Origin of the sequence: Neoroseomonas oryzicola (genome assembly GCF_012163135.1) — a bacterium.
GTDB lineage: Bacteria > Pseudomonadota > Alphaproteobacteria > Acetobacterales > Acetobacteraceae > Neoroseomonas > Neoroseomonas oryzicola.
The window spans coordinates 1-222,218 of the sequence record NZ_JAAVUP010000001.1 but is presented as its reverse complement, the minus strand read 5'-3'; the positions used below and the strand labels follow the sequence as shown (position 1 = coordinate 222,218).

Below are 222,218 nucleotides of genomic sequence, written 5' to 3'. Positions count from 1 at the left end.
GCTGGCGCTCACGCCCGTCGGGCATGACGGCCTGCGGTTCCGGGCGGGGCAGTTCGCGTGGCTGCGGCTCGACCGGCCACCTTTCACGCTGCGGGAACATCCCTTCTCCATCGCCTCGGCGCCATCGGCCGACGGGCATCTCGATTTCCTTATCAAGGAGGCCGGCGACTTCACTCGCCGGATCGGCCGCCTGCCGGTCGGCGGCCGGGCCTTCGTGGACGGCCCGCATGGCAACCTGGTCGTCGATGGGCGGGCCGAAGCCGGCATTTGCCTGATCGGCGGCGGCGTCGGGATGGCGCCGCTGCTGTCGATCCTGCGCGGCACGAAGCGCGGCCGCGTGCGCCTGGTCATCCAGGGCAATCGACACGACGGGCAGATCCTGGCCGGCAAGGAGCTCGACGCCAGCGGCGCCGAGGTCGTGCACGTCCTGCAGGAACCTCCTCCCGGCTGGACGGGCGAGACGGGCATGGTCACCCGCGACCTGATCCGGCGCCGCTGCGCGACGGCGGGCGAGGCCGGCTGGCTCTTCGTCCTGTGCGGTCCGCCGCCGATGATGCGCGAGGTGCGCGCAGGCCTTGCCGCGCTCGGCGTCCCGGCCCGCCGCATCCTGGAGGAACGCTTCGTCTACGATTGACCTCCTTCCCTCCCGGCCTAGGGTGACGGCCAACAGGAAGGGAACGAGGCCATGGCCGATCTGGTGATCCGCGGCGGAACCGTCATCGACGGGACGGGTGCGCCCCCGCGCGAGGCGGATGTCGCCATCGAGGGCGGCCGGATCACCGAGGTCGGCCGCGTCGCCGCCCGCGGGCGTGAGGAGATCGACGCCCGCGGCCGCTGCGTCACCCCCGGCTTCGTCGACATCCACACCCATTACGACGGGCAGGCGGTGTGGGATTCGCATCTCGCGCCGTCGGCCTGGCATGGCGTGACCACGGCCGTGATGGGCAATTGCGGCGTCGGCTTCGCCCCCTGCCGCGCTGGGGACCGCGACCGGCTGATCGAGTTGATGGAAGGTGTAGAGGACATCCCCGGCCCCATCCTGCACGAGGGCCTGGACTGGCGCTGGGAGACCTTCCCCGAATACCTCGACGCGCTCGACGCGAAACCCCGCGACATCGACATCTGCGCCCTGCTGCCGCACGGCGCGGTGCGCGTGCATGTGATGGGCGAGCGCGGCCTGAACCTCGAGAATGCGAACCAGGCCGACATCGCACGGATGCGCGAGATCACCACCGAGGCGGTGCGCGCCGGCGCCTTCGGCGTCTCGACCTCCCGCACCATCAGCCACAAGACCCTGAAGGGCGACCCGACCCCGACGCTGCGCGCGCAGGAGGAGGAGCTGAAGGGCCTCGCCGAGGGGCTGCGCGATGCCGGCGGCGGACTGCTGGAACTGGTCTCGGACTGGAACACCCCCGACCCGGCGACGGAATTCGGCATCGTCCGCCGTGTGGTCGAGGCGACCGGCCAGCGCGTTCTGTTCTCCCTCACCGCCCGGCACGACCGGACCGAGGCGTGGAAGGACCTCCTGGCAATGTCCGATGCGGCGGCCGCGCAGGGGCTGCCGATCCGCCCGGTCTTCCCGCCGCGGCCGATCGGCATCCTGCTCGGGCTGCAGGGGAGCCAGAACCCCTTCTCGGGCTGCACCTCCTACAAGGAGATCGCGCATCTGCCGGCGCCGCAGCGCGCGGCGGCGATGCGCGACCCGGCCGTGCGGGCGCGGATCCTGTCCGAGGATCGGATCACGGGATCGAACTTCCCGCTCATCACCCGCCTGTCCTTCGAACGGATGTTCCCCTTCGGCGCGCCGCCCGACTACGCGCCGCCGAAGGAGGCCTCGATCGCTGCCATCGCCGCCCGGGAAGGCCGCAGCGCCGAGGAGGTCGCCTACGACATCCTCACGGCCAATGACGGCGCCGACTTCATCTTCGCGCCGCTGACCAACTTCCACGACTACACCCTGTCAGCCAGCGCGGAATGCCTGCGGCACCCCAACGCCATCGCCGGGCTGTCGGACGGCGGGGCGCATGTCGGCTTCATCTCGGACGGGTCCTTCCCGACCTTCCTACTGACCTACTGGGCACGGGACGCGAAGGAACAGGTGTTCCCGGTGGAGGAGATCGTGCGGCGCCTGACCTCGGACACCGCAAGCGCGGCGGGGCTGGCCGATCGCGGCGTGCTGCGGCCGGGGATGAAGGCGGACATCAACGTGTTCGACCTCGCTTCCCTCGGGCTCGAGGCACCGCGCATGGTCAGCGACCTGCCGGCCGGCGGGCGGCGCTTGCTGCAGCGCGCACGGGGCTTCGACGCGACGATCGTCGCCGGCGCCATCACCTATCGCGGCGGCGAGGCGACCGGCGCGCTGCCGGGGCGGCTGGTGCGCGCGGGGCGCTGACTGCCGCGCCGCTGCTGCGGCGCGTCATCGGATTCACCGCGCGACTCTGCAGGTTCGGCTTCCCGCACCCGGCGCTTCTGTGCTGGCATCACGGCAGTGGACGGCTTCGCGACCGGCGCCGGGGGGCGGGCGCGATGCGGCCGCCACGCCTGCAGGAGCCATTCCATGGCGATGACCGCCGCGACCGCATCCTCCACCCCGGCGCACCATCCCTGGTGGCGGCACCTCTATGCCCAGGTGCTCGCCGCCATCACCATCGGCGTGCTGCTCGGCCATTTCTGGCCCGAGATCGCGGTGCAGATGAAGCCCTTCGGGGACGGCTTCATCAAGCTGATCAAGATGCTGATCGCGCCGATCATCTTCTGCACCGTCGTGCACGGCATCGCCAGCATGGACGACATGAAGAAGGTCGGGCGGGTCGGCGTGAAGGCCCTGGTCTATTTCGAGGTGCTGACGACGCTCGCGCTGATCATCGGCCTGGTGGTGGTCAACCTCTGGAAGCCCGGCGCGGGGATGAACGTCGATCCCGCCGCGCTCGATACCCGGGCCATCGCGACCTACACCGCCCGGGCGGGGCAGCAATCGACCGTCGACTTCCTGATGCACATCATCCCGAACACGGTGGTGGGCGCCTTCGCCGAAGGGGAGATCCTGCAGGTCCTGCTGATCGCCGTGCTGTTCGCCTTCGCGCTGCAGGCGCTGGGCGACTACGGCAAGCCGCTGCTGCACATGATCGACAGCACGGCGCATGTCTTCTTCCGCATCGTCGGCTACATCATGAAGGTGGCGTGGCTCGGCGCCTTCGGCGCCATGGCCTTCACCATCGGGCGCTACGGCGTCGGCACGCTGGTCCAGCTCGGCTCGCTGATGGCGGCCTTCTACGTCACCTGCCTGCTCTTCGTGCTCGGCGTGCTGGGCGGCATCGCCTGGCTCTGCGGCTTCTCGATCTTCCGCTTCATCGCCTACATCAAGGAGGAGCTGCTGATCGTCCTCGGCACCAGCTCCTCCGAGACCGTGCTGCCGCGCATGCTGGCCAAGATGGAGAACCTCGGCTGCGAGAAGTCGGTGGTCGGGCTGGTGATCCCGACCGGCTACTCCTTCAACCTCGACGGCACCTGCATCTACCTGACCATGGCGGCGATCTTCCTTGCCCAGGCGACCAACACGCCGCTGACGCTGGGCCAGGAGATCGGGCTGATCGGCATCCTGCTGCTGACGTCCAAGGGGGCGGCCGGCGTCACCGGGTCGGGCTTCATCGTGCTGGCGGCGACGCTCTCCTCCCTCGGCACCGTGCCGGTGGCGAGCATCGCGCTCATCCTCGGCGTCGACCGCTTCATGTCCGAGGCCCGCGCCCTGACCAACCTGGTCGGCAACGGTATCGCGACGGTGGTGGTGGCGAAGTGGGAAGGTGCGCTCGACGTCGCGCGGATGAACCGCGTGCTGTCCGGCGAGACCGAGGCGGAGGCCGATACCCCCGAGGCCGTGCTCGTCGCCGACGAGATCCGCGCCGAGGCCGCCAGCCACCGGGCGGCGAAGCCCTAGGGGCCCGCGCGGTGATCCGGCGCCGTCACTTCGGGCTGATCGGCCTCGCGGCACTGGCCCGGCCGGCCGCCGCCGCCGATCCGCGCTGGCCGAACGCGATCGTCATCGCCACGGCCTCACCGGGAGGCACCTACCACGCCTATGGCGTCGGGCTGGCGCGCATCCTGACGCGCGAGCTCGGCATCGCCGTGTCGATCCGCGAGACGAGCGGCCCTGCCGAGAACCTGCGCCTGGTCGAGGAGGGCCAGGCCCAGATCGGCTTCGTGACCACCGGCGCGGTGATGGAGGCGCGGGCCGAGCGCGGTGCGGCGCGCGCGCTGTTCGCGATGTACGACACGCCGTTCCACTTCGTCGTGCGACGGGATTCCCCGATCCGCAGCGTCGGGGACCTCGCTGGCAAGACGGTCGCGGTCGGCCCGGCGGGCGGCACCGGCGCGGACTATGTGCCGCGCATGCTCTCCGCCCTCGGCGCGGAGATCCGGCCGGCCAACGGGTCCTGGGCAGACCTCGCGGCCCGCTTCCGGGTCGGCGAGATCGACGCCATCGCGGTCGCCGCCGGCGTGCCCTTCCCGGCCATCGCCGACCTCGAGGCGCGGCGCGCCATCCGCTACATCCCGATCACGCGCGACCAGGTGGCGCGCATCCGGCTGGTGGCGCCGGAGCTCTCGGCATCGAGCATCCCCGCCGGGACCTATCCCTCCCTGATGATGCCTTATGAGACCGTGGGCCTGTTCAACATCGCCATCGCGCGCCAGGACATGGTGCCGAGCCTGGCCTTCGAGATCGTCCGCGACGTCTTCGAATTCCACGCCGAGATGATGGAGGCGCACCCCGCCGCCGCGGCGGCGGTGCCCGGCAACTTCGTGCGCAACACCGTCCTGCCCTGGCATCCCGGCGCCATGCGCTACTACGGCAGCCGGGCGGTGACGGGCGTGCTGACCGGCGACTAGGCGCGCCGCCGTCAGACGAGGCGCGGATAGCCCATCGCCGCGGCCTCGGCCTCGTAGCGGGCGAGGATGGCGTAGTCGGACCCTTCGGGCGGGACGATCGCGCGCAGGCGCAGCGTGCGGCGGAGCTCGGCATGGCGCTGGGCGACGGACACCTCGTGCAACGCTTCCCGCAGCGCAGACTGCGTCGCCGCATCGGTCGCCGCCGAGGTCACGAAGGGAATGGCGGGACTTGGCACCGTCTCGGCCAGGACGCGCAACCCGGAGACTGCCTCCGGCCGGACATCGGCGTGGAAGGCGTAGGTCATGTTGTCGATCGAGGCCGCGTCCGCGCCGCCGGACTGCACCAGGGCCATGCTGGCCGGATGCGTGCCGGTCTCGACCACCCGCGCGAAGAAAGGCCGGCCGCCGGCGATCGGCGCCAGTGTCCGGCGCGGCAGGTTCATCCCCGAATTGGAATGCTGGCTGTTGCAGGCGAAGACGCGGCCGCGCAGCTCCTCGAGGCTCCGCGCCGGATCGTCCTCGCGCACGAGGATGAAGGCGCAATGCACCGGTCCGGCGATGCCCAACGCTGCGGCCTGCGCCCGCGCATTCCCGGGCTGCTCATAGTCCGGCACGCCGAGCAGCGCATGCTGGCCGCGATAGATGGTGCCGAGCGGAAAGCCGCAGGTCTGGGTGAAGACCACCTCCGGCCCGATCCGGTCGGGCACCGCGGGGCGTTCGAAGTCCGGCGCTTCGGGCAACGCCCCGATGCCGCGCGCCCGCAATGCCTCCGCGATCGCCGCCCAGAACGACGCATTCGCCGGGCGCAGCCCGGCGAGGTTGTACATCGGCAGGGAGGCGCTGCGCTTCATGCCTCCTCGCCGCGCCGCGCGCTGAGCAGGCGGACCAGCGCGGCGTCGCGACGGCGCGCAAGGTCCGTGGTCGTCGCGCCGCCGGTCGCTTCCGCGACACCTTCGACCAGCATGCGCTGCACGACGGCGTCGATGTCCGGCTCGCCGAGGTCCTTCCACCAGGAGGTGACGGCCGGCATCAGGTGATGGAGGAAATGCTCGATGCCCCCTTCCCCGCCGGCCAGGTGGAAGGTGGTGTGCGGGCCCATCAGCGCCCAGCGCAGGCCGGGGCCCTCGCTGATCGCGGCATCGACATCGGCCACGGTGGCGACACCCTCGGCGACGAGGTGCACCGCCTCGCGCCAGATCGCCGCCTGCAGGCGATTGGCGAGGTGGCCGGGCACTTCCTTGCGGATCTCGATCGGGTGCTTGCCGATGGCGCGGTAGAACTGCATCGCGGCCTGCACGGCCTCCGGGCTGCCCTTGGCGCCGCCGACGACCTCGACCAGCGGGATCAGGTGCGGCGGGTTGAAGGGATGGCCGATGACGACGCGTTCCGGATGGGCGCAGCGTTCCGACAGCCGGCTCGCCAGCAGGCCGGAGGTCGAGGAGGCGATCACCACATCCGCCGGCAGCGCGCCATCGATGCGGGCGAGCAGGTCCTGCTTGATCTCGAGCCGCTCCGGCGCGCTTTCCTGCACGAAGTCGCAGCCCGCGGCGGCCTTGGCCGGATCGGCGTCGAAGGTCCAGGCGGTGGGGTCCGCATCCGGCTTGCCGCCGAGTTGCATCAGGATCGGCCAGGCATCGGCGATCATCCGGCGCAGCAGGTCGGGCGCGCCGGGGGACGGGTCGCTGGCGCTGACCGCCAGGCCGCGGCTCAGGAAATAGGCGGCCCAGGAGGCGCCGATGGTGCCCGCGCCGATCACCGCGACGCGCTTGATGTCCGTTCGCATGAGGGGTTCCTCCGGTAAGTCGCACCGAGTCTATCGCGCCGTCCCTGCCCTGGCCACGCGGCGGGACCGGGTCTAGCCTCCGCGCCGGCAGGAGGAACGGTGATGCAGGATCTCGTCGCGCGGATGAACGCGGTCTGCGACGCGCAGCCCTTCGACACGACCTGGTACGTGAAGGACCTGGCGACGGGGTGGGAGGCCGATCGCGGCGGCGACGTGGTGGTGCCCTCGGCCTCCACGCGCAAGACCTCGATCCTGATGCACGCGCTGTCCAAGGTTCAAGAGGGCAAGCTGCGGCTCGACGAGCCCTGCACCATCGAGAAGCGCCTGCAGGAGGGCGTGGACAGCGGCACCTACCAGTACATGACGCCCGGCTGCGTCATCCCGCTGCGCGACGCCTTCGTGAACATGATCATCACCTCCGACAACGTCTGCACGCAGATCGTGCTCGAACGCCTCGACCGCGACGAACTCAATGCCTGGTGCAAGCGCATCGGCATGACCGGCACGACGCATCGCGTGAACTTCCCCCCGCCAGGCCTGCCCTGGGACCACCCGGTCGAGGCCGTGGCGAGCACCACGGCGCGCGACCAGGGCGTGCTGCTGGATCGCATGGTGGCGGGTGCCACGGATGCCCAGGCGGCGGCCTTCCTCGGCGCGACGCCGGAATTGTGCGGGCTGGCGCTCGACATCCTGTCCTGGCAGCGGCTGCGTAACCTGATCCCGTCCCTGCTGCCGCAGAAGGCTAAGGTCGCGAACAAGACGGGGCGCGGGCCGCGCGGGCGCATGGATGCGGGCGTCGTCTACAAGAACGAAGCGCCGCGCTTCATCATCTCCGTCTACACGGACCGGGTGCCGGACACCCTGCCGGACGGGCTGCCCGGCTACACCGCAGCCTATGCCACCGCCGGGCGGCTGACGCGCTTTTGCTGGGATGTGATGAACTGACATGACGACCGACGCCGAATTCGAGGCCGCGATCGCGGGCCTGCAGGACTGGGTGGGCCGCGAGCGCATCGTGGAGGACGAGATCGGCCTCTCCTCCGCCCGCCGCATCGCGGGGATGCTCGACATCGACCCGGCCAGCCTGAAGCAGGGCGACGAACTGCCGCCGCACTGGTTCACGATGTTCTTTCCCGACATCGCGAAGCAGTCAGACATCGGCCCCGACGGGCACCCCAACAAGGGCGTTTTCCTGCCACCGATCCCGCTGCCGCGGCGCATGGGCGCGGGCCGGCGCGTGACGATCGACGGTGCGCTGCGGATCGGCCAGCCGGCGATCAAGCGCGCCATCGTGGCGCAGGTGCTGCCCAAGATCGGCCGCACGGGGCGCATGGCGATCCTGACGATGCGCCACGTCATCGAGACCGCCGGCCAAGTCATCGCCGTCGACGAGTTCGACGCCATGTACCGCGAGGCGCCCCCGCCCGGCCAGGCGAGTCCGCAGACACCGCCCGTCGCAGCGCCGACGAACGGCATCTACGCGGACAAGGTGCTGCTCTCCTCTCCGCTGGTGTTCCGGTATTCGTCCGTCACCTGGAACGCGCACCGCATCCACTACGACGCGGATTATGCGCGGGACGAGGAAGGCTATCCCGCGACCGTGCAGAATGGCGGGCTGACGATGCAGTTGCTCCTCGACGCCGCGCTGAAGCGCGCGCCGGGGCGGCTCAAGGGCTTCACCGCGCGGCTCGCGCGGCCGCTCTGGGTGGGCGACACCGTCACGCTGTGCGGCGCGGCGCCGGCGGATGGGAAGATGGAGTGCTGGGCGGCCGACAAGGATGGCCATCTCTGCGCCACCATGGCGCTGGAATTCGCGGCATGACCCGCCCTGCCCCCGCCACCTGGCGGTCGCTGATGTTCGTCCCCGCGACGGGCGAGAAGTTCGTCGCCAAGGCGCATACGCGCGGCGCGGATGTGGTGATCCTCGACCTTGAGGATTCCATCCCACCCGGTGAGAAGCAGGCGGCGCGCGACGCCCTGCCCGCCGCCGCGGCGATCGTCGGCCAGGCGGGCGCGGAGGTCGCGGTCCGCATCAACCGCCAGCTCGAACTGGCCGTGCCGGACATTGCCGCGGCGGTGATGCCCGCGGTCGGCACGCTGATGCTGCCCAAGGTGATGGGGCCGGAGCATATCCGCCTGCTGTCGGAGGTCGTCGGCGCGCGCGAGGTCGCGCTCGGCATGGCGCACGGCCACACCCGCTTCGTCGCGGTGGTGGAGACGCCGGACGCGCTGCCGCTGCTCGGTGGGATCGCGTCGGCCGATCCGCGTGTCGTCGCCCTCGGCGTCGGCGCGGAGGACCTGTCCACGGAACTCGGCGCCGTGCCGAGTGCCGACATGCTCTACCATTTCGGCATGATGGTCGTGGCGGCGGCGCGCGCGGCCGGGATCCAGCCGATGGGCTCGGTCGGACCCTTCGCCGATTTCTCGGACCTCGAGGGCTATCGGTTGTCGCTGCGAAGGTCCCGCGCACTCGGCTTCGCCTGCCAGGCCTGCATCCATCCCTCGCAGGTCGCGATCATCAATGAGGAATACGGCCCCTCCCCGGCCGAGGTGGAGCGCGCCCGTCGCCTGATCGCGGCCTTCGATGCGGCGCTTGCCGAAGGCAAGGGCGCGGTCGCCTTCGAAGGGCAGATGATCGACCTGCCAGTGGTCGAGCGCGCGCGGCGGCTGCTCGCCCGCGCGCGCTGAACGACGCCCGTTGGCCGCGGATTGGCAGGCCGAGTTCGACCGCTTTCCACCGGGGCTCCGCGCCCTGGTGGAGGCCGAACTCGACGCCGGGAACGCGGTGATGGAGGTGACGCACGACTTCCCCGCGCCGCCCATCGGCGCCTGCCTCATGCTCGCGCGGCAGGTCTCGACGCGGCCGCGGGCGTCAGGCGACGGCCTCGACTTCCGCGCGCGACAGAGTTCGCTGACCTCCGGCGAATGGACCGATGCGGATCGGCGCTTCTTCGTCCGCGAACCGCCAGACCCGCCGCCGGCTGAACCCGACATGGACGCGATCCGTGCCGCGATGGTGCCCGCACCGCTGCAGGAACCGATGCCGCCGGCCTTCCTGCTCGAGATCGACCGTCGCGGCGAGATGATCACCTATCGCGAGGACGGGCGCCTCGCGACGGTGATCTGCACCTTCGGCGACCCGCCGTGCTTGGTCGTGCGCACGCTCACGGAGTGGTGGCACCCTGAGGAGCGGCGTTCCGCCCCCATGACGCCCCAGGAACGCGAGGAGGTCATCGGACGCATCCGCGATCGCTGCCGCTGGCGGCACGGGCTGCCGACCATCGCGCGCGAGGACTGACCCCGCGCGGCGACGGCCTGCGCGGCTGGCCTACAGCGCGCACATGGTCAGGATGCGTTCGTCGATCAGCGGCGTATAGGCCTCGCGCACCTTGGGCATGCGCGGGTTCGCCACATGCGCCTTCACCGCGGCCTGGTCGGTGTAGACCTCGACCAGCATGATGCGGCCTTCGTCCGGCGTACCGTCCTGCTTGAGCGGCTGCAGCACCTCGAAGCGCTCGCAGCCGGGTTCCTCGGCGACGGTCAGCTTCGCGTGCTCGCGGATCAGCGCGTCGAAGGCGGCGTGGCAGCCGGGCTTCGGGCGGAATTCGACGTGGATGGCGATCTTCGGCATGGCGGTTCCTTCCCTTGCGGATGGCCGCAAAGGTGGCGCGGAACCGCCGCGCCGTGAAGGTCATGCTGCCGGGCCCTGTGGGATCCGGAAGCATGCGCGCAGGGTTGATGTGGCGGCTGCGCGCCGAACAATGTTCCTCGTGCCGGGCTTGCCGCTCGGCTGGCCGGCATCAGGCCGCGGCGTAGCGGGCGATCGACAGGTCCGACGTCTCGATCTCGGGCTTCCTGCCGGTCACGAGATCCGCCAGCACCCGGCCCGAGCCGCAGGCCATGGTCCAGCCCAGCGTGCCGTGGCCGGTGTTCAGGTGCAGGTTGCGGAAGCGCGTCGCGCCGACCACCGGCGTGCCGTCCGGCGTCATCGGGCGCAGGCCGGTCCAGAAGGCGGCCTCCGCCACGTTGCCGCCCTTGGGGAACAGGTCGGTGACGGAGTGCTCCAGCGTCTCGCGCCGCGGCTTGCGCAGTTGCAGCGAGAAGCCGGCGAGTTCCGCCGTGCCGCCGACGCGGATGCGGTCGCCCAGGCGGGTGATCGCGACCTTGTAGGTCTCGTCCATGACGGTGGAGACCGGCGCGCCGGTCTCCTCACGCACCGGCAGGGTCAGGGAGTAGCCCTTCACCGGATATACCGGCAGGCGCACGCCGAGCGGCGCGAGCAGTTCCGGCGTGAAGGAGCCGAGTGCCGCGACATAGGCGTCCGCCGTCTCGACACCCTGGTCGGTGACGACGCCGGTGATGCGGTCGCCCTCGGTCCGCAGGCCCTGGATGGTGGCGCCGTAGCGGAAGGTCACGCCGATCTGCGCGGCCATCGCCGCCAGGCGCTGGGTGAAGATGTGGGCGTCGCCGGTCTCGTCGCCCGGCAGGCGCAGGCCGCCGACGAACTTGCCGGTCACGTTCTTCAGCGCCGGCTCGGCGGCGATGCAGCCGGCCGGGTCCAGCACCTCGTAGGGCACCTTGAAGGTGTCGAGCACCGCGGTATCGTCGCCGACATGGTCGAGCTGCTTCTGCGTGCGGAACAGCTGCAGCGTGCCCATCGAGCGCCCGTCATAGGCGATGCCCGTCTCGCGCCGCAGGTCGCCCAGGCAGTCGCGCGAGTATTCGGCGAGCCGCACCATGCGCGTCTTGTTCAGGCGATAGGCGGCCTCGGTGCAGTTCGCGAGCATCATCGCCAGCCAGGAGTACAGGCGGCGGTCCGCGCGCGGCCACAGCACCAGCGGACGGTGCCGCATCATCAGCCACTTCAGCGCCTTCACCGGGATGCCCGGGCCGGCCCAGGGGGCGGAATAGCCGTAGGAGAGCTGCCCCGCATTGGCGAAGGAGGTCTCCATGCCGGCCGCCTCCTGCCGGTCCATCACGGTCACCTCATGCCCCGCCTTGGCCAGGTACCAGGCCGAGGTGACACCGACGACGCCGCTGCCGAGGACGATGACGCGCATGGGGGATCCGCTCCGCAAGACTGCTGCGATGCGGCAATGATGGGGCGTTTGCGCTTCGCAAGTGCTGCCAAAGCTTCGCAGCTTTCGCCATACGGCTGGCTCGGAGGCGCAGGAACTGCCAAACTGTCGCAGATCATGCCAAGCCTCGACGACGCCGACCTGCGGATCCTCCGCGCCCTCCGCCAGGATGGGCGCATCACCAATGCCGCGCTGGCCGAAGCGGTCGGCCTGTCGCAATCGGCCTGCCTGCGGCGGCTCCGGCTGCTCGAGCGCAGCGGGGTGATCCGCGGCTACACCGCCATCATCGAGGAACCGGAGGCGCGCGACACGGTCACGGTGATCGTGCAGATCACGCTCGACCGGCAGACGGAGGAACACCTCTCGCGCTTCGAAGCCTCGGTGCGCCGGCTGCCGGAGGTGCGCGAGTGCTACCTGATGACCGGCATGTCGGACTACCTGCTGCGCGTCGAGGCGCGCGACGCCGCCGACTACGAACGCATCCACAAGGAACAGCTGTCGCGGCTGCCCGGCGTGGCGCGGATCCAGTCGTCGTTTGCCATCCGGCGGGTCATCGGCAGCCGGAACTAGAAGGCGCGGACGAGGTCCGCCCATTCCTCCGCCAGCGTCACGCCAGGCCGGCGCCGCCCTGCGCGGCGATACCAGTAGTCCGCATTGCCGAGATCGCCTTCCTTGCGGTGCAGATAGGCGTGCACCCAGGACCCCTCCGCGGTCTCGACGGATTGCGCGATCTCATGCGCGCGGGCCCAGTCCCCGCGCGCATCCCACCACAGCGCGGCGAGCAGCGGTGGAAGCCCCTCGGCCTCCGCGCGCTGCGTCAGCGCCGCCGGATCCATCAGGCCGCGGCCGCGAGCGGCTGCGTGCGCGACAGGCGAGCGAGCAGGTAGTCGACTTCCGCCACCGTCTCCGGCGTCAGCTTCGGCCCCGGCGCGCGCAGCGTGTCGTGCGCGATGATGCCGCGACGCTTCAGGACATACTTGCGGATCGCCAGGCCGAGGCCCGGCTGCACTTCCGTCCGGATCAGCGGCAGGTGCAGGTCGAACAGGTCCTGCGCCGCGTCGCGCTGGCCGGCCCACATCAGCTTGCAGACATTCACCAGCATCTCGGGGAAGGCGTAGCCGGTCATGATGCCGTCGGCGCCGCGCGCGAGTTCCTCGGGCAGGAACTGGCCGCCGACGCCGCCCAGGATCGACACGCGCGGCATCTTGCCCTCGGCCTCGAGCCGGCGGATCGCGGTCAGCTTGTCGAGGCCGGGCCAATCCTCGGCCTTCAGCATCACCATGCGCTGGTCCTGCGCCATGCGCGCGATCATCGGCGCGGTCATGGTGACATTGGTGAGCTGCGGATAGTCCTGCAGCACGAAGGGCGCATCGACCACGTCCATCGCCTGGGCGATGTAGGAGATGACGGCCTCGTCCCCCTTCAGGCCCGGCGTCGGCGAGACCATGATCCCGGCCGCGCCGAGATCCATCGACCCGCGCGCGATCGCCTTCATCTGCGCGAAGCCCGGCGCGGAAGCACCGACCACCACGGGGATGCGCCCGGCGGTGCGCTTGATGACGCGATCGACGAAGGCGAGGCTCTCGGCCTCGGTCAGCTTCGGCGCCTCCCCCATCACGCCGAGGATGGTCATGCCCGCGGCCCCGGCGGCGATGAAGGCATCCGTCATGCGGTCGGTGCTGCCGAGGTCGAGCGACCCGTCGGGCATGAACGGCGTGGGCGCGATCACGAAGACGCCCTTGGCGGAACGGTCGAGCATGGCCATTACCTTCCGGCTGGAGAACCCGCACACCATAGCCGCGCCGCCGCGACCCGTCACAGGGGGCCGCCTTTGAAGCCGTCCGGCGGCGTGGCATATCTCGGCCCGTCCAGGAACGACCGGAGGAAACATCCGATGACCAGCCGCCGCGCGCTGCTGGCCGGGGGCGCCGCCCTCGCCGCCACCGGCGCGGCCCGGGCCCAGGCGCCCTGGCCCGACCGCCCCGTCCGCGTGATCGTGCCCTTCGCGCCCGGCGGCAATGCCGATGTCGTCGGGCGCATCCTGCAGCAGCGCCTGCAGGACAAGCTCGGCCAGCCGGTCGTGGTCGAGAACCGCCCCGGCGCCGGAGGGGGCGTGGGGGCCGAAGCCGTCGCCCGCTCCCGGCCGGACGGGTACACGCTGCTGATCGGATCGAACGGGCCGCTGAGCGTGAACCCGGTGGTGCAGGCGCGGCTGCCCTACGACCCGGTGCGCGACTTCGCGCCCATCGGGATGGCGATGCAGGTGCCGCATTGCCTGGTGGTGCAGCCGAACGCGCCCTATCGCAGCGTGGCGGACGTCGTCGCGGCGTCGCGCGCGGCCTCCGAGGCGATCGGCATCGGCACGGCGGGCGTGGCGAGCGCCACGCACCTCGCCCTCGAATCCTTCAAGGCGGCGAGCGGCGCGCGCCTGCTGCACGTGCCCTATCGCGGCGGCGGGGCGGCGGTGCCGGATTTCCTCGCGGGCAACCTGCCGATGCTGTTCACCGAGTTCTCGACCGCCCTGCCGCTGCAGCGTGACGGCAAGGCACGCATCATCGCCGTCGCCTCCGCTGCGCGCCTGCCTGCGCTGCCCGAGGCCCCGACGATGATCGAGCAGGGCATCGCCGGCTTCACCGCGGCCTCCTATGTCGGGCTGCTCGCGCCGACGGGGACGCCGGCCGAGGCCATGCGCGCCCTCGGCGCCGCCATGGCGGCGATCGTCGCCGAGAGCGAGTTCCGCAACCGCATGACGGCCATGGGCGGCGAAGCGGCCAGCGACGCCCTCGCGACCCCCGCCGGCTTCGCCGCCTTCATCGCGGCGGACCTGGCGAAGTCGCGCGCCGCCGCCCAGGCCGCGGAGATCCGCCCCGAATGAGCACGCGCGAGACCCCGCCGGGTGCCACCGACTGCCACTGCCACATCTTCGGCCCGGCGGCGAAGTTCCCCTATGCCGAACCGCGGTCCTACACGCCGGAGGACGAGACGCTCGAGGACTACCTCGCGCTGCTCGACCGGCTGGAACTGGATCGCGGCGTGATCGTGCAGCCCTCGGCCTATGACCGCGACAATGCCTGCACGCTGGATGCGCTGCGCCGCGCGCCGGAGCGTCTGAGAGGCGTGGCCGTGGTCGGCCAGGAAGCAACGGCCGAGACGCTGCGCGCGATGCACCGCGACGGCATCCGCGGACTGCGCGCGAACGAATACCGCCGCGACGGCGTCGCCGCCTATCACGGCGGCGTCCGCCTGGCCGAGATCGAGCCCTTCTTCCCGCTGATGAAGGAACTGGGCTGGCATCTGCAGCTCTGGATCGACGCGCGACACCTGCCGGAACTCGAGCCGCGCCTGGCCAAGGTGCCGGTGCCGATCGTGGTGGACCATATGGGCCGCCTGCACCACAGCCACGGCACCAACGACTCCGGCTTCCAGGCGCTGGTCCGCGGCGTGGGCGAAGGCCGCTACATGGCCAAGTTGTCGGGGACCTACCGGCTCGGCGCGACCAAGCCGGACTACCTGGAAGCCAAGCCGTTCCACGACGCGCTGGTCGCGGCCAATCCCGATGCGCTGGTCTGGGGCACCGACTGGCCGCATCCGCGCCCCGATGGCGGGCGGCCCGACGCGAAGCGGCTGCTCGAGGTCTTCCTCGACTGGACGCGCGATCCGGTGCTGCGGCGGAAGATCCTGACCGACACGCCCGCGCGGCTCTACGACTTCCCGGCGATCTGACCATGGCCTCCGAACGTCGACCGACCTTCGTCCTGCCGCGCGGCACCTGCGACACGCATGTGCACATCTGGGGGCCCTTCGACCGCTACCCCGTCGCCAAGGGCGCCCCATACACGCCGCCCGAGCGCAACCGCGACGACCTGGTCGCGCTGCATGCGCGGCTCGGCATCGACCGCGCGGTGATCGTGCAGACCACCGTCTACAAATCGGACAACCGGGCGATGCTGGACGCCATCGCGGCCAGCAACGGCGCCTGGCGCGGCGTCGCGCTGGTGGACGAGACCTTCGGCGATGCCGAGTACAAGGCCCTGCACGACGGCGGCGTGCGCGGCGTGCGCTTCGGCTTCCTGCAGCACCTCGGCGGCGTGCCGGACCTCGCCCTGCTGAAGCGCACGGCGGATCGCATCGCCGGGATGGGATGGCACCTGGTGCTGCACCTCGACGCCGGCAGCATCCTCGCCTTCGAGGCATTGCTGCGCAGCCTGCGCCTGACCGTCGTCGTCGACCATATGGGCCGCGTGCCGGTGCCGGAGGGGATGGACCACCCCGCCTTCCGCATCCTGCTCGACCTGCTGAAGCAGCCGAACTGGTGGGTGAAGGTCTCGGGCGCCGAGCGCATCTCGGCGGCCGGCCCGCCCTTCCGCGATGCCATCCCCTTCGCGCGGCGGCTGATCGAGGCGGCGCCGGACCGCGCCCTCTGGGGCACCGACTGGCCGCATCCGAATGTCCGGTGGGAACCGGACGAGGCCGACCTCGTGGACCTGCTGCCCAAGTTCGGGGACGCCGCCGCGCTGCGGCGCGTGCTGGTCGACAATCCCGCGCGGCTCTACGGCTTCGCATGACCGGGGACCTGCAATCCTGGGTCGGCCGCACCCGCCGCGTGGCGGATGAGATGGCCACGCCGCTCGTCCGCCGCATGGCCGCGCTGACCGACCGCACCGATGTCGCGCTCGACCGCGGCGCGCCGGTGCCGAACCATTGGCTGTCGATCCTGTTCGACGACGCCGCGCCGCAATCTGCGCTCGGCCCGGACGGGCATCCGGCCAAGGGCGATTTCCTGCCCCCCGTGCCCCTGCCCCGCCGCATGCTGGGCGGGCGGCGCCTGACCTACCACGCGGCCCCGCGCGTGGGCGACGCGCTGGAACGCGAGACCGCGATCGCCGCCATCACGCCCAAGGTCGGGCGCAGCGGCGCGATGATCTTCGTCATGCTCCGCCACACTATCACCGGCCCTCAGGGCCTAGCCGCGGTCGAGGAGCAGGACATCGCCTATCTCGAGGCCAAGCGGAACGCGCCGGCGCCGCCCGAGAAGCCCGTCGCCGTGCCCACCGCTGAATGGCGGGATTCCTGGGCGCCGGATCCGGTGATGCTGTTCCGCTTCTCGGCACTCGCCTTCAACGGCCACCGCATCCACTACGACGCGGACTACGCCCGCGACGTCGAGGGCTATCCGGGGCTCGTCGTCAACGGCAGCGTCAGCACCCTGTTCCTGTTCGAGGCGCTGCTGCGCCGCCACCCCGGCGCGCAGATCCGATCCTACGAGGCCCGCACCATGCAGCCCGTCTTCTGCGACCGCCCCGCCTTCCTGTGTGGCGAGGCCCCCGACGCCGAGGGCCAGCGCGCCCTCTGGGTGGAAAAGGAGGATGGCGCCATGGCCATCCGCATCCGGACGAGGATCGGCTGAGATGGCCGGTCCCCTCGACGGCATCCGCGTCCTCGATCTCTCCGCCGTGGTGGTGGGGCCGATCTGCACGCATGTGCTTTGCGAACACGGCGCGGAGGTCATCAAGATCGAAGCGCCCTCGGGCGACCTGCTGCGCTCCCTGGCCGGCAAGGGGCGCAGCCCGGGGATGAACGGCAAGTTCCTCAACTTCAACCGAGGCAAGAAGTCGATCGCGATCGACCTCAAGAAGCCGGCGGGCATCGCTGCGCTGAAGCGGCTCGCGGCGACCGTCGACGTCTTCGTCACCAACATCCGACCCGACGCGCAGCAGCGCCTCGGCGTCGATGCCGAAAGCCTGCGCGCCGCCGCGCCGCGGCTGATCCATTGTTCCATCACCGGCTTCGGGACCGGCGGCCCCTATGCCGGGCGGCCGGCCTACGACACGGTCATCCAGGGCGTCTCCGGCGTCGCCGGCTGCTTCGAAGCTTCGACCGGCGAGCCGCGCTACGTGCCCTTCCTCGTCGCCGATCACACCGTCGGTCTGATCGCCGCGCAGATGATCGGTTTCGCGCTCTACCGCCGCGAGAAGACCGGCCTCGGCGAGGCGATCGAGGTGCCGATGTTCGAGAACATGGCCGCCTACATCATGCAGGAGCATCTCGGCGCGCATTCGTTCCGCCCGCCGCTCGGCCCGCCCGGCGACCATCGCGTACTGAGCCCGGACGGCAAGCCGCTGCCGACGAAGGACGGCTATATCTGCATCTCCGCGAACACCGACGCGCAGGCGCACGCCTTCTTCGACGCGATCGGCAGGCCGGAGCTCAAGACCGACCCGCGCTTCGCGACGATCGCCCAGCGCGTGCAGCACACCAAGGAGTACTTCCACATCCGCGCGAGCTCCCTCGGCGGGAAGACGACGGCGGAGTGGCTCGAGATCTTCGACCGCGTGGACGTGCCGGCCTCGCCCTACAACACCATTGCCTCGCTGATCGACGACCCGCATCTGCGCGCGGTGGGCATGGTGCGCGAGGAGGAGCACCCGACCGAAGGCGCGACCTGGGCGATCGGCGCGCCGAACTATTTTTCGGGTGGCACCGCACCGGCGCGCGCGCCCGCACCGCGGCTCGGCGCGGATGGCGCCGCGGTGCTGGCCGCGGCGGGGTTGAGCGCGGAGGAGATCGAGGCCCTGCGCGCGGACGGCGTGCTGATCGAGGCGAAGCCATGACGAGCATCACCCGCCGCACCGCCATCGCGGCCGCCACACTGGCGCCGCTGACAGTGGCCCGGGCGCAGACTTGGCCGGACCGGCCGGTGCGCCTGGTCGTGCCCTTCACGCCCGGCGGCTCGACCGACATCCTCGCCCGCGCCATGGCGCAGCGGCTGTCGGAGATCTTCGGCCAGCCCTTCATCGTGGACAACCGGCCCGGCGCCGGCGGCACGTTGGGGTCGGAACAGGTCTTCCGCGCGGCGCCCGACGGCCACACGCTGATGATGGGCCACATCGGGACGCTGGCGGCGAACCCGGCGCTGTATCGCAACCTGACCTTCGACATCGCAGGCTTCGTGCCCGTCGCGCTGGTCGCGAATGTCGCGAACTTCCTGGTGGTGACGAACCGGCTGGAAGCGACCGACGTGCCCTCTCTCGTCGCGCTGGCGAAGCGCCAGCCGGGGGTGCTGACCTATGGCAGCGGCGGCAATGGCAGTGCCGCGCATATCTCCATGGTCGCCTTCATGGAGGCGACGGGCACCGACATGACCCATGTGCCCTATCGCGGCACCGGGCCGATGATGACGGACCTCATCTCCGGCACCATCCAGCTCACCATGACCGGCGGGCCGCCGGCGCTGCCGCCGGTGCGGGCGGGGCAGTTGCGGGCGCTGGGCATTTCCTCGCTGCAGCGCTTGCCCTCGGCGAACGACATCCCGACCATCGCCGAGCAGGGCGTGCCCGGCTTCGACGTGCTGCAGTGGTACGGCATCGTCGCCCCGCCCGGCACGCCGGCGCCGCTGGTTGCACGGCTGAACGAGGCCTGCACCCGCATCCTCGGCGAGGCGCCCTTCCGCGCGCGCCTCGAAACCGAGGGCGCCGTCGCCCATCCGATGGCGCCCGCGGAGTTCGGCGCCTACATCGCCGCCGAGCGCGAACGCTGGGGCGCGCTGATCCGCCGCGCCAACGTCACCCTGGGCTAGAGGAGCGCGCCATGACCCGCCCCTTCGAAGGCATCCGCATCATCGATGCGACGCATGTGCTGGCCGGCCCCTTCGCCGCCTATCAGCTCGGCCTGCTGGGTGCGGAGGTCATCAAGGTCGAGCATCCCGACGACCCGGACCAAAGCCGCGGCAGCGGGCCGGACTGGGACCTGAACCGGGCGGGCATGGGGACGTATTTCCTCACCCAGGGATCGAACAAGCGATCGCTGACGCTCGACCTGAAGCAGGAGGCGGCGCGGGAGGTGTTCCGCCGCCTCGTCGCGCGGGCCGACGTGCTGGTCGAGAACTACCGCCCAGGCGCCTTCGAGGCGCTGGGCGTCGGCTACGAGGCGCTCTCGGCGCTGAACCCACGCCTGATCTACTGCTCGATCTCCGCCTTCGGGCAGGGCGGGCCGCGCGGCACGCAGACTGCCTATGACCACGTGATCCAGGCGACCTCCGGCATCATGGCCTGCACCGGCACGCCGGAGGTAAACCCGCTCAAGCTCGGCGCCCCGGCGATCGACTACGCGACGGGCACGATGGGCGCCTTCGCGCTCTCGGCTGCGTTGTTCCAGCGCGAACGGACGTGCAAGGGGCAGCGCATCGACCTCGCGATGCTCGACGTCGCGATGATGATGATGGCCTCCCACGTCACGGCGCATTCGCGCACCGGACGGCCGGCGCGGCCGCGTGGCAACGACCATGAGTACGCGACGAACTCCGCCTATCCGACGAAGGACGGGATGGTGATGCTCGGCGCGTCGAACCTGCGCCAGCAGAAGCGGCTCTGGACGGCGCTCGGCCGACCGGAGATGGCCAAGACTCGAAACGAGGACCGCATCGCGCAGCGCGACGCCGAGGCCGCAGCGCTGCGCGAGATCATGCTGACCCGCACCGCGGATGAATGGGAGGCCTTCCTGCAATCCCGCCACGTCCCCGCCGCCCGCGTGCGCCGCATGGACGAGGCGCTGGCCGATCCGCACCTGAGCGCGCGCGGCCTGACCCATCGCTTCGCGGCCGCGCCCGGCGTGGACGGCCCCTTCGCCGTGCCCGTCGCCGCCTTCGGCTTCGCCCATGGCGGGCCGCGCGTGGATGCGCCCCCGCGGCCGCTCGGCGCCGATACGGATGCCATCCTCGAAGAACTCGGCTACGACGACGCGGCTCGGGCCGCGCTGCACGACAGCCGCGCCGTCTGACCCAACCGGGAGCCCCGCCATGGCCGCCTTCACCTTCGACCACATCCACCTGCGCAGCCCGGACCCCGAGGCGACCGCGGCCTTCTACGAGCGCGTCTTCGGCGCGACGCTGAAGCACGGGCCGCAGCGCATCGACATCAACCTCGGCGGGCAATTGCTGTTCGTCTCGCCGATTACCGAGGACAAGACCGGCGACGCGCCGTCGGCGCCCTATCGCGGCCTCGAGCATATCGGCCTCGCCGTGAAGGACATCGACGCCGTGGTCGCCGAGATGAAGGCCAAGGGCGTGACCTTCACCATGGAGCCGACGACGATCCGCCCCGGCGTGCGCATCGCCTTCCTGCGCGGGCCCGAGAACATCTCGATCGAGTTGCTCGAGCGGAGCGCGGCCTGAACGTCGCCATCGTCGGGGCCGGCCCGGCCGGCCTGATGGCGGCGGAGGCGGCCGCGGAAGCCGGCGCCGCGGTCACGGTCTTCGACCACATGCCCTCGCCCGCGCGGAAGCTGCTGATCGCCGGACGGGGCGGGCTCAACCTGACGCATTCCGAGCCGCTGGAGCGTTTCCTCGGCCGCTACGGCACAGCGCGGGAGCGTCTCGAGCCCTTCATCCGCGCCTTCCCGCCGGAGGCGCTCATCGCCTGGTGCGAGGGTCTCGGCCAGGCGACCTTCACCGGCAGTTCGGGGCGCGTGTTTCCGAAGGCGATGAAGGCTTCGCCGCTGCTGCGCGCCTGGCTGGCGCGGCTGGCGGCGCTGGGCGTGACGCTGCGCGCGCGGCAGCGCTGGCTCGGCTTCGACGGCGATGGCGGGCTGTGCTTCGCCGGCCCGGAAGGCGAGCACATCGAAAGACCGCGCGCGACGGTGCTCGCGCTGGGCGGGGCCTCCTGGCCGCGGCTCGGCTCCGACGCCGCCTGGACGTCGCTGCTGCCCGGCTGCGCCATCGCGCCGCTGCGGCCGTCCAACATGGGCTTCGCAGTCGCGTGGTCCGATCATCTGCGCACGCGCTTCGCCGGCACGCCGCTCAAGCGCATCGCGCTGACCTTCGGTGACGCCACCATCCGTGGCGAGGCGCTGATCACCGAACGCGGCATCGAGGGCGGCGCGGTCTATGCGCTCTCGGCCGCGATCCGCGAGGCCATCGCGGCGCAAGGTTCAGCGACCCTGCTGGTCGACCTGCGGCCCGACCTGTCGCGGGAGGCGTTGGCTGCGCGGATCGCCGGCCGACCCACCGCGATATCGCTGTCCAATCACCTGCGCCGCGCGGGCGGCCTTGCGCCGGTCGCCGTCGCCCTGGTGCAGGAAGCGCTGCATGGCGGCGCCCCGCGCGACGACCTTGCCGGGCTGGTCAAGGCGCTGCCGCTGCGCCTGATCGCGCCGTTTCCCATCGAGCGCGCCATCTCCTCGGCCGGCGGCCTCGCCTGGAGCGAGGTCGACGACCGGCTGATGCTGAAGCGCCACCCCGGCATCTTCGCCTGCGGCGAGATGCTGGACTGGGAGGCACCAACGGGCGGCTACCTCCTGCAGGCCTGCTTCGCGACCGGCCGCGCGGCGGGACGCGCCGCGGCAGACTGGGCGCTCAGCCCACCGCGGTGATGGCGCGCCAGAGCTTCTCCGGCGTCGCCGGCATGTCCGGCGCGGTGGCGCCAACCTGCGCCAACGCATCGGCGACGGCGTTCATCACCACCTGAGGTGCGGCGATCGCCCCCGCCTGCCCCACGCCCTTCACGCCGAGCGGGTTCGACGCCGTCGGCGTGCCTTCGAGGATCACCTCAAGATCCGGCAGGTCGTCCGCGCGCGGCAGCGCGTAGTCCATCAGCGATCCGGTCAGCAACTGGCCGGATTCCGCGTCGTAGGCGACGTCTTCCAGCAGCGCCTGGCCGATGCCCTGGGCGAGGCCGCCCTGCACCTGCCCCGCCGTCAGCAACGGGTTCACCAGGCGCCCGTAGTCATCCACGGCGACGTAGCGCGTCAGGCGCGCGATGCCGGTCTCGCGGTCGATCTCGACCTCGGCAGCCTGGCAGCCATTGGGGAAGGTGACGAGGTCGTTGGTGTTGTGCGAATCCGCCGACAGCCCCGGCGCCATGCCTTCGGGGAGACTCGCGGGATCCTCGGCGGCTCGCGCGATGCCCGGCAGGTCGACGAAGCGGTCGGTGCCGCGCACGGTGAAGCGGCCCTCGGCGAAGTCGAGCGCATCCGCATCCGCCTGCAGCAGATGCGCGGCGATGGCGCGTGCCTTGCCGAGGAGTGCCTCGACGGCCAGCACCAGCGCATGCCCGCCCATGTGCAGCGACCGCGCGCCACCATGGCCGTTGCCGTTCACCAGCAGGTCGGTGTCCGCCTGGCGATAGGTCACGCGCTCGACGGGAATGCCGAGCCGATCGGCGGCCACCTGCGGGTAGGAAGTCTCGTGCCCCTGCCCGTTGGAATGGGTGCCGACGGCGATCGTCGCGCCGCCATCCGGCGCGACGGAGACGCTCGCCCATTCGCCGGGCGCACCGCGCGCGGTCTCGAGGAAGCAGGCGACGCCACGCCCGAGCAGCGCGCCACGTTGCGCCGCCTCGGCGCGCCGCGCAGTGAAGCCCGCGGCGCCCGAAGCGCGGGCCAGCACATCGAGATTGGCCGCGAAGCGCCCACCATCGACCTTCATGCCCATCGCGGTCACGCGCGGCGTATCTTGCATCATGTTCAGCGCGCGCAGCGCCGCCGGATCGCGCCCGGTCTCCCGCGCCGCGGCATCGACCAGTCGCTCGACGATGTAGTTCGCCTCGGGCTTGCCGGCGCCGCGATAGGCGTCGATCGGCACCGTGTTGGTGAAGGCCCCGCGTACGGTCAGATGCATGGCGGGGATGGCGTAGACCCCGCCCATTGCCGTGGAGAAGGCGTTGGTCGGGCAATGCGGCCCGACCGCCGAGAGATAGGCGCCCATATCAGCCACCGTCTCGACATCGAGACCGAGGAAGTGGCCCTCTCCGTCCAGCGCGAGCCGCGCATGCCCGCGCAGGTCGCGGCCGTGGACCGATCCGGCGAACTCCTCGCTCGCACCCGCCACCCAGCGCACCGGCCGGCCGGTGGCGCGCGCCGCGACCAGCGCCAGCACATAGTCCGGGAAGAGCAGGTTCTTCGCCCCGAAGCCGCCACCGACATCGGGACAGGACAGGTGGAAGGCGCTCTCCGGCAGGCCCAGCACGGTCGCGAGCTGCCGCCGCACGCCATGCACGCCCATGCCGGTGAAGACCAGGTCGAAGCGACCCTCGGCGAAGCGCGCCAGGCAGGCCCGCGGTTCCAGCGGCAGCGCATGGACGCGGTTGTTGAAGAGGTCGAGCGTCGTGACATGCGCCGCCGCGGCGAAGGCGGCATCGGTCGCGGCGCGGTCCCCCTTCTCGAAGCGGAAGACCTCGTTGCCCGGCGCCTCGGGCCAGATCTGCGGCGCGCCGGGGGCGAGCGCCGCTGCGCCGTCCACCACCGTGGGCAGCGGGTCGTAGTCAACTTCGATGAGCTCCGCGGCATCGCGCGCCGCGGCCTCGGTCTCGGCGACGACGAAAGCGACGGGCTGGCCGACATGACGCACGCGGCCGCGCGCCAGCACCGGGCGGTCCGGCACGATCATCGGCTTCACCGAGGCGAGCACGCTGGTGCAGGGCAGCGGCTTCACGCCCGCCGCGTCCAGGTCCGCGCCGGTCAGCACGGCGACCACGCCCGGCACGGCGCGTGCCGCCGCCACGTCGATCGACCGGATATCCGCATGCGCATGCGGCGACCGCAGCGTCACGCCATGCAGCGCGCCCGGCGCGTCGAGGTCGGCGACATAGCGGCCCTTCCCCGTCAGGAAGCGCGCATCCTCGAAGCGCCGCAGCGAGAGGCCGCTGTAGGTCACAGTTGCTCCCCGGCGCCGAGCCCGTCGATCGGCGTCGGCACGCACCATTCGTCGCCGCGCGCCGTCGTCACGTATTCCGGCCACTGCATGTCGACCGGCGCGACGAAATCCTTCGGCAGCAGCGGCGGCACCCATTTCGACCCGCCCATGCCGCCGCCGGTGCGCTCGCGCCATTCGGCCTGCGCGGCATCGAGCAGGCCGGGCTTGGACGCGAGGTCGACCAGCGTGAGCGCCATGGTCTTCGCCGCGACGAACATGCCCGGATCGATCGCCGCCGGCAGGCCGCCGAGCGCGTTGTAGGACCAGGTCGGGTAGTCGAAATCGCCCTCGGGCGCGCGCAGCCGCGGGCGCGCGGTCAGCAGGCGCACGGTCGGGCAGTGCCAGCAGAACTCGACATAGTCGTCGGCCGAGAGATGCCACTGCCAGGGCGGCAGGAAGTGACGCATTCCCGCCTCGAACTCGGCCGGCGTCGTCAGCTTCTGGTTCGCCGCCGCGAAGGGATCTTCCATCGGCGTGAGGCCGAGGCCCGCCTGGATCTCGCGCGCGAAGGCCTTGGCGTCGTCGTTGTAGGTCGGCGGGCCGACCTCCTGCAGGTTCGCCCAGGTCGCATCCGTCAGAACGGTGTTGGCGAGGCCGACGCGCGTCTTGGTCACCCAGCGCCAATGCGCGGTGCAGGCCGTCGCGGCCGCCGCGCTGCGCGCATTGTTCATCAGGACCCTGGCGATCTGCTCCGCCATGGGCAGCGACGGCGTGCGCCAGGAATACTGGATCTGCGTGAAGCGCGGCGCGAGATTGTCCGAGGTCGCGTCGCCCCCATGCATGATGAATTCGTTGAGCGTCCAGGACCCGGCGTGGGGGAACATCGCCTCCTTGGTGTACTTGGTCGTCGTGTACATCAGGCAGAGCGCGTCCGTCGCACCAGGGGCACGCGCGGCGGCGTGGCCGACGTCGCGGATCGGCAGCAGCGACTTGTCGATCCAGGTCTCGGGGCTGTCGCAGGTGAAGGTGACGACGCAGGACCAATAGGCGCCGAACTGCGTCTCCGCCGTCACCGTGTTCTGCATGTGCGGGTGGTAGACGACCGCAGCGTCGAGCCCGTCATAGTAGCCTTTCGCGGCATGGACGGGCTTCGATCCGCAGACCTTCTCCGCGGGCTCGCCGAACAGCACCAGCCGGCCCGGCGTCCCGCTCGCCTCCAGCGCCGCCTTCGTCGCGAGGATCGAGGTCAGCGCCGCCGTTCCGAGCGATGAATGCGGATCGGTATGCCCCGCGGCGTAGGGATGCATCCCGGCGCGCGGCTCGCGCCGCGGCGCCACGGCCTGGCAGTTCCCCGGCACCGCATCGTATTCCGAGAAGGAGGCGAGCAGCGGCCCGCCCTTCCCCCAGCGCGCGCAGAAGGCCGTCGGCATGCCGCCCGACCCGGCCTCGACCTCGAAGCCCTCGGCGCGCAGCAGGTCCACATAGGCCGCGGCGGATTTGTATTCGCGCCAGGCGGGTTCCGCGAAGTGCCAGATGCGCTCGTTGAAGGCGGACATCCGCGCCTCGTTGGCGGATATCCAGTCGAGCGCCGTCCGGCGCAGGGCGGAAAGGTCGGTCATGCGGAACCCCCGGTGGTCAGCCGGGGGCATGATGCGCCGGGTGCTACCCGCGCGCCAGACGCCGCGCCACGAAGTCGAGGCGATCCTGACCCCAGAACATGTCGTCCCCGATGATGTAGAAGGGCGCGCCGAAGGCCCCGCGCGCCAGCGCCGCCTCGGTGTCCGCCTTGCGGCGTTCCAGCCATTGCGGATCGGCGCCGAGGGCCATGACCTTCTGCACGTCCAGCCCGACGTCGCCGATCAACGCCGCAAGCGTCGCGGGATCGGCCGGGTCCTTGTCCTCCTCCCACAAGGCTTTCAGCACCCGATGCGCGAGGCGGATCGCCGGCGCGTCGCCGAACGTCTCCCGCACCGCGATCACGCAGGCCGCGGCCGGCAATTCGTTGTGCGGGAAGTGCTTGGGGTGGATCTGGATCGGGATGCCCAACGCGTCCCGCCAGCGCGCCAGTTCCTGCAACCGGTAGGCCTGGCGCTGCGGGGATCGCTTGGGCAGCGGCAGCCCGCCGGATCCCGCGAAGATCGTGCCGAAGTCGACGGGATAGATGCGCAGCGTGGCGCCGTGCTGTGCGGCCAGCGCCTCGATCCGCGCCGCCCCCAGATGCGTCCAGGGCGAGTTCAGGGAGGCGTAGTAGTCGATATGCATGGGCTCACTCCGTGACGGGGCAGGCGGTGGCGGCGCGGACCTCGTCCAGCGTCACGCCGGGGGCGAGGTCGCGGACGGCGAAGGCCTCGCCGGTCGGGGCGAACAGTCCGAGTTCCGTCACCACCAGCGTCACCACCCCGCGCGCGGTGATGGGCAGAGAGCAGCGCGCCATCAGCCGCGGCGTGCCGTCGCGCGTACGGTGCTCGAGCATCAGGTAGACGCGCTTCGCGGAAGCCGCGAGGTCCATCGCGCCGCCGATGCCCCCGCCCTTCGCGCCCTTCACCTTCCAATTGGCGAAGTCGCCATTGGCCGCGGCCTCGTAGGCGCCCATCACCGTCACATCCATCCGCCCGCCCCGGATCAGCGCGAAGCTGTCGGCGTGGTGGACGATGGCCGCGCCCGGCAGCAACGTGACGTTCTGGCCGCTGGCGTTGACCAGTTGCAGGTCCTCCTGCCCCGGTGCGGCGACCGGGCCGTAGCCGATCACGCCGTTCTCGGAGTGGTAGGTGATCTCTCGGTCGCCGAAGGGGACGTCGGCGATCAGCGTCGGCATACCGACGCCGAGATTGACGATCCAGCCGTCCTGGAACTCGCGCGCCAGCCGTTCGGCCATCTGGGGGCGGGACCAGGGCATCAGCGCGCCTCCCTCTTCACCGGCCAGAGCCCTTCGGGCGGCGGCGGTATCTTCACCAGCCGCTGCACCAGGATGCCGGGCGTGTGCACGTCATCCGGGTCGATCGCGCCGGCGGGCAGGATGGGTTCCTCGACCTCGGCGATCACCAGCTTCGCGGCCATCGCCATCAGCGGGTTGAAGTTGCGCTGGCTGCGGCGGAAGCGGAGGTTGCCGGCCTCATCGGCCTGGTAGGCGCGGATGAAGGCGACATCGACCGGCAGCGCGTACTCCAGCAGGACTTCGCGGCCGTTGATCATCCGCGTCTCGCGGCCCTCGGCGAGCTCGGTGCCGACCGCTGTCGGCGTGTAGAAGGCGGGGATGCCGGCGCCGGCGGCGCGCAGGCGCTCGGCGAGCGTGCCCTGCGGGACGATCTCGGCCTCCACCTCGCCGCGCTCGTAATAGGGCGTGAAGGGCAGCACGTCGGAGGCGCGCGTGCCCGCGGTGAAGGAGCAAATGACCTTCGCGACCTGCCCGTTCTCCACCAGCATGCCGATGTCGGGCATGCGCGGCTTGTGCGCGCCGCCGGTGGTGTTGGCGATGCAGGTCAGCCGCTTCGCCCCCTGCCGCAGCAGCGCGGCGACCAGGTTGAACGGCACGCCCGGCATGGCGAAGCCGCCGATGGCGATGGTCGATCCGTCCGGTATGCCCGCCACGGCGGCATCGAAATCCGCCACGACCTTACTGCGTCGCGCCATTCTTCGGTTCCCTTCCCTGCCGCCATGCTCCGGCGCATGGGCGTGGCTGTCCAGGGGGTCAGCGCGCGACCGGCTTGCGCAGCGCCCAGAAGAAGATCGCCCCCAGCGCATAGGCGAGGATGGACAGGATGAAGGCGGGCCGGTAGGTCCCCGTCAGGTCGAACAGCAGCCCCGCGCCCCAGGAGCCGATCCCGGCGCCCACGCCCGACCCGATCGTGATGACGCCGAGGATCGTGCCGAGCCGCGGCCCGCCGAACAGGTCCGCCGTCTTCGCGGTGATGGCGGGCCCCCGCGCGCCCCAGGTGATGCCGAAGAAGCAGGCATGCAGCCAGAGCAGCAGGTGCTGCGATCCGTCCCCGATGGTCAGCGCCGCCGCGACCCCGACGATCGAGATGCCATAGGCGAGGATCGCCGCCCATTCCCGCCCGATGTAATCCGACAGCGTCCCCGTCAGGATCACCCCCGGCAGCGCCAGTAGGCTGCCCATGCCGAGCACCGTCGCGGCGTAGAGCGGCTCGAACCCCTGCCCCACGGCGAAGGCCAGCTGGTGCAGGGAGACGAGGAAGCTGCCGATGCTGGTCAGCATGTAGACGAGGAAGAGCAGCCAGAAATGCCGCGTGCGGATGGCCTCGGCGAGGGTCCAGGCCCGTCCGTTGTCGGTCGCCGCACCGGAGGTCGTAGCCGCTGGCGCCAGCGTATCCGCCCGGCGGAACATCGCCGCCAACGGGATGATGAGAACCCCCATCAGCCCCGCCTGCATCAGGTAGGCGTTGCGCCAGCCCTGGGCATCCACCAGCCATTGCGCGATCGGCGCCGAGATCGCCCGCCCGAAGCCGTTGGCCGATTGCAGCAGGGAGATCGCCATCCCCCGCTGCGCGACGAACAGGCGCGAGACCAGCGGCACGAAGACGACCAGCCCGATGCAGTTCGCCCCCAGCGTCATCACCACGCCATAGAGCAGCACCACCTGCCACAGCGCATCGGCCTGCGCGCTGCCGAACAGGCCGATGGTCAGCAGGCAGCCGCCCAGCAGCACCATCCGCCGCGCGCCGATCCGATCCACCAGCCCGCCGACCAGCGGGGAACTGACGCCGCCCACGATCTGGCCCACCGAATAGGCAAGGCTCGCCTCGGCGCGCGACCATGCGAAGGTCTCGATGAAGGCAAGCAGGAAGACCGTATAGGCGTGCATCAGGCTCGCGCTGACGGTGAACGCCAGGAAGCCGCCAGCCACCATGAGCCAGGCCTGGCGCGACGGGCGCTGGCTCATCTGCGCTGCATGCCCCTGCTTCCTTCCCCCGGATGTCGCAGCCTAGCGCGCGATCCCGCGCGGTGCGCCATCCCCCCTGCGAAGATCTGGGGCGCGCAGCGCGGGGACCTGGCACGCCGGATGCTGCGCCAGTGATCGTGATTGCGGCTGGCCGAGGCACGCGCCAGCATCGGAAACCAGCAACCGGGACATTGCCATGACCTTCTCGACGACGATGGGCGCGCCGACCGATGGCCGCTGAGGCGCACGGCCCCGACCTCGTCAGCGTGGTTGCGCTGCTCGGCGCCGCGGTGGTCGCGGTGCCGCTCTTCAAGCGGCTCGGCCTCGGCTCGGTGCTCGGCTACCTGGTCGCGGGGCTGGTGATCGGCCCCTACGGCATCGGGCTGTTCAGCGACGCGCAATCGATCCTGCACGTCGCCGAGCTCGGCGTGGTGATGTTCCTCTTCATCATCGGGCTCGAGATGGAGCCCTCCCGGCTCTGGGCGATGCGCAGGCAGATCTTCGGCCTCGGCGTCGTGCAGGTGGGCGTCTGCATCCTGCTGCTGACCGGGATTGGCGTGCTGACCGGCCTGCCCGCGACCGTCGCCTTTGTCGCGGGCACGGGCTTCGTGCTGACCTCGACGGCGATCGTGATGCAGATGCTGGAGGAACGGCGGATGATCGGCACGACGGCCGGGCAGCGCATCATCGCGGTCCTGCTTCTCGAGGACCTGGCGATCGTGCCCCTGCTGGCGCTGGTGGCCTTCCTCGCCCCCGGCGCGGCAAGCGCGACGGCCGGCGACCGGGTGGTGGCGGTGGGCATCGGCCTTGCGTCCATCGCCGCGCTGGTCGCCGCCGGGCTGTGGCTGCTCAACCCGATGTTCCGCCTGCTGGCCCAGTCCCGCGCGCGGGAGGTGATGACGGCCGCCGCGCTGCTGGTCGTCCTCGGGTCGGCGCTGGCGATGCAGATGGGCGGGCTGTCGATGGCGATGGGGGCCTTCCTGGCCGGGGTGCTGCTGTCCGAAAGCGCGTTCAAGCATCAGTTGGAAGCCGATGTGGAACCCTTCCGCGGCATCCTGCTCGGGCTGTTCTTCCTCGCCGTCGGGATGGCGCTCGATCTGGCGGTGATCGCGGCGAACTGGCGCAGCGTGGCGATCGGCGTCGTCGCCTACATGACGGTGAAGGCGATCGCGATCTACGCCGTCGCGCGCCTGGCCCACGCCGGCCACCGGGAGGCGCTGGAACGCGCCGTGCTGATGGCCCAGGGCGGCGAATTCGCCTTCGTGCTGTTCGGCGCGGCGCTCGCCGTCGGCATCATCGATGGCCAGGCCAATGCGGTGATGACGGCGACGGTGATCGTCTCGATGGTGCTGACGCCGCTGATGGTCATCCTGCACGATCGCCTGGTGCCCCAGGCGGAGCCCTCCCTCGACGGGGTCGAGGCACCGGAGCACAACACCGCGAGCGTGCTCATCATCGGCTTCGGCCGCTTCGGGCAGATGGTCGGCAGTTCGATGCTGACGCGACACTGCTCCATCTCGGTCATCGACACCGACCCCGAGATGGTGCGCGAGGCCAATGCCTACGGCTTCAAGGTGCATTACGGCGACGGGACGCGGCTCGACATCCTGCACGCCGCCGGCGCCGGCCGGGCGCGGCTGATCATGTGCTGCGTCGACGACCGGGAGGCGGCGCTGCGCATCATCCACCTGGTGAAGGCGGAATTCCGCGGCATCCCGGTCCTCGCCCGCGCCTTCGACCGGGAGCACGCGATGCGCCTGCTCGAGGCCGGGGCGGACTACCAGATCCGCGAGACCTTCGAATCCGCCCTCGTCATGGGCCATGAGGGGCTGCTTCGGCTCGGCGTGGCCGATGTGGACGCCGAGGAGGCGATCGAGACGCTGCGCCGCCGCGACGCCGAACGCTTCGCGCTCGAGGCCTCCCAGGGCATGGAGGCTGGCCGGCGACTGCTGCTCTCGCACCGGGAGGACTGGCTTGCCGCGCATCCCGTCGAGCGCGAGGGCTGACGGCGGACGAAGCCCTTCATGGCGCCCCGCACACCCTGCGGCGATATCGGGTGCGGATGCATGAGGTGACGATGAGCAAGGCGGGATGGATGCTGGCAATCGCGCTGATGACCGCGGCTGGGGCGGTCCAGGCGCAGGATTTGCGCTGGCAGGTGCGTCAGTCCGCCGAGGGCGCTGTCCTCGCCTATGAACAGCCGGACACCGACTTCCAGCCGATCTTCCTCGGCTGCCTGCTGCCGCAGCGGCGCTTCACCGTCTCGCTCGAAGGCCGCCGCGGGGTGGCGCCCGGGCGCACGGTGCCGGTGGAATTCGCCTCGGAGGCAGGGCGCGTCACGCTGCGCCTGCGTGCGGAGATCACCGAGATCGGCGACATCCTCACGGCCCACCTGCCCTACGACCCCGCGCTCGGCCAGGTGATTGGCGAGGGCCGCACGCTGCGCGTCACAGTCGCAGGGCGGGCGGAGACCTTCCCGCTCGCCGGCACCAAGGCCGGCGTCGCGGCGCTGGCCGCGGCCTGCGGGCCGCGCTGAGATTCAGCCCAGCAAGGCCCTGACGCGCGGGATCACCTCGGTCGCGTAGAGCTCGATGCAGCGCATCAACTTCGCGTGGCTGAGTGGCCCGGCGCTGTATTTCAGCTGGAAGCGCTGCACGCCAAGCGCCTGCACCGTCGCCGCGATCTTGCGCGCGACGGTCTCCGGCGAGCCGATGTACAGCGAGCCGCGGTCGGCCTCCTGCGCGAACTCGGTTTCGCTCATCGGCGACCAGCCGCGCTCGGCGCCGATGCGGTCGCGCATGCGCTTGTAGTCGGGGAAGAACTCCGCGCGCGCCTCGGCGTCGGTCCCGGCGACATAGCCCGGCGAATGCACGCCGATCGGCAGCCGTGGCTGGCCGAGCCTGTCGCAGGCCTGGCGGAAGAAGTCGGCATAGGGGACGAAGCGCCGCGGATCGCCGCCGATGATCGCGAGCATCATCGGCAGCCCGTGCCGCGCCGCCCGCACCACCGATTCCGGGCTGCCGCCGACGCCGATCCACGTCCGCAGCGGTGGCTTCTCGACGGTGGGGAAGACACGCTGGTCTCGAAGCCCCGCGCGCACCGTGCCGGACCAGGTCACCTTCTCCTGCGGCAGCAGCTTCGTGAAAAGGTCAAGCTTCTCCTCGAACAGCACCTCGTACTGGTCGAGCGGATAGCCGAAGAGCGGGAAGGATTCCGTGAATGACCCGCGGCCGAGGATGACCTCCGCCCGCCCCTGCGACGCGGCATCGAGCGTCGCGAAACGCTGGTAGACGCGCACCGGGTCGTCGGAACTCAGCACGGTGACGGCGGAGCCCAGCCGGATGCGCTGGGTCTGCCCCGCAATCGCCGCCAGCACGACCTCGGGCGCCGAGACGGCGAAGTCCTCGCGGTGATGCTCGCCGACGCCGAAGAAGTCCACGCCGAGGCGATCCGCCAGCACGCCTTCCGCGATGACGTCACGGATGACCTGCGCGTGGGAGAGCGACTGCCCGTCGGGGCCGGCGGTGATGTCGCCGAAGGTGTCGAGGCCGAATTCGATCGCGGCGGTCATCGGATCTCCGGGATCGCCAGGGAGAACATGGTGTGCCCGCCGGGACTCGAACCCGGGACCCCATGATTAAAAGGCGCGAGCGGCATCATCTAGTGCATTGATCTCGCAGGTTTCGTTTTGGAGGGCAAGGCAGTGAGCGTTCCAGCGTTGACCGCATTGCTGCGCCGGATGTTCCGATATCTCTCGCGACTGCTATGGTCGACGCACAGAGGGTCAATGCGGGAGGCGGCTCGGATGCGTATTGAGGCTCGAGGCCGAAGCAGCCAATATTTCTATTGTCGCCGTCATTTGTTTTCGTTTAATTTTTTTAAATTTGGACAGACTATTTCATTTACAATCGCTGCGATTTTCTGCATAAGAGACGATCGCAACGGCCCATGACAATATATAGTTTAACTCGCATAATAGCATTGTTTTTTCTATCGATGACAGCGATTTTACCCCCTGCGTCCTCCAATCAAGAGTACCGCAGATTTCAGTTGGGAAATTATCAATTTCAGTTTCCCATATCTTTCTCTATTGTTTTTCCCTCCGCCCGACCGGGCGATCTGATGCTCACAATCCATGGCGAAATTAATCCCGATCTCCTATCTGTGATCCCCAGATCAGCAGCATCTGATCCGAGATATTCGATAATAATTAGCCTTCAAGATCGCCAGATAGATCTGTTTTCTAATGTTTCGCGACGATTTCATTCATACAATGGTGAATTCAATCCAGAAACACATCTAGCCGAGGCCCTACACCTGGGTAATTTCGTCTATTTTGTCGGAAATCCCATGATTCGGAAAAGCGCATTCGAATCTCCAATCGTCTTTACTTGCTCGAATTTCCGTGAAACGAATTCTCGAGTACGAGATGATTACTGCCGAACATGGTATTCGCTGGATCATGAATTATCGATACAGTATACATTTCCGCGGTCTCACCTGAGAAATTGGAGTCGAGTTGATCGTGCAATAAGGGATTTCATATCTTCGGCACGACTGACGCCGCGGAGGCAGGATTGATGACGATGCTTTGCTCGCCGACTTCGCTACAGACGCGATGCGGCCGGATTGGTGAGCCGGGAGGGATTCGAACCCTCGGCCATTCGATTAAAAGTCGAATGCTCTACCACTGAGCTACCGGCTCGCGGACGCGGCGTCGAAACCGCGCCGAAACTCCGAAACTCGCCACCTCAGCTATGGCGGATTTCTGCGCCTTCCAGACCCAGAGTCACCCGGCCGGCGTGCTTAAAGGTCACGTGCTCTACCGGCTGAGCTACGGGCACGCCGGACCCGGCGCCGGGTCGGATGGCGCCGGGTGATAGCCTCAGGCGGCGTCCGCCGCCACCCTCATGCTGCGGATCTTGTCCGGGCCCTGCACCATGCCCGACATGCCGGCGCCGCGCTTGATCTTGTCCACGGCATCCATGCCCGAGGTGACCTCGCCCCAGATGGTGTACTGGCCATCGAGGCTCGGCGCCGGGCCGAACATGATGAAGAACTGGCTGTTCGCGCTGTTCGGGTCCTGGGTGCGGGCCATGCCGCAGGTGCCGCGGACGAAACGCGCCGTGCCGGGGTTCGAGAACTCGGCCTCGATGTCCGGCAGGTCGGACCCGCCACGGCCGGTGCCGGTCGGGTCGCCGCCCTGGGCCATGAAGCCCTCGATCACGCGGTGGAAGGGCACGTCGTTGTAGAAGCCGCGCCGGGCGAGCGTCTTGATCTGCTCGACATGCTTCGGCGCCAGGTCGGGGCGCAGCGCGATGGTGACGGTGCCGTGCTCGAGCTCGAGGATCAGCGTGTTCTCGGGGTCGGCGGCCGGGGTCTCGGTCATTGGTCTGGCTTTCGCGAAGGGGTCAGCGCACGTCGGCGGCGATGCGCGCGGTGCGGATGCGGTCAGGGTTGGTCACGGTGCCGCTGCCGGGCGCGCCGCGCTTGATCTTGTCCACGGCATCCATGCCGGACACGACGCGGCCCCAGATGGTGTATTGGCCATCGAGGCTCGGCGCCGGGGCGAACATGATGAAGAACTGGCTGTTCGCGCTGTTCGGATTCTGCGTGCGCGCGGCGCCGACCGTGCCGCGGATGAAGCGCGCGCGGGACGGTGGGCTGAACTCGGCCTGCAGGTCCGGCAGGCGCGACCCGCCCGTGCCGGTGCCGGTCGGATCGCCGCCCTGGGCCATGAAGCCCTCGATCACGCGGTGGAAGGGCGTGCCGTCGTAGAAGCCCTGGCGGACCAGGGTCTTGATCCGCTCGACATGCCGCGGCGCGAGGTCCGGCAGCAGCTGGATCGTCACCCGTCCGCCGGGCAGTTCCAGGATCAGCGTGTTCTCGGGGTCGAGCGCCGGCTGCTGGGCGATGGCCGGCGTGGCCGCGGCCGCCGCGGCGGCACCGAGGAGGGTCCTGCGAAGCATCATCTTGGCTCCTTCAGCCTTGGGTCGCGCGGATCTTGGCGAGCGTCGCATCGAGCGTCGCCTTCGGCACGAAGCCCGAGATGTCCCCGCCCAGCCGCGCGATTTCCTTCACGAGGCGGGAGGCGATGAACTGGTTGGTTTCCGAGGCCATCAGGAAGACGGTCTCGATCTCCTGGTCCAGGCGGCGGTTCATGCCCACCATCTGGAACTCGTAGTCGAAGTCCGCAACCGCGCGCAGGCCGCGGATGATCATCCGCGCGCCGATCTCGCGCGCATACTGCACGAGCAGCCCCTGGAAGGGCCGCACCTCGATCGCGGTGCCGTTGCGCGCGGCGATCGGGGCGACCTCGGCCTGCACCAGCCGGACCCGCTCCTCGAGCTCGAAGAGCGGCCCCTTGCCGATGTTGATCGCCACGCCGACGACGAGGCGGTCCACCAGCCGCGCGGCGCGGCCGATGATGTCGAGATGCCCGTTCGTCACCGGGTCGAAGGTGCCCGGATACAGGGCGATGCGCTCAGTCATTGGTGTTCTCGGCCGCTTCCTCGTCTTCGCCCTCGTCGGAGACCGGGAAGCAGGAGATCACCCGCTCCCCTTCCGACAGGCGCATCAGCGTGACGCCCATGCCCTGGCGGCCCGTCATGCGCACCGCATCGGCCTCGATGCGGATGAGCTGGCCGCCATCGGTGACGAGCATCAGATGGTCGCCCTCGCGCACCGGGAAGGTCGCGACGACCTCGCGGCCCGTGCGCTTCGACAGGGTGATGCCGTTGATCCCCTGCCCGCCGCGGCCGGTCACGCGGTATTCATGCGCGGAGGTCCGCTTCCCAAAGCCGCCATCGGTGACGGCGAGGATCAGTTCCTCCGCCGCGGCCAGCTCGTCGAAGCGCTCCTGGCTCAGGGCGATGTCGGCGACCGCCTCCTCGCCGTCCTCGGCAGGAGCGGGCGTGGCTTCGGCCTCCTCGTCGCCGGCACGGCGACGGGCGGCGGCGGCCTTGAGGTAGGCCGCGCGCTCATCCGGCGTGGCGTCGACATGGCGCAGGACGGACAGCGCGATGACGCTGTCGCCCTCCTGCAGGCGGATGCCGCGCACGCCGGTCGAATCGCGCCCGGCGAACAGGCGCAGCGTGTCCGGCTCGGCCTGGAAGCGGATCGCCTTGCCGCCGCGCGTGGCGAGCAGCACGTCGTCGCCTTCCCGGCAGGTCGCGACGCCGACCAGGCTGTCGCCCTCGTCGAGCTTCATGGCAATGAGGCCGGAGGAGCGGACGTTCTTGAAGTCCGACAGCCGGTTGCGGCGGACATTGCCCTGCACCGTCGCGAAGACCAGGTGCAGCCCGTCCCACAGATCCTCGTCGAGCGGCAGCGGCAGCACGGCGGTGACGCTTTCGCCTTCCTGCAGCGCCAGCACCTGGCGCAGCGAACGCCCGCGCCCTGTCGCGCCGCCTTCCGGCAGCTGCCAGACCTTCTCGCGGAAGGCCATGCCGCGGCTGGTGAAGAACAGCACGAATTGATGGGTATGCGCGACGAAGGAGCGGATGACGACGTCGTCCTCCCGCGTCCCGGCGCCGGTGCGCCCCTTCCCGCCGCGCCCCTGGGCGCGGAAGGTGTCGAGCGGCGTGCGCTTGACGTAGCCGTCGCGCGTCAGCGTCACCACCATGGTGCCGGGCTCGATCAGGCTCTCGTCGTCCACGTCGGCGAGGCCGTCGACGATCTGCGTCATGCGCGGCGAGGCGATCTTGGCGCGAACCGCGAGCAGTTCGGCCGACATCACCTCCATGCGGCGGATGCGCGAGCCCAGGATGTCGAGCAGGTCGCGGATCTTCTCGCCGACCTCGCCGAGTTCCGCGGTGATCTTCTCGCGCTCGAGGCCCGTCAGGCGCTGCAGGCGCAGGTCGAGGATGCCGCGCGCCTGTTCCTCGGTCAGCCGCACCGTACCGGCGGGCGTGATGACGTTGCGGTAGTCGTCGACCAGTTCCAGCAGCGCGCCCACGTCGCCCGCCGGCCAGTCGCGTTCCATCAGCGCGACGCGCGCAGTGGCGGCGTCGGCGCTGGCGCGGATGACGCGGATGACCTCGTCGATGTTGGCGACCGCGATGGCGAGACCGATCAGCAGGTGGCCCCGCTCGCGCGCCTTCATCAGGCGGTGGCGGGACCGCCGCAGGATGACCTCCTCGCGGAAGCCGATGAACGCCATCAGCGCGTCCTTCAGCCCCATCTGCTGCGGACGGCCATTGTGCAGGGCGAGGAAGTTCACCGCGAAGGAGGTCTGCAGCTGCGTCATGCGATACAGCTGGTTCAGCACCACCTCGGCCGTCGCGTCGCGCTTCAGCTCGATCACGATGCGCATGCCCGAGCGGTCGGATTCGTCGCGCAGGTCCGATATGCCCTCGATCGCCTTGGCGCGCACCAGTTCGGCGATCTTCTCGAGCAGGCTCGACTTGTTCACCTGGTAGGGGATCTCGGTGACGGCGATGGCCTGTCGGCCGCCGCGCATCTCCTCGATGTCGGCGCGCGCGCGCAGCGGGATCGACCCGCGCCCGGTCTCGAAGGCGGCGCGGATGCCCGACCGCCCAAGGATCAGCCCGCCGGTCGGGAAATCCGGCCCCGGGATGATCTTCATCAGGTCTTCGAGCGTCAGCGCATTGTTCTCGATCAGCGCGAGCGTCGCGTCGATCACCTCGGTCGGGTTGTGCGTCGGGATGTTGGTCGCCATGCCGACGGCGATGCCGCCCGCGCCGTTGACCAGCAGGTTCGGGAAGGCGGCCGGCAGGACGCGCGGTTCCTCCGCGCTCTCGTCGTAGTTCGGCTGGAAGTCGACCGTGTCCTCGTCGATGCCTTCCAGCAGCGCCATGGCGGAGGCCGCGAGCCGCGCCTCGGTGTAGCGCATCGCCGCCGGCGGATCGCCGTCGACCGAACCGAAGTTCCCCTGCCCGTCGATCAGCGGCACGCGCATCGAGAAGGGCTGCGCCATGCGCACCATGGCGTCGTAGATCGCGGCGTCGCCATGCGGGTGGTACTTACCCATCACGTCGCCGGTCACGCGGGCCGACTTGCGGTACGGCTTGTCCGGCGTGAACCCGCTCTCGTACATCGAGAAGAGGATGCGGCGATGCACGGGCTTCAGGCCGTCGCGCGCGTCGGGCAGCGCGCGCGCGACGATCACGCTCATCGCGTAGTCGAGGTAGGAGCGGCGCATCTCCTCCTCGAGCGCGACGGGCGTCGTGTCCGAGGGGGTCTCGCCGGGGGTGTTCGGGTCGCTCACGCGGTCAGGCTCGGTCCGGTCAGAGTGGCGGCGCGGCGCGGTCGCGCGCGGGGTTCGGGCGCCATAGGCACCGCGCGGCGGCCTGCGTCAACCGCCGCGCGGCATCGGGGTCAGAAGGGGATCTCGTCGTCGAGGTCGGTCTTCTTCGAGTCCCACCCGCCGCTGCGGCCGCCGCCGCCGGAACGGCCGCCGCCGCCCCCTTCGCTGCCGCCGCGTCCGCCGCCCGCGGGCCGGTCCGAATAGCCGCCGCCGGAGGAGGAGCGCTCGGAATACCCGCCCTCATCCGCGCCGGATCCGCCACCGCGGCCGCCGACGAGCTGCAGCTCGCCGCGGTACTGGCGCAGCACGATCTCGGTCGTGTACCGGTCCTGGCCGTCCTTGTCCTGCCACTTGCGGGTCTCGAGCTGGCCCTCGATGTAGACCTCGCTGCCCTTGCGCAGGTACTTCTCGGCCACCTCGCCCAGGCGATCGTTGAAGATGGCGACGGAGTGCCACTCCGTCCTCTCCTGCTGGTTTCCTTCGCGATCCTTGTATCGCTCGCTGGTTGCGATGCGCAGGTTCACGACCTTGCCGCCGTTCTGGAAGTTGCGCACTTCCGGATCGCGGCCTAACCGCCCGAGGATGATGACCTTGTTGATGCCAGCCATGCCGCTGTTTCCCAGGATTTGAGCCGGACTTACTACCCTTTCCGGCGCCCGGAAGCCATCCCCCGGGCATCGGCCCCGCCGCGCAGCAAACCCTTTCCAGGCGGCGCGACAGGGGTCATATATGAAGAGAACATCACCGGAACATCACCGGCCGGCCCCGCCGCGCCGCGCGGAGCCCCTGAATGACCGGCCAGATCCGTATCCGCGGTGCGCGGCAGCACAACCTCAAGGACGTGGACCTCGACATTCCTCGCGACACGCTGACGGTCGTCACCGGCCTGTCGGGATCGGGGAAGTCCTCCCTCGCCTTCGACACCATCTATGCCGAGGGACAACGGCGCTACGTCGAGTCGCTCAGCGCCTATGCGCGGCAGTTCCTGCAGCTGATGCAGAAGCCCGACGTCGATTCGATCGAGGGGCTCTCCCCGGCGATCTCCATCGAGCAGAAGACGACCAGCCACAATCCGCGCTCGACCGTCGGCACGGTCACCGAGATCAACGACTACATGCGCCTGCTCTGGGCCCGCGTCGGCGTGCCCTACAGCCCCGCGACCGGCCTGCCGATCGAAGCGCAGACCGTCTCCCAGATGGTCGACCGCGTCCTGGCGATGCCCGAAGGCACGCGCCTGCTGCTGCTCGCCCCCGTCGTGCGCGGCAAGAAGGGCGAATACCGCAAGGAACTCGCCGAATGGCAGCGCCGCGGCTTCGAGCGCGTGAAGGTCAACGGCACGCTCTACCAGATCAGCGAGGCGCCGAAGCTCGACAAGAAGCTGAAGCACGACATCGAGATCGTGGTGGACCGCGTCGTGGTGCGCGAGGGCGTCGCGCAGCGCCTGGCGGATTCCTTCGAAACGGCGCTCGGCCTCGCCGACGGCATCGCCTATGCCGACAACGCCGACACGAACGAACGCACGGTGTTCAGCGCGAAGTTCGCCTGCCCGGTCAGCGGCTTCACCATCGAGGAGATCGAGCCGCGGCTCTTCTCTTTCAACTCGCCGCACGGCGCCTGCCCGTCCTGCGACGGCCTCGGCACGGAATCCTTCTTCGACCCGCAGCTGGTCGTGCCGCAGGACGACGTCTCGCTGAAGGACGGGGCGATCATGCCCTGGACCGGCGCGCAGTCGCCCTACTACACGCAGACACTCGAAAGCCTGGCGAAGCACTTCAAGTTCGCCATGACGACGCCCTGGCAGGACATCCCAGAAGCGACGCGGCGGCAGATCCTGCACGGCACCGGCAGCGACGTCGTCACCCTGCGCTACAAGGACGGGCTGCGCGCCTATGAGGTGCAGAAGCCCTTCGAAGGCGTGATCCCGAACCTCGATCGCCGCTTCAAGGAGACGGACAATCCCTGGGTGCGCGAGGACCTGGCGCGCTACCAGGCCGAAAAGCCCTGCGCGGCCTGCGGCGGCTATCGGCTGAAGCCCCAGGCGCTGTCGGTGAAGGTCGGGGGAAAGCATATCGGCGAGGTCAGCGACCTCTCGATCAAGCGGTCGCGCGACTGGTTCGCCACGGTCATGGAGACCCTGACGCCCCAGCGGGCGGAGATCGCACGGCGCATCCTGCGCGAGATCGAGGAACGGCTGCAGTTCCTCGTCGATGTGGGCCTCGACTACCTCTCGCTCGGCCGGTCCTCGGCGACGCTTTCGGGGGGCGAATCCCAGCGCATCCGGCTCGCCTCGCAGATCGGCTCGGGGCTCACCGGCGTGCTCTACGTGCTGGACGAACCCTCCATCGGCCTGCACCAGCGCGACAACGAACGCCTGCTGACCACGCTGCGCCGCCTGCGCGACCTCGGCAACACCGTCCTGGTCGTCGAGCATGACGAGGATGCGATCCGCCAGGCCGACTACCTGGTCGACATCGGCCCCGCGGCGGGCAAGGGCGGCGGCCGCGTCATCGCCCAGGGCACGCCGGCCGAGGTGGCGGCCAATCCCGCCAGCCTGACAGGACAGTACCTCTCGGGCATCCGCCGCATCGAGGTACCGGCCACGCGCCGCAAGCCCGACCGCAAGAAGCAGCTGCGCGTCGTCGGCGCGACGGGCAACAATCTCAAGGACCTCAGCGCGTCGATCCCCCTCGGCACCTTCACCTGCGTCACCGGCGTCTCGGGCGGCGGCAAGTCCACCCTGGTGGTCGAGACGCTCTACAAGGCCGCCGCGCGCCGCCTGATGGGCGCGGCCGAGGTCCCTGCCCCGCATGACCGCATTGAGGGGCTCGACCTGCTCGACAAGATCATCGACATCGACCAGTCGCCGATCGGCCGCACGCCGCGGTCGAACCCGGCGACCTACACCGGCCTGTTCGCGCCGATCCGCGACTGGTTCGCCGAGATGCCGGAATCCCGCGCCCGCGGCTACAAGCCCGGCCGCTTCTCCTTCAACGTGAAGGGCGGTCGCTGCGAGGCCTGCCAGGGCGATGGCCTCATCAAGATCGAGATGCACTTCCTGCCCGACGTCTACGTCACCTGCGACACCTGCAAGGGCAAGCGCTACAACCGCGAGACGCTGGAGGTGAAGTTCCGCGGCAAGTCCATCGCCGACGTGCTCGACATGACGGTGGACGAGGGCGTGGAGTTCTTCTCCGCCGTGCCGTCCATCCGCGACAAGCTGACCGTGCTGCGCGACGTCGGCCTCGGCTACATCCATCTCGGCCAGCAGGCGACGACGCTGTCGGGCGGCGAGGCGCAGCGCATCAAGCTGTCGAAGGAACTTTCCCGCCGCGCGACGGGGCGCACGCTCTACATCCTCGACGAACCCACCACGGGCCTGCACTTCGAGGATGTCCGCAAGCTGCTCGAGGTGCTGCACGCCCTGGTCGACCAGGGCAATACCGTGCTGGTCATCGAGCACAACCTCGAGGTCATCAAGACCGCCGACTGGGTGCTCGACCTCGGCCCGGAGGGCGGCGACGGCGGCGGGCGCCTGGTGGCGGAAGGCACGCCCGAGGACATCGCCGCCGTGGCCGAAAGCCACACCGGGCGCTTCCTCGCCCCGCTGCTGGAACGCGCAGCACCGCCGGTGAAGAAGCGCAAGCGCGCCTAGGGCAGATCCCGATCAGGTGGAATCACCTGATCGGGTGAAGATGCTCGCGAAAACAAAAGTCTGGAGGCGTTGCCGTTAGCCACGGCGAACGGCAACGGCTCTAAGGCGCGGTCATCCGCCGGAACAACGGCATCCGCACGATGACGCGGCGCAGGTCGCGGATCGTCGTGCGGCCCGCATGGCGTTCCAGCACCTCCTGCGGCACCACGCGCCGGTCGAGCAGCATCAGCCACATCGCGGCGACATCCTCCGCCGTCGCGATGCGGTCGGGATCGACCAGCTCGGCCTCGGCCCGCGCGATCAGGTTCTCGAGGTGGTCGCGCCGGTAGGCGACGCGGCCCTCCCGCGCTGTCGCGGCAATGCGCACCACCTCATCGGCGGTAGGCGCCTGCAGCGCGAAGCGATCGCCCTCCGCCCACTGCATCCCCTCGAAGCCGAGCGCGCGGAAGACGCCCGGATTGAAGTGCTCGCCATGCTCGCCGATGTAGCGCGCGAAGGAGACATCGGTGTTCAGCCGCGCGAGGCCCAGCGAGGCGCAGGCGAGTTCGGTCGCCGCATCCTCGGCGATGCCGTCGACCGCCACGTCCCAGTCGCGCTGGATCCTCAACAGGCGCAGCCGGTTGCGGCCCTGGAAATCGACGCGCCGCGCCTCCTCCCACCAGGCCGGCAGGAAGGCCTGGATGCGTCGCCAAGCCGCGCGCCGCAGCCCGAAGCCCCAATGGTGGCCGAGCTGCACCGCGCGCACCTCCGGCCCCGGCTTCGGTGACTTGTGGTCGCCATAGGCGGCAAAATAGGCGACGCGGTCGGCGAAGGGCTCGGTCGCGGCGCGCATCGCCTCGAGCGCGGCGAGGTAGAGCGGGCCTGGCTCGAGGTCGTCCTCGAAGAAGTAGCCCGCCTCCTCGTCCAGGGTCTCGAAGACATGCCGCTGCCCGCGCAGGATGTTGTCGGCGATGCCGAGGTTGTGCTCCGCCGCCAGCACCTGGCCTTCGGGGAACAACGCCCGGAAGACCTCGATGCAGCGCTGCATCCGCAGCGGGCGGCCGTAGCGATGGCCGGTTCGCGGCGACACCGCGCCATCCTGCAGCAGGAAGACGCGCGACGGATCGGGGCGGAGCTGCGCCTGCGCCAGCAGCCCGCGGCACAGCCGTTCGAGATACTCCGGCCGGTCGAAGGAGAAGATGACGATCGGCACCCGGCACGTCCCGGGCGCGACCCCCTCGAACATCATCTGCGCGGCTTTCCTGGCACGGGTCGCGAGCCTTCCGGCCTTGCACCCCTCGCGTCAAGGCGCGGCCTCATCCCGCGGCGGCGCCGCGCGCGGCCAGGATGCGCGCGCGCTCCTCGGGCGAGAGGGTGACCAAGCGCAGCTTTTCGTCGAGCGGGAAGGCCGGGCCGCCGGCCGGGTCGCGCAGCGCGAGGACCAGCCCGCGCGCCTCGTCCAGCACGAAGGGCTTGTCGGACTTGCGGACCGGCCATTCGGCGGTCGCGCCGCGATCGTCCTGCACGATCCAGCTCGGGCCTTCCCCCCAGCCCCGGAAGCGCACGGGCACCGGTTCCAGCACCCGCCCGGACAGCGCCTTCAGTTGCCCGCGCGCGGATTGCGTTCGCCGTGCGCCGATCATCACCCCGACGATCAGCGCGACCGCGAAGACAGCGCCGCCGATCGCCGTGCCGACGCGGTTCCACAGCCGGTCGAGACCGAGATCCGTCGTCACCAGTTCCGGCCGCTGCGGGTCCGCCATGGGCTGCGCGTTCCACGACCCCATATGCGGCTCGACGAACAGGTAGCTGAGCTTGCGCGTGCCGCCGCCATCCTTGCCGCGCCAGGCGATGGTGACGTCGCAGGACTGCATCAGGAACAGGCGGGACCGGCAGCGGCCTTCGACGATGCGTGCGCCGGGGGCGGGCCGCGCCGTCTCCCGCACGGCGAAATCGTCGCGGATCTCGGGCACCACCTCGACGGCCAGCAGGGCCAGGAAACCGCCGAACAGCACCAAGGCTCCCAGGCCCAGCAGCCACCCGCCCAGGGCCCCGCGGCCCGGCTTCAGCACGAGGGAACGGCGCGGGAAGGCGGCGAGCACGGCATTCACGACGATGTCTCCGGGCGGGTCACGGGAAGACTGCGCCGCGATGCGCCCGCAGGCCAGAGAAGCAGATCACAGCGCCAGGGCCGCACGGATGCCCGCCTGCTCCTCCGCCGTCAGGCCGATGCCCCGCAGCCCCGGGTCGACCGCCAGGACGACGTCACCGCCCTCGGCCGCGACGCCGAGGAGAAGGCGCGGCGGATCCCGGCCGGGATCGAGCGACAGGCCCGGCAGCGCCCCGACCACCCGCCGGCCCTCCGGCACCGCGACGAGGCGCGGTCCATCCGCCCGCCACAGCAGCACCGGCACCAGCAGGCGGCCGTCCAGCTCCTGGCGCAGCCAGCGCGCCTCGCCGCCCGGGCGCAGCCAGCCGATCGCGGCCAGCCCCAGCCCGCCGAGCCCCATGAGCAACCCGATCCGCGGGCCCGCCAGCGCCATGCCGCCGACCCCCAGTCCGCCGCCAAGCGCCAAGGCCAGCAGCGCCACGCCCGCCAGCCGTCGCCCCTGCCGCCGGCCCGGCGGACGGACCCGCAGCGGTCGGCGCGGGAAGGCCGCGCGCAGCGCCCCCAGCCGCGCGCCGAGCACCTCGCGCTCCGCCGTCGACAACCCAGCCAGCCGCGCCGCCATATCGAGCATCGCGGCATCCTCGCCACGCGCCATCACCGCACCTCATCCCACTCGGGCGGCAGCCTCGGGACGATGCGGCGCGGCAGCAATGCGCTGCTTCAGACCCGCCCGCGCAGCCCCGCGAGCATGACGACGAGGCGGTCCCCGACTCCGCGCCCCTGCGGCAGCGCGCCGCCGCGCGCGAGGCGGGCGAGGTCACGCCGCGCCAGCACCGCTGGCAGCGCCGCGGCGACGAGCCCCCGCGGCACGTCGCGCCGCGCCCTGGCAAGCGCCGTCAGGCCCTCGGCCGCCATCTCACGCCGCAGGTCCAGCACCGCGGGGGCGTCGGGGGCCCCGATCACCGCCTCGGCGTTCAGGCCGGCGCGCGCGAGCCGGTCCGCCGGCAGCAGGCAACGTCCCTGCCCAGCATGGGCCGCGATGCTCCGCAGCACGCCTGCCAGGCCATAGGCGGCGCCGAGGCCACGCAGGACCTCGGCCTCCTCCGCGCTCGCCCCCAGCGCGCGGCCGGCGACCGCGGACCAGCCGCCGGCAGTGCCGCGCAGCCAGGCGACGAAGGCCTCCTCGGTGGCGAGCCCCTCCTCCTCCGCCTCGGCCTCGCGCGCATCGGCGAGCGCGATCAGGTCGTCAGGTTCGAGGCCCCCCTGCGCGATCACCGCCGCGAGCGGCCCCGCGACCTCGTGCCGCCGGGCCGGGCGCCCCGCGCGCACCTCCTCCACCGCGTCGCGCCACCATTGCAGGCGGATCATCGCGGCGAGCGGATTCGTCGCCGCCTCCCGCGCGCGGGCAAGTTCGTGATTCAGCGCGATCAGGGCGAAGATCGCCTCGCGCGCTTCCGCCGGCGCGAAAAGCGCGCAGAGGAAGCGGTCGGGGTCGTGTGCGCGCGCGAAGGCGCCGATCGGGGAAAGGCTCACGTCGCCTCTATGCGGGCCCGCGCGTCCGGACGGAAGCCCGCTGCGGTTGACGCGCGATAAGGCCCCGCCTACCTCGACCGGGAGGCGCGGCCCGCGCTTCGTCCGACGATCGGGAGAGACCCCATGGCCTTCAGCCTGCCCCCGCTGCCCTACGCCACCGGCGCCCTCGCCGCCAACGGCATGTGCCAGGAGACGCTCGAGCTCCATCACGGCAAGCACCACAACGCCTACGTCACCGCGCTGAACGGCCTGATCGAGAGCAAGGGCCTCGCCGGCAAGACGCTCGAGGCGATCTGCGTCGAGGCCGGCAAGGCCGGCGCCGACGGCGTGCCCGTGCTGAACCAGGCCGGCCAGCACTACAACCACTGCCTGTTCTGGAACGTGATGGCGCCGGGCGGCGCGCATGGCGAAAGCCTGCCGGCCGCGCTCGCCGCGAAGATCGATAGCGACCTCGGCGGCCTCGCGGCCTTCAAGGAGGCCTTCAAGACCGCCGGCGCGACGCAGTTCGGCTCGGGCTGGGCCTGGCTGATCATCGGCGCCGACGGCAAGCTGAAGGTCACCAAGACCCCGAACGGCGCCAACCCGGTCTCGACCGGCGAGGGCAAGCCGATCCTCGGCGTCGACGTGTGGGAGCACGCCTACTACCTCGACTTCCGCAACGTCCGCCCGAACTACCTCGCGAACTTCCTCGAGAAGCTCGTGAACTGGGAAGTCGTGGCCGACCTGCTCGCCAAGGGCGGCTTCACCTCGGGCCAGGCGGCCTGAGCGGACGCCACCGCGCAAACGCGAAGGGCGCCGGGGGAAATCCCCGGCGCCCTTTTCATTTGCGGCCGTGCCGGCCGGTCAGCGCAGGGTCTCGGCCCGCACCACCATCGCGAAGCGGTCCGCGAGTTCGGCCAGAGCGATGCGGCTGATCTCAGCACCCGGAATGTCGGCGCCGCCCATGGGATCCGGCAGGGCACGGCTCGCCACCGCATCGCCCGCGACCGTCACGCGATGCCCGAGGTCGAGCGCCGCGCGCGCCGTGGCACTCACGCACATATGCGTCATGAAGCCGGCCAGCACGAGGTCCGGCTTGCCCGCCTGCGTCAGCAACGCCTGCAGGTCGGTCCCGGCGAAGGCGTTGGGCAGTCCCTTCTCCACCACCGCTTCATTCGCCAGCGGCGCGGCATCCGGCAGGAAGGCACCGCCGGCGGCATCACGGTCGAACAGCCCGCCCGCCTTGCCGCGATGGGCGATGTGGATCACCACCGCCCCGGCCGCACGCGCACGGGCCAGCAGCCCCGCGAGGGCCGCGCGCGCCTCCGCCATGCCTTCGAGCGGCAGCCGGCCCTCGGGACCGTATTCCCCCTGCGCGTCGATCACGACGAGCGCAGCATCGGCGAGGCGCGGCGGATCGCGCAGCGCACCCGCCAGGTCGAGCAGCGTGCGGGGCCGGGCCATGGCGCGATCAGGCCGGCTTGGCGTCGTTCGCCGCTTCGGGGCGGATGACGGAGCTGATCGTGCCACGCACCAGCATCACCCGCACGTTCGGGGCGATCTCGGCCTCGATCTCGTCGGAGCCTTCCTTGACCTTGGTGACGGTGGCGATGATGCCCCCCGCGGTCACGACGCGGTCGTTGCGCTTCAGCTGGGTGAGCATCTCGCGATGCTCCTTCATCTTCTTCTGCTGCGGGCGGATCAGCAGGAAGTAGAAGACGACGAAGATCAGGACCAGCGGCATCAGCTGCATGACGACGCCCATGCCGCCGGCGGCGGCATCCTGGGCATGGGCGGTCGAGATCCCGAAGGGGGTCCACATGGGCTTTGTTTCCGTTTCCCGGCACGTGAAGAAGAGCGCGGCAACCTAGCCGCAAGCCCCCGCGCGTCAAGCGGCGGAGGGCGGCCCCCTTCCCGGCGGCCCGCGCAGGCCCTATTCCGCGCGGGCCATGACCGACCACGCCCTTCTGCCCACCCTGACCCGCATCGCCGAGGCGCTCGAGCGCCTCGCCCCGCCGCCCGTGGCCGCCCCGGCGCTTGCCGGTGCCGATGCCTTCGTCTGGCATCCCGGCCCCGAGGCGCGGCTCTCGCCCGTGCCCAAGGTCTCGGCGGTGCCCATCGGCCTGCTGCGCGGCGTCGAGCGCCAGAAGGACATCCTGCTCGAGAACACGATGCGCTTCGCGCGCGGCTTCACCGCCAATAACGCGATGCTGTGGGGGGCACGGGGCACCGGCAAGTCGTCCCTGGTGAAGGCCGCCCATGCCGCCGCGAATGCCGAGATCCCCGGCAGCCTCGCGCTGATCGAGATCCACCGCGAGGACATCCGCACCCTGCCGGATCTTCTCAACTTCCTCCGCGCCCAGCCGCGCCGCTGCCTGGTGTTCTGCGACGACCTCTCCTTCGAGAAGGAGGATGCGGACTACAAGGCGCTGAAGTCGGTGCTCGACGGCGGCATCGAGGGCCGGCCGGAGAACGTGCTGTTCTACGCCACCTCGAACCGCCGCCACCTGATGTCGCGCGACATGATCGAGAACGAGCGCTCGACGGCGATCCACGGCTCGGAGGCGATCGAGGAGAAGGTCTCGCTCTCCGATCGCTTCGGCCTCTGGATCGGTTTCCACAATGCCGACCAGGACACCTTCTTCGCCATGATCGAGGGCTATGCCGCCTATTTCGGCCTGCCCGTGACGCCGGAGCACCTGCGCGCCGAGGCGGTCGAATGGTCCGTCACCCGCGGCGGGCGGTCGGGCCGCGTCGCCTGGCAGTTCATCCTGGACCTCGCCGGTCGCCTCGGGGTGAGGATCCCGGCCTGAGCCGCCTTTCCGCGCTACCGCGCCTGGCGGGCTTCCTCGCGCGGCATCCGCTGGTGCGGCGCGACCCGATCGGCGCCGCGGCGCGGCTGCTGCGCTGGCAGGCCGTCGCGCGGCGCGGCGGCACGCTGGAACCGGCCTGGGTGGAAGGCCCCGCGGGCGCGGTGCGCCTGCGGCTGCGGCGCGGCCTCTCCTCCGCCACCGCCTGCTGGTATGCGGGCCTGACCGACCCGGCCGAGATGGGCTTCGTGCTCCAGGCGCTGCGGCCGGGCGACCGAATGGCGGATGCGGGGGCGAATGTCGGCGTCTATGCCGCGTTGGCCGCGGGGGCGGCCGGGGCGCGGGTGCTCGCCCTGGAACCGGCCGCCGAGACGCTGCCCGACCTGCGCGCCATGCTGGCGCTGAACGGCATCGAGGATCGTGTCGAGGTCCGCGCCGTCGCCGCCGGCGCCGCGCCGGGCACCCTGCGCTTCACGACCGGTCGCGGCACCACCAACCGGGCCGCGGCCGATGGCGGGACGGAGGTGCCGGTCGAGACGCTCGACGCGCTCACCGCCGGTGCGCCGCCCCTGCTGCTCAAGGTCGATGTCGAGGGCGGCGAGCCCGAGGTCCTCGCCGGCGCGGCGGGCCTGCTGGCCGGCGATGCGCTGAAGGCCGCGATCCTCGAGACCGCCGGGCCGACCGACGCCGCCATCGAGGCCGCGATGCGCGCCGCCGGCTTCGCGCCCTTCGCCTATGATCCGTTCCGGCGTGCGCTGGCGCCGCGCGACGCACCCGCGCGGCCGAACACGCTCTACGTGCGCGACATCGCCTTCTGGACCGAGCGGATCGCCACGGCCGCGGCGATCCGGGTCTTCGGCCGCGCGCTGTAGGTCAGCGCGCGATCTTCTCGATCCCGCCCATCCAGGGGCGCAGCACCTCCGGCACCAGGATGCTGCCATCCTCCTGCTGGTAGGTCTCCATCACCGCGATCAGCGCACGGCCCACCGCGACGCCCGAGCCGTTCAGCGTATGGAGGAAGAGGTTCCCCTTCCCCTCCTTCGGCTTGTAGCGCCCGTTCATCCGCCGCGCCTGGAAGTCGCGGCAGTTGGAGCAGGAGGAGATCTCGCGCCAGGCCTGCTGGCCCGGTAGCCAGACCTCCAGGTCATAGGTCCGCGCCGCGCCGAAGCCGGTATCCCCGGCGCAGAGGAAGACGCGCCGCCAGGTCAGGCCGAGCTCGGTCAGCACCCGCTCGGCGCAGCGCGTCATGCGCTCATGCTCCTCGGCGGACTGCTCCTGGGTGGTGATGGAGACCATCTCCACCTTCCAGAACTGGTGCTGCCGCAGCATGCCGCGGGTGTCGCGCCCGGCGCTGCCGGCCTCGGAGCGGAAGCAGGGCGTCAGCGCGGTCAGCCGGATCGGGAGGTCCGCCTCGGCCAGGATCTCCTCCCGCGCGAAGTTGGTCAGCGGGACCTCGGCGGTCGGGATCAGCCAGCGATCGTCGGTGGTGCGGAACAGGTCCTCGCCGAACTTCGGCAACTGGCCGGTGCCGTACATCGTGGCGTCGTTGACCAGCAGCGGGACCGAGGTCTCGGAATAGGCGTGCTGCTCGGTGTGCAGCGTGATCATCCATTGGCCGAGCGCGCGCTCGAGCCGCGCCAGCGCCCCCCTCAGCACGGTGAAGCGCGCGCCGGCGAGCTTCGTCGCGGTGCCGAAATCCATCAGCCCCAGCGCCTCGCCGAGCTCGAAATGCTGTTTCGGCGCGAAGGCGAGGTTCGGGACATCGCCATGCTGGTGCAGGACGACGTTGGAGGTTTCGTCGGCGCCGTCCGGCACTTCGGCGTCCAGCAGGTTGGGCAGGGCTTCGAGCAGCACGGTCTGCTCGCGCTCCGCCTCGGTCGCGGCGGCGTCGAGCGCGGCCATCTCGTCGCGCAGCGCCACCGCCTCGGCTTCCAGGGCGCTGGTGTCGCCGCCCTGCCGCTTCGCCATGCCGATCTCCTTGGCGATGGCGTTGCGGCGGGCCTGCTTGTCCTGCAGCGCGGATTGCGCGGCGCGGCGCGCCTCGTCGCGGGCGAGGATCGCCGCCGAGGAGGGCGCGAGCCCACGCCGCGCCAGCGCCGCGTCGAATGCCGCGGGGTCCGCCCGCACCGCCCGGATATCATGCATGGCGATCTGCCTCTCGAAGTCCTGAACCCTGGAAGCCGGAACCTGCCCCGCGCAGGCGGGGCGCCGTCGTCACAGGGTCAACTTTCGTCCGTCGGCTTCGGCGCCATCCATCGCGCCGCGAGGATCGAGACCTCGTAGAGCGCGATCAGCGGCACGGCGAGGCCGATCTGGCTGATGATGTCGGGCGGCGTCAGCACGGCGGCGACCACGAACATGATCACCACCGCATAGCGGCGGCCCTTGCGCAGCGAATCCACGTTCAGGATGCCGACCTTGCACAGCAGGGTCAGCAGCACCGGCAGCTGGAAGGCCAGGCCGAAGGCCAGGATCATGTGCATGACGAGCGAGAGGTACTCGCTCACCTTCGGCAGCAGGTCGACCGAGGCGCCGTCCCAGCCGCCCGGCGGCGTCGCGAAACCAGCGAGGAAGCGCCAGGCCAGCGGGAAGATGAAGTAGTAGGCGAGCGCCGCGCCCAGCAGGAACAGGAAGGGCGAGGCGACGAGGAAGGGCAGGATCGCCCGCTTCTCGGACCGGTAGAGCCCCGGCGCGACGAACAGCCACAGCTGCGTCGCCCACATCGGGAAGGACAGGAAGATCGCGCCGAAGAACGCCACCTTCAGGTAGGTGACGAAGGCCTCGAGCAGATGGGTGAAGATCAGCCGCGGGTTCGAATGCCCAAGCTCCCGCATCACCTTGATCAGCGGTTCGGCCAGGAAGAAGTAGATCGGCTCGGCGAAGTAGTAGCAGCCGGCGAAGGCGATGAAGAAGGCGGCGACGGACCACAGCAGCCGCTGACGCAGCTCCTTCAGGTGATCCATCAACGGCATCGGCTTGTCGTCGATGACGTCTTCGTCGGTGTTGGAGGCCACGGAGCCGTCCCTTCAGACGCTCGGGGTGGTGGTCGCCGGCGTCGCGGCCGGGGCGGGGGCGGTCCCGCCCTCGGACGGCGGCACGAAGGCGGGCGCCGGCGGCGCCTCGACGACCGGGGGCGGCGGCGGGGGTGGGGCGTGCCAGCGGGCGACGTCGGGCGGCACGAAGGCAGGCGCGTTCTCCGGCACCGGGGGGGGTTCCCAGGCCGGCGCGGTCGTCCCGCCGGTCATCGGGTCCTCGAAGGCCTTGCGGACGGTGCCGTCGGAATCGACCGCCTTCTCGATCTCGCCCTTGATGTCGAACTTGCGGATGTCGCTGATGGTGTTGCGCACCTCGGCGATCTGGTTGCGCACGTCATCGAGCTTCGCCTCGCGGACCAGCTCGTCCGCCTGCTGCTGGAACTCGGCGACCTTGCGGCGCAGGGACTGGATGCCCTTGGCCACGCCCTTGATCGCATCGGGCAGGTCCTTGGGCCCGATGACGACGAGCGCCACCACGGCAATCAGCGCGATCTCGGACCAGGCCAGGTCGAACATGTGTTCCCTTCGTCCCCGGCGCACTCCCGCACGGGGGACGCCCCGTTAGCAGGAAGCCGCCACGCCGCCAATGCGGCTACCGCCTATCTAGGAAGCCTCGGGCGGAAAGACGAAGGCCCGTTCCGGATCCAGCGCGACGTTCACGTGCTCCCCGCGCGCGAGGCGCCGCCCGGGGGGCAGGCGCGCATGCAGGTGCAGCAGCCCGCCCGTCCCGTCCGGGATGGCGAGGTGCACCAGCGTCGTCGCACCCAGCAGGCGGCAGGCCTCGACTTCCGCCGGGTGCCCGCCCTCGGCGCCGAGCCGCAGGCCCTCGGGGCGCACCAGCACCTCGGCCGGCATGCCGTCGGCCATCTGCGCCGGCAGGCTGCCGATCGCGGTTTCCGCCCTGCCCTCCCGCACCCGTCCGGGAAGCCGGTTCACCTCGCCGAGGAAGGTCGCGACATAGCGGTCGACCGGGCCGAAATAGAGCGCCTCGGGCGGGCCGATCTGAAGGATCCGGCCTTCCCGCATCAGGGCGATGCGGTCGCCCATGAACATCGCCTCCTCCGAATCGTGGGTCACCAGCAGGGTGGCGATGCCGGAGGTCTGCAGGACGTGCAGCGTGTCGTCGCGGACCTGTTCGCGCAGCCGGGCGTCGAGGCTGGCGAAGGCCTCGTCCAGCAGCAGCACCGCCGGGCGCGGCGCCAGCGCGCGGGCCAGTGCCACGCGCTGCTGCTGCCCGCCCGAGAGCATGTGCGGATAGGCGCCGTGATAGGCCTCGAGCCCCACCCGCGCGAGGGCATCCATCACCCGCCAGCCGCGTTCCCCGCGGGGGGCGAAGCGCAGGCCGAAGGCGACGTTCTCCGCGACCGTCAGGTGGGGGAACAGCGCGTAGTCCTGGAAGACGAAGCCGACGCCGCGCCGTTCCGGGGGCACGTCCCTGCCCGGCTCGGCGATGACCTGGCCGCCGAGCTCGATCTGCCCGGCCTGCAGCGGCTCGAGCCCCGCGGCGAGGCGCAGCAGCGTCGTCTTGCCGCAGCCCGAGGCGCCGAGCAGGCAGACGATCTCCCCCGGCGCCACGGTGAGGTCGACGCCGCGGAGCACGGCGAGCGACCCATAGGCGTGGCGGATGTCCCGGAACACGAGGGTCACGGTTGTTGGCCCTCAGACGCCGGGCGCCGGCCGTCCGGCCGGCTTGGCTTCGCGCGGGAATGCTGCGCCCGGCGCGGCTCGCGGTCGGGCGCGGTCGCGCCTTGCGCTCCCGGCCGGCCGATAGCGGCAGGCCGCGGGGTGCGCTGGTCTTGGCAAGACTGGGTCATGGCGTCGGCGGCGCGGGGGGCTCGTCTTCCGAGGAAGCGGGCGGTTCTTCCGGTTCGGGTGCCGCTTCAGCCGGCGATTCCGCTGGCGCGGGGCCGAGCGGCAGGGCCGGCGCGGTCTCGGCAGTGACCAGTTCCTCCTTGCGGGGCAGGTCCGACAGCGCCTTCAGCCCGAACTGCTCGAGGAATTTCGGGGTGGTCCCCCACAGCGTCGGGCGGCCGGGCACCTCGCGCCGCCCGCGCGGAGCGATCAGGCCGAGTTCCAGCAGCGCTTCCAGCGTCGTCTGGGACAGCGTCGCACCGCGGATCTCCTCGATCTCGCCGCGGGTGCAGGGCTGGTGGTAGGCGATGACGGACAGCGCTTCCATCGCCGCACGCGGCAGGCGGCGCGGGGCCTGGACCACCTTGGTCAGCCGTTGCGCGAGGTCCGGCGCGGTGCGGAAGGCCCAGCCACCGGCGACCTCGGTCAGCACCACGCCCCTGCCCTCGCAGGCCTCGGCCAGGGCGGCGGCGGCGGCGGTGGCGGTCAGCCCCTCCGGCAGCACGGCGGCGAGCATGGCCGGCGTCACCGGCCGGTCCGAGGCATAGATCAGCGCCTCGGCGACGCGCACGCCCTCGGCGAGCAGCGCCGGGTCGGCCTCCGGCGGTGCGGGCTCCGGTTCCGGCGCGGGCGGCACGGGCACGGCTTCGCCCGCCGCCGCGGGCGGCGCCTCGGGCGCCTCCTCCGGCGTCTCAGGCGTTCCGTTCATCCGTCGTACCTTCTTCCGTCCGGCGGCGGACCATGATGGGGCCGAAGGCCTCTTCCTGGCGGATCTCGATGCCGCCGCCGCGGGCCATCTCCAAGCCTGCCACGAGCGTGCTGGCAAGGGCCGCGCGCCGTTCCACCGGGTCGACGATCGTATCGGGCAGGAAACCCTGCAGCACCGACCAGGACGGCAGGGCGCCGACCAGGCGGGTCAGGCGCTCCAGCGCCTCCTGCACGGTGAACAGTTTCCGCGGCTTGGGCCGGTAGGGACGTTTCGCCAGCGCCCGCCGCCGCGCGGCGACATAGGCCTGCAGCAGAGACGGCAGGTCGGCATGCAGGCCCGAACGGTCCTCGACGCGCAGGCTTTCCGGCAGGCCGCGGGCGAAGACGTCATGGCCCAGCCAGGGCCGGCGGTTCAGCCACAGCGCGGCCGCGCGCATGCGTTCCAGTTCCGCGAGACGTTCCGTCAGCGTCTCGGCCAGCGCCTCGGCGTCCTCGCCCTCGGCCTCCTCGGGCGGGATCAGCAGTCGGGACTTCAGCCAGGCGAGCCAGGCGGCCATCACCAGCCAGTCGGCGGCCAGTTCCAGCCGGACCCGACGCGCGCCCTCGATCACCGCGAGATACTGGTCCACCAGCGCGACGATCGAGATCTTCGCGATGTCGACCTTCTGCGCCCGCGCCAGTTCCAGCAGCAGGTCGAGCGGCCCTTCGAAGCCGTCCAGGTGCAGTTGCAGCGTCTCGCTCATCCGCCCGCTCCGTGGCCCGTGAGCACGAGCACGAGGTCGAAGGCCGGCCCGACGAGGTTCCGCACGAACCAGTTCATCGGGTCCCAGGCCGGAACGACCATGGGCAGGATGAACAAGCCCAGGATGACGATCAGGAGTCCATAGGGTTCGACCCGCGCCAGCGCGATGGCCGGCCCGCGGGGCAGGATGCCGACCATGATCCGCCCGCCGTCGAGCGGGGGCAGCGGCAGCAGGTTGAACAGCCCGAGCACCAGGTTCGCCACCATCACCAGGGCGAGGAAGCGCACCAGGTAGCGCGCCAGATCGGGGCCGAGCATCCCCTCCCCAGCCACCACGGCATGGACCAGGAGTGCCGCGACAATGGCCTGGAAGGCGTTCACAGCCGGCCCGGCGGCGGCGACCAGCACCATGCCCCAGCGCGGGTTGCGCAGGCGCCAGATGTCCACCGGCACCGGCTTGGCCCAGCCGAACACCGCCTGGACCTGGCCGATGGTCAGCAGCTGCCCGGCGATCATCAGCCCCGGCAGGATGAGGGTGCCGAAGGTGTCGACATGGCGCAGCGGATTCAGGCTGATCCGCCCCGCCTTCTTCGCGGTGTCGTCGCCGAGGGCCAGCGCGGCGTAGCCATGCGCCGCCTCATGCATCGTGATGGCGAGCACCGCGGCGAGCACCGCCGCGGCGGCTTCCGGAAGCCAGTCGAGCATCAGGCGGCGGGGCGTGCTGTCGGGTCGTCGCCGGCCGCGGCGCCGGACGCGGCGCCGAGGGTCGCGTCGCGCAGGCTTCGCAGCGCCGCTGGTTCGCGGTCGCGGAAGGCGTCCCGGGCGGCGCGGGCGGCGGCGAGACGCTCCTCCGCGCGCACGCTCAGCCGCGGGCAGGCGGAGAGCAGCGCGGCCGTCTCGGCCAATCGCCCGGTGCAATGCAGGACGACGTCGCAGCCCGCCTCGAGCGCCGCGCCGGCGAGGTCGTTCGAGGTGCCCTGCAAGGCCCCCATGGCAAGGTCGTCGGTCACGATCACGCCGTCGAAGCCGATCTCGCCGCGGATGATGTCGTTGATCACGCGGGCAGAGATGGTGGCAGGGCGGCTGGCATCCCAGGCCTCGTAGAGCACATGGGCGGTCATCGCCCAGGCGCCCGAGGCGGCCAGCGCCCGGAAGGGCGCGATGTCCTGCGCCAGTTCGGCCAGGCCTGCGCCGACGCGTGGCAGTTCGTGATGGCTGTCGGCCATCGACCGGCCATGGCCGGGGATGTGCTTGATGACGGGGATCGCGCCGGCCGCCTGGAGGCCGGCGATCACGGCTGCGCCGCAACGGGCGATCTCGGCCGGGTCCGCGGCATAGGCGCGGTCGCCGATCACGCCATGGGCGCCGGGGATCCGCAGGTCCAGCACCGGGGCGCAGACGACGTCGAGGCCCTCGGCCACGCACGTCGCGCCCAGCAGCAGCGCATTGGCCCGGATGGCCGGTTCCGGCATGCCTTCGAACGCTGCGGCAGCCGGGAAGCGTTCCCAGTGCGGCGGCTTGAGCCGCGCGACGCGCCCCCCTTCCTGGTCGACCAGGATCGGCGCCTCGGCGCCAAGGATCTCGCGGATCGCGGCCGTCAGCGCCCGCAATTGCGTCGGGGCCGCGACGTTCCGGGCGAACAGGATGACGCCGAGCGGGCGTTCGGCGCGCAGCAGCGCCGCTTCCTCGGGGGTCAGGACGGGGCCGGACAGGCCGACGATCGCCGCGCGGGGAGTCACGGGAATGGCGGCCGGGTCAGCGGATGATGGTGCAGGGCATCTGCTTGGCGCGCGCCTGCTCGCAGAAGGACTGGGCGGCCGCGACATCGGCGAAGCCGCCGGTGCGGAGCCGGTACAGCGTGGGCTGCCCTTCCCGCTCGAAGCGGACGACCTGCGGGCGGAAGGCGCCGAGCAGGTCGGCGTGGCGGCGCGCGAGGCGATCCCATTCCGCGCGCGCCGCTTCCTCCGAGGTCAGGGCGCCGAGTTGCACGCGGATCGTCCCGTTGGGTGCCGGGGCCGGGCGCGCGGGCGCGGCGGCCGGGGTCGCCGCCGGGGCCTGGGCCGCCGGCGCCGACGCGGGCGGGGCAGCCGTAGTTGCCGGGGCCTGCCTCTGCCCGGCCGGGGCCGCCGGTGCGCCGTTCGCCGCCTGGCGCGGTGCTGCCGGGGTCGCCGGCGCCGCCGCGGGTGCCGCGGGCGCCGAAGGGGCCGCCGCCTGCTGAGTCGGCTGCGCGACCTGCGCGCGGAGGGCATCGAGCCGCGGCCCTTCCGGCTCCGGCGCAAGCCGCGCGCCGGCGGACGGGGCGCCACCGCGGTTCCGCTCGAAGATCAGTTCATCCTGGTTGGGCACGCGCAGCCCGCCGGGATCGTCCGGGCGGACCTTGAAGGGACGCGGATCGGCCTCGATCAGCGGCACGCTGCGCGACCCTCCGCTGCGGCTGATGCCCCAGGCGATCGCAGCGCCGACCGCGAGCACGGCGGCAAGCCCCCCGCCGATCGCCAGCATCCGCCAGGGAGGCCCGCCATCGGCGGGCCGCACCCGATAGGACGGCATCTGAACGTCTGTCATGCCCAACCCCCCTGGGCCGTGGGCAAGCCCGTCAGCGCATCTCCTCCACCGGCGTCACCCCCATGACGCCGAGGCCCGATCGGATCACCGTCGCAGTCGCCGCGACGAGGGCCAGCCGGGCCCGGGTCGCCTCCGGCTCCTCCGCCCGGATGAACCGGAGCGTCGAATCGTCGCGACCCCGATTCCACAGTACATGAAAATCCCCGGCCAAGTCCTGCAGATAGAACGCGATTCGGTGCGGCTCACGCGCTGTTGCGGCTGCTTCCACGGTGCGCGGCCAGGCCGCGATGCGCCGGATCAGGGCCATCTCGGCGGGGTCGGTCAGGGCCGCGAGCGGCGCCGTCGCGAGTTCGCCCACCTTGGGATCCCCCGCCTGGCGCAGAACCGACCGGCAGCGCGCATGGGCGTACTGCACGTAGAACACCGGGTTGTCCCGCGTCTGCTCGACCACCTTGTCGAGGTCGAATTCCATCTGCGCGTCCGACTTGCGCGTCAGCATGGTGAAGCGCACCGCGTCGCGGCCGACTTCCTCGATCAGGTCGCGCAGCGTGACGTAGGTGCCGGCGCGCTTCGACATGCGCACGGGCTCGCCGGCCTTCATGACGTGCACGATCTGGCACAGCACGATCTCGAGCGGCACCTTCCCGCCGGAGACCGCGCGCACCGCCGCCTGCATGCGGTTGACGTAGCCGCCATGGTCCGCGCCCCAGACGTCGATCAGCAGTTCGTGGCCGCGGCCGATCTTGTCGGCGTGGCAGGCGATGTCGTTGGCGAAGTAGGTGTTCGACCCGTCCGACTTGCGCAGCGGGCGGTCCACGTCGTCGCCGAAATCGGTCGCGCGGAACAGCGTCTGCGGGCGCGGCTCCCAATCCTCGGGCGTCTTGCCCTTGGGGGGCTCGAGCACGCCCTCGTAGATGAGGCCCTTGTCCTCGAGCAGCTTCACCGCGCCTTCGACGGCGCCGGCCTCGACTAGCGCGCGCTCGGAGAGGAAGACATCCTGCGTCACGCCGAGCAGCGCGAGGTCCTCGCGGATCTCGGCCATCATCATCGCGACCGCGGTTTCGCGGCAGGTATCGAGCCAAGCGGACTTCACCAGCCAGCCGCGTTCCAGGGCCGGGCCGAAGGCGGACAGCGTCTCCTCCTCCGGCAGGGTGTCGGCCTCGATGCGGCGGGCGACCAGGCTGTCGCCGTAGCGTTCGGCGAGCGCCTCGCCCACCGCGACCAGGTAGTCGCCGCGATACTGCAGCGTGACGCCGAAGCGGCGCTCCGTCTGTTCCGCGTTCCATTCCTCGGCGTCGAGGGTGACCGCGCGCAGGTAGCGCCAATAGGCCGCCCAGCCGAGGGCTGCGACCTGGTTGCCGGCGTCGTTGACGTAATACTCCTTCGTCACCGCCCAGCCGGCCTTGGCCATCAGGTTGGCGAGCGCATCGCCCACCACCGCGCCGCGGCAATGCCCGACATGCATCGGCCCGGTCGGGTTGGCGGAGACGTATTCGACATTCGCGCGCACGCCGGCGCCGAGGCGGGATTCGCCGTAGGCCTCCCCGGCCAGCAACACGGCACCGACCTGGGCGCGGAGGAAATCCTCCTTCAGCCGGAGGTTCACGAAGCCGGGGCCGGCGGGGGTCGCCTCGGACACCATCGGCAAAGCGACCAGGCGTTCGGCCAGCGCGGCGGCGAGCTTGGGCGGCGGCATGCGCGCGGGCTTGGCGGCCACCAGCGCGGCATTGGTCGCCATGTCGCCATGCGCCGCCTCGCGCGGGGGCTCGACCTGGACGCGCGAGAGGGCCTCGGCCGGCAGGTCGGGCACCAGGGCGGCGAGCGCGCCGCGCACCTCCTGCGTCAGGAGGGTGAAGATGTTGTCGGTCATGGGCTCTCAGCCAGGAATGTCGGGGTCGGTCATGCGCCGGTGTTCCTCCAGCGCGTAGCGGTCAGTCATGCCGGCGATGTAGTCGCACACGACGCGGGCGCAGTGCGGCGACCCGGCATCGCCCGCACGGGCGCGCCACATCGGCGGCAGCATCTGCGGCCCGCCATGCAGCAGGCTGAACAGCATCTGTACCACGCGCTTCGACTTCGCCATGGTGCGGTTCACCCGCCAGTGGCGGTACATGCGGGTGAACAGGAAGTCGCGCAGGACGTTGTTCGCCTCGATCATGCCGTCGGAGAAGGCAACGACCGGGCGTGGCGCGCGGCGGATGTCGTCAACGCTCGCCGGCGCCATCGCTGCGATGCGCCGGCGGGATTCGGCAACGACGTCGCCCACCATCATGTTGATGACGCGGCGGATCATCTCCGACGGCACGCGGTCCTCGGCGCCCGCGGGCGCGGCGCGGCGCGCCTCGGCCAGCGCATCGCCGATCAGCGGCAGCGCGCCCACTTCCTCGAGGGTGAAGAGCCGCGCGCGCAGCCCGTCGTCGAGGTCGTGGTTGTTGTAGGCGATGTCGTCCGCCAGGGCGGCGATCTGCGCCTCGGCACTCGCATGGGTGCCGAGGTCGAGCGGATGCTGCGCGTCGTATTCGGCGATGTAGGGCGCGGGGCGGCGCAGCGGGCCGTTGTGCTTGGCAAGGCCCTCCAGCGTCTCCCAGGTCAGGTTCAGCCCGTCGAAGCCGGCGTAGCGCGTCTCGAGCAGCGTCACCGCCTTGAGCGACTGCGCGTTGTGGTCGAAGCCGCCATAGGGCTTCATCGCGCTGTTCAGCGCGTCCTCCCCCGCATGGCCGAAGGGCGGGTGGCCGAGATCGTGGGCGAGGGCGAGGGCTTCCGAGAGGTCCTCGTCGAGCGACAACTGACGCGCGATGGAGCGCGCGATCTGCGCGACCTCGATCGAATGGGTCAGGCGCGTCCGGAAATGGTCGCCTTCGTGGTAGACGAAGACCTGGGTCTTGTACTGCAGCCGGCGGAAGGCGGTGGCGTGGATGATGCGGTCCCGGTCCCGCTGGAAGGGCGAGCGCGCATCGCCCCCCGCTTCCGGATGCAACCGGCCGCGCGAGGTCTCCGGCCGGACGGCATAGGGCGCGAGACTCATGGCCGGGGGCCGTAGCACCCGGGCGCGCCCCCCGGCAACCGGCCGCCCGTTTGATCGTCGCGGCCGGCGTCCTATGTTGGGGGTGCCAGGAGTCCGAACGCCATGCCCGACGGCAGCAGCACCGCCCCCGCCTTCCGCGTCACCGACCGTGCCCGCGCCCAGATCAGCGAGATCGCGGCGCGCGAGGGCCGGCCCGCCGCCGGCCTGCGCCTGGCGGTCGAAGCGGGGGGATGTTCCGGCTTCCAGTACAAATTCGGGCTCGAGGACGCGCCGGCCGAGGAGGACCTGGTGGTGGGCGACGGCGCGGGGCGGGTCTTCGTCGATCCTGTCTCGCTCGACCTGCTGGCCGGGGCGGAACTCGACTGGGCCGAGGAACTGATCGGGGCGCATTTCGCGATCCGCAACCCGCAGGCGGTGTCGGCCTGCGGCTGCGGGACTTCCTTCTCGGTGGGCTGACGCGTCGGATTGCTGCGGCGCAGCAATTAGCTTGCAGGTCAGCAATCCTGACACATAACGTTGCCGTAACAGGGACCCAGCGCGCGGCCAGCCGAACCGGAGGGTTCCTCATGGCCGAACCGAAGCTCGACTATGCCGTTGCGCCCGCGATCATCCTGCGGATCGGCCTCTTCCTCGCCTGCATGGCGGCAGCTCTGGCCGCCTGAAGGCCGGTCGCGCGGCTGTCGCCGGAAGGGTATAGGAACACCCTTCCCTTCCGAACGAAGCCGGCATGAAGCTCGCGACCTTCAACGTCAATTCGATCCGCCAGCGTGCAGGCCATGTCGCGCGGTTCCTGCAGCGGGCCCAGCCCGACCTGCTCTTCCTGCAGGAGACGCGCTGCACGGCCGAACAGGTGCCGGCAATGGAGTTCGAGGCGTTGGGCTACCGAACGCACGCGGTCGGCCAGGCCGGCGGACGCAACGGCGTCGCGGTGATCGGGCGCATTCCCTACGAGGTCGTTGCTGAGCACCTGCCAGGCGACGAGGAGGACACCCAGGCCCGCTACATCGAGGTGCGCGCCGAAGGCCTGAATGCCGCCGGCATCTACCTGCCCAACGGCAATTCGGGCGGCGATGCGGGTTTCGCCTTCAAGCTGCGCTGGATGGACCGGCTGCGGACGGTGGCGGCGGACCGGCTCGATTCCTTCACGCCCTTCGCGATCCTGGGCGACTTCAACGTCTGCCCGACGCCGGCGGATCTCGCGCCGGGCGCCCTGCCCGACACCGATGCGCTGGTCCGCTCCGAAAGCCGCGCGCGCTTCCGCGCGCTGCTTCATCTCGGCCTGACGGACGCGCTGCGCGCGCTGCATCCCGACGAGACGCTGTTCACCTACTGGGACTACGGCGCGGCCTTCGAGATCAACCGCGGCCTGCGCATCGACCATGTACTGCTGAGCGCCGACCTCGCCGAACGGCTCGAAGCCTGCGAGGTCGACACCATGCCGCGCAGCGAGGCGCAGCCGTCGGACCACACGCCGGTGATCGCGACGCTGCGCTGACCCGCTACCAGCGGCGCCCGTAGTAGGGCCGCCCGTAATAGGGCCGGCCGTAATAGCCAGGCCCCCAATAGCCGCGCGGCCCCCAGTAGAAGCCAAGCCCGATCGAGGGCGAGACGACCACCGGCGGCGCCGCTGGCGGGACGTAGTAGACCGATGCGCCCTCGCCACCCGGATAGCCATAGGCGGGCGGCGCATAGGGCACGGCCGGCGCGGGCGGCGGGATATAGACGCCCGCCGGGGCGGCCGGCGGCAGCGGGCCGAGCGAGCCGTCCGGATAGACGGCGCAGCCGCCGAGCAGCGCGGCCAGGCCAAGGCAGGGCAGGAAGCGGGACATGGCGGGCCTCATCGTCATTGGACGCGCCAGTAGCCGCCCCAGCACCGGCCCCAGGCGTCGCAGCGCCGCGGCACCCAGACGCGCCGCGGCCGCGGCGCAACATAGACCGCCGCGGGCGGCGGCGGGGGCGGCGCAACATAGACGGGCGCGGGTGGCGGGGGTGCGGCCGGCGCATAGGCCACCGGCTGCGGATAGGCGACGCATCCCGCGAGGCCGGCACCGGCGAGCAACGGCAGCGAAAGGCGGCGGAGCATCATACGCATCCTCCAATGCGCCGGTTCAACGCACCGCCGCATCGGAGGTTTCTGCGCCCCGCCGATGGCAGGGCGATGGCATACGAAGGGTAACGCTACTGGTCGGCGTAGCAGTGCGTCTCGGCTGCGCCGCCGGGGTTCGTGACGGCGCCGAGATAGGCCGGGCCGACAAGCTGCGCATACTTCCACAGCGCGCCGGCGTTGTAGTCGTGGCCGCGCGGCTTCCAGGCGGCATGGCGTCGCGCGATCTCCTCCTCCGGCACGATCATGTCGATGGTGCCGCGCTCGGCGTCGATGACGATCTTGTCGCCGTTCTGCAGCAGCGCGATGGGGCCGCCCACCGCGGCCTCCGGCCCGACATGGCCGATGCAGAAGCCGCGCGTCGCGCCGGAGAAACGGCCATCGGTGATGAGCGCGACCTTGTCGCCCATCCCCTGCCCGTAGATGGCGGAGGTGGTGGACAGCATCTCCCGCATGCCGGGGCCGCCCTTGGGACCCTCGTAGCGCACGATGATGACATCGCCGGGCTTGTAGGCGCGCGCCTCGACGGCGGCGAACGCGTCCTCCTCGCAGTCGAAGCACAGCGCGGTGCCCTCGAAGCGCAGGTTGTGCATCCCCGCGATCTTCACGATCGCGCCGTCCGGGGCGAGGTTGCCGTGCAGCGCGACCACCCCGCCGATCGGGGAGATCGGGTTAGTGGTCGGGTGAACGACGTCCTGGTCCTTCGGGATGATCACCTCGCGATGGTTCTCGGCGAGCGTCTTCCCGGTGACCGTCATGCAGTCGCCCTTCACATAGCCGCCGTCGAGCAGCGCCTTGATGATCACGGGCACGCCGCCGATGCGGTGCACGTCGGCGGCGACGTATTTCCCGCCGGGCTTGAGGTCCGCGATGTGCGGCGTCTTGCGCATGATCTCCGCGACGTCCTGCAGGGTGAAGCGGATGCCGGCCTCGTGCGCCATGGCCGGGAGGTGCAGCGCGGCGTTGGTCGACCCGCCCGTCGCGCCGACGATCGCCGCCGCGTTGTGCAGGGCGTCGAGGGTGACGATGTCGCGCGGGCGGAGGTTGCGGCGGATCAGTTCCACCACCGCCTTGCCGGAGGCCACGGCATAGGCGTCGCGCTCCTCGAAAGGCGCCGGCGCGCCGGCGGAAAACGGCAGCGCGAGGCCGATCATCTCGGACACGCAGGCCATGGTATTGGCGGTGAACTGGCCGCCGCAGGCGCCGGCGCCGGGGCAGGCATGGCGCTCGAGCTCGTCCAGTTCCTCGTTGGACATGTTGCCCGCGGCGTGCTGGCCGACCGCCTCGAAGATGTCGAGCACGGTCACGTCCCGCCCGTGGTGCTTCCCGGGCATGATCGAGCCGCCATACATGAAGACCGACGGCACGTTCAGCCGCAGCATGGCCATCATGACGCCCGGCAGCGATTTGTCGCAGCCCGCGATGCCGACCAGTGCATCGTAGCAATGCCCGCGCATGGTCAGTTCGATCGAATCGGCGATGGCCTCGCGGGAGGCCAGCGAGGACTTCATCGACTGGTGGCCCATGGCGATGCCGTCGGTCACCGTGATGGTGGTGAATTCGCGCGGCGTCGCGCCGCCTTCCTTCACGCCCTTCTTGGCCGCCTGCGCCTGGCGGGACAGCGCGATGTTGCAGGGCGCGGCCTCGTTCCAGCAGGAGGCGACGCCGACCAGCGGCTGGTCGATCTCCTCCCGCGTCAGGCCCATCGCATAGAGGTAGGAGCGGTGCGGCGCGCGCTCCGGCCCCTGGGTGGTGTGGCGGCTGGGCAGGCGGGACTTGTCCCAACGGGTGGTGGCCATGGACGGGTTCCTCAGGCGTGTCTGGAGCCTATCCGGGCGCGGATGCCCGTCCTCCGTCAAGCCTCCACGGGCAGCGCCGCATGGGCTTCGGCGAGCAGCGCGAAGGACCGCAGCCGCGCCGCCGGATCGTGGATCTGCGCCGTGACCATCAGTTCGTCCGCGCCGGTGCGGGCGACGAGGTCCGCGATGCCGCGCCGGACCGTCTCGGGCGCGCCCACCACCGAGCAGGACAGCGCATTGTCCAGGATCATCCGCGCGCGGGGATCGAGCCGCGCCTCGTAGCCTTCCATGGGTGCGGGCAGCTTGCCGGGGCGTCCGGTGCGGAGATTGACGAAGGCCTGCTGGAGCGAGGTGAAGAGGAAACGCGCCTCCGCCTTGGTCGGTGCCGCGAAGACGTTCACGCCGATCATGACATGCGGCTTCGCCAGGCGCTCGGACGGGCGGAAGGTCTCGCGATAGACCCGGATCGCCTCCATCATCATCTGCGGCGCGAAATGCGAGGCGAAGGCGTAGGGCAGGCCGAGATAGGCGGCGAGTTGCGCCCCGAAAGTGCTGGACCCGAGGATCCAGACCTCGACCGCCTGCCCCTCCCCCGGCACGGCGCGCAGCGCCTGGTCCGGATGGGCGGGGCGGAAGTATTCCATCAGCTCCAGCACGTCCTGCGGGAAGGAATCGGCATCCCCCGCCAGGTTCCGCCGCAGGGCGCGGGCCGCGACCTGGTCGGTGCCCGGCGCCCGGCCGAGGCCGAGGTCGATCCGCCCCGGATACAGCGCGGCGAGCGTGCCGAACTGCTCGGCGATGATCAGCGGCGCGTGGTTGGGCAGCATGATGCCCCCGGCGCCGATGCGGATCCGCCGCGTGCCTTCCGCGACATGGGCCAGCGCGACGGCCGTCGCGGCGCTGGCGATGCCGGGCATGTTGTGGTGTTCCGCCATCCAGAAGCGCCGGTAGCCGAGCGCATCCGCATGGCGGGCGAGGTCGCGGGAATTGCGCAGCGCATGGCCGGCGTCGCTGCCGTCCGGGATCGGCGAAAGGTCGAGGACCGAGAGCGGGATCATGGTCGGCATATGGGCGGCGCGAGGGCCGCCCGCTACCCGATGGCGAGCAGGAACCCCACCGCCACGCCGATCGCGACCATCCCCGAGATGCCCTGCGCCACCGCCTTGGACATGCCGAACCGAGCCAGCAGGTCCCGCCCCGCCACCGTCACCACGACGAAGATCGTGATGGCGATGAAAAGGTTGATCGTGGCGCTGTCGAACATCAGCCGGCGATCCGCGCCATGGCGGCATCGAGGCGCGCCATCTCGACCTTCGCGGCGGCGAGGCGCTCGCGGTTCTCCTCAACCACTTCCTCGGGCGCGCGGGAGACGAAGGTCTCGTTGCCGAGCTTCGCTTCGATCTTCTGCGCCTCGCCCTCGATGCGGGCGCGTTCCTTGGCGAGGCGCGCACGCTCGGCGCCAAGGTCGATGACGTCGGCCAGCGGCAGCATGATGGTGGCTTCGCCGACGACGGCCTGCACGGCACCCTTGGGGGCCTCGCCTTCGAGCGCGCGGATCTCGGTCGCGCGGCCAAGGCGGCGGATCGCGTCCTCCCACCGCTTGGCGCGGGCCAGCGATTCACCCGAGGCACCGGCGAGCAGCAGCGGCACGGTGATGGACGGCGCGACGTTCATCTCCGAGCGCACCGTGCGGACCTCGGAGACCACGCGCACCACCCAGTCGAGCTCGGCGCGCGCATCGGCCGCACCGTCGACGGACACGGCTTCCGGCCAGGCCGCGCGGATCAGGCTTCCTTCCGCGCCATAGCCCATGCGGTGCCACAGCTCCTCGGTCAGGAACGGCATCACCGGATGCAGCATCCGAAGGATGGTGCCGAGCACGTGCTGGGCCGCACCCTTCACCTCGTCCTTGTCCGCCCCATCCGGGCCATTCAGCACGGGCTTGGCGAATTCCAGGAACCAGTCGCAGAAGGTGTTCCAGGTGAAGCGGTAGCAGGCGCCGGCATAGTCGTCGAAGCGGAAGGCCTCGAGCGCGGCGTTCGCCTCGGCCACGGCGTTGTTCGCCGCGTCCAGGATCCAGCGCGACAGGGGCAGCTTCGCCGACGCCGGATCGAAGTCCGTGCGCGGCGCGATGCCGTTCATCTCGCAGAAGCGCGACGCGTTCCAGATCTTCGTGGCGAAGGCACGGTAGCCCTCGATGCGCTGCTTCGCGAGCTTGATGTCGCGCCCCGGCCCGGCCAGTGCGCAGAGCGTGAAGCGCACCGGATCGGCGCCATAGGCGTCGATCAGTTCCAGCGGGTCCATGACGTTGCCGCGCGACTTGGACATCTTCTGCCCCTTCTCGTCGCGCACCAGGCCGTGGATGCAGACCGTCTTGAAGGGCGTCTCGCCCATGAAGTGGATGCCCATCATCATCATCCGGGCGACCCAGAAGAAGATGATGTCGAAGCCCGTCACCAGCACGTCGCCGGGGTAGTACTTCGCCAGTTCCGGCGTCTTCTGCGGCCAGCCGATGGTACTGAACGGCCACAGCGCGGAGCTGAACCAGGTGTCGAGCACGTCCTCGTCGCGCGTCAGCTCGACGTCGCGGCCGAACTTCGCCCGCGCCAGGCCGCGGGCCTCGTCCTCGGTATGGGCGACGAAGACCTCGCCGTCCGGCGCATACCAGGCCGGGATCTGGTGGCCCCACCAGAGCTGGCGGGACACGCACCAGGGCTGGATGTCGCGCATCCAGGCGAAGAAGGTGTTCTCCCACTGCTTGGGCGTGAACACGGTCTGGCCGGTCTCGACCGCCTTGATCGCGGGCTGGGCCAGCGTCTTGGCGTCGACGTACCACTGCATGGTCAGGCGCGGTTCGATCGGCACGCCCGACCGGTCGCCATGCGGCACGGCATGGGTGTGCGGCTCGATCTTCTCGACGAGCTCCATCTCCTCGAGCCGCGCGACGATCGCCTTGCGCGCCGCGAAGCGGTCCTGGCCGCCGAGGCCGCGGACGAAGTCGAGGTCCGACACGCCATCGACCGCGGCGAGCGAGGCCGCGATCTCGTCCAGCATCACCTTGCCTTCCGCATCGAGCACGGAGGGCGAGGCGAGCGCATGGCGCTTGCCGACTTCGAAGTCATTGAAGTCGTGCGCCGGGGTGATCTTCACCGCGCCCGAGCCCTTCTCCGGGTCGGAATACTCGTCCGCCACCACCGGGATGGCGCGGCCGGTCAGCGGCAGGATCACGCGCTTGCCGACCAGGTCGCGGAAGCGGTCATCCTCGGGGTGCACGGCCACCGCCGTATCGCCCAGCATCGTCTCGGGTCGCGTCGTCGCGACCACGAGGAAGCGGCCCGGTTCGCCCTCCACCGGGTAGCGGAGGTGCCACAGATGCCCCTTCACCTCCTTGCTCTCGACCTCGAGGTCCGAGATCGCCGTGAGGAACTTCGGGTCCCAGTTCACCAGGCGCTTGTCGCGGTAGAGCAGGCCTTCGCGGTAAAGGCGCACGAAGACCTCGCGCACCGCCTCGGACAGGCCTTCGTCCATGGTGAAGCGTTCGCGCGGCCAGTCGAGCGACGCGCCGAGGCGCCGCAGCTGCCGGGTGATCGTCCCGCCGCTTTCGGCCTTCCATTCCCAGACGCGCTTCACGAAGGCCTCGCGGCCCATCGAGCGCCGGTCGGCATTGCCCTGCTGGGCCAGCAGCCGCTCGACCACCATCTGCGTCGCGATGCCGGCATGGTCCGTGCCCGGCTGCCACAGCGCATCGCGCCCCTGCATGCGCCGCCAGCGGATCAGGACGTCCTGCAGTGTGTTGTCGAGCGCGTGCCCGATATGCAGCGACCCCGTCACGTTCGGCGGCGGGATCATGATGGTGAAGGGCTTCGCCGGAGAGGCCGGGTTGGCCGAGAAGGCGCCCGCGCTCTCCCAGCCCTCATAGAGGCGCTGTTCGATCGCGGCGGGGTCGAAGGACTTGTCGAGCATGGGCGCATCCCTTCCCCGCCGCCGCCCCCGCGTCAAGGGCGACGCGCAGGGATTGGACGGGCCGCGCGCGCCTGGGCTAAGCGGGCTCGTCCATCCCGGGGAACGACCATGATCGCCAGCCGACGCTGCCTGTTCGGCCTCGCCGCCGCCACCCTCGCCCGCCCGGCCCTGGCCCAGGCCCCCTGGCCGAACGGGCCGATCAAGCTGATCGCCCCCTTCCCGCCCGGCGGGTCGGTGGACACGATTTCCCGCCTGCTCCAGCCGACGCTCTCGGCCGAGCTGGGCGTCCCGGTGGTGATCGAGAACCGGCCGGGTGCGTCGGGCGCCATCGGTACGGCGGCACTGGCGCGCTCCCCGGCCGACGGCCAGACCTGGGCGATGGTCTTCGACACCCATGCGGTGAACCCGGCGCTGATCCCGAATCTCGGCTTCGACACGAAGCGGGACCTCTCGACGGTGATGCTGCTCGGCACCTCGCCCATGCTCATCACCACCCACAATTCGCGCCCCTGGCGGTCGCTGCCGGAGGTGATCGCGGCCGCCAAGGCGCGGCCGGACACCCTGACCTACGGGTCGATCGGCAACGGGTCGCTGGCGCACCTGACCATGTCGCTGATGCAGGCGGCGGGCGGCTTCAAGGTCGTGCACGTGCCCTATCGCGGCGGCGGGCCGATGAGCGCGGCCGCTGCCGCCGGCGAGCTCGACATGCCGATGGCGACCAATGCCGGGCTTGGCGGCCAGGTGGGTGCGACCCTGCGGCCGCTCGCCCAGACCGGCGGGCAGCGTTCCCCGCACTTCCCCGACCTGCCGACGGTCTCGGAATCCGGGGTGCCGGGGATCGATGCGCTGGCCTGGTGGGGTTTCATCGGCCGCGCCGGCGTGCCCGAGCCGATCGTCCGCCGCGTCCATGCCGCGCTCGCCAAGGCGCTGGCGGTGCCGGAGGTCAGCGCCCGGCTCAACGGCCCGCTCGGCGTGGACGTCGTCGGATCGAGCCCGGAGGCCTTCGCCACCTTCCTCGATACGCAGATGACGGTCTGGGGCCGGGTGGTGCGCGACAACAACATCCGCCCGGACTGAGCCCGGGCGGGGCGCGTCAGCTCAGGGCGCGCCCGACCACGCGTTCGATCTCGGCGCGGACCAGCCGCTCGACCATCCCGGGCAGGTGCTGGTCCAGCCAGTCCTTCAGCAGCGGGCGGAGTTCCTCCCGCACCACATCCTCGATGGACGGTCCGCCGCGGGTCACCGTGGCGGTGCGGTCGGCCGAGACCGCCTGAAGCAGCCGCCCCACCGAGGCTGCCGCGGCGGCGGCCACCGCCGGCGCCAGCAGCGCGTCCGCCGACGGCACGGGGGCCGGGACGGGCATGGGTTCCGGCGACGGGGGCACTGGGGTCAGCGCCTCGGGCGCCGGGACAGGCGGGGAGACCATCATCTCCTCCGTGAGGATGAGGGGGGCGGCCTCGGCCTGCGGGGCCGGCGCGGCAGGGGCCGATGGCGCCGCGGGCTGGGCGGCCGCGGCGCCAGGGGCGGCCTCGTCCTCGTTCAGGATGCGCCGGATGGAGGCGAGGATGTCCTCCATCGACTGGTCGGCGGTCACGCCCCCGGGGGGCGGGGTGGTCGGCGGCTGGCTCATGGGCTGCGAGGTCCGGCGGCGGGCTGGACGACCGGCGTGAGGGACTGCACCTGCACCGCCCCCTGCGGCTGGTTCGGGACGTCCGAGAAATCCCCGGTGCCGAACCAGCGGTCGCGCACGGCATTGTAGTAGGTGCGCGGGTCATAGACATCGACCGGCAGGCTGAGGTCGCGCGCGGTGAGCCGACCCACCGTCGCGGTCAGCGCGTAGGAGGCGTTGATCAGCGTCGCGAGCGCCTGCACCAGGCTGACGCGGGCGTTGAGCAGCTCCTGCTCGGCGTTCAGCACGTCGAGGGTGGTGCGGCTGCCGACGATCGCCTCGCGCTGCACGCCGTCGAGGGCGATTTCCTGGGCGCGGATCTGGGCGCGCACGCTTTCGACCTGGGCGCGCGCCGTGCGGAGCGATTCCCAGGCCTGCGTCGCCTGCTGCGCCGCGAGGCGCTTGGCATCCGCCACCGCCTGCCGGGCCTGCTGCGCCGTCTGGCGCGCCTGGCGGACCGCGGAATGCTCGGCGCCGCCCTGGTAGAGCGGCACCGAGAGGTTCGCCGTTACCTGCGTGCCGGTCTGGCGCGACCCGCGCGTGTTGGTGTTGTCGATGCGGAAGGCCGAGGCGTTGACGCTGACCTGCGGCATCAGGGCGGAGAACTGCACGTCGATGAAGTCGCGCGCCGCGGCCTCGTCAAAGGTGGCGGCGACGACGGTCGGGTTGTTGTCGGTGGCGAGCCGCACCGCTTCCTCGACCGAGCGGACCGGCGGGATGACGGGCGGGGGCGCCTGCACGCGCGTGGGCTCGACGCCGATCAGGCGCTGGAACACCGCGCGGGAGGACTGCAGGTTGCCCTCGGACTGCTGGAGGTTGGCGCGCGCGCCGGCGAGGCGGGATTCCGCCTGGGCGACGTCGGTGCGGGTGATCTCGCCGACGCGGAAGCGCTCATTCGTCGCCTGCAACTGTCGCATCAGCACTTCGACGTTGTTGGCGTTGAGGCGCACCACCTCCCCGTCACGGATCACCGCGACATAGGCGGCGACGGAATCGAGCAGCACGCCCTGCTCGGTCGCGAGCAGGCGCGCGCGCTGGGCGTAGACCTGGTTCTCCGCCCGGCGGGTCGAGGAGGTCGTGCGTCCGCCGCGATAGATCGGCTGCGTGACCGTCGCCTGCATCGTCGCGGTGTTGCGCGGGATGTCGGTGTAGAGCGAGAAGGGTTCGCCGACCGTCGTCGGGTTCAGCAGGTTGCCCGCGGAATCCCGCGCCGCCGGCACGGTGGTCTGCAGCCGGTTGGTCGAGTTGGTGTAGCCGCCCGCGCCCGAGAGCACGACCGTCGGCCGCCAGCCGGACAGCGCCTGCGGCACGTTCTCGTCCACCGCCCGCTGCTGCGCGCGCGCAGCGAGCAGCGTCGGGTTGTTCGCATAGGCGGCGGCCAGCGCCTCCTGCAACGACTGCGTCCTGCCGCTGGCGGGCGCAAGCGCCGCCAGGGCAACAGAAAGCAGCATCGTCCCGCGCAGACTCATCATGTCAGTCGCCGATCCCCAGATCTTCCGGCCGGCCGTCCGCCGAAACAGGCACGGACTGCCCCAGTGTCAGGGGAAAACCTTAACGCAGCGCAACACGTTGGCGCCAGCCCGCACCCGACAACGAAGTGTGTCGATGTGCGGGACCGGGTTCAGAAGGCGAAGGCCGGCGCCGCGGCGAAGCCCGGCAGCGCCGGGGCATGGGCGTCGAAGGCGGCCGTCGTCGTCGTGGTGCCGCCCGCGCGGCGCGCCAGCAGCGCACGGCCCGGCGGGCCACCGGCCAGCCCGACAGCAACCAGGCGCCCGCCCTCGGCGAGCTGCTCCTCGATCGCCGCGGGCACCTCGCCGACGCCGCCCTCGATGAGGATGACGTCCCAGGGCGCGCCGGCCGCGTGGCCCTGCGCGGGATCGGCCTGCACGATCGTGACGCTGCCCGCCGGCGTGGCCGCCGGCAGCGCGGCGCGCGCGATGGCCAGCAGCGCCGGGTCGGATTCGACCGCGGTGACCGTCCCGCCGATCGCGGCCATCAGCGCGGCGCCGAAGCCCGTGCCGGCGGCGAGCACCAGCGCGCGTTCCCCGCGCTTCAGCGCGGCGAGCTGCACGAGGCGCGCAAGCACCAGCGGCTTCAGCATCGCGCGCCCGCCCGGCAGCGGCACGTCCGCATCGGCGTAGGCACGCGCGGCGAGCGCCGGCGGCACGAAGCGCTCGCGCGGCAGGTCGCGCAGCGCCGCGACGATGCGCGGATCCTCCACGCGGTTGGGGCGGAGCTGCCCATCCACCATGAAGCGGCGCGCCTCGGCGAAATCCATCGTGATCGGCCTCGTGACAGGGTCGGGGCGGGTTATAGGTCGCCCGGCGCCGGGGCGCCAAGCGGGCGCTTGACCGCGACGGTCGCGCAGTCGATATGGGGCGCCCGCGCGGTCCGGTGGCCGAGTGGTCAGGCAAGGGTCTGCAAAACCCTCTACAGCGGTTCGATTCCGCTCCGGACCTGATCGCGCGGGTGGGTTTACATGGGTGTCGCCCCCGACTATATGCGGCGCCCGGCTCCGTTCCCCGATAGCTCAGTTGGTAGAGCGCGGGACTGTTAATCCCTAGGTCGTAGGTTCGAGTCCTACTCGGGGAGCCATCCTTTCCTCCAGGAATGTGAACCCTGCCGCCGCCGCGTCGGTCTTGACGCGGGCGGGGGTGCTCGGCCCCCATGCGTCCCGCTTCTTGCCGGACGACCAGATGGATACGCCGCCCGCCGGACTCGCGCCGCACGCGACATTGCCGCGCCACTACGCCGACCCGGCGCAGCGCGACCGCTTCGTCCGTGGCCTGTTCGACGGCGGCGCCGCCTCCTACGACCGCATCAACGCCGTCTTCTCCTTCGGCTCCGGCGCCCGCTACCGGCGTGAGGCCCTGCTGCGCAGCGGGCTCGCGCCCGGCCAGAGGCTGCTCGACGTCGCGACCGGCACCGGGCTGGTGGCGCGGGAGGCGCTGGCGGTGCTCGGCCGCCCGCAGGACGTGATCGGCCTCGACCTCAGCGGCGGCATGCTGCGCGAGGCCCGCGCCGCCTTGCCGATTCCGCTGGTGCAGGCGCGCGCCGAGGCGCTGCCGCTGGCCTCCGAGAGCGTCGACCTGGTGAGCATGGGCTACGCGCTGCGCCACGTGGCCGACCTGGTGCGGACCTTCGCGGAATACCGCCGCGTGCTGCGCCCAGGCGGGCGCGTCCTGCTGCTCGAGATCGACCAGCCCTCGAGCCCGGTCGCGCTTGCGGCGCTGCGATTCTACCTCGGCCGCGTGGTGCCGGTCCTGTCGCGCTGGATCGCCGGGCGCGGCAGGTCCCAGCAGATGATGGAGTATTTCTGGGACACCATCGACGCCTGCGTGCCGCCCGAGGCGATCCAGGGCGCGCTCGCCGAAGCGGGCTTCACCGACATCGGCTGCGAGGTGCAGCTCGGCATCTTCCGCGCCTACCGGGCGCGGCGGCCCGACGCCACGCCGTAGAGCCGCTTTCGTGAGCATCTTCACCCGATCAGGTGGTTCCGCCTGATCGGGATCGGCTCTAGCCGCGCGGCGGGCGCAGGGCGCGCAGGATGGCCGGCTCGGCGGATCGCAGCAGCCAGGCGCGGACCTCGCGCAGGCTGCGCCCGACCTGGGCGCGGCCCTCGGGCGGCACCTCCTTCCGGTCGGCCAGCAGCAGGTACAGCGCGGCGAGGTCGGCCTCCGTCGCCGGCCGGTCGGGGTCCGCATGGCGCGCCTGCCAGGCGGCGACGCGCCCCGGCAGGTCGGCGCGGCGAAGATGGCGGTAGCGTTCGCCCTCGGCCGCCGCGAAGCCCGCCGGATCGAGCGGCGAGAGCGGCAGCGGCCCGTCGCGGTGGACCTGGGCCTCCGCAAAGCCGTGGCGGCGGTAGATCTCGGGCGTGAAATGCTCCCCCGTCTCGCCGAAATAGAGGCCGAAGCAGGCCCGCGTGTTCACCCGCGCGAGCCCGAGCCGCGCCGCGGCCAGCGCCTTCGCCGCATCCTGCGAACTCGCGACATGGCCGAACTCGCCTGCGAGCCAGAGGGCGAGGATCCGCCCCTCGTTGCGCTCCTGGTAGTCGTCGGGCGCCAGGATGGCGTCATAGGGGGCAAGTTCCGCCCGAATTTGCCGCCAGGCCTCGCGGTGCAGGCCGAAGGCCCAGTGGTGTTCCAGTTGCGTCCAGCCGGCGGGGCCGTGCACTGCGGGCGCGCGGTGATCGCCATAGACGGCGAAATGCGCGACCCCGTCCGCCTTCGCCGTCGCCTCCCGCGCCAGGTCGAGCATGTGCAGGTACCAGGGGCCGGGCTCGAGGTCGTCCTCGAAGAAATAGGCGCATTCGGCGCCGAGGGTGATGAAGGCGTGGTCCTCGCCACGCGCGATGTTGCGCGCGATGCCGAGGTTGTCCGGCGCCGGGAGGATCTCGGCCCGCGGGAAGATTTTGCGCACCGCGGCGATGCCGGCGGCGATCTCGGCCCCGCTCGCATAGCGGCGACCGGTGCGCGGGGACACCGCGCCATCCATCATCAGGTGGATGCGCCGTTCGTCGAGCACCACGCCGCGCTGCGACCGCAACGCCCGGCAGACGCGCGCCAGGCGATCCGGCTGGCGGAAGCCGAAGAGGATGATCGGCGCCGTGATCTCGCGCGGCGCCGGGGCGGCGGAGGAGGTCATGCCGCCCTGCCCCGCCCTCAGCGCGCGATGCGCGTCTCGGCGCCCGGCGCGAGCCAGCCCAGACGGCCGGCCGCGAAGACGGCGACGGGCGACGGTGTCGCCGGATCGACCAGCACCACGTCGCCACGCAGGCCCGGCGCGATCCGGCCGCGATCCGTCAGGCCGCAGGCCTCGGCCGGATTGGCGGAGACCAGCGCCCAGGCCCGTGGCAGGTCCATCGCGCCGCGACGGACCATGGCGAAGGCGGCCTCGAGCATCGCCGGCCAGACGTAGTCCGAGGCGAGGACGGTGACGAGGCCCCGCTCGGCGAGCGGTGCGGCGGAGGCCCAGCCGATATGGCTGCCGCCGCGCACCACGTTGGGCGCGCCCATCACGACATGCTCGCCGGCGGCGCGCGCATCCGCCGCCACGGCCTCGGCCATCGGGAATTCGCAGATGGTCGCGCCATGGGTGCGGTAATGGACGCGATCCTCGATCGTCGCGTCGTCGTGGCTGAGCATCGGTATGCCGGCGGTGCGGGCGGCCTCCGCAAGGCGGGCGCGGGCGGCGGGGATCTCGTCGCGCCGGGCGGCGACGGATTCGGCCAGGCTGCGGAAGGCGTCCGCCTTCATCCCCGCACGGCCGGCGAACTTCGCCACCTGCTCGGGCTTGTCGATCTTCTTCATGATGCCTGGCGTGTGGTCGTTGAAGCCGAGCAGGTGCACCGAGCCATCCGCGATGCCCGCCACTGCGTCGTCCAGCGCGTCGAGGTTGTCGGCCTCGAAGCGCAGATGCACGCGCAGGTCGGTCGCCGCGGCGGCGCGGGCCGCCGGCAGCGCGGCCTTGAGCGCGCGCCAGGCGGCCAGCGAGCGCAGCCCCGGTTCCCAGGACAGGGTCACGCCGAGATAGGCGGTGGTGATGCCGCTCGCGATCAGCTGCGCCGCGCTGTCGCGCAGCGCGAGCGGCACCGGCAGGTCGACGCCCGGCCGCGGCTGCAACTGGCGTTCATGCGCGTCGCCATGGATGTCCACGATCCCCGGCAGGACGCAAAGGCCCTCCGCGTCGAAGCGCTTCGCCTCCGGCGCAGGCGCCGCGGCGACAGCTCCATCGGCAAGGGCGAGATCCTCCGCGCGCATCGCGCCGTCGCGCAGCACGCTGCCGCCAGTGATCGTCCAGGCCATCGGATCAGGGTTCCACCACCAATTGCACGCGGCCGGCGGCGTAGATCGCCTGGGTCCAGTCCACGGGTTGTCCGTCGGGATCGACGTTGAGGGATTCGGAAACCAGCACGGGCCGCGAGCGTGACTGCTGCAGCAGGTCGGCTTCCTCCGGCGTCGGCAGGCGCGCGGTGATGCGGGACGATTTCCGCCGGTAGTCGGTCAGGCCGCAGGCGGCGAGTGCCGCGGTGATGGAGGTTTCCGCGCCTAGCACGTCGGCGGCCACGGCGAAGCGCGGCAGCGGCAGGTGGTGCACGCCGATCACCACCGGACGCCCGTTCGAGAGGCCAAGCCGGTCGATCTTCAGCACCATCCGCCCGCGCCGGATGCCGAGGGCCTCGGCGAGTTGCGTTTCGGCCGGGACCTCGGAGATGCGCAGGATGCGTCCAGCCGGCTCGCGGTTCTGCCGGCGGATCAGTTCCGAGAACCGCGTGCGCGGGCCGAGGCGGTAGTCGACCACGTCCTCCGCGACGAAGGCGCCGCGGCCCTGCTCGACGCGGATGAGGCCGCGGGCCTCGAGATCCTCGAGCGCGCGGCGCACCGTGTGGCGGTTCACGCCGAAGCGCTCCGTCAGCACCGCCTCGGTCGGCAGGCGTTCGCCGGCGGCACGGCCGCCATGGGCGATCTCGCCTTCCAGCGAGGCCGCGATCTGGCGCCACAACGCCACGCCCTGGCCCCGCGCCAGAGGCGCCCCTGTCATCGAAACTTCAACCATCGCCGCCCAAGTCCATGGGATATCCGTGTGGACTTTGTGGCGGGCGGATGTCTACTTGTCCAGATGAATTCCATGACAAGTGCACCACCCGATCCGAACGCCGAGCGCCGCCACTGGATGGCCGTGCTGGCCCGCGCGAGCGGCGAGGAGATCGCCGCCCTGATGCCCGAACTTCCGGCCCATGAGCGCCTGCGCGCGCCCGAGACCGGCCTCGTCATGGTGCGTGGCCGGGCCGGTGGGGACGGCAATGCCTTCAACCTCGGCGAGATGACGGTGACGCGCTGCGCGGTGCGGCTCGGCGAGACGGTGGGCCACGCCTATGTGGCCGGACGCGACAAGCGCCAGGCGGAACTCGCGGCCGTGCTCGACGCGGCGCTGCAGGATCCGGCGCGGCGCGATGCGCTGATGGCCGCGGTGATCGCACCGCTCGCCACGCGCCAGACGGCGTCGCGTGACGCGGACGCCCGGCGCGCCGCGGCGACCAAGGTGGAATTCCTCGCCATGCAGACGACGCGATGAGCACGCTCACCCCCGGCTTCGCCGATCCCGTTCTCGACGCCCAGGCGACCTTCCGCGCGGTGCTCGAGGCGATGAGCCGCCCGGGCCGCATCCAGCGCGCCGGCACGGGACTGCGCCCGCCCGCGCCGATGATGCCGGCCGCGGCGGCGGTGCTGCTCGCCCTTGCCGATTCCGGCACCACGCTCTGGCAGGATGCCGGCACGGATGCGGAGGCCTGGCTGCGCTTCCATTGCGGTGCGCCCTTCGCCGCAATGCCCGCCGAGGCGGCCTTCGTTCTCGCGACCGGCGCGCCGCCCGTAATTGCCGACCTGAACGCGGGCAGCGAAGAAGAGCCGGAACGCGGCGCGACGCTGATCGTCCAGGTCGCCGCCCTCGAGGAAGGCGCCGGCTGGCGTCTGAGCGGCCCGGGCATCGAGCGCGAGCACCGCCTCGCGGTCACCGGGCTGCCGTCGGATTTCGTCGCGGCCTGGGCGCGCAACCGTGGGCGCTTCCCGCGGGGGGTCGATGTCATCCTCTGCGCGGGAGAGCGCATAGCCGCCCTGCCGCGCACCGTCGCGATCGCGGAGGGCTGAGCCGATGTATGTGGCCGTGAAGGGCGGCGAGCGGGCGATCTCCGCCGCCCATGCCTGGCTCGACGAGACGCGGCGCGGCGATCCCGCGCTGCCGGAACTGACCGTCGCGCAGATCGAGCAGCAGATGCCGCTCGCGGTGGACCGGGTGATGGCGGAAGGGTCCTGCCATGACCGCTTCCTTGCCGCGCTCGCGATCAAGCAGGCCAAGGGCGACCTGATCGAGGCCGCCTTCCTGCTGCGCGCCTACCGCACCACCCTGCCCCGCTTCGGCGTCAGCGAGCCGCTCGAGACCAACGCGATGCGGATCCGCCGCCGCATCAGCGCGACCTACAAGGACCTGCCGGGCGGCCAGGTGCTCGGGCCGACCTACGACTACACGCACCGGCTGCTCGACTTCGCGCTGGCGGCCGAGGGTTCCGATCGGGCCGAGGCGCCGCAGGCAGAGGTGCCGGCTGGCGCCGTGCCGCGCGTGACCGAGTTGCTGGCGCGCGAGGGGTTGATGCAGCGGGAGGAAGCGACCGACGCCGAACCCGGCGACCTGACGCGCGAACCGCTGGCCTTCCCCGCCGCGCGGCCCGTTCGCCTGCAGAACCTGGCGCGCGGCGACGAGGGCTTCCTGCTCGCCCTCGGCTATTCGACGCAGCGCGGCTATGGCGGCAACCACCCCTTCGTCGGCGAGATCCGCGTCGGTCACGTCACCGTCGAATTCACGCCGCCGGAACTGGGCTTCCCGATCGAGCTCGGCGAGATCGGCATCACCGAATGCCAGATGGTGAACCAGTTCAAGGGCAGCCGCACCGAGCCGCCGCAGTTCACGCGAGGCTACGGGCTGACCTTCGGCCATGGCGAACGGCGCGCGATGTCCATGGCGCTGGTCGATCGTGCGCTGCGCGCGACGGAACTCGGGGAGGACGTCACCGCCCCGGCGCAGGATCATGAATTCGTGCTGTATCACTCGGACAACATCGAGGCGACGGGCTTCGTCGAACACCTGAAGCTGCCGCACTACGTCGACTTCCAGTCGGAGTTGGAGAACCTGCGGACCATCCGCGCCGCTCTGGCGCGCGAAGCGATGCAGGAGGCCGCGGAATGAGCCCGCCCGATGATCGGAGCGCCGAAGGCGGCGGAGATCTGAATCGGCCGGGCCAGACGAAGGGTCCCGTGATGGAAGGCTACAACTTCGCCTACCTCGATGAGGCGACGAAGCGGATGCTCCGCCGCACCATCCTCAAGGCCGTCGCGATCCCCGGGCACCAGATCCCCTTCGGTGCGCGCGAGATGCCGCTGCCCTATGGCTGGGGCACCGGCGGCATCCAGGTGACGGCGGCGATCCTCGGCCCCAGCGACACGCTGAAAGTCATCGACCAGGGTGCGGACGACACAACCAACGCCGTGTCGATCCGTCGCTTCTTCACCCGCGTCGCCGGCGTCGCGACGACCGAGCGCACCGCCGAGGCGACGATCATCCAGACCCGCCACCGCATCCCCGAACAAGCGCTGCGGGAGGACCAGGTCATCGTCTACCAGGTGCCGCAGCCCGAGCCGCTGTCGCGCCTCGAACCGCGCCGCGCGGAGACGAAGCGCCTGCACTCGTTGGCCGATTACGGGCTGATGCACGTGCGGCTGTACGAGGACATCGCGCGCTACGGCCACATCGCGAAGGCCTACGACTATCCGGTGATGGTGAACGGGCGCTACCTGATGGCGCCCTCCCCCATCCCGGCCTTCGACAATCCGAAGATGGACCGCATGCCGGCGCTGCAGCTGTTCGGCGCCGGGCGCGAAAAGCGCATCTACGCCGTGCCGCCCTATACCGAGGTGCGGAGCCTCGACTTCGAGGACCATCCCTTCCGCCCGATCCGCGCACCGCATGCCTGCGCGCTGTGCGGGTCGCGCGAGAGCTACCTCGACGAGGTGATCACCGACGATCGCGGCGGTCGGCTCTTCGTCTGCTCCGACACCGATTATTGCAGCGGCCGCGTCGCCCTGCGGGAGGCCGCGGAATGACCAGGCCGATGCTCGAGGCCCGGGGCCTCACCCTGCATTTCGGCGCCATCCCCGCCCTGGTCGACGTCACGATCGACGTCGCCGAGGGCGAGGTCGTCGCCATCGTGGGCGAATCCGGCTCCGGCAAGACGACGCTGCTGCGCGTCCTGTCCGGCCTGATGCCGCCCGATGCCGGCACGGTGCGATGGCTGGGCGAGGACGTCCACGCCATGGGCGAGGCCGCCCGGCGGCGCCTGCTGCGCACCGATTGGGGCTTCGTGCACCAGAACCCGCGCGACGGGCTGCGGCTGAACGTCTCGGCCGGCGGCAATGTCGGCGAACGGCTGATGGCCATTGGCGCGCGCCATTACGGCAACATCCGCGGCGAGGCGCTGTCCTGGCTCGCCAAGGTCGAGATCGACGCGACACGCATCGACGACCTGCCGCGCACCTTCTCGGGCGGGATGCAGCAGCGGTTGCAGATCGCGCGCACGCTGGTGACGCATCCGAAGCTGGTGTTCATGGATGAGCCGACCGGCGGGCTGGACGTGTCCGTGCAGGCGCGGCTGCTGGACCTGATCCGATCCCTCTCGCGCGAATTGGGGCTTTCCGTGCTGATCGTGACGCACGACATCGCGGCGGCGCGGCTGCTCGCCGACCGCATCCTGGTCATGCGGCGCGGCCGCGTGGTGGAACAGGGGCTGACCGACCGGGTGCTGGACGACCCTCAGCATCCCTACACGCAGCTTCTCGTTTCCTCGGTGCTCGCGGCATGAGCGCGCTGCTGCGGACCGAAGGCGTCGCCAAGGCCTTCACGCTGCACCTGCAGGGCGGCACGCGCATCCCGGTGCTGGGCGGCGTCGACCTGGTCGTGAGCCCAGGCGAATGCGTGGCGCTCTGGGGCCCCTCCGGGGCCGGCAAGTCGACGCTGATGCGTTGCCTCTATGGCAATTACGGCGCCGGCGCGGGGCGCATCCTGCTGCGCCATCGCGGCGAGGAGATCGACCTCGTCACCGCCGATCCGCGCACGGTGATCGAGGCGCGGCGCGAGACGATCGGCTACGTCTCCCAGTTCCTCCGTGTTATCCCGCGCGTCGCGACGCGCGACATCGTGGCCGAGCCGATGATCGCTCGCGGCATGGTGAAGGCGGAGGCGCTGGCCCGCGCGACCGCGCTGCTCTCGCGGCTGAACCTGCCCGATCGCCTGCACGGCCTGCCGCCCGCGACCTTCTCGGGCGGCGAGCAGCAGCGGGTCAATCTGGCGCGCGGCTTCGCGCCGGGCTATCCCGTCCTCCTGCTCGACGAGCCGACCGCCAGCCTCGATGCTGGGAACCGCGCCGTGGTCGTCGAGATGATCCGGGAGGCCAAAGCCGCCGGCACCGCCGTCGTCGGCATCTTCCACGATGCCGAGGTGCGCGAGGCCGTCGCCGACCGCCTCTTCGACGTGATCCCCCACCAGGACGCCGCATGACCGCCGAGACCATCCTCACCAACGCCATCCTCGTCCTGCCGGAAGAAACCCTGCCGGGCACGCTGGTGATCCGCGGCGGCCGCATCGCCGAGATCCAGCCGGGCCGCAGCCATTCGGCCGCCGCGCGCGACCTTGAGGGTGATCACCTCATCCCCGGCGTGGTCGACGTGCATACCGACAACCTCGAACGCCAGGTGCAGCCGCGGCAGAACGCGCGCTGGCCGTCGCGGTCCGCGATGATCGCGCATGACGCGCAATGCGCGGCGGCGGGCGTGACGACGGTGTTCGACGCGCTCTGCCTTGGCGATCTCGGCTTCGACCAGGGTCGCGGGCAGACCTTCCTCGACGGCGTCGCCGACCTCGACGCGCTGGCCGAGACCGGCGTGCTGCGCTCCGAGCACTTCCTGCATCTCCGCTGCGAATTGCCGGCGGCCGACATGGTGCCGGCGATGGACCCGGTCGCCGATCATCCGCGCGTGCTGATGGTCAGCCTGATGGATCACTCCCCGGGCGTTGGCCAGTACCGCGACATCCCGCGCTACGTGACGATGCGCCGCAAGCAGACCCAGATGACGGTCGAGCAGGTGCAGGATCGCATCGCCTTCCTGCTCGACCAGCGGGAGCGCCTGCGCGAACCGCAGCGGCGCTGGCTGCTCGACCGGATCCGGCACCGCGACCTCGCCATCGCCTCGCATGACGACCAGAGTGCCGAGGAAGTTCGCCGTAACCTCGCCGACGGCATCGCCATCAGCGAGTTCCCGGTGACGATGGAAGCCGCCGAGGCGGCGCGCGACGCGGGTGTCGGCGTCATAGCCGGGGCGCCGAACATCGTCCGCGGCGGCAGCCATTCGGGCAACGTTGCCGCGGCAGATCTGGTGCGCGCGCGCGCGGCGGATGCCTTCGCCTCCGACTACGTGCCGGCCTCGATGGTCGAGGCTGCCTGGCGGACGGCGGAGGAGACCGGCATCTCCCTCCCCGAAGCCGTCGCCATGATCACCGACCGGCCAGCGCGGATGGCGCGGCTCGCCGATCGCGGGCGTCTCGCGCCGGGGCTGCGGGCCGACCTCGCCCAGGTGCGGGCGGTCCATGGCATCCCGGTGGTGCGCCGGGTGTGGCGCGAGGGCAGCCGCGTCGCATGACGCCGTGGCGGCTCGCGCTCTACTGGGCGCCGGAAGACGACGACGCGCTGCATACGCTGGGCAGCACCTGGCTCGGGCGCGACGCCGCGTCGGGGCAGGCGCAGGCACAGCCGGCGGTGGACGGCATGGACCTGGCCGAACTCACGGCCGATCCGCGCGGCTATGGTCTGCATGCGACGCTGAAACCGCCCTTCCGGCTGGCGCGGGGATACGCCGCGGCGCGCGACGCCGCGGCGGCGCTGGCGGGCCGGACGGCGCCCTTCGACCTGCCGCCGCTCGCGGTGCATGACCTCGACGGCTTCCTGGCGCTGCGGGAATCCGTCCCCTGCCCTGCGCTGACCGCCTTCGCGAATGCCTGCGTCGAAGCGCTCGACGACCATCGCGTGCCGCCAAGCGAGGCCGAGATCGCGCGCCGCCGCCCGGAACGGCTCTCTGGCCGGCAGCGCGACTACCTCGACCGCTGGGGCTATCCCTATGTCTTCGAGGAATGGCGCTTCCACGTCACGCTGACGCGGCGCCTTGCCCCCGAGGAGAAGGCGGTGGTCATGCCGGCGGTGACGGCCTTCCTCGGCGAGGCCGCCGGCCGGCCGCGGCGGGTCACCTCGCTCTCGCTCTTCGTGCAGCCGGAACCGGGCGCGCCCTTCACGATCGCCGAGCGTCTGCCGCTGCGCGCCTGAGTTCGGCGACGACCCGCGCGGCGCCGTCCTCCGGCGTCGCGTCGTTCGATACCGTCGCGACGTCGAGACCCGCGGGCAGCGCAGCCTCCCGCGCCAAGCGCGCGGCGATATCGTCTGCGCTCTCGCGCCCCCGCGCCGCGAGGCGCGCGGCCAGCACGGCAAAGGTCGCGGTGATGTTCAGCACGCGCAGCGGGTAGCGGCCCGCCGCCTCGGCCAGCGCGCCGCGCGACAGGTTCGCGACCACCACCCGGCGCGCGGCGAGGTCGGCCTCGATGTCCCGCGGGATGCCGTAGAACAGGCCATGCGCGCCCCACCACAGGGCGAAGGCGCCGGCGGTGCGCTCGGCCTCGAAGGCGGCGACGGACAGGGCGCGGTGCGCCTCCCCGCCCGCCTCGGCCGGGCGCGTGATGCTGCGCTGCACGAAGCGGAAACGGGCGTCGCCCTCCAGCCGCGCGCGGGCGAGGCCCATCAGCGTGTCCTTGCCCGCCCCCGAGGGCCCGACCACCGCCACCAGCATCCGTCCAAGGCCCTCGCGAGGATTGACGCGCTCCCTCTGCTGCGCGACGACGTTCGGCGCAAGACCGAGGACCACGGCCGATGTCCGTCGCCACGCCGGAGATGATCGGCTTCCCCGCGAAGGAACCGCCCCGGATGTTCACCACTCGTCCCGAAATCATCGGCACCTTCGGCGCCGTCGCCTCCACCCACTGGCTCGCGAGCCAGGTCGGGATGGCGGTGCTGGAACGCGGGGGCAACGCCTTCGACGCCGCCGTCGCGGCCGGCTTCACGCTGCAGATCGTGGAACCCCACCTGAACGGGCCGGGCGGCGACTGCCCCATCATCCTGCACAGCGCGCGCACCGGCCGGCAGGAGGTGATCTGCGGCCAGGGCCCCGCCCCTTCCGGGCTGACGGTGGGCTATCTGCGCGACCACCTCGGCCTCGACCTCGTGCCGGGCACGGGTCTGCTCGCGACGCCGGTGCCGGGCGCCTTCGATGCCTGGATGGTCATGCTGCGCGACCACGGCAGCTGGACGGTGCGCGACGTGCTCGCCTACGCCATCGGCTATGCGCGGCATGGCGCGCCGATGGTCCCGCGCATCCGCGCGACGATCGAAAGCGTGCGCCCGCTGTTCGAGGCCGAATGGAAGACCTCCGCCGCGCTGTGGCTGCGCGATGGCGGGCCGGAGCCGAACGGCGTCTACGCCAATCCGACGCTCGCCGACACCTATGAGCGCGTGGTGCGCGAGGCCGAGGCCGCCGGCGGTGACCGCGTGCGCCAGATCGAGGCCGCCCGCACGGCCTGGTATCGCGGCTTCGTCGCCGAGGCGATCGCCCGCTTCGCCGCGACGACGGAGGCGATGGACACCTCCGGCCGTCGCCATCGCGGCGTGCTGAACGGCGGCGACCTGGCCCGCTGGTCGGCGACCGTCGAGGCGCCACTGACCCTCGACTACCGCGGCCACACCGTCCTGAAGTGCGGCCCCTGGAGCCAGGGTCCCGCGATGCTGCAGACGCTGGCGCTGATGGCCGGCTTCGACGTGGATGCCATGGACCCGGTCGGCGCGGAGTTCATCCATCACGTCGTGGAAGCGCAGAAGCTCGCCTTCGCCGACCGCGAGGCCTTCTACGGCGACCCCGACTTCGTCGACGTGCCGATGCGGACGCTGCTGTCCAAGGCCTACAATGACGCACGGCGCGCGCTGATCGGGCCCGAGGCGTCGATGGACTTCCGCCCCGGCAGCCCGGATGGCCGCGCGCCGCGCACGGACTATGCCGCGGCGATCCGCCGGGCGCAGGAGCTGGCGGCGGCGGCGGGGTCCGGCGAGCCGACCGTCTCGCGCCTCGGCGCCGCGGGCGGCGACACCTGCCATGTCGACGTGATCGACGCCGCGGGGAACATGGTCAGCGCGACGCCCTCCGCCGGCTGGCTGCAATCCTCCCCGGCCATCCCGGAGCTCGGCTTCTGCCTCGGCAGCCGTTGCCAGATGTTCTGGCTGGACGAGACGCTGCCGAATGGCCTGCAGCCCGGCAAGCGGCCGCGCACGACGCTCTCGCCCTCGATGGTGCTGCGCGACGGCAAGCCCTGGATGTCCTTCGGCACGCCGGGCGGCGAGCAGCAGGACCAGTGGCAGCCCATCATGCTGCTGCGGATGATCCATCACGGGATGAACATCCAGCAGGCGATCGACCTGCCCTCCTTCCATTCCGAGCACTGGATCAGTTCCTTCTGGCCGCGCGGCGCCAAGCCGGGAAAGGTGGTGATCGAAGGCCGCTACGCGCCGGAGGTGCTGCAGGAGCTGAACGCGCGCGGGCACCTCGCGGAGATGGGCGGCGAGTGGTCGGAAGGCCGCCTGACCGGCGTGCGGCGGGAGGCGGACGGCACCATCCGCGCCGGCGCCAATCCGCGCGGCATGCAGGGCTACGCGGTCGGGCGCTGATGCGCGTCCTCCTCGCACTGACGCACTACTTCAGGGCGGAGGAGGGCTCGCGCCATTCCTCCACCGATGCGCACCGGCGCGACCAGCGGGCGGAGGCGCTGAGGCGCACGATCGATTCCTGGCGCGGCACCTTCGGCCCGACCACGGCGATCAACATCGCCGCGAAGCGCTACGAGCGGATGCGCGGCGTGCTCGATGCGCTCGACATCGTGGTGCTGACCAACGGCGCCGACCACCTGGTCGACGCGGCCCACGCCAAGGCGCGCGGCGTGCGGCAGGTGACGGTTCAGGTCGACAATCCGCGCATGATCGGCTTCGCGGCGCGACAGCTGTTCGCGGACAACCGCAACGCCTACGACCTGTTCTGCTATTCCGAGGACGACCTGCGGGTCGGCGATCCCGGCTTCGTCGCCAAGATCATGGCGTTCCAGGACGCCTTCGGGCCGAAGCGGCTGCTGATGCCGAACCGCTTCGAATGGAACCCGGCGGGGCCGAGCCTCAAGACCTGGATCGACGGCGACCTGCGGCCGGGCCTGCTCGCGCCCTGGCAGGACCCGCTGCCGGACGAGGAATTCCTCCGCCTCGGCCCCACCACCTTCCGCCGCGCGACCAACCCGCACAGCGGCTTCTTCGCGGTGACGGCGGCGCAGCTGGCGCACTGGATGCGACAGCCGCATTACGGCGACAACGACTGCGCCTTCATCTCGCCGCTCGAAAGTGCGGCGACGCTCGGGGTGCTGAAGACCTTCCCGATCTACAAGGCCTTCGGCACCGATGCCGGGTTCCTCGAGATCGAGCACCTCGACACCCGCTTCTCCTCCCTTCCAGTATTGGCGCCGGGAGGACGGGCATGAAGATCATCGACGCGCAGGTGCATATCTGGGGCAGCGGCACGCCGAGCGGCGACCACCGCCAGGTCCCGGTCTTCACCGCCGAGGAATTGCTGCGGGAAATGGCAGAGGCCGGCGTCGACGCCGCCGTGCTGCATCCGCCGGTCTCCTGGGACCCGGACGCCAATGCCATCTCGGAGGCCGCGGCGGCGCGGTATCCGGACCGCTTCTGCGTGCTGGGGCAGGTGCCGCTGGATACGCCGGAGGCGAGCCGGCCGTTGCTCGCGACCTGGCGGCAGCGTCCCGGCCAGTGCGGGCTGCGCTACCCCTTCGTCCGCGAGGACCAGCAGAGCTGGCCCTTCGACGGCACGATCGACTGGCTCTGGCCCGCCGCCGAGGACGCCGGGCTGCCTGTCGCCACCATGGCCTGGCGCTTCCTGCCGGAATTCGCGCGCATCGCCGAACGGCATCCGCGGCTGCGGCTGATCATCGACCATTGCGGCCTGATACGGCACGGCAAGGGCGCGGCCGCCTTCGAGAACCTCGATGCCGTCGTCGCGCTGGCGCGCTTCCCCAATGTCGCGCTGAAGGCCACCGGCGCGCCGGGCTATTCGGCGGAGGCCTATCCCTTCCGCGACATCCATGACGGGCTGCACCGGCTCTACGATGCCTTCGGGCCGGACCGCTTCTTCTGGGGCACCGACATCACGCGCATGCCGTGTTCCTGGAAGCAGTGCATCACGCTCTTCACCGAGGAACTCCCCTGGCTGCAAGGACCGCAGATGGAACGCGTGATGGGCGGGGCGATCTGCGACTGGATCGGCTGGAGCCGGGCCTAGAACATCCCGATCGCCATCCCGGCCGCCAACGTCGCGCCGAGGTCTTCGCACCGCGCGAGGTCCTCGGCGCCGATGGTCTTGGGCGCGAGGATCGCCTCCGAAGTCTGGGCATGCGTGCAGACGATCAGCGGTTCGGCGACGGCGCGCAGCCGCCAGCCGGTCGCGATGCGCGCGACCTGGCGCGCGGCGTTCGATCCATCGCTGCCGGCACAGACCATCAGCGCGTAGGGCCGGCCCTCGATGCGCCCGAGCGCCGCATAGTAGGTCCGGTCGAAGAAGTCCTTCATCATCCCGGCGATGGCGGCGAGGTTCTCGGGCGTCGCGAAAAGGTAGCCGTCGGCAGCCAGCACATCCTCGGCCGTCGCGTCGCGGGCCTCGGTCACGCGCACGCGCACGCCCTCGCCTTCCGCCGCGCGGCCCGCGGCTTCGACCATCTGGCGCGTGCCGCCGGTCATGCTGTGGAAGACGAGGAGCAGCGTCTTCGTCATCGCGGCCGCCTCCCGCTAGGATCGCCCCATCCCACGCAGGAGGAACCGGCATGAGCGACGAGACCGCGCACGACGCGCTGAGGACCACGGGACGGCAGGCGATGCGCGAGGTGCTGGGCGAGGCCTACATGGCGCGCCGCGACGCCAGCACGACGCCGCTGAACCAGGCGCTGCGGCACCTGTCGGAGGAGTTCCCCTATGCCTCGCTGTGGACGCGCGGGACGCTGACGCGGCGGGAGCGCAGCATGGTGACGATCGGCATGCTGGTGGCGATGAGCCAGCATCATGAGCTCCGCGGCCACCTGGTGGGGGCCCTGAACAACGGATGCACGCCGGAAGAGATCGCGGAAGTGATCACCCATTCCTGCGCCTATGCCGGCTTTCCCGCCGCCATCGCCGCGATGCGCACGGCGGAAGAGGTCCTGCGCGACGTCACCGCCACGAAGTGACGGTTCCCCAAGGCCTTTCGCCCTTGGGCGGGGTGAGGTCCGGAGAGGGGCGGCGCCCCTCTCCGGGATAGGTCAGCGCGTCCGCGGCCCGGTCCGCCGCGGCGCCGGCGTGCGCACGGCCTGGGCGGGGGCGGCCTGCGCCGCGCCTGCCGCGGCCTTCGCCGCCTGCGCCCGCAGGTCGGCGATGGTGGCGCGGTTGGTCACCTGCTCGGGGTTGGTCCGCACCTCGACGATCGCGGGCTTGCCCGAGGCGAGCGCGCGCTTCACCGCGGGGACCAGTTCCTCGGTGCGCTCGACGATCTCGCCATGGCCGCCGAAGGCGTCAATGAACTTAGCGAAGTCGGGGTTGGTGAGCGCGGTGCCGGAGACGCGATGCGGGTAGGTGCGTTCCTGGTACATCCGGATGGTGCCGTACATCTGGTTGTTGAAGACCAGGATGATGGGATTCACGGAGTGGTGGAAGGCGGTGGCGATCTCCTGCCCCGTCATCAGGAATCCGCCGTCGCCGACGAAGGCGATGACCGCGCGGTCGGGATGCGTGATCTTGGCGCCGATCGCCGCCGGGACCGAGTAGCCCATCGCGCCGTTGGTCGGGCCGAGGAAGTCCTGCTTCTCGCTGAAATGCATGAAGCGGTTCGGCCAGGTGGCGAAGTTGCCGGCGTCGGTGGTGAAGATCGTGTCCTTGGGTAGCTCCTTCTCCAGCGCCTGCAGCGCGGTGGCGAGGTTGAGCGGCCCTTCGTAGTCCTGCGGCTTGGCCTGGGCGACGCGCAGGTCCCGCAGTTCCTTGGTCCAGGCGCTCCAGGCCGGCTTCTTCACCGCGCCCGCGGCCTTGGCGGCGGCGGCGAAGGCGTTGAGCTCGGAGACGATGCCGAGCGCCGGACGATAGACGCGGCCGATCTCGGCCTGGTCCGGGTAGACATGGACGATCGGCGTCGCGCCGGCCATGTCGAGCAGCGTGTAGCCCTGGCTCACCGGCTCCCCGATGCGGGTGCCGATGGCGAGGATGAGGTCGCTCTCCTTCGCCTTGGCGACGAGGCCGGCATCGGCACCGACGCCGAGGTCGCCGACGTAGTTGGCCGAGGTGCCGTCGAACAGGCCCATGCGGCGGAAGGCGACCGAAACCGGCAGGTCGTTGGCGACCAGCCAGTCGCGGATGTCGGCCTTGCCCCGGTTCGTCCAGCGCGACCCGCCGAGGATGGCGAGCGGCTTCTTCGCCGCGCCGAGCATCTTCATCACCCGCGCCATGGCGTCGGGTGCGGGGTGCGGCGGCAGGACCTCGGCCGGGCCGATGTCGGGCACGTTGGCGAGGCGCTTCTGCATCTCCTCGCTGATAGCGACCACCACCGGGCCGGGGCGGCCCGAGGTGGCGACGTCGAAGGCATGCGCCATCAGCTCGGGGATACGCTTCTCGTCGTCGATCTGCGTCACCCACTTGGCGAGCGGGCCGAACATCTGGCGGTAGTCGACTTCCTGGAAGGTCTCGCGGTCGGTCTCGTCGACCGGGATCTGGCCGACCAGCAGCACCAGCGGCGTCGAATCCTGGAAGGCGACATGCACGCCGATGGCCGCATGGCAGGCGCCGGGGCCGCGGGTGACGATGGCGACACCCGGCTTGCCGGTGAGCTTGCCGTAGGCCTCGGCCATGTGCACGGCGCCGGCCTCGAAGCGGCAGGTGACGAGCTGGATGCGGTTGCGCACCGAATACAGGCCGTCCAGCAGGTCGAGATAGGATTCACCCGGAACGCAGAAGGCATGGGTCACGCCCTGCGCGACCAGCGCATCCGCCAGCAGCTTTCCCCCCGTGCGCCCAGCAGCGGCGCGACGTGCCTCGGTCATCCGGACATCCTTCCCGTGAATCGGAACAAAGCGGCCGGAACCTAGCCGTTCCGGCCGCGCCCGTCACTCCGCCGGCTGGGGCCCGTGGCCATGGCCTTTCCCGTGGCTGGCCTCGAGTTCGGTCAGTCGGGCCGCGATCGCCCCGATCGGCTTGGTGTAGGGGGCAAGCAGCAGATAGAGCGCCGGCACGGCATAGAGTGTCACGAAGGTCGACAGGGTGATGCCGCCGACGATGACGACGCCCAGCGCCTGGCGGCTCTCCGCGCCCGCCCCGGTCGCCATGGCGAGCGGCACGGCGCCGAGCACCGTCGCGATCGAGGTCATCAGGATCGGCCGCAGCCGGACGACGGACGCTTCAAGCACCGCCTCGCGGATCGACAGGCCGCGGTCGCGCAGCTGGTTCGCGAACTCCACCACCAGGATGCCGTTCTTCGCCATCAACCCGATCAGCAGGATCATCCCGATCTGGCTGAAGATGTTGAGCGACTGCCCCGTCCACCACAGCGCCAGCAGCCCGCCCGTCACGGCGAGCGGCGTCGAGAGCAGGATGACGAAGGGGTGGATGAAGCTCTCGAACTGCGCGGCGAGCACCAGGAATACCACCAGCAGCGCCATGGCGAAGGTGACGTAGAGCGCGCCGGAGGATTCACGGAACTCGAGCGACTGGCCACGATAGGCGATGCGCGCCTCGCCCGGCAGCACCTGCCGCGCCACGCCATCGAGGTAGTCCAGCGCATCGCCGAGCGAGTAGCCGGGCGCGAGGGAGGCCGTGATGGTGATGGCACGCACCCGGTCCTCGCGCGCCAGTGTCTGGGCGCGGGCGCGCTCGGACATGGTAACGACGTTCGCCAGTGGCACCAACCCGCCGGAGGATGTGCGGACGAAGACGTTCTGCAGGTCGTAGGGCGACAGGCGGAGTTCCTCAGGCGCCTGCAGAAGGACCTTGTACTCCTGCCCGCCGACGACGTAGGTCGTGACCTCGCGCGAGCCCATCATCGTCTCGATCGTGCGGCCCACCGCGGCAATGGAAATGCCGAGGTCGGCGGCCTTGCGCCGGTCGATCTCGACGCGGACCTCGGGCTTCGTCTCCTTGAAATTGTGGTCGAGGTTCAGCAGACGCGGGTTCTCGCGCGCGCGCTCCATGAAGCGGTCGCGCCACTGGATCAGCGTGTCGTAGTCCGGCCCGCCGATGACGAACTGCACCGGCGGCTGGAAGCCGCGCTGGCCGAGCGATGGCGGGTTCAGCGCGAAGCCGCGCACGCCGGGGATCTGCGCGATGCGCGGGAAGACCTCCGCGGCGATCTCCTGCTGCTTGCGGCTGCGGTCGGCCCAGGGCGCAAGCCGGATGAAGATGTTGGCAATGTTGCCCACGGCCGGCCGCTGGAAGCCACCCACGGTGGCGAAGACCGCCGCCGCCTCGCCATCGTCGACGTAACGCTGAAGCAGGCGCTCGATCTGCGTCACATGCTCCATCGTGTAGCCGAAGGACGCGCCCTCGGGCCCCGTGGTCGGGATGATGACGACGCCACGGTCCTCGGTCGGCGCGAATTCTTTTGGCAGCGCGGTATAGAGCAGAACGCCGACGCCGCAGAGCGCGGCCGAGGCGCCGAGCACCAGCAGCGGCGCCCGCAGCGCGCGGTCGAGCGTCCAGCGCAACGCGCCGTTCATGCCGAGGAAGACCGGCTCGGTGACCCGCACCAGCCATGTCTCGCCCTCATGCGCCTTGAGCAGCTTCGAGCACATCATCGGCGTGAGCGTCAGCGCGATGAGGCCCGAGAAGAGCACGGAAGCGGCCAGCGCCAGCCCGAACTCGGTGAACAGCCGCCCCGTGTTGCCGCCCATGAAAGACAGCGGCACGAAGACGGCGACCAGCACGAGGGTCGTCGCGATAACCGCGAAGGCGATCTCCCGCGCACCATAGAGGGAGGCGAGCAGCGGCTCCTCCCCTTCCTCGATCCGGCGGTGGATGTTCTCGAGCACCACGATGGCGTCGTCGACCACGAGGCCGATGGCAAGCACCAGGCCCAGCAGCGTCAGCACGTTCACCGAGAAGCCGAGCGCTGCCATGGCGATGAAGGAGGCGATGATCGAGACCGGGATCGCCACCGTCGGGATGATCGTCGCCCGCACCGATCGCAGGAACAGGAAGATGACGCCGATGACGAGCGCGAGGGCGATCATCAGCGCGTGCTCGACCTCGTAGATCGACTGGCTGATGAACAGGCTTTCGTCATAGCCGACGATCACGTCCACACCCTCCGGAAGGGAGGGGCGGATGAGCTCCATCTCGGCCTTCACGCCGTTCGCGACCGAGAGCGTGTTGGCGGTGGACTGGCGCAGGATGCCGAGCCCGATGGCAGGTCGGCCGTTGATGCGGTAGGCCCCGCGCGTGTCCTCGGCGCCGACCTCGATGCGCGCCACCTCGCCGAGCAGCACCTGTGCGCCGCCGGCGCCGCGCGAGACGACGATCTCGCGGAACTGCTCCGGCCGGCTCATGCGGCTGTCGGTGCGCACGGTCAACTCGCGCTGCTGGCTCTCGATGCGCCCGCCGGGGAGCTCCACGTTCTCCCGCCGGATCGCCTCCTCGATGTCCTGCACCGTGAGGTTGCGCGCGGCGAGCGCCTGGCGGTCGAGCCAGATGCGCATGGCGAAGCGCCGTTCGCCCTGGATCAGCACCTGGGCGACGCCTTCGACGATCGCGAGGCGGTCGACGATGCGCCGGCGCGCGATGTCGGTCAGGTCGAGCGGCGAGAGCCGGTCGGAGGCGAGCGCGATCCACAGGATCGGGCGGCTGTCGCCGTCCACCTTAGCGACGACGGGCGTATCGGCCTGTTCCGGCAGCCGGGCCAGCGCGCGGGCCACGCGGTCGCGCACGTCGTTCGCCGCCGCATCCACGTTCCGCGTCAGGCGGAACTCCATGATGATCTGGCTGCGCTCGTCCCGCGACTGGGAGGAGATCGTCTTGATCCCCTCGATCCCCGCGACGGCTGCCTCGAGCAGCTCGGTGATCTGGCTGTCGACCACTGGGGCGGAGGCGCCCGTATAGGTCGTCGTGATCTGGATGATCGGCGGGTCGATCGCCGGATATTCGCGGATCGGCATGCGCATCAGCGCGAACAGGCCGAGCACCGTCAGCATCAGGCTGATGACGGTGGCGAAGACGGGTCGCTTGATCGAGACGTCGGACAGGACCACCGGCGCGCCCTCCCCCTCAGCTCGTCGGTCGGGCCAGCGTCTCGACGACGCGCACGGGCAGGTCGTTCCGCAGGCGCTGGACGCCGCGGACCACCACCGGTTCGCCGGCGTTCAGCCCGTCGCGCACCTCGACCTCGCCGGGCAGGCGCAGGCCGAGCTTCACCTCCTGGCGCCGGGCGCGGCCGTCGCGCACCACGAAGACGAAGGCGCGGTCGCCGACCGGGTCGATCGCCTCCTCGGCGACCAGCAGCGCCCGCTCGCGTTCCTCGAGCACCAGCTCGACCGTCAGGAACAGGCCGGGGCGCAGCGCCTCATCGGCATTGTCGAATTCGGAGATGACGCGGACCGAGCGCGTCGCCGGATCCAGGCGCGTGTCGATGACCGCGACGGTGCCCTGGAAGCGGCGGTTGCCGTAGGCGCTGCTCCGCGCCGTGACCGCGCTGCCGACCCGCACGCGGGCGAGGTGCACCTCGGGGACCGAGAACTCCACGCGCACCCGCGCGGTGTCATCGAGGGTGGTGATCGCCGTGCCGGGCTGGATCAGCGCGCCGGGGCTCACCTGGCGCAGGCCGACGCGGCCGCCGAAGGGGGCGGTGACGCGCAGTTCCTCGAGCCGCGCCTCGGCCTGGCGGACCCGGCCTTCGGCCTGCCGCGACAGGGCCTCCAGCGTCTCGAGCCGCTGGGCCGCGATGGTCTGGCCGGGCTGGAGCTGGCGGGCGCGGGTGAGCTGGTTGCGCGCATCGTCGAGCAGCGCCCGCGCCTGATCCAGTTCCGCCCGCAGCGCGGCCGCATCGAGCTGGACCAGCGTATCGCCCGCATTCACGCGCTGGCCCTCGGTGAAGCGGATCTGCTCCACGATGCCGGCGACCTTGCTGGTGATGGTGACGGCCTCGCGGGCGCGGACGGTGCCGACGCTCTCGACCCGTTCCACGACCGGGGCGACGCGAACCGGCTGCACCACCACGCCCACGGGTCCGCCGGGGCCGCCACCGCGGGCGCCGCCCTGCTGGGCCGGCTGCAGGCCGATCAACTGCAGCGGCGGCGGCAGGCCGACCCGATCACCATAGTAGTGCCAGCCCGCTCCAGCCCCGGCGACCAGGGCCAGAACCGCCAGCTGCGTTACCGTCCGCATTGCCGCCCTGCCATGAAACTCGCCTGAATGTGACCACGGCCATGCATTTGCGCAAGATTCCGCCCCGACGATCCCGTCAGACAGCCGGAACGCGGATGCAGCGCGCCATGCGGTCGGGGCCGACCATGCGCGCAGGCGGCACGCCGGCAAGGCAGGCGGGCTCGGCCAGCGAACACCGGGGCGCGAAGGCGCAGGTGGTCGGCTCCTTCTCGAGGCTCGGCGGCGCGCCGGGGATGGTGGTCAGCCGCTTGCCGCGCATGCTCGGGTGCACCGTCGCGCCCAGCAGCCCCTGCGCGTAGGGATGCATCGGGCCGCCCATGAAGGGCCCGATCGCGGCTTCCTCCACCACCCGGCCGGCATACATGACGGCGACGCGGTCGGCGATCTCGCCCGCCACGCCGAGGTCATGGGTGACGAAGATGACACCCATGCCGAGCTTTTCCTGAAGTTCCCGCAACAACAGCAGGACCTGGATCTGCACCGTGGCGTCGAGCGCCGTGGTCGGTTCGTCCGCCAGCAGCAGCCTGGGCTTGCAGGCGAGTGCCACGGCGATCATCGCGCGCTGGCGCAGCCCGCCCGACAATTCGTGCGGATAGGCCGCGAGGCGCCGCTTGGCCGAGGGGATCTGCACCAGTTCCAGCAGTTCCAGCGCCCGCGCATCGGCGGCGGAGCGCGAGACGCCCTCATGCCGCTGCACCGCCTCGGCGATCTGGCGGCCGATGGTGAAGACCGGGTCGAGCGCGGTCATCGGTTCCTGGAAGATCATCGCGACGTCGCCGCCGCGGAAATCGGCCAGTTGCCGCTCGGACATCGCCTGCACGTCGCGGCCGGCGACCTCGATGCTGCCGCCGACCTTCGCCTGGCGCGGCAGCAGCTTCATCAGGGCCCGCAGCGTCACCGACTTGCCCGAGCCGGACTCCCCCAGCAGGCACAACACCTCCCCCTGCGCGAGGTCGAGGTCGACGCCGTTCACCGCATGGACGGTGGCGTCGCGGTTGACGAAGCGGACCGTCAGGTCCCGCGCGCGGACGAGCGGCGCCGGGGCCTCGGGCTTCAGGGCGGCGCTCATGCCGCGATCCTCGGGGCGGCGGAATGGCCGCTGCCGGGCAGGACGGCGTGGCAGGCGGCCTCGTGGCCGGCCGAAAGCGGCGCCGCCACGGGCGCCCGCTGGGCACAGACATCCTCGGCCATGGTGCAGCGGGTGCGGAAGCGGCAGCCGGAAGGCGGGTTGACCGGGTTGGGCGGATCACCCGTCAGCGGCGGCGCGGTGCGGCGCTTTACCGGGTCCATCGAGGGCCGGGAGGCGAGCAGCGCGCGGGTATAGGGGTGCGCGGGGCGCTCGTAGATCTCCTCGACCGGCCCCTGCTCGGCCACCTGTCCGAGATACATCACCAGCACGCGGTCGGAGATGTACTGGACCACGTTCAGGTCGTGGCTGATGAAGGCGTAGGTGAGGCCGAACTTCTCCTTCAGGTCGACGAGGAGGTTCAGCACCTGCGCCTCGACCGACTTGTCGAGCGCGGAGACCGGCTCGTCGAGGATGACGAGGCGCGGCTGCAGCGCGAGCGCCCGGGCGATGTTGATGCGCTGGCGCTGGCCGCCCGAGACCTCGTGCGGGTAGCGCCGGGCAAACTGCGCCGGGGCGAGGCCGACGGCGGCGAGCAGCTCATGCGCCCGCTCCCGCGCCTCGCGCGCGGACACCCCGTGGACCTGGGGGGAGAAGGCGATCGTCTCCTCGATGGTCAGGCGCGGGTTCAGCGAGGCGTAGGAATCCTGGAAGACCATCTGCACCTGGCGGCGATAGTCACGCAGCGTCACGCCGCCGGTCTGGTCCGTCCCGCCGACCTGTTCCCCGTCGAAGACCATCTCCCCGGCATCGGGGTCGAGCAGGCGCATCAGCAGCCGGGCGGTGGTGGATTTGCCGCATCCGGATTCGCCCACGATGCCGAGCGTCTCGCCCTTCCGGATCGTCAGGCTCACCCCGTCCACCGCGCGCACCGTCGCGACCTGGCGGCCGAGCAGCCCGCCATGGATGGGGAAATGCTTCACGAGGCCGGTCACCTCGAGCAGCGGCTGGGCGGGTCCCCCCCGGTCGGGGGCCTGGGTGAGTGCGGTCATGCCCGGTCGTGAAGCAACCGGCGTGCCGCTTGCGGCCGCGTGCCGAATCGGCCGGGGAACCAGGGACTGCACAAGCCTTAGGCGCCGGCGCCCGCCGGCGCGCCAGGGTGACTAGATGTCGGTGATCCTCGCGATGTAGCGCGCGACGGAGGCGGCGACGACCTCCTTGCCCTTCGCATCGATCTGCCCCCGCCCCGAGAAGGACCCGTAGACGGCGTCGAAGGCGAAGGGCTCCAGGATCTCCGCCATGTGGCGGACCTTGGCGGCCGACAGCGGGATCAGGTTCGGGTAGGACCACATGAAGCTGACATGGCCACTCGGCACCACCTGAAGGATGTCGCCAGACAGCAGCACGCCGCGCCCGCCTTCCCAGCCTGCCCAATGCAGGACCGTCCCGCCGGCGAAGTGCCCGCCGAGCCGGATCAGCGTCAGGTCCGGCCCGAGCGACTTCGCGTCGCCATCCCAGAACTGCACGGCGGCGTCGGGCCGCATCACCCATTCGCGGTCCGCGGCGTGCAGATGGATCGGCACGCCGCCGAGCGCGCGGCTCCATTCCACCATGGTCGTGTAGTAGTGCGGGTGGGAGATCGCGATCGCGGTCACGCCACCCAGGCCCTTGATCACCTCGACCGTGGCATCGTCGACCAGGGCGATGCATTCCCAAAGCACGTTGCCTGCCGGCGTGCGCGCCAGGAAGGCCCGTTGCCCGATGCCGAAGCGCGGGGTGGTCTCGATCGTCATGATCCCAGGGGCGAGCCGGCGGAACATGTTGGTGTGCCCGGCCCGCAGCCGCTCCAGCGTCGTCCAGGCCTGGCCGGAGGCCGGGACGAACTGCCGTTCGTCGGTGCAGAGCGGACAGGATGCGGGGGGCGCGTCCGACGGCGTGAACTGGGCGCCACAGGCCGAGCACAGGAAGGCAGACATGGTGACATCCCTTGCCTTGGAGGCGCGCCCTACCGGCCGCGCGGGAGGACGATACCGAGGCCTCCCTTCGGAAAAAAATACATAACGCACGCACTCATATAATCTACAGTTATGAAACTCGAGGCTCGCCTGCGCGCCTTCGCGGCCTATGCCCGGCAGCGGTCCTTCTCCGCCGCCGCGGCGGAACTGCGCATCAGCCAACCCGCGGTGTCGAAGCACATCGCGGACCTCGAACGCGCCCTGGGCATCGCGTTGGTGGAGCGCGCCCGGCGCGACGGCACGCTGACCCCCGCCGGCGATTTCGTCGCGAACCACGTCCTGCGCGCCGAGGCGCTGCTGGCCCAGGCCACGCTCGGCGCCGCCCAGTTCCGCGAAAGCGGCCCGGGCTCGGTGACCGTCGTCGCGTCGTCGCTGACCGGGACCTATCTGCTGCCGGAGATCATCGCCGAGTTCCAGCACGCCCATCCCGGGCTGCGCGTCGGCCTGCAACTCGGCACGGCCGCTCAGGCGATCGACCTGCTTCGATCGCACCGCGCCGAGCTCGGCTTCGTGGCGGGGCCGGCCGTCGCCCCCGAGATCGAGACCGAGCCACTGATCGCATATGACGTCGTGATCGTCGGGAATCCGGCCATATACCGGCCTCGCTCGTCGCGTGACGACTTCGAGCGCCTGACATGGATTTCCCGCGAAGAAGGCTCGGCGACGCGCATCTCCTCGGACGCCGGGCTTGCCCGGCTCGGCATCGCGCCCAGGCGCCGCCTGGAACTCTCGTCCAACGAGGCGATCGTCCATGCGGTCAGGCGAGGCTTCGGCATCGCCGCCATCAGCCGCTACGTCGTCGCGGCCGAACTGCGCGCCGGTTCGATGGTGGCGATCGACCTGCCGGGATGGAATGTCCGCAATGTCGTCTCGGTGCTCCGTGTCCGCGACGCCAGGCTGACGCCCTCGGCAGAGCGGTTCCACGGCTTCGTGCGCGACTGGCTGACGCAGGGCGATCGCGCGGACATCAGCCCGTCAGGCTGAACCGGCCTGTCCGGCGCGAGCAACCGGCGCGGACGCAGGGGAGGCTGGCATCGCGGCCGCGGGCGCGGCAGTTTGGCGCCATGGACCGTTGCGCTCCGCCCCCGCAGGCCCCGACAGACCATCGGCGGCGCACCGGCGGAGCGCCGGCGGGCCCCACGACCTGCACGCCGCGAGCGGCGAGAACCTGGGAAGAATGAGATGCGCGCGATCTTCGTGATGATCAAATGCGACATGGGCCAAGCCTACCGCGTGGCCCGCGAGATGGCCGACACCGTCGAGGAACTGTCCGAGATGCATTCCGTCTCGGGCCAGTACGACCTGCTCGGGAAGTTCTACCTCGAGCCCGGGCGGGACATCGGCCTGTTCGTCGTCGAAAAGATCCAGACCGTGCCGGGCGTGAAGGACACCTACACGCTGCAGACCTTCAACGCCTTTTCCGGCGCGCGCGCCTGATCCGATCATGGCACGGCGCCGCAATGGCGCCGCGCTGCCGACACCGGCGCTGACGATGCTGCAGGGGTCCGGAGGATCCCTGCCATGCGCGCCCTTCCCGCCCTCGCCCTTTCCGCCAGCCTGCTGGTCGCCGGCTGCCAGCACCCGGACGGCACGACCGACTGGGGCAGCACCGCTGCCCTCGGCATCGGGGCCGCGGCGCTGGTGGGCCTCGCCGTCGCGGCGTCGAACAGCCAGGACGACGGCTATCGCTACCAGCAGCGGCGCGGCTACGACCGCCGCGGCGACTGGCGGCGCTATGGCAGCTACCAGGACCGGCGCTACAACCGCGCCTATTGGTGATCAGGCCGGCGAGGCGACCGACAGCCCCTTCACGCCGTGCTTCGCGATCAGGCGGGCGACCAGGCCGCTCGCCTTCGCTTCCTCGACGAAGCCGCGCAGGAAGGCGGCGCCTGCCGTGTTCTTCCGCGCCGTGCCGATCGCCTGCTGCACCGCGCTGAACTGGCCATCCAAGATGCGCGCACCGGGCATCGACGCCGCATCGGCGATCAGCTTCGGCCGCAAACCGGCCAGCGCCTCGAGCCCCTTCTCCCGGAACAGCGCGAACGCGCCGTCCAGGCTCTCCGCCCGCAGCAGCGTCGCCTCGCGGATGTTGCGCTCGAGCCAGAGGTCGTAGGCCGCCCGCGCGGTGCTCGCGATGCGCACGCCGGGGCGGTCGACCTCGGCGATGGTGCCGATCGGCGATCCCGGGGGCACCAGGAAGGTCGCCTCGATCTCCGCATAGGCAGCCGAGAAGGCGATGGTCTCGGCCCGCTGCGGCTCGGCGCCGATCAGGCCGATGTCCCACGCATCGGTGCCGCAGGCATCCGCCAGCAACCCTGGGCTGGCGAAAGGCACCAGGCGCAACGGCACGCCGAGCCGCTCGGCCACCGCGCGCGCCATGTCCGGGGCGACGCCCTCCGGGCTGCCATGCTCGTCACGGCCGGTGACAAGCAGGAAGTTCGAGAGATTGATGCCAGCCCGCAGCACCCCGCGTGGCGCGAGCTCGGCAATGACCGTGGCGTCCATGGGCATCAATCCCACCCCACCGCGCCAGGCATCTCCTTGACCGGTGGCGCGGCGCGCAGCGCGGCAAGGTCGGGTGCGGGGCGGCGCAGCACCGGGTCGTGGACGAAGGCGTCCTCGATCGCCGCGGCAACGCGCAGCACCAGCGCATCCCCGCCGCGCGGCCCCACGATCTGCAGGCCGAAGGGCATGCCCAGCTTGTCGACGCCCATCGGCAGCGAGATCGCCGGATGCCCGCACAGCGTCACGTAGTAGGCGCAGGAGAGCCAGTGGAAGTAGGTCCGCGTCGGCTTGCCGTCGATCTCGGCCGGGTAGAGTTCCTTCCACGGACGCGGCGACAGCGTGATCGCCGGCGTGATGAGGATGTCGTGCCGGGCGAAGAAATGCTGCCAGGCGCGGTACATGCGCGTCTGCGCCGCCGCGGCATTGGCCGCGTCCTCGAGCGTGTAGCGCAGGCCTTCCTCGACATTGGCGCGCACGTTGGGACCGACATCCTGCGGCCGCTCCCGCACCTTCTGCAGGTGGGAAGAGAGGAACCCCGTGGCGCGCAGCACCTCGAAGGCCTCGTCGCCGCCGCGGCAATCGGGGTCGGCCTCCTCGGCCACGCCGAACAGCTTCGCCACTGCCTGGGCACGGCCGGCGAAGACCTCGCGGATGTGCTTCTCGACCGGCGCCTGACCGAAATCGACGCTGACGGCGAGGCGCAGCGTGGACAGGTCGATCGGCTTCAGCGGATGGTAGTCCTCCGGCACGCCGCGCACGGCGCGCTGCGGCAGGGTGTAGGCGAGCGGGTCCATCGCGTCGTCCGACGCCATCGCCGAAAGCAGCAGCGCCGCGTCCGGCACGGTGCGCGCCATCGGCCCCAGCACCGGCAGGCCCGACCAGCCATGGCCGCGTTTCTCGGACGGCACCAGGCCCGGGGAGGGCCGGTAGCCGACGATGCCGTTGAAGGCCGCCGGGTTGCGCAGCGACCCGCCGGTGTCCGAGCCCGAGCAAATCGGCGCCATGCCGGTCGCGAGCGCCACGCCCGACCCGCCCGAGGACCCCGCCGCGGACTTGGTCGGATCGAAGGGATTGCCCGTCACGCCATAGACGGCGTTGCGCGTGTTCGCCCCGGCGCCGAATTCCGGCGTGTTGGTCTTGCCGATGACGACCGCGCCCGCCTTGCGCAGGTTCGCGACCATGCCGCAATCGGCCTCGGGCACGAAGTCCTTGAAGATCGGGCTGCCATAGGTGGTGCGCAGGCCCTTGGTTTCCTCGAGGTCCTTGATGCCGACCGGCAGGCCGTGCAGCGCGCCGAGGCGCTCGCCCTTCATCACCGCCGTTTCGGCCGCCTTGGCGCCGGCGCGGGCGGCCGCCTCGTCCACCGCGACCATCGCGTTCACGGCGTGGTTCACCTCGCCGATGCGCTTGAGGCAGGACTCCATCAGTTCGACGGGGGAGAGCGCCTTGCGCCCGATCAGGCGCCGCGCCTCGAGCGCGGAGAGGTCGCAGGGTTCCGTCATGCACTCAGTTCCTTCGTGTAGGTGTCGAGCGTGTGCTGGTCGAAGCAGGCGAAGGTGACGTCGAGATCGCCGTGGGCGGCAATCTCCTCCCGCACGGTCGCGACGGCAATCCGGGTCGCGGCGGCGAGCGGGTAACCGAAGATGCCGGTGGAGATCGCCGGGAAGGCGATCGAGCGCCCGCCCGCCTCCCGCAGCAGGCGCAGGCTTTCGCGGTAGCAGGATGCGAGCAGCGCCGGCTCGTCCCGGTCCCCGCCGTACCAGACGGGGCCGACCGCGTGGATGACGTGGCGCGCCTTCACGGCGAAGCCCGGGGTGATGCGCGCCGCGCCGGTCGGACAGGGCGCAAGGGGCGCGCAGGCGCGCGCGAGGAGCGCTTCCCCGGCTGCGCGGAAGATCGCGCCGCAGACGCCGCCGCCCTGGGCGAGCCGCTCATTGGCCGCATTGACGATGGCGTCGACGTCGAGCGCCGTGATGTCGGCGCGGATGGCGCTGAGCGTCATGGCTGTCCTCCCCGCGCCCGCTGCCGGACGCGGGGGGCAGTCTCGACCCGCGGGCCGGGGGCGGCAAGCGCCCCTGCCCGGCGGATCAGTAGCCCATCGCGCAGCCGTCCTTGCGCGGGTCGGACCCGCCGACCAGGCAGCCTTTCTCCCGGTCGATCAGGATCGCCTGGCCGCCGCCATGCGGCTTGTCGATCAGCTCGCAGACATGACCCATGCGGTTGAGCTGGTCGACGACCGACCCCGGGATGCCGCGTTCGATCTGCACCTTGCCGTCCTGCGGCATCAGGCGCGGGAAGTCGATCGCCGCCTGGACGTCCATGCCGAACTCGAAGTGGTTCGCCAGGAACAGCGTCTGGCCGGTCGGCTGGAAGCGGCCGCCCATCACGCCGTAGGGCATGATCGCCTGGCCGTCCTTCATCACCATGCCGGGGATGATGGTGTGCAGCGGGCGCTTGTTCGGCGCGATGCAGTTCGGGTGGCCGTCCTGGATGCGGAAGCCGAAGCCGCGGTTCTGCAGCATGACGCCCGCCTTCTCGGCGAGGATGCCCGAGCCGAAGCCCTCGAACAGCGAGTTGATGAACGAACAGGCGTTGCCGTCCTTGTCGACGACGCAGAGGTAGACGGTGTCCTTGTGCTTCGCGAGGTCGCTCTCGCCCGCCGGCGGCAGTTCCGGCAGCGCGGCGTCGTCGCGGATCAGCGCGGCAAGACGCTTCAGGTAGTCGGCCGAGGTCAGCTTCGCGACCGGGACGTCGACCATCGACGGGTCGGCAAGGAAGGCGTCGCGGTCGCGGTACACCATGCGCGCCGCCTCGATGTGCCGGTGGTAGCGCAGGGCGGAACCGGCGCCCTCCTCGGGCGTCTGCAGGTTGCCCAGGATGCCGAGGATCTGCAGCACATGCATCCCCGAGCCGTTCGGCGGGCACTGGAAGACCTCGAGGCCGCGCCACTTGATCGAGATCGGCTCGACGAACACCGCGACGTCGGCGCCGCGGGCGAAGTCCTCCTCGGTGTGCAGGCCGCCGGCGGCGCGCAGGGTCGCGACCATGTCGGCCGCGATCTCGCCCTCATAGAAGGCCTTCTTGCCGCGGGTGGCGATGGCGCGCAGCGTGCGCGCCAGTTCCGGCTGCACGAAGCGGGTGCCGAGGGCGGGCGCCTCCCCGTCCTTCAGGAAGCGCCGCGCGGAGGCCTCGTTCTTCGACAGCTTGCCGACCGAGCCTTCCCAGTCCGCGGCGACGCGCGGGGAGAGCGCGAAGCCTTCCTCGGCATAGCGGATCGCCGGCTGCAGGATGGCGTCGAGGCCGAGCCGCCCATGCGTGCGGTTCAGCAGCTCCCAGGCGCTGATCGCACCGGGGATGGTCACCGAATGGGCCGAGGTGTTGACCATGGCGGTCAACCCGGCGGCGCGCAGCGCCTCCGGCGTCGCGGCACCCGGCGCGCGGCCCGACCCGTTGATGGCGATGACCTTGGAGGAGCCCGCCGGGACATAGAGGCAGAAGCAGTCGCCGCCGATGCCGGTCGACTGGGGTTCGATCACGCACTGCACCGCGCAGGCGGCGATGGCGGCGTCGAGCGCATTGCCGCCGGCGCGCAGGATGTCGAGCGCGGCGAGCGTCGCCTGGGGCATGGAGGTCGCCGCCATGCCGTTGGTGCCATAGGCGGCGCTGCGGCCGGGAAGGTGGAAGTCGCGCATCTCGGTTCCGTTTCCGTGAAGACGTTGCGCCTTCCATGCAACGGCGGGGCCGCCAAGGAAAGGGCACCCCGGCGCCGCCCTGCCCCGCGCCGGGGCGATGGCGGACCGGGCAAGCGCCGGAACCCCTCGCGCGCCGGGCGCTTCTGCTCTATGGGCCGGGGATGGACAGCACGGCCACCATCGAGGATTTCGACCGCCTCGACATCCGCGTCGGCACCATCGTCGACGCCCAGCCCTTCCCCGAGGCGCGCAAGCCCTCGATCCGCCTGTGGGTGGATTTCGGCGGCAGCCTGGGCGTGAAGCGATCCTCGGCGCAGATCACGGTGCATTACGCGCCGGACCGGCTGATCGGGCGCCAGGTCATGGCGGTGGTGAACTTCCCGCCGCGGAAGATCGCGGGCTTCGCCAGCGAGGTCCTGGTCCTCGGCGTGCCGGACGAGAACGGTGCGGTCGTGCTGCTGAAGCCGGACCTGCGGGTGCCGGACGGGGGGAGGATGTTCTGATGGCGCCGCGCTACTACACCGTCACCTGGGACCAGCTGCACCGCGACAGCAAGGCGCTGGCCTGGCGGCTGCTCGAAAGGGGTCCCTACAAGGGGATCGTCGCGATCACCCGCGGCGGGCTGATCCCGGCCGCCATCATCGCCCGGGAGCTGGATTGCCGGCTGATCGAAAGCGTCTCGATCGTCACCTATGACGAGGAGAAGCGCGGCGAGCCCCGCGTCGCCAAGCCCCCGGTCGCCGCCGGCGATGGCGAAGGCTGGCTGATCCTGGACGACCTGGTCGACACCGGCACCACCGCCCGTGTCATCCGCGCCCTGCTGCCGAAGGCGCATTTCGCGACCGTCTACGCGAAGCCCGCCGGCAAGCCGGTGGTCGACACCTTCATCACCGAGGTGTCCCAGGACACCTGGATCCTGTTCCCCTGGGACACCGAGCCGCAGTTCATCGCGCCGATCGCCAAGACCGCGGCGAAGTAGTCAGGCCACGACCTCCTCCCGCATCGCCAGCACCTTGTCGACGCGGCGGCCGTCCATGTCGACGATCTCGAAGCGCCAGCCGGCCCAGACGATGCGGTCGCCTTCCTTCGGCACGCGCTTGAGCAGCGCGAGCATCAGCCCCGCCACCGTGTGGTAGGTCCCGGCACCGGGCAGTTCCGGCAGGTCGAGCCGCGCGCGCAGCTCGTCCGACGGCATCGAGCCGTCGAGCAGCAGCGATCCGTCGGCGCGCTCGATCGCGACGCCGTCGGCGACCTCCTCGACCGGGCCGAGGTCGCCCACGATCGCCTCCAGCAGGTCCGAGGCGGTGACCACGCCCTCGAAGGACCCGTACTCGTCCATCACAAGCGCCATGCCGAGCGGATCCCCGCGCAGCCGTTCCAGCGCATCGAGGGCGGTCAGCGTGTCGGGCAGCACCAGGGGCTGGCGGAGCGCGCCGGCGATCGACATCGGCGCGCCTTCCAGCATCTGGTCGAGCAGGTCCTTCGCCGCCACGACGCCGACCACGTTGTCCACCCGGCCGTCGGCGACGACGAAGCGGGTGACATGGCTCGCCCGCAGCCGCGCGGCGATGTCCTGCGGCGGATCCGACCGGTCGAGCCAGGCGAGGTCGTTGCGTGGCGTCATCAGCGCGCGGACCGGCTTATCGGCAAGGCGCAGCACGCGCTCGATCATGTGCCGCTCCTCGGTCTCGAGGGCGCCGGCCTCGGCGCCCTCGGCGACCACGGCCTTCACTTCCTCTTCCGTCACGGACTGTTCGCCCGTGGGGGCCGGCCCGAACAGGCGCAGCACCACCGCCGAGGACTTCCCCAGCACCCAGACGATCGGGGAGGAGAAGCGCGACAGCGTCGAGAGCGGCCGGGCGACGACCACGGCGACGCGTTCCGGGTTCCTCAGCGCGACCTGCTTCGGCACCAGTTCGCCCAGGATCAGGCTGAGATAGGTGATGGCGATGACCACCAGGCCGAAGGCGATCTCGTCGCCATAGGGCGCGATGAGGGGGACGGCGTTCAGCACCTCCCCCAACGTGGTCGCGAGGCGCGCGCCGCCGAAGGCGCCGGCGACGATGCCGACCAGGGTGATGCCGACCTGCACCGTGGGCAGGAAGCGCTGCGGATCGTCGGCGAGTGCGAGTGCCGCCTCCGCCCCCGCGCTGCCCTTGCGCTGCAGGGCCACCAGGCGCGATCGGCGGGATGAGACGATGGCCAGTTCGCTCATTGCAAAGGCGCCGTTCAGCAACACGAGCAGCACGATGACGGCGATTTCGAGAGCTATGCCCATCTGATCCTCTGTTTCCACGCCGGTCTTAGAGCATCGCGGCACGCGCTGGAATTGGCGGCACGCCGGACGGTCGCCGGCGCGGCTGGGACATGCCCCCGGTTCAGAAAAGATATCAGGGTTTCACCCGAGACACCTGGAAAGGCGCGACAATGCCCGGCATGCGCGCGACGCCGTGCAATGAAATGAATGATTTTGGCGACGATACCGAAAAATAGAGACGTTTTCTGCTCGCCTCACGCTGCGAGATTCGCTAATGGTTCGTTAACGATCCGCCCCGCCGAGGTCCCATGTCCGCCGCCGACACGCCCGAGCCCGAAGCCGCCGCGCCCCGGATTGCCGCCTTTCCGCAGCGGCCGGAAGACCGGCTCCGCCTCGCGCTGCGGCGGCTCGAGGATGCGCTGGGCGAGCAGTCCCAGGCTGCCCAGGGCCTGCGCGCGGCGATCGGCGACCTGACCGGGACCATGGCGCGGCTGGGCGCCGGGGTGGCCGGCTATCGCTGCGCCCTCGACGTCGCGGCGAGCGAGATCGAGCGTGCGCTGGCCGCGGCCCGCACCCTGCAGGGCACCGCGGACCGCATGATGGTCTGACCGCCGCACCCTTGCCCGGGGCGCGCGGACGGCCAAGCATGGCGGCCGGAGGATCCTCGCCATGCACCCCCTCATTCCCCGCCTCAGGGCGGCGCGCATCATTCCCGTGGTGCGGGCGTTATCCGCCGCGCGCGCCGCGACCGCCGTCGCCTGGCTGCAGGAGGCCGGGATCACGGTCTTCGAGATCACCATGACGGTGCCCGAGGCGCCGGCCCTGATCCGCGCCCTCGCGCAGGATCCCGCCCTGTTGGTCGGCGCCGGGACGGTGCCCGACGCCCGCACCGCCGAGGCCTGCATCGAGGCCGGGGCGAAATTCATCGTCGCCCCCTGGGTCGATGCGACCCTCGCCAGCCCCTGCCAGGATGCCGGCGCCTGCCTCATGCTGGGGGCAATGACGCCGACCGAGGTGCGCGCCGCACTCGACGCCGGCGCCGACGTGGTGAAGATCTTCCCCGCGAGTTCCGCCGGCGGGCCGGCGCATATCCGCTCGATCCGCGCGGTCTTCCCCGATGTCGCCTTCTGCCCGACCGGCGGCGTCGATGCCCGCAACGCGCCGGACTACCTGGCGGCGGGGGCGGCCTTCGTGGGCATCGGCGGCAGGCTGGTGGACGAGAAGCTCGTCGCCGCCGGCGACCGCGCCGCGGTGCAGCGCGCGGCCGAAGAGGCCCTCGGCATCATGAGGGCCTGAGCCATGCCCGACCTGCTCTGCATGGGCGAGCCCATGCTGGAGTTCAACCAGCAGGCGCCCGGCGCGGATGGGCGGGTGCTCTACCTGGAGGGCCATGGCGGGGACACGTCGAATGCCGCGATCGCGGCGGCGCGCTCGGGGGCATCCGCCGGCTATGTCAGCGCCATCGGGCAGGACGGGCCGGGGGAAGCCTTCCTCGCGCTTTGGACGCGGGAGGGGGTGGACGCCTCCACCGTCATCCGCCGTCCCGACGCGCCGACCGGGATCTACTTCGTCACCCACGATGCGCCGGGACACCACTTCACCTTCTATCGGACCGGCAGCGCCGCAGCCTTGTTCACGCCGCAGGAGGTGCCGCAGAAGGCGATCCGCGCCGCGCGCATCCTGCACTTGTCGGGCATCAGCCAGGCGATTTCTCCCTCGGCCTGCGACGCCGGCTTCCGCGCCATCGAGGTCGCGCGCGCGGCCGGGGTGAAGGTCTCCTACGACACCAACCTGCGACTCCGGCTGTGGCCGGCGGCCCGCGCGGCGGCGGTGATCCACGCGGCGATCGGCATGGCCGACATCGCCCTGCCCTCGCTGGACGACGCGACGGCGCTGACGGGGCTGACGGATCCGGATGCGGTGGCGGATTTCTACCTGCGGCTCTGCCCTCTGGTGCTGCTGAAATGCGGTGCGGCGGGCTGCCTGGTGGCGACGCGCGACGGCCGCACGCGCATCCCCGGGCGGAAGGTGCAGGCAGTGGACGCGACCGGCGCGGGGGACACCTTCGCCGGGGCCTTCCTGGCGCGGACGCTGGCCGGGGACGATGCGGTCGCGGCAGCCCGCTACGCCAATGCGGCGGCGGCGCTTTCCACGACGGGATACGGCGCGGTCGCGCCCATTCCCCGCGCGGCGGCGGTACGCGCGCTGCTGGACGCGGCGTGAGGCGCGCCGGCGCGGCGGCGATGCTGGCCCTGCTGCTCGGCGCGGCGGGCCCGGCGCCGGACGATGCGATCACCTCCTATTGCGGCGGTGGCGTCACCGGCGGGGGCGGCGGGCTGCGCATCACGCCGGACGGCGCGGTGGTCCGGCTGCGGCGCCCCCTGGCCGGCGCGCCTGTCGAGGAAATGCGGATCGAGGACCGCGCCTCGCCCTATGCCCGCATCGCCGCCCTGCTCGACGCCGCGGGCTTCGACCGCATGCCGCGCGGGGAGCCGTCCAACATGACCTGCTCCCTCACCCGCCGCCACGGCGGCCAGTCGCATCAGGTGATGTGGGGCATCGGGCGGGCGCCGGCCGCGCTGCAACCGGCCCTGCGGGAGATCGAGGCGGCGGGTCGCTGACGCCCCACGCCGTCAGGTGCCGAACAACGGCTCAGTGACCGCGACGCGCAGCACCAGGTCGTTGAAGTCCGCATCGCCGTTCGCGAGGCGAAGATCCTCGATGCCGATCACCAGGCTGCCATCGGCATCGAGGCGCGAGAGCATCTGCACCCGCCCGCCCGTGTTGAGCGGGTTGAACACGTCCAGCGGATCGACGTCGAGGCTGTGGAAGATGTCGCCGAGGATCGCCCCGCCGCCCGGCATGTCGCGCACCAGCAGCGGATCGGCGGAACCGATCCGGGCATCCCCCCCGGTCAGGCGGTCGACGAAGCGGAAGGCGCCGTCGAGGTCGCCGTTCAGGTCCACCCCGTTCGCGACGAGGAAGAGGCCGATGCGGCTGCCCTCGGCCGGCGTGCCGAGGTTGACGCCGCCCGCCGCGGCATCGAGGTCGATGAACCGCGCGGCGCCGAAGGTGCCGTCGGCGCGCATCTCGAACCAGCCGAGCGCATTGTCGTAGGCCGAGCGGCCGCCGATGACCGTCACGGTATAGGTCGCATCGCCGGAGCCGGTCATGAAGCCGGCGCCGACGCCGTTGATGGCGCCGCCCGCGACCGAGATGCCCTCGGTCAGCCGCACCTGGCCTGCATTGGAGGTCGTCGCGGTGGTGTTCTCGTAGACGTAGAGATAGTCCTTGTAGGGGCCGTAGAAGTCCGGCTTGCCGTCGCCGTTGAAGTCGAGCCCGGCGCCGCCGTCGATGTCGACGCCCATGGTGAGGTTGCCTGCGCCGTAGGAGAAGGAACTGCCGGTCGCGGTCCAGTCAAAGCCGAAGAAGATCGCGGAACTGTTGCCGTCCACGACCATGATGTCAGGGCTGCCGTCGAGGTCGTAATCGAGCGCCGTGCCGAGGTCCCCGCGCGGTATGCCGTTGATGTAGGTATCCTGGTTCAGCGTGCGGTCCGCGTTGAAGCTCGCAATGTGCAGCGAGGAATTGAACGCGATGACCAGCTGGTCTGCCGGGGCAGAGGCCGAGGGCCGCACGGCGAGCACATCCTGCGGATTGTCCCAGCTGTTCGTGTAGGTGTTGCTGGACGCCACGTTGAGCACCGGCGTGCTCGACGATGAGCCGGCATCGCCCCAGACGATGAAGGCCGTAGGATAGGGGGTCGAGAAGGGCAGGCCGTTGTCGGGGTGATAGGCGAAGGCGACGTCGACCAGGCCGTCGCCGTCGAAATCCCCCGCCGTCACGCGCGCCAGGATCCCCGACTGCAGCCCGGCGGTCCCGTTCTGCCCGCCGGCTTCGGTGCTGGTGTACTGGAAGCCCTGGAAGGCGAAGGTGCCGTCGCCGTTGCCCAGACCGATCGCGTAGCAGCCATAGACGTCGGTGTCGTTGCCCCCGCTCGTCCCGCTGACGTCGTATTCGTTCACGCCGGCGACGATGATGTCCATCTTGCCGTCGCCGTTGAAGTCGGCGAAGGCCGAATCGTGGACCTGCACGATGTCGTTGCTGCTGAGCATGATCATCGCGCCGATCGGGATCGTGTTGTACGAGCCCACGGTGAAGGGCGCGGCGCCGGGCGCGGCGTTCGGCTCCGCGACGTAGTTGTAGACGCGGACGCTGTTCGGATCGCCGGAGGTCGGGCTGTCGCGGTTGGTGCCGACCAGGTCCAGGAACCCGTCGTTGTTCAGGTCGACGGAGTGGACGTAGTCGGTGTCGCCCGCGCCTCCGAAGACGACGGAACCGTCGAACTCGTTCGTCGACGGGTCGTAGGCCCGCCAATGGAGGCCGTCCGCCTGGGCGAAGACGAGGTCGCTGTAGGGCCCCTCGCGGTACAGGCCGCCGGTGACGCTGTAGATCTCGTTCGATTCCTTCAGCGACTGGAACAGGCTGTAGCTGAAGGTGGTGGACGAACTCGACTGAGCGCCGATGACGACGTCATCGGGCAGACTATCCAGGCCAACCGGCAAGACCGCGTTCCCATTCCCAGCGCCGCAGAAACGCGACCAAAACGAAACTGCGGGACGGGTATGATTCGTTCAAGTCACGATCGGTCGATGACAGGGAATGCGATTCAGCCCGTCCGGCGGTTGTCGCCCGGTCGCAGGCGCAGGCCGGCTCGCAGGTTCGTGAAGGGCAGGACGGCCGGGTCCGCGACCACGGGGCCGGGCGCGGTCACCACGATCACCTCGGACGCGATGGGCTGGAAGTCGGCGCGGAAATGCACGCTGGACTTCACGGCCACGATCTTCTGCTCCGCGGGCTCGATGCCGAGGAAGCGGAACAGCGCCTGGTCATGCGCCTGCATCTTGCGGCTGACGACCACGACGCGCACGCCGGGCGCGACGCGGATCAGCGCGGAGGGCCCGAGATTGGCCGGGTTCCCCTTCCCCATCGGGCCGGTGAGCGTGAACTGGCCGTCCGACAGCTTCTCGACCAGCGCGGTCACGCGCAGCGGCGCGCCGTCGCTCTTGCCGCCGAGGTCGAGCTCGATCGTGGCACCCTCCCCCGCCGCATGGCACGCGGCCGCGGCCTCGGCGTCGTTCATCGGCGCCAGCACCGCACCCTGGGCGTCCTGGCGTATCAGTTCCGCCAGCAGCCCCGTCGTGTCGCCATGCCCGCCGCCGCCGGGATTGTCCTGGGTGTCGGCGAGGATCACCGGACCTTCCCCGCGCACGGCCATGGCGCGCTTCACGCCCTCGGCCGCGGTGACGACGCCAAGGGCGAATTCCGGTTCCTTCGCCGCGATGAAGCGGGCGAGCCCGTCGGCCACCGCATCGGCCTGGTCGAGCGTGTCGGCATAGGTCGCGATCGCCATGCCGCAGCCCGGGAAATCCGCATAGGGAAAGCCGAAGCAGAAGCCGACTTCCCAGACGCCCTCGCCCTCGCCGAGGCGCGCGCGTTCCGCCATCACCTCGGACATCGGCGCGACCATCGTGCATTGGCCGGGCAGCGGGGTCCAGAAATCGAGCTCGCGGAACGCCTTGGCGGGCTTGCGGCCTTCCCGGATCATCCGCAGCAGCAGGCGCATCGCCTGGGCGCCCGCGGGCTTCATGTCGATGTGCGGATAGGTGCGGTAGGGCACCAGCACGTCGGAATGCGCGACCATCGCCGCCGTCTTGTTGGCATGCGGGTCGAGGCTGACGGCGACCGGCAGGTCCGGGCCGACCACCGCGCGCACGCGGCGCAGAACCTCGGCCTCGGCGTCGGGGAAATCATCCGAGACCATCGCGCCATGCAGTTCGAGATAGACGCCGTCGAGCGGGCCGGCATCCATCGCATCCGACAGGGCGGCGACGATCAGCGCGGTGATGCGCTCGAAGGCCTCGCGCGTCACGGGGCCGGCGGGGTTCGCGAAGGCCCAGGCGAGCGGCGCGATCTCGACGCCTTCAGCCTCGGCCACCGCGATGGCGCCGGCGCTGGGGACCGAGGTCGGGCGCAACGTGTCGAGCAGCGTCGCCGCGTGCTGCACGGGCGGGAAGCCGCCCGGCTTCACGAAATCCATCCAGGCGGTGGGGCGCGGGGCGAAGGAATGGCTCTCGTGCTGGAAGCCGCCGATGGCAATGCGGGTCATGAAACCTCCTTTGCGCGGCCGATTCAGACCTCCGCGCCGTCCGGCGCTTCGGTCATCGGACGCGTCAGTCCTTCACAATGCCAGCGGTGGCGAGCACGGCGTCCGCGAGCACGCGCATCCCGGCCTCGGCCCAGGCCGGGGTGATGCTCTCGGCCTCGTTGTGGCTCAGGCCGCCATGGCAGGGGCAGAAGATCATCGTCGTCGGCACGCGGCGCGCGACATAGACCGCGTCGTGGCCGATGCCCGTCGGCATGTCCATGTGCGGATAGCCGAGCCGCTCGGCCGCATCCCGCACGCGCCCGACCAGCACCGGGTCGAAGGGCGTCAGCGGCGAATACCAGAAGTCGGCGACGGTGATCCTCACGCCGCGGGCGGCGGCGATCGCGGTGGCCTCGGCGCGGATCTCCTCGGCCATCTTCGCGAGCAGGTCCGGGTCGCCGTGGCGCGTGTCGACCGAGAACCAGATGCGGGAGGGGGCGATGTTGCGGCTGTCAGGATAGACGGTCAGGCGCCCGACCGTCGCACGGCCCGGTTCGCCGGATGCGCTGACGGCGCCGAGCGCGATGCGCTCGATCGCCGCGATCAGCGGGGCGGCGGCCATCAGCGCGTCGCGCCGACCGGCCATGGGGGAGCCGCCATGCGCCTCCTCGCCCTCGACCGTCACCTCGAGCCAGTTCTGTGCCAGCGCCTTGGTGACGACGCCGATGTCCTTGCCGGCATCCTCGAGCAGCTTGCCCTGCTCGATGTGCAGTTCAAGATAGGCGCCGATGTCGCGCAGCGCGGCGGGGTCGGCCGCGCCCTTCCAGCCGATGCGGGCGAGTTCCTCGCCGAAGACCTTGCCCTCGGGGTCCTGCTTCGCGAGAACCTCTTCCTCGGTGAAGATGCCCATGGCCGCACCGCTGCCCATCATGGGCGGCGAGAAGCGCGCGCCTTCCTCGTTGGTCCAGTTGATGAGCATGAGCGGCGCCTCGGTCTCGACGCCGGCCTCATGCACCGCGCGCAGGATCTCGAGGCCCGCCAGCACGCCGAGGATGCCGTCGAACTTCCCACCCGTCGGCTGGGTGTCGAGATGGCTGCCGAAGGCGACCGCCTTGCGCGCGGGATCGCGGCCGGGGCGCGTGAGGACCATGTTGCCGACGCGGTCGACGGACATGGTGCAGCCGGCCGCCTCGGCCCAGCGCTGCAGCAGGTGGCGGCCTTCTGAATCGAGGTCGGTCAGCGTCTGGCGGTTGCAGCCGCCCTTCGCCGTGCCGCCGATCTTCGCCATCTCCATCAGGCTGTCCCAGAGCCGCGCTCCGGACAGGGGGACGTTCGTCGTCATCATGCCGTCTCCAGCCCGCACCACTCGGCCATGGTCAGCGCGATGGTGCGCGTGATGTCGTGCATCGACTCCAGCCCGACGCTCTCGTCGATTCCATGGATCTCCTGCGCATCCGGGCCGAAGCAGGCGACCGGCGTGTCCTGGTACAGGGTGAAGAAGCGCCCGTCGGTCAATCCGGTCGCCGGGTAGTCGCGCAGGAAGCCGCCGGACACGTCGGCGAAGTTGCGCTTAGCCATGGTCACGATCGGCGCGTGCATGTCGAAGACGCATGGGTCGGCCATGAAGCCCTTGAATTCCAGTTTCACGGTCGCGCCCTTCAGCGCGGGATCCTGCGCGGCCTCGGCGACCAGGCGCTCGATGTCGGCCTTTGTCTGCGCGGCCGTGTAGCCCATCATCACGCCGACGCGCATGCCGATGCGCGCGCGGGTGGGCACGGAGGAATTCCACTCCCCGCCCTCGATGGTGCCGAAATTCACGTTCACCGGATGGTTCACGCCGCGGAAAGACGGGTGGATGCGCTCGGCCTTGTTCATCTCGGCCTGGTAGTCCTCGAAGCGCGCCGCGATGGCGTTGGCGGCCTTGATGGCGTTGAGTCCCGCCTGCATGTCGCGCACATGCGCCGGGCGGCCCGAGACCGTCACCCAGGCCCAGACCACGCCGACCTCGGCCGAATACATCGCCGGCAAGCCAGGGCCCGGTTCAGGGATGATGACGGCATCGGTGCGCGGCAGGGCGAGCATCGCAGCGAGCGCGCCGTTGCCGGTGCATTCCTCCTCGATCACCGACTGCATCTGGACCTCGGCCGCCGGCTGCAGGCCGGCGAGGCGCAGCGCCTTGAAGGCCGTGACGTAGGAGACGATGCCCGCCTTCATGTCCCCCGCACCGCGACCATACATGCGCCCGCCGCGGATGGCGGGCTCGTAGGGCGGTGTCTCCCACATGTCCGCCGCACCTTCCGGCACGACGTCCACATGACCCTGCAGGGCGAGGCTGCGGCCCTTCCGCTCGCGCGGCGTGAACACGGCGACCACGTTGTCGCGGCCGTCATAGGAGACTAGCGGCGGCGAGAAGCCGGGGTGCGACGCAAGCTGCTCCGGCACCGTCGGCACGCGGCGCGGCGCGAGGCCCAGCCCTTCGTAGATCCGCGCCATCTCGTTCAACGCCGATTGCTCGTTGCCGAGCGTCGAGGGGCAGCGCACCAGGCGCTCCAGCGTGTGGACGGCGTCGTCCCGCAGCGCGTCCACGGCCTCCAGGATCGCGCGCCGCGCGCCGGGATCCAACATTTCGGTCATCGTCTACTCCTCAGGCGGCGATCACCGGCGGGGTCCAGGACCGCCCCGGGATGCTGTCCAGCAATTGCCGGGTATAGGCGTGCTGCGGGTTGCCGAACACCTCGGCCGTCGGACCCTGCTCGACGATCGCGCCGCGCTGCATCACCGCGATGCGGTCGCAGACCTGCGCCGCGACGCGCAAATCATGCGTGATGAACAGCATGGTCAGTCCCAGCCGCGCGCGGATATCCGCAAGCAGCGCCAGCACCTGCGCCTGCACCGAGACATCGAGCGCGGAGACCGGCTCATCCGCGATCAGCAGTTCCGGTTCCATCGCGAGCGCGCGGGCGATGCCGATGCGCTGCCGCTGGCCGCCGGAGAATTCATGCGGATAGCGATCCATCGCGCCAGGATCGAGTTGCACCAGCCGCAGCAGGTCCCGCGCCCGGGCCAGTGCCTCGCCCCGTTCGACCCCATGCGTGACGGGCCCCTCGGCGATGATGTCGCCGACACGCCGCCGCGGGTTCAGCGAGGCGAAGGGGTCCTGGAAGACCATCTGGATCTTCTTGCGATAGGGCTTCCAGGCCCCGCGCGAGAGCGGGCGCAGGTCGGCGCCTTCGAAGATGATCTCGCCCTTCTCGGGTTCGACCAGGCGCACGACGCAGCGCGCGAGCGTCGACTTTCCGGAACCGGACTCGCCCACCAGGCCGAGCGTCTCACCCTTGCGCAGGATGAAGTCGGCGTCGTGGACCGCCTTCACGACGGGCTTGGGACCGAACCAGCCGCCGGGGCGGCGATAGGTCTTCTCGACGCCCTTGGCCTCGAGGACCAGGGGCGCCGTCGAGGCCGCCGCACTGCTCGGCGCCCCGTGCGGGACCGCGGCGATCAGCGCGCGCGTGTAGGGGTGTTGCGGGTTGTTCAGCACCTCCGCGGCCGTGCCCTGCTCGACGATGCGGCCCTTCTGCATCACGGCGACGCGGTCGGCGATCTCGGCCACCACGCCGAAATCATGGGTGATGAACATGACGCCGGTGCCGCGGCGCGATTGGATCTCGCGGATCAGGCGCAGGATCTGCATCTGCGTGGTCACATCGAGAGCGGTGGTCGGCTCGTCGGCGATCAGCAGCGAGGGTTCGAGCGCCAGCGCCATCGCGATCATCACGCGCTGCCGCTGCCCGCCCGACAGGCGGAACGGATAGGACCGCGCCGTCGCCGCCGGATCGGGCAGGTTCACCGCGGCGAGGAGTTCCGGCACGCGCTTCGCGGCATCGCCGCCGACGCCATGGACTCGCATCGCTTCCGCGATCTGCTCGCCCACCCGCATGACGGGGTTCAGCGCCGTCATGGGTTCTTGGAAGATCATCGAGACACGCGCACCCCGCAGGCGGCGCATCGCCTCGGTGCCCAGGGGCAGCAAGTCCTGGCCCTCGAAGAGGATCCGGCCGGACTTCACCGGCAGGCCCTTGGGCAGCAGGCCCATGACCGCATTGGCGGTGATCGACTTGCCGGATCCGGATTCGCCCACCACGCAGACGATCTCGCCCGGGTTCACCGACAGGGTGATGTCCTCGACCGCGTTGGGCCGGTCGCCGCCGGGCGGCAGGGCAACGGTCAGGCCTTCGACCGACAGGAGGCTCATGCCGCGCCTCCCCGCTGGCGGGCGAGGCGCGGGTTCAGCGCGTCGGACAGCCCCTCCCCCACCAGGTTCAGCGCCAGCACGGTGAGGAAGATGGCAAGGCCCGGAAAGACGCTCATCCACCAGGCGAGGCGGATCACCGAGCGTCCGGACCCGATCAGGAAGCCCCAGGTCATCAGGTTCGGATCGCCCAGGCCGAGGAAGGACAGCGCGCTTTCCAGCAGGATCGCGGATGCGACCATCAGCGAGGACAGCACGACGATCGGCGAGAGCGCATTCGGCAGGATGTCGGTCACGACGATCGCGATGCGCGACTTGCCGAGCACCTCCGCCGCCTGGACGAACTCGCGGGACCGCAGAGAGAGGAACTCCGCCCGCACCACCCGCGCGACGGGCGGCCAGGAGACGACGGCGATGGCGAAGACGACCGACCCGATCGTGGGCGTGAAGATCGCCACCAGCAGGATCGCAAAGACGAAGGAGGGGATGGTCTGGAAGAACTCGGTGAAGCGCATCACCGCATCGTCCGCGACGCCACCGAGATAGCCCGCGATGGCCCCGAGCGTGACCCCGATGCACAGCGCCGCGGCGGTCGAGACCGCGCCCACCATGAGCGAAATCCGCGCCCCATGCGCGATCCCCGCCGCCACGTCGCGCCCGAGGCTGTCGGAGCCGAGCAGCATGCCCTCCTCGCCCGGCGGGACGAAGGGGGCCGTCGCCATGTCCCAGGGGCTGCCGGGGAAGAGCAGCGAGGCGAAGGCCGCGACCGCGATCACCAGCGCCAGGATCACCAGGCCCACCACAGCCCCGCGATTGCGGCGGAAGCGTCGCCAGAAGTCGCTCATCCTTCGACCTCAACGCGCGGATCGACGACGGCGTAGAGGAGATCCGTCACGAGATTGAACCCCACCACCATGACCGAGGTGCAGAAGAAGACGCCGAGCAGCACGGCGTAGTCGCGCGCCAGCAGCGCATCGAAGGCGAGGCGCCCGATGCCCGGCCAGGCAAAGACCGTCTCGACCAGGATCGACCCGCCGATCAGCTGCCCGGCCTGGATGCCGGCGAAGGTGATGACGGGCAGCAGCGCGTTGCGCAGGATGTGCCGCCGGACCACCTGACCCTCAGGCACGCCCTTGGCGCGCGCGGTCTTCACGAAGTCCTGGTCCGCGACCTCGAGCATCGTCGCGCGCGTCAGCCGCGCATAGACCGCGAGGTAGAAGAGCCCGAGCGTCAGCGCCGGCAGCAGCAGGTGCTTCGCGACGTCCAGCACCGCGTCGATGCCGTGCAACTCGACGCCGACCGTCGCCATGCCGAAGCTCGGCAACCATTCCAGCCAGACCGAGAAGAACAGCACCAGCATCAGCCCGACCCAGAAGAGCGGCGTCGCGTAGAAGGTCAGCGCGATGACGGTGATGATGGAATCCGCCCAGGTACCGACCCGCCGCGCGGCGAGAGTCCCGAGCGTCACGCCCGCCGCCACGGCGAAGGCGAAGGCCGCGCCCGTCAGCAGCAACGTCGCCGGCAGTCGTTCGCGGATCAGCGTCCAGACCGGCAATTGCTGGCGATGGCTGAAGCCAAGGTCGAGCGTCAGCACGCCCTTGAGGTAGATCCACAACTGCACGTGCAGCGGCTGGTCCAGGCCGAACTGCCGGCGCAGCTGCGCGAGGAAGCGTTCATCCGCGGCACCGGACTGCCCGGCGATGACGCTCGCCGGATCGCCGGGCGCCGCATGGATCAGGAGGAAATTGCAGACGACGATCGCCAGGATGACGATCGCCGCCTTGACACCACGCCGCAGCAGGAAGCCGGGCAGCCGCGACGGGTCCATCCGTCAGCCGGCGATGAAGACGTCGTCGAAGGACTTGCTGACGCCGAGGCCGGTGGTGATGACGTTGCGGACCTTCTTGTCGTAGACGGTCGGGAAGGACAGCTCCATCAGCCAGATCTGCGGCACATCCTCCACCAGGATCTTCTGCACCTCGCTGAAGGCACGGGCGCGGTCGGCCGCCGCGGCCGCGGCGCGCGCCTGCTGGAACAGCGCATCCACCTGCGGATTGGCATAGCCGCCGGTGTTGGTGAAGGTGACCTTCTGGATGTTGGTCGAGACATAGGTGCGCTCGACGCCCAGCGTCGGGTCGCCGAACTGGTAGACGAAGTTGATCGTCGTCTCGTATTCCCAGTTGCCGACGCGCCGCGCCCAGGATCCGGCATCGGTGCTCTCGAGCTCCAGGGCGATGCCGACGTTGCGCATCGCCTGCCGCAGGTATTCGGACAGGCGCGTCCAGATCTCGCCATAGGGCAGCGGGATATGCTTCAGCGTGAAGCGCACGCCCTGGGCGTTGCGCGGATAACCCGCCTGGTCGAGCAGCGCATTGGCCTGCTGCACGTTGAAGGCGGCGATCTTCGCATTGGCGTCGAAGAAGCGCGTGGTCGACGCCACCGGCCCGGTCGCGGGCTTGCCGACGCCGAACCACAGGCGGTTGACGATGAAGTTGCGGTCGATCGCCATGGACATCGCACGCCGCACCCGCGCGTCGTCCAGCGGCTTCACGCGATGGTTCAGCTCGATCCAGGACAGCGGGGAGAAGTATTCCCAGCCCTTGGTGTCCACCTCGAGGTTCGGGCGCTGGCGGAGCTGCGGGATGTCGAAGGGCTCGATGTCCGAGGCCTGGCTCAGCAGCACCTGGCCCGATTCTAACGCGAGGCGCCGGCTCTGGCTGTCGGGGATGATGCGGTAGATGATGGTGTCGAGGTAGGGCTGGCCCGGCTTCCAGTAGTTCTCGTTGCGGTCCATGCGCACGAAGTTGCCGCGCTGCCATTCGGTGAACTTGAACGGGCCGGTGCCGACCAGCCGCTGCACCGCCGGCGCCGTCCGGTAATCCTGCCCGTCGAACAGGTGCTTGGCCACGATCGCCGCCGCGGTCGCGTCGAACATCAGCAGGAAGGGCTGGAAGGCCTGCTTCAGCACGATGCGGACCGTCAGCGGGTCCTTCGCCTCGCAGGTCTCGATCAGGCTGAAGATCGCCCGCGCGCGCGGCGAGAGCTCCATGTGGAACTTCATGATGGAGAAGACGACGTCGTCCGCGGTGAAGGGCTGGCCGTCATGCCACTTCACGTTCTCCTGCAGGTTGAAGACGTATTCCTTGCCGTCCGGGCTGACCGTCCAGGACTTGGCGAGCACCGGCTGCGGTTCGAGCGTGGGCGAGAAGGTCAGCAGCCCCTGGAAGATCTTGGGCGCGGCCGCGAGGGTCGGACCCTGCTGGTTCACGCCGATCTGCAGCACCGGGGGTTCCGGCGTCAGCATCATCTGCAGCGTGCCGCCGCGACGCGGGGCGACGCCCTGGGCCATCGCCTCCTGCACGGTCATCAGGACGGGGGCGGAGGCGGCAGCGGCCATGAAGCCACGACGCGAGACAGCCATCTTCGAAGTCTCCCTGGATTGTGCCGGGAGGCTATCCCCCCGGCCGCAAGGGGGACAAGGGGACCCGCGGCACCGTGCGTGGACAAGCGCGACCCGCCTGCCTAGCCTCGCGCCACCATGAAGACCTTCGCGCATCCCGATCAGGCAGGGCACACGCCCACCTTCTTCCTCCAGCGCGGCCAGGTCCGCCGCAACTTCGAGATCCCGGCCCGCGCCGCGGCGCTCGAGGCGGCGTTGCACCGCATGGGGCTCGCACCCGCCGCACCGCCGCCGCTCGCGCCCGGCGCGCTCGAGGCGGTGCACCGCGCGGACTACCTCGACTTCCTCGCCACGGCCGCGACCGATTGGGCCAAGCTGCCCGAGCCAGGCCCCGAGGTCGTCGCCAATATCCATCCCGTTCCCGAGATGGTCGCGCAGGGTGGGCGCACGGGTGCCAACATCATCGCGCGGACCGGCTGGTACACCGCCGACACGGCCTGCCCGATCGGGCCCGGATCCTGGGCCGCGATCCAGGGGGCGGCGGCCTGCGCCCTCGCCGCGGCGGCCGAGGCCGCCAAGGGCGGCACGGCCTACGCGCTCTGCCGCCCGCCGGGCCATCACGCCTATGCGGGCCGCGCGGGCGGTCATTGCTACGTGAACAACGCGGCGCTCGCGGCCCAGGCGCTGCGCGATGCCGGGGCGGCGCGCGTCGCGGTGCTCGACATCGACAGCCACCACGGCAACGGGACGCAGGGAATCTTCTGGGAGCGCGGCGACGTGCTCACCATCTCGATGCATGGCGATCCGGACAACTACTATCCGTGGTTCGTCGGCCGCACCGCGGAACGCGGCGCGGGCGCCGGCGACGGACGCAACATGAACCTGCCCTTGCCCTTCGGCACGCCGGACGAAGGATGGCTCGATGCGCTGCGCTACGCGCTCGCGCCGATCCGCGACTTCAAGGCGGATGCGCTGGTCGTGGCGCTCGGCTTCGATGCATCGAAGGACGAACCGCTCGGCGCGCTGGCCGTGACCGAGGACGGCTTTGCCCGCGCCGCGCAGATGATCGGCGCGCTGAAGCTGCCGACCGCGATCACGCAGGAAGGCGGCTACAACGTCGATGTCATCGGCACGCTGCTCGAGCGCTTCCTCGGCGCCTGGGGTGGCGCATGAGCGACGCCGCGACGATCCACGCCGCCACTCTGACGCTCGACACGCATATCGACATCCGCTGGCCCGAGCCGCCGGATGCGACGCGCGAGACCGACCGGCGCGTGGACTTTCCGAAGATGCTGCGCGGCGGGCTGAAGGCCGCGATCTTCATCGCCTATACGCCGCAGGGCAAGCGCGATGCGGAAGGCCTCGCTGCCGCTGCCACGCGGGCGGATGCGATGCTGCGCCACATCCGGTCCCGCGCGGACGGGAAGGCGCGGCGCTTCTGCGCCACGGCCGCCGAGCTGGAAGCCGCGCATGCGGCCGGTGCGCTCTGCGTCCTGTCCGCCGTCGAGAACGGCAACGCGCTCGCGCGCGACCTCTCGCGCCTGGCCTTGTGGCGGGATCTCGGCGCGATCTACCTCACGCTGACCCATGACGGGCACAACGACCTCGCCGACGCGGCGCGGCCGCGGCCGGAGCTCGGCGACGGACCGTCCGAACATGGTGGGCTGTCGGAGCTCGGGCGCGCCGCGATCGCGGAGATGAATCGCGTCGGGCTGCTGGTCGACGTCTCCCATGCCGCCAAATCCAGCATGATGCAGGCGGCCGAGCTCTCCCGCGTGCCGGTCGTCGCGACCCATTCCTGCTGCAAGGCGCTGTGCGACCATCCGCGCAACCTCGACGACGAACAGCTCGACATGCTGCGTGCGACGGCGGGCCTCGTGCAGATCACCGCGCTCGACAGTTTCCTCCGCGCGGCGCCCTCGGGCGGGAAGTCTCCGGCGACGGTGAAGGACATGGCCGACCACGTGGACTACGCGGTCGCGCGCATCGGCATCGACCATGTCGGGCTGTCCTCGGACTTCGATGGCGGCGGCGGCATCCCGGGCTGGAAGGACGCGTCCGAGACGATGAACCTCACGGCCGAACTGCACCGCCGCGGCTACGGGGCACGGGAACTCGACCTGCTGTGGTCGGGCAATTTCCGGCGGCTGATGCGGCTCGCGCAGCGCGCGGCGGGCTGAAGAAGCCTAATTCCCCGCCGGCGCGCATCGGCCCGTATAGGCGAGCCCGCCGCTGCCGCCGAGGCGGAACCAGACCTCCCGCGTCTCCCCGGTGGAAGGATCCCGGGCGCGCTGGACGTCGTAGTAGCAGCCGGCACGATCGATCAGCCCCTGGACGCCACGCTGCAGGCCCATCAGGCGCAGGATCGCGTATTCCGCGGGGATAGCCCCGCCAACCACGAAAGCCGTCTCCGGCGTCAGCCCGTCGCCCGATGTCAGGATCCGGCGGATGTTCCGCTCCGCCTCGCGCTGCTCGGGCGGAAGAGTGTCGGGCGCGGGCACGCGGAAGTGGATCTCGTGCTCGGCGCCATCCGTGCCGCGCACTGTCCAGATGTCGAGCACGGTCGCGTTCTCCTCGACGGATCGCTGCCGGAGGAAGGGCGTCCGCAGGTGCAGGATCACCGAATGCGCCTCGATCACGCGGGGCACGACATACGCAGTGGCGGGCCCACGGCCATCGCCACTCGCCAGCACACGGGCGATCGCCGCATCGCGCGCCGCTTGGGCGGCGTCCGGCGCCTGCGCCCGGGCAGGCAGCGCGAAGGCGAGTGCGACCAGGATGAGACATGCAGCGCGCATGACGATGACCATTGGCTCAGACCGTAGCTGGTGGGGCAGTGGGTTTGAGAAGGAAACTAATAGGTTGATTATTGCATCAACCAACGCTCGTATGCAGCAATCATGTCCATCGCGCGCATTGCCACCTTCGCCTTTTCCGGCGTCGATCCCGTGCCGGTCGAGGTGCAGGTCCAGATCGCGCCTGGCTTGCCGGCCTTCCTTCTCGTCGGCCTGCCCGACAAGGCGGTCGCCGAAAGCCGCGAACGTGTCCGCGCGGCGCTGACCGGCCTTGGCCTCTCCCTGCCGCCGAAGCGCGTGCTGGTGAACCTCGCACCTGCGGACATCCTGAAGGAAGGGTCGCATTTCGACTTGCCCATCGCGCTGGCGTTGCTCGCCGCGATGGAGATCGTCCCGAAGGAGGAAGCAGCGGGCTATGCCGCGCTTGGCGAACTGGCGCTGGACGGATCGATCAATCCGGTCGCCGGGGTGCTGCCCGCGGCCTTGGGCGCGAGCGAGCGCGACCTCGGGCTGATCTGCCCCGCCGCGCAGGGCGGCGAGGCCGCCTGGGCCGGGCGGATCGAGGTGCTCGCCGCCCCCGATATCCACGCCCTGCTGAATCACTTCCGCGGCACGCAGTTGCTCTCGCCGCCGGCCCCGCCGGCCGCCGAGCCCGCCCCGCGCGCCCTGCCCTGCCTGTCCGAGGTGAAGGGCCAGGAAAGCGCGAAGCGCGCGCTCGAGATCGCCGCCGCAGGCGGGCACAACCTTCTGATGATCGGTCCGCCAGGTGCGGGAAAGTCGATGCTGGCGGCCCGCCTGCCGAGCCTGTTGCCGGATCTTTCGCCGGCCGAGGCGCTGGAGGTTTCCCTCGTCCACTCCGTCGCCGGGATGCTGGAAGGCGGGCGGCTCGTGATGCGCCCGCCCTTCCGGGACCCGCACCATTCGGCCTCGATGCCCGCGCTGATCGGCGGCGGCCATCGCGCGCGCCCGGGCGAGATCAGCCTCGCGCATCGCGGCGTGCTGTTCCTCGACGAGTGGCCTGAATTCCCCCGCCCGGCGCTGGAGGCGCTGCGTCAGCCGATGGAAACCGGCCGCACGGTGATCAGCCGCGCCAACGCGCATGTCACCTATCCCGCGCGCTTCCAATGCATCGCGGCGATGAACCCCTGCCGCTGCGGCTATCTCGGCGAGGCCGGGCGGGAATGCGGCCGCGCGCCGCGTTGCGGGGAGGACTACCAGGGCCGCCTATCCGGCCCCCTGCTCGACCGCATGGACCTCACGATCGAAGTCATGCCCATCCCCGCTTCAGAACTGACACGCGCCCCGGCAGGGGAGACCAGCGCCATGGTCGCCGCCCGCGTCCAGGCCGCACGCGACGCCCAGCGCGCCCGCTGGGGCGAGGCCGGCCCGCGCAACAACGCCGAGGCCGAGATCGGCCACCTCCATCCCCTCCTCGACCCCGATGCCGAGGCGCTGCTGGAAACCGCGGCGACGCGTCTGCGCCTGTCCTCCCGCGCCCATGTGCGGATGATGCGAGTGGGGCGCAGCATCGCGGACCTGGCGGGCAGCCCGACCATCCGCCGCGCCCATGTCGCGGAGGCGCTCGCCTTCCGCCACCGCATGCCGGGTCGCCCCGCCGCCTAGTCGCCGATCCGGAAGGCGTCCGCGATCCGCCGTGCGGTGCCGTCCGCCGCGATGATCACGACGTCGAAGCGCATCCCCGCTTCGCCATGGCCCGGATTCGCCGCGACCCACCATTCGGCCGCCGCGACCAGGCGCATCCGCTGCCGGGCACCAAGGGCGAAGGCGGCCTCGGTCAGGGACGGCCTCGCCTTCACCTCGACGAAGGCGAGCAACCCGTCGCGTTCCGCCACCAGGTCGAGTTCCCCCGCCGGGGTCCGCGCCCGCCGGGCCAGGACTTTCCAGCCGTCGCGGACCAACGCGGCCGCGGCGACATCCTCGGCGCCGCGCCCGGCGGCCTCGGCACGCCGCCCGCGTAGCAGGCGTCGCGTCGTGTCGCCGAAACCGCTCATGCCGCTATCATGCCGGCATGATCCTGCGCCGCGCCATACTGCTCCTGTTGCTCTTCACCGGCGTCGCCGCCGCGCAGGCGCCGGCGCGGCGGCAGATGGTCGCGGCGGGCCATCCGCTGGCCGCCGAGGCCGGGCTCGAGATGCTGCGCGCCGGGGGCAGCGCGCTCGATGCGGCCGTCGCGACGCAGATGGTCCTGACGCTGGTGGAGCCGCAATCCTCCGGCATCGGCGGCGGCGCGCTGCTGCTGCACTTCCAGGGCGGATCCGGCCGCATCGTCGCCTGGGAGGGCCGCGAGGCCGCGCCGGCCGCCGCGGGCCCGGACCTCTTCCTTCGCGACGGCCGGCCCATGCCTTTCCTGCAGGCGATGGCGAGCGGCCGGTCGGTCGGCGTGCCAGGTACCGTCGCGATGCTCGAGGCGGCGCATCGCGAGCATGGCCGCCTCCCCTGGGCGCGCCTGTTCGACCCGGCGATCCGCCTGGCGGAGGACGGCTTCCCGGTGAGCGAGCGCCTGGCGCGCGAGATCGCCTTCGACACGCTGCTGCTGCGCCGCGACGCCAATGCCGCGCGCTACTTCTTCACCGAGCAGGGCCTGCCGCTGCCGGCCGGGCATCGGCTGCGCAACCCGGCGTTGGCCGAGACCCTGCGCGCCATCGCGGCGGAGGGCGCCGCCGCCCTGGCGCGCGGGCCGATCGCCGAGGACATCCTCGCCGCCGTTACGCGCCACCCGGTGCTGCCGGGCGCGATGGCGGCGACGGACCTCTCGACCTACGCGCCGCACCGGATGGAGGCGGTCTGCTCGCCCTATCGCCGCTGGCGCGTCTGCGGCTTCCCGCCGCCCTCCTCGGGCGGGATCGCGGTGGCGCAGATCCTCGGCCTGCTCGGACATTTCGACATGCCGCGCATCGATCCGCGCGGCGTCGACGCGGCGCATCTTGTCGGCGAGGCCGGGCGCCTCGCCTTCGCGGACCGCAACGCCTATGTCGCCGATCCCGCGTTCGTGTCGGTGCCCACGCGGGGCCTGGTCGATCCCAACTACCTGACGGCGCGCGCGCAGCTGATCGACCGTGACCGCGCCATCGCCGCCCCGCGCGCCGGCAACCCGCCCTGGCGCGAGGCGACCTTTGCCCCCCAGACCCAGGACCACGAGGCCGGCACCAGCCATGTCTCGATCGTCGATGCCGAAGGCAATGCAGTGTCCATGACCACGACGATCGAGGCGCTCTTTGGCGCCCGCATCATGGTCCGCGGCTTCATGCTCAACAACCAGCTGACGGATTTCTCCTTCCTCCCCGAACAGGATGGCCGCCCGGTCGCGAACAGGGTCCAGGGCGGCAAGCGTCCGCGGTCGTCCATGTCCCCCAGCCTGGTCCTCGATGGTGAGGGGCGGCTGTCCATCGTCGCGGGATCGCCGGGTGGAGCCCGCATCATCGGTTATGTCGCGCAGGCGCTGGTGGCGATGCTGGACTGGGGCATGACGCCGCAGGAAGCGGCCGCGCTGCCGCATGTCGGTTCCGTCGGGAACGGGATCGAAGTGGAAGCCGACACCCCGGCTGCGGCGCTGGCGCCCGCCCTGCGCGCGCGCGGACACGAGGTGCATGTGCGCGAGATGAATTCCGGCCTGCAGATCATCCGCGTGACGCCCGAAGGCCTGGTCGGCGGCGCCGATCCCCGCCGCGAAGGCGTCGCGATCGGTGACTGACGCCCTGCCCTACATAACGGAACCAGCCGCTGCGACGACGGCCGAGGTCGGTAGCATGCGCAAGCGGGCCGATGCCATGGATGGCGGCGGACGCACGCATTTCGGCATCGCGCCGGTCGTGCTGATCATCTTCGCGGCGCTTGGGCTGCTCGACTACGCCTTCGGCATCATCGACACCGCGTCCTGGATCGTGCTGATCGTCGGATCGATGATCCTGCTGATCCCTGCGGCGATCATCCATCGCCGTGGCGCCGCGGAATCGGCGCGCGTGCGGCAGGTCGCCCTCGCGCTGCGGCGCGACGCCGAGGCCGGGCGTCTCCAGCGCCACACGCTGCATCGCGACGCCCGCCACTGGTTCGTGGAGCACGAGCACGGCGTGATGCATCTCTGCCCCGCCGGGCCAGGCCGGACGCTGTTCCTCGACCTTTCCAGCGTCAGCGAAGATTTGCGCCACGACGCCTGGTTCGCGAAGCGGCGGATCGACCGCGACACCTGGCGATGGACCACCGCGGCCGATGGCACCGTGCTGCTGTCCTTCGCCGCTGAGGGCGCGCCAGTGGCGCCGAACAGCCTCTCCGACGCGCTCGGCCACGAGGACCCCGACCTCGCCGGGACGATCTTCGAGGCCCTCGGCTCCCCCGGCGACGGCGACGTCATCCCGCGCGACTTCGCGGAGATCGACGCCGATCTCCGCGCGCGGATCGCCGCCGCGAAGGCGGCCTAGGCTGCGTCCCGCGCGATCGCCGGCATCGGCATCGCGTCGTCGCGGCCTTCCTCGACGGCGTGGCACGCCACCATCGCGTCGCCCGCCGCCTTCATCTCCGGCCGCTCGCGCTTGCAGCGCTCATTCGCCAGCGGACAGCGCGGATGGAAGGCGCAGCCCGAGGGCGGCGTGATCGGGGACGGCACCTCGCCGCCCACCGGGATGCGCTCCCGCCCCGTCATGTCGAGGTCCGGGATCGCTTCCATCAGCGCGCGCGTATAGGGATGCCGCGGACGGCGGAAGAGGCTCTCGGCCGGCGCGAGTTCCGCCAGCCGTCCGAGATACATCACCCCGATGCGGTCCGAGATCTGCCGCACCACCGCGAGGTTGTGGCTGATGAAGAGGTAGGTCAGCCCCAGCCGCTGCTGCAGTTCCTTCATCAGGTTCAGGATCTGCGCCTGAACGGACACGTCGAGGGCCGAGGTCGGCTCGTCGCAGACGAGGAACTCCGGGTTCGACGACAGCGCGCGCGCGATCGAGATGCGTTGCCGCTGCCCGCCCGAGAATTCGTGCGGGAACTTCTCGCCGTCGAGCGGCGACAGGCCCACCTGCGTCAGCAGCTCAGCGACGCGGTTCTCCTCCTCGCCCTTCGTCGTCACCAGGCCAAAGGCGCGGATCGGCTCGGCGATGATGTTCTTCACCCGCCAGCGCGGGTTCAGCGAGGCATAGGGATCCTGGAAGATCATCTGCATGCGCCGGCGCTGGTCGGCCAGCGACCGCGCCTCCGCCAGGTCCCGCCCGTCGAAGTGCACGGACCCGGCCGTCGGGCCATAGAGGCCGACCGACAGCCGCGCGACCGTCGACTTGCCGCAGCCGGATTCCCCCACCAGCGACAGCGTCGTCCCTTTCGGAATCGAGAAGGAGATCCCGTCCACCGCGCGCAGCGTGCGCCGTTCCTCCCGCGCCAGCAGACGCTGCAGGAAGGGTCGCGAGACGTCGAAATGGCGCGCCAGGTCGCGCGCCTCGAGCATCGGCACCGGGTCAGCCACGGGGCGCCTCCGTGTCGTAGAGCCAGCACGCGGCCTGCGTGGTGCCGGCGTTGATCAGGTCCGGACGGTAGGTCCGGCACTTGTCGAAGACCTGCGGGCAGCGCGGGTTGTAGGCGCAGCCTTTGGGGATCGCGGACAGGCGCGGCATCGCGCCATCGATCTGCGCAAGGCGTTCCACCCGCCGGTCGAGCGGCGGGATCGAGGCCATCAGCCCCGCGGAATAGGGGTGGTTCGCGTGCTTCACCACCTCGCGCACCGGGCCGATCTCGGCGACGCGGCCGGCATACATGACGGCGACGCGGTCGGCGGTCTCGGCGATGACGCCCATGTCGTGCGTCACCAGCATCATCGCCGTGCCCTTCTCGCGCGCGAGGCGCTTGAGCAACGCGATGACCTGCGCCTGGATCGACACGTCGAGCGCCGTGGTGGGTTCATCCGCCACGATCAGCTTCGGTTCGGCACAGAGCGCGAGCGCGATGACGACACGCTGGCGCATCCCGCCCGAGAATTCGTGCGGGTAGCTGTCGATGCGCTGCGCCGCGGCCGGGATGCCCACCATCTCGAGCCATTCGATGGCGCGCTTGCGCGCCTCGCCGGGCCCGATCGGCAGGTGGGTGGTCATGGTCTCGGCGAGTTGGCGGCCGACCGTGTAGAGCGGGTTCAGCGTCGTCAGCGGGTCCTGGAAGATCGCGCCGATCTCCTTGCCGCGGATCCGGCGCATCTCCTCGTAGCGGAGATTGTCGATGCGCCGGCCGCCGAGGAGGATCTCGCCCTTCGCGATGCGCCCGGGCGGTTCCAGCAGGCCGATGATGGCGGCACCCGTCATGGACTTGCCGGCGCCGGATTCACCGACCACGCCGAGCACCTCGCCCGGCGAGATGTCGAAGGAGACGTCGTCGAGCGCGACCAGCGTGCCTCGCCGGGTCGGGAATTCGACGCGCAGGTTCTTCACCTGCAGCAGGGGAGCGACGTTCGACATCAGCGCAGCTTCGGATTGAGCGCGTCGCGCAGCCAGTCACCCAGCAGGTTGACCGACAGCACCATCGCGATGAGGGCGACGCCCGGGAAGATCGTGATCCACCACTCGCCCGAGAACAGGAAGTCGTTGCCGATCCTGATCAGCGTGCCGAGGGAGGGCTGGGTCGGCGGCACGCCGACGCCAAGGAAGGACAGCGTCGCCTCCGACAGGATGGCGAGACCCAGGTTGAGCGTCGCCACCACCAGCACCGGCCCGACCACGTTCGGCAGCACATGGCTGAACATGATGCGCACCGAGGGCACGCCGATGACGCGCGCGGCCTGGACGTATTCCTTGTTGCGCTCGACCAGCGTGGACCCGCGCACCGTGCGGGCGAATTTCGGCCATTCGCTGATGCCGATGGCGAAGATCACGACGAACAGCGCGATCTGGTCGTGCACCTCGCGCGGCAGCACGGCCCGCACCACGCCGTCCACCAGCAGGGCGACCAGGATGGAGGGGAAGGTCAGCTGGATGTCGCAGATGCGCATCAGCACGCTGTCGACATGCCCGCCGGCATAGCCGGCCGTCAGTCCCAGCGAGACGCCGAGCACGGTTGCGAAGATGGTCGCCGACAGGCCCACCAGCAGCGACACGCGTGCGCCGTACATGATGGCCGAGAGCACGTCGCGCCCCTGGTCATCGGTGCCGAGGAAATACTCGGCCGCGCCCTCCTCGTCCCAGGCGGGCGGCTTGAAGGCGTCGCTCAGGTTCAGCGAGGCGAGATCGAAAGGGTTGTGCGGCGCGATCCAGGGCGCGAGCACCGCACCCAGGATGCAGACCAGCGCGACCACGGCGGAGGCGACCGTCACCGGCGAACGGGTGAAGGACCACCACAGGTCCGATCCGAAGAAACGATTTACGGCGGCGGCCATGGCTCAGTGCCCCCCCTTCCCGCGTCCGATGCGCAGCCTCGGGTCCACGGCGTAGTAGAGGAGGTCGACGATCAGGTTGATGGTGACGAAGACGAGCGCGATCAGCATCAGGTAGGCGCTCATCACCGGGATGTCGGCCGCGCCGACGGACTGGATGAACAGCAGCCCCATGCCCGGCCACTGGAACACCGTCTCGGTCACGATGGCGAAGGCGATGATGGCGCCGAGCTGCAGGCCGACGATGGTGATCACGGGCACGAGCGTGTTCTTGAGCGCATGGCCGAAATGCACCGCCCGGTTCGGCAGGCCGCGGGCGCGGGCGAACTTGATGTAGTCGGTGCGCAGCACCTCCATCATCTCGGCCCGCACCAGGCGCATGATCAGCGTCAGCTGGAACAGCCCCAGCGTGATCGCCGGCAGCACCAGCGCCTTGAGGCCGGACACCGTGAGGAAGCCGGTCGTCCACCACCCCAGCTTCACCGTGTCTCCGCGCCCGAAGGACGGAAGCCAGCCGAGCCAGACGGCGAAGACCAGGATCAGCAGGATGCCGATCAGGAAGGTCGGCAGCGAGACGCCGACCAGGCTGAAGGTCAGGAAGAAGCGCGACAGCCAGGAATTCCGGTAGAGCCCGGTATAGACCCCCATCGGCACGCCGATCAGCAGCGCGAGCGCGGCCGCGGTGAAGGCCAGTTCCAGCGTCGCCGGCGCGCGCTCGGCGATCAGCTCCGCGACCGGGCGGGACAGGCGGTAGGACAGGCCGAACTCGCCCTGCGCCGCATGGCCGATGAAGGTCGCGAACTGCACCCAGAAGGGCTGGTCGAGGCCGAGGTCGCGGACCAGCTGGTCGCGCTGCGCCTCGGTGAAGTCCTGCCCCAGCATGATCGCCACCGGGTCGCCGACATAGGCGAACATCGCGAAGGAGATCAGCGCGACGGTCAGCATGACCGGCACCGCCTGCAGGATACGACTGATGATGAAGGCGAACATGCTCTCACTCCGGTGCGGGCGCGGCGAAGACCGCCGCCGCGCCCGCGTCACTCCTCAGTTCATGCGCGCCCAGCGGAAGTAGGGCTGGTTGTTCGCCATGTGCGGGATGGTGAAGTTGGACCGCATCGCCCAGGGGATCATCTGGTGGTGCAGCGGGATGTGGGGGATGTCCTCGCGGTAGATGCGCAGGGCTTCCCGGATCGCGGCGTCGCGCGGGGCGCCGGACTGGTTGGTCATGATGTCGATCAGCTGGTCCATCCGGGCGTTGGAATACCGCCCGTAGTTCCAGATGCCGTTGCCCTGCCCGCCGTCACGCGTGCGCAGCAGCGACTGGAAGGAATAGAGCGCGTCGAGCGTCGGCACGCCCCAGCCCAGCAGGTAGATCGAGGTGTCGTCGCGCTGGATCTTCGCGAAGAAGGGCGCGAGCGGCATGGCGTTGAGCCGCGCCCGGACGCCCACGCGCGCCCACATCGCGACGATCGCCTGGCAGATCTGCTCGTCGTTGATGTAGCGGTTGTTCGGGCAGTCGAGCGTGATCTCGAAGCCGTTCGGATAGCCGGCCTCGGCCAGCAGCGCGCGGGCACGGGCCTGGTCGTAGGGCAGGCGGACATCCTCCTCGCGCGAATAGCCGTTCACCTGCGGGGGGAAGAAGGTGCCGGTCACGACCGACTGGCCGCGCATGGTGGTGCGGTGGATCGCCTGGATGTCGATCGCCTGGTACAGCGCCTGGCGAACGCGCAGGTCCTTCAGCGGATTGCGCCCGCGCACATCGGAATACAGCAACTCGTCCCGGTGCACGTCCATCGCGAGGAAGATCGTGCGGACCTCGGGGCCCTCGGTGACCTTGATGTTCGGCGCCGAGCGCAGGCGGTTGAGGTCCTGCAGCGGCGGGTCGAGCACGAAATCCACCTCCCCAGACAGCAGCGCGGCGATGCGCGTCGCGTCCGAGGAGATCGGGCGGTAGATGATCTCGGTGATGTTGGATTCGCGGCTCGCCGGCTCGCTCCAGCCCCACCAGTCGGTGTTGCGGACCATGACGGTGCGCACGTCGGGCTCGCGGGTCTGCAGGCGGAAGGCGCCGGTCCCGTTGGTGTTGCGGGTGGTGTACATCTCCTCCCGCGCGCGGGTGTTCTGCGGGCGCGTCGCGTTGTGCGCCTCGGACCAGGACCGCGACATGATCATCAGGGACGCGATCTTGTTGGGCAGGATCGGGTCCGGCACGCGGGTAATGACGTCGACCACCAGCGGCTCGACCTGCACCGAGCGCTCGATGGTGTCGACGTAGATCGCGTAGTTCGAGGTCGGCTGCTGCGCGCGGGTGATGCTGAACACCACGTCGTCGCCGGTGAAGGCCTGGCCTTCGTGGAACTTCACGCCGTCGCGCAGCCAGAAGCGCCAGCGGTTCGGCTCGACCTGCTCCCAGCGCGTCGCCAGGCCCGGCGCCAGGCCTAGGTCCTGGTTGCGGGAGATCAGCGTGTCGTAGATCTGCTGCAGCACCATGGTGACGGTGCCGACATTCTGGCTGTGCGGATCCATGGTGTTCGGATCGCCCGAGGCGGACCAGCGCACGGTGCGCGCCTCCGCCCATCCCGCGCCGAGCCCGATGGCCAGCGCGGCCGCCAACAGCAGCTTCCGCATTCTTCGTTCTCCCGTCGTTGCCAGTCCCGGCCGTCCGGCCCGGCGCCCCCAGAGGCCGGGGCCTATACGGCCCCGGACGCGGGCGGGGAAGGGGCTTGGGGCTCCTCCTCCGGCGCGCCGGCGAATTCCAGCATGAGCGTGTATCCGACCGCCAGCACCACGGGGCCGAGGAACAGCCCCAGGAAGCCGAAGGCGAAGACCCCGCCCAGGGCGCCGAGGATGGTCAGCAGCAAGGGCAGGTTCGCCCCGCGGGAAATCGCCCAGGGCCGGATGAAGTTGTCGACCGAGGAGATCACCAGCGCCCCGTACAGCCCCATGAAGATGCCCGACCCGGTATGCCCCTGGGTCAGCAGCCACAGGCTCGCCGGGATCCAGACCAGCGGCGCCCCGACCGGCAGGATCGAGATCACCCCGGTGACGACGGCAAGCAGCACCGGCTGCGGCACCCCCGCGATCCACAGCCCGATCGCGGTCAGCACCCCCTGCGCGACCGCGGTCCCGACCAGCCCCCAGACCACGCCGCGCGTGACATCGGCCGCGAGGCCCAGCATCCGGATGCCGGTCGGGCCGCCGAGCCGTTCCATCAGGGCCTCCGCCCGCCCGGCCATGGCCGGCCCGTCCCGGTAGAAGAAGAAGGCGAGGAAGATCGCGAGCAGGAGTTCGGCAAGGCCCGACAGCACCGCGAGCAGGATCGAGACCGCCTGCTGGGTGATCGTCCCGGCATAGGGCCGCAGCAGCCCCGCCACGCCCGACAGGTCGAAGGCCATCTCCCCGATCCAGCCATGGATCCAGCCGCCCACCACCGGCAGGGAGGAGAGCCAGGCGCCGAGACCTGGCAGCCCCTCGACCAGGAGGTGCTCGATCTGCCCGCTCAGCGCCTCGACATCCTCGCGCCGGGTCGGCGCGGCCAGCGCGATCGGCAGGCCAACCAGCAGGAACATCGCCAGCACCATCAGCGCCGCCGACCAGGACGGGCGGATACGCGCCTGGTCGCGCAGGAAGGCGAAGACCGGCCAGGTCGAGAAGGCGAGGATCGCCGCCCAGATCAGCGCCGAGATGAAGGGCTTGAGGACCAGCAGGCAGGCGACCGCCAGGGCCGCGATCGCAGCGATTCCGACAAGGCGCGCCGCGCGCGGCGTTTGCATGGGCATGGCCCCATCCTGCCCGAACGCCGCGCGTCGTGCGAGGCGGGGACTGGCCGGTGCGGGCCGGCGCCGCTAGCCTCCGCGCCCTGTCACCCAGGGGGGACCGCCACCATGCCGCGCTTCGCCGCGAACCTGTCGATGATGTTCAACGAGGCGCCGTTCCTCGACCGCTTCGCGCTCGCCGCGCAGGCGGGGTTCAAGGCGGTCGAGTTCCTCTTTCCCTACGACTTCCCCGCAGCGGAGATCGCCGCGCGACTGAAGGACAACGGGCTGCAGCAGGTGCTGTTCAACGCGCCCCCCGGCGACTGGGCCAAGGGCGAGCGCGGCATGGCCGCCCTGCCCGGCCGCCAGCGGGAATTCCGCGACGCGATCCTCAAGGCGCTGGACTACACGGCCGCCCTCGCCTGCCCGCGCCTGCACGTCATGGCGGGCCTGAAGCCCGAAGGCGTGCCCCACGACACGCTGACCGCGGTCTATGGCGCGAACCTCGCCTGGGCGGCGGAGGAATGCGCCAAGGCGGGCGTGAAGCCGGTGATCGAGCCGATCAACCACCGCGACATCCCGAACTTCTTCCTGAACACCACCGACCAAGCGGCGGCGATCATCAACGCCGTCGGGCCGGACAAGGTCGGGATGCAGTTCGACCTCTATCACTGCCAGATCACCGAGGGCGACATCGTCAAGCGGGTCGAGAAGCACCTGCCGCTGATCGCGCATATGCAGGTCGCGGACAATCCCGGCCGCAACGAACCCGGCACGGGCGAGGTGAACTGGCCCTTCGTGTTCCGGAAGGTGGACGAACTCGGCTTCCGCGGCTGGATCGGCTGCGAATACCGCCCGGCGGGCGAGACGACGGCCGGTCTCGGCTGGTTCCAGCCCTACCGGGCGTAGTCGATCCGGCGCACCGGCGTGCTGCGCCGCGCGGTCGCAGGCGCGGCCGCCGGCGGGTCGCATTCCCGCGCGAACTCGGTCATCTCGCGTACCAGCGCGTCGCGGTTCACGGCAAGGCCCACGGCATCGCCGATGACGATGCGCACCTCAGCGTCGCGCGCCTCGGGGTAGTCGGCGCGGGCCTGGACCAGCGCGCTGCGGAAGGCGCTGCGGTCGAGGCTGAGGCTGAGGCTGCGGTCCTCGTAGCGTGTCGGCGCGCTACGGATCGGCGTCCAGCCGCCGCCGGGATCGCCGAAGCCGACCATCACGGTCGTGCCGGCCGGCGCGCGGACGCCGTTGACGGCAATGGTCCAGGCCTGGGAGGCCGGGCAGCGCATCTCGAGCGACAGGCTGGCGAAGGGCATGCCGATGCCGGTGCCCAGGATGGACAGCACCGGGCGGCCCGTCTCCGGGTCGGCCACGCGGACGAAGCTGTCCTGCGCATGGGCGCCGGAAGCGAGGAGAAGAGCGACCAGCATTGCCGGAGCGACATGCCAGCGGCTGCTCAGAAATCGGGGGGACATGGCAGCGCAGCTCATTTTTTGGACCACGTTGAAGGTTATTCTACCCGAAAAATGATTGACATCCAGCTAATTCTTTTCCGTCACAGCAGCGAATCGGAAGCCCCGCCTCCCGCCATGTTCGCCGCCCGAACCCTCGGCTATGTGTCGGACACCTGACGCCGCGCCCGCCCTGCCGGGACGGCGGGCAGTCCTTCCCTCGACGGAGCGAAACGCATGAAGATCGCCTTCATCGGCCTCGGCATCATGGGCCGCCCCATGGCCGGCCACCTCAAGGCCGCCGGCCACGACATCACCGTCGTGGAGCGGCGCAGCCTGACCGCCGAGGACCGGGCGAACTTCGCCGTCGCCGCCGACGCCAAGGCCGCCGCCGCGGCCGCCGAGGCCGTGATCCTGATGGTCCCCGATACCCCCGACGTCGAGGCGGTGCTGTTCGCCGCCGGCGGCGTGGCCGAGGGCCTGAAGGCCGGCACGCTCGTGATCGACATGTCCTCGATCAGCCCCACCGCGACCAAGGCCTTCGCCGAGAAGATCGCCGCGAAGGGCTGCGACTACCTCGACGCGCCGGTCTCGGGCGGCGAGGTCGGCGCCAAGCAGGCGACGCTGACCATCATGGTCGGCGGCAGCGAGGCCGCCTTCGCCAAGGCCAAGCCGCTGTTCGAGGCGATGGGCAAGAACATCACCCTGGTCGGCCCAGTTGGCGCCGGGCAGACCTGCAAGGTCGCCAACCAGATCATCGTCGCCCTGACGATCGAGGCGGTGGCCGAGGCGCTGACCTTCGCCTCCAAGGCCGGCGCCGACCCGGCCAAGGTGCGCCAGGCGCTGATGGGCGGGCTTGCGACCTCCCGCATCCTGGAACTGCATGGCGAGCGGATGATCAAGCGGACCTTCAACCCGGGCTTCCGCATCCGCCTCCACCAGAAGGACCTCAACCTGGCGCTGCAGGCCGGCCGCGACCTTGGCGTGGCGCTGCCCAACACGGCCTCGACCCAGCAGCTTTTCGCCGCCGTTGCGGCGGCCGGCGGGGCGGAACTGGATCATTCAGGGCTGGTGAAGGCGCTCGAGACCCTGGCCGCCCACAAGGTTGCCGAGGACGCGTAAGCACTCACGAAACTGTGTCATGGGCTGGAACCGGTGCGGAAATCCGCACCGGATCAACTCTTAGTATAAAGTTGTCTCGAAAATCTTAACGTCTGCCTCTATCCTGATACCGTCCTCGCCTTCGGGAGCCCCCCATGCGTTTCGCGGAAATCGGCCAGCAGCTGCGCGCCTATCGCCTTGAATCCGGCCTGCGCGCGGAAGAAATCGCTGCGCGTCTCGGCGTTTCGCGTGCGGCCCTCTACCGGTACGAGAAGGGCGAGGTCATCAAGCTCGACACCATCCGCCGGCTGGCGGAGCTGTTGAAGATCTCCCCCCTCTCCCTGCTCGGCATCGGAGTCGAGTATTTCGCCCGCCCCGCCGCCTTCCAGGAACGGCTCCGCCAGGTCGAGGAACAGTCCGACCAGGTCCTGCAGGTGGGCGGCGCGCTCTGCTACCCGGTCAGCACCGACGCCTTCGACGGCGCCATCGGCGAGGCCTGGACCGAGGCCGCCGACGCCTCCCCGGACCGTCTCCTGGCCCGCACCCAGGTCGAGCAGATGCTGGGGCTGCTGACCGCCAGGAAGCGGCTGCACCAGTCCCGCAAGCCGAACATCATTGCCATCCTGTCGGAATCGGGCCTGCGCCGGATGCTGGCCGAGGGCGTCGCACCCGGCGTCGCGGTGTCGGACCGGGCGCGGACACGCTGCCGCCTCGCCGCCCGCACCGAGGTCGAGAGCATCGCCGAGCAGATGGAAAGCGTGCCGATCGGCCTGCAGATCGGCCTGATCTCCGGCCCCGACCCCTCGGGGCCCTTCATGGTCATGCGCGGGCGGGAACGCGCCCATGTCGTCGGCAGCGCCTTCCCCCCCGACACCCACCCCGCCGCGACCACCGGCGTCGCGTTCATCACCTCGGCCGACGAGGCGATCGGCACGCACCAGCGCGTCGCGGAGAACACCTGGCGGGACGCGCTGAAGGGGCCCGAGGCCGCCGCCCGGCTGCGCGCCCTGATGTCCGAGGCACCGGCCGCCGCCGCCTGAAACCTCGCGCGGCGCCTACAGCGGCAGCCGAGCTTCCATCACCTCGGGGTCCTCGGCACTCGCGCGCACCCGGAAGCCAAGGGCGCGCACGAAGGCCAGCATCGGCTTGTTGTCGGCGAGGACCGAGCCGACCACGTCGCTCACCCCGACGGCGCGGCCCCATTCGAACAGCCGCTCCATCAGGTGGCGCGCCAAGCCCTGCCCCTTCCAGGACGGGTCGACGATGACGGCGAATTCCGCTTCCGCCCCGCCGCCCTCGCGGATCAGGCGGGACACGCCGACGGTGCGGTCCGGGCCGCCGTCCACCCGCTCGACCGCGACGAAGGCGATCTCGCGGTCGTAGTCGATCTGCGTCATGCGCGCGATCTGGGTCGGGCTGAGCTCGGCCAGGGCCGAGAAGAAGCGGTAGCGGATGTCCTCAGGCGTCAGCCGGGCGAAGAATTCGGCATGGGCCGCGGCATCCTCGGGGCGGATCGGGCGAACCAGGACCTCGCGGCCGTTGCGGTTGCGCCAGGTGCGTGCGAACTCGGCCGGATAGGGCGGGATGGCGAGCATCGCCTGCTCGCCGGGCGGGCGCAGCGAGATGATGGCATCGAGCGCAAGTACGCCCTCAGCATCGGCCCGCAAGGGATTGATGTTACAGAATTCAATCTCGGGGAAATCGACGGCGATCTGCGACAGGCGGACCAGTGCGTCGGCGATGGCCGCGACATTGGCCGGCGGATGGTCGCGCCAGCCATCGAGCAGCCGCGCCGTCCGCGTCCGCCGGATCAGGGAATGGGCCAGCGCCAGGTTCAGCGGCGGCAGGTCGAAGCCCTCGTCCGGGTCGATGTCGGCCGCCGTGCCGCCGCGCCCGAAGGCGATCCAGGGCCCGAACATCGCATCGTCGCCGAGGCGCAGGCGCAACTCCTGCCCGCTGCCGGCCTTGCGCTGGACCAGGAAGCCGGTGATCCGCGCCTCCGGCCGGGCGGCAGCAACCCGTTCGCGCATCGCCGTCGCGGCGGCCAGCACGGCGGCATGGGACGCAAGGCCGATCGCGACGCCGCCGACCTCGGTCTTGCGCGGCAGGTCGGGGCTCAGGATCTTCAGCACGACCGGGAAACCGAGCATGACGGCCGCATCCGCGGCTTCCTCGGCGCCCGTCACGGCGCGGCCCGGCACGGTCGGGATGCCATAGGCGGCGAGGACCGACAGCGCCTCCTCCTCGGTCAGGTCGCGCCGTCCGGCGGCACGGACCCGTTCGAACAGGCGGGTGACCAAGGCGCGGTCGGGGGCGAGGTCCAGCACGTCGCGCGAGGGCAGTTCGGCCGCCATCGCGCGGTTGCGCCGGTCATGGGCGAGGTGGAGGGCGCCGCGGACCGCGGCCTCGGGCGTCGGGAAGGCGGCGACGCCGGCGGCCGCCAGCCGCGCCCGCTGCGCCCCGGCGCTGGCCTGCCCGGCCCAGCCAACCAGGATCGGCGCGCCGCGGCTCGCCTTCACCGCGGCGGTGAGGGATTCGCGGACAACCTCCGGGTCTTCCTCGCCCGCCGGGGCATGGAGGGCGACGACGGCGTCGACCTCGGGCAGCGCGGCGAGCATCGCCGCGGCCTCGCCCAGCCGCGCCCCGGCGGTGGGGCCGAGCGCGAGCGGATTGCGGCCGCTCCAGCCCTCCGGCAGGCCGAGGGAGATGGCGGCAAGACCGGTCTCGCCGATGTCGGCGAGCCGCGCCCCGCCCGCCAGCACCGCATCGGCGCCGAGCGCCCCGAAGCCGATGCCGTTGGTTACGATCGCTATGCGGTCGCCGGGACCCGAGGCGCGGGCCGACAGGCGTACGCGCGCGAGGGTTTCGGCGGCGGACAGGAGGTCCTCGAAGCCCGCGACCCGCAGCACGCCGGCGCGCCGCAGCGCGGCTTCCATGACCTCGTCGGCGAGGCCCGAGGCATCCTGCAGTCGTCCGCCGGCGCGGATGGCGACGACCGGGCGCATCCTTGCTGCGGCTCGCGCGGCGGAGACGAACATCCGCCGGTTCTTGATGCGCCGCAGGTCGAGCAGGATCGCGCCCGTCCCGGGATCGCGCGCCAGCCAGTCGAGCACGCGCGCGAAGCCCAGGTCCTGGTTGCCGCCGATGCCGACGATGTGGCTGAAGCCGACGGATTCCGCCGCCGCCCAGTCGAGCACGGCGCGCGCGATGGCCGAGGACTGCGTGACCAGCCCGAGCCGCCCCTTGGCCGGAACGACATGGCTCAGGGTCGCGTTCAGGCCGATGGCGGGCACCGCCACGCCGAAGGACCCCTGCCCGATCGCCCGCATGCCCGTCCGGGCGGCCGCGCCGGCGAGATCGGGCGCCGGCCCCGGCACGACGGCGGCGAAGCAGCCCCGCGCCGCGAGGCGCCCCATCGCGTCCTCGAGCGCATCCGGCGGCAGGCACAGCACGGCGAGGTCGGGCGCGACCGGCAGGTCCTCGATGGTCGGGACAACCTCGAAGCCGTCGCGCGGCGCGCCCACGGCGAGCAGCCGGCCGCGGAAGCCGCCGGCGGCGAGGTTACGCGCCATGAGCGGCGCCTCGGCGCTCGTCTCGGCGGCGAGGAGAACCACGCTTTCAGGGTGAAGCAGCGACCGGTCGCGGTAGCCACCGCTCCGGTACATACCGGCAATGTAATCAGGCATTGTGCGATGCAACATGGCGCCTGCGCCTCCCCATCGCAACCGCGGAAAGCGTTGCAGGACCGGGCCGTCCGCGCCAGCCCCCTTGCCGGCCGGGCCCGGGGCGCCTGAACTGCATCCACACCGCAGGAGTGGATGAATGAGCCAGGACCGCTGGGACCCCGAGATGCGCGCCTTCACCGCCATGATGGACGAGCGCGGCCGCGCCTTCCCGCCGGTGGTGCTGGACCTGCCCCTGGACGGGGCGCGGGTGTCGAACGACGGGCCGGGGCTGACGCTCGCGGCGGCCGGCGGGCCGAAGATGGCCGAGAGCGGCGACCGCTGGCTGCCGATCCGCGGGCGGCGGCTGGTTTCGCGGGTCCATCGGCCGACGACGGACACGGCGCTGCCCGTCATGGTCTACATCCATGGCGGCGGCTGGGTCTGGGGCAGCATCGACACCCATGACCACATCATGCGCGGCTATGCCGGCGCGTCGGGCTGCGCCGTCGTCGGGCCGGATTACGCGCTGAGCCCCGAAGCCCCCTTCCCCCAGGCGCTCGAGGAATGCGCCGCGGTGGTGCGCTGGGTGGCGAAGAAGGGGGCGGAATGGGGCCTCGACCCCTCGCGCATCGTCATCGGCGGGGATTCGGCCGGCGGCAACCTCGCGCTCGCCACCGCGCTGCTGCTGCGGGAGACGGACCCGGACCTGAAGCTGCGTGGCCTGCTGCTGAACTACGGCGTCTTCGATTCCCGCCTCGACACCGCCTCCTACGGCGAATTTGCGACCGGCCACACGCTGACGCGGGAGAAGATGGACTTCTACTGGCGCTGCTACGCCCCGCGCGAGGCCGACCGGCTGAACCCCCTCGCCGCCCCGCTGCGCGCCGACCTGCGCGGCCTGCCGCCCTGCCTGTTGCACGTCGCCGAGCTCGACGTGCTGGCGAGCGAGAATCACGCCATGGAGAAGCGCCTGCGCGAGGCCGGGGTGGCGGTGGAAGCCACCACCTTTCCCGGCGTGCTGCACGGCTTCCTGCGCGCCATGGTCCATGTGAAGGCCTCCGACCGCGCCATCGCGGAGGCCGGGGCCTGGCTGAAGCGCGTGCTGGCCTGACGCCTACGCGACCAGCCGCTTTTCCTCGAGCCGCAGCGTGCGGTCGTGGAAGGCGGCAACGGCCGGGCGGTGGGCGATCGAGAGGATCGTGCTGCCCGGCAGCCTCTCCTTGAGCCGCGTGTAGAGGCGTTCCTCGGCGCCCGGGTCGAGGCTCGCCGTCGCCTCGTCGAGGAACAGCCAGTCGGGCTTCAGCAGCAGCGCGCGGGCGAGCGCGATGCGCTGCTGCTCGCCGCCCGACAGGCGCTTGTCCCAGGAATCCGCCTCGTGCAGGCGCTGGACGAGATGGGCGAGTTCGGCGGCTTCCAGCGCCTCTGTCACCGCCTCATCGGTGAAGGCCGCCTCGTCGTCCGGATAGCAGACGGCGCGCTTCAGGCTGCCGAGCGGGATGTAGGGCCGCTGCGGCAGGAACAGGGCGCGGCCCGTCGCGGGCAGGTCCACCCGTCCGCCGCCGAAGGGCCAGATGCCGGCGATGGCGCGGAACAGCGTCGACTTGCCGGACCCCGAGGGGCCGGTGAGCAGCACCGCCTCGCCCGGTTCGATCCGCGCCGAAGCCTGGTCCAGCAGCACCCGCCCGTCTGGCAACGCCAGCGTGACATTGGCGATGCCAAGTCCCGTATCGGTGCCCTTCGCCGCGACTGGGCCGGTATGCGCCGCCGCGGCGGCCGTCACGCCGCGGGTGAAGCCGGTGAGGCGCTCGACCGTCGCGCGCCATTCCGTCAGCCGCGCATAGTTGTCGACGAACCAGGACAGCGCGCCCTGCACCTGGCCGAAGGCAGAGGAAGTCTGGATCAGCCCGCCGAGCTGGATGCGCCCGGCGAAATAGGCCGGTGCCGCGACGACGATCGGGAAGATGACGGCGACCTGCGTGTAGCCGGCGGTGAAGAAGGTCAGCCGCTTGGTGGCGGTCATGATCGACCACCAGTTTTCCATCAGCGCGCGGAAGCGCTGGGTCAGGCCGCGCTTCTCATCCGCCTCGCCGCCATAGAGCGCGATGCCCTCGGCGTTCTCGCGGAAGCGCACCAGGGCATAGCGGAAATCGGCCTCGACCTTCTGCTGGGTGAAGTTCAGCGCGACCAGCGGCCGGCCGATCAGATGCGCGAGCCAGGTGCCGATCACCGCATAGATCAGCGCCACCCAGACCATGTAGCCCGGGATCTCGACGCCCAGCACGTTCAGCGGCCCCGACAGCGACCACAGCACCAGGATGAAGGAGAACAGCGTCACGACCGAGTTCATCAGCCCAAGGCCGAGCGAGAGCGTGTCGTCGACGAACATGCGCGCATCCTCGGCGATGCGCTGGTCGGGGTTGTCGGTGACCGGGTCGGTCAGCGCCATGCGATAATAGGCGCGGCCGTCGAGCCACTGGGTCAGGTAGATCTCGGTCAGCCAGCGGCGCCAGCGGATCTGCAGCGCCTGGCGCAGATAGAGCTGATAGACCGCGATGAGGATGTAGAGCGCCGCGACGATGGCGAAGGAGGGCAGGAAGCCCTCGGCCTCCGTGGTGTGCCAGGTGAACAGCAGCGCGATGAAGGCATCCCAGTCCTTGGCCTCGAGCGCGTTGTAGAAGGCCCGCTGCCAGTAGGTGAGCAGCACCGTCATGCCCACCAGCGAGAGGTTGAGCGCGACGACGACAGCCAGCAGCCCGCGCGCCTTCCAGCGATCCTCGCTCGACCAGTAGGGGCGCGCGAGATGCCAGGCATCGCGCAGGAAGGGTCCGATGCGGCGCATGCGCTCTCCTTCAGCGGCGGCGGAGCCGCGCCTCGATCTCCGTGAGCCAGGCCATCACCCGGGCGCGGTTCACCCCGAGATCCGACCAGCCGATCAGGCTGCGGGAATAGAGCCAGAGGCCGGTCCCCTGCCCGGCCGGCGCGGCCTCGGCGACGATGATGTCGGGGTAGTTCATCAGCCGCGTGCGCGCGACCCATTGCGCCTGGTGGCGCGCGGGAAAGTCGGCGAGCGGATAGGTGCGCGGCTGCGCGGCAGCCGTGGCGCGAACGGCGGCGAGCAACTCGTCCACCGTCACCGGGAAGGGATCGCGGTGCAGGTGGCCCGCGCCGGGCGCGGTGGTCGGCGTCAGCAGGCAGGTGTTGGGCGAGGGCGGCAGCGCCAGCGTTGCGAAATCGACCGGGCCCTGCGGCGGAATGCCGTTGGCGCCGCGGGAGAACAGCAGGCCGATCATGGACGGATCCTCAGGCGGATGACGCCGCGGATCTCGGCCTCGGGGTCGACGGGCTTGCCCTTGCGGAGGATCTCGATCCGTCCCTCCCGCGCCAGCACGATCGCCTCCCGCCGCACGCGGGTCATCAGGGAACGCCATTCCTCGGGCTTCAGCGCGCGGGCGACCTCGGAGGGGCAGAGGCTCTTCTCCGCGCCGCGGGATTCCGCCTGGGCGAGGATCTCGGCGCGGATGACGGGTTCGCTCATGGCGCGATCCAGCGGACGGTAGGACGGCCGGCCGCGTCCCATTCGGCATGGACGCGGCGATGGCCGCCATGGTCGAGCAGCAGCCAGTCGAGGCTCTGGATGGTCAGCACGATGGCCACGAAGTTCCCTCGCCCCGCATCGGGATCGCGCGGCGCCGGGGGCGGCGCCGCCACCGTCTCGCCCGGGGCCTCGAGGGCGGCGTAGCACATGCGGGAGGAGTCGCGGCTGCCGGCCCAGGCGACATCCGCCACAGCGTCGTCGCCATGCAGCCGGGCGAGGCCGCGCAGCCGCACCTGCACCTGCGCCGCGGCGTCGTAGGCGTGCAGCATGGCGCGCAGATCGGCGGCGAGTTCCGCCGCCTTGGCGCTGCGCCGGTCGGTGTGGATGCGCAGCGTCCGTGCCTTCGGGTCGAAGGCCCGCAGGATGACGGTGCGCAGGTTCGGCCCGCCATCGACATCGCGCGTCGCCAGCGTCGGGGTGTGGAAGGGGCTGCGCCGATCCGTCACGCCGGAAGCGAGGCGGGCCAGCGCGTCGGCGAGCGCGTCCGCGGGCGTGGCAGGCGGCGTCACGCCACCGCCTGCGCGAGGGCGGTGCCACTGTCCCAGGCCGCTTCGGCGCGGCCGGCCAGGCACCAATCGCCGGCGAGGCCGATCCGCTGCGCGGCGTCCCACAGGAAAGGCGCGCCAAGCGGGGCCTCGAGCAGCGAGTAGCGCCAGCGATGCGCCGCCGCCCAGGCCGGCGGCGGCAGCGGCGCCGTTGCGAGCGAGGCGAGCTCGGCGAGCAGCGGGGCGACGATGTCCTCCGCGCGCCGCTCGAGATTGGCGCGGGTCCAGGCCGGCGCGGCCTGGATCACCCAACATTCGGCAGCGCCATCGCGGCCGGGCTTGGAGGAATCGCGCGCGGCCCAGCCGATCGCGTGTCCCTCGGGGCGCAGCGTGTCGGGCAGCGGCAGGGGCGCGTCGAAGGCGGCCATCACCGTCCAGCAGGGCGCGTAGCGCACGCCGCCGAGCGCCGCCGCGAAGCCGGGCAGCAGCTCCGCCGCCTGGGGCGCGGGGATGGTGACGAGGACGGCGTCGAAGGGGCCGTCCTCACCGGGCGGCGTGGCCGGCAGGGGGGCGCCGGGCTTCGCCTCCTTCGCGTCCCAGTGCCGTAGGCGCCAGGCACCAGGTTCCCCCAGGACGGCGCCGACGTGCCGCGAGGCGCGCAGGTCGAGGCCACCGAGCAGCGCGCGCGGCAGCGCCGACATGCCCGGCACGCCGACGCGCCGGTCCGCATCCGGCCAGGGCGCGGCGCCGGCGTCGGCCAGGGCGGCGGCGAAGCCGGGACCCGCGGCGCGCAGATACTGCGCCCCATGGTCGAACTGCAGGCGGCGCCCGGCATGGTCGGCGCGGCGGGTGGCAAGGCGCCCGCCGGGCGCCCTCCCCTTGTCGAACAGCCGCACGGCGATGCCGCGCGCGGCGAGGTTCCGTGCGGCGGCGAGGCCCGCGAGCCCCGCACCGATGATGGCGACGGATCTGGTCATGCCAGCCGGTATGGCGCCGCCGCGCCGGGGCGCAAGACCCGGGCGGCGTCAGGCGGTCTCGCGCTCGACCAGCGGGCCAGGGGTCGGCAATGCCGCGATCTCGCGGATGATCTTGCGGCGGACGGCGCCGGCGAAGGTCTCGTAGCCCTCGGCGACCATGAGGAAGGCCCCGGGGCCGCCGATCACCTCGTCGCGGTAGTATTCGTCCACCGGCGGGATGCCGGCGAGCAGCGCCGAAGGCTGCGGCGTGCGGTCGAGCACGGCGAGGCCGTTCAGCACGATCCCCTGGTCCAGCGCATCGGCGCGCGCCTGGGCCAGCGGCCGGCCGGAGTTGTTCACCCCGTCGCCGGAGATGTCGACGACGCGGCGCAGCCCGCTGTAGCGCTGGCCGAACTGGCGGGAGGCGAAGTCGATGGCTCCGGAGATCGAGGTGTAGAGGTAGGTCTCGCGCGATGCGCCGTCGACCGCGGCGGCGAAGCGCTCGCAGGCAGCAGGGCCGTCGAGCTTCGTCCAGGGCACCAGCACATTCTGGATGTTCCAGTCCGACCAGACGAAGAGCGTGACGGCAATGGCCCCGAGCGGTCCGCCGGCGATGCCTTCGGCCAGGCGCGGGTCGCGGAAGGCGGCGGCATAGCCCTGCATCTGCATCTCCATCTCCTCGGTGTCGACCGAGCGGGAGACATCCACGGCTAGGACCAGTTCGACATCCACCTCCTCGACCGCGGCGCGCGCGGGACGGGCGGCGATGAGGGCCGGAACGGCAAGGCCGGTGGCGAGGAGGAGGCGGCGACGGGACAGCAGACGCGACATTGGTACCCTCCGTAAGGGCCATGCGTCCGGGGTCTGTCCTTCCCGATGCCTCCGTCACCGGAGGTCTTGCAGATACAAATAGGGAACCTTTTTGTGCGTCGCAACAAAGAAGCGCGACGCGGAGGCCATCGAGCCGCCTGAGCCGCCCGATGTGGCCCCCGCGCCACAGCGATTATGTCCGCATCGGATCCATTTTCCGGCGGGCGCGGCGGTCAGGCGGCGAAGGGATCGGCCTGCCCGATGGTGCTGAAGCTACCCGAGGGCACCAGCTCCGCCAGGGTCGAGTCGATCGAATGCGCGTCCATGCCGGTGCGCGGGCTTTCGAGGCGCACGACGCGGCCGAGCCAGTTGCCGACATTGCCGGTGTGGTTGATCGGGTCGTTGCGCACGCGCAGGCAGGTGATGCGCGACCGCGTGCGCTGCCATTCGCCTTCGACGCCGGACACCGCCGTGACCGCCGGGGCCGAGATCGCCACCGCCGGCACGCCGGTCCGCGCGGAGACGATCTGCGCGATGCCGCCGCCCAGCGAATGGCCGGTGACGTAGAGCCGGTGGCCGCGGCCCATCACCTGGTTGGCGTTGCGCACCATGTCCTCGGCGCAGGCGCATTGGTGCCAGAGCAGCCCGCCGCCCAGCACCCCGAGCGCGCTGCTGACCATCCCGGTCAGCGCACCGCCGAAGCCGGCGTCGGCGACGATGTCGGCCACGTCGCCATCGGTCGCCTGGGTGCCCGCGATCGCCACCACCCAGTCGAGGCCACTGCCATTGGCGCGCCGGAACACGGCGGCCTGGAAGCCGGACAGGCGGAGGTCGACGTCGCCGAACCGCGCGAAGCCGGCCGCGGTGGTGCAGCCGCGGCTGTAGATGCCGGCGCAGAGGGCGGCGAAGTCGCGGAAGGGGATCGGAGCGGGCATCGGCAATTCCTCGGGCCTGGCGGGCGAAGGGTGCGGCGATGCGCCGCCCTTCGCTCTCGATGCCCGGGGTTGTCCGTCATGCGCGGCGCCGCCGCACTGCAGCGCTTCAGGGCGCGAACGTCAGAAGCCGCCCCCGGCGGCAAGCCAGGCGGCTTCCTCCGGCGTGCTCGCGCGGCCCAGCGCGGCGTTGCGGTGGGGAAAGCGGCCGAAGCGCGCGATCACGGCGCGGTGCCGCCAGGCGTAGTCGATCGTCCCGCCCGGTGCGGCGTGGCGCGGGTCGTCGCGCAGGCCCTCGAACAACGCGACCGAGAGATCCTGGTCGGCCATCGCCTCGGAATGCTCGAAGGGCAGATAAAGGAAGACGCGTTGCGTCGGCGTGAGCGCGACATCGAAGCGGCGCGCCAGCACGGCGTCCCGCGCAATGTCGCGCATCATGGGGTCGGCGGCGAAGGCCTCGGCACTGCCGCGGAACAGGTTGCGCGGGAACTGATCGAGCAGGATGGCGAGGCCGAGCGCGCCCTCGGGCGTCGCGCGCCAGGCGTTCAGGCCATTGCTGCGTGCGGCGTCGACGAGCGCGGCGAAGCGGTCGCGGATCGCGGCGTCGAAGGCGTCGTCGCGCGTGAACCAGGCCGGACGGAAGGTGTCGGGCCCCTCGGCGAACCAGAAGGCCAGGACCTTGTCGGGGCCGATCATGCGAGCGCCTTCTCGAGCACGCGAACGGAATGCAGCGCCTCGCGCCCCGACAAGTCGGCGATCTGGTGGCGGCAGGAGGTGCCGTCGGCGACGATGATCGCGTCCTTTGCCGCCGCCCGGACCGCGGGCAGCAGGGAGAGCTCGGCCATGGCCTTCGAGGTTTCCAGCGTCTCGGCCTGGTAGCCGAAGGCACCCGCCATGCCGCAGCAGGACGACGTGATCGGCGTGACCTTCAGGCCCGGGATGCGCTTGAGCAGCGCGACCGCGGGCGGGAAAGCGCCGAAGGCCTTCTGGTGACAATGGCCGTGGATATGCGCCTCCGCCGCGATCGGCTTCAGCGGCAGGTCGGCCTTCTCGCGGTCGAGGAATTCCGACAGCAGGAAGGCGCGGGCGGCGAGCGCGCGGGCGGGTTCGCCCGGCAGCAGGGCGAGGAATTCGTCGCGCAGTGTGGTCAGCGAGGAGGGCTCGATCCCGATGACCGGCGAGGCGAAGGGCGACAGCGCTTCGAGCGTGCGGCGGGCCTCGGCGCGGGCCTGTTCCACCAGGCCGGCGGCGAGCAGCGTGCGCCCCTCATCCAGCGGGCGCGTGCCGCGCGCGGGCCGCGCGACGGCGGGGTCGTAGCCGGCGGCGCGCAGCACGGCGACGGCGGCGCGGAGGTTCTCCGGCTCGAAGTAGCGGTTGAAGACGTCGGGTAAGAGGATGACCTCCCCTGCCCTGCCGTCCGGCGCACGCAACTCCGCATCGTGGAAGTCGTTCCAGCGGAAGTGCGGCAGCCTGCGTTCGGCGGCAAGGCCGAACAGGCTCTCGGACAGCGCCGCGAGGCCGGGGATGGTGTCGCGCGCATTGGCGACCGGCGGGAAGAGCGAGGCCCAGCGCGCCCAGCGCGGCATGGTCGCGATGATGCGTTCGCGCCAGCCGATGCCATGTGCCTTCGCACGCGCGGCCAGCACCTCGATCTTCATCCGCGCCATGTCGACGCCGGTCGGGCATTCGCGCTTGCAGCCCTTGCAGGAGACGCACAGCGAGACGGCCTGCGCCACCTCGTCGGAGGCCAGTGCCTCCGGCCCCAACTGCCGCGTGAGCGCAAGGCGCAGCGTGTTCGTCCGCCCGCGGGTCAGATGCTGCTCGTCCCGCGTGACGCGGTAGGAAGGGCACATGACGTTGGCGTCGAACTTCCGGCAGGTGCCGTTGTTGTTGCACATCTCGACCGCGCCCAGCAGGCCGCCGAGCGGGCCGGGATACTCCGACCAGTCGAGCACCGGCGTGACCGCCGGATCGGCCGCATAGCCCGGCGCGTAGCGTAACAGCGTGCGGTCATCCATCTTCGGCGGACGAACGACGCGCCCCGGATTCAGCAGCGCATTGGGGTCGAAGGCGTCCTTCACTTCCTCGAAGGCGCGGGCGATGCGGCTGCCGAACATCGGCTCGTTGAACTCGGAGCGCACGATGCCGTCGCCATGCTCACCGGAATGGCTGCCCTTGTACTCGCGCACCAGGGCGAAGCATTCCTCGGCGATGGTCCGCATCTTCTTCACGTCCTCGCCGTCCTTCATGTTCAGGACGGGGCGGACATGCAGGCAGCCGACGGAAGCATGGGCGTACCAGGTGCCCTTGGTGCCGTGCTTCGCGAAGACGTCGTTCAGCCGCTCGGTGTAGTCGGCGAGGTCTTCGAGCCCGACGGCGCAATCCTCGATGAAGGAGACCGGCTTCCCGTCCCCCTTCATGGACATCATGATGTTGAGCCCGGCCTCGCGCACCTCGGCGATGGCCGCCTGGAAGCCGGGGTCCGTCGCGCGCACCACGGCATCCGGATAGCCGAGGTCGGCCATCATCTCCTCGAGCCGGTCCAGCGCCTGCAGCAGCGGCGCGTCGTCATGGCCGTGGAATTCCACGATCAGCAGGCTGTCAGGTTCGCCCTTCACCATCCTGTCGATGGTGGCGCAGTAGATCGGGATCGAACGGCCGAGGTCGATCATCGTGCGGTCCACCAGTTCCACCGCCTCCGGATCCAGCGTGACCAGGTGCTGGGAGGCCGCCATGGCCGCGCGGAAGGTCGGGAACTGGCAGATGCCCAGCATCTTGCGCGGCTTAATCGGCCACAGTTTCAGGTCGAGCGCCGCCGAGAAGGCCAGCGTCCCCTCCGAGCCCACCAGCAGCCGCGCGAGGTTGCCGCGCCCTTCGGCGCGCGCCGCCGGTGTCAGGCTCTCGATGTTGTAGCCGCCCACGCGGCGCAGCTGGTGCGGGAAGCGGGCGGCGATCTCCTCCGCCTCCCGCGCGCCGAGCGCACGCAGGCGCTGGATCAGCTCGGCGATCGGCGCCGGGACGTCGCCGCCGAGGTTGTCCGGCAGTTCGCCGAAGGCGAAGCGCGACCCGTCCGCGAGCAGCGCGTCGATCCCCGACACGTTGTCCGCCATCAGCCCGTAACGGATCGATTTCGACCCGCAGGAATTGTTCCCCGCCATGCCGCCGATGGTGCAGCGCTGCCAGGTGGAGGGATCCACGGGGAAGAACAGGTTGTGCTTCTTCAGCGCATCGTTCAGCGCGCCGAGCGTGATGCCCGGCTGCACGCGCGCCGTGCGTGCCTCCGCATCCACGCTGATGACGTTGCGCAGGTACTTGGTGCAGTCCAGCACCAGCGCGCGGTTGACCGTCTGCCCGCATTGGGAGGTGCCGCCGCCGCGCGGCAGGACGGGGATGCCTTCCTCGCGGCAGATCGCCATCGCGGCCTGCACGTCCTCGATCGTCCGCGGCACCAGAACGCCGTAGGGCTCGATCTGGTAGATGGACGCATCGGTGGCGTAGCGGCCGCGGTCGGAGGCGCTGAACAGGACTTCGCCGCGCGTCTCGCGGCGCAGGCGGTCGGCAAGGCGGCTGTCGCCGATGGTCGGGCGGGTGGTGACGTTCATCCGGACTTATTCCTGCGGCAGCAGGACGAGGGGCGCCTCGGCCTGCCGGGATTCGAGGAGGTGGTGGGCGCGCGCCGCCTCGGCCAGGGGCAGCGTCGCGCCGGGGTCGGCGCGGACGGCGCCGCTGCCGAGCACCGCGAACAGCGCGGCCGCCATGCGTTCGAGCGCGGCGCGCTCGGCGATGTAGTGGAACAGGATCGGCCGCGTCAGGCTGTTCGACTTCCCCGCCAGCCGCTGCACCTGGAAGGGTGCCACGGGGCCGGAGGCCTGGCCGAAATTCACCAGGTGCCCGCGCATCGCGAGACATTCCAGCGACCCGTCGAAGGTGTCGTGCCCGACCGAATCATAGGCCGCGTCGACGCCCCGCCCGCCCGTGATGCGCTTCACCTCGGCGACGAAATCCTGTTCGCGGTAGAGGATCACGTGCGCGCAGCCGGACGCCCGCGCGACCTCGGCCCTCGCCGCCGAGCCCGCCGTGCCGATCACAGTCGCGCCGAGATGCGCCGCCCATTGGCACAGGATGCGCCCGACCCCGCCCGCCGCCGCGTGGACCAGGATGGTCTGCCCGGCCTCGACGCGATGCACCTGGCGCAGCAGCATCTCCGCCGTCAGGCCCTTGAGCAGCACGCTCGCCGCGAGCCGGTCGTCCATCCCGTCCGGCAGGCGCAGCGCGATCGCCGCCGGCAGCACGCGGTGGGAGGCATAGGCGCCGTAGGCGCCGGTCACGTAGCCGATGCGGTCACCCACGCTGAACCCCGCCACGCCGGGACCGACGGCCTCGACGACGCCCGCCGCCTCGATGCCCGGCACGCCGGGCAAGGGCAGCGTTCGATAGAGGCCGGAGCGCACGTAGCAATCGTGGAAGTTCACGCCCACCGCCGTCTGGCGGATGCGCAGTTCGCCCGGCCCGGGGGCCGCGACGTCGACGGGTTCCGCGCGCAGCACCTCGGGCCCGCCGAATGCGCGCAGCATGATCGCCTGGGGCAAGCCTACGTCCTCCCGTAAACCCGGCCGGACCCTAGCCGCGAAGCCCGCGCTTGTCCGATCCATAATGTTCATCGCAGCGACAAGCCGAACTCATTGGCGCCGCCGCCCGGTTCCCGGCATGAAGCGCCCTGAAGAGAGGAGCCGTCCCATGGCCTATTTCCAGTCCAAGCCCGTCGCCGGCCGCCATTTCCTGCAGATCCCGGGCCCCACCAACGTGCCCGACCGCGTGCTGCGCGCCATGGACAACCCGACCATGGACCATCGCGGCCCCGACTTCGGCAAGATGGGCAAGGCCCTGCTGGAAAAGGTCCGCCACGTCTTCAAGACCGAGGGCCCGGTGGTGATCTACCCGGCCTCCGGCACCGGCGCCTGGGAAGCGGCGCTGACCAACACGCTGTCGCCCGGCGACCGCGTGCTGATGTGCGAGACGGGCTGGTTCGCGCATCTGTGGCACGAGATGGCCGGCCGGCTCGGCATCGTGACGGATTTCGTGAAGACCGACTGGCGGCGCGGCGCCGACGTCGCGCAGATCGAGCAGCGCCTGCGCGAGGACAAGGCCCACGCCATCAAGGCCGTCTGCGTCGTGCACAACGAGACCTCGACCGGCTGCACCTCCCGCATCGATGAGGTCCGCAAGGCGATCGACGCCGCCGGCCACCCGGCGCTGCTGCTGGTCGACACCATCTCCTCGCTCGGCAGCATCGACTACCGGCATGACGAATGGGGCGTGGACGTGACGGTGGCGGGCTCGCAGAAGGGGCTGATGCTGCCGCCCGGCCTGTCCTTCAACGCGATCAGCGCCAAGGCGCTGAAGGCGTCGGAGACGGCAAAGCTGCCGCGGTCCTTCTGGGACTGGAAGCCGATGCTGGCGGCCAACGCCACCGGCTACTTCCCCTACACGCCGGCGACGAACCTGCTCTACGGCCTCGACGCCGCTGTCGACATGCTGATGGAGGAAGGTCTCGACAATGTCTTCGCCCGCCATGACCGCCATGCGGAGGCCACCCGCCGCGCCGTGCGCCACTGGGGCTTCGAGATCCAGTGCGAGGAGCCACGGCACTACTCCTCCTCGCTGACCGCGGTGCGGCTGCCAGATGGCCAGTCTGCCAATGCCCTGCGCGCGACGATCCTCGAGAAGTTCAACATGTCCCTCGGCAACGGCCTCGGGCAGCTGAACGATCGGGTGTTCCGCATCGGGCATCTCGGCGATTTCGGCGACCTGCAGCTGATCGGCACGCTGGGCGGCGTCGAGATGGGGCTGCGTGCAGCCGGCGTGCCGCACAAGGCAGGCGGCGTGCAGGCGGCGATGGACTACCTCGCCGGCAACGCCTGACGCGGGACGCTCAGCCGAACAGGATCGGCGCCGCGGCCTCCGCCATCCCGGCATTGGAATGGCCGACGCCCGGCACCGTCACCACGCGCCAGGCGAAGGGCGCGCCGGCCTCGAGGGCCGCGCGCCGCGCCTGGTCGAAGAAGTGCCAGCCGCGCGCGAAGCGATGGCTGCCCTGTGCGATGGCCCAGGGCTGACGCGGCAGGCTGGGGTGATTGGGGTCGGTGTCGGCCTCGCCCAGTTGCAGCAGGACCGGGCGCGCGAATACGGCGCGCAGGACGGCCGGGTCGGCCGCGGTCCCGCCGAGCCCTTCCGGGAAGGGCCGGTCGAAGCGCGGCAGCGTGTAGGATCCGGCATTGGCGATCATCACCGCCTCGGCCCGCGGCGCGCCGGTCAGGAGCGTGTAGCGGTGCGTGAACTGCGCGCCGGCCGAATGGCCGTAGAGGATGAAGGCGTCGCGCTGCGCGCCCGCCATCGCCATCGCCGCCAGCACCACGCGATCGAAGGCATGGAAGGACCAGGCCGCGGACGGGGTCGCGCGCCCGGCGTCATCCTGCAGGTTGCCGAAATTGTACCAGCGCGTGCCGGGGAACTTGTCCTGCCCGAACTCGGGCACCAGCAGCAGGACGCCGTGTCGGTCGGCCAGATCACGCCATTCGTCCCGATACCGGTCAGCGTCGCGCCGCAGCCCGTGCAGCACGACGGCGACCTTGCCGCTCGGCGTCCAGGACGCCGGGCGGTGGTACCAGACCGGCATGGGCGCGGGTGTCGCTCCGGTGGCTTCCGCCACCTCCACCCGCCCGCTGCCGGCCCCGATCCCCGCCGCGCGCGCAAGCCCCGGCGCGGCGAGCGCGCCAAGGATGACCGCGCGGCGACGCATCTCAGTCCACCTGCGCGCCGGACCGGCGCACCACCTCGGCCCACCGGGCGACGTCCGCGCGCAGCGTCTGGGCGAACTGCTCGGGCGTGTTCGGCGCCACGGGCGGCGTGATCGCCTGGTTGTTGATCAGCCAGTCGCGGAACTCCGGCGTGGAGATGATGCGGTTCACCTCCTGGTTCATCCGCCGCACGATCGGCTCGGGCACGCCCGCCGGACCGAGGATCCCGTACCAGGTGGAGGTGTCCATCGGCGGCAGGCCGCAGGCCTCGGAGACCGTCGGCACGTCAGGCAGGGCGGCGAGGCGTTCACGCGTCAGCACGAAGATCGGCCGCACCTGCCCCTGGCGGATCGGCCCCATGGCCGCACCGGACTGGTTGAAGAACAGGTCGGTGTCCCCGGCCAGCAGCGAGGCCATCGCCCCCGGCTGCCCGCGATAGGGCACGTGCAGCATGTCGAGGTTCGCCGCCGTGGCGAACTGCGCCCCGGCGAGATGCGTCGAGGCGCCATTTCCCGTCGATCCGAAGGACACCGCCTGTGGCCGCGCGCGCGCCGCCGTCAGGACGTCCTGGCAGGTCCGGAGGTTCGGCCGCTTCTCGGGACTGACGATCAGCACGTTCGGCACGTCGCCCAGCAGAACGACGGGCGTGAAATCACGGATCACGTCGAATGGCAGCGAGCGATACAGCGCCGCGTTGATCGCATGCGTCCCCGCCGTGCCGAAGTAGAAGGTGTAGCCGTCTGGCCGTGACTTCGCGACGAAGTCCGACCCGATGTTGCCGCCCGCGCCGGTGCGGTTGTCGACGACGACCGGCTGGCCGAGCGCGCGCGAGAGCGGTTCCGCCAGGCGCCGGGCATAGATGTCGGTGCCCGCGCCGTTGGGAAAGCCGCCCATCAGCGTGATCGGCCGCGACGGCCAGGCATCCTGCGCGACAGCAGGCAGGGCGGTGGTGACGGCGATGGCGGCGGCCATCAGCGAACGACGCAACATGGTTCCCGGTCTCCTTGCTTACAGAACGGCACAGGCTGGGCCAGGCCACGAGGGATGCTAGCCTGCCCGGCCATGAACGCATCCTCCCCTGCCCCGAGCCTCGCGCGGATCGCGCGTGGCGGGAAGTCCGTCTACGGCGCGCCGCTCGGCATCATCATGCTCGAGACGCGCTTTCCCCGAATTCCCGGCGACATCGGCCATGCAGGAACCTGGCCATTCCCGGTGCTGTATCGCGTGGTCGCCGGTGCGACGCCGGAACGGGTGGTGCTGCAGGGGGCGAAGGGCCTGCTGCCGGACTTCATCGCGGCGGCCAAGGACCTCGTCGCCATGGGCGCTGAGGCGATCACCACCTCCTGCGGCTTCCTCTGCATCTTCCAGAAGGAGATCGCAGCGGCCGTCGGCGTGCCGGTCGCGACGTCCTCCCTGCTGCAGGTGCCCTGGGTGGAGGCGCTGCTGCCGCCCGGCAAGCGCGTGGGCGTCGTCACGGCGAGCAAGGCGTCGCTGACGCCGGCGCATTTCACCGCCGCCGGCATGGCGCCGGACACGCCGGTGATGGGCATCGAGAACGGGCGCGAGTTGTTCCGCGTGCTGGTCCGCCAGGACAAGCCGGAACTCGATATCGACGCGGCCGAACAGGACATCCTCGAGGCCGGCCGCGCGCTGATCGCGGCGCATCCGGAAGTCGGCGCGATCGTGCTGGAATGCACCAACATGCCGCCCTATGCGGCGGCGCTGCAGGCCGAACTCGGCCTGCCGGTGCATGACATCCTCTCGCTCGGGGCCTGGCTTCAGGCCGGGATCCGGCCGCGCCGCTTCGCCTGATCAGCCCTTGAAGAGGCTGAGCAGCGACTGCGGCGCCTGGTTCGCGATGGACAGCGACTGGGTGCCGAGCTGCTGGCGGATCTGCAAGGCCTGCAGCCGCGCCGATTCCTTCGCGAGGTCCGCGTCGATCAGCGCGCCGAGTCCGGAATCGAGCGCATCGAGCTTGTCGCGGTTGTAGGCGATCTGGCTGTCGACGTAGCGGCTGTCCGAGCCGAACTGGTTCAGCGCATTGGCGATGACGGTGTTGACCGTCGGCCAGTCCCCGCCCGCCGCGATGGCGGCCTGCGCGGCAGCCGCATCGGCCGGGGCGGCGGCGACCACCATCGTGCCGACGCCGTCCACGGCGGTGAGCGTATAGGTCGTGCCGGCCTCGTTGCGGGTGGTGGTGATGTCCCCGCCTTCGGGCGGCGTGGTCGAGATCAGCGTGCGCCCGTTATAGGTCGCGTCCGCCAGGAAGTTCTGGATCTGCGTGCGCAGCGCCTCGTACTGCGAATTGTATTGCGTGCGCTGGTCGGCGTTCAGCGTGTCGTCGGCGAGGCGCACCAGGGTCTCGCGCACCTTGATCATGGTGTCGGAGACTTTGTTCAGCCCGGCCAGCGCGGTGTCGAGGACGCCCTTCACGCCGCCGAGCTGTTCGTTCGCCGCGGTCAGGCCCGCGACATCGGCGCGCACCGACTGCGCCACCGCGAAGGCCGCGCCGTCATCCTTGGCGTCGGACACGCGATAGCCCGTCGAGACGCGCTTCTGGGTCGCGTTCAACGCCTCATTCGTGCGGTTGAGCGACTGCAGCGCCACCATGGCGCCGACATTCGTGTTCACGGAGTTGAGGCTCATCGGGATCTTCCCTTCGGCTCGGCCGGATCTTCCCGCCGTCGCCTCACTCTGGCGCGCAAGCATGAAAGGATCGCTAACGGCGCCCGGGATCCCGAAACGAAAAAGCCCCGCAACCTTGCGGCTGCGGGGCTTTCGCGGACCAATCCGAAGATCAGTCCTTCATGTTCACCGCCTGGCGGCCGCGCTGGCCGTCGCGCACCTCGAGCGAGACCTTCTCGCCCTGCTGCACGTCCTGCTTGCCGGCGCGCTGCAGGACGGAGGAGTGCAGGAACACGTCCTGGCCACCATCGTCCGGCGTCACGAAACCGAAGCCACGGACCTGGTCGAACCACTTGACCGTGCCGTTGATGTCGTAGGTCGGCCCACCCTCGTCGCGGCCGAAGTCGCGGCGCGGCGGACGGTCGCCGAAGGAACGCGGGCCACGGTCGCCGAAGCCACCGCCGCCGCCACCGAAGCCGCCGCCGCCGAAGTCGCGACGCGGGGGACGGTCGCCGAAGCCGCCGCCGCCGCCGCCGAAATCACGGCGCGGGGGACGGTCGCCGAAGCCGCCGCCACCGCCGCCGAAGTCACGGCGCGGGGGACGGTCGCCGAAGTCGCGACGCGGGGGACGGTCACCGAAGCCACCGCCGGCGCCGAAATCGCGGCGCGGCGGGCGGGCCCCGCCGCCTTCGCCGCGCTTCAGCTCGACGATGCGGGTGACGAGGCGCCGGCCCTGGCGGTCGGTGCCGATCTCACAGACGAGCTTGTCGCCGGTGTCGGGCGTATCGATGCCCGCCTCGGTCAGCGCCGAGGCATGAAAGAAGACATCGTTCCCATCGGGGCCGAGAACAAAGCCAAAGCCTTTGCGGCCATTATACCACTTAACTTCGGCCTCGATCGGGCCGGAGCCACCCTGGTTGTCGTATTCAGACACGTTCCTGCAGGTCCACACAAAACACGCGAGCCTGCGGGATGCAGGGCCGCTAAATGTCAGGATGGCACCACCGCCCCACGATTGCGAGAGAAATCCGCTGACAGCGCCTCAGGCGAATCGGCGGGGGTCGAAGGGCGCGATGGGGATTTCGGGCGCCTGGCCGGCCAGCAGGGCGGCGACCACCCGGCCCGTCCGCGCGCCCGCGACCAGCCCGGTATGCCCGTGCCCGAAGGCGTGGACGATGTCCGGGGAGGCGCTGGACAGCCCCAGGCAGGGCTTCCCGTCCGGCATGGACGGCCGGTGCCCGAGCCAGACCTTGACCCGTTCGGTCGGCAGGTCCCTCGGCAGGCCGGGGAAGCAGCGCAACAGGTGGTCGCGCAGGATCTCGGCCCGCTTCCAGTTCGGCGCGGCTTCGAGGCCCGCGATCTCGACCTGGCCGGCGCAGCGCAGCCCGTTCCGGGTCCGCATGACCGACATCTTCCCATCCGAGGGCATCAGCCCGTGGCGGGGGGAGACCTCGGGATCCGCGACCTCGGCGTGGTAGCCGCGCTCGGTCTCGAGCGGCACGCGGTCCCCCGCGGCGGCGGCGAGCGGCTTGGCATGGGCGCCGGCGGCGAGCACCGCGGCGTCCGCGGCGATCTCCCCCTGGTCGGTGCGCACGGCACGCAACTGCCCGCCCTCGATGGCGAAACCCGTCGCCCGCGCGCGCGCCAGCGTCGCGCCCTGCGCCACGGCATGGGCGACGAGCGCCGCCGTGTAGGCGCCGGGGTCGGTGCAGTGACCGCCCTCCTCCACCATGATCCCGAAGGTGTAGCGGCGGTCGAGGTCCGGCTCGCGCTGGCGGAGTTCGTCGGCATCAAGTTCCAGCCACCGCACGCCGACATCGTGGCGGATCTGCCAGGTCCTCGCCTCGGCCTCGAAATCCGCGCGCGAGGGGTAGATGTAGATCAGGCCGCGGCGCTCGATCAGGTGGCCGACGCCGGCTTCCTCGGCGAGCGCCTTGTGCAGCGCCGGGGCATCCACCACCAGCGGGCGCAGCGCGCTGGCGGCCTCGGCCACGCTCTCCCAGGTCCAGCCGGCGCGCAGGTACTGGATCAGCCAGGGCGCGACGCGCGGGAAGTAGGACCAGCGGATCGCCAGCGGCCCCAGCGGATCCATCAGGAACTTCGGGACCTTCTTCCACAGCCCCGGCACCGCCGGCGGGATGACCGACATCGGGCTCAGCCAGCAGCCATTGCCGTAGGAGGCCGATTGCTCGCCGCCCGGTTCCGCCGGATCCACGATGGTCACGCGATAGCCCTGGCGCAGCGCCTCCACGGCCGAGCAGGCGCCGACGATGCCGGCGCCGATGATGGCGACGTGCCTGGTCATGCCGCGCGGGTCTTGCCGACCACCTTGGACGGGCCGGACTGCACCTCCACGCCCGCGAGGTACTGGTCGAGGAAGAACAGCCGGTCCTGTCCCCACAGCCAGAGGTCGCCGCAGAAGAAGGTCGGCGCGCCGAAGACGCCGCGCTGGACCGCCTCCTGGTCGTTGCGCTCCCATTCCGCGAGGATGGACGGGCTCTCCGCCTCCCGGTGCAGGGCGTCGCCGGGCAGGCCTTCCTCGTCGGCGATCGCGATGCGGACCTTGGGGTCGGCGATGTCGCGATCCTCGACCCACAGGGCGCGCAGCATGGCGTGGGACAGCGCCATCGCATCCATGCCCCGCGCCTGCGCGGCCATGACCATGCGGCCCGCCGGGCGCTGGTCGGTCGGCGGGTAATGCTTCGGCTTCAACTTGATCGGCATCTTCAGGAAGCGCGACCAACGGTCGAGTTCCAGCGCGTGGTAGTCCTGCCGCGGCTCGGGGCGCGTGCGCAGCGGAATGCCGCCGTTGTGCTTGATCACCAGCCGGAAGTCATAGGGCTTGAGCACGAGCGTGGCGCCGTGACGCTTCACGATCTCGGTCAGCTGCGGCCCGCCGAGGTACATCCACGGCGAGGACAGCGTGTAGAAGCATTCGACCGTCTGGCCCATGGCGCTCACCCCTTCTGCGTGCGGCCGGGATCATGCCCCGCGAGCAGCGAGACATGGGCGGAGACGACGCGCCAGCCGTGTTCGGGCAGGCGGGCCATGATCTTGGTCTCCCGCCCGATCAGGCCCGTGCCGACGCGTTCGTATTCAAGGTGGGTGCAGGCGAAGTCGCGCCCGAAGGCGGTGATGTGCACCTTGCGCGTGATGCGCGGCGCATAGGACTTCACCGTCGACCGGAAAGCGCGGATGGCGTCGATGCCGTAAAGGATCTCGGTGACGCCGAAGCGGACCGTGCGCGCGTCCGGCCAGAAGGAGGCGTCGAGAACGTCGGTGTCGTTCGAGGCGATCGCAGCTTCGTAGCGGTCGAAGACCGCACGGGCCTCGGCGATCACATCAGGGTTGTCGATCTCCACGGCGGGGCTCCCGGATTCGGGGGAAACCATGCCGTCACGGTGCGGGCTTGGCGAGAGGGGAAGACGGAGAGGGGCGCCGCCCCTCTCCGAACCTCACCCCGCAAAGGGCCGGAAGGCCCTTTGAACCCGGGACGTCAGCCGGCGGCAGCGATGGCGCGCTTCGCCATCACGCCGACCAGATGCGCGCGGTATTCGGCGCTGCCGTGGATGTCGCCGTTCAGGCCGTCCGCCGACTGCTTCACGCCGGCGACGGCGTCGGCGGACCAGTTGGCCGCAAGGGCCTTTTCCATGTCCGCCTGGCGGAACACGCAGGGGCCGGCGCCGTTGACGGCGACGCGGACGGCGCCGCCGGTCTTGGCGACGAAGACGCCGGCCATGACGTAGCGGCTCGCCGGGTTCTTCATCTTGGCGTAGCCGGCCTTCTCCGGGATCGGGAACTCGATCGCGGTCAGGATCTCGTCCTGCTCGAGCGCGGTCGTGAACATGCCCTGGAAGAAGTCGTCCGCGGCGATCTTGCGCTTGGAGGTGTGGATCGTCGCACCCAGGCCGAGCACCGCGGCCGGATAATCCGCCGCCGGGTCGTTGTTGGACACCGAACCGCCCAGCGTGCCGCGGTTGCGCACCTGCACGTCGCCGATATGGGAGGCGAGATAGGCGAGCGCCGGGATCGCGGCCTTCACCTCGGCGCTGGTCGCCACTTCGACATGGCGCGTCAGCGCGCCGATGACGATGGCGTTGCCGACGCGCTTGATGCCCTTCATCTCGGCGATGCCGGACAGGTCGACGACCGCCGAGGGCTTGTTGAGCCGGTGCTTCAGCGCCGGGATCAGCGTGTGGCCGCCCGAGATCGCCTTGGCGTCCGGATCGGCCAGCAGCTTGACGGCGTCGGCGACCGTGGCGGGCTTGTGGTAGGCGAAATCGTACATGGTCTGACCCCCTTACTCCGCCGCCATCCTGCGGCCGCCATTGATGATGCCCCAGATCTTGGACGGCGTGGCGGGCATGTCCAGTGTCCGCACGCCGTAGTCGCGCAGCGCATCCACCACCGCGTTGATCACGGCGGGCGGCGAGCCGATCGCCCCCACCTCCCCGCAGCCCTTCACCCCGAGCGGGTTGTGGGTGCAGAGCGTGGTGTGCGTCGCGACCGAAACCGGCGCCAGGTCGTCCGCGCGCGGCATGGTGTAGTCCATCATCGAGCCCGAGAGCAGCTGCCCGTCCGCGTCATAGACGCAGGTCTCGAGCAGCGCCTGGCCGATGCCCTGGGCGATGCCGCCCTGGACCTGCCCCTCGACGATCATCGGGTTGATGACGCGGCCGACGTCGTCCACGGCCGTGAAGTTCACCATCGAGACCTTGCCCGTCTCGGGACAGATCTCGACCTCGGCGATGTGGCAGCCGCCGGGATAGGTGAAGTTCTTCGGGTCGTAGAAGGCCGTCTCCTCGAGGCCGGGCTCGAGCTCCTCGATCGGGTAGTTGTGCGGGACGTAGGCCGCGACGGAGATGTCGACCAGCGCCTTGGTCTTGTCGGTGCCGGCCACGCGGAAGATGCCGCGCTCGAACTCGATGTCGTCGACATCGGCTTCCATCAGGTGGGCTGCGATGCGCTTGCCCTTGGCGATGATCTTGTCCATCGCCTTCATCATCGCCGACCCGCCGACCGCGAGCGACCGCGACCCGTAGGTGCCCATGCCGAAGGGCACCTTCGCCGTGTCGCCATGGACGATGTCCACCTGCGCGACCGGCACGCCGAGCTTGTCGGCCACCAGCTGGCAGAAGGTCGTCTCATGCCCCTGCCCGTGGCTGTGCGCCCCAGTCAGCACCGTCACGCTGCCCGTCGGGTGCACGCGGATGGTGCCGACCTCATAGAGGCCAGCGCGGGCGCCGAGCGAACCCACCACGGCCGAGGGCGCGATGCCGCAGGCCTCGAGGTAAGTCGAGATGCCGATACCGCGCAGCTTGCCGCGCTTCGCGGCTTCCGCCCGGCGCGCCTCGAAGCCCGCCCAGTCGGAGGCCTTCAGCGCCTGGTCCAGCGTCGCATGGTAGTTGCCGCTGTCGTACTGGAGCGCAACTGGCGTCTGGTAGGGGAAGGCGTCGGTCGGGATGAAGTTGCGCCGGCGCAGCTCGACCCGGTCGATGCCGGTCTCCAGCGCCGCCACGTCCATCAGGCGCTCGAGCAGGAAGGTCGCCTCCGGCCGCCCTGCCCCGCGATAGGCGTCGACCGGCACGGTGTTGGTGAAGACGGCCTTCACCTCGCAGTAGATCACCGGGGTCGTGTACACGCCGGCGAGCAGCGTGGCGTAGAGGTAGGTCGGCACGCAGGGCGCGAAGGTCGACAGGTAGGCGCCCATGTTCGCGAGCGTCGAGACCCGCAGGCCGAGGAACTTCCCGTCCGCATCCAGCGCGAGTTCGGTGTGCGAGACATGGTCGCGCCCATGCGCGTCCGACATGAAGGATTCGGTGCGGTCCGCCGTCCACTTCACCGGCCGGGCGAGCTTGCCGGCCGACCAGGTGACGATCGCCTCCTCGGCATAGTGGTAGATCTTGGACCCGAAGCCGCCGCCGACATCCGGTGCGACGACCCGCAGCTTGGATTCCGGGATGTGCAGCACGTTGGCACCCATCAGCAGCCGGATGACGTGCGGGTTCTGGCTGGTGGTGTGCAGCGTGTAGTCGCCGGTCGTCGGGTCGAATTCACCCAGCGCCGCGCGCGGCTCCATCGCGTTGGGAATGAGGCGGTTGTTCACCAGGTCGAGCTTGACGACCTTGGCCGCCGAGGCGAAGGCTGCGTCGACCACCGCCTTGTCGCCGATGTGCCAGTCGTAGCAGAGGTTCCCCGGCGCGCCGTCATGCACCTGGGGCGCGCCGGCCTTCAGCGCCGCGTCCATCGACACCGCCGCCGGCAGCACCTCGTAGTCCACGCCCACCGCCTCGGCCGCGTCGCGCGCCTGCTGGCGGGTCGCGGCGATGGCGACCGCCACCGGGTCGCCGACATGACGCACCTTGTCGACCGCGAGGACCGGGTGCGGCGGCTCGGCCATCGGCGAGCCGTCCTTGTTGTGGATCTGCCAGCCGCACGGCAGGCCGCCGACATTGTCCTTCGCCATGTCGGCGCCGGTGAAGACCGCGACCACGCCCGGCATCCGGGACGCGGCCGAGGTGTCGACGCCCTTGATCCGCGCATGGGCGTGCGGGCTGCGCACGATCCAGGCGTAGAGCTGGCCCTGGCGGTTGAAATCGTCGGTATAGGCGCCGCGGCCCTGGAGGAAGCGGAAATCCTCCTTGCGCCGGACGCTCGCGCCGATGCCTTCGAACGGTGCTGCCACGTTCATGACCTGTCCCCTCCCTTGAAGGGCTTTTCCGTTGCTTCGGCCCGGGATTTGCCGGTGCCGGTCTTCATTGGGGCGCCCGACGGCGCCCGGAGCGCGGCCTTATTCGGCCGCGCGCGCGATCTCGCTCCGCTTGCCGTGCATGACCTCGGCCGCGGCGGCGATCGCCTTGACGATGTTGTGGTAGCCCGTGCAGCGGCAGAGGTTACCCTCGAGACCCTCGCGGATCTGCTGCTCGGTCAGGCCCTCCGGGTGCTTCTGCACCAGGTCGATGGCCGACATCACCATGCCCGGCGTACAGAAGCCGCACTGCAGGGCGTGATATTCGCGGAAGGCTTCCTGCATCGCGTGCAGGGTGCCGTCGGCCTTGGCCAGGCCCTCGATGGTCGTGACGTTCGCCCCGTTCGCCATCACGGCGAGGGTGGTGCAGGACTTCACGCTCTCCCCGTTGATGTGCACGACGCAGGCGCCGCACTGGCTGGTGTCGCAGCCGACATGCGTGCCGGTCAGGCGCAGCGTCTCCCGCAGGAGCTCCACGAGGAGGGTGCGGCCCTCCACTTCCGCCGTGTGGGTCTGGCCGTTCACGGTCAGTGTGACCTGCGGCATCGCGCGTCTCCCCAGAAAGTCCGGTTTGGATGTCGGGCATGTGGCGCCCGGCCGTCGGGGCGCAAGCCTCGCCTCCGCGCCCATGCCTCGTCAAGCGTCGCTGGCGGGCCCCCGCTGATTCCGCGTGAGCACCATGAGGACCAGCAGCACGGGCGTCGCCACGGCCCAGATCGGCCCAAGGACGGGCAGCAGCCCGAGCGGCAGGATCAGCACCCGAAGGATCGGTGACGCCGGCGACATCTCCTCGATCACGAGGCCCGCCACCAGCATCGCCGCGCCAAACGCGACCACCGCCTGCAGGCCCCAAAAGGCCCGGCGCACCAGGCGCGCGACGCCGCCCGGGGGCGGCGCCGGCTGGCCCGGCAGCTCAGTGATGGGCGATCACCGCCGCACCCCGCGCGCCCGCCAGCGGGTTGTCCGCCGCCGGCAGGTCGTGCAGGTGGCAGGCCGCGAAATGCCCGTCCTCGGTCTGGCGCAGTTGCGGTTCGTCCTGCCGGCACCGGTCGAAGGCGTAGGGGCAGCGCGTGTGGAAGCGGCAGCCCTTGGGCGGCTTGATCGGGGACGGCACGTCGCCCTTGAGGATGATGCGCTCGCGCGCCGCACCCGGCTCAGGCACCGGCACGGCGGAGAGCAGCGCCTCGGTGTAGGGATGCTTCGGCGCGGCGAAGAGCTGCCGCTTCGGCGCCACCTCCACGATCTTGCCGAGATACATGACCGCGACGCGGTGCGTCATGTGCTCGACGATCGCGAGGTCGTGGCTGATGAACAGCATCGCGAGGCCGAGTTCCTTCTGCAGATCCTGCAGAAGGTTCACGATCTGCGCTTTCACCGAGACGTCGAGGGCCGAGACCGCCTCGTCGCAGATGATCAGGTCGGGCTCGGCCGCCAACGCGCGGGCGATGCAGATGCGCTGCCGCTGCCCGCCCGAGAATTCGTGCGGCCAGCGGTTCACCGCGTCCCGCGGCAGGCGCACGCGGTCCATGAGGTCGCCGACGCGTCGCTCGAGGTCGGCGGAATCCTTGGCCAGGCCGAAGTTGCGGATCGGCTCGGCGAGCAGGTCCCGCACCCGCATGCGCGGGTTGAGCGAGGAGAAGGGGTCCTGGAAGACCACCTGCATCCGCCGGCGCATCGGCCGCAGCGTGCCGTAGGGCATGTCGTCGATGCGCTGGCCGTCGAGCACCACCTGCCCGGCCGTGATGTCGAACAGGCGCAGGATGGCCTTGCCGACGGTCGACTTGCCGCAACCCGATTCACCGACGAGGGAGAGCGTCTCCCCCTTCGCGATCGAGAAGGACACGCCGTCCACCGCATAGACGTAGCCCGTGGTGCCGCCGAAGAAGCCGGCGCGGATCGGGAAATGCTTCTTGAGGTCGTTGACCTCGAGGATCGGCGTGCTCATGCGGCGACCGCTTCCTTGATGGCGTAGTGGCAGGCCGCGATATGGCCGGGGGCCTTCTCCTCGAGGGCCGGGGCGACCTTCCGGCAGAGATCGGTCGTATGCGGGCAGCGGCTGGCGAAGACGCAGCCTTCGAGCTTCTTCTTGAGGCTCGGCACCAGGCCCGGGATCTCCTGCAGGCGGGTCTCGTCGCCGGTCAGGGAGGATCCGAGCTTCGGCATCGAGCCGAGCAGGCCCTGGGTGTAGGGATGGCGCGGCGAGCCGAACAACTTCCCGACCGCCGCCTCCTCCACCTTGCGACCGGCGTACATCACGATCACCCGCTCCGCGACCTCGGCCACCACGCCGAGGTCATGGGTGATGATGACGATCGCCGCGCCGACCGTGCGCTTGAGGTCGCGCATCAGGTCGAGGATCTGCGCCTGGATCGTCACGTCGAGCGCGGTCGTCGGTTCGTCCGCGATGAGCAGCTTCGGATTGCAGGCGAGCGCGATGGCGATCATCACGCGTTGGCGCATGCCGCCCGAGAGTTGGTGCGGATACTCCTTCACCCGCCGCTGCGGTTCGGGGATGCCGACGAGCTTCAGCATCTCGACCGCCCGATCCTCGGCCTGGGCGGCGGACATGCCCTGGTGCAGACGCAGCGTCTCGCCGATCTGGCGGCCGACGGTCAGCACCGGGTTCAGCGAGGTCATCGGCTCCTGGAAGATCATGGAGATCTCGTTGCCGCGGACGGCGCGCATCTCCTTGTCCGACATCTTCAGCAGGTCGCGCCCGTTGAAGCGGATGGAGCCGGCGATCTTGCCCGGCGGCTCGGGGATGAGCCGCAGGATCGACATCGACGTCACCGACTTGCCGCAGCCGGACTCGCCCACGATCGCGACCGTCTCGCCGGCCTCGACGCTGAAGGACAGGCCGTCGACGGCACGGTTGATGCCGTCGGGCGTGCGGAAATGGGTCTGCAGGTTCTCGACTTCGAGCAGCGCCATCTGGATCAGAGCCTCTTGGCCATGCGCGGATCGAGCGCGTCGCGCAGACCGTCGCCGAGCAGGTTCACCGCGAGCACGGTGATGGACAGGAACACCGCCGGGAAGAAGACGATGTAGGGCTTCACCTGCCACAGGGCGCGGCCCTCGGCCATGATGTTGCCCCAGGACGGGATGATCGGCGGCGTGCCCGCGCCGATGAAGGACAGGATCGATTCCACGATCATCGCCGAGGCGCAGACATAGGTCGCCTGCACCGTCATCGGCGCGATCGTGTTGGGCAGGATGTGGCGCCAGATGATGACCGGCGTGCGCGTGCCGCAGGACACCGCCGCATCGACATAGGGCTGTTCGCGGAGGCTGAGCACCACGCCGCGCACCAGGCGGGAGACGCGCGGAATCTCGGCGACCGTGATCGCGAGGATCACGTTGCCGACCGACCCGCGCGTCAGCGCCATCAGCGCGATGGCGAGCAGGATGGACGGGATCGACATCAGCCCGTCCATGACGCGCATGATGATGCCGTCCGCCCAGCGCACGAATCCCGAGATCAGCCCGATGGTCAGCCCCGCGACCGAGGCGCAGAACGCCACCGCGAAGCCGACGATCAGCGAGACCCGCGCGCCGTAGACGACGCGCGAATAGACGTCGCGGCCCAGCATGTCGGTGCCGAACCAGTACTGCGCCGACGGCTCCCGCGTGCGCCGCGCCGGCGCCAGCGCCGTCGGGTCCACCGTCCAAAGCAGCGGCGCGAAGATCGCCATCAGGATCATCAGCAGCACGATGGTACCGCCGATGGCGATGGACGGGTTGCGGTACATGAAGCCCCAGAGGCCCTTGCGGACCTTCACCGGGGGCATGATGTCGGGCAGCGGCGCAGCGGCCTTGACGGTCGCCGCCGAGACGTCGCCCGGGCTGAGAACGGAAGCGGACATCAGTACCGGATCCTCGGGTCGAACAGGGTGTAGAGCAGGTCGATGACGAGATTGACCAGCACGTAGACGAAGGAGAACAACAGCACGACGCCCTGGATGACCGGGTAGTCGCGCCGCAGGATCGCATCCACCGTCAGGCGGCCCAGGCCGGGGATGGCGAAGACGCTCTCCGTGACGACCGCGCCGCCGATCAGCAGCGCGATGCCGATGCCGATGACGGTCACGATCGGCACCGCGGCGTTCTTGAGCGCATGGAGGAACAGGATCGACACCTGGTTCGCGCCCTTGGCGCGCGCCGTGCGGATGTAGTCCTGCTGCAGCACCTCGAGCATCGTCGCGCGGGTGATGCGCGCGATCAGCGCGATGTAGACCGATCCGAGCGCGACGGCGGGCAGGATCAGGTTCTCGATCCAGGGCACGAAGCCCTGGCTGAAGGCCGTGTATCCCTGCACCGGCAGCCAGTCGAGCTCGAGCGCGAAGACGTAGGCGAGCAGGTAGCCCACCACGAAGACGGGCACCGAGAAGCCGAGCACCGCGAAGCCCATCACCATGCGGTCGATCCAGGTGCCGACCTTCCAGGCGGCGACCACGCCCATCGGCACCGCGATCGAGACCGCGAGGCACAGCGTCACGATCATCAGCGACAGGGTCGGCTCGATGCGTTGCTTGATCATCGTGGCGACGGGCAAGTTGGTGAAGATCGACACCCCGAGGTCACCCCTCAGGATGTCCCACACCCAGGACCCGAAGCGCACCAGATAGGGCCGGTCGAGGCCGAGGCTCTGGCGGATGCGTTCGACATCATCCGGCGTGGCCTGGTCACCCGCGATCACCGCCGCCGGGTCGCCCGGCGCGATGTAGAGGAGACTGAAGACAAAGAGCGCAACGATGGCCATCACCGGGATGGTGGCCAGCACGCGCCTGACGACATAGGCGAACATGATCGCGGGTTACCCGTTCAGTGGATCAGGACTTGGACACGCCCCAGGCGAAGGGGATCGGTCCCTTCACGATGCCGGAGACGTTCCGGCGCCAGGCCTGGTAGCCGACGAAGAAGCCGGTGGGGCAGTACACGACGTTCTCGACCGCGGCGCGGTTGAGCCGCCCGATCGCCGCGCGCTCCTGCTCGAGGCTGGTCGCGGCGAGCCAGTTCGGGACCTCGGCCTCGACGGCCGGGATGTTGGGCCAGCCGAACCAGGCGCCGTCGCCGTTCGCGCGCACGGCGTTGTAGACCACGGGGTTGATGGCGTCCGCGCCGGCGTGCCAGGTGTGGAACATGCTCCAGCCGCCCTGGTTCGGCGGGTTCTTCATCGCGCGACGCTGGCCGACCGTGCCCCAGTCGGTGGCGACGAAGTCGACATTCATGCCGAGCCGCTTCAGCAGGTCGGCCGTCACGTCGCCGAACGCCTTCGTGATCGGCTGGTCCTGCGCGACGATGCAGATCACCGGTTCGTTGTTGTAGCCGGATTCACGCAGCAGCTGCCTGCCGCGCTCGAGGTTGCCGGCCTTCATCATGTCGCCGCCTTCCTCGGTGTAGAGCGGCGTGCCGGGCGTGAAGAAGCCGCCGAGCGTCTTCCACAGGCTGGCGTCGTCGCCCACCAGGGCGCGCATGTAGTCTTCCTGCTTCAGCGCCGTCATCACGGCCTGGCGCACCTTCACGTTGTTGAAGGGCGGGTGCAGGTGGTTCATGCGGAAGGAGCCGATGTTGCCCAGCGGGTCCGCGATGTCGACCATGATGTTCCGGTTGCGGCGCAGCACCGGCACAAGGTCGGTGATCGGGTTCTCCCACCAGTCGATCTCGCCGTTCTGCAGCGCGGCCGAGGCGGTCGCCGGATCAGGCATCACCACCCACTCGACGCGGTCGACCAGCATGCGCTTGCCGCCGGCGAGCCAGGAGGCCGGCTCGTTGCGCGGCACGTACTGGTCGAACTTCTGGAACACCGCGCGCGCGCCGGGCACCCATTCGTTGCGCACGAAGCGCATGGGCCCGGAGCCGACATACTCGTTGATCTGGGTGAAGCTGTCCGTGCGCGCGATGCGCTCGGGCATGATGAAGCACATGGGCGTGGCGTTCTTGCCCAGCGCCATCATCATCTTGGGGAAGGGCGCGCTCAGCACCCAGCGGAAGGTACGGTCGTCCACCGCGCTCAGCTCGACATTGATGGCTCGCAGCAACTGGCCCATCGGGTCGCGCGGCATCCAGCGGTTGATGCTGGCCACCACGTCGCGCGCGCGCACCGGCTCGCCGTCATGGAAGCGCAGGCCCTCGCGCAGCTTGAAGGTCCAGGTCTTGCCGTCCTGCGAGACCTCCTCGCCCTCGACCATCTGGCGCTTCGGCTCAAGCCTTTCGTCGAAGCCGTAGAGCGTGTCCCACACCAGCACGGCGGCGTTGCGTACAACGTACTGCGTGCCCCAGATCGGGTCGAAGTTGGCGAGGTTCGCCTGCGGCACGAAGCGCAGCGTGCGCGCATTCGCACCCTGCGACAGCGCCGGCGATGAAAGCCCACCCGTGGCACCGATCGCGGCCACGCCCGCGCCCGCCTTGAGGAACGTCCTGCGGTCCATTCACCGTCTCCCTTGTGTCATCCGGGCTGAGCCTCGCTGCCCGTATTGCAGTCAGATTGCATCAAGAACGGGCGCGCGACCAGCGCCCCCCGACGGCCAAGGGCCGCCGGGACGCCGGCCGCGACCCGGCCACGCCGCCAACGCAGCACAGGGCGTGCCAGACCGCCCCCTCAGGACTTGCCGATGTTCCAGAAAACGGTCGCCGGCGCGCGGAAGACGCCGGTGACGTTCCGCCGCCAGGCCGAGGGCTGCCAGTAGTAGCCGAGCGGGATGTAGTACATGGACTGCATCGCCTCCCGGTTGAGCGCCTCGGCGATGCGCCGGCCCTCGGCCGGATCGCCCCCCTTCTCGACCCATTCGGCGCGCAGGCGCTCGACCTCGGGCACGTCCGGCCAGCCGAACCAGGCGTCGTTGCCGTTGGCGCGCAGGAACAGGTGGAAGACCGGCAGCGCCAGCGACTGGCCGGAGGAGGTGGTGTGTATGATGCTCCACCCGCCGCGCTCGACCGGCTCCTTGCTGGCGCGGCGCTGGATCAGCGTGCCCCAATCGGCCGAGATCAGCTCGAGGTTCATGCCCAGCCGGCGGATGATGTCCGCCGTCATCAGCGACAGCGCGTTGATCTGCGGGTAATCGCCCGGGGCGATCAGCACCACCTTCTCGCCGTTGTAGCCGGCGGCCTGCAGCGCGGCCTTGGCGCGCTCGATGCTGTGCGTCTTCAGGGCATCGCTGCCCGCCTCGTTGGCAAGCGGCGTGTCGCAGGTGAAGACGCCCTCACAGACGCCCCAGCCGGCCGGATCGTCGCCGGCCACCGCGCGCAGGTAGTCGCGCTGGTCCACCGCCATCGCCACCGCACGGCGAATCGCCGGATTGTTGAAGGGCGGCTGCAGCGTGTTGAAGCGGCAGATGCCGTAGGTGCCGTCGGTCAGGCGCTGCTCGACCACCACGCCACGATTGCGGCGCAGCATCGGCAGCAGGTCGTGCAGCGGGTATTCCCAGTAGTCCTGCTCGCCCTGCGCCATCGCGCTGCCGCTGGTCGCCGGGTCGGTGATGATCGTCCACTCGACGCGATCGAGCCGCGGCACGCGCCCGCCGGCCAGCCCGTCCACCGCCTCCTGCCGCGGCACGTAGCGCTCGTTCTTTGCCCAGACGGCGCGCTGGCCGGGATTCCACTCGTCGCGCAGGAAGCGGAAGGGGCCGGAACCGACCGTCTCGCGCACCTGCTGGAAGGCGTCGGTGCGGGCGATGCGCTCGGGCATGATGAAGCAGGGGAACTGCGTCTGGCCGAGCGCCATCAACAGCAGCGGCGTCCGCTTGTGCAGCCGGAAGCGGAAGCGCCGGTCGTCGAGCGTCGCCAACTCGGCGACATTGGGCCACAGCACCTGGGTGAAGGGATCGCGCCGCCGCCAGCGATCGATGGAGGCGACGCAGTCCTTCGCCAGCACCTTCTCGCCGTCATGGAAGGCGAGGCCCTCGCGCAGCGTGAAGGTCCAGGTCAGGCCGTCCTGGGAGATGTCCCAGCCCTCGGCCATCTGGGGCTTCACCTCGCCCTTGCCGTCCGTCGCGCAGAGCTGGTCATAGACCAGGAAGGCGTGGTTGCGGGTGACGACCGCGGTCGTCCACACCGGGTCGAGGCTGGTAAGGTTCGCCTGCGGGATGACCCGCAGCGTGCGCGCCGCCGCCCCCTGCGAGAGGGCGGGCGCCGAGACGCCCGCCGCGGCGATGCCCGCGGAAGCGCCGAGAAAGGTCCTGCGTTCCATGATCCCTGCCCCTCAGGTCCGACGAAGGTTCCAGAACAGCGCGAGCCCCGGCACGCGGCCGGTCAGGTTGCGGCGGATCGCCGTCATCGACATGTACGAACCGACCGGGACGTAGGGCAGTTCGTCCATCGCGACGGTCTGCATCTCGCGCGCGAGCCGCTGTTCGGTTGCGAGGTCCGGCGCCTCGAACCAGGCGTCGCGCAGTTCCTCGAGCCGCGGGACGGTCGGCCAGCCGAACCAGGCATTGGTGCCGTTGCCGCGCATCGGGAAATGCGCCGCCGGATCGACGAAATCCACCGAGGAGAAGGAGGTGAACAGCATCGACCAGCCGTTGCGTTCCACCGGCTCGCGCGAGGCGCGCCGGGTGACGGTGGTGCCCCAGTCGGACAGCGCGATGTCGGCATTGAAGCCGAGCCGCCGCACCAGGTCCGCGCCCACCTGCGTCATCGCGGACGGGGCGAGGATGTCGGTCGGCCCGATCAGCCGCATCAGCTGGTTGGTGTAGCCGGCCTCGCGCATCAGGGCCTTGGCGCGGTCGACACTGCGCGGGCCCATCAGCGGCGCAAGACCGGCATCGTTCGCGAGCGGCGTACCCGGCGTGAACAGCCCGACGCCGGTGCGGTAGATCGAAGCGTCGGTGCCCACCACCGCCTGCATGAAGTCCTCCTGGCTGATCGCCGGAAGGATCGCCTGGCGCATCTTCTTGTCGTTGAAGGGCGCGTGCAGGTGGTTGAAGCGCAGGATGCCGGTCAGCGGCAGCGGGTCGATCGCCTCGATCGAGATGCCGCGGTTCCGGCGCAGCAGCTGCTGGATCTCGGGCGGCGGCTGCTCGTACCAGTCGATCTCGCCGGTCTGCAGCGCCGCCGCGGCGGTCGAGGCATCGGTGATGATGTTCCACTCGACGCGGTCGAAATAGGCAACCTTCGGGCCGGCCGTCAGGCTCGGCGTGCCGTTCGGCGTCGGCACATAGTCACCGAAGCGCTCATAGACGACGAGGCTGCCGGAATTGAACTCGTCCGCCTTGAACTTGAACGGGCCGGAGCCAATCGCCTCGCGCACCTGCTGGAACGCATCCGTCTCCGCAAGGCGCTGCGGCATGATGAAGGCCGGGCTGTTCGAAACCTGGCCGAGCGCCTTGAACAGCAACGGGAAGGGCTTCTTCAGCTTGAAGCGCAGCCGCCGGTCGTCCACGACCTCGAGCGCATCCACCACCGTGGCGAGCTTCTGCCCGAACGGATTGCGCTTCATCCAGCGCGCGATCGAGGGCACCGCATCCTGCGCGCGCACCGGTTCGCCGTCGTGGAACTTCAGCCCCGGCCGCAGCGTGATCGTGACGATCTTGCCACCGTCCTCGAGGACATGACCCTCGGCCATCTGCGGCTGCGGCGCGAAGTTCGCGTCGAGGCCATAGAGGCTGTCGTAGATCATGTGCCCGTGGTTGCGGGTGATGTTCGCCGTCGTCCAGATCGGGTCGAGGCTCGTGAGGTTCGCCTGCGGCACCATCTTGAGGACGCGGTTCTGCGCGGGCTGCGCGGTCGCGAAGCGCGGCAGCGCGCCGGCGGCCCCGGCCGCGGCGGAGGCCTTCAGCAGGTCACGGCGGTTCATGTAACTCTCCCAGCCAAGAAGCGGGCGGCATCAGACCAGCCGCGGCCGGGATGGGCAACCCTTGGATCAGCCCTTCTGAACGTTCCAGAACAGCGGCAGCCCCTTCAGCAGGCCGGAGATGCCACGCCGGTAGGCGGTTGCCTGGAAATACTGCCCGAGCGGCAGGTAGGGCCCCTCGCGCAGCGCCTCCGCCTGCATCTGCCGCGCGAGCCGCTGCTGCGCCCCTAGGTCCGGCGCGTCGAACCATTGCGACCGCAGTTCCTCCATGCGCGGCATGGTCGGCCAGCCGAACCAGGCGCGTTCGCCGTTGCCGCGCAGCGCCTGGTGCACGCCCGGATTGGCCGTGTCGATGCCGGACCAGAAGGTGAAGAACATGCTCCATCCGCCTTCCGAGGGAGGGGCGCGGTTGGCGCGCCGGCGCACCAGCGTCGCCCACTCGTCGGCGATGAGTTCGACATCCATGCCGACGCGCCGCAGCAGGTTGGCGCCGACATTCGCGATGGCCGACAGAGTCGGGAAATCCGTCGCCGCGAGCAGCACGACCTTCTCGCCGCCGTAGCCGGCCTCGGAGATCTCGCGCTTCACCTTCTCGATGTCGCGGTTGCCGGTCAGGACCGACATGCCCTCATCGTTCGCGAGCGGCGTGCCGGGACCGAAGATGCCGACATCCTCGCGCCACAGGCTGCGGTCGGCGCCGACGACCGCGGTCATGAACTCCTCCTGGTCCACGGCCCCCAGCAGGGCGCGGCGGATCGCCATGCTGTTGAACGGCGGATGGAGGTGGTTGAAGCGCGCCATGCCGACGAAGCCGGTGGGGTCCGGGATCTCCATCACCACGGTGCGGTTGCCGCGCAGCGCGGCCTGGCGCTCGACGGGCGGGTTCTCCCACCACTGCGCCTCGCCGGCGATCAGCGCATTGGCCGCCGTGCCGGCATCGGGCATCGCATGCCATTCGACCCGATCGAGGTGCACCCGCTTCGGCCCCGCGGTCCAGGTGGTCACCCCTTCCGCGCGCGGGACGTAGTCGGCGAAGCGTTCGTAGACGACGCGGCTGCCGGGCTCGCGCTCGTCGGCGAGAAAGCGGAACGGTCCGCTGCCGACGATCTCGGCGATCGGCTGGTTGGGCGGGGTCGCGGCGATGCGCTCGGGCATGATGAAGCAGACCGGCGGGGTCACCTTCGCCAGCGCGTCGAACAGCAGCGGAAAAGGCCGCTGCAGGCGGAAGACGATGCTGCGCTCATCGGGCGCGAGGATCTCCTCCGTGCGCGCCATCAGCACCTGGCCCATCGGGTCGCGCGCCGCCCAGCGGCGGATCGAGGCGACGCAATCGGCCGCGCGCACCGGCTCGCCGTCGTGGAACTTCAGGCCTTCGCGCAGGCGGATGGTGACGCGGCGGCCGTCATTCTCGATGGCGTGGCTCTGCGCCATCTGCGGTTCGGCCGCATAGTCCTGGTTCAGGCCATACAGCGTGTCCCACACCGCGAAGCCGTGGTTGCGGGTGGCCGCGGCGGTGGTGACGATCGGGTCGAGCACCGCCGGGTCGGCCTGCGGAATGAACTTCAGGACGCGCGAGGCACCGGAGGTCCCCTGCCCCAGCGCGGCACGCGCAGGCATGGCGGCGGTCGCCGCCGCGGCAAGGAAATGGCGTCGCTTCATTCTCGGGCCTCGACTCATGCGGCGTGCACGAAGGCTTCGCCTTCGCGCCCCTCAGGCGCCGGGCGCCGCGCATCCGCGCGGCTTGGCTTCGCGCGACGACGCGCGGGCCGCCTTCGCGGCCTCGGCCCCAGGGGCCGCAGGTCGAAGCTCCGGGCAGAGGGAATCACCGGGCCCTTCTGACCGGATCGCCCGGCGCCTTGCAAGGGGCGCCGGGCGTCACGGAGACGTGTCAGCCCCGCCGGACGTTCCAGAACAGCGGCGGCTGGCCCTTCAGGATGCCGGTCAGGTTCCGCCGATACGCCGTCGGCTGGTAGTACATGCCGGTCGGCACATAGGGCACTTCCTGGAAGGCGATGCGCTGCATCTCGGTCGTCGCGGCAAGGGCCGCGGCCGCGTCCGGCGCATCGAACCAGGCATTGCGCTGGGCCTCGATGGCCGGGATGGTCGGCCAGCCCGGCCAGGCCGCGTCGCCATGGCCGCGGATCGAGGCATGGCTCGCCGGGTTCCAGTGGTCGACGCCCGACCAGAAGGTGAAGAAGCCCGACCAGCCGCCCTGCTCGAGCGGATTCTTGCTCGCGCGGCGCTGCACCACCGTGCCCCAGTCGGCCGAGACCAGGTCGACGTCGAAGCCCATGCGGCGGAACAGGTCCGCGCCCACCAGCGTCGCCGCGTTGATCGAGGCGAGGTCGGTCGCGTTCATCAGGACCAGCTTCGCACCCATCGCGCCCGCGGCCTGCAGTTCCGCCCGCGCGGCGTCGACGGACTTCTTGAGCCGGTCGAGCCCGACGGTCGAGGCCGAGGGCGATTCGGGGGCGAAGTAGCCGATGTTCTCGCGCTTCAGCGTCTGGTAGCCCGGCACGGTCGCATCGCCGATCACCGCCGTCATGAAGTCCATCTGGCTGATGGCGGTGATCACGGCGCGGCGCACCGCGGGGTTGTTGAACGGCGCGGTCAGGTGGTTCGGGCGGAAGATGCCGATCAGGCCGGTGGCATTGATCACGTCCACCGCGACGTTGCGGTTGCGCGCCACCAGCGGGAAGAGGTCCGCCGTCGGCTGCTCCCACCAGTCGATCTCGCCCGACTGCAGCGCGGCCGCGGCGGTCGAGGCATCGGGGATGATGCGCCATTCGACGCGGTCGAAGTGCACCACCTTCGGCCCGGCGGTCATCGACGGCGTGCCGTTCGGCACCGGCACGTAGTCCGGGTTGCGCGCGTAGACGACGCTCGACCCCGGGACCCATTCGTTCTGCACGAAGCGATAGGGGCCGGAGCCCACCGCCTCGGTGATGTTGGTGAAGGGATCAACGTTGGCGAGCCGCTCGGGCATGATGAAGAGGCAGCTCGTCGTGACCTTGGAGAAGGCCTCGAGCATCTTCGGGAAGGGCCGCGACAGCTTGATGGTGAAGACGCGGTCGCTGTCCTCGGTCATGTCCGCGACGCGGGCGATCAGCTCCTGCCCGAAGGCGTCGCGCCGGCCCCACCGCTTGATGGAGGCGATGCAGTCCCGCCCGCGCACCGGCGTGCCGTCGTGGAACTTCAGCCCCTCGCGCAGGGTGAAGCGCCACAGCAGGCCGCCGTTCTCGACCACATGGCCCTGCACCATCTGCGGCACGGGCTCGAACTTGTCGTTCATGCCGTAGAGCTGGTCGAAGACCAGGAAGGCATGGTCGCGCGCCACGAAGGCGGTGTTGGTGAAGGGGTCGATGTTGGGCAGGTTGGCGTGCGGGACGTATTTCAGCGTGCGCGCGGCAGTCGGCTGCGCGATGGCGAAACGCGGCAGGGCGGCGGCGACGGCCGCGGCGGCCAGCAGGTCGCGTCGGAACATCAGGACGTTCTCCGTTCGGTGAAGCCAAGGGTGAGCCTAGCGGCGCGCGCTTATCCGATCCAGCGGGGGCCGCGCCACATCCGCGCGGCCCGCCAAGACCGGTATGCACGCCATGGATGGCGGGGGCCGCCCGGCGCTAGTACCCCGCTGGCCGGTGCCCGAAGCCGAGCGCCGGGGTTTCCGCCGTGTCGATCCAGACCGCCTTGGACTGGGTGAGCTCCGCGAGCACCTCCGCCCCCGAGGACCGTCCGTAGCCCGAGGCCCCGAAGCCGCCGAAGGGCACCGAGACATGGATGGTTCGGTAGCCGTTCACCCAGAAGGTGCCCGCGCGCACCGCCGCGGCGACCCGGTGCGCGCGGCCGACATCGCGCGTCCACACCGCCCCGGCCAGGCCGAAGCGCGTGTCGTTGGCGAGTGCCACCGCCTCCGCCTCGTCGTCGAAGGGAATGGCGGCGACGACGGGGCCGAAGATCTCCTCCTGCGCCGGGCGGGCGCCATTGGTAAGGCCCGCGAGCACCGTCGGCGGCACCCAGAAGCCCGCGGCGGGCAGGCCCTCGGGCGGTGCCGCGGCAATCACCTCGGCGCCCTCGTCCGCGCCGGCGCCGACCAGGGCGCGCACATGGGCGAATTGCCGTGCGTTCGCGACCGGGCCCATCTCGGTCGCGGCATCGAGCGGGTCGCCCATGCGGATGCGCCGCGCCGCCTCGGCCATGGCGGCGACAAAGCGGTCATGGACGGAGCGCTGCACCAGCAGGCGCGATCCGGCGACGCAGGATTGCCCGCTGCCGGCGAAGATCGCCTGCTGCGCGCCCTGCACGGCGGCGGCGAAGTCGGCGTCGTCGAAGACGATGTTGGCGCTCTTGCCGCCGAGCTCGAGAACGCAGGGGATGGTCCGCGCCGCGCAGGCCGCGGCGACCGCCGCACCCGAGGCCGGGCCGCCGACGAAGGTGACGCGCGCCACCTCGGGCGCGCCGAGCAGCGCCGCCCCGGTCCCCTGCCCCGGCCCGCAGACCACCTGCACCAGGCCGCGCGGCAGCCCCGCCTCGAGGCACAGCCGTCCCAGCGCGAGGGAGGTCAGCGGCGTGAATTCCGACGGCTTCAGCACCACCGCATTGCCCGCCGCCAGCGCCGGGAACACGTTCCAGCCCGCGGTGAACAGCGGCGCGTTCCACGGCGTGACGGCCAGCACCACCCCGTAGGGCTCGCGGCGGACGATGACCGTGTGGCCCGAGGGCACGGGCACCGTGCGGCCCTCGATCTTGTCGCACCAGCCGGCCCAGTACTCGGCCATCTCGGCGACGCGCGCGGCCTCGGCGCGGGCATCGCGCAGCGGCTTGCCGGACTGGGCGGATTCGATGCGCGCCAGCGCCTCGGCATCGCGCCGGACCAGGGCGCCGACGGCCCAGAGGCGCCGCCCCCGCTCGGCGGCCGACAGCGTCATCCATTCGCGCTGCGCCCGCGCCGCGCCGGCGCAGGCCGCTGCGACCGTCGCGGCATCCGCCGCGGCGTAGTCCAGCAGCACGGACCCCGTCGCCGGATCGGTCAGCGCGACCCGGTCGCCGCGTCCTTCCACGACCTCGCCATCCACGAGGCTGCCGGCCCGCCCGCCGAGCAGCGCGTCGAGACCGGACAGCAGCGTGTCCCTGGCGGCGAAGGCGGTCATGCGGTCGCTCCATCGAAGATCGCGGCGGACAGGCGGTTGAAGTCCTCGGCATCGGGCACGGCGCCGGACAGCGCCTCCCAGGCGGACGCCGCGCGGGCGGTGGCGTCGAGGGGCGCGCCGACCGCCTCGGCCAGCGCCACCGCCAGGCGCACATCCTTGCGCATCAGCCCGGCGGTGAAGCCGGAATCGAAGGTGCCGCTCGCGATCCAGCGCGGCCAGTTGATCTCGGTCGCGGCGGAACGCCCGGTCGCGCCGTTCAGCACCGGCAACAGCGCCTCGGGCGCGACACCGGCGCGGGCGCCGAGGCGCAGCGCCTCCCCCGCCACGACCAGGTTGGTCGCGACCATCAGGTTGTTCACCAGCTTCGCCACCTGCCCCGCGCCCGAGGCCCCGATATGCAGGATCTTGGTCGCGACGCGATCGAGGTCCGGCCGCGCGCGGTCGAGGGCCGCCGCATCCCCGCCGATCATCATCGCCAGCGTCCCGGCGGCAGCCCCCGCCGGCCCGCCCGAAACCGGCGCGTCGAGATAGGCGCAGCCCGCCACCGCGGCCCGCGCCGCGAAGTCGCGCACCGCGCCCGGCGACAGCGTCGAGGTGTCCGCGATCACCGCGCCCGCCGGCAAACCGGGCAGCAGCGCGTCGAGCACGGCCGCGACCGCGGCCTCGTTGGGCAAGGAGAGCAGCACCACGGCTTCGGTGATCCCGCTCAGCACATCCGGGACCACCGCCCCGGCCGCTTCCGCCGCGGCGCGCTTCGCGGGATCGAGGTCCCAGGCCCGCGGCGCGACGCCGAGCCCACGCAGGCGGCTGACCATCGCCATGCCCATGTTGCCGAGACCCACCACCGCGACCATGAACCACCCCGTTCGGAAGAGGCCCGGAAGGTGGCAGCGGCGCCGAGGCTGGGCAAGCCGCGCCCGCCGCCCTACACCCCGCCCCCATGACGGATATCGCGATCCTCGGCCCGATGCTGACGCGCCTGCTCGGCCCTGCGCGCGCCGCGTTGCTGCAGCAGTTCCTGCGCTTCGGCGTCGTCGGGGTGATCGGCTTCGTGGTCGATACGGCGGTGCTCTATGCGGGGCTCGCGGTCGGGGCCGGCCTCTATCTCGGCCGCGCGGTCTCCTACGTGGCGGCGGCGACGACGACCTGGGCGCTGAACCGCGCCTGGACCTTCCGGGGGCGCGGCGCCGGCGCGCCCGTCCACCGGCAATGGCTGCTCTTCGTGGTGGTGAACCTCGGCGGCTTCGTCCTCAACTACGGGACCTACGCGCTGCTGGTGACCTTCGTCCCGACGGTCGCGGCCCATCCGGTGCTGGGCGTGGCGGCCGGCGCCATCGCCGGGATGTTCGCCAATTTCGCGCTGTCGCGGCAGATCGTCTTCCGCGACGGCTGAGCGCGTCAGCCGCTCGGCCCCTTCGCCCGCATCATGCCGAGCAGAGCGATGAAGAAGGCCCCGAAGGCGAGTTGCAGGCCGAGCAGCATCGAGGTCACCGATGCGATGGTGACGCGCATCGCCGCCATGCCGGTGAGCGGCCCGAAGCGTTCCGCCCCCCAGATCGCCACCGCCGCCACGCCCAGCCCGAGCCCGAGCACGACCAGCAGCGCCGCGACGATCAGCGCCGGTTCCAGCCCGAAGCGCGCCAGCGCCGCGGTCAGGCGCGGCTCCTCGGGCACCACGCCTTCCTGCGCGCCGTAGATGCGCGCGAAGATCCAAAACTGCACCGCCTGGAACCCCATGACCATGGCGCCAGAGGCATAGAGCAAGGTGTGGACGTCGAGCGTCACCCCGCCCAGGTGCACCGGTCCCGGCAGCAGCAGCGCCATCCCCGCCGCGCCCAGGAGGAACAGCGCCGCGCCGGGATAAAGGAACAGCCAGCGCGGGCAGAAGGCGAGCAGGAAGCGCAGGTGCCGCCACCCGTCCCGCCAGGACCGCAGGTGCGGCGGCCGCGATCGCCCATCCGGGGAAAGCGTGGTCGGCACCTCGGTGATGCGAAGGCCCTTCACCGTCGCCTTCACCACCATCTCGGAGGCGAACTCCATCCCCGGCAGCCGCAGGTCGAGCGCCAGCATCGCGTCGCGGTTGAAGCCGCGCAGCCCGCAATGGAAGTCCCGCACCGGGCTGTGGAAGAAGACCCGCCCCACGGTCGAGAGCACCGGATTGCCGAGGTAGCGATGCAGGGGCGGCATGGCGCCCGGCTTGATCCCGCCGCGGAAGCGGTTGCCCATGACCAACTCGTAGCCCTCGCGCAGCTTCGCGACGAAGGGGTCGAGGGCGGTGAAGTCATAGGAATCGTCGCTGTCGCCCATGATGACGTAGCGCCCGCGCGCGGCGCGGATCCCCGCGATCAGCGCGGCGCCGTAGCCCCTCTCGGGCACCGGGACGACGCGCGCGCCCAGCCCCTCGGCGATCGCCTGGCTGCCGTCGGTGCTGCCGTTGTCGGCGACCAGGACCTCGCCCCGCACGCCGCTCCGCGCCAGGTAGTCCATCGCCTTGCGCACGCAGGTGCCCAGCGTCTCCGCCTCGTTCAGGCAGGGCATGAGGATGGTCAGCTCGATGGCTCCACCGTCCTGCAGCGTGTCGGGCCTTGCCGCCGTGTCCATGGATCTCGTGTCACTCCCGTCGCGGCGCGCTACAGCAGGGCGGGGCCCTCGTCCAGCCGCGGTCCGGCCTGTTACTTTCATCTAGATTTCGGGTTTTCCAGGGCAATAGTCTGCCGGGACCGTCAGACGCCGCGGCAGGTCCGCGGGCCTGTCAGGCCCCGGAGCCCCGCGCCGGGCAAGGGAGAGATGCAGTGACCGCGGCCATTTCCGCCAATAGCGACCACGACCCCAGTGGCCACTGACGCGCGCGCGCTGCCCGGGGAGACGGCGCCGGCGGCCACGCCGCTGGCCCGTGCGATGGCCGCCTGCCGGCGGCAATTCGTCGCCGTCGGCGTGTTCAGCGGCGTGGTCAACATGCTGCAGCTCACCGTCTCGCTCTACATGATGCAGGTGTTCGACCGGGTGCTCGCCACCCGCAACGTGAACACGCTGATCTACCTGACCATCATAGCCATCGCCGCGCTCGGCCTGCTCGCGGTGCTCGAGGCGGTGCGCACCCGCGTCATGCAGCGCATCGGCGGCTGGATCGAGGCCAAGGTGGCGCCCGAAGGCTTCGCCCGCGCGGTCGAGAGCCAGCTGCGCGGCCGCCCCTACCGCATGGAGGCGCTGCGCGACCTTGGCACCTGCCGGGCCTATCTCGGCTCCCCGGCCTCCCTGTCGCTGTTCGACGTGCCCTGGGTGCCGGTCTTCCTACTCGTGATCTTCATCCTGCATCCGGTGCTCGGCGTGGTGGCCCTGGGCGGCGCCTTCATCCTGCTGGCGCTGACCCTGCTGAACGAACTCGCGACCTCGAAACTGCTGCGCGAGGCGAACAGCGCCGGGCTCGCCAGCCAACGCCGCGCGGAATCGATCGTCCGCAATGCCGAGGTGATCGACAGCATGGGCATGCTGCCGGCCGTCCTGGCGCGCTGGCAGGCAAGCGTCGTCCGAACCTCCGAACCCATGAACCGCGCGCTCGACCGCGGGGCCCCGCTGCTGGCGCTGACCAAGTTCGCGCGGCTTGCGGTGCAGGTCGCGATCCTCGGCGTCGGTGCCTGGCTGGTGCTGGAACAGCAGCTGACCTCGGGCGCCTCGATCGCCGCCTCGATCATCATGGGCCGCGCGCTGGCGCCGGTGGAGCAGATGATCGGCGGCTGGCGGCAACTGGTGCAGGCGCGCCAGTCCTGGAAGCGGCTGCAGGCCTTCCTCGTCATGCCGCGCCTGCGCCCGCCGGGCATCGCGCTGCCGGCGCCGCGCGGGCAGCTCGCGGTGGAACGCGTGGCCTTCGGCTTTCCCGGATCGCACGTGCCGGTGGTCAAGGGCGTGAGCTTCGCCCTCGAACCGGGCGAAAGCCTCGCGGTCATCGGCCCCTCGGCCGCCGGCAAGACCACGCTGATCCGGCTGCTGACCGGCACGCTGCAGCCGGCCTCGGGCGCGGTGCGGCTCGACGGCGCGGATGTCTATGCCTGGCAGCGGGAGGATTTCGGCCAGTATGTCGGCTACCTGCCGCAGGACGTGGAACTGTTCGATGGCACGGTGATGGACAACATCGCCCGCATGGCCCAGGCGCCGGCCGAGGCGGTGTTCGACGCCGCGCGCCTCGCCGGCTGCCACGACATGATCCTGCGCCTGCCCAAGGGCTACGAGACCGAGATCGGCGAGGGCGGCCAGCATCTCTCGGGCGGGCAGCGCCAGCAGATCGGCCTCGCCCGCGCCATGTTCGGAAGCCCGCGCCTGGTGGTGCTCGACGAGCCCAACAGCAACCTCGACGGCGATGCCGAGAGCGCCCTGCTGCGCGCCCTGCACGAGTTGCGTCGGCGCGGCACGACGGTCGTGCTCGTCTCCCATCGCCCGGTGCTGGTGCAAGGCGTCGAGAAGGTCCTGCTGCTGCGCGACGGCGCGGTCGAAACCTTCGGCCCACGCGCCGAGGTGATGAAGCGCCTGATGAAGCCGGCGCAGCCGACGCCGATCGCAGCCCCGGTGAACCGGGAGGCGCAGGCATGAGCGACGTCTCCACCCTGCCGCCGCCGGCGCAGGAGGTCGCGGAGCAGCGCACGCCGCTGCCGCCCGTGCGCCTCACCCTGCCCACCTTCCCCGAACCGCCCGCCCGGCCCCGCACCGGCGGCGCCATCCTGTTCGGCTTCGCGGCCATGCTGGTCTTCTTCGGCACCTTCGCCGCCTGGTCGGTGCTCGCCCCGCTGTCCGAGGCCGCGATCGCGCCCGGCATGATCAAGGTCGAGGGCACGCGGCGGACCATCCAGCACCTCGAAGGCGGCATCGTGCGGGAGATCCTGGTGCGCGACGGCGACCGCGTGCAGGCGGGCCAGCTGCTGATGCGCCTGGACGACGTGCGCGCCGCGGCCGACCTCGAGGCACTGCGCAGCCAGCGCTGGTCCTACATCGCCCAGGACGCCCGCCTGACCGCGGAACTCGAGGACCGGCTCGAGATCCCCTTCCCCGAGGAACTGCTCACCGCGAACGAGCCGCGCGCGGCGGACGCCGTCGCCGGCCAGCGCGCCGTCTACGAATCCCGCCGCGCGGCGCTGCTGAGCCAGATCGCCGTGCAGGACGCGCGGATCGGCCAGCAGGAGGCGATCATCAACGGCGTCGGCGGCCAGCTGCGCGCCCAGCGCAACCAGCTGGAACTGATCCGGCGCGAGGAGGAGCTGACCCGCACCCTGGTCCAGCAGGGGCTGCAGCGCCTGCCCACCCTGCTTGCCCTGCAGCGCACGGCCGCCGGGCTGGAAGGCCAGATCGAGGACCTCCAGGGCCAGGTGGAACGCGCCCGCCAGACCATCGCCGAGGCGCGCAGCACCATCGCCACCATCATCGGCCAGCGCCGCCAGGACGTCGCGGCCGAGCAGCGCGACGTCCGCACGCGCCTCGCCGAGGTCGAGGAACGCCTGCGCGCCGCGCGCGACGTCGCGGTCCGCCGCGACATCCTCGCCCCGGAGGACGGCACCGTCCTCAACCTGCGCCTGTTCAACATGGGTGCGGTGGTGCGGCCGGGCGACCCGGTGATGGACCTGGTGCCGACGCGCGACCGCCTGATCGCCGAGGTGAACCTGCAGCCCTTCGACATCGACGTGGTCCATCCCGGCCTGCTTGCCGAGGTGCGCCTGCCGGCCTTCAAGCAGCGCCTGGTGCCCTACCTGCACGGCCACGTCACCTTCGTCGCGCAGGACGTCACGATGGACGAGCGCACGCGCCAGACCTACTACCGCGTGCACATCCTGATCGACGCCGACCAGCTCGAACGCCTGCAGGGCGTGCAGCTGGTGCCAGGCATGCCGGTCGAGGCCATGATCCAGATCGGGGAGCGCAGCTTCCTGCGCTACATCACCCAGCCGCTGCGCGACAGCTTCGCGCGCGCCTTCCGCGAACAATAGGACAAGGAAACCGCCAGCATGGCCGATATCCGCCCCACCGTCTTCTGCGACGGCGTCATCGAGGCCCAGGTCGCCCATGGCGTCGCGCGCATCTCGCTCGCGGTGACCGGCAGCGACGGCAAGGCGCTGCCCTGCGCGACGCTCTGCGTGCCGGTCACGCAACTGCCCGGGCTGGTGAACGGCATGGGCAACCTGCTGCGCCAGATCGAGGAGCGCGTGCGCGCCCAGGTGGCCCAGCAGCAGGCGCAACTCCAGGCGCAGCAGGGCGCCGCCCCGCCGGCGGAACAGCCCGCCGCCGAGGCGCCGCAGCCGACCGGCGCCTTCCGCTTCGACAGCTGACGCTCATACCAACCGCACGAAGTTCCGACCTACGCCCGCCAAAGGCGGGCGAGGCCGCTCATGCGGCGAGCCAAGCGAAGCGCCGGCGCTTGAGGGCACGAAGGCGCAACCTTCGCGCAGTTGGTATCAGAGCGCCACGCCCGGCCACTCGTCGCCGGTGATCTCCGGCTCGTCGAAGGCGGCGAGCCGAGCGGCGTGCACCGCGACATCCGCGGCGAACAGCCGCGCGCAGATGCCCTGCGCCAGCCGCTCCGCGCCCGCGCCGATGGCCGGGATGTCGCCGGTGAGTTTCCCGTGGCTCAGCGTCGCTGCGAAGTTCAGGCAGTGCAGACGTGCGAGATGCGGTGCCGTGCCGGGCACCCGCTCGGTGAAGGCGAAGGTCTCGTCGAGCCAGGGGTTGAGGCCGAGGGCCGCGTCGCGTTCCTCGGGCGGCGGCACGTAGACGTCGCGCCAGAGGCGGATCTGCTCGGCCACTTCGGCGAGTTCCGGCCGCATCCCCGCATCCTGCAGGAAGCCAGTGCCGAGGATGACGAAATCGGCGCGGACCTCCCCGCGTGGTGTCGCCAGGCAGAGCCCCTCACCGTCCTGCCGCACGCCCTCGACGCCTGCGCCGGTCAGCAGCGTGGCATTGGCGTGGGCCGAGACGCGGCGCACGCTTTCATGCGGCGGCGGCGTCTGGCGACGCTCGACCGTCAGCGCGAGGCGCCATCGCCATTCCGCCGGCAGGGCGTGCCAGCCATGCCAGGTGCCGCGCCCTTCCAGCGCCTTGCCCGAATTGACCCGCGGCAGGGAGGACCGGCGCAGCAGCATGGTCATCCGTCCGCAGCCGGCCTCGAGCGCGGCGGCGGCATTGTCGAAGGCGGAGGCGCCGGCGCCGATCACCACGACTTGGCGGCCGGCCAATGCGCCAAAGTCGATCTCGTCGGCAGAATGCGCCCAGAAGCGGCCCCGCCATTCGGGCAGGAACCCATCCAGGATGCGCGGCCCGCCCAGCCCGTCCCGCCCGGTCGCGAGGACCACGTGCCGGGCATGGGTCGTGGCGCCATCCGACAGGTCCAGGCGGAACAGCCCGCCCTCCGGGACGATGCGCGCGACACCGACGCCATTGCGGACGTCGAGCCCCGAGACGCGCCGGTACCAGCGCAGGTAGTCCATCCACATGTCGGTCGGGATCTTGCCGAGCGCGTCCCACGCCTCGGCGCCGTGCCGCGCCTCGAACCAGGCGCGGAAGGTCAGGCCCGGCAGGCCGAGCGCGGGCCCGGCCAGTTGCTTCGGGCTGCGCAGCGTCCGCATTCGCGCATAGGTCGCCCAGGGGCCTTCAAGCCCCTCGGGCGCGGGATCGAACAGCGCGACCCGCGCCACCCCTTCCCGCCGCAGCGCGAAGCCGACGGCGAGCCCCGCCATCCCCGCGCCGAGCACCGCGACATCCAGCGCGACGCTGCCATCCGGGGCCGCCGTCGGCGGCACCCAGCCGGTCGAGGGTTCCTGGAGGCGTTCGAGGTCGGCGGCGAGGCTCGCCTCGAGCGCGGCGAGGCCGGGGGCGCGGAGATGCTGCATCGCACCACCCTAGCCCAGCCCGCCGCGCCGGGCACCTCAGGCGGGCGAGGCGAGCGGCTTGCCCTTCTCGACGGTGAAGCTCACGGCTACCTTGCATCCCGCGCCGCCGGCCTGTTCGACATGCGGCCGCGCATTGGGGATCAGCAGGCTGTCGCCCGGCTTCAGGTTCGCCGCGGGCATCCCGTCGATCGTCAGCTGCAATTCGCCCTCCAGCACCAGGCCCGTTGTGATGCCGGGATGGGTGTGGCGCGGATTGCCGCCATTGGCCGGGAACTCGACCATGACGAGGTGCGTGACCATGTCGGTCCCCGGCACCTCGGTCGATTGCAGGATGGTGCGTCGCGCCGCGGCGGGCTGCGCGCCCGCCTCGCGGGTCGCGACACCGATCGCCGCGCAGATCGCGCAACCGGCGAAAACCCTGCGTCCCAGTGCCATGCGTTTCCTCCCTTGCTGGCCGGACGAAGGCTAGCGCCATTTCGTGCCGGCAACAGCCTTTCCCGCAGCCATCAAATGCCCGCGACATTGATCTGGGCCATTGCGATCGCTGCCGCGAAGGGCGCATCGGGACGCCGGGATCTCAGGACGAAGACCCCAAGAACGGCACAGGAGGAGAAGACATGGAACGGAGCACGCCCCACCAGGCCGCCCCCCGGACCGGCAACCTCGATTTCGGCCTGGCCGGCCTGCCGAACGGCGAGGCCATGACCCGCGCCGCGACCAACCTGATGAAGGAGAGCATGGACTTCGTCAGCGATCGGCTGCGCGCCGATTCGCGGATGCTCGAGCAGGCCTGCAACTGCGGCAACATCGCCGACCTCGCCGCCCTGCAGCAGCAATGGATGGCCGAGGCCTTCCGCGCCTATTCCGAGGTGACGAGCCGTATGCTCACCCAGGCCTTCGCCGCCGCGACGCCGGCCGAAGCGCCCGAGGCTACGACCCGGCCATCGCGCGCGGTGCGCGCCGCCGAACCGGCCGCGGCCGCCTGACGCCGGGCGGGGATCAGTTCCCCGCCAGCGCCCGCTTCGCCGTCTCGGCGAGGAACTTCGCCGCGACGGGCAGGATGTCGTCGTTGAAGTCGTAGCGCGGGTGATGGAGCTCGCGCCCATTCTCGGCCGGCCCGTTGCCGATCCAGACGAAGGCGCCCGGCACCTCGCGCAGGAACCACGCGAAATCCTCGCCGGTCATGGCGGGGAGCACGTCGCGGCGCACATCGGTGACCGCCGCGGCGGCTTCGGCCGCCAGGTCGCGTTCGGCCGCGTGGTTGGCGGTGACGCCGACGCCGGCGCGGAAGGAGAAGGTCGCGCGCACGCCGAAGGTCTGCGCGATGCCGTCGGCGATGCGGCCGAGGCCCTGCTCGATCGTCACCTGGTCCTCGTCGCGCAGCCAGCGCGCGGTGCCCTTCAGCGTGACGCGCGCGGTGATCTGGTTCTGCGCCTCGCCGCCCTCGACCACCGTGACGGACACCACGCCGCCGGTCAGCGGGTCGAGGTTGCGCGCGACGATGGACTGGATCGCGACGATGGCGTGCCCGGCGGCGACCATCGGGTCGCGCGTCAGGTGCGGCAGCGCGGCGTGGCCGGCATGGCCGTCGAAGACGATCTCGAAGCGCGCGCCCGCGGCCATCACCGCGCGGTCGTGCACGCCGATGGTGCCCGCAGGCAGGCCCGGCCAATTGTGCCAGCCGAAGATGCGTTCCATCGGGAAGCGCTGGAACAGCCCGTCGGCGATCATCTTGCGCGCGCCGCCGCCGCCTTCCTCGGCCGGCTGGAAGACCAGCCGGACGGTGCCCGTCCAGTTGGGGTCGTCCAGCAGCACCTTCGCCGCGCCGAGCAGCGCGGTGGTGTGCCCGTCATGCCCGCAGGCGTGCATCACGCCGGGCACGGTCGATTTCCAGGGCAGTTCCTCGCTCTGCTCCTGGATGGGCAGCGCGTCCATGTCGCCGCGCAGGCCGACCGAGCGGTTGCCGCCGCCGCGCCGCAGCGTCGCGACCACGCCGTGGCCGCCGATTCCCTCGGCGATGTCGGTGACGCCCATCTCGCGGAGGCGGGCGACGACGAAGGCGGCGGTCTCGCCCTCGTGAAGCGTGAGGCCCGGGTTCGCGTGCAGATGGCGTCGCCAGGCTGTAAGGGTCGCGGGAAGATCGGTGCTCATGATTCCACCACCCTATCCCGGTGCCCTGCGCAGCACCACCGCCCGCGGGGCCATGATCGCCGCCCTGGCCCTGGCTTTGCCGGTGGCGGGCCTGGCGCAGGAATCGGCCCCGGAACCGCCCGCCGTCCCGTACACGGCCGAGGTGACGGCGGCCGATTCGGATGCCCTCGCCGCCCTGGGCAACGCGGTGGCGCAGACCGTGACGCTGCGCGAACGCGCGCCGACCGACGCCTTCGGCCTGATCGGACGGGTCCGCGCCGACCTGCCCCGCCTGCAGGACGCCCTGCGGGCCGAGGGCTATTGGGGCGGATCGGTCGCCGCGACCATCGCCGGGCGGTCGCCGGACGATCCCGCCCTGCCCGCCCTGCTGCAGTCGGCCACCGACCCCGTGCCGGTGGTGCTGACGCTGACGCCAGGGCCGCTCTATCGCATCGGCCGCGTCACCGTGACGGCCGACCCGCCCGCCGATGCCCCCGCCGTGCAGGCGGCCGCCGCCGAGTCGGGCCTCGCCGAGGGCGACCCGGCTCGGACTGCCGCGGTCTCCGGCGCCGAGGGCGCGATGACCGAGGCGCTGCGCCGCAGCGGCCACCCCACGCCCAGCATCGACGGGCGCGAGATCTGGGTCGACCACGACCGCCGCACCATGGACATCGCCTGGCGGATCGCGCCCGGGCCCGTCGCGACCTTCGCCCGCCCCAGCGTGACCGGGGAGGTCCGCACCAATGCCGGCCTGCTGGAACGCACCGCCGCCAGGCAGATCGAAGGCCGCGAATATTCCCCCGCGACGCTCGAACGCGGCCGCCGCGCCCTCGTCGCTCTTGGCGTCTTCGACAGCGTGCGGGCGGAACCGGCGACGGAACTCGCACCCGGCAATCGCCTGCCGGTCACCTTCCACGTCAGCGAGCGGCCGCTGCGCGCGATCGGCGGCACCATCTCCTGGGAGACCAATTACGGCCTCGGGATCAGCGCCTTCTGGGAACACCGCAACCTGTTCGGCGGCGCCGAGCGCCTGCGCCTGGAGGCCGAGGCGACGCGCCTCACCGAGACCGACGCGCCCGACGCCACCTACCGCGCCTTCGCCACGCTGACGGTGCCCGAGATCCTGGGCTACGACGCGCGCCTGATCGCCCGCGTCGGCGCCGTGCGCGAATTCCTCGACGCCTATGACCGCGAGGCCGTGGTCGCCTCGGCGCTCGCCGAGCATTCGCTCTCCCCTCGCCTCGCCGTGCAGGCCGGCCCGACCTTCGAGACCGGGCGGATCGGGCGCGATGGCGTGCTCGATCCCTATTCGTTGCTCGGCGTCGTCGGCGGCGTGCGCTGGGACGGCACGACGAGCCTGCTCAACCCGACCTCCGGCCAGCGCGCGAGCATCACCGCCACGCCCTACTGGTCGATGCAGGACGGCGCCACCTTCACGCGATTGCTGGCGACCGGCAGCACCTATTTCGACGTCTCGGGCGATGGCGGCAGCGTGCTGGCGCTGCGCGCGGCGGTGGGATCGGTGGTCGGCGCCTCCTTCGACCAGATCATCCTCGACAAGCGCTTCTATGCCGGCGGCGGCGGCTCGGTGCGCGGCTACACCTACCAGTCGATCGGGCCGCGCGACGCGCAGAACCGGCCGCTCGGCGGCGCGAGCCTGCTCGAGTTCAGCGCCGAATGGCGCCAGCGCATCTCGGGCCCCTGGGGTGCCGTCGCCTTCGTCGATGGCGGCTCGGTCAGCGAGGACATGATGCCGGGCAGCGGCACCATGCGCATCGGCGTCGGCGGGGGCATTCGCTACAACACGGCGATCGGCCCCATCCGCGTCGATATCGGTATGCCGCTCAATCCCCAGACGGGCGATGCGGCCTATGCGCTTTATGTCGGCATCGGGCAGGCCTTCTGAGATGCGCCGGATCCTCCGCATCATCGGCTTCCTGCTGCTGGCGCTGCCGGTTCTGCTGCTGGCGGTCCTCGGCGGCGGGCTGTTCTGGGCGAACAGCGAAGGCGGGCGGGCGACCATCGCGCGCCTCGCGTCCGAGAATGTGCCCGGCCTGCATGTCGAGGGCCTTTCCGGCCCCCTGCCCGGCCGCATCGGTGTCGCGCGCCTGACCATGTCCGACGCCGAGGGCCCCTGGCTGGAACTCGAGGATGCGCGCATCGCGCTCGACCTGATGGCGCTGGTGCGGCGGGAGGCGCGCATCGAGGTGGTGACCGCCCGGCGCGTCGCCCTGCTGCGCCTGCCGCCCGGCGACGGCACGCCGCCCCCGCCGCCCGATCCCGACGCGCCGCTGATCCCGGCCCTGCCCGACCTGCCGGTGGCGCTGCGGCTCGACCGGCTGGCGGTGGAGCGGATCGAGCTCGGCGCCCCCATCCTCGGCACGGCCGCCGTGCTGTCGCTCGAGGGCGAGGCGGCGCTGACGGCGGGACGGCTTTCCGCGCGCGTCGAGGCGCGGCGGATCGACACGCCCGCCGAGGTCCGGCTGTCGCTCGATCTCGCCCCCGGTTCGGACCGGCTGATGGCGCGCCTGGATGCCTCGGAGCCGGCAGGCGGGCTGCTCGCGACGATGATGGGCCTGCCGGACCGCGCGGCGACGGCGCGGCTGGTGCTCGACGGGCCGGCCAGCGGCGCGCGGCTCGACCTGCAGGCGTCGCTCGGGGCGGATATCACCCTGGCCGCCGAGGGCCAGGTCAGCGCCGCGGCGGATGGCGCGGCGGCGGCGGCCCTCACGCTGCGCGTCGCCGCCGCGCCGCTGCTGCCCCAAGACGTGCGCGCGCCCGCGATGCCGGCGGAGATCGCCCTCGACGCCGGCATCGACGCCGCGCGGCGGGTGGCGCTGCGGCGCCTGGCCGTGCAGGTGCCGGCGGGGCGCGTCGAGGCCTCGGGCCGCGCCGACCTCGCTGCGGAAACTCTCGACATCATCCTGCGCGCGGCGATCGGGGAGAGCACGCGCCTCGGCCCGCTTCTGCCGCCGGTCGCACGGTGGGACGCGGTCACCGCCGAGATCCATGCGGACGGCGCGATGCGCACGCCACGCGTCACTGCCGATATCGCGCTCACGGGTTTCGGCAGCGAGACGCCGCAACTCCTCGCCGCCCTCGGGCCGACGCCGCGCCTGACGCTGCGCGCGGTCGCGCCCGACCGCATCGAAGCGCTGACACTGACCGGCGCCGCGTTGCGCGTCGAGGCCGAAGGACAGGTCGGCGAGGCGCTCGACGCCACGCTGCGCGCACAGGTCGCGGACCTCGCGCCCCTCGTGCCGGGCCTCGCGGGCGCGTTGCAGGCCGAACTGCGCGCCACCGGTCCGCGCGGCGATCCCTCGCTCGCGCTGACCGCGCGCGGGGAACGCGTCGAGCGCCAGGGCCAGGTGCTGGAAGCGCCGGAGGTGACGCTCTCGGTCGCGACGCCGCTGTCGGCCCCGCGCGCGGAAGGGCGCGCCAGCGCGGTCTATGCCGGGCTGCCGGTCACGCTCGACCTGCATGGCGTGCCGGAGGGCGAGCGGCTGCGCCTCGAACGCCTTGTCGCCGGCTTCGGCCCGGCGCGGCTGCAGGCCCAGGGGCTGCTTGACCCGAATGCGGCGACCTTCGTGGGCGAGGCATCACTCGATGTGGAGAACCTCGCGCCCTTCTCGGCCCTCGCGGGCACGCCGATGGAAGGGCGCGTCGCGCTGCGCAGCACGCTCGACCTGCGGGAGGGGGTGCAAGGCTTCGATGCGACGCTCGAGATCCCGGGCGCGACCATCGCCGGCACGCCGCTCGGCGGCACGCTGACGGCGCGCGGAACGCTCGCCGCGCTGGACGCGACGCTCGAGGCGCGCGCGATGGATGCACGCCTGTCCACCCGCGCCCGCGTCGCGCAGGAGGGCGACACGCGGCGCATCGAGATCCCGGACCTGTTGCTGCGACGCGGCGCCGACAGCCTGCGCCTGGCCGCCCCCGCGCGCATCGGCATCGGCGCCGACGGGGCCGTCGCGATCGACGCGATGGCGCTCACCACCAGCCGTGGCGGCACGCTGCGCGCCGAAGGCCGCTGGGGGCCCGAGACCGCCGATATCCGCGCCAACCTCGCCGCGCTGCCGGTCGCGGCCATCGCGGCGCTGGCCGCACCCGACCTCGCCGTGCAGGGCAATATCAGTGCCGATGCCCGCGTCACCGGCCCCGTCGCCGATCCCTCGGCGCGCTTCCGGCTGGAGGGGACCGGCCTTGCCTCGACCGATCCGTCGCTGCGTGGCCTGCCGTCCGCGCGCCTCGTCGTCGAAGGCACCGCCGGCGCCCGCACCGCCGAGGCGCGACTGGAATTCTCCGCCGGGCAGGCGCTGCGCGCGACCGGCACCGCCCGCCTGCCCGGTGGGTTCGAGCCGCGTTCGCCCATCGCCGCGCGGCTCGACGCGACCGCCGATCTTGGGGCCATCGCCGGGCCGCTGCTCGCCGCCGGGGCGCAGCGCGTGACCGGCCGCGCGACGCTCCAGGCAGAAGCGGCGGGCACCGTCGGCGCGCCGCGCGCAACCGGCCGGCTGACGCTCGCCGACGGGTCCTTCCGCGACCTCGCCCAGGGCGTGACGCTGAACGCCATAGCCGCGACGATCCGCGCCGAGGGCGACCAGGTCACCATCGAACGTTTCGATGCGCGCACCCCGGGCAACGGGACGATCAGCGCGACTGGCACCGTTTCCCCCGCCGCGCCGGGCCTGCCGGCCGAGATCACCGTGACCGCGCGCAACGCGCGGCCGCTGCGCTCGGACATCGTGACCTCGGTGTTCGACGCCGACCTCCGGCTGGCCGGGCGGCTGCTGCAGGATTCGCGCCTGTCCGGGCGGATCGGCGTGCAGCGCGTGGACATCACGGTGCCCGAACGCCTGCCGCCCAGCGTGCAGCGCCTGGATGGCGTGCGCGAGCGCGGGCGGCGGCCGCCTAACACGCCGCCCCTCGCCCCGCCCGCGCCAGCGGCCGCCCCCTCCGCCGCGCCCGACATCGCGCTCGAGATCACGATGGAGGCGCCGCGCGCCGTCTTCGTCCGCGGGCGCGGCATCGATGCCGAACTCGGCGGCACGCTCGGGATCGGCGGCAGCACCGCGGCGCCGGCCGTGACCGGCGGGCTCAACCTGCGCCGCGGCAGCATCTCGGTCTTCGACCGGCGCATCGACTTCCGCCGCGGCAGCATCGCCTTCAACAGCGGGACGCTGATCCCGACGCTCGACTTCCTCGCCGCCTCCCGCGCGCGGGAAGTGACAGCGAACGTCACCGTCACCGGCCCCGCCAACGACCCGAAGATCGAGTTCTCCTCGACGCCCGAACTGCCGCAGGACGAGATCCTCGCGCGCCTGCTGTTCGACCGGCGGGCGAGCGAGCTCAGCCCCTTCCAGCTCGCGCAGCTCGCCCAGGTGCTGGCCGGCGCGGCGGGGATCGACACGCCCGCCGCGGGCGGCATCCTCGACCGCATCCGCCGGGCGCTGGCCCTCGATCGCCTGTCGGTCGGGGAGGAGCGCAACCGCGACAACACGCGCACCGAGGGCGCCTCGCTCGAGACCGGACGCTATGTCGCGGACGGCATCTATCTCGGCATCCGGCAGGGCACCGAGGGCGGGCCGCCGCGCGTCGGCGTCCAGGTCGACCTGCTGCCGCGCGTGCGCGTCGAGGCCGAGACCGGCGGCAACAGCGCCGGCGGGGATCGCGTGGGGCTGTCCTTCGAGTACGAATATTAGTCGTTCGATCCCGACAGCCCGCGCGCCCGCAGCCAGGCCGCGACATGGTCCACGAAGGCGCGCACCGTCGGCGTCATCAGCCGGTTGGCGGCATAGACGGCGAAGATGCCGCTCTGAGGCGTCGCCATGACGGGAAACAGGCGCTGCAACTGCCCCGCGGCGAGCGCGTCGCCCACCGCCCAGTCCGGTAGCGCCACCAGCCCGATCCCGGCCAGCGCCGCGGCGCGGAGGGACTCCCCGTTGTCGGTCAGCAGCACCGGCCGGATGGCCACCGCTTCCTCCCCGATGCGCCAGGTGTCGCGGATCGGCAGCGGGGAGAAGCCGACGCAACGGTGCCGCGCGACGTCGCCGGGCTGCTCCGGCACGCCGTTCTGCGCCAGGTAGGCGGGCGCGGCGACGATGACGATGCGCGAGGTGGCGAGCCGCCGCACCACCAGCCCCGGCGCCGGCGCGGCGGTGACCCGGATGGCGAGGTCGAAGCCATCCTCCACCAGCCGCACCGCGCCATGCGCCTCGGCGAATTCGATCTCGACTGCGGGATGGGCGGCGAGGAAGCCGGCTAGCGCCGGCACCAGGTGGCGCGCGGCGAAGGCCTCCGGCACCGCGACGCGCAGCCGGCCGGCCGGCGCCTTCTGCAGCGCCTGCACCTCGAGCCGTGCGGCGGCCTCCTCCTCCAGGAGGCGGCGGCACCGAGCGTAGAAGGCGCGGCCGGCCTCGGTCGGCTGGACCTTCCGCGTGCTGCGGTCGAGCAGCCGCACGCCGAGGCGTTCCTCGAGCGCGCGCACCGCCTCGCTGACCGAGGATTTCGCCGTCTGCAGCCGCTCGGCCGCGGCGGTGACGCTGCCCGTCTCCACCACGCGCACGAAGGCCTCGATGCCGGCGAAGGCTGCCATGGCGCGATTGTTCGCCCTGGCGAACACGGCGTCCAGAAGCATCGTCTGCCGTGGACCGGGCCGGCCACGACAAGGTGTTCCCGCGGCACGGAGGCCGCCAGGCAAGGGAGCAGACGAGATGCTGGACGTGGTGAACGCTTCGATCAGGACCGTGGCCGCGGAGGGCGGCGAGGTCCTCAACGTCTTCGGGGGCAGAATGGTGGTGAAGACCGACCCTGCCATCCTTGGCGTCTTCCTCGCGGAGCATGTCGTGCCGCCGGGCTACTGCGTGCCCCCGCACATCCATGCCGAGGACGACGAGGCCTTCTACATCCTCGAGGGCGAGCTGACGCTGATCGGCGATGCGGGCGAGCAGCGCATCGGGCCCGGTGCGACGGCCGAACTGCCGGCGCGGTCCCGCCATGGCTTCCGCAACGATACGGGCGCGCCCGTCCGCTTCCTGGTGGCGCTGCGTCCGGGGCTGCAGGGGATCGAGATGTTCCGGCATTTCGACCGCGCCGGGCGCCTGACGCGGGGCGTGCTCGCCCCGGCCGAGATCGCGGCGATCTGCGCGGAATACGGCGTCGCCCTGGGCTGATGCGGGACGGGCCGGCGCCGCCGGCCCCTACCCCCTCACATAGCCCAGCCAGTCCCACCAGGTCGCCGTCAGCAGCAGGATCAGCGCGTAGCCGATCGCGGTGAGGACGATGCCCGACCGCATGAAGTCGCGCCCCTGGAAGGTGCCGGTGCCGAAGGCGACCATGTTCTGCGGCGCGTTCACCACCAGCATGAAGCCGAAGGAGACGACGAACTGGAGGACCATCGTCAGGCCGACCACGTTCACCGGCACGCCGGCGCGCGAGACCTCCTGCAGCACGGAAATCACGATCGGGATGAAGGCGGCCGACAGCGCGGTGGCCGAGGCGAAGCCCAGATGCACCACGATCAGGAAGGCCGCCATCACCGCCACGACCACGAAGGGCGTCGCGTGGCGCAGCGCGAAGATGTCGACGATCTGGTTCGCCATCCAGCCCGCCCCGCGCGTCTGCACCAGCACGGTGCCGAGCGCGATGCCGACGGAGAACAGGATCAACGTGCCCCAGGGCACGGCGGTCTGGGCCTGCTTCCAGCTCATCACCCCGATGCGCGGCAGCAGCAGCACCGTGACCACCATGATGGTCGAGGAGGCGGTGTCCAGGGCGTGCAACTTCGTCTCGGTCGCCCAGAAGCCGAGCAGCACGATGGCGGCGAGCAAGGTGCGCTTCTCCGCCCCGCTCATCGGCCCCAGCGCCTGCAGGTCGCGCGCGATGGAGTCCGCTCCGCCGGAGGCGACCTCGGCCTCGGGCGTGTGGAAGCGCCAGAGCACGACGAAGACCACCGGCGTCATGATCAGCCAGAAGGGCGCGGCGGCGATGAGCCAGTCGAGCCAGGTGACATGCGCGCCCGGAATCGCCCGCCCGATCAGGCCGAGGAAGGTCGCGTTCTGCGCCGCGGCCGTCAGCACGCCGATGTTCATCACCGAGCAGATCTGCGCCGAGCCGATCATCAGCAGTGCCGCGAGGCGCGAATCCCGCTTCATCCCGAAGGCGGCGATGATGCCGAGCACGATGGGCACCACGGCAGACACGCGCGCCGTCGCAGACGGCACCAGGAAGGCCAGAAGGATGCCGACCGCGAGCGTGCCGGCGAAGGTCCCCTGCGGCTTGGTGCCGACGCGCGAGAGCGTCGCGAGCGCGATGCGCCGGTCGAGCCCCGTCGCCGTCACCGCCGCGGCGAAGACCAGCGCCGCGGCGACGAGGGCTACCGCGTTGTTGGCGAAGCCCGCGATCGCCATGTCGCGTGCGCGGGCGATGCCGATGACCTTCGTCGGGTCCTGCATGTCGGGCGCGGTGCCGACCAACAGGATGATGCAGGTGCCGATCAGGAAGGCCGAGACCGTCAGGTCCACCGCCTCCGTCACCCACAGCACCACGGCGAAGAGCAGGATGCCGATGGCCCGCTGCCCGGCGACCGGCAGACCGGCCAGGGGAGGCGCAAGCACCGCGACGGCCAGCACCGCGAGCGCGAGTCCGAGGCCGATCCAGCGCCGTGCCCCGTCCCCAGCCTCCGCCGCTGCCGTCGCCATGTGCTCGCCCCTTCCCCGACCTTGACGCGAAGGATCGCTTCAGGCGCGGGGGCGTGCCTTGACGCGCATCAAGCGGGCGGCGCGCCCAGCGCTTCGAGCACCGCGGCGCGCTTCTCCATCCACCAGCCATGCTGCGGCGGCCAGCAGGCGAAGACATCCTCCGTCGTGCCGGGTTCGAGCACGCCGCGCGCCATCAGCGCCCAATTGGGGTTGTTCATCGCCTCGCGACCAACGGCGATCAGGTCGGCCTCGCCGTTCGCCAGCACCGCCTCGGCCTGGTGCGGACCGATGATGAGGCCGACGGCCATGGTCGCGAGGCCGACATCGCGGCGGATCTCGGCCGCGTAGGGCACCTGGAAGCCGAAGCCGCGCGGGACGCGTTTGCTGCCCGTGGCGGACCCGCCGATGCCGCCGGAGGAGCAATCCACCACATCGACCCCGAGCGACCGCATCGCGCGCGCGAAGGCGACGCTGTCCGCCATCTCCCAACCGCCCTCCATGCCGTCCACGGCCGAGATGCGCACGAAGACGGGGCGGTCTTCCGGCCAGGCCTCACGCACGGCGCGGATCACCTCGAGCGGGAAGCGCATCCGGCCGGCCAGGTCGCCGCCGAAGCCGTCGTTGCGCGTGTTCGACAGCGGCGAGAGGAACTGGTGCAGCAGGTAGCCATGGGCGCAATGGACCTCGACGGCCTCGAAGCCGGCGGCATGGGCCCGTTTCGCCGCGGTGGCGAAGGCATCGCGGATGCGGGCCATGCCCCCGGCATCGAGGGCGGCGGGCGTCAGGTGGCCCTCGGCGATCGGCTTCGCGACGGCGGAGACGATGTCCCAGGTGGTCTCGCCCTTGGCGAATTCCCGGGCGCCGAGCGGACCGTTGCCTTCCCAGGGCCGCTGCATCGATCCCTTGCGGCCGGCATGGCCCAGCTGGATCGCCGGCACCGCGCCCTGGGCCTTGATGAAGTCGACGATGCGCTTCAGCGGCGCGACGTGGTCATCCGACCAGAGGCCAAGGTCGCCATGGGTGATGCGCCCGTCCCGCAGCACCGAGACGACCTCGGAGAACACCAGGCCGAAGCCGCCGACCGCGAAGCGGCCGAGCTGGACCATGTGCCAGTCGTTCGCCATGCCCTCGACCGCCGAATACTGGCAGAGCGGCGGCACCACGGCGCGGTTGGGGATGGTCAGGCCGCGCAGCGTCAGCGGCGAGAACAGCAGCGATCCCATGCGGGACGTCCTCCTGGGGCGATTGGTTGCGCCCAGGATGGAACGGGTCTCGCTACCCCGCCAGATGCCGCCGCCGCAGCAGGCGCGGCAGCAGACCGTCGACCGGGCCGATCAGCACCGACACGGCCCAGGCGCCGCCGGCGACGAGCACGATGGCGGGTCCGCTCGGCACATCCGCGTGGAAGGACAGCACGAGGCCGGCATAGGAGGAGACCAGCGCGAGGCCGACCGCGGCATAGGCCATGCCCGAGACCTCCCGCGCCCAGTGCCGCGATGCGATGGCGGGCAGCATCATCAGCCCCACGGCCATCAGCGTGCCGAGCGCCTGGAAGGCGGACAGCACGTTCACGACGACCAGCGCCTGGAAGACCATGTGCCACAGCCCGCCTCGCGCGCCGGCGGCTGCGGCGAAGGCCGGGTCGAAGCATTCCAGGACCAGCGGCCGCCAGGCGAAGGCCAGCACCGCGAGCGTCACCGTCGCCACCCCCGCCATCAACAGCAGCGCCGGGTCGTCCACGCCGAGGACGGATCCAAACAGGATGTGCGTGATGTCCGCCCCGCCGCCCCCGCCCATCGAGATCAGCGCCACGCCGAGCCCGAGCGCCAGCAGGTAGAGCGCGGCGAGCGTCGCGTCCTCCCGCCCGCCCGTGGCGCGCGACAGCGCCCCGGCACCGACCGCGACGAGCAGCCCCGCGACCAGCCCGCCGAACCACAGCAGCGGCGCCGAGAACCCCGCCAGCAGGAAGGCCAGCGCCACCCCCGGCAGCGCGCCGTGGGCCAGCACATCGGCCGTGAGGCTCATCCGCCGCAGCACCAGGAAGACGCCCAGCACCGGCGCCGAGACGGACAGCGCAAGGCATCCCACCAGCGCCCGCCGCAGGAAGCCGAAATCGGCGAAAGGGGCGATCAGCAGATCGTACATGTCAGGCGATCAGCCCCACCCGAACGCGGCCCGATGCGCTGCATCGGGCCGGGAGCGCAAAGCGCGACCGCGCCCAGACCGCCCGCTGCGCCCAGCGCAGCAGTCCATGGCGCGCAAGCCAAGCCCGCGGACGCGGGCGCCGGCGTTTGAGGCAAGCATTACGCCGCCCGATGGCAGTGCTCGGCCTCTTCCGACCAGGCCTCGGCCATCATGCGCGCCTTCAGGCGATTGGCGGCGGACAGCGCCTCCGCCGTCGGCCCCCAGGCGATGGCGTCGCGCGCCAGCAGCAGCGTCTCGGGGAATTCTCGCGCCACCAGGTCGAGGTCGTGCAGCACCGCGATCACCGTCCGCCCCTGCCCGTGCCATTCGCGCACCAGGCGCAGCAGGTCTGCCGAGGTCTTGGCGTCCACGGCGTTGAAGGGTTCGTCCAGCAGCAGGATGTCGGCGTCCTGCACCAGCAGGCGGGCGAACAGCAGGCGCTGGGTCTGCCCGGCGGAGAGCGTCCCGACCGGCCGCTTCTCGAATCCGCCGAGGCCGACCGCAGCCAGGGCGTGCTCGGCGCGGTGGCGGTCCTCGGCAGAGACACCACGGAAGGCGCCGATGCGCGGCCAGAGGCCCTGCATCACCACGTCGCAACAGGCGATCGGAAATGCGCGGTCGAGCGCGGCCAACTGGGGCAGCAGCGCGATTCGGGCGGTGCCCTCGGCGGTGATGCGCCCGCTCTCCGGCTTGTGAAGCCCGGCGAGGGCCCGCAGCAGCGTCGTCTTGCCGGCCCCGTTGGGACCGACCACGGCGGTCAGGCTCCCCGGCGCGAAACGGCCCGAGACGTGGTGCACGGCCGGCCGCTGCCCGTGAGTCAGCGTCAGGTTCTCGAGCGTCAGGCCCGCCGGGAAGCGATGCGTGCTCATGCCGCCAGCGCCCAGGCGACACCCGCCCACAGCACCGCTGCCACGCCACCCGCCAGCATCAGGCGGGACGCGGCTCCGGAGGACAGCGCCAGGGGGTCGGGGAAGCCGAACATGATACGATATGATGTAACACTACGATCCTGCTGGGCAAGGCGCCCGTCGCACCCTATCTCCGCGACCCATGCAGGGCAGCCCCGCGACCGACCCCGACGCCGACCTCCGCCGCGGATTGCGGCGCCACCGCATGCTGGCGACCGGCCTGCTCGCCGGCATGGGCGGGCTGCTGGTCGGCACCTACTACATGCCGCCCGGCTACTGGACCGAGCTGCTGCAGGCCTCGGCCAAGGCCGGCGTGGTGGGCGGCCTGGCCGACTGGTTCGCGGTGACGGCGCTGTTCCGCCACCCGATGGGCATCCCCATCCCGCACACGGCAATCGTGCCGAACCAGAAGGAACGGCTCGGCCGGGCGCTCGGGCGCTTTGTCTCGTCGCACGTGTTCACGGAAGCCGAGGTCCGCCGTGTCATCGGGCGGCTCGACCTCGCGCGCATCGTGCAGAAGTTCCTGGCCGACCCGGCGGCGTCGAAGCCGGCCGCGGCGGCGCTGGCGCGTAGCCTGCCGAAGATGGTCGAAAGCCTCGAGGACGGGCGGGCGCGCCGGCTGCTGGTCCGGTTGCTGCCCCGCATCGTCTCCGGCCCCGCGGGCGCGCGACTGGTGGCGCGCGTGCTGCGGGCCTTCGTCGCCTCGGGCCGGCACCAGGAGGTGTTCAGCCTCGCCATCGGCCAGCTGAAGGTGCTGATGGCGGCGCGGGAGGACGCGCTGCGCAGCGCCATCGAGACGCGCGTGCGCGCCGAGGGCGGCGCGGTGATCGGCTGGCTGGCCGGCGCGACGGTGGCCAAGCGCGTGCTGCACGCCATCAACACCGAGCTCGACAAGGTCGAGCCCGAGGATTCCGACCTCCGCGCCGCCTTCGCCGAATGGCTGGGGCATGAGATCGAACGGCTCGAGACCGACCCCGAGCGCGCCGCGGCGATCGGCCGCGTGCTGCGGGAGGCGCTGGCCCATCCCTCGGTCGCGGCCTGGCTGCTCGATGTCTGGGCGCGGCTGCGGGCGGCATTGGTGGCCGACGCGCATCGCCCGGACGGGCGAACGGTGGCGCTGCTGACCGGCGTCTTCGCCAATGCGGGCACGCTGCTCGCCGAGGATGCCGGGGCGCGGGAGAGGCTGAACCGCGCGACCGAGGGCGTGCTGATCACGCTGCTGCCCTCGGCCCAGGCGCAACTGTCCGACTTCATCGCCAGCGTCGTCGGCAACTGGGATGCGAAGGCGGCGGCCGAGAAGATCGAGCTGCGCGTCGGGCGCGACCTGCAATACGTCCGCATCAACGGCACGCTGGTCGGCTTCCTCGCCGGCGGGGCGCTGTTCGCGCTGCTGACAAAGGTCTTCGGCGGCGTCGCTCACTGACCCCGCGGGGTCAGCGTCCGAGCCGCACCAGGCCGTGGATGAGGCCGACCACCGCGCCCGCGGGGAAGCCGATCGCGCCGAACAACAACCCGAAGATGCCGACCCCGATGGCGCAGTTCCCGCTGCTGCCCGGCCGCGTGCAATCCGGGTTGAGGAGCGAGTTCGCCAGGCCGAGCAGCACGCCGCCGACGAGACCGATCGCGCAGAAGATCACGGCGTAGAGCAGCATCCGGCCGAACATCCCCGCGACGGTCCCCTTGGCTCGCGGATGCCCGGCCAGGATCTGCGCTTGGTAGCCCATGGCCTGCACCGCATCGCGCAGCGCCCTCGCTGGCGCGGCCGAGGCGATGGCGATCCGCCCCCCGGCCCAATCCGTCCAGACCTGCGCCGCCGGGTCGAGCCGCCGGATCGCGTCCTGCACCGCCGCCTGGTCCGCCGGCACGTTGAGGCCCGAGAGTCCCAGGATCACCGCCCCCGGCGGTGGCTGCATCGTCATCCGTCCCGGTCCCTGCCGTCCGCCCCGGCCCGCATCATCGCCGCCGCCGGCGGAGGAAGGCCAGCACGAAGCCGACCGGCGCGCCGAGCATCGATGCGCCGATGGCGATCATCGGAATGCCCATGGCGCAGCCGCCGGAATCCCCCGGCGCGTTGCAGGACGGATCGAGCATCAGCATCGCGATGCCGAAGGCCGCGCCGGCCAGCCCGCCGAGCACGAAGCCCGCGAAGGTGAAGCCGATGACGCGCAGGATCATCTCGCCGATGCCGCGCTCGGGCGCGGCCGGGATGCCGAGGCGCAGCGCGGCTATGAAGCCGGCATCCTGCACGGCCTCGCGCAGCGCCTCGGCCGGCTGGACGGAGCGCGCCGCGACCAGCCCCTCCGGCCAGTTGGTCCAGAGTTGCGCGCCGGGGTCGATGCCGCGCAGCGCCTGCTCGACGCGCATCCCGTCGAGCGCGCCGCGCACGCCCTGCACGGACAGCACCACGGCGTCGGGCGGCGGGGCGCCGGTCAATAGGGCACCTTGTCGGGCTTGGCGTCCCACAGGCGGAAGGCCTCGATCGCCTCCTCAGCGAGGAAGCGGCGCAGCGGCAGGCGCCGGGCCGCGATGGGCAGGCAGACCTCCTCGTAGATCGCCGCGTCGTCGAAGCCGATGGCCGCGGCGTCCGCCCGGTCGTTCGCGTAGACGATCTCCCCGATGCGCGCCCACCAGACGGCGCCGAGGCACATCGGGCAGGGCTCGCAGCTGGTGTAGATGACGGCGCCGGTCAGGTCGTGGGTGCCGAGCGCGGCACAGGCGCCGCGGATCGCGACGACCTCGGCATGGGCGGTCGGGTCGCGCGTCGGCACGACGGCGTTGCGGCCCTCGCCCACGATGACGCCGTCCTTCACCACGACTGCGCCAAAGGGCCCGCCGCCCTCCGCGACGCCCTGGCAGGACAGCGCGATCGCCCGCCGCATGAAGCTCGCCTCGTCCATCCGCCCCGCCCCGATCCGACGCGGCCAGCATAGCCGGGCACCGTGGCGCCGGCGCAACAGCGTGGCGGCAATGAGATGCTCTACACCCATCGCGCGAATGCGAATCCGGACAGGACAACCAATACGGGAACAAGATGCTGCGGTCGCACCCGACGCGACCCACCAGATCTAGCGTTCGACCTGCTTCCGCACCGCATCCCACAAGCAATTGATTATGTTGATTCTTTATTCATAGAATCGGACGCCGCTCCAGTTTGGGGGAACAATGAGCAGCTACCTGATCGCCTCTCTCCATCGCGAGGAGGTCGCGCTTCTCGAGGAACTCCGCGCATCGACGATGTTCCGTCGCTACGAGGAGATCCGCCGCCTTCTCGCCCTGTATGACGTGCCGCGACCGGTGGGGGCCGATCTCGACGCCATGCTGGCCGAGGCCGAGGCCAAGGCGTCGCCGCCGGGGCCGCGCCGCGCCGCGACGCTCGCCGTCCTCGCGAGCGTCGGTTCGGAGATGCGGCGCGCCGACGTCGCCTGACGGGACCGCCGCGGGGGGCGGTGCCGTCGCGGCGCATTCCGGTCTAGCCTGCCGCCATGAGCGGCTTCACCCTTTCCGTCCTCGACCAGTCCTCCGTCGCCTCGGGCCGCACGCCGGGCGAGGCGATCCGGGAGACCCTGGCCCTCGCGCGGCATTGCGACGCGCTGGGCTTCCGGCGCTACTGGTGCGCGGAACACCACAACAGCGCGTCCCACGCCGGCGCGGCGCCCGAGATCCTGATCGCGGCCATCGCGGCGACGACGCAGCGCATCCGCGTCGGTTCGGCGGGCGTGATGCTGCCGCACTACTCCTCCTTGAAGGTCGCGGAGCAGTTCCGGGTGCTCGAGGCCATCGCGCCGGGGCGGATCGACCTGGGCGTCGGTCGCGCGCCGGGGTCCGACGGGCGCACCGCCTTCGCGCTGAACCCGAACGCCAACCAGGCCGCCGACCGTTTCCCGGCGCAGGTGATGGAGGTGATGGGCTGGCACGGGGACGGGCTGCCCGAGAACCATCCCTTCCGGAACATCGTCGCCCAGCCCAACGTCGCGACGCGTCCGGAGATGTGGATCCTGGGGTCGTCCGACTACGGCGCGCAGGTCGCGGGCTATTTCGGCCTTCCCTACTGCTTCGCGCATTTCTTCTCGGATGGCGGAGGCTCGGAGCAGGCCATCGCGGTCTATCGCGAGGCCTTCGAGCCGAAGCCCGACATGCCGGGGCGGCTCGTCGCGCCGCATCCGGCACTCGGCGTCTATTGCCTGGTCGCGGACACGGAAGCCGAGGCGAAGCGGCTGTTCCGCTCGCGCGAACTCTGGCGGCTGAAGCGCGACCGGGGGCTCTACCTCCCGCTGCCGAGCGTCGAGGAGGCGGAGGAGTACCAGTATTCCGACCTCGAACTCGCCCGCGTCGAGAAGATGCGCGAGGCGGCGATGGTCGGCACGCCGGAACAGGTGAAGGCGAAGCTGGAGGCACTGTCGGCCGCCCATGGTGGCATCGCCGAATTCGCCGTCATCACGCATTGCCACGACCCGGTGGCCCGGCGGCGCTCCTACACGCTGCTCGCCGAGGTGTTCGGGATCAGGTCGGACGGGGTGCCGCTGGCGGCGGAGTGACGCCGCTCAGCGGCGGAGTGACGCCGCTCAGCGGCGGATGAAGACGAAGCGCACGGCCTGGGGCGGCACGCCGTCGCGCCGGGCCCGGCGCGACCGCCACCACAGCGAGCCGGCGCCCAGCGCGCCCGCCACGATCGCCACCGGCACCAGGATGCCGATCGCCAGGATCGCGAGGCCCGCGAGCATCAGCCCGCCGGTCGCGGCCGCGACCAGCACACCCCAGGCACCGAGGCGCTCGAGCAGCCGGTCGAAGGTCCCGGTCCGGCGCGAGGGCTCCGGGTCGCGGAACTCCCCTTCCGGCGTCATGTCGAGGACGGGCGGGCGGCGATGTGGGTCCATGATGCCCAAGACGTGGCCCATGGACCCGGGCGGATCAAGGGCCGTTACGATCCGTGACGCAGGGCGTCGAGCCGCGCGAAGACCTCCGCGACCGGCAGGCCGGTGAGGTCGTGGTGCTCCTCGGCGGCCAGCGCCCGGCGCTGCTCGGCCGGGACGTGTTCCAGCACCGCATGGGCCACAGGCGCCGGCGCGATGACCGCGAAGCTGTCGGCCCTGCCGCCGCGCAGCGCGGCGACCAGGTCCTCGGCCATGCGGCGCGCCAGGTCGCGCTTGGCGTGTTCCTTCGGGCTGTCGTCCTTGTTGTCGTATTCCATGGCGCTGCGCGCGGTCGCGCCGGCGCTGGCGAAGGCGCGGCCGGGCTTGTCCTCGCCCTGGGCGGAATCCTTCAGGCGCGCGCCGGGCTCCTCCCAGGACATCAGGGCGTCGTAGCCGCTCTCGCCGAGCCGCTTCAGATACGCCTTGCCGTGGCTGCCATTGGCGACGAGGAAGATCCGGCGGGCATGGCCGCCCTCGATGGTGGTTTCGCGCTCGGTCATGGCGTCCTCCGTTCCGGACGCCTTCCTGCGCCCGTCAGGCGGGACGAGTCTTGATCCGGCGCAAGAAGCGCCCTCAGTCCGGCCGGACGATCAGGGTCGTTCCGTCCACGCCTTCGACCCGCACGCGCGTCCCGGCCGGGCTGTCGGAGACATCCCGCGGCAGACGGGCGGCCCAGTCGGAATCGCCCACGCGCACCCGCGGCCCGGACATCCCCGGTTCGACCAGCACGCCGAAGCGCCCGACCAGCCCGGCATCGGGCGTGTTCACACGCGGGCGGGGATGGTCGGACCGGCGCAGGCGCAGAGCGACGGCAATGCCGGCCGCGAGCAGGACGATGAACACCGTCACCGTCACCCAGAAGGGCGGCGTGACCAGCAGCAGCATGATGCCCGTGCCGACCGAGGCGAGGCCGATCCACAGCAGGAAGACGCCGGGCAGCAGGGTCTCCGCGCCGAGCAGCACCAGCCCGACGAGGATCCAGATCAGCGCGGGGTCCACGGCGAGGGCACCTCCGGCATCGGCGGGGCGGGGGGACGCGGCGGCGGGGGCGCGCCGGCGCCGCCCGAGGGCCCCTGACCGCCCGGCCCGCGCAGCAATTCCATCGCCTGGGTGATGCCGCCGGCCATGGCACTCGCTTCCATCGGCACGATCACCAGCTTCTGGGCGGTGTTCCCGGCCAGCACCTCGAACGCCTTCACGTACTTGTCGGCGATGAAGTAGCGCAGCGCGTCGGTGCCGGCGCCGGCGGCGACCTCGGCGACCATGCGGGTCGCGGCGGCCTCGGCCTCGGCCAGGCGCTCGCGCGCCTCGGCGTCGCGGAAGGCGGCCTCGCGCCGGCCTTCGGCGGACAGGATCAGGGCCTGCTTCTCGCCCTCGGCGCGCTTGATCTCGGCCTCGCGCTCGCCCTCGGCCTTGGCGACTGTGGCGCGGCGCTCGCGCTCGGCGGTCATCTGGAGGTTCATGGCGCGGATCAGGTTGTCGGGCGGCTCGATCTTGCGGATTTCGACGCGCGCGATCTTGACGCCCCAGGGGTCCGTCGCGCCGTCGAGGATGCCGAGCAGGGCGGAATTGATCCGGTCGCGCCCCGACAGCGTGGCGTCGAGTTCCATCTCGCCGATCACGGCGCGGATGTTCGTCATGGCCAGCGCGGTCAGCGCGATGCCGAGGTCCTGCACCGCATAGGCCGCCTTCGCGGGATCCATCACCCGGTAGTAGACGATGCCGTCCACCGCGACCGTCGCGTTGTCGCGCGTGATGACCGCCTGCTCGGGGATGTCGAGCACCTGTTCCTGCACGTTCACGCGCCGGCCGATGCCGTCCACGTAGGGGATGATGAAGTTCAGCCCCGGCGAGAGCATGCGGGTGAAGGCGCCGAAGCGCTCGACGGTCCAGACCTCCCCCTGCGGCACGGTGCGGATGCCGCGCGTCGCGGTCAGCACCGCGAGGAGCAGCAGGACGATCAGGACGATCGAGGAGGCGGAGACGATGCTGAGCAGGTCCATGGCGGCGCGACGATACCGCCCCCTGCCCCGGAACGGAACGACGCCCTTGCGACCTGGCGCACAACCCGGAAGCATGGGCTGAAGCCTTTCAGGGGATGGAACCGCCATGAACGCCTGCAACAGCCCGCTGACCGTCGACCTCACCGGGCTTCGCGTCGCGATCAGCGCCGGGGCCGGCGGCATCGGCCGCGTCATGGCCGATTCCTTCGCGTCCCGCGGCGCGCGCGTCTTCGTCTGCGACGTGGACGACGAGGCGCTCGCCACCTGCCCGCACCCGAAGATGCGCGCCGACATGGGCGAGACGGCGGAATGCGAGCGCTTCGTCGACGAGGCCGCGGCGCAGCTCGGCGGGCTCGACGTGCTGGTGAACAACGCGGGCATCGCCGGCCCCACCGCGCGCGTCGAGGACGTGACGCCCGAGGCGCTGGAAGCCACGCTGCGCATCGACCTCGCGGCAATGTTCCACTGCGCGCGCCGCGCCGTGCCGCATCTGCGCGCCGCCGGCGGCGGGTCGATCGTGAACCTCTCCTCGGCCGCCGGGCGCTTCGGCTTCCCGCTGCGCAGCCCCTATGCCGCGGCGAAATGGGGCGTGGTCGGCTTCACAAAGTCGCTGTCGATCGAGCTCGGCCCGGACCGCATCCGGGTGAACGCGATCCTGCCCGGCCTCGTCGCCGGGGACCGCATCCGCCGCGTCATCGAGGCCAAGGCCCAGGCCCAGGGCGTCGCCTTCAAGGAGAAGGAGGCGGAGCTGCTGAAGGACGTCTCGATGCGCAGCTACGTCACGCAGCACGACATCACGAACATGGCGCTCTACCTCTGCTCGCCCTTCGGCGCGACGATCAGCGGCCAGGCGCTGGCGGTGGACGGGGACCTGCAGCGGCTGGGCTGAACGGCTATTCCGCGGTCGCGCCGGAACTCCGCACCACCTCGGCCCAGCGCGCCGCCTCCCGCCGCACGAAGGTAGCGGCGGGTTCCCCGGTGAGGCCGGGATCGGTCAGCGACTGCGCCGCGAGGCGCGCGACGAGATCCGGCGCAGCCATCGCCCTGGGCACTTCGGCGAGCAGGCGGTCCAGCGCCTCCGCCGGCATCCGCGCGGGGGCGAAGAGGCCGAACCAGGTCGAGGCCTCGAAGCCCGGGAAGCCCTGTTCCGCGACGGTGGGCAGGTCCGGCAGCGTCGGGTCGCGCTGCGCGCCGGCGACGGCGATGCCGCGCACGCGCCCCTCGCGGATCAGCGGCAGGGCGGGCGGCAGGCTGGTGCTGCCGATCGGCGCCTGGTTCGCGACCACCGCGGTCGCCGCCTGGGCCGGGCCGAAGGCGACCGGCGTCGCGCGAACGCCGGCCAGCGTGTTGAACAGCAGCTCCGCGCCGAGATGCGGCGTCGTGCCCGTGCCGGAATGGGCATAGGCAATGCCGGGATGGGCGCGGATATGCGCGATCAGTTCCGGCAGCGTCCGCGCCGGGACCGAGGGATGCACGAAGAAGGCATTGGGCGCGGTCGCGACCACCGCGACGGTCGCGAAATCATCCAGCGCATAGACTGCGTTGCGATAGAGCGTGGGGTTCACCGCAATCGCGGTCGAATGCATCAGCAGCGTCTGGCCGTCGGCGGAACCGCGCACCGCCTGGGCGCCGATGTTGCCGCCCGCCCCGCCACGGTTCTCCACCACGAAGGCCTGGCCGGTCTGCTCGCCGAGCTTCTGCGCCAGCGCGCGCGCCACCACGTCGGTCGAGCTGCCCGGCGGGAAGGCCACGACGATGCGGACTGGCCTCTCGGGCCAGGCGGCGTGCGCGAGGCGCGGCGCGGCGAGGATCGCGGCCGGCGCGAACAGAAGGCTGCGTCGCCGGGCGACGGGGCGCGTCATGGATGACCTCCTCCCTTCCTGGCCGGGCCGGCCGGCACCGGCGGGGCCAGCCTGCCCGGTCCCGCGGCTGCTGCGAAGGCCCGGCGACACCGCCGGCCGGCTTCGCTACCTTCCGCCGCGATGACCGACCCGATCCGTTCCCTCGACGACCTCGCGCCCGGCATGGCGTGGGACCTCGGCACCCTGACGCTCTCGCTCGAGGAGGTCGTCGCCTTCGCGTCGAAATACGACCCGCAATACTTCCATCTCGACGCCGAGACGGCGAAGGAGAGCATCTTCGGCGAGTTGGTGGCGAGCGGCCTGCACACCCTCTCGGCCGTGTTTGGGCGGGTAATGGGCAGCGGGCTGCTGTCCCAGGTCTCGCTCGGCGGCAACCAGATCGACACGAAGTGGCCCGCCCCGCTGCGCCCCGGCGAGGAGATCGCCATCCGCACCGAGGTGGTCGAGGTGCGCCCGTCCCGCACCGGCCGATCGCTGGGCATCGCGAAGCTGCGGCACACGGCGCGGCGGCTGTCGGACAATGTGATCGTGCTCGACGCGCTGGGGACGCATTTCCTCAGGCGCTGAGGTGCCGTTCCGTCACCGTCCCGTCTGCCAGCGCGACCGACACCAGCACCGCGTCCGCGATCTCCGGCACGCCGCTGCCGGTCATCAGCACCAGGTGGCGCGGGCCGGGCAGCACGCTGCGCACCGCGGCCATCGGCAGCGCCGCACGCCACAGCACACGCCCATCGGGCGCGACGCGCACCAGGCCGAGGTCCTGGCCGGCCGCGCCATGCAGCAGCAGAAGGCTCTGCGGATCCGGTGCCAGGATCGGCGCGACAGTCCCGGCGGTCAGGAAGCCCGCATAGTTCAGCCCCGTCATGCCCGCGACCTGCGCGAGGTCCAGCAATCGCTCCGCCTGCCCCCAGCGGTCGGGCATGTTCGCCGGCCAGTTGGGCGGCGCCGCCGAGGCCATGCGCACCACCCCACGCCACAAGGCCTGACCCGTGCCGGGCGGCGGCCCGGCGGGGGAGAGGAACCGTCCTTCCTGCCCCCGCGGCGCCAGCGGTGGGATCAGCTTCTCGGTCTCCGCCGGCAGGCCGAGCCAGGCCTCGCCCAGCCGGGCCTCGTTCACCCGGAAGGCGGTCGGGCCGCCCTGCCCGACCGGCGCCGCCGCATTGACCGCCGGCAACGGACGGTCGGCGGCGCCCTGGGCGACAGAGGCATGGAAGTCGCGCGGGTCGATCCGCCAGGCGGGCCAGTTCGGCGCCACCTGCAGAAGCAGCGCATCCGTCACGCGCCAGGCCGAGCGGGAGGTCGCATCGGCGATCGGCAGGCCGGGATTGAGCTCGGCCAGCCCCGGCTGGTCCGCCAGCACCCGCCCGTCCACCGCGGACAGCGCCCCGATGCCGCCGAGCCAGGTCCAGATCGTCGCCCCCTGCTCGGCCATCAGCCCCGCGTCGCGCAGCGCGCCGAGCGGCACCGAGGCGAGGTAGGCCTCGAAGCGCGGCGCGAGCGTCGCGGCGTCGAGGGCCAGCAGGTCGATCCGCTCGCGCGGCGCGGGGGCGCCGGGCGGATCGGTCGCGTCCTGTTCGGCACGGCGCGTCAGCAGGAAAACGGTGTCGTCCTGGCCGACACGCGGGCGCAGCAGCGGCGGCACCAGCCGCCGGGGCCCATACCGCTGCGGCGGCGGCGGGCCATCGGGCCACAGCATCCAGGCGGTGCCGGCGATGCCTCCGACCAGCACGGTTCCCGCCGCGCCGAGCATGATCCGGCGCCCGAGCGTCATCGGGTCGCGTCCCGGCAGGACAGGCCCGGGCCCGGCGCCGCTCATCGCATGGGCTCGCCCGGCCTGCCCCCGATCCGGCGCCTCAGCGGCAGGAGCAGGCGCGGCCGACGCCGCCGAAATTCCGCTCGGCGAAGCCCTGCGCGTCCGAGGCGAAGGAGAAGGTCGGCCCCATCTGGCAGGCGCTGGACCCGCGCGCGATTTCCATCTGCTGCGGGCTGCGGCTCTCGACGACGATCCGGCCGTTGTCGCAGTAGACCCAGTAGTTGGCGTAGGCCGGCGCGGCGGCCAGCAGCCCGCCGCCCAAGGCGAGGACGGTAGCGATCGCCAGACGCTTCATGGTCACCTCCTCAGCGGCAGGAGCAGGACCGCCCTGCCCCGCCGAAATTGCGCTGCGCGAAGGATTGCGCGTCGGAGAGGAAGCCGAACTTCGGGCCCATCTGGCAGACGCCCGACCCGCGCGCGATGCGCATCTGGTCGGGGCTGCGACCGTCCACCTCGATCCGGTTGTTGGCGCAATAGACGTAGTAGTCGGCATGCGCGGCAACGGGTGCGAGCAGCGCGGCCACGGCGGCGGCGGCCAGTGCGAACCTCATGGTTGGTCTCCTCCGGTGCTGACGGCCGGTCGAGGATGGGCCCCGCCGCCGGGCCGCGGCAAGGCCGGAACGATCGCCGCGACCCTAGTCCACCCGCGCGCCCGAGACCTCCACCAGCCGACGCCACCGCGGCGTCTCGCTCGCGATCATGGCCGCCATCGCCGCCGGACTCTCGCTCGGCGCCGCATCGTAGCCGAGCGGCCGAAGCGCCTCGCGGAATCCCGGCTGGGTCGCGACCTGCCGGATCCCGGCAAACAGGCGCTGGACCTCGGCATCCGGCGTCGCCGCCGGGACCATCATCGCGTTCCAGGATCGGATGTCGATGTCGCCCAGGCCGAGATCGGCATACTCGGCGAAGGACGGCACCTCGGGCAGCAGGCCGAAGCGCCGCTTGCTGCTGACGCCGAGGGCGCGCAACCGGCCGGCCTCGACATGCGGGATCAGCGCCGTCGGCAGGTCCGCCGCGCCGTCCAGCACACCGGAGACGGCATCGGTCGTCGCCTGCGCCCCGCCGCGATAGGGCACCTGGGTGATCGGCGCGCCGCTCGCGGATTCCAGGGCGGCGAGCGTGAGGTGGCTGACCGTGGCGACGCCCGAATGCGCGAGGCGCATCGCGCCGGGATTCGACCGTGCCCAGGCCAGCGTGCTGCGCAGGTCGGTCCATCCGCGCTCGTTGGCGCGCTGGGCGTTCACCACCAGCAGCACCGAGGCATCGGTGATCTGCGTGACCGGCCGCAGGTCGCGCACCGGGTCGAAGGGCATGGAACTCTGCAGGAAGGGCGCGGCGCAGATCGTCGCCGCGCCGATGATGCCGATCATGGTCCCGTCCGGCGGGCCCTTCGCGACGGCATCGGCGCCGATCAGACCCCCGGCACCGCTGCGGTTGTCCACCACGACCTGCTGGTCGAGCACTGCCGGCAGCCGGTCCGCCAGCACGCGCCCGAGGCTGTCCACGCCGCCTCCGGGCGGAAAGGGCACGACGACGCGCAGCGGGCGCCGCGCGCCCTGCGCCCGCAGCACGCCGGGCGCGGCCAGGAGCGACGCGCCCGCAAGGAGGATCGAGGATCGGCGGAGGATCATGCGGGTCGTCTCCCGGTCAGGCGTGGGCGGGTGCGGCGCGGCCGGCGCGCTCGGCGACGCTGCGCGGGATGCGGCCGCGGCGCAGCGCCTCCTGCCAGACGCGCTCGATGGCGGCCGCGCCCCGGCGCGTCACGGCGCGTTCGTCCGCGATAGTGACGCGGCCGTCACGGAGCAGTTCGCGGCCCTCGACCATGACGAGCGACAGGTCGACAGCACTTCCGTTCGTCACGAATGCCTTCAGCGGGTCCCAGACTGGCTGGTAGCGCGAGGAGGAGAGATCGACCGCGATCAGGTCCGCCCGCGCGCCGGCTGCGACGATGCCGAGATCCGGCCGCCCGAGGGCCAGCGCCGCGTCGCGCGTCGCCGCGCGCAGCACGCGGGTGGCCGAAAGCCCGTGCGGCGTGCCCGATTGCACCTTGGCGAAGATCGAGGCCGTGCGGAGTTCCTGCACCATGTCGAGCGTCACGCCGTCGGTGCCGATGCCGAGCCGCACGCCCGACGCCTCGAACCGCGCGAGGGGCACGAAACGGCCGCTGCGGGCGAAGGCGAGCGGGCAGGATGCGATCGTCGCACCGCCCGCCCGAACCAGGTCGAGCTCGTCATCCGTCGCGTACATCGCATGCGCGACCACGACGCCTTCGCGCAGCAGGCCGAGGTCGCGCAGGTGCTCCATCGGCGCCTTGCCGTGGCGCTGCCGGACGATCTCGACCTCGTGCAGGTTCTGGGCGGCGTGGATGGAGACGATGGTGTCCATCTCCCGCGCCTTGGCCTCCACGCGCCGCAGCAGGTCCGGGGTGCAGGAATCCGGCCCATGCGGGCCGAAGCCGACGCGGGTGCGGCCGCGCGGGCCTTCGTCATGCGCCTCGATCAGGCGGACGATGGCGTCGAAGCCCGGATCCGCGCTGCCTTCGGGGCGATAGAGCGGCGTGCCGTCGGGGGCCATGTCGAGGCCGGGCGTCGAGAACAGGTAGGGGCAGGAATAGCTGCGCAGGCCGAGGCCGCGCGCCCGCGCGATGAAGGGCGCCTGCTGGAGCCGATAGACGTCGAGCACCGTCGTCATGCCGCAGCGCAGCCCTTCGAGCAGCGCCATCTCGGCGGCGTCGCCGACCTCCTCCTCGGTCATGATCTCGGCGGCGAGGTCGCCCATCGGCATCAGCAGCGAGAAGACGATGTGGCCCGGCAGGTCGCCCGGGGCGATGTCGTCCGCCAGGCCGCGGAACATCGGGCCGGACATGGCGTGGTTGTGCAGGTTAATCAGGCCAGGCAGCAGCAGCGAACCGGGCAGGTCGATGCGGCGCGCGTCGATCGCCTGGTCGTCGGGCAGGACATCGAGGATGGCGCCGTCGGCGGCGACCAGCACGGCATGGTTCTCGCGCAGGCCGCCTTCCGGGCACCACACCCAGCGCGGCGCGAGCAGCGTCTTCGACATCCCGACATCCCCCGGCGGCAGGCCGGCGGTCCGGCATTGCCTCCCCGCAACGATGCGGCGCCGGGCGGCCCCTGTCGAGGCCCCGGAAACGCAGGACGGCGCGGAGGGTCTCCCCTCCGCGCCGTCCCGTGAGACCCGTTCAGGCCGGGATGATCAGGCGGACTTCGCCATGATCTCGTCCGCGACGTTGCGCGGCACCGGATCGTAGTGGTGGAACTGCATGGAGAAGGACGCACGGCCCTTCGTCATGCCGCGCAGGTTCGAGATGTAGCCGAACATCTCCTTCAGCGGGACGTGCGCGCGGACGATGACCGAGGTGCCGGCCATGTCCTGCGACTGGATCACGCCGCGGCGGCGGTTCAGGTCGCCGACGACGTCGCCGACGTGGTCCTGCGGGGTGGTCACCTCGACGTCCATGATCGGCTCGAGGATGACCGGGCCGGCCTTCTTCATGCCTTCGCGGAAGCAGGCCTTGGCGGCGATTTCGAAGGCCAGCGCTGAGGAGTCGACGTCGTGGTACTTGCCGTCGACCAGCGAGTACTTGAAGTCCACCGTCGGGAAGCCGGCGAGCACGCCGGTGTCGGCCTGGACCTTGATGCCCTTTTCGACCGCCGGGATGTATTCCTTCGGCACCGCGCCGCCGACGACGCCGTTCACGAACTCGATGCCCGTGTTCCGCTCCTTCGGCTCGAAGATGATCTTCACTTCCGCGTACTGGCCCGAGCCACCCGACTGCTTCTTGTGGGTGTAGGTCTCGGTGTGCGGCTTGGTGATCGTCTCGCGGTAGGCGACCTGCGGGGCGCCGATGTTGGCGTCCACGCCATATTCGCGCTTCAGGCGGTCCACGATGATCTCGAGGTGCAGCTCGCCCATGCCGGACAGGATGGTCTGGCCGGTCTCCTGGTCGGTGCGCAGGCGGAGAGAGGGATCCTCGCCGGCCAGCTTCTGCAGGCCGAGGGTCATCTTCTCGATGCCTTCCTTGGTCTTCGGCTCGACCGAGATGTCGATGACCGGCACCGGGAAGGCCATGCGCTCCAGCACCACCGGATCGGCCTGGTCGGCCAGGGTGTCACCCGTGCCGGTGTCCTTCAGGCCCACGAAGGCGGCGATGTCGCCGGCGGAGACTTCCTTCACTTCCTCGCGCTTGTCGGCGTGCATCTGGAACATGCGGCCGATGCGCTCGCGGTTCCCCTTGGTCGTGTTCAGCACCATGTCGCCCTGCTTGAGGACGCCGCGGTAGACGCGCACGAAGGTCAGGTTGCCGTACTTGTCGTTGATGATCTTGAAGGCGAGCCCGGCGAAGGGCGCATTCTCGTCGGCCGGGATCACGCGGCGATCGGCCGTGTCGTCCTGGCCTTCCTCGGGGGCCACCTTGATGCCCTCGATGTCGACCGGGGACGGCAGGTAGTCGATCACGGCGTCGAGCAGCGGCTGCACGCCCTTGTTCTTGAAGGCGGTGCCGCAGAGCACCGGGCGGAATTCGCCCGAGATCGTGCCCTTCTTGATGCAGCGCTTCAGCGTCTCCACCGAGACGTCGCCCTTCTCGAAATACTCCTCCATCGCCGCCTCATCGACGCCGACGCAGGTGTCGATCAGGATCTGGCGGTACTCGGCCGCCTTCTCCTTCAGGTCGTCGGGGATCGGGGCGTCGTGGTACGCGGCGCCGAGCTCGTCGCCTTCCCAGATGATCGCCTTCATCTCGACCAGGTCGACGACGCCCTTGAAGGTGTCCTCGATGCCGATCGGCAGCTGCAGCGTCACCCAGTTGATGCCGAGCTTCTCGGTCAGGGTCGCGGCCGCGCGGTAGAAGTCGGCGCCGGTGCGGTCGAGCTTGTTGATGAAGATGATGCGCGGGACGTTGTAGCGGTCGGCGAGGCGCCAGTTGGTCTCGGACTGCGGCTGCACGCCGGCCACGCCCTCGATGATGAACACCGCGCCGTCGAGCACGCGCAGCGAGCGGTTCACCTCGATGTTGAAGTCGATGTGGCCGGGGGTGTCGATGACGTTGATGCGGTGGTCGTTCCACACGGCGGTCACGGCGGCGGAGGTGATGGTGATCCCCCGCTCGCGCTCCTGCTCCATGTAGTCCGTCGTGGTGTTGCCCTCGTGGACCTCACCGATCTTGTGGGACTTGCCGGTGTAATAGAGGATGCGCTCGGTCGTCGTGGTCTTGCCGGCGTCGATATGCGCCGTGATGCCGATATTGCGGATACGCTCGAGCGGGGTGCGCGCCACGGTGGGCCTCCATAAGCAGAAAGGGGCGCCCACGCCGAAGCCTTCGCTCCGCGCCGCCCTCAGGTCTCGCCGATCAGTCGGTGGCGGCTATCTGCTCTGTCCGGGCGCGGTTTGCAAGCGCGACATGGCGGAATAGTCACGCGCGGGGCCGGTTCCGGCCATGCCGGGCCTGCGAGACACGCTTTGTGGCATGTCCGGAAAGGATCTATCGCGTAGCATCGCCCCCATGGACCTGAAGGCCGCCATTGCCGCCGTGCGTTTCGGCCAGGGGCGCCGGCCGGGCGACCCGATCCCCGCCGATCCCGTCGCCTGGCTCGATTCGCAGCTCGACCCCGCCCTGCCCGGGCCTGCGCTGCCAGAGGACCTGCCCCGGGACCTCCCGGCCATCTACCGCGCCTTCGCCGAGGATACCGAAAGGCTGCGCGCCGGCGGCCAGGGCCGTCCCAACCAGGGGCTGATCGTCCGCACCGAGATGCTCGCCGCGCTGACGCTGGAGATCACAGCCAACCAGGGGTTCCGGGAAAGGCTGGTCGCCTTCTGGGCCAACCACTTCGCCGTCGCGCGCGCCCGCGTTCCGTACCTGGCCGGGCACTACACGCGGGAGGCGATCCGCCCCCACGTCGCCGGCCGGTTCGAGGACATGCTGCTCGCCGTGGTCCGCCACCCGGCCATGCTCGCCTACCTCGACAACACCGGCTCGGTCGGGCCGAACAGCCCGGCCGGGCAGCGCGGCCGGCGCGGGCTGAACGAGAACCTGGCCCGCGAGGTGCTGGAACTCCACACCGTCACCCCGGCCTCGGGCTACGGCCAGGCCGATGTGCGCGCCTTCGCCGAGGTGCTGACCGGCTGGGGCGTCGAGGGCGCGCGCGAGCCCTACGGCTTCGTCTTCCGCCCCAACGCCCATGAGCCGGGCGAGAAGACCGTGCTCGGCCGCACCTTCCCGCCCGGCGAGCAGGGCGGGATCGAGGCGCTGCGCTTCCTCGCCCATCACGATTCGACCTACCGGCACCTCGCCACCAAGCTGGTGCGGCATTTCGTCGCCGACGAGCCGCCACCCGAGGCGGTCGCGACCATCCACGGCGTGCTGCGCGACACGCGCGGCGACCTCGGCGCCGCGACCAGGGCGCTGGTGCGCCTGGACGCGGCCTGGGACCCGCCGCTCGCCAAGTTCCGCGCGCCGCACGACTTCGTCGTCGCCGTGATGCGGGCGCTGGAGGCGCCGGCGGAGGCCGCCGACCGGGCCTTCGGAGGGCTGCAATACCTCGGCCAGCCGCTGTGGAACCCGGCCGCGCCGATCGGCTTCCCAGACACCGCCCGCGACTGGGCCGCGCCGGAGGCCATGGTCCGCCGCATCGAATGGTCGAACGGCATCGCGACCCGCGGCGCCGGGCGCGACGCCGCAGCGGTGGCCGAGGCGGTGCTCGGCCCGCTCTGCCGGCCCGAGACCCTGCGCGCGGCGGCCCGTGCGGGATCGGCGCGCGACGCCCTGACCCTCGTGCTCACCAGCCCGGAGTTCCACCGCCGATGAGCGCGCACCTGCCCGCCTTCGGGCGCCGCACCGCCCTGCTCGGACTGGCGGCGGCCCTCACCCTCCCGCGCGCCAGGGTCGCCTTCGCCGATGCGCCTGGGGAAGCGCGCTTCGCGGTGGTGCTGCTGCGCGGCGGGCTCGATGGCCTGTTCGCCGTGCAGCCCTATGGCGAAGCCGATTTCCGGGAACTCCGCGGTGCCCTCGCGCTGCCGGAACCGGGGCAGGAGGGCGGGCTGCTCGACCTCGGCGGCCGCTTCGGGCTGCATCCGCGCCTGACCGAGATCCACGCCATGTATGCGGCGAACGAGGCGCTGCCCGTCCACGCCGTGGCCGGCAACTGGCGGTCTCGCAGCCATTTCATGGCGCAGGACCTGCTCGAGGCCGGCGCCGACCACCTGATGTCGAGCGGCTGGCTGAACCGGGCGCTGGCAGCCCTGCCCGCCCGGCCCGGCGCGCAACCGACGGGCCTGTCGGTCGGGACCGACCTGCCGCTGATGATGCGCGGGCCGACGCGCGTCGGCACCTATGCGCCGCGTGGCGGCGGGGCGCCGGCGCCCGATCTCCTGGCCCGGATCGCCGAGCTGAATGCCGGGGATCCGGTCTCGGGCCCCGCCATCATGGAAGGGTTGCAGGCCCGCGGCTACGCCGTCACCGCGCTCGGCGCCGAGGCCACGGCCCGCCCCCAGCCCGGCGGCGCCTTCCGGGCGCTCGCCATCGCGGCCGGCCGGCTGCTCGCCCAGCCCGACGGGCCACGCGTCGCCGCCTTCGAGCTCAATGGATGGGACACCCATTCGGCCCAGGTGAACCGGCTCAACGCACCGCTGTTCCAACTGGATGAGGGCCTCGGCGCCCTTAAGGAAGCGCTCGGCGAGCATTGGCGCCGGACCGCGGTGCTGGTGGTGACCGAGTTCGGCCGCACCGTGCGGGTCAACGGTACCGGCGGCACCGACCACGGAACGGGCGGGGTCGCCTTCGTGCTCGGGGGCGCGGTGGCCGGAGGGAAGGTCGGCGGCGACTGGCCGGGGCTCGCCCAGGGCCGGTTGTTCGAGAACCGGGACCTGGCGCCGACGACCGACCTCCGCAGCCTCGCCAAGGGGTTGCTGCGCGACCATCTCGGCCTGCCGGCCCAGGCGGTGGCCCGCGCCTTCCCGGGCAGCGAGGCCGCGGCCCCAACAGGCGGCCTGGTCCGGGCCTGAGCGGCCTCAGGACCCGCGATAGGTGGTGTAGGACCAGGGGGTGCAGAGCAGCGGCACGTGATAGTGCCCCACCCCGTCCGCCAGCCCGACATTGACCGCCACGATGTCGAGAAAGAGCGGCTCCGGCGCGATGCCGCGGGTGCGGAAATAGGCGCCGATGTGGAAGCGCAGCTCGTAGCGCCCGGCCCGGAAGGCGCCGGGGGGCAGCAGCGGGTCGCGGGTGCGGCCATCCGCGTTGGTCACGGTCTCGACCACCTGGGCGGGTTCGGGGTCGAGGCGCCAGAGCTCGACCTTCACCCCTTCCGCCGGGATGCCCTGGGCGGTGTTCAGCACGTGGGTGGACAGCGTACCGGGTCCGTTGCCTGCCATCGGTGAGGATCCTTGGTGTCGGTGGCCGGCCTTCGATGACCGGTCCGCCGGTTTCGGGACAGAGGATGCGCCGCGAGGTCAGTCGGGCGGGGCGCCGGCTGCGACCCAGGCGACGAGCCTCGCCCGCTCCTCCGGCGTGATCTCGGTGAGGTTGCCGGGCGGCATCGCCTCGGTCTGCACCTGCTGGCGCAAAGCCGCGGCCCAGCGGCGGATCTGCTGCGGCGTCTCGAGCATCACGCCCTTGGGCGGGGCGGCGAAGCCGTCCATGGTCGGGCGGGCGGCGTGGCAGGCGACGCAGCGGCTGGCGACGATGGTCTGGACCTCGGCGAAGGGCGGCGCATCGGCGGCCGACCCGGTCGCCCGGTCCGGCGCGCCCGCCCAGACGAGGAAGGCGACGACGGCCGCGGCGCCGGCGGGCAGCCAGACCGGGTTCTTCCCCTTCTGCCGCGAGACGAAATACTGCCGCACCAGCGCACCCGACAGGCCGATCGCCAGCAGCACCGCCCAGTTCCACCGCGACTGCCAGGTCATCGGGTAGTGCGGCGAGATCATGATGAAGAGCACCGGCAGCGTCAGGTAGGTGTTGTGGACGCTGCGCTGCTTGCCCCAGCGGCCGTATTTCGGGTCCGGCGCCTCGCCCTTCTGCATCGCCGCGATCATCTTCCTCTGGCCGGGGATGATCACCATGGCGACGTTGGCGACCATGATGGTGCCCGTCATCGCGCCCACCTGCAGGAAGGCGCCACGCCCGCCGAAGACGTGGCAGGCGACGAAGGCGACCACGGCCAGCGCCGCCGCACCGATGGCGCCGAGCAGCGCCTCGTTCTCCCCGAGCTTCGATCGGCAGACAAGGTCGTATCCGACCCAGCCGCCGGCGAGCATCGCCGCGCTGACCAGCACCGCGACCCAGGCCGGCATGTCGAGCACCGCCGGGTCGACCAGGTAGGTCGAGGCCTGCCCCCAGTAGATCAGCACGAAGAGCGTGAAGCCGCTGATCCAGGTCCAGTAGGCCTCCCACTTGAACCAGTGGAGCTTTTCCGGGAGGCGTTCGGGCGCCAGCAGGTATTTCTGCTTGTGATAGAAGCCGCCGCCATGGACCGACCATTGCTCGCCCGCGACCCGCGGGTTGCTGTCCTTGGGCGGGTCGAGCTGGTTGTCGAGGCCGATGAAATAGAAGGACGTGCCGATCCAGGCGATGCCCGTGATCAGGTGCAGCCACCGTACCAGCAGGTTGGCCCAGTCCAGGAGGTAGGCAGCGTCCATGAAGCATCCCCGCGCGGCGCATGCGCTCGCCGCAGTGCAGCATTGCGGGGGGACGGCGAGCGGGGCAAGGGGTTCGGAAGGCTTGTGCGGCTCGACGTTCGGGGGCAGGAAGCGGCCCCTCCCCCTCCGAACGGCCCCGCAACATGTCCCCTGCCCGCCTGTCCCTGCCCAAGGACAAGATCAAGATCCTGCTCCTCGAGGGCATCGCCGACAGCGCCGTCGAGCGCCTGGCAGAGGCCGGCTACACCAATCTCCGCCGCGAGGCGAAGGCGCTGGACGGGGCGGCGCTGATCAAGGCGCTGAAGGGCGTGCACATCCTCGGCATCCGCTCCCGCACCCAGGTGACGACCGAGGTGCTCGAAGCGGCCGACCGGCTCTTCACCATCGGCTGCTTCTGCATCGGCACCAACCAGGTCGCGCTGGACGTCGCCGCCGGCCGCGGCATCCCGGTGTTTAACGCCCCCTTCTCGAACACGCGCTCGGTCGCCGAGCTGACGCTCGGCGAGATCGTCATGCTGATGCGCGGCATCCCGTTCAAGTCGGGGGCGGCCCATCGCGGCGAATGGATCAAGTCGGCGGAGAATTCCTGGGAGGTGCGCGGCAAGACACTCGGCATCGTCGGCTACGGCAATATCGGCAGCCAGCTGTCGGTACTGGCCGAGGCCTTCGGCATGCGCGTCATCTACTGGGACCACACCGGCAAGCTGCCGCACGGCAATGCCCAGCCGGCGGCCTCGTTGAAGGCGCTGCTGGCCGAGGCCGACGCCATCACCCTGCACGTGCCCGAGACGCCCGACACGATGAACATGATCGGCGCGGCGGAGATCCGCGCCATGAAGAAGGGCGCGGTGGTGATCAACAACGCGCGCGGCACGGTGGTGGACCTCGAGGCGCTTGCCGAGGCGATCCGCGACGGCCACATCCTTGGCGCCGCGGTCGACGTGTTTCCGGTCGAGCCCTCGGGCAAGGATGAGCGCTTCGCCTCCCCGCTGCAGGGCCTGCCGAACGTGATCCTGACGCCGCATATCGGCGGGTCGACCGGCGAGGCGCAGTGGCGCATCGGCGAGGAGGTCAGCCGCAAGCTGATCGACTATTCGGACACGGGTGCGACCTTCGGCGCGGTGAACTTCCCGCAGGTGCAGCTGCCGGCACGCCCGACAGGCGCGCGCTGGGTGCACATCCACCGCGATGCGCCGGGCATCCTCTCCCGCATCAACGAGAGCTTCGCCAAGCGCGGGCTCAACATCTCCGGCCAGTACTACCAGACCGCCGGGTCGATCGGTTACGTCGTGGTGGACAGCGTCGAGGCACGCCACGACGCCGAGCAGATCCTCGAGGAATTCCGCGCCCTGCCTGGCACCATCCGCGCCCGCCTGATCTACGAGCGCCGCTGAGGCGCAACCCTTCAACCCGCCGCCGCGTTCCTCCGCACGAGAGAGTTCGTGCGGAGGAGAGCGTCAGATGAAATCCATCGTCCTGTGGCTGCTGGGCGTGCCGGTCACGGTCATCATCCTGCTGAACGTGCTCGGCTGGCTTGGCTGATCAGCGGATCGGCGGCGCGTACATCAGGCCGCCGCGCGTCCAGAGGTCGTTCACGCCGCGCGGCAGGCCGATCGGCGAACCGCTGCCGAGGTTGCGCTCGAAGATCTCGCCATAGTTCCCCACCGCCTTGATGGCGTTGTAGGCCCAGCGGCGGTCGAGCCCCATCAGCGGCCCATGGTCGCCGGCATTGCCGAGCAGCCGCCGGACCGAGGGGTTCTGGCTGTTCAGCATCTCGTCGACATTGGCCTGGGTGACGCCGAGTTCCTCGGCCTCGATCAGCGCGTAGACGGTCCAGCGCACGATGTCGAACCACTGGTCGTCGCCGTGGCGGACGGCGGGCGCGAGCGGCTCCTTCGAGATGATGTCCGGCAGGATGATGTGCTCCTCCGGGTTGCGCAGCGCGGTGCGGATGCCGGCGAGCTGCGAGGCGTCGGTCGTGAAGGCGTCGCAGCGGCCGGAATTGTAGGCGTTGCGCGTCTCCTCGTTCTGGTCGAACACCAGCGGCTGGACGCGGACGTTGTTGGCCCGCGCCCAGTCGGCCAGGTTGAGCTCGTTCGTCGTGCCGGAAGTCACGCAGATCGTAGCACCCTCCAGGTCCCGCGCGCGCTGCACATTGGTCGACTTCCGCACCAGGAAGCCCTGGCCGTCATAGAAGTTGACCGCGGTGAAGTTCAGCCCGTTCGCGGTGTCGCGCGTCTGGGTCCAGGTCGTGGTGCGGGACAGCATGTCCACCTGGCCCGACTGCAGCGCCGGCAGCCGCGCCTGGGAGGACAGCACGACCCAGCGCACCTTGTTCGCATCGCCGAGCGTCGCCGCGGCCACGGCACGGCAGGTATCGGCATCGAGGCCACGATAGACGGCCTGGCTGTCGAGCACGCCGAAGCCGGGCGCGCCAGGATGGGCGCCACACACCAGGGCATCGCGCGTCCGGACGGCCGAGAGCGTCGGCCCGGGGGCCGCGGTCTGCGCGATGGCGCTGCCCGCCGTAAGCACGGCAAGGGCGGTGAGGGACAGCAGTTTCATGGTGTTTTCTCCCGGTGGTTTCTTGTGTGTGGGGAACCTGCGGGGAGCCGGCCGCGCCCCCCCCCCCCCCCCCCCCCCCCCCGCCGCCGGGCCCCGGCGCCGGCCCG

At 71.2% G+C, this 222,218-nt stretch carries 212 protein-coding genes and 3 tRNA genes (1 of these 215 running past the window's edge); 78 read left to right on the top strand and 137 right to left on the bottom strand.

Going from position 1 to position 222,218, the window contains the following annotated elements:
* From GWK15_RS01075 to GWK15_RS01060, 4 genes are all read left to right on the top strand, one after another.
* Positions 1–634: the end of a ferredoxin reductase family protein gene (locus GWK15_RS01075; protein WP_168038216.1), read on the top strand. 671 nt of this gene lie to the left of the window's left edge; 634 of the gene's 1,305 nt are visible here — the last part of the coding sequence; its start codon lies off the left edge, out of view; the stop codon is at positions 632–634.
* A gap of 51 nt (positions 635–685) precedes the next feature.
* Positions 686–2,392 carry an N-acyl-D-amino-acid deacylase family protein gene (locus GWK15_RS01070; RefSeq protein WP_168038214.1) on the top strand — a complete coding sequence of 569 codons (1,707 nt, stop codon included), beginning with the start codon at positions 686–688 and terminating at the stop codon, positions 2,390–2,392.
* Positions 2,393–2,557: 165 nt separating this feature from the next.
* Positions 2,558–3,934 (top strand): dicarboxylate/amino acid:cation symporter, encoded by a 1,377-nt coding sequence (locus GWK15_RS01065; RefSeq protein ID WP_272869975.1) that lies wholly within the window; start codon positions 2,558–2,560, stop codon positions 3,932–3,934.
* A gap of 11 nt (positions 3,935–3,945) precedes the next feature.
* Positions 3,946–4,884, top strand: coding sequence for a TAXI family TRAP transporter solute-binding subunit (locus GWK15_RS01060; RefSeq protein ID WP_168038212.1), 939 nt, complete (start codon positions 3,946–3,948; stop codon positions 4,882–4,884).
* An 11-nt stretch (positions 4,885–4,895) separates the two neighbouring features.
* Here the strand turns inward: GWK15_RS01060 and GWK15_RS01055 are convergent, their stop codons facing one another.
* Together GWK15_RS01055 and GWK15_RS01050 are read right to left on the bottom strand one after the other, a co-directional pair.
* On the bottom strand, positions 4,896–5,735 hold the full coding sequence (locus GWK15_RS01055; RefSeq protein WP_209441964.1) for a phosphate/phosphite/phosphonate ABC transporter substrate-binding protein: 840 nt from the start codon (positions 5,733–5,735) through the stop codon (positions 4,896–4,898).
* Positions 5,732–6,667: a 3-hydroxyacyl-CoA dehydrogenase NAD-binding domain-containing protein gene (locus tag GWK15_RS01050; protein WP_168038210.1), complete on the bottom strand. Its 936-nt coding sequence runs from the start codon at positions 6,665–6,667 to the stop codon at positions 5,732–5,734. Before GWK15_RS01050 ends, GWK15_RS01055 begins: the two co-directional genes overlap by 4 nt.
* A 102-nt stretch (positions 6,668–6,769) precedes the next feature.
* Here GWK15_RS01050 and GWK15_RS01045 point away from each other — a divergent pair, with 102 nt between their 5' ends.
* The 4 genes from GWK15_RS01045 to GWK15_RS01030 are packed head-to-tail and all read left to right on the top strand — an operon-like array spanning position 6,770 to position 9,965.
* Positions 6,770–7,612 carry a serine hydrolase gene (locus GWK15_RS01045; RefSeq protein WP_168038208.1) on the top strand — a complete coding sequence of 281 codons (843 nt, stop codon included), beginning with the start codon at positions 6,770–6,772 and terminating at the stop codon, positions 7,610–7,612.
* Between the two features lies 1 nt (position 7,613).
* Positions 7,614–8,489, top strand: a complete 876-nt coding sequence (locus GWK15_RS01040; protein WP_168038206.1) for a hypothetical protein — start codon at positions 7,614–7,616, stop codon at positions 8,487–8,489.
* Positions 8,486–9,355, top strand: coding sequence for an HpcH/HpaI aldolase/citrate lyase family protein (locus GWK15_RS01035; protein ID WP_168038204.1), 870 nt, complete (start codon positions 8,486–8,488; stop codon positions 9,353–9,355). Before GWK15_RS01040 ends, GWK15_RS01035 begins: the two co-directional genes overlap by 4 nt.
* A gap of 10 nt (positions 9,356–9,365) precedes the next feature.
* Complete coding sequence (locus GWK15_RS01030) at positions 9,366–9,965, top strand: hypothetical protein (RefSeq protein ID WP_168038202.1); 600 nt, start codon at positions 9,366–9,368, stop codon at positions 9,963–9,965.
* A 30-nt stretch (positions 9,966–9,995) separates the two neighbouring features.
* Here the strand turns inward: GWK15_RS01030 and GWK15_RS01025 are convergent, their stop codons facing one another.
* Together GWK15_RS01025 and GWK15_RS01020 are read right to left on the bottom strand one after the other, a co-directional pair.
* Complete coding sequence (locus tag GWK15_RS01025; protein ID WP_168038200.1) at positions 9,996–10,298, bottom strand: putative quinol monooxygenase; 303 nt, start codon at positions 10,296–10,298, stop codon at positions 9,996–9,998.
* 169 nt (positions 10,299–10,467) lie between these two features.
* A complete protein-coding gene (locus GWK15_RS01020; RefSeq protein WP_168038198.1) occupies positions 10,468–11,727 on the bottom strand; it encodes a D-amino acid dehydrogenase in 1,260 nt (419 codons plus the stop codon).
* A gap of 135 nt (positions 11,728–11,862) precedes the next feature.
* Between GWK15_RS01020 and GWK15_RS01015 the strand changes: the two genes are divergently transcribed.
* Positions 11,863–12,315: an Lrp/AsnC family transcriptional regulator gene (locus GWK15_RS01015; protein WP_168038196.1), complete on the top strand. Its 453-nt coding sequence runs from the start codon at positions 11,863–11,865 to the stop codon at positions 12,313–12,315.
* On the opposite strand, the gene GWK15_RS01010 is transcribed toward GWK15_RS01015, so the two are convergent.
* Together GWK15_RS01010 and GWK15_RS01005 are read right to left on the bottom strand one after the other, a co-directional pair.
* On the bottom strand, positions 12,312–12,581 hold the full coding sequence (locus GWK15_RS01010; protein ID WP_168038194.1) for a hypothetical protein: 270 nt from the start codon (positions 12,579–12,581) through the stop codon (positions 12,312–12,314). The genes GWK15_RS01015 and GWK15_RS01010 overlap by 4 nt on opposite strands.
* Positions 12,581–13,504, bottom strand: a complete 924-nt coding sequence (locus GWK15_RS01005; RefSeq protein WP_168038192.1) for a dihydrodipicolinate synthase family protein — start codon at positions 13,502–13,504, stop codon at positions 12,581–12,583. The genes GWK15_RS01010 and GWK15_RS01005 overlap by 1 nt, the downstream gene beginning before the upstream one ends.
* 135 nt (positions 13,505–13,639) lie before the next feature.
* Between GWK15_RS01005 and GWK15_RS01000 the strand changes: the two genes are divergently transcribed.
* The 9 genes from GWK15_RS01000 to GWK15_RS00960 are packed head-to-tail and all read left to right on the top strand — an operon-like array spanning position 13,640 to position 22,110.
* Complete coding sequence (locus GWK15_RS01000) at positions 13,640–14,620, top strand: Bug family tripartite tricarboxylate transporter substrate binding protein (RefSeq protein ID WP_168038190.1); 981 nt, start codon at positions 13,640–13,642, stop codon at positions 14,618–14,620.
* Positions 14,617–15,468 carry an amidohydrolase family protein gene (locus GWK15_RS00995; protein WP_168038188.1) on the top strand — a complete coding sequence of 284 codons (852 nt, stop codon included), beginning with the start codon at positions 14,617–14,619 and terminating at the stop codon, positions 15,466–15,468. The genes GWK15_RS01000 and GWK15_RS00995 overlap by 4 nt, the downstream gene beginning before the upstream one ends.
* A gap of 2 nt (positions 15,469–15,470) precedes the next feature.
* Positions 15,471–16,310 carry an amidohydrolase family protein gene (locus tag GWK15_RS00990; protein WP_168038186.1) on the top strand — a complete coding sequence of 280 codons (840 nt, stop codon included), beginning with the start codon at positions 15,471–15,473 and terminating at the stop codon, positions 16,308–16,310.
* On the top strand, positions 16,307–17,152 hold the full coding sequence (locus GWK15_RS00985; RefSeq protein WP_168038184.1) for an FAS1-like dehydratase domain-containing protein: 846 nt from the start codon (positions 16,307–16,309) through the stop codon (positions 17,150–17,152). The genes GWK15_RS00990 and GWK15_RS00985 overlap by 4 nt, the downstream gene beginning before the upstream one ends.
* Before the next feature lies 1 nt (position 17,153).
* Complete coding sequence (locus GWK15_RS00980; protein ID WP_168038182.1) at positions 17,154–18,356, top strand: CaiB/BaiF CoA transferase family protein; 1,203 nt, start codon at positions 17,154–17,156, stop codon at positions 18,354–18,356.
* On the top strand, positions 18,353–19,321 hold the full coding sequence (locus GWK15_RS00975; protein WP_168038180.1) for a Bug family tripartite tricarboxylate transporter substrate binding protein: 969 nt from the start codon (positions 18,353–18,355) through the stop codon (positions 19,319–19,321). The genes GWK15_RS00980 and GWK15_RS00975 overlap by 4 nt, the downstream gene beginning before the upstream one ends.
* An 11-nt stretch (positions 19,322–19,332) precedes the next feature.
* On the top strand, positions 19,333–20,520 hold the full coding sequence (locus GWK15_RS00970) for a CaiB/BaiF CoA transferase family protein (protein WP_168038178.1): 1,188 nt from the start codon (positions 19,333–19,335) through the stop codon (positions 20,518–20,520).
* Positions 20,521–20,539: 19 nt separating this feature from the next.
* The gene (locus GWK15_RS00965) at positions 20,540–20,914 is read left to right on the top strand and encodes a VOC family protein (RefSeq protein ID WP_168038176.1); all 375 of its coding nucleotides are present in this window, start codon (positions 20,540–20,542) and stop codon (positions 20,912–20,914) included.
* Positions 20,911–22,110 (top strand): TIGR03862 family flavoprotein, encoded by a 1,200-nt coding sequence (locus GWK15_RS00960; RefSeq protein WP_272869979.1) that lies wholly within the window; start codon positions 20,911–20,913, stop codon positions 22,108–22,110. Before GWK15_RS00965 ends, GWK15_RS00960 begins: the two co-directional genes overlap by 4 nt.
* Here the strand turns inward: GWK15_RS00960 and GWK15_RS00955 are convergent.
* The 6 genes from GWK15_RS00955 to GWK15_RS00930 are packed head-to-tail and all read right to left on the bottom strand — an operon-like array spanning position 22,094 to position 29,270.
* Positions 22,094–24,391 (bottom strand): molybdopterin cofactor-binding domain-containing protein, encoded by a 2,298-nt coding sequence (locus tag GWK15_RS00955; RefSeq protein ID WP_168038172.1) that lies wholly within the window; start codon positions 24,389–24,391, stop codon positions 22,094–22,096. The genes GWK15_RS00960 and GWK15_RS00955 overlap by 17 nt on opposite strands.
* Complete coding sequence (locus tag GWK15_RS00950) at positions 24,388–25,989, bottom strand: amidohydrolase (protein ID WP_168038170.1); 1,602 nt, start codon at positions 25,987–25,989, stop codon at positions 24,388–24,390. Before GWK15_RS00950 ends, GWK15_RS00955 begins: the two co-directional genes overlap by 4 nt.
* Before the next feature lie 43 nt (positions 25,990–26,032).
* Positions 26,033–26,632 (bottom strand): 2-hydroxychromene-2-carboxylate isomerase, encoded by a 600-nt coding sequence (locus tag GWK15_RS00945; RefSeq protein ID WP_168038168.1) that lies wholly within the window; start codon positions 26,630–26,632, stop codon positions 26,033–26,035.
* Positions 26,633–26,636: 4 nt separating this feature from the next.
* Positions 26,637–27,266, bottom strand: coding sequence for a 3-oxoacid CoA-transferase subunit B (locus tag GWK15_RS00940; protein ID WP_168038166.1), 630 nt, complete (start codon positions 27,264–27,266; stop codon positions 26,637–26,639).
* Positions 27,266–28,000, bottom strand: coding sequence for a CoA transferase subunit A (locus tag GWK15_RS00935; RefSeq protein ID WP_168038164.1), 735 nt, complete (start codon positions 27,998–28,000; stop codon positions 27,266–27,268). The genes GWK15_RS00940 and GWK15_RS00935 overlap by 1 nt, the downstream gene beginning before the upstream one ends.
* Before the next feature lie 58 nt (positions 28,001–28,058).
* Entirely contained in the window at positions 28,059–29,270 is a 1,212-nt protein-coding gene (locus tag GWK15_RS00930; protein ID WP_168038162.1) for an MFS transporter, read from the bottom strand.
* Between the two features lie 230 nt (positions 29,271–29,500).
* Between GWK15_RS00930 and GWK15_RS00925 the strand changes: the two genes are divergently transcribed.
* Positions 29,501–31,276, top strand: coding sequence for a monovalent cation:proton antiporter-2 (CPA2) family protein (locus GWK15_RS00925; protein WP_168038160.1), 1,776 nt, complete (start codon positions 29,501–29,503; stop codon positions 31,274–31,276).
* Positions 31,277–31,347: 71 nt separating this feature from the next.
* A complete protein-coding gene (locus tag GWK15_RS00920) occupies positions 31,348–31,806 on the top strand; it encodes a hypothetical protein (protein WP_168038158.1) in 459 nt (152 codons plus the stop codon).
* A gap of 3 nt (positions 31,807–31,809) precedes the next feature.
* Here GWK15_RS00920 and GWK15_RS00915 read toward each other — a convergent pair whose 3' ends face one another.
* From GWK15_RS00915 to ssb, 7 genes are all read right to left on the bottom strand, one after another.
* The gene (locus tag GWK15_RS00915; protein WP_168038156.1) at positions 31,810–32,841 is read right to left on the bottom strand and encodes an LLM class flavin-dependent oxidoreductase; all 1,032 of its coding nucleotides are present in this window, start codon (positions 32,839–32,841) and stop codon (positions 31,810–31,812) included.
* Between the two features lie 1,059 nt (positions 32,842–33,900).
* Positions 33,901–33,975, bottom strand: a tRNA-Lys gene (locus tag GWK15_RS00910).
* A gap of 180 nt (positions 33,976–34,155) precedes the next feature.
* Positions 34,156–34,659: a peptidylprolyl isomerase gene (locus GWK15_RS00905; RefSeq protein ID WP_168038154.1), complete on the bottom strand. Its 504-nt coding sequence runs from the start codon at positions 34,657–34,659 to the stop codon at positions 34,156–34,158.
* Between the two features lie 22 nt (positions 34,660–34,681).
* Complete coding sequence (locus GWK15_RS00900) at positions 34,682–35,239, bottom strand: peptidylprolyl isomerase (protein ID WP_168040175.1); 558 nt, start codon at positions 35,237–35,239, stop codon at positions 34,682–34,684.
* Positions 35,240–35,252: 13 nt separating this feature from the next.
* Complete coding sequence (coaD, locus tag GWK15_RS00895) at positions 35,253–35,762, bottom strand: pantetheine-phosphate adenylyltransferase (protein WP_168038152.1); 510 nt, start codon at positions 35,760–35,762, stop codon at positions 35,253–35,255.
* Positions 35,755–38,499, bottom strand: coding sequence for a DNA gyrase subunit A (gene gyrA / locus GWK15_RS00890; protein WP_168038150.1), 2,745 nt, complete (start codon positions 38,497–38,499; stop codon positions 35,755–35,757). Before gyrA ends, coaD begins: the two co-directional genes overlap by 8 nt.
* 110 nt (positions 38,500–38,609) lie before the next feature.
* On the bottom strand, positions 38,610–39,146 hold the full coding sequence (gene ssb / locus GWK15_RS00885; protein ID WP_168038148.1) for a single-stranded DNA-binding protein: 537 nt from the start codon (positions 39,144–39,146) through the stop codon (positions 38,610–38,612).
* Positions 39,147–39,328: 182 nt separating this feature from the next.
* Between ssb and uvrA the strand changes: the two genes are divergently transcribed.
* Positions 39,329–42,190: an excinuclease ABC subunit UvrA gene (gene uvrA / locus GWK15_RS00880; RefSeq protein WP_168038146.1), complete on the top strand. Its 2,862-nt coding sequence runs from the start codon at positions 39,329–39,331 to the stop codon at positions 42,188–42,190.
* Between the two features lie 100 nt (positions 42,191–42,290).
* Here the strand turns inward: uvrA and GWK15_RS00875 are convergent, their stop codons facing one another.
* The 4 genes from GWK15_RS00875 to GWK15_RS00860 form a co-directional block, all read right to left on the bottom strand.
* A complete protein-coding gene (locus GWK15_RS00875) occupies positions 42,291–43,418 on the bottom strand; it encodes a hypothetical protein (RefSeq protein ID WP_168038144.1) in 1,128 nt (375 codons plus the stop codon).
* 67 nt (positions 43,419–43,485) lie between these two features.
* Entirely contained in the window at positions 43,486–44,280 is a 795-nt protein-coding gene (locus GWK15_RS00870) for a hypothetical protein (RefSeq protein ID WP_168038142.1), read from the bottom strand.
* 66 nt (positions 44,281–44,346) lie between these two features.
* Positions 44,347–44,934 (bottom strand): hypothetical protein, encoded by a 588-nt coding sequence (locus GWK15_RS00865; protein WP_168038140.1) that lies wholly within the window; start codon positions 44,932–44,934, stop codon positions 44,347–44,349.
* Positions 44,935–44,999: 65 nt separating this feature from the next.
* Entirely contained in the window at positions 45,000–45,812 is an 813-nt protein-coding gene (locus GWK15_RS00860; RefSeq protein ID WP_338147169.1) for a squalene/phytoene synthase family protein, read from the bottom strand.
* A 123-nt stretch (positions 45,813–45,935) separates the two neighbouring features.
* On the opposite strand from GWK15_RS00860, the gene GWK15_RS00855 reads away from it, so the two are divergent.
* Positions 45,936–46,577: a superoxide dismutase gene (locus tag GWK15_RS00855; protein WP_168038136.1), complete on the top strand. Its 642-nt coding sequence runs from the start codon at positions 45,936–45,938 to the stop codon at positions 46,575–46,577.
* A gap of 78 nt (positions 46,578–46,655) precedes the next feature.
* On the opposite strand, the gene GWK15_RS00850 is transcribed toward GWK15_RS00855, so the two are convergent.
* Positions 46,656–47,255: an isochorismatase family protein gene (locus tag GWK15_RS00850; protein WP_168038134.1), complete on the bottom strand. Its 600-nt coding sequence runs from the start codon at positions 47,253–47,255 to the stop codon at positions 46,656–46,658.
* A gap of 7 nt (positions 47,256–47,262) precedes the next feature.
* Positions 47,263–47,613, bottom strand: coding sequence for a preprotein translocase subunit YajC (yajC, locus tag GWK15_RS00845; protein WP_168038132.1), 351 nt, complete (start codon positions 47,611–47,613; stop codon positions 47,263–47,265).
* Positions 47,614–47,740: 127 nt separating this feature from the next.
* Here yajC and GWK15_RS00840 point away from each other — a divergent pair, with 127 nt between their 5' ends.
* Positions 47,741–48,604 (top strand): ATP-binding protein, encoded by an 864-nt coding sequence (locus GWK15_RS00840; RefSeq protein WP_168038130.1) that lies wholly within the window; start codon positions 47,741–47,743, stop codon positions 48,602–48,604.
* Positions 48,605–48,657: 53 nt separating this feature from the next.
* Positions 48,658–49,473, top strand: a complete 816-nt coding sequence (locus GWK15_RS00835; protein WP_168038128.1) for an FkbM family methyltransferase — start codon at positions 48,658–48,660, stop codon at positions 49,471–49,473.
* 1 nt (position 49,474) lies between these two features.
* Here the strand turns inward: GWK15_RS00835 and serS are convergent, their stop codons facing one another.
* From serS to GWK15_RS00780, 11 genes are all read right to left on the bottom strand, one after another.
* Positions 49,475–50,746, bottom strand: coding sequence for a serine--tRNA ligase (gene serS, locus GWK15_RS00830; RefSeq protein WP_168038126.1), 1,272 nt, complete (start codon positions 50,744–50,746; stop codon positions 49,475–49,477).
* A 77-nt stretch (positions 50,747–50,823) separates the two neighbouring features.
* On the bottom strand, positions 50,824–51,573 hold the full coding sequence (gene tatC / locus GWK15_RS00825) for a twin-arginine translocase subunit TatC (RefSeq protein WP_168040173.1): 750 nt from the start codon (positions 51,571–51,573) through the stop codon (positions 50,824–50,826).
* Positions 51,574–51,627: 54 nt separating this feature from the next.
* A complete protein-coding gene (gene tatB / locus GWK15_RS26245) occupies positions 51,628–52,152 on the bottom strand; it encodes a Sec-independent protein translocase protein TatB (RefSeq protein WP_168038124.1) in 525 nt (174 codons plus the stop codon).
* Between the two features lie 87 nt (positions 52,153–52,239).
* Positions 52,240–53,283, bottom strand: a complete 1,044-nt coding sequence (locus GWK15_RS26480) for an ATP-binding cassette domain-containing protein (RefSeq protein ID WP_168038122.1) — start codon at positions 53,281–53,283, stop codon at positions 52,240–52,242.
* A gap of 163 nt (positions 53,284–53,446) precedes the next feature.
* Entirely contained in the window at positions 53,447–54,196 is a 750-nt protein-coding gene (gene scpB, locus GWK15_RS00810) for an SMC-Scp complex subunit ScpB (RefSeq protein WP_168038120.1), read from the bottom strand.
* Positions 54,180–54,938 (bottom strand): segregation and condensation protein A, encoded by a 759-nt coding sequence (locus GWK15_RS00805; RefSeq protein WP_168038118.1) that lies wholly within the window; start codon positions 54,936–54,938, stop codon positions 54,180–54,182. The genes scpB and GWK15_RS00805 overlap by 17 nt, the downstream gene beginning before the upstream one ends.
* Positions 54,935–55,642, bottom strand: coding sequence for a site-2 protease family protein (locus GWK15_RS00800; protein ID WP_168038116.1), 708 nt, complete (start codon positions 55,640–55,642; stop codon positions 54,935–54,937). The genes GWK15_RS00805 and GWK15_RS00800 overlap by 4 nt, the downstream gene beginning before the upstream one ends.
* Complete coding sequence (gene nagZ / locus GWK15_RS00795) at positions 55,642–56,676, bottom strand: beta-N-acetylhexosaminidase (RefSeq protein ID WP_338147168.1); 1,035 nt, start codon at positions 56,674–56,676, stop codon at positions 55,642–55,644. Before nagZ ends, GWK15_RS00800 begins: the two co-directional genes overlap by 1 nt.
* Positions 56,677–56,692: 16 nt before the next feature.
* A complete protein-coding gene (locus GWK15_RS00790; RefSeq protein WP_168038112.1) occupies positions 56,693–57,502 on the bottom strand; it encodes an SPOR domain-containing protein in 810 nt (269 codons plus the stop codon).
* Between the two features lie 31 nt (positions 57,503–57,533).
* Complete coding sequence (locus GWK15_RS00785; protein ID WP_168038109.1) at positions 57,534–59,372, bottom strand: arginine--tRNA ligase; 1,839 nt, start codon at positions 59,370–59,372, stop codon at positions 57,534–57,536.
* A gap of 6 nt (positions 59,373–59,378) precedes the next feature.
* Positions 59,379–60,527, bottom strand: a complete 1,149-nt coding sequence (locus tag GWK15_RS00780; RefSeq protein WP_168038107.1) for a deoxyguanosinetriphosphate triphosphohydrolase — start codon at positions 60,525–60,527, stop codon at positions 59,379–59,381.
* Positions 60,528–60,629: 102 nt separating this feature from the next.
* Between GWK15_RS00780 and GWK15_RS00775 the strand changes: the two genes are divergently transcribed.
* Both GWK15_RS00775 and xth read left to right on the top strand, forming a co-directional pair.
* Positions 60,630–60,983: a HesB/IscA family protein gene (locus GWK15_RS00775; protein ID WP_168038105.1), complete on the top strand. Its 354-nt coding sequence runs from the start codon at positions 60,630–60,632 to the stop codon at positions 60,981–60,983.
* A gap of 271 nt (positions 60,984–61,254) precedes the next feature.
* The gene (gene xth, locus GWK15_RS00770) at positions 61,255–62,022 is read left to right on the top strand and encodes an exodeoxyribonuclease III (RefSeq protein ID WP_168038103.1); all 768 of its coding nucleotides are present in this window, start codon (positions 61,255–61,257) and stop codon (positions 62,020–62,022) included.
* 4 nt (positions 62,023–62,026) lie between these two features.
* Here the strand turns inward: xth and GWK15_RS00765 are convergent, their stop codons facing one another.
* From GWK15_RS00765 to GWK15_RS00740, 6 genes are all read right to left on the bottom strand, one after another.
* Positions 62,027–62,356, bottom strand: a complete 330-nt coding sequence (locus tag GWK15_RS00765) for a hypothetical protein (protein WP_168038101.1) — start codon at positions 62,354–62,356, stop codon at positions 62,027–62,029.
* 14 nt (positions 62,357–62,370) lie between these two features.
* On the bottom strand, positions 62,371–62,610 hold the full coding sequence (locus GWK15_RS00760; RefSeq protein ID WP_209441962.1) for a hypothetical protein: 240 nt from the start codon (positions 62,608–62,610) through the stop codon (positions 62,371–62,373).
* A gap of 95 nt (positions 62,611–62,705) precedes the next feature.
* The gene (gene ilvD, locus GWK15_RS00755; RefSeq protein ID WP_168038097.1) at positions 62,706–64,430 is read right to left on the bottom strand and encodes a dihydroxy-acid dehydratase; all 1,725 of its coding nucleotides are present in this window, start codon (positions 64,428–64,430) and stop codon (positions 62,706–62,708) included.
* Between the two features lie 56 nt (positions 64,431–64,486).
* Positions 64,487–65,488 (bottom strand): LLM class flavin-dependent oxidoreductase, encoded by a 1,002-nt coding sequence (locus GWK15_RS00750; protein ID WP_168038095.1) that lies wholly within the window; start codon positions 65,486–65,488, stop codon positions 64,487–64,489.
* Positions 65,489–65,520: 32 nt separating this feature from the next.
* On the bottom strand, positions 65,521–65,694 hold the full coding sequence (locus GWK15_RS00745; RefSeq protein ID WP_168038093.1) for a hypothetical protein: 174 nt from the start codon (positions 65,692–65,694) through the stop codon (positions 65,521–65,523).
* The gene (locus GWK15_RS00740; protein ID WP_168038091.1) at positions 65,694–68,393 is read right to left on the bottom strand and encodes a valine--tRNA ligase; all 2,700 of its coding nucleotides are present in this window, start codon (positions 68,391–68,393) and stop codon (positions 65,694–65,696) included. Before GWK15_RS00740 ends, GWK15_RS00745 begins: the two co-directional genes overlap by 1 nt.
* Positions 68,394–68,501: 108 nt before the next feature.
* On the opposite strand from GWK15_RS00740, the gene GWK15_RS00735 reads away from it, so the two are divergent.
* Positions 68,502–69,470: a Bug family tripartite tricarboxylate transporter substrate binding protein gene (locus tag GWK15_RS00735; RefSeq protein ID WP_168038078.1), complete on the top strand. Its 969-nt coding sequence runs from the start codon at positions 68,502–68,504 to the stop codon at positions 69,468–69,470.
* 16 nt (positions 69,471–69,486) lie between these two features.
* Here GWK15_RS00735 and GWK15_RS00730 read toward each other — a convergent pair whose 3' ends face one another.
* The 3 genes from GWK15_RS00730 to GWK15_RS00720 form a co-directional block, all read right to left on the bottom strand.
* Positions 69,487–70,023, bottom strand: coding sequence for a DUF2497 domain-containing protein (locus tag GWK15_RS00730; RefSeq protein WP_168038076.1), 537 nt, complete (start codon positions 70,021–70,023; stop codon positions 69,487–69,489).
* Positions 70,020–71,534: a TolC family outer membrane protein gene (locus GWK15_RS00725; RefSeq protein ID WP_245211375.1), complete on the bottom strand. Its 1,515-nt coding sequence runs from the start codon at positions 71,532–71,534 to the stop codon at positions 70,020–70,022. The genes GWK15_RS00730 and GWK15_RS00725 overlap by 4 nt, the downstream gene beginning before the upstream one ends.
* Before the next feature lie 149 nt (positions 71,535–71,683).
* Positions 71,684–72,340: a protein-L-isoaspartate O-methyltransferase family protein gene (locus tag GWK15_RS00720; protein WP_168038074.1), complete on the bottom strand. Its 657-nt coding sequence runs from the start codon at positions 72,338–72,340 to the stop codon at positions 71,684–71,686.
* Positions 72,341–72,450: 110 nt separating this feature from the next.
* Here GWK15_RS00720 and GWK15_RS00715 point away from each other — a divergent pair.
* The 3 genes from GWK15_RS00715 to GWK15_RS00705 all read left to right on the top strand — a co-directional run bounded on the left by GWK15_RS00715 (position 72,451) and on the right by GWK15_RS00705 (position 73,520).
* Positions 72,451–72,521, top strand: a tRNA-Cys gene (locus GWK15_RS00715).
* Positions 72,522–72,581: 60 nt separating this feature from the next.
* Positions 72,582–72,657 (top strand) — tRNA-Asn (locus GWK15_RS00710).
* A 101-nt stretch (positions 72,658–72,758) separates the two neighbouring features.
* Positions 72,759–73,520, top strand: a complete 762-nt coding sequence (locus GWK15_RS00705) for a class I SAM-dependent methyltransferase (RefSeq protein ID WP_168038072.1) — start codon at positions 72,759–72,761, stop codon at positions 73,518–73,520.
* Between the two features lie 58 nt (positions 73,521–73,578).
* Here GWK15_RS00705 and GWK15_RS00700 read toward each other — a convergent pair whose 3' ends face one another.
* From GWK15_RS00700 to phnF, 3 genes are read right to left on the bottom strand one after another with little or no spacing between them, the layout of a single operon-like run.
* Positions 73,579–74,706 (bottom strand): hypothetical protein, encoded by a 1,128-nt coding sequence (locus GWK15_RS00700; protein WP_168038070.1) that lies wholly within the window; start codon positions 74,704–74,706, stop codon positions 73,579–73,581.
* A gap of 17 nt (positions 74,707–74,723) precedes the next feature.
* Entirely contained in the window at positions 74,724–75,866 is a 1,143-nt protein-coding gene (locus GWK15_RS00695; protein WP_168038068.1) for an alpha-D-ribose 1-methylphosphonate 5-triphosphate diphosphatase, read from the bottom strand.
* A gap of 4 nt (positions 75,867–75,870) precedes the next feature.
* The gene (phnF, locus tag GWK15_RS00690; protein WP_168038066.1) at positions 75,871–76,602 is read right to left on the bottom strand and encodes a phosphonate metabolism transcriptional regulator PhnF; all 732 of its coding nucleotides are present in this window, start codon (positions 76,600–76,602) and stop codon (positions 75,871–75,873) included.
* An 87-nt stretch (positions 76,603–76,689) separates the two neighbouring features.
* Here phnF and phnG point away from each other — a divergent pair, with 87 nt between their 5' ends.
* The 8 genes from phnG (at position 76,690) to GWK15_RS00650 (ending at position 82,981) form a co-directional block, all read left to right on the top strand.
* Positions 76,690–77,136: a phosphonate C-P lyase system protein PhnG gene (phnG, locus tag GWK15_RS00685; RefSeq protein ID WP_168038064.1), complete on the top strand. Its 447-nt coding sequence runs from the start codon at positions 76,690–76,692 to the stop codon at positions 77,134–77,136.
* Entirely contained in the window at positions 77,133–77,708 is a 576-nt protein-coding gene (gene phnH, locus GWK15_RS00680) for a phosphonate C-P lyase system protein PhnH (protein WP_168038062.1), read from the top strand. Before phnG ends, phnH begins: the two co-directional genes overlap by 4 nt.
* Before the next feature lie 4 nt (positions 77,709–77,712).
* A complete protein-coding gene (locus tag GWK15_RS00675; RefSeq protein WP_168038060.1) occupies positions 77,713–78,801 on the top strand; it encodes a carbon-phosphorus lyase complex subunit PhnI in 1,089 nt (362 codons plus the stop codon).
* Positions 78,802–78,872: 71 nt separating this feature from the next.
* Complete coding sequence (locus GWK15_RS00670) at positions 78,873–79,715, top strand: alpha-D-ribose 1-methylphosphonate 5-phosphate C-P-lyase PhnJ (RefSeq protein ID WP_168038059.1); 843 nt, start codon at positions 78,873–78,875, stop codon at positions 79,713–79,715.
* Entirely contained in the window at positions 79,712–80,470 is a 759-nt protein-coding gene (gene phnK, locus GWK15_RS00665) for a phosphonate C-P lyase system protein PhnK (RefSeq protein WP_168038057.1), read from the top strand. The genes GWK15_RS00670 and phnK overlap by 4 nt, the downstream gene beginning before the upstream one ends.
* Positions 80,467–81,165 (top strand): phosphonate C-P lyase system protein PhnL, encoded by a 699-nt coding sequence (phnL, locus tag GWK15_RS00660; RefSeq protein ID WP_168038055.1) that lies wholly within the window; start codon positions 80,467–80,469, stop codon positions 81,163–81,165. The genes phnK and phnL overlap by 4 nt, the downstream gene beginning before the upstream one ends.
* Positions 81,162–82,304: an alpha-D-ribose 1-methylphosphonate 5-triphosphate diphosphatase gene (locus GWK15_RS00655; protein ID WP_168038053.1), complete on the top strand. Its 1,143-nt coding sequence runs from the start codon at positions 81,162–81,164 to the stop codon at positions 82,302–82,304. The genes phnL and GWK15_RS00655 overlap by 4 nt, the downstream gene beginning before the upstream one ends.
* The gene (locus tag GWK15_RS00650) at positions 82,301–82,981 is read left to right on the top strand and encodes a DUF1045 domain-containing protein (RefSeq protein ID WP_168038051.1); all 681 of its coding nucleotides are present in this window, start codon (positions 82,301–82,303) and stop codon (positions 82,979–82,981) included. The genes GWK15_RS00655 and GWK15_RS00650 overlap by 4 nt, the downstream gene beginning before the upstream one ends.
* Here the strand turns inward: GWK15_RS00650 and phnN are convergent.
* Positions 82,947–83,573, bottom strand: a complete 627-nt coding sequence (phnN, locus tag GWK15_RS00645; protein ID WP_338147167.1) for a phosphonate metabolism protein/1,5-bisphosphokinase (PRPP-forming) PhnN — start codon at positions 83,571–83,573, stop codon at positions 82,947–82,949. The genes GWK15_RS00650 and phnN overlap by 35 nt on opposite strands.
* Before the next feature lie 5 nt (positions 83,574–83,578).
* Here phnN and GWK15_RS00640 point away from each other — a divergent pair, with 5 nt between their 5' ends.
* The 3 genes from GWK15_RS00640 to GWK15_RS00630 are packed head-to-tail and all read left to right on the top strand — an operon-like array spanning position 83,579 to position 87,089.
* Positions 83,579–85,420 (top strand): gamma-glutamyltransferase family protein, encoded by a 1,842-nt coding sequence (locus GWK15_RS00640; RefSeq protein ID WP_338147166.1) that lies wholly within the window; start codon positions 83,579–83,581, stop codon positions 85,418–85,420.
* Positions 85,420–86,274 (top strand): hypothetical protein, encoded by an 855-nt coding sequence (locus tag GWK15_RS00635; protein WP_168038049.1) that lies wholly within the window; start codon positions 85,420–85,422, stop codon positions 86,272–86,274. Before GWK15_RS00640 ends, GWK15_RS00635 begins: the two co-directional genes overlap by 1 nt.
* Positions 86,271–87,089, top strand: coding sequence for an amidohydrolase family protein (locus GWK15_RS00630; RefSeq protein WP_168038047.1), 819 nt, complete (start codon positions 86,271–86,273; stop codon positions 87,087–87,089). Before GWK15_RS00635 ends, GWK15_RS00630 begins: the two co-directional genes overlap by 4 nt.
* Here the strand turns inward: GWK15_RS00630 and GWK15_RS00625 are convergent.
* Complete coding sequence (locus GWK15_RS00625) at positions 87,086–87,577, bottom strand: flavodoxin family protein (protein WP_168038045.1); 492 nt, start codon at positions 87,575–87,577, stop codon at positions 87,086–87,088. The genes GWK15_RS00630 and GWK15_RS00625 overlap by 4 nt on opposite strands.
* A 50-nt stretch (positions 87,578–87,627) precedes the next feature.
* Between GWK15_RS00625 and GWK15_RS00620 the strand changes: the two genes are divergently transcribed.
* The gene (locus GWK15_RS00620; RefSeq protein WP_168038043.1) at positions 87,628–88,026 is read left to right on the top strand and encodes a carboxymuconolactone decarboxylase family protein; all 399 of its coding nucleotides are present in this window, start codon (positions 87,628–87,630) and stop codon (positions 88,024–88,026) included.
* Positions 88,027–88,098: 72 nt separating this feature from the next.
* On the opposite strand, the gene GWK15_RS00615 is transcribed toward GWK15_RS00620, so the two are convergent.
* The 6 genes from GWK15_RS00615 to GWK15_RS00590 all read right to left on the bottom strand — a co-directional run bounded on the left by GWK15_RS00615 (position 88,099) and on the right by GWK15_RS00590 (position 97,231).
* Positions 88,099–89,862, bottom strand: a complete 1,764-nt coding sequence (locus GWK15_RS00615) for a thiamine pyrophosphate-dependent enzyme (RefSeq protein WP_168038041.1) — start codon at positions 89,860–89,862, stop codon at positions 88,099–88,101.
* Between the two features lie 63 nt (positions 89,863–89,925).
* Positions 89,926–93,057 (bottom strand): efflux RND transporter permease subunit, encoded by a 3,132-nt coding sequence (locus GWK15_RS00610; protein ID WP_168038039.1) that lies wholly within the window; start codon positions 93,055–93,057, stop codon positions 89,926–89,928.
* Positions 93,058–93,073: 16 nt separating this feature from the next.
* Positions 93,074–94,189 (bottom strand): efflux RND transporter periplasmic adaptor subunit, encoded by a 1,116-nt coding sequence (locus GWK15_RS00605; RefSeq protein ID WP_168038037.1) that lies wholly within the window; start codon positions 94,187–94,189, stop codon positions 93,074–93,076.
* A gap of 76 nt (positions 94,190–94,265) precedes the next feature.
* Positions 94,266–95,258: an ABC transporter ATP-binding protein gene (locus GWK15_RS00600; protein WP_168038035.1), complete on the bottom strand. Its 993-nt coding sequence runs from the start codon at positions 95,256–95,258 to the stop codon at positions 94,266–94,268.
* Positions 95,255–96,307, bottom strand: a complete 1,053-nt coding sequence (locus tag GWK15_RS00595) for an ABC transporter ATP-binding protein (RefSeq protein ID WP_168038033.1) — start codon at positions 96,305–96,307, stop codon at positions 95,255–95,257. The genes GWK15_RS00600 and GWK15_RS00595 overlap by 4 nt, the downstream gene beginning before the upstream one ends.
* A gap of 111 nt (positions 96,308–96,418) precedes the next feature.
* Positions 96,419–97,231: an MBL fold metallo-hydrolase gene (locus tag GWK15_RS00590; RefSeq protein WP_168038031.1), complete on the bottom strand. Its 813-nt coding sequence runs from the start codon at positions 97,229–97,231 to the stop codon at positions 96,419–96,421.
* A 111-nt stretch (positions 97,232–97,342) separates the two neighbouring features.
* Between GWK15_RS00590 and GWK15_RS00585 the strand changes: the two genes are divergently transcribed.
* The 3 genes from GWK15_RS00585 to GWK15_RS00575 all read left to right on the top strand — a co-directional run bounded on the left by GWK15_RS00585 (position 97,343) and on the right by GWK15_RS00575 (position 99,049).
* Complete coding sequence (locus GWK15_RS00585; protein ID WP_168038029.1) at positions 97,343–98,254, top strand: LysR family transcriptional regulator; 912 nt, start codon at positions 97,343–97,345, stop codon at positions 98,252–98,254.
* A 198-nt stretch (positions 98,255–98,452) separates the two neighbouring features.
* Complete coding sequence (locus GWK15_RS00580) at positions 98,453–98,707, top strand: Lrp/AsnC ligand binding domain-containing protein (protein ID WP_168038027.1); 255 nt, start codon at positions 98,453–98,455, stop codon at positions 98,705–98,707.
* Between the two features lie 84 nt (positions 98,708–98,791).
* Positions 98,792–99,049 carry a hypothetical protein gene (locus GWK15_RS00575; RefSeq protein WP_168038025.1) on the top strand — a complete coding sequence of 86 codons (258 nt, stop codon included), beginning with the start codon at positions 98,792–98,794 and terminating at the stop codon, positions 99,047–99,049.
* Here GWK15_RS00575 and GWK15_RS00570 read toward each other — a convergent pair whose 3' ends face one another.
* From GWK15_RS00570 to ggt (GWK15_RS00555), 4 genes are all read right to left on the bottom strand, one after another.
* Positions 99,050–99,775 (bottom strand): transporter substrate-binding domain-containing protein, encoded by a 726-nt coding sequence (locus tag GWK15_RS00570; RefSeq protein WP_209441961.1) that lies wholly within the window; start codon positions 99,773–99,775, stop codon positions 99,050–99,052.
* Positions 99,776–99,780: 5 nt separating this feature from the next.
* Positions 99,781–101,277 (bottom strand): amidase, encoded by a 1,497-nt coding sequence (locus tag GWK15_RS00565; protein ID WP_168038021.1) that lies wholly within the window; start codon positions 101,275–101,277, stop codon positions 99,781–99,783.
* Positions 101,274–101,777, bottom strand: coding sequence for a macro domain-containing protein (locus GWK15_RS00560; protein WP_168038019.1), 504 nt, complete (start codon positions 101,775–101,777; stop codon positions 101,274–101,276). Before GWK15_RS00560 ends, GWK15_RS00565 begins: the two co-directional genes overlap by 4 nt.
* A gap of 85 nt (positions 101,778–101,862) precedes the next feature.
* Entirely contained in the window at positions 101,863–103,467 is a 1,605-nt protein-coding gene (gene ggt, locus GWK15_RS00555) for a gamma-glutamyltransferase (RefSeq protein ID WP_168038017.1), read from the bottom strand.
* Positions 103,468–103,628: 161 nt separating this feature from the next.
* Here ggt (GWK15_RS00555) and GWK15_RS00550 point away from each other — a divergent pair, with 161 nt between their 5' ends.
* Both GWK15_RS00550 and gpt read left to right on the top strand, forming a co-directional pair.
* Entirely contained in the window at positions 103,629–103,970 is a 342-nt protein-coding gene (locus GWK15_RS00550; protein ID WP_168038015.1) for a tRNA-binding protein, read from the top strand.
* Positions 103,970–104,446 carry a xanthine phosphoribosyltransferase gene (gpt, locus tag GWK15_RS00545; RefSeq protein WP_168038013.1) on the top strand — a complete coding sequence of 159 codons (477 nt, stop codon included), beginning with the start codon at positions 103,970–103,972 and terminating at the stop codon, positions 104,444–104,446. Before GWK15_RS00550 ends, gpt begins: the two co-directional genes overlap by 1 nt.
* Here gpt and GWK15_RS00540 read toward each other — a convergent pair whose 3' ends face one another.
* Positions 104,447–105,745: a hemolysin family protein gene (locus tag GWK15_RS00540; protein ID WP_168038011.1), complete on the bottom strand. Its 1,299-nt coding sequence runs from the start codon at positions 105,743–105,745 to the stop codon at positions 104,447–104,449. It abuts the gene before it with no gap.
* A 287-nt stretch (positions 105,746–106,032) separates the two neighbouring features.
* On the opposite strand from GWK15_RS00540, the gene GWK15_RS00535 reads away from it, so the two are divergent.
* The 4 genes from GWK15_RS00535 (at position 106,033) to GWK15_RS00520 (ending at position 108,345) form a co-directional block, all read left to right on the top strand.
* A complete protein-coding gene (locus tag GWK15_RS00535; RefSeq protein ID WP_168038009.1) occupies positions 106,033–106,332 on the top strand; it encodes a hypothetical protein in 300 nt (99 codons plus the stop codon).
* A 61-nt stretch (positions 106,333–106,393) separates the two neighbouring features.
* On the top strand, positions 106,394–107,020 hold the full coding sequence (locus GWK15_RS00530; protein ID WP_168038007.1) for a bifunctional 4-hydroxy-2-oxoglutarate aldolase/2-dehydro-3-deoxy-phosphogluconate aldolase: 627 nt from the start codon (positions 106,394–106,396) through the stop codon (positions 107,018–107,020).
* Positions 107,021–107,023: 3 nt separating this feature from the next.
* Positions 107,024–107,947 carry a sugar kinase gene (locus GWK15_RS00525; RefSeq protein ID WP_168038005.1) on the top strand — a complete coding sequence of 308 codons (924 nt, stop codon included), beginning with the start codon at positions 107,024–107,026 and terminating at the stop codon, positions 107,945–107,947.
* Entirely contained in the window at positions 107,944–108,345 is a 402-nt protein-coding gene (locus tag GWK15_RS00520; RefSeq protein ID WP_168038003.1) for a hypothetical protein, read from the top strand. The genes GWK15_RS00525 and GWK15_RS00520 overlap by 4 nt, the downstream gene beginning before the upstream one ends.
* 12 nt (positions 108,346–108,357) lie before the next feature.
* Here the strand turns inward: GWK15_RS00520 and GWK15_RS00515 are convergent, their stop codons facing one another.
* The 8 genes from GWK15_RS00515 to GWK15_RS00480 form a co-directional block, all read right to left on the bottom strand.
* The gene (locus GWK15_RS00515; protein ID WP_168038001.1) at positions 108,358–110,289 is read right to left on the bottom strand and encodes an FG-GAP repeat domain-containing protein; all 1,932 of its coding nucleotides are present in this window, start codon (positions 110,287–110,289) and stop codon (positions 108,358–108,360) included.
* Between the two features lie 104 nt (positions 110,290–110,393).
* Positions 110,394–111,893 carry a M81 family metallopeptidase gene (locus tag GWK15_RS00510; RefSeq protein ID WP_168037999.1) on the bottom strand — a complete coding sequence of 500 codons (1,500 nt, stop codon included), beginning with the start codon at positions 111,891–111,893 and terminating at the stop codon, positions 110,394–110,396.
* Between the two features lie 64 nt (positions 111,894–111,957).
* Complete coding sequence (locus GWK15_RS00505; RefSeq protein ID WP_168037997.1) at positions 111,958–113,217, bottom strand: Zn-dependent hydrolase; 1,260 nt, start codon at positions 113,215–113,217, stop codon at positions 111,958–111,960.
* On the bottom strand, positions 113,214–114,506 hold the full coding sequence (locus tag GWK15_RS00500) for an ArgE/DapE family deacylase (RefSeq protein WP_168037995.1): 1,293 nt from the start codon (positions 114,504–114,506) through the stop codon (positions 113,214–113,216). Before GWK15_RS00500 ends, GWK15_RS00505 begins: the two co-directional genes overlap by 4 nt.
* 10 nt (positions 114,507–114,516) lie before the next feature.
* Positions 114,517–116,124, bottom strand: coding sequence for an ABC transporter ATP-binding protein (locus tag GWK15_RS00495; RefSeq protein WP_168037993.1), 1,608 nt, complete (start codon positions 116,122–116,124; stop codon positions 114,517–114,519).
* A complete protein-coding gene (locus tag GWK15_RS00490) occupies positions 116,121–116,966 on the bottom strand; it encodes an ABC transporter permease (protein ID WP_168037991.1) in 846 nt (281 codons plus the stop codon). The genes GWK15_RS00495 and GWK15_RS00490 overlap by 4 nt, the downstream gene beginning before the upstream one ends.
* Complete coding sequence (locus GWK15_RS00485; protein WP_209441960.1) at positions 116,963–117,949, bottom strand: ABC transporter permease; 987 nt, start codon at positions 117,947–117,949, stop codon at positions 116,963–116,965. Before GWK15_RS00485 ends, GWK15_RS00490 begins: the two co-directional genes overlap by 4 nt.
* 3 nt (positions 117,950–117,952) lie before the next feature.
* Positions 117,953–119,542 carry an ABC transporter substrate-binding protein gene (locus tag GWK15_RS00480; RefSeq protein WP_245211374.1) on the bottom strand — a complete coding sequence of 530 codons (1,590 nt, stop codon included), beginning with the start codon at positions 119,540–119,542 and terminating at the stop codon, positions 117,953–117,955.
* A gap of 117 nt (positions 119,543–119,659) precedes the next feature.
* Here GWK15_RS00480 and GWK15_RS00475 point away from each other — a divergent pair, with 117 nt between their 5' ends.
* Positions 119,660–120,694 carry a histone deacetylase family protein gene (locus GWK15_RS00475; RefSeq protein ID WP_168037989.1) on the top strand — a complete coding sequence of 345 codons (1,035 nt, stop codon included), beginning with the start codon at positions 119,660–119,662 and terminating at the stop codon, positions 120,692–120,694.
* Positions 120,691–121,701 carry a dipeptidase gene (locus tag GWK15_RS00470; protein ID WP_168037987.1) on the top strand — a complete coding sequence of 337 codons (1,011 nt, stop codon included), beginning with the start codon at positions 120,691–120,693 and terminating at the stop codon, positions 121,699–121,701. The genes GWK15_RS00475 and GWK15_RS00470 overlap by 4 nt, the downstream gene beginning before the upstream one ends.
* A 6-nt stretch (positions 121,702–121,707) precedes the next feature.
* Here GWK15_RS00470 and GWK15_RS00465 read toward each other — a convergent pair whose 3' ends face one another.
* Positions 121,708–122,319: a DUF4919 domain-containing protein gene (locus GWK15_RS00465; RefSeq protein ID WP_168037985.1), complete on the bottom strand. Its 612-nt coding sequence runs from the start codon at positions 122,317–122,319 to the stop codon at positions 121,708–121,710.
* 102 nt (positions 122,320–122,421) lie between these two features.
* Between GWK15_RS00465 and GWK15_RS00460 the strand changes: the two genes are divergently transcribed.
* Entirely contained in the window at positions 122,422–123,939 is a 1,518-nt protein-coding gene (locus GWK15_RS00460; RefSeq protein ID WP_168037983.1) for a YifB family Mg chelatase-like AAA ATPase, read from the top strand.
* On the opposite strand, the gene GWK15_RS00455 is transcribed toward GWK15_RS00460, so the two are convergent.
* Positions 123,936–124,328, bottom strand: a complete 393-nt coding sequence (locus GWK15_RS00455) for a YraN family protein (RefSeq protein WP_168037981.1) — start codon at positions 124,326–124,328, stop codon at positions 123,936–123,938. The two genes, GWK15_RS00460 and GWK15_RS00455, sit on opposite strands and share 4 nt — an antisense overlap.
* Before the next feature lie 17 nt (positions 124,329–124,345).
* On the opposite strand from GWK15_RS00455, the gene ggt (GWK15_RS00450) reads away from it, so the two are divergent.
* Both ggt (GWK15_RS00450) and GWK15_RS00445 read left to right on the top strand, forming a co-directional pair.
* Positions 124,346–126,028 carry a gamma-glutamyltransferase gene (gene ggt / locus GWK15_RS00450; protein WP_168037979.1) on the top strand — a complete coding sequence of 561 codons (1,683 nt, stop codon included), beginning with the start codon at positions 124,346–124,348 and terminating at the stop codon, positions 126,026–126,028.
* A gap of 55 nt (positions 126,029–126,083) precedes the next feature.
* Entirely contained in the window at positions 126,084–126,752 is a 669-nt protein-coding gene (locus GWK15_RS00445) for a hypothetical protein (RefSeq protein WP_168037977.1), read from the top strand.
* On the opposite strand, the gene GWK15_RS00440 is transcribed toward GWK15_RS00445, so the two are convergent.
* The 6 genes from GWK15_RS00440 to GWK15_RS00415 form a co-directional block, all read right to left on the bottom strand.
* On the bottom strand, positions 126,749–127,780 hold the full coding sequence (locus tag GWK15_RS00440; RefSeq protein WP_338147165.1) for an ABC transporter ATP-binding protein: 1,032 nt from the start codon (positions 127,778–127,780) through the stop codon (positions 126,749–126,751). The genes GWK15_RS00445 and GWK15_RS00440 overlap by 4 nt on opposite strands.
* Positions 127,773–128,759, bottom strand: coding sequence for an ABC transporter ATP-binding protein (locus GWK15_RS00435; protein WP_168037975.1), 987 nt, complete (start codon positions 128,757–128,759; stop codon positions 127,773–127,775). The genes GWK15_RS00440 and GWK15_RS00435 overlap by 8 nt, the downstream gene beginning before the upstream one ends.
* Positions 128,759–129,673 (bottom strand): ABC transporter permease, encoded by a 915-nt coding sequence (locus tag GWK15_RS00430; RefSeq protein ID WP_168037973.1) that lies wholly within the window; start codon positions 129,671–129,673, stop codon positions 128,759–128,761. Before GWK15_RS00430 ends, GWK15_RS00435 begins: the two co-directional genes overlap by 1 nt.
* A gap of 3 nt (positions 129,674–129,676) precedes the next feature.
* Positions 129,677–130,660: an ABC transporter permease gene (locus GWK15_RS00425; protein ID WP_168037971.1), complete on the bottom strand. Its 984-nt coding sequence runs from the start codon at positions 130,658–130,660 to the stop codon at positions 129,677–129,679.
* Between the two features lie 54 nt (positions 130,661–130,714).
* Positions 130,715–132,298: an ABC transporter substrate-binding protein gene (locus tag GWK15_RS00420; RefSeq protein ID WP_168037969.1), complete on the bottom strand. Its 1,584-nt coding sequence runs from the start codon at positions 132,296–132,298 to the stop codon at positions 130,715–130,717.
* Positions 132,299–132,360: 62 nt separating this feature from the next.
* Positions 132,361–133,449, bottom strand: a complete 1,089-nt coding sequence (locus tag GWK15_RS00415) for an AI-2E family transporter (protein WP_168037967.1) — start codon at positions 133,447–133,449, stop codon at positions 132,361–132,363.
* Between the two features lie 105 nt (positions 133,450–133,554).
* On the opposite strand from GWK15_RS00415, the gene otnI reads away from it, so the two are divergent.
* Complete coding sequence (gene otnI / locus GWK15_RS00410) at positions 133,555–134,334, top strand: 2-oxo-tetronate isomerase (protein WP_168037965.1); 780 nt, start codon at positions 133,555–133,557, stop codon at positions 134,332–134,334.
* On the opposite strand, the gene GWK15_RS00405 is transcribed toward otnI, so the two are convergent.
* Positions 134,322–134,897: a hypothetical protein gene (locus GWK15_RS00405; protein WP_168037963.1), complete on the bottom strand. Its 576-nt coding sequence runs from the start codon at positions 134,895–134,897 to the stop codon at positions 134,322–134,324. The genes otnI and GWK15_RS00405 overlap by 13 nt on opposite strands.
* Before the next feature lie 213 nt (positions 134,898–135,110).
* On the opposite strand from GWK15_RS00405, the gene GWK15_RS00400 reads away from it, so the two are divergent.
* Positions 135,111–135,995 carry a 2-hydroxy-3-oxopropionate reductase gene (locus GWK15_RS00400; protein WP_168037961.1) on the top strand — a complete coding sequence of 295 codons (885 nt, stop codon included), beginning with the start codon at positions 135,111–135,113 and terminating at the stop codon, positions 135,993–135,995.
* A 134-nt stretch (positions 135,996–136,129) separates the two neighbouring features.
* Positions 136,130–137,014, top strand: coding sequence for a helix-turn-helix domain-containing protein (locus tag GWK15_RS00395; RefSeq protein ID WP_168037959.1), 885 nt, complete (start codon positions 136,130–136,132; stop codon positions 137,012–137,014).
* Between the two features lie 15 nt (positions 137,015–137,029).
* Here GWK15_RS00395 and GWK15_RS00390 read toward each other — a convergent pair whose 3' ends face one another.
* Positions 137,030–139,660, bottom strand: a complete 2,631-nt coding sequence (locus GWK15_RS00390) for a bifunctional acetate--CoA ligase family protein/GNAT family N-acetyltransferase (protein ID WP_245211373.1) — start codon at positions 139,658–139,660, stop codon at positions 137,030–137,032.
* Positions 139,661–139,796: 136 nt separating this feature from the next.
* Here GWK15_RS00390 and GWK15_RS00385 point away from each other — a divergent pair, with 136 nt between their 5' ends.
* Positions 139,797–140,750 carry an alpha/beta hydrolase gene (locus GWK15_RS00385; protein WP_168037957.1) on the top strand — a complete coding sequence of 318 codons (954 nt, stop codon included), beginning with the start codon at positions 139,797–139,799 and terminating at the stop codon, positions 140,748–140,750.
* A gap of 3 nt (positions 140,751–140,753) precedes the next feature.
* On the opposite strand, the gene GWK15_RS00380 is transcribed toward GWK15_RS00385, so the two are convergent.
* The 10 genes from GWK15_RS00380 to GWK15_RS00335 form a co-directional block, all read right to left on the bottom strand.
* Positions 140,754–142,478 carry an ABC transporter ATP-binding protein/permease gene (locus GWK15_RS00380; protein ID WP_168037955.1) on the bottom strand — a complete coding sequence of 575 codons (1,725 nt, stop codon included), beginning with the start codon at positions 142,476–142,478 and terminating at the stop codon, positions 140,754–140,756.
* Positions 142,479–142,488: 10 nt separating this feature from the next.
* A complete protein-coding gene (locus GWK15_RS00375) occupies positions 142,489–142,929 on the bottom strand; it encodes a DUF1499 domain-containing protein (RefSeq protein WP_168037953.1) in 441 nt (146 codons plus the stop codon).
* On the bottom strand, positions 142,926–143,174 hold the full coding sequence (locus tag GWK15_RS00370; RefSeq protein ID WP_168037951.1) for a DUF3253 domain-containing protein: 249 nt from the start codon (positions 143,172–143,174) through the stop codon (positions 142,926–142,928). The genes GWK15_RS00375 and GWK15_RS00370 overlap by 4 nt, the downstream gene beginning before the upstream one ends.
* Positions 143,171–143,743, bottom strand: a complete 573-nt coding sequence (locus GWK15_RS00365) for a pyridoxamine 5'-phosphate oxidase family protein (protein ID WP_168037949.1) — start codon at positions 143,741–143,743, stop codon at positions 143,171–143,173. Before GWK15_RS00365 ends, GWK15_RS00370 begins: the two co-directional genes overlap by 4 nt.
* The gene (locus GWK15_RS00360) at positions 143,740–144,696 is read right to left on the bottom strand and encodes an NAD(P)/FAD-dependent oxidoreductase (protein ID WP_168037947.1); all 957 of its coding nucleotides are present in this window, start codon (positions 144,694–144,696) and stop codon (positions 143,740–143,742) included. The genes GWK15_RS00365 and GWK15_RS00360 overlap by 4 nt, the downstream gene beginning before the upstream one ends.
* A gap of 48 nt (positions 144,697–144,744) precedes the next feature.
* Positions 144,745–145,506, bottom strand: coding sequence for a DUF1194 domain-containing protein (locus GWK15_RS00355; protein WP_168037945.1), 762 nt, complete (start codon positions 145,504–145,506; stop codon positions 144,745–144,747).
* 212 nt (positions 145,507–145,718) lie between these two features.
* Positions 145,719–146,420 (bottom strand): lipase family protein, encoded by a 702-nt coding sequence (locus GWK15_RS00350; RefSeq protein WP_168037943.1) that lies wholly within the window; start codon positions 146,418–146,420, stop codon positions 145,719–145,721.
* 120 nt (positions 146,421–146,540) lie between these two features.
* On the bottom strand, positions 146,541–147,113 hold the full coding sequence (locus GWK15_RS00345) for a DUF924 family protein (protein ID WP_168037941.1): 573 nt from the start codon (positions 147,111–147,113) through the stop codon (positions 146,541–146,543).
* The gene (locus GWK15_RS00340) at positions 147,110–150,019 is read right to left on the bottom strand and encodes an FAD-binding and (Fe-S)-binding domain-containing protein (protein WP_168037939.1); all 2,910 of its coding nucleotides are present in this window, start codon (positions 150,017–150,019) and stop codon (positions 147,110–147,112) included. The genes GWK15_RS00345 and GWK15_RS00340 overlap by 4 nt, the downstream gene beginning before the upstream one ends.
* Positions 150,020–150,025: 6 nt before the next feature.
* Complete coding sequence (locus GWK15_RS00335) at positions 150,026–151,006, bottom strand: quinone oxidoreductase family protein (protein WP_245211371.1); 981 nt, start codon at positions 151,004–151,006, stop codon at positions 150,026–150,028.
* A 148-nt stretch (positions 151,007–151,154) separates the two neighbouring features.
* Between GWK15_RS00335 and GWK15_RS00330 the strand changes: the two genes are divergently transcribed.
* Positions 151,155–152,339, top strand: a complete 1,185-nt coding sequence (locus GWK15_RS00330) for a pyridoxal-phosphate-dependent aminotransferase family protein (RefSeq protein WP_168037937.1) — start codon at positions 151,155–151,157, stop codon at positions 152,337–152,339.
* Positions 152,340–152,349: 10 nt separating this feature from the next.
* Here the strand turns inward: GWK15_RS00330 and GWK15_RS00325 are convergent, their stop codons facing one another.
* A complete protein-coding gene (locus GWK15_RS00325) occupies positions 152,350–153,216 on the bottom strand; it encodes an alpha/beta hydrolase (RefSeq protein WP_168037935.1) in 867 nt (288 codons plus the stop codon).
* A 1-nt stretch (position 153,217) separates the two neighbouring features.
* Entirely contained in the window at positions 153,218–154,204 is a 987-nt protein-coding gene (locus GWK15_RS00320) for a Bug family tripartite tricarboxylate transporter substrate binding protein (protein ID WP_168037933.1), read from the bottom strand.
* A 72-nt stretch (positions 154,205–154,276) separates the two neighbouring features.
* Here GWK15_RS00320 and GWK15_RS00315 point away from each other — a divergent pair, with 72 nt between their 5' ends.
* On the top strand, positions 154,277–155,026 hold the full coding sequence (locus GWK15_RS00315) for an aspartate/glutamate racemase family protein (protein ID WP_168037931.1): 750 nt from the start codon (positions 154,277–154,279) through the stop codon (positions 155,024–155,026).
* On the opposite strand, the gene GWK15_RS00310 is transcribed toward GWK15_RS00315, so the two are convergent.
* The 20 genes from GWK15_RS00310 to GWK15_RS00215 form a co-directional block, all read right to left on the bottom strand.
* On the bottom strand, positions 155,027–155,860 hold the full coding sequence (locus GWK15_RS00310; protein WP_168037929.1) for a flagellin: 834 nt from the start codon (positions 155,858–155,860) through the stop codon (positions 155,027–155,029).
* 151 nt (positions 155,861–156,011) lie between these two features.
* Complete coding sequence (locus GWK15_RS25720; RefSeq protein WP_168037927.1) at positions 156,012–156,773, bottom strand: cold shock domain-containing protein; 762 nt, start codon at positions 156,771–156,773, stop codon at positions 156,012–156,014.
* A gap of 108 nt (positions 156,774–156,881) precedes the next feature.
* Positions 156,882–158,144 carry an NAD(P)/FAD-dependent oxidoreductase gene (locus GWK15_RS00300; protein WP_168037925.1) on the bottom strand — a complete coding sequence of 421 codons (1,263 nt, stop codon included), beginning with the start codon at positions 158,142–158,144 and terminating at the stop codon, positions 156,882–156,884.
* Entirely contained in the window at positions 158,141–158,791 is a 651-nt protein-coding gene (locus GWK15_RS00295) for a 2-hydroxychromene-2-carboxylate isomerase (RefSeq protein WP_168037923.1), read from the bottom strand. The genes GWK15_RS00300 and GWK15_RS00295 overlap by 4 nt, the downstream gene beginning before the upstream one ends.
* 5 nt (positions 158,792–158,796) lie before the next feature.
* A complete protein-coding gene (locus GWK15_RS00290) occupies positions 158,797–159,201 on the bottom strand; it encodes an AtzH-like domain-containing protein (protein ID WP_168037921.1) in 405 nt (134 codons plus the stop codon).
* A gap of 134 nt (positions 159,202–159,335) precedes the next feature.
* Positions 159,336–160,127, bottom strand: coding sequence for an FAD binding domain-containing protein (locus GWK15_RS00285; RefSeq protein ID WP_168037919.1), 792 nt, complete (start codon positions 160,125–160,127; stop codon positions 159,336–159,338).
* A 12-nt stretch (positions 160,128–160,139) separates the two neighbouring features.
* Positions 160,140–162,530, bottom strand: a complete 2,391-nt coding sequence (locus tag GWK15_RS00280; protein ID WP_168037917.1) for a xanthine dehydrogenase family protein molybdopterin-binding subunit — start codon at positions 162,528–162,530, stop codon at positions 160,140–160,142.
* Between the two features lie 99 nt (positions 162,531–162,629).
* Positions 162,630–163,133 carry a (2Fe-2S)-binding protein gene (locus tag GWK15_RS00275; RefSeq protein WP_168037915.1) on the bottom strand — a complete coding sequence of 168 codons (504 nt, stop codon included), beginning with the start codon at positions 163,131–163,133 and terminating at the stop codon, positions 162,630–162,632.
* 90 nt (positions 163,134–163,223) lie between these two features.
* The gene (locus GWK15_RS00270) at positions 163,224–163,454 is read right to left on the bottom strand and encodes a hypothetical protein (protein WP_168037913.1); all 231 of its coding nucleotides are present in this window, start codon (positions 163,452–163,454) and stop codon (positions 163,224–163,226) included.
* A 46-nt stretch (positions 163,455–163,500) separates the two neighbouring features.
* Positions 163,501–164,532 (bottom strand): ABC transporter ATP-binding protein, encoded by a 1,032-nt coding sequence (locus GWK15_RS00265; RefSeq protein WP_168037911.1) that lies wholly within the window; start codon positions 164,530–164,532, stop codon positions 163,501–163,503.
* The gene (locus GWK15_RS00260; RefSeq protein ID WP_168037909.1) at positions 164,529–165,518 is read right to left on the bottom strand and encodes an ABC transporter ATP-binding protein; all 990 of its coding nucleotides are present in this window, start codon (positions 165,516–165,518) and stop codon (positions 164,529–164,531) included. Before GWK15_RS00260 ends, GWK15_RS00265 begins: the two co-directional genes overlap by 4 nt.
* A 5-nt stretch (positions 165,519–165,523) precedes the next feature.
* On the bottom strand, positions 165,524–166,450 hold the full coding sequence (locus tag GWK15_RS00255) for an ABC transporter permease (RefSeq protein WP_168037907.1): 927 nt from the start codon (positions 166,448–166,450) through the stop codon (positions 165,524–165,526).
* Complete coding sequence (locus tag GWK15_RS00250; RefSeq protein WP_168037905.1) at positions 166,450–167,391, bottom strand: ABC transporter permease; 942 nt, start codon at positions 167,389–167,391, stop codon at positions 166,450–166,452. Before GWK15_RS00250 ends, GWK15_RS00255 begins: the two co-directional genes overlap by 1 nt.
* Positions 167,392–167,416: 25 nt before the next feature.
* The gene (locus GWK15_RS00245) at positions 167,417–169,015 is read right to left on the bottom strand and encodes an ABC transporter substrate-binding protein (protein ID WP_168037903.1); all 1,599 of its coding nucleotides are present in this window, start codon (positions 169,013–169,015) and stop codon (positions 167,417–167,419) included.
* 170 nt (positions 169,016–169,185) lie between these two features.
* Positions 169,186–170,772 (bottom strand): ABC transporter substrate-binding protein, encoded by a 1,587-nt coding sequence (locus GWK15_RS00240; protein WP_168037901.1) that lies wholly within the window; start codon positions 170,770–170,772, stop codon positions 169,186–169,188.
* Positions 170,773–170,784: 12 nt separating this feature from the next.
* Positions 170,785–172,377, bottom strand: a complete 1,593-nt coding sequence (locus GWK15_RS00235) for an ABC transporter substrate-binding protein (RefSeq protein WP_168037899.1) — start codon at positions 172,375–172,377, stop codon at positions 170,785–170,787.
* Positions 172,378–172,443: 66 nt separating this feature from the next.
* The gene (locus GWK15_RS00230; RefSeq protein ID WP_168037897.1) at positions 172,444–174,033 is read right to left on the bottom strand and encodes an ABC transporter substrate-binding protein; all 1,590 of its coding nucleotides are present in this window, start codon (positions 174,031–174,033) and stop codon (positions 172,444–172,446) included.
* Positions 174,034–174,262: 229 nt separating this feature from the next.
* The gene (locus GWK15_RS00225; RefSeq protein ID WP_168037895.1) at positions 174,263–175,858 is read right to left on the bottom strand and encodes an ABC transporter substrate-binding protein; all 1,596 of its coding nucleotides are present in this window, start codon (positions 175,856–175,858) and stop codon (positions 174,263–174,265) included.
* A 136-nt stretch (positions 175,859–175,994) separates the two neighbouring features.
* A complete protein-coding gene (locus GWK15_RS00220) occupies positions 175,995–177,521 on the bottom strand; it encodes an aldehyde dehydrogenase family protein (RefSeq protein ID WP_168037892.1) in 1,527 nt (508 codons plus the stop codon).
* Entirely contained in the window at positions 177,518–178,375 is an 858-nt protein-coding gene (locus tag GWK15_RS00215; protein ID WP_168037890.1) for an NAD(P)-dependent oxidoreductase, read from the bottom strand. Before GWK15_RS00215 ends, GWK15_RS00220 begins: the two co-directional genes overlap by 4 nt.
* Before the next feature lie 86 nt (positions 178,376–178,461).
* Between GWK15_RS00215 and GWK15_RS00210 the strand changes: the two genes are divergently transcribed.
* Entirely contained in the window at positions 178,462–178,914 is a 453-nt protein-coding gene (locus tag GWK15_RS00210) for a GtrA family protein (RefSeq protein ID WP_245211369.1), read from the top strand.
* Between the two features lie 5 nt (positions 178,915–178,919).
* On the opposite strand, the gene GWK15_RS00205 is transcribed toward GWK15_RS00210, so the two are convergent.
* On the bottom strand, positions 178,920–180,122 hold the full coding sequence (locus tag GWK15_RS00205) for a glycosyltransferase family 2 protein (protein ID WP_168037888.1): 1,203 nt from the start codon (positions 180,120–180,122) through the stop codon (positions 178,920–178,922).
* A gap of 231 nt (positions 180,123–180,353) precedes the next feature.
* Between GWK15_RS00205 and GWK15_RS00200 the strand changes: the two genes are divergently transcribed.
* Genes GWK15_RS00200 through GWK15_RS00190 form a run of 3 tightly spaced genes read left to right on the top strand, consistent with a single transcriptional unit; the run spans position 180,354 to position 183,829 of the window.
* Positions 180,354–182,105 carry a type I secretion system permease/ATPase gene (locus GWK15_RS00200; RefSeq protein WP_338147163.1) on the top strand — a complete coding sequence of 584 codons (1,752 nt, stop codon included), beginning with the start codon at positions 180,354–180,356 and terminating at the stop codon, positions 182,103–182,105.
* On the top strand, positions 182,102–183,490 hold the full coding sequence (locus GWK15_RS00195) for an HlyD family type I secretion periplasmic adaptor subunit (protein ID WP_168037886.1): 1,389 nt from the start codon (positions 182,102–182,104) through the stop codon (positions 183,488–183,490). Before GWK15_RS00200 ends, GWK15_RS00195 begins: the two co-directional genes overlap by 4 nt.
* Positions 183,491–183,508: 18 nt before the next feature.
* Entirely contained in the window at positions 183,509–183,829 is a 321-nt protein-coding gene (locus GWK15_RS00190) for a hypothetical protein (RefSeq protein WP_168037884.1), read from the top strand.
* A 126-nt stretch (positions 183,830–183,955) separates the two neighbouring features.
* Here the strand turns inward: GWK15_RS00190 and GWK15_RS00185 are convergent, their stop codons facing one another.
* Entirely contained in the window at positions 183,956–185,386 is a 1,431-nt protein-coding gene (locus GWK15_RS00185) for an NAD(P)-binding domain-containing protein (protein WP_168037883.1), read from the bottom strand.
* A 36-nt stretch (positions 185,387–185,422) separates the two neighbouring features.
* Positions 185,423–185,821: a cupin domain-containing protein gene (locus tag GWK15_RS00180; protein ID WP_168037882.1), complete on the bottom strand. Its 399-nt coding sequence runs from the start codon at positions 185,819–185,821 to the stop codon at positions 185,423–185,425.
* Between the two features lie 182 nt (positions 185,822–186,003).
* Here GWK15_RS00180 and GWK15_RS00175 point away from each other — a divergent pair, with 182 nt between their 5' ends.
* Complete coding sequence (locus GWK15_RS00175) at positions 186,004–186,372, top strand: hypothetical protein (RefSeq protein WP_168037881.1); 369 nt, start codon at positions 186,004–186,006, stop codon at positions 186,370–186,372.
* Positions 186,373–186,385: 13 nt separating this feature from the next.
* Here GWK15_RS00175 and GWK15_RS00170 read toward each other — a convergent pair whose 3' ends face one another.
* Entirely contained in the window at positions 186,386–187,537 is a 1,152-nt protein-coding gene (locus GWK15_RS00170) for an amidohydrolase (protein WP_168037880.1), read from the bottom strand.
* Between GWK15_RS00170 and GWK15_RS00165 the strand changes: the two genes are divergently transcribed.
* Together GWK15_RS00165 and GWK15_RS00160 are read left to right on the top strand one after the other, a co-directional pair.
* Complete coding sequence (locus GWK15_RS00165; RefSeq protein WP_168037879.1) at positions 187,536–189,422, top strand: autotransporter assembly complex protein TamA; 1,887 nt, start codon at positions 187,536–187,538, stop codon at positions 189,420–189,422. The two genes, GWK15_RS00170 and GWK15_RS00165, sit on opposite strands and share 2 nt — an antisense overlap.
* Position 189,423: 1 nt before the next feature.
* Positions 189,424–193,218, top strand: a complete 3,795-nt coding sequence (locus GWK15_RS00160; RefSeq protein ID WP_168037878.1) for a translocation/assembly module TamB domain-containing protein — start codon at positions 189,424–189,426, stop codon at positions 193,216–193,218.
* On the opposite strand, the gene GWK15_RS00155 is transcribed toward GWK15_RS00160, so the two are convergent.
* Positions 193,215–194,111, bottom strand: coding sequence for a LysR family transcriptional regulator (locus tag GWK15_RS00155; RefSeq protein WP_168037877.1), 897 nt, complete (start codon positions 194,109–194,111; stop codon positions 193,215–193,217). The two genes, GWK15_RS00160 and GWK15_RS00155, sit on opposite strands and share 4 nt — an antisense overlap.
* Positions 194,112–194,229: 118 nt before the next feature.
* On the opposite strand from GWK15_RS00155, the gene GWK15_RS00150 reads away from it, so the two are divergent.
* Positions 194,230–194,688, top strand: coding sequence for a cupin domain-containing protein (locus GWK15_RS00150; protein ID WP_168037875.1), 459 nt, complete (start codon positions 194,230–194,232; stop codon positions 194,686–194,688).
* A gap of 27 nt (positions 194,689–194,715) precedes the next feature.
* On the opposite strand, the gene GWK15_RS00145 is transcribed toward GWK15_RS00150, so the two are convergent.
* The 4 genes from GWK15_RS00145 to GWK15_RS00130 form a co-directional block, all read right to left on the bottom strand.
* Positions 194,716–196,215 carry an SLC13 family permease gene (locus tag GWK15_RS00145; RefSeq protein ID WP_168037873.1) on the bottom strand — a complete coding sequence of 500 codons (1,500 nt, stop codon included), beginning with the start codon at positions 196,213–196,215 and terminating at the stop codon, positions 194,716–194,718.
* A gap of 68 nt (positions 196,216–196,283) precedes the next feature.
* Positions 196,284–197,438, bottom strand: coding sequence for an NADH:flavin oxidoreductase/NADH oxidase (locus tag GWK15_RS00140; protein ID WP_168037868.1), 1,155 nt, complete (start codon positions 197,436–197,438; stop codon positions 196,284–196,286).
* Positions 197,439–197,490: 52 nt separating this feature from the next.
* On the bottom strand, positions 197,491–198,360 hold the full coding sequence (locus tag GWK15_RS00135) for a metal ABC transporter permease (protein ID WP_168037867.1): 870 nt from the start codon (positions 198,358–198,360) through the stop codon (positions 197,491–197,493).
* A 158-nt stretch (positions 198,361–198,518) separates the two neighbouring features.
* Positions 198,519–199,268, bottom strand: a complete 750-nt coding sequence (locus GWK15_RS00130; protein ID WP_168037866.1) for a metal ABC transporter ATP-binding protein — start codon at positions 199,266–199,268, stop codon at positions 198,519–198,521.
* A gap of 181 nt (positions 199,269–199,449) precedes the next feature.
* Between GWK15_RS00130 and GWK15_RS00125 the strand changes: the two genes are divergently transcribed.
* Positions 199,450–200,730 carry a DUF445 domain-containing protein gene (locus tag GWK15_RS00125; protein WP_168037865.1) on the top strand — a complete coding sequence of 427 codons (1,281 nt, stop codon included), beginning with the start codon at positions 199,450–199,452 and terminating at the stop codon, positions 200,728–200,730.
* Positions 200,731–200,740: 10 nt separating this feature from the next.
* Here the strand turns inward: GWK15_RS00125 and GWK15_RS00120 are convergent, their stop codons facing one another.
* Genes GWK15_RS00120 through GWK15_RS00110 form a run of 3 tightly spaced genes read right to left on the bottom strand, consistent with a single transcriptional unit; the run spans position 200,741 to position 202,204 of the window.
* Positions 200,741–201,226, bottom strand: coding sequence for a hypothetical protein (locus GWK15_RS00120; RefSeq protein ID WP_168037864.1), 486 nt, complete (start codon positions 201,224–201,226; stop codon positions 200,741–200,743).
* Positions 201,227–201,260: 34 nt separating this feature from the next.
* Entirely contained in the window at positions 201,261–201,740 is a 480-nt protein-coding gene (locus GWK15_RS00115; protein ID WP_168037863.1) for a hypothetical protein, read from the bottom strand.
* The gene (locus GWK15_RS00110; protein WP_168037861.1) at positions 201,737–202,204 is read right to left on the bottom strand and encodes a nucleoside deaminase; all 468 of its coding nucleotides are present in this window, start codon (positions 202,202–202,204) and stop codon (positions 201,737–201,739) included. Before GWK15_RS00110 ends, GWK15_RS00115 begins: the two co-directional genes overlap by 4 nt.
* A 265-nt stretch (positions 202,205–202,469) precedes the next feature.
* Here GWK15_RS00110 and GWK15_RS00105 point away from each other — a divergent pair, with 265 nt between their 5' ends.
* Entirely contained in the window at positions 202,470–202,733 is a 264-nt protein-coding gene (locus tag GWK15_RS00105) for a hypothetical protein (protein ID WP_168037858.1), read from the top strand.
* Positions 202,734–202,789: 56 nt separating this feature from the next.
* Positions 202,790–203,842 (top strand): LLM class flavin-dependent oxidoreductase, encoded by a 1,053-nt coding sequence (locus tag GWK15_RS00100; RefSeq protein ID WP_168037856.1) that lies wholly within the window; start codon positions 202,790–202,792, stop codon positions 203,840–203,842.
* Between the two features lie 27 nt (positions 203,843–203,869).
* On the opposite strand, the gene GWK15_RS00095 is transcribed toward GWK15_RS00100, so the two are convergent.
* The 4 genes from GWK15_RS00095 to GWK15_RS00080 all read right to left on the bottom strand — a co-directional run bounded on the left by GWK15_RS00095 (position 203,870) and on the right by GWK15_RS00080 (position 206,220).
* Positions 203,870–204,181 carry a hypothetical protein gene (locus GWK15_RS00095; RefSeq protein WP_168037854.1) on the bottom strand — a complete coding sequence of 104 codons (312 nt, stop codon included), beginning with the start codon at positions 204,179–204,181 and terminating at the stop codon, positions 203,870–203,872.
* Positions 204,182–204,225: 44 nt separating this feature from the next.
* Positions 204,226–204,717, bottom strand: a complete 492-nt coding sequence (locus GWK15_RS00090) for a host attachment protein (protein WP_168037852.1) — start codon at positions 204,715–204,717, stop codon at positions 204,226–204,228.
* A gap of 73 nt (positions 204,718–204,790) precedes the next feature.
* Positions 204,791–205,216, bottom strand: coding sequence for an NfeD family protein (locus tag GWK15_RS00085; RefSeq protein WP_168037850.1), 426 nt, complete (start codon positions 205,214–205,216; stop codon positions 204,791–204,793).
* Complete coding sequence (locus tag GWK15_RS00080) at positions 205,201–206,220, bottom strand: SPFH domain-containing protein (RefSeq protein WP_168037848.1); 1,020 nt, start codon at positions 206,218–206,220, stop codon at positions 205,201–205,203. The genes GWK15_RS00085 and GWK15_RS00080 overlap by 16 nt, the downstream gene beginning before the upstream one ends.
* 106 nt (positions 206,221–206,326) lie before the next feature.
* On the opposite strand from GWK15_RS00080, the gene GWK15_RS00075 reads away from it, so the two are divergent.
* Entirely contained in the window at positions 206,327–207,109 is a 783-nt protein-coding gene (locus tag GWK15_RS00075) for an SDR family oxidoreductase (RefSeq protein WP_245211368.1), read from the top strand.
* Between the two features lie 4 nt (positions 207,110–207,113).
* Here the strand turns inward: GWK15_RS00075 and GWK15_RS00070 are convergent, their stop codons facing one another.
* Positions 207,114–208,082, bottom strand: a complete 969-nt coding sequence (locus tag GWK15_RS00070; protein WP_168037846.1) for a Bug family tripartite tricarboxylate transporter substrate binding protein — start codon at positions 208,080–208,082, stop codon at positions 207,114–207,116.
* A gap of 120 nt (positions 208,083–208,202) precedes the next feature.
* On the opposite strand from GWK15_RS00070, the gene GWK15_RS00065 reads away from it, so the two are divergent.
* Positions 208,203–208,649 carry a MaoC/PaaZ C-terminal domain-containing protein gene (locus GWK15_RS00065; protein WP_168037844.1) on the top strand — a complete coding sequence of 149 codons (447 nt, stop codon included), beginning with the start codon at positions 208,203–208,205 and terminating at the stop codon, positions 208,647–208,649.
* Here the strand turns inward: GWK15_RS00065 and GWK15_RS00060 are convergent.
* The 6 genes from GWK15_RS00060 to fusA all read right to left on the bottom strand — a co-directional run bounded on the left by GWK15_RS00060 (position 208,639) and on the right by fusA (position 215,190).
* Positions 208,639–209,853, bottom strand: a complete 1,215-nt coding sequence (locus GWK15_RS00060; protein WP_168037842.1) for a hypothetical protein — start codon at positions 209,851–209,853, stop codon at positions 208,639–208,641. The two genes, GWK15_RS00065 and GWK15_RS00060, sit on opposite strands and share 11 nt — an antisense overlap.
* Positions 209,854–209,935: 82 nt before the next feature.
* Positions 209,936–210,190, bottom strand: a complete 255-nt coding sequence (locus GWK15_RS00055) for a hypothetical protein (protein WP_168037840.1) — start codon at positions 210,188–210,190, stop codon at positions 209,936–209,938.
* Between the two features lie 10 nt (positions 210,191–210,200).
* On the bottom strand, positions 210,201–210,446 hold the full coding sequence (locus tag GWK15_RS00050; RefSeq protein WP_168037838.1) for a hypothetical protein: 246 nt from the start codon (positions 210,444–210,446) through the stop codon (positions 210,201–210,203).
* A gap of 84 nt (positions 210,447–210,530) precedes the next feature.
* Positions 210,531–211,526, bottom strand: coding sequence for a Bug family tripartite tricarboxylate transporter substrate binding protein (locus tag GWK15_RS00045; protein ID WP_168037836.1), 996 nt, complete (start codon positions 211,524–211,526; stop codon positions 210,531–210,533).
* Positions 211,527–211,542: 16 nt separating this feature from the next.
* Complete coding sequence (locus GWK15_RS00040; RefSeq protein ID WP_168037834.1) at positions 211,543–212,955, bottom strand: amidohydrolase family protein; 1,413 nt, start codon at positions 212,953–212,955, stop codon at positions 211,543–211,545.
* Positions 212,956–213,108: 153 nt separating this feature from the next.
* Positions 213,109–215,190, bottom strand: a complete 2,082-nt coding sequence (gene fusA, locus GWK15_RS00035; RefSeq protein ID WP_168037822.1) for an elongation factor G — start codon at positions 215,188–215,190, stop codon at positions 213,109–213,111.
* Between the two features lie 226 nt (positions 215,191–215,416).
* Here fusA and GWK15_RS00030 point away from each other — a divergent pair, with 226 nt between their 5' ends.
* Both GWK15_RS00030 and GWK15_RS00025 read left to right on the top strand, forming a co-directional pair.
* Positions 215,417–216,718: a DUF1800 domain-containing protein gene (locus GWK15_RS00030; RefSeq protein ID WP_168037821.1), complete on the top strand. Its 1,302-nt coding sequence runs from the start codon at positions 215,417–215,419 to the stop codon at positions 216,716–216,718.
* Positions 216,715–217,914, top strand: a complete 1,200-nt coding sequence (locus GWK15_RS00025) for a DUF1501 domain-containing protein (RefSeq protein WP_168037819.1) — start codon at positions 216,715–216,717, stop codon at positions 217,912–217,914. The genes GWK15_RS00030 and GWK15_RS00025 overlap by 4 nt, the downstream gene beginning before the upstream one ends.
* Positions 217,915–217,920: 6 nt before the next feature.
* Here GWK15_RS00025 and uraH read toward each other — a convergent pair whose 3' ends face one another.
* A complete protein-coding gene (gene uraH / locus GWK15_RS00020) occupies positions 217,921–218,283 on the bottom strand; it encodes a hydroxyisourate hydrolase (RefSeq protein WP_168037817.1) in 363 nt (120 codons plus the stop codon).
* 78 nt (positions 218,284–218,361) lie between these two features.
* The gene (locus GWK15_RS00015) at positions 218,362–219,546 is read right to left on the bottom strand and encodes a urate hydroxylase PuuD (protein ID WP_168037806.1); all 1,185 of its coding nucleotides are present in this window, start codon (positions 219,544–219,546) and stop codon (positions 218,362–218,364) included.
* A gap of 143 nt (positions 219,547–219,689) precedes the next feature.
* On the opposite strand from GWK15_RS00015, the gene serA reads away from it, so the two are divergent.
* Positions 219,690–220,940 carry a phosphoglycerate dehydrogenase gene (gene serA / locus GWK15_RS00010; RefSeq protein WP_168037804.1) on the top strand — a complete coding sequence of 417 codons (1,251 nt, stop codon included), beginning with the start codon at positions 219,690–219,692 and terminating at the stop codon, positions 220,938–220,940.
* Between the two features lie 148 nt (positions 220,941–221,088).
* Here serA and GWK15_RS00005 read toward each other — a convergent pair whose 3' ends face one another.
* Positions 221,089–222,111, bottom strand: coding sequence for an amino acid ABC transporter substrate-binding protein (locus tag GWK15_RS00005; RefSeq protein WP_168037802.1), 1,023 nt, complete (start codon positions 222,109–222,111; stop codon positions 221,089–221,091).
* Positions 222,112–222,218: the final 107 nt, after the last annotated feature.

What these genes read in the sequence shown, in the direction of transcription:
- GWK15_RS01070 (WP_168038214.1), top strand. Translation starts at nt 686, where the DNA reads ATGGCCGATCTGGTGATCCGCGGCGGAACCGTCATCGACGGGACGGGT.
- GWK15_RS01065 (WP_272869975.1), top strand. Translation starts at nt 2,558, where the DNA reads ATGGCGATGACCGCCGCGACCGCATCCTCCACCCCGGCGCACCATCCC.
- GWK15_RS01055 (WP_209441964.1), bottom strand. Translation starts at nt 5,735, where the DNA reads ATGAAGCGCAGCGCCTCCCTGCCGATGTACAACCTCGCCGGGCTGCGC.
- GWK15_RS01050 (WP_168038210.1), bottom strand. Translation starts at nt 6,667, where the DNA reads ATGCGAACGGACATCAAGCGCGTCGCGGTGATCGGCGCGGGCACCATC.
- GWK15_RS01045 (WP_168038208.1), top strand. Translation starts at nt 6,770, where the DNA reads ATGCAGGATCTCGTCGCGCGGATGAACGCGGTCTGCGACGCGCAGCCC.
- GWK15_RS01040 (WP_168038206.1), top strand. Translation starts at nt 7,614, where the DNA reads ATGACGACCGACGCCGAATTCGAGGCCGCGATCGCGGGCCTGCAGGAC.
- GWK15_RS01035 (WP_168038204.1), top strand. Translation starts at nt 8,486, where the DNA reads ATGACCCGCCCTGCCCCCGCCACCTGGCGGTCGCTGATGTTCGTCCCC.
- GWK15_RS01025 (WP_168038200.1), bottom strand. Translation starts at nt 10,298, where the DNA reads ATGCCGAAGATCGCCATCCACGTCGAATTCCGCCCGAAGCCCGGCTGC.
- GWK15_RS01020 (WP_168038198.1), bottom strand. Translation starts at nt 11,727, where the DNA reads ATGCGCGTCATCGTCCTCGGCAGCGGCGTCGTCGGTGTCACCTCGGCC.
- GWK15_RS01015 (WP_168038196.1), top strand. Translation starts at nt 11,863, where the DNA reads ATGCCAAGCCTCGACGACGCCGACCTGCGGATCCTCCGCGCCCTCCGC.
- GWK15_RS01010 (WP_168038194.1), bottom strand. Translation starts at nt 12,581, where the DNA reads ATGGATCCGGCGGCGCTGACGCAGCGCGCGGAGGCCGAGGGGCTTCCA.
- GWK15_RS01005 (WP_168038192.1), bottom strand. Translation starts at nt 13,504, where the DNA reads ATGCTCGACCGTTCCGCCAAGGGCGTCTTCGTGATCGCGCCCACGCCG.
- GWK15_RS01000 (WP_168038190.1), top strand. Translation starts at nt 13,640, where the DNA reads ATGACCAGCCGCCGCGCGCTGCTGGCCGGGGGCGCCGCCCTCGCCGCC.
- GWK15_RS00995 (WP_168038188.1), top strand. Translation starts at nt 14,617, where the DNA reads ATGAGCACGCGCGAGACCCCGCCGGGTGCCACCGACTGCCACTGCCAC.
- GWK15_RS00990 (WP_168038186.1), top strand. Translation starts at nt 15,471, where the DNA reads ATGGCCTCCGAACGTCGACCGACCTTCGTCCTGCCGCGCGGCACCTGC.
- GWK15_RS00985 (WP_168038184.1), top strand. Translation starts at nt 16,307, where the DNA reads ATGACCGGGGACCTGCAATCCTGGGTCGGCCGCACCCGCCGCGTGGCG.
- GWK15_RS00980 (WP_168038182.1), top strand. Translation starts at nt 17,154, where the DNA reads ATGGCCGGTCCCCTCGACGGCATCCGCGTCCTCGATCTCTCCGCCGTG.
- GWK15_RS00975 (WP_168038180.1), top strand. Translation starts at nt 18,353, where the DNA reads ATGACGAGCATCACCCGCCGCACCGCCATCGCGGCCGCCACACTGGCG.
- GWK15_RS00970 (WP_168038178.1), top strand. Translation starts at nt 19,333, where the DNA reads ATGACCCGCCCCTTCGAAGGCATCCGCATCATCGATGCGACGCATGTG.
- GWK15_RS00965 (WP_168038176.1), top strand. Translation starts at nt 20,540, where the DNA reads ATGGCCGCCTTCACCTTCGACCACATCCACCTGCGCAGCCCGGACCCC.
- GWK15_RS00950 (WP_168038170.1), bottom strand. Translation starts at nt 25,989, where the DNA reads ATGACCGACCTTTCCGCCCTGCGCCGGACGGCGCTCGACTGGATATCC.
- GWK15_RS00945 (WP_168038168.1), bottom strand. Translation starts at nt 26,632, where the DNA reads ATGCATATCGACTACTACGCCTCCCTGAACTCGCCCTGGACGCATCTG.
- GWK15_RS00940 (WP_168038166.1), bottom strand. Translation starts at nt 27,266, where the DNA reads ATGCCCTGGTCCCGCCCCCAGATGGCCGAACGGCTGGCGCGCGAGTTC.
- GWK15_RS00935 (WP_168038164.1), bottom strand. Translation starts at nt 28,000, where the DNA reads ATGGCGCGACGCAGTAAGGTCGTGGCGGATTTCGATGCCGCCGTGGCG.
- GWK15_RS00930 (WP_168038162.1), bottom strand. Translation starts at nt 29,270, where the DNA reads ATGAGCCAGCGCCCGTCGCGCCAGGCCTGGCTCATGGTGGCTGGCGGC.
- GWK15_RS00925 (WP_168038160.1), top strand. Translation starts at nt 29,501, where the DNA reads ATGGCCGCTGAGGCGCACGGCCCCGACCTCGTCAGCGTGGTTGCGCTG.
- GWK15_RS00920 (WP_168038158.1), top strand. Translation starts at nt 31,348, where the DNA reads ATGAGCAAGGCGGGATGGATGCTGGCAATCGCGCTGATGACCGCGGCT.
- GWK15_RS00915 (WP_168038156.1), bottom strand. Translation starts at nt 32,841, where the DNA reads ATGACCGCCGCGATCGAATTCGGCCTCGACACCTTCGGCGACATCACC.
- GWK15_RS00905 (WP_168038154.1), bottom strand. Translation starts at nt 34,659, where the DNA reads ATGACCGAGACCCCGGCCGCCGACCCCGAGAACACGCTGATCCTCGAG.
- GWK15_RS00900 (WP_168040175.1), bottom strand. Translation starts at nt 35,239, where the DNA reads ATGCTTCGCAGGACCCTCCTCGGTGCCGCCGCGGCGGCCGCGGCCACG.
- coaD (WP_168038152.1), bottom strand. Translation starts at nt 35,762, where the DNA reads ATGACTGAGCGCATCGCCCTGTATCCGGGCACCTTCGACCCGGTGACG.
- ssb (WP_168038148.1), bottom strand. Translation starts at nt 39,146, where the DNA reads ATGGCTGGCATCAACAAGGTCATCATCCTCGGGCGGTTAGGCCGCGAT.
- uvrA (WP_168038146.1), top strand. Translation starts at nt 39,329, where the DNA reads ATGACCGGCCAGATCCGTATCCGCGGTGCGCGGCAGCACAACCTCAAG.
- GWK15_RS00875 (WP_168038144.1), bottom strand. Translation starts at nt 43,418, where the DNA reads ATGATGTTCGAGGGGGTCGCGCCCGGGACGTGCCGGGTGCCGATCGTC.
- GWK15_RS00865 (WP_168038140.1), bottom strand. Translation starts at nt 44,934, where the DNA reads ATGGCGCGTGGCGAGGATGCCGCGATGCTCGATATGGCGGCGCGGCTG.
- GWK15_RS00855 (WP_168038136.1), top strand. Translation starts at nt 45,936, where the DNA reads ATGGCCTTCAGCCTGCCCCCGCTGCCCTACGCCACCGGCGCCCTCGCC.
- GWK15_RS00850 (WP_168038134.1), bottom strand. Translation starts at nt 47,255, where the DNA reads ATGGCCCGGCCCCGCACGCTGCTCGACCTGGCGGGTGCGCTGCGCGAT.
- yajC (WP_168038132.1), bottom strand. Translation starts at nt 47,613, where the DNA reads ATGTGGACCCCCTTCGGGATCTCGACCGCCCATGCCCAGGATGCCGCC.
- GWK15_RS00840 (WP_168038130.1), top strand. Translation starts at nt 47,741, where the DNA reads ATGACCGACCACGCCCTTCTGCCCACCCTGACCCGCATCGCCGAGGCG.
- serS (WP_168038126.1), bottom strand. Translation starts at nt 50,746, where the DNA reads ATGCATGATATCCGGGCGGTGCGGGCGGACCCCGCGGCATTCGACGCG.
- tatC (WP_168040173.1), bottom strand. Translation starts at nt 51,573, where the DNA reads ATGCCGTTGATGGATCACCTGAAGGAGCTGCGTCAGCGGCTGCTGTGG.
- tatB (WP_168038124.1), bottom strand. Translation starts at nt 52,152, where the DNA reads ATGTTCGACCTGGCCTGGTCCGAGATCGCGCTGATTGCCGTGGTGGCG.
- scpB (WP_168038120.1), bottom strand. Translation starts at nt 54,196, where the DNA reads ATGAACGGAACGCCTGAGACGCCGGAGGAGGCGCCCGAGGCGCCGCCC.
- GWK15_RS00805 (WP_168038118.1), bottom strand. Translation starts at nt 54,938, where the DNA reads ATGAGCGAGACGCTGCAACTGCACCTGGACGGCTTCGAAGGGCCGCTC.
- GWK15_RS00800 (WP_168038116.1), bottom strand. Translation starts at nt 55,642, where the DNA reads ATGCTCGACTGGCTTCCGGAAGCCGCCGCGGCGGTGCTCGCCGCGGTG.
- GWK15_RS00790 (WP_168038112.1), bottom strand. Translation starts at nt 57,502, where the DNA reads ATGACAGACGTTCAGATGCCGTCCTATCGGGTGCGGCCCGCCGATGGC.
- GWK15_RS00785 (WP_168038109.1), bottom strand. Translation starts at nt 59,372, where the DNA reads ATGACCGACAACATCTTCACCCTCCTGACGCAGGAGGTGCGCGGCGCG.
- GWK15_RS00780 (WP_168038107.1), bottom strand. Translation starts at nt 60,527, where the DNA reads ATGAGTCTCGCGCCCTATGCCGTCCGGCCGGAGACCTCGCGCGGCCGG.
- GWK15_RS00775 (WP_168038105.1), top strand. Translation starts at nt 60,630, where the DNA reads ATGCCCGACGGCAGCAGCACCGCCCCCGCCTTCCGCGTCACCGACCGT.
- xth (WP_168038103.1), top strand. Translation starts at nt 61,255, where the DNA reads ATGAAGCTCGCGACCTTCAACGTCAATTCGATCCGCCAGCGTGCAGGC.
- GWK15_RS00765 (WP_168038101.1), bottom strand. Translation starts at nt 62,356, where the DNA reads ATGTCCCGCTTCCTGCCCTGCCTTGGCCTGGCCGCGCTGCTCGGCGGC.
- GWK15_RS00760 (WP_209441962.1), bottom strand. Translation starts at nt 62,610, where the DNA reads ATGCTCCGCCGCCTTTCGCTGCCGTTGCTCGCCGGTGCCGGCCTCGCG.
- ilvD (WP_168038097.1), bottom strand. Translation starts at nt 64,430, where the DNA reads ATGGCCACCACCCGTTGGGACAAGTCCCGCCTGCCCAGCCGCCACACC.
- GWK15_RS00750 (WP_168038095.1), bottom strand. Translation starts at nt 65,488, where the DNA reads ATGATCCCGCTCTCGGTCCTCGACCTTTCGCCGATCCCGGACGGCAGC.
- GWK15_RS00745 (WP_168038093.1), bottom strand. Translation starts at nt 65,694, where the DNA reads ATGTTCGACAGCGCCACGATCAACCTTTTCATCGCCATCACGATCTTC.
- GWK15_RS00740 (WP_168038091.1), bottom strand. Translation starts at nt 68,393, where the DNA reads ATGCTCGACAAGTCCTTCGACCCCGCCGCGATCGAACAGCGCCTCTAT.
- GWK15_RS00735 (WP_168038078.1), top strand. Translation starts at nt 68,502, where the DNA reads ATGATCGCCAGCCGACGCTGCCTGTTCGGCCTCGCCGCCGCCACCCTC.
- GWK15_RS00730 (WP_168038076.1), bottom strand. Translation starts at nt 70,023, where the DNA reads ATGAGCCAGCCGCCGACCACCCCGCCCCCCGGGGGCGTGACCGCCGAC.
- GWK15_RS00725 (WP_245211375.1), bottom strand. Translation starts at nt 71,534, where the DNA reads ATGATGAGTCTGCGCGGGACGATGCTGCTTTCTGTTGCCCTGGCGGCG.
- GWK15_RS00720 (WP_168038074.1), bottom strand. Translation starts at nt 72,340, where the DNA reads ATGGATTTCGCCGAGGCGCGCCGCTTCATGGTGGATGGGCAGCTCCGC.
- GWK15_RS00705 (WP_168038072.1), top strand. Translation starts at nt 72,759, where the DNA reads ATGGATACGCCGCCCGCCGGACTCGCGCCGCACGCGACATTGCCGCGC.
- GWK15_RS00700 (WP_168038070.1), bottom strand. Translation starts at nt 74,706, where the DNA reads ATGACCTCCTCCGCCGCCCCGGCGCCGCGCGAGATCACGGCGCCGATC.
- GWK15_RS00695 (WP_168038068.1), bottom strand. Translation starts at nt 75,866, where the DNA reads ATGGCCTGGACGATCACTGGCGGCAGCGTGCTGCGCGACGGCGCGATG.
- phnF (WP_168038066.1), bottom strand. Translation starts at nt 76,602, where the DNA reads ATGACAGGGGCGCCTCTGGCGCGGGGCCAGGGCGTGGCGTTGTGGCGC.
- phnG (WP_168038064.1), top strand. Translation starts at nt 76,690, where the DNA reads ATGACAAGTGCACCACCCGATCCGAACGCCGAGCGCCGCCACTGGATG.
- phnH (WP_168038062.1), top strand. Translation starts at nt 77,133, where the DNA reads ATGAGCACGCTCACCCCCGGCTTCGCCGATCCCGTTCTCGACGCCCAG.
- GWK15_RS00675 (WP_168038060.1), top strand. Translation starts at nt 77,713, where the DNA reads ATGTATGTGGCCGTGAAGGGCGGCGAGCGGGCGATCTCCGCCGCCCAT.
- GWK15_RS00670 (WP_168038059.1), top strand. Translation starts at nt 78,873, where the DNA reads ATGGAAGGCTACAACTTCGCCTACCTCGATGAGGCGACGAAGCGGATG.
- phnK (WP_168038057.1), top strand. Translation starts at nt 79,712, where the DNA reads ATGACCAGGCCGATGCTCGAGGCCCGGGGCCTCACCCTGCATTTCGGC.
- phnL (WP_168038055.1), top strand. Translation starts at nt 80,467, where the DNA reads ATGAGCGCGCTGCTGCGGACCGAAGGCGTCGCCAAGGCCTTCACGCTG.
- GWK15_RS00655 (WP_168038053.1), top strand. Translation starts at nt 81,162, where the DNA reads ATGACCGCCGAGACCATCCTCACCAACGCCATCCTCGTCCTGCCGGAA.
- GWK15_RS00650 (WP_168038051.1), top strand. Translation starts at nt 82,301, where the DNA reads ATGACGCCGTGGCGGCTCGCGCTCTACTGGGCGCCGGAAGACGACGAC.
- GWK15_RS00640 (WP_338147166.1), top strand. Translation starts at nt 83,579, where the DNA reads ATGTCCGTCGCCACGCCGGAGATGATCGGCTTCCCCGCGAAGGAACCG.
- GWK15_RS00635 (WP_168038049.1), top strand. Translation starts at nt 85,420, where the DNA reads ATGCGCGTCCTCCTCGCACTGACGCACTACTTCAGGGCGGAGGAGGGC.
- GWK15_RS00630 (WP_168038047.1), top strand. Translation starts at nt 86,271, where the DNA reads ATGAAGATCATCGACGCGCAGGTGCATATCTGGGGCAGCGGCACGCCG.
- GWK15_RS00625 (WP_168038045.1), bottom strand. Translation starts at nt 87,577, where the DNA reads ATGACGAAGACGCTGCTCCTCGTCTTCCACAGCATGACCGGCGGCACG.
- GWK15_RS00620 (WP_168038043.1), top strand. Translation starts at nt 87,628, where the DNA reads ATGAGCGACGAGACCGCGCACGACGCGCTGAGGACCACGGGACGGCAG.
- GWK15_RS00615 (WP_168038041.1), bottom strand. Translation starts at nt 89,862, where the DNA reads ATGACCGAGGCACGTCGCGCCGCTGCTGGGCGCACGGGGGGAAAGCTG.
- GWK15_RS00605 (WP_168038037.1), bottom strand. Translation starts at nt 94,189, where the DNA reads ATGCGGACGGTAACGCAGCTGGCGGTTCTGGCCCTGGTCGCCGGGGCT.
- GWK15_RS00600 (WP_168038035.1), bottom strand. Translation starts at nt 95,258, where the DNA reads ATGAGCGCCGCCCTGAAGCCCGAGGCCCCGGCGCCGCTCGTCCGCGCG.
- GWK15_RS00595 (WP_168038033.1), bottom strand. Translation starts at nt 96,307, where the DNA reads ATGACCGCACTCACCCAGGCCCCCGACCGGGGGGGACCCGCCCAGCCG.
- GWK15_RS00590 (WP_168038031.1), bottom strand. Translation starts at nt 97,231, where the DNA reads ATGTCTGCCTTCCTGTGCTCGGCCTGTGGCGCCCAGTTCACGCCGTCG.
- GWK15_RS00585 (WP_168038029.1), top strand. Translation starts at nt 97,343, where the DNA reads ATGAAACTCGAGGCTCGCCTGCGCGCCTTCGCGGCCTATGCCCGGCAG.
- GWK15_RS00580 (WP_168038027.1), top strand. Translation starts at nt 98,453, where the DNA reads ATGCGCGCGATCTTCGTGATGATCAAATGCGACATGGGCCAAGCCTAC.
- GWK15_RS00575 (WP_168038025.1), top strand. Translation starts at nt 98,792, where the DNA reads ATGCGCGCCCTTCCCGCCCTCGCCCTTTCCGCCAGCCTGCTGGTCGCC.
- GWK15_RS00570 (WP_209441961.1), bottom strand. Translation starts at nt 99,775, where the DNA reads ATGGACGCCACGGTCATTGCCGAGCTCGCGCCACGCGGGGTGCTGCGG.
- GWK15_RS00565 (WP_168038021.1), bottom strand. Translation starts at nt 101,277, where the DNA reads ATGACGGAACCCTGCGACCTCTCCGCGCTCGAGGCGCGGCGCCTGATC.
- GWK15_RS00560 (WP_168038019.1), bottom strand. Translation starts at nt 101,777, where the DNA reads ATGACGCTCAGCGCCATCCGCGCCGACATCACGGCGCTCGACGTCGAC.
- ggt (WP_168038017.1), bottom strand. Translation starts at nt 103,467, where the DNA reads ATGCGCGACTTCCACCTTCCCGGCCGCAGCGCCGCCTATGGCACCAAC.
- GWK15_RS00550 (WP_168038015.1), top strand. Translation starts at nt 103,629, where the DNA reads ATGGACAGCACGGCCACCATCGAGGATTTCGACCGCCTCGACATCCGC.
- gpt (WP_168038013.1), top strand. Translation starts at nt 103,970, where the DNA reads ATGGCGCCGCGCTACTACACCGTCACCTGGGACCAGCTGCACCGCGAC.
- GWK15_RS00540 (WP_168038011.1), bottom strand. Translation starts at nt 105,745, where the DNA reads ATGGGCATAGCTCTCGAAATCGCCGTCATCGTGCTGCTCGTGTTGCTG.
- GWK15_RS00535 (WP_168038009.1), top strand. Translation starts at nt 106,033, where the DNA reads ATGTCCGCCGCCGACACGCCCGAGCCCGAAGCCGCCGCGCCCCGGATT.
- GWK15_RS00530 (WP_168038007.1), top strand. Translation starts at nt 106,394, where the DNA reads ATGCACCCCCTCATTCCCCGCCTCAGGGCGGCGCGCATCATTCCCGTG.
- GWK15_RS00525 (WP_168038005.1), top strand. Translation starts at nt 107,024, where the DNA reads ATGCCCGACCTGCTCTGCATGGGCGAGCCCATGCTGGAGTTCAACCAG.
- GWK15_RS00510 (WP_168037999.1), bottom strand. Translation starts at nt 111,893, where the DNA reads ATGACCCGCATTGCCATCGGCGGCTTCCAGCACGAGAGCCATTCCTTC.
- GWK15_RS00505 (WP_168037997.1), bottom strand. Translation starts at nt 113,217, where the DNA reads ATGATGACGACGAACGTCCCCCTGTCCGGAGCGCGGCTCTGGGACAGC.
- GWK15_RS00500 (WP_168037995.1), bottom strand. Translation starts at nt 114,506, where the DNA reads ATGACCGAAATGTTGGATCCCGGCGCGCGGCGCGCGATCCTGGAGGCC.
- GWK15_RS00495 (WP_168037993.1), bottom strand. Translation starts at nt 116,124, where the DNA reads ATGAGCCTCCTGTCGGTCGAAGGCCTGACCGTTGCCCTGCCGCCCGGC.
- GWK15_RS00490 (WP_168037991.1), bottom strand. Translation starts at nt 116,966, where the DNA reads ATGAGCGACTTCTGGCGACGCTTCCGCCGCAATCGCGGGGCTGTGGTG.
- GWK15_RS00485 (WP_209441960.1), bottom strand. Translation starts at nt 117,949, where the DNA reads ATGGACCCGTCGCGGCTGCCCGGCTTCCTGCTGCGGCGTGGTGTCAAG.
- GWK15_RS00480 (WP_245211374.1), bottom strand. Translation starts at nt 119,542, where the DNA reads ATGGCTGTCTCGCGTCGTGGCTTCATGGCCGCTGCCGCCTCCGCCCCC.
- GWK15_RS00475 (WP_168037989.1), top strand. Translation starts at nt 119,660, where the DNA reads ATGAAGACCTTCGCGCATCCCGATCAGGCAGGGCACACGCCCACCTTC.
- GWK15_RS00470 (WP_168037987.1), top strand. Translation starts at nt 120,691, where the DNA reads ATGAGCGACGCCGCGACGATCCACGCCGCCACTCTGACGCTCGACACG.
- GWK15_RS00465 (WP_168037985.1), bottom strand. Translation starts at nt 122,319, where the DNA reads ATGCGCGCTGCATGTCTCATCCTGGTCGCACTCGCCTTCGCGCTGCCT.
- GWK15_RS00460 (WP_168037983.1), top strand. Translation starts at nt 122,422, where the DNA reads ATGTCCATCGCGCGCATTGCCACCTTCGCCTTTTCCGGCGTCGATCCC.
- GWK15_RS00455 (WP_168037981.1), bottom strand. Translation starts at nt 124,328, where the DNA reads ATGAGCGGTTTCGGCGACACGACGCGACGCCTGCTACGCGGGCGGCGT.
- ggt (WP_168037979.1), top strand. Translation starts at nt 124,346, where the DNA reads ATGATCCTGCGCCGCGCCATACTGCTCCTGTTGCTCTTCACCGGCGTC.
- GWK15_RS00445 (WP_168037977.1), top strand. Translation starts at nt 126,084, where the DNA reads ATGCGCAAGCGGGCCGATGCCATGGATGGCGGCGGACGCACGCATTTC.
- GWK15_RS00435 (WP_168037975.1), bottom strand. Translation starts at nt 128,759, where the DNA reads ATGTCGAACGTCGCTCCCCTGCTGCAGGTGAAGAACCTGCGCGTCGAA.
- GWK15_RS00430 (WP_168037973.1), bottom strand. Translation starts at nt 129,673, where the DNA reads ATGGCCGCCGCCGTAAATCGTTTCTTCGGATCGGACCTGTGGTGGTCC.
- GWK15_RS00425 (WP_168037971.1), bottom strand. Translation starts at nt 130,660, where the DNA reads ATGTTCGCCTTCATCATCAGTCGTATCCTGCAGGCGGTGCCGGTCATG.
- GWK15_RS00420 (WP_168037969.1), bottom strand. Translation starts at nt 132,298, where the DNA reads ATGCGGAAGCTGCTGTTGGCGGCCGCGCTGGCCATCGGGCTCGGCGCG.
- GWK15_RS00415 (WP_168037967.1), bottom strand. Translation starts at nt 133,449, where the DNA reads ATGCCCATGCAAACGCCGCGCGCGGCGCGCCTTGTCGGAATCGCTGCG.
- otnI (WP_168037965.1), top strand. Translation starts at nt 133,555, where the DNA reads ATGCCGCGCTTCGCCGCGAACCTGTCGATGATGTTCAACGAGGCGCCG.
- GWK15_RS00405 (WP_168037963.1), bottom strand. Translation starts at nt 134,897, where the DNA reads ATGTCCCCCCGATTTCTGAGCAGCCGCTGGCATGTCGCTCCGGCAATG.
- GWK15_RS00400 (WP_168037961.1), top strand. Translation starts at nt 135,111, where the DNA reads ATGAAGATCGCCTTCATCGGCCTCGGCATCATGGGCCGCCCCATGGCC.
- GWK15_RS00395 (WP_168037959.1), top strand. Translation starts at nt 136,130, where the DNA reads ATGCGTTTCGCGGAAATCGGCCAGCAGCTGCGCGCCTATCGCCTTGAA.
- GWK15_RS00390 (WP_245211373.1), bottom strand. Translation starts at nt 139,660, where the DNA reads ATGCCTGATTACATTGCCGGTATGTACCGGAGCGGTGGCTACCGCGAC.
- GWK15_RS00385 (WP_168037957.1), top strand. Translation starts at nt 139,797, where the DNA reads ATGAGCCAGGACCGCTGGGACCCCGAGATGCGCGCCTTCACCGCCATG.
- GWK15_RS00380 (WP_168037955.1), bottom strand. Translation starts at nt 142,478, where the DNA reads ATGCGCCGCATCGGACCCTTCCTGCGCGATGCCTGGCATCTCGCGCGC.
- GWK15_RS00375 (WP_168037953.1), bottom strand. Translation starts at nt 142,929, where the DNA reads ATGATCGGCCTGCTGTTCTCCCGCGGCGCCAACGGCATTCCGCCGCAG.
- GWK15_RS00370 (WP_168037951.1), bottom strand. Translation starts at nt 143,174, where the DNA reads ATGAGCGAACCCGTCATCCGCGCCGAGATCCTCGCCCAGGCGGAATCC.
- GWK15_RS00360 (WP_168037947.1), bottom strand. Translation starts at nt 144,696, where the DNA reads ATGACCAGATCCGTCGCCATCATCGGTGCGGGGCTCGCGGGCCTCGCC.
- GWK15_RS00355 (WP_168037945.1), bottom strand. Translation starts at nt 145,506, where the DNA reads ATGTCGCGTCTGCTGTCCCGTCGCCGCCTCCTCCTCGCCACCGGCCTT.
- GWK15_RS00350 (WP_168037943.1), bottom strand. Translation starts at nt 146,420, where the DNA reads ATGCCCGCTCCGATCCCCTTCCGCGACTTCGCCGCCCTCTGCGCCGGC.
- GWK15_RS00345 (WP_168037941.1), bottom strand. Translation starts at nt 147,113, where the DNA reads ATGATCGGCCCCGACAAGGTCCTGGCCTTCTGGTTCGCCGAGGGGCCC.
- GWK15_RS00340 (WP_168037939.1), bottom strand. Translation starts at nt 150,019, where the DNA reads ATGAACGTCACCACCCGCCCGACCATCGGCGACAGCCGCCTTGCCGAC.
- GWK15_RS00330 (WP_168037937.1), top strand. Translation starts at nt 151,155, where the DNA reads ATGGCCTATTTCCAGTCCAAGCCCGTCGCCGGCCGCCATTTCCTGCAG.
- GWK15_RS00325 (WP_168037935.1), bottom strand. Translation starts at nt 153,216, where the DNA reads ATGCGTCGCCGCGCGGTCATCCTTGGCGCGCTCGCCGCGCCGGGGCTT.
- GWK15_RS00320 (WP_168037933.1), bottom strand. Translation starts at nt 154,204, where the DNA reads ATGTTGCGTCGTTCGCTGATGGCCGCCGCCATCGCCGTCACCACCGCC.
- GWK15_RS00315 (WP_168037931.1), top strand. Translation starts at nt 154,277, where the DNA reads ATGAACGCATCCTCCCCTGCCCCGAGCCTCGCGCGGATCGCGCGTGGC.
- GWK15_RS00310 (WP_168037929.1), bottom strand. Translation starts at nt 155,860, where the DNA reads ATGAGCCTCAACTCCGTGAACACGAATGTCGGCGCCATGGTGGCGCTG.
- GWK15_RS00300 (WP_168037925.1), bottom strand. Translation starts at nt 158,144, where the DNA reads ATGACCAGGCACGTCGCCATCATCGGCGCCGGCATCGTCGGCGCCTGC.
- GWK15_RS00295 (WP_168037923.1), bottom strand. Translation starts at nt 158,791, where the DNA reads ATGGGCCAGACGGTCGAATGCTTCTACACGCTGTCCTCGCCGTGGATG.
- GWK15_RS00285 (WP_168037919.1), bottom strand. Translation starts at nt 160,127, where the DNA reads ATGTACGATTTCGCCTACCACAAGCCCGCCACGGTCGCCGACGCCGTC.
- GWK15_RS00280 (WP_168037917.1), bottom strand. Translation starts at nt 162,530, where the DNA reads ATGAACGTGGCAGCACCGTTCGAAGGCATCGGCGCGAGCGTCCGGCGC.
- GWK15_RS00275 (WP_168037915.1), bottom strand. Translation starts at nt 163,133, where the DNA reads ATGCCGCAGGTCACACTGACCGTGAACGGCCAGACCCACACGGCGGAA.
- GWK15_RS00265 (WP_168037911.1), bottom strand. Translation starts at nt 164,532, where the DNA reads ATGAGCACGCCGATCCTCGAGGTCAACGACCTCAAGAAGCATTTCCCG.
- GWK15_RS00260 (WP_168037909.1), bottom strand. Translation starts at nt 165,518, where the DNA reads ATGGCGCTGCTCGAAGTCGAGAACCTGCAGACCCATTTCCGCACGCCC.
- GWK15_RS00255 (WP_168037907.1), bottom strand. Translation starts at nt 166,450, where the DNA reads ATGTCCGCTTCCGTTCTCAGCCCGGGCGACGTCTCGGCGGCGACCGTC.
- GWK15_RS00250 (WP_168037905.1), bottom strand. Translation starts at nt 167,391, where the DNA reads ATGTTCGCCTATGTCGTCAGGCGCGTGCTGGCCACCATCCCGGTGATG.
- GWK15_RS00245 (WP_168037903.1), bottom strand. Translation starts at nt 169,015, where the DNA reads ATGGACCGCAGGACGTTCCTCAAGGCGGGCGCGGGCGTGGCCGCGATC.
- GWK15_RS00240 (WP_168037901.1), bottom strand. Translation starts at nt 170,772, where the DNA reads ATGGAACGCAGGACCTTTCTCGGCGCTTCCGCGGGCATCGCCGCGGCG.
- GWK15_RS00235 (WP_168037899.1), bottom strand. Translation starts at nt 172,377, where the DNA reads ATGAACCGCCGTGACCTGCTGAAGGCCTCCGCCGCGGCCGGGGCCGCC.
- GWK15_RS00230 (WP_168037897.1), bottom strand. Translation starts at nt 174,033, where the DNA reads ATGAAGCGACGCCATTTCCTTGCCGCGGCGGCGACCGCCGCCATGCCT.
- GWK15_RS00225 (WP_168037895.1), bottom strand. Translation starts at nt 175,858, where the DNA reads ATGTTCCGACGCGACCTGCTGGCCGCCGCGGCCGTCGCCGCCGCCCTG.
- GWK15_RS00220 (WP_168037892.1), bottom strand. Translation starts at nt 177,521, where the DNA reads ATGACCGCCTTCGCCGCCAGGGACACGCTGCTGTCCGGTCTCGACGCG.
- GWK15_RS00215 (WP_168037890.1), bottom strand. Translation starts at nt 178,375, where the DNA reads ATGGTCGCGGTGGTGGGTCTCGGCAACATGGGCATGGCGATGGTCAGC.
- GWK15_RS00210 (WP_245211369.1), top strand. Translation starts at nt 178,462, where the DNA reads ATGACGGATATCGCGATCCTCGGCCCGATGCTGACGCGCCTGCTCGGC.
- GWK15_RS00205 (WP_168037888.1), bottom strand. Translation starts at nt 180,122, where the DNA reads ATGGACACGGCGGCAAGGCCCGACACGCTGCAGGACGGTGGAGCCATC.
- GWK15_RS00195 (WP_168037886.1), top strand. Translation starts at nt 182,102, where the DNA reads ATGAGCGACGTCTCCACCCTGCCGCCGCCGGCGCAGGAGGTCGCGGAG.
- GWK15_RS00190 (WP_168037884.1), top strand. Translation starts at nt 183,509, where the DNA reads ATGGCCGATATCCGCCCCACCGTCTTCTGCGACGGCGTCATCGAGGCC.
- GWK15_RS00185 (WP_168037883.1), bottom strand. Translation starts at nt 185,386, where the DNA reads ATGCAGCATCTCCGCGCCCCCGGCCTCGCCGCGCTCGAGGCGAGCCTC.
- GWK15_RS00180 (WP_168037882.1), bottom strand. Translation starts at nt 185,821, where the DNA reads ATGGCACTGGGACGCAGGGTTTTCGCCGGTTGCGCGATCTGCGCGGCG.
- GWK15_RS00175 (WP_168037881.1), top strand. Translation starts at nt 186,004, where the DNA reads ATGGAACGGAGCACGCCCCACCAGGCCGCCCCCCGGACCGGCAACCTC.
- GWK15_RS00165 (WP_168037879.1), top strand. Translation starts at nt 187,536, where the DNA reads ATGATTCCACCACCCTATCCCGGTGCCCTGCGCAGCACCACCGCCCGC.
- GWK15_RS00170 (WP_168037880.1), bottom strand. Translation starts at nt 187,537, where the DNA reads ATGAGCACCGATCTTCCCGCGACCCTTACAGCCTGGCGACGCCATCTG.
- GWK15_RS00160 (WP_168037878.1), top strand. Translation starts at nt 189,424, where the DNA reads ATGCGCCGGATCCTCCGCATCATCGGCTTCCTGCTGCTGGCGCTGCCG.
- GWK15_RS00155 (WP_168037877.1), bottom strand. Translation starts at nt 194,111, where the DNA reads ATGGCAGCCTTCGCCGGCATCGAGGCCTTCGTGCGCGTGGTGGAGACG.
- GWK15_RS00150 (WP_168037875.1), top strand. Translation starts at nt 194,230, where the DNA reads ATGCTGGACGTGGTGAACGCTTCGATCAGGACCGTGGCCGCGGAGGGC.
- GWK15_RS00145 (WP_168037873.1), bottom strand. Translation starts at nt 196,215, where the DNA reads ATGGCGACGGCAGCGGCGGAGGCTGGGGACGGGGCACGGCGCTGGATC.
- GWK15_RS00140 (WP_168037868.1), bottom strand. Translation starts at nt 197,438, where the DNA reads ATGGGATCGCTGCTGTTCTCGCCGCTGACGCTGCGCGGCCTGACCATC.
- GWK15_RS00135 (WP_168037867.1), bottom strand. Translation starts at nt 198,360, where the DNA reads ATGTACGATCTGCTGATCGCCCCTTTCGCCGATTTCGGCTTCCTGCGG.
- GWK15_RS00130 (WP_168037866.1), bottom strand. Translation starts at nt 199,268, where the DNA reads ATGAGCACGCATCGCTTCCCGGCGGGCCTGACGCTCGAGAACCTGACG.
- GWK15_RS00125 (WP_168037865.1), top strand. Translation starts at nt 199,450, where the DNA reads ATGCAGGGCAGCCCCGCGACCGACCCCGACGCCGACCTCCGCCGCGGA.
- GWK15_RS00120 (WP_168037864.1), bottom strand. Translation starts at nt 201,226, where the DNA reads ATGACGATGCAGCCACCGCCGGGGGCGGTGATCCTGGGACTCTCGGGC.
- GWK15_RS00110 (WP_168037861.1), bottom strand. Translation starts at nt 202,204, where the DNA reads ATGGACGAGGCGAGCTTCATGCGGCGGGCGATCGCGCTGTCCTGCCAG.
- GWK15_RS00105 (WP_168037858.1), top strand. Translation starts at nt 202,470, where the DNA reads ATGAGCAGCTACCTGATCGCCTCTCTCCATCGCGAGGAGGTCGCGCTT.
- GWK15_RS00100 (WP_168037856.1), top strand. Translation starts at nt 202,790, where the DNA reads ATGAGCGGCTTCACCCTTTCCGTCCTCGACCAGTCCTCCGTCGCCTCG.
- GWK15_RS00095 (WP_168037854.1), bottom strand. Translation starts at nt 204,181, where the DNA reads ATGGACCCACATCGCCGCCCGCCCGTCCTCGACATGACGCCGGAAGGG.
- GWK15_RS00090 (WP_168037852.1), bottom strand. Translation starts at nt 204,717, where the DNA reads ATGACCGAGCGCGAAACCACCATCGAGGGCGGCCATGCCCGCCGGATC.
- GWK15_RS00080 (WP_168037848.1), bottom strand. Translation starts at nt 206,220, where the DNA reads ATGGACCTGCTCAGCATCGTCTCCGCCTCCTCGATCGTCCTGATCGTC.
- GWK15_RS00075 (WP_245211368.1), top strand. Translation starts at nt 206,327, where the DNA reads ATGAACGCCTGCAACAGCCCGCTGACCGTCGACCTCACCGGGCTTCGC.
- GWK15_RS00070 (WP_168037846.1), bottom strand. Translation starts at nt 208,082, where the DNA reads ATGACGCGCCCCGTCGCCCGGCGACGCAGCCTTCTGTTCGCGCCGGCC.
- GWK15_RS00065 (WP_168037844.1), top strand. Translation starts at nt 208,203, where the DNA reads ATGACCGACCCGATCCGTTCCCTCGACGACCTCGCGCCCGGCATGGCG.
- GWK15_RS00060 (WP_168037842.1), bottom strand. Translation starts at nt 209,853, where the DNA reads ATGACGCTCGGGCGCCGGATCATGCTCGGCGCGGCGGGAACCGTGCTG.
- GWK15_RS00055 (WP_168037840.1), bottom strand. Translation starts at nt 210,190, where the DNA reads ATGAAGCGTCTGGCGATCGCTACCGTCCTCGCCTTGGGCGGCGGGCTG.
- GWK15_RS00050 (WP_168037838.1), bottom strand. Translation starts at nt 210,446, where the DNA reads ATGAGGTTCGCACTGGCCGCCGCCGCCGTGGCCGCGCTGCTCGCACCC.
- GWK15_RS00045 (WP_168037836.1), bottom strand. Translation starts at nt 211,526, where the DNA reads ATGATCCTCCGCCGATCCTCGATCCTCCTTGCGGGCGCGTCGCTCCTG.
- GWK15_RS00040 (WP_168037834.1), bottom strand. Translation starts at nt 212,955, where the DNA reads ATGTCGAAGACGCTGCTCGCGCCGCGCTGGGTGTGGTGCCCGGAAGGC.
- GWK15_RS00030 (WP_168037821.1), top strand. Translation starts at nt 215,417, where the DNA reads ATGGACCTGAAGGCCGCCATTGCCGCCGTGCGTTTCGGCCAGGGGCGC.
- GWK15_RS00025 (WP_168037819.1), top strand. Translation starts at nt 216,715, where the DNA reads ATGAGCGCGCACCTGCCCGCCTTCGGGCGCCGCACCGCCCTGCTCGGA.
- uraH (WP_168037817.1), bottom strand. Translation starts at nt 218,283, where the DNA reads ATGGCAGGCAACGGACCCGGTACGCTGTCCACCCACGTGCTGAACACC.
- GWK15_RS00015 (WP_168037806.1), bottom strand. Translation starts at nt 219,546, where the DNA reads ATGGACGCTGCCTACCTCCTGGACTGGGCCAACCTGCTGGTACGGTGG.
- serA (WP_168037804.1), top strand. Translation starts at nt 219,690, where the DNA reads ATGTCCCCTGCCCGCCTGTCCCTGCCCAAGGACAAGATCAAGATCCTG.
- GWK15_RS00005 (WP_168037802.1), bottom strand. Translation starts at nt 222,111, where the DNA reads ATGAAACTGCTGTCCCTCACCGCCCTTGCCGTGCTTACGGCGGGCAGC.